Origin of the sequence: Citrobacter sp. Cm038 (assembly GCF_030333105.1) — a bacterium.
GTDB classification, from domain to species: Bacteria; Pseudomonadota; Gammaproteobacteria; order Enterobacterales; family Enterobacteriaceae; genus Citrobacter; species Citrobacter murliniae.
Genome location: NZ_JAOWGO010000025.1, coordinates 173,015 through 403,700, shown reverse-complemented (window position 1 = coordinate 403,700; position 230,686 = coordinate 173,015). Strand labels below are relative to the sequence as shown.

Here is a 230,686-nt window from a genome sequence, read left to right as displayed (position 1 = left end):
GCTGGGAGAAGCCGCGCTGACCGCCGCCGATGCGCAGGCCTATATGGTCTCTTATCAGCAGGCGATCCACGCCATTGGTAAAGCCTCTAACGGTCGTGGGATTTATGAAGGTCCGGGAATTTCGATCAAGCTGTCAGCGCTGCACCCGCGCTATAGCCGCGCACAGTACGATCGCGTGATGGATGAGCTGTATCCGCGCCTGAAGTCGCTAACCCTGCTGGCGCGCCAGTACGACATCGGCATCAATATTGATGCTGAAGAAGCGGATCGCCTGGAAATCTCCCTCGACCTGCTGGAAAAACTCTGCTTTGAACCTGAACTGGCAGGCTGGAACGGTATCGGTTTTGTTATCCAGGCCTATCAGAAGCGCTGCCCGTTTGTTATCGACTACCTGATTGATCTGGCAACACGCAGCCGCCGTCGCTTGATGATCCGTCTGGTTAAAGGTGCGTACTGGGACAGCGAAATCAAGCGTGCCCAGATGGATGGACTGGAAGGTTATCCGGTCTATACCCGCAAGGTTTACACCGACGTTTCCTATCTGGCCTGTGCGAAAAAACTGCTCGCCGTACCAAACCTGATCTACCCTCAGTTCGCGACCCATAACGCGCATACGCTGGCTGCGATTTATCAGCTGGCGGGTCAGAACTACTACCCTGGACAGTACGAATTCCAGTGCTTGCATGGTATGGGTGAGCCGTTGTACGAACAGGTCACAGGCAAAGTGGCGGACGGCAAACTAAACCGCCCATGTCGTATTTACGCACCGGTGGGGACCCATGAAACGCTGCTGGCGTACCTGGTGCGTCGTCTGCTGGAGAACGGGGCTAACACCTCGTTCGTTAACCGTATTGCAGACACCACCTTGCCACTGGATGAACTGGTTGCCGATCCGGTCGAAGCCGTTGAAAAAATGGCACAACAGGAAGGCCAGGCGGGTCTGCCACATCCGAAGATTGCGCTACCGCGCGACCTGTACGACAAGGGGCGCGATAACTCAGCCGGACTGGATCTTGCGAACGAACATCGTCTGGCCTCGCTGTCCTCTGCTCTGCTCAATAGTGCCCTGCAAAAATGGCATGCCAAACCAATACTGGAGCATTCAGTAGCAGACGGAGAAATGATCCCCGTCATTAACCCGGCAGAACCCAAAGATATTGTGGGTTATGTACGCGAAGCCACCCATGCTGAAGTAGAGCAGGCGTTACAGAGCGCGGTAAATAATGCCCCGATCTGGTTCGCAACACCGCCACAGGAACGTGCCGCTATTCTGCAGCGTGCCGCCATTCTGATGGAAGGCCAGATGCAACAACTGATTGGTATTCTGGTGCGTGAAGCGGGTAAAACCTTTAGCAACGCCATTGCTGAGGTGCGCGAAGCCGTAGACTTCCTGCACTATTACGCAGGTCAGGTTCGTGATGATTTTGACAACGAAACGCATCGTCCGTTAGGCCCGGTCGTCTGCATCAGCCCATGGAACTTCCCGCTGGCAATTTTCACCGGACAGATTGCTGCCGCATTGGCGGCGGGTAACAGCGTGTTGGCAAAACCTGCGGAACAAACCCCGCTGATTGCCGCCCAGGGCATCGCCATCTTACTGGAGGCCGGTGTGCCGCCGGGCGTGGTGCAGTTGTTGCCTGGTCAGGGTGAAACCGTCGGGGCGCAACTCACATCCGATGAACGCGTACGCGGCGTGATGTTCACTGGCTCCACGGAAGTCGCCACGTTGTTACAACGCAATATCGCCACCCGTCTTGATGCTCAGGGTCGCCCGATCCCACTTATCGCTGAAACCGGTGGAATGAACGCGATGATCGTGGACTCCTCTGCGCTGACAGAACAGGTTGTTGTGGATGTGGTGGCCTCTGCCTTTGACAGCGCAGGACAGCGTTGCTCGGCGCTACGGGTACTGTGTCTGCAGGATGATATCGCCGATCACACGTTGAAAATGCTGCGCGGCGCAATGGCGGAATGCCGGATGGGCAATCCGGGTCGCCTGACGACCGATATTGGGCCGGTTATCGATGCTGAAGCCAAAGCGAATATTGAGCGCCATATTCAGGCGATGCGCGCCAAAGGTCGCCCGGTATTCCAGGCCGTGCGTGAAAACAGTGATGATGCGCGTGAATGGCAAACCGGAACCTTTGTTGCCCCCACGCTTATCGAACTGGAAAGCTTCGACGAGTTGCATAAAGAGGTGTTCGGTCCGGTACTGCACGTCGTGCGCTACACCCGTAACAATCTGGGCAGCCTGATTGAGCAGATTAATGCCTCCGGCTACGGTCTGACGCTGGGCGTGCATACCCGTATTGATGAAACCATCGCCCAGGTCACCGGTACGGCGCATGTAGGTAACCTCTACGTCAACCGCAATATGGTTGGCGCAGTAGTCGGCGTACAGCCATTTGGTGGTGAAGGTTTATCAGGAACCGGTCCAAAAGCGGGTGGCCCGCTCTATCTGTATCGCCTGCTGGCAAACCGCCCAGAAAATGCGCTGGGCGTAACGCTTGCCCGCCAGGATGCGGATTATCCTGTTGATGCTCAGCTCAAAGCGGCGCTTATTCAGCCTCTTGATGCGCTCACCGGGTGGGCAGCCGACCGCCCATCACTGCATGCGCTCTGTCAGCAATTTTCCGAACTGGCGCAGGCCGGGACTCAGCGTCTGCTGCCGGGTCCTACCGGGGAGCGCAACACCTGGACGCTGCTGCCACGTGAACGCGTACTGTGTATTGCGGATGACGAGCAGGATGCGCTGGTGCAGGTTGCCGCCGTGACATCTGTTGGCAGTTTGATCCTGTGGCCAGACGATGCTTTCCACCGTGAACTGGCAAAGCGTCTGCCTGCGGCTGTTTCCGGGCGCATTCAGTTTGCCAAAACCGATAACCTTACCGCGCAACCGTTCGATGCGGTTATCTTCCACGGTGATTCCGACCAGTTGCGTGCGCTGTGTGAAGCAGTCGCTGCGCGGGAAGGGGCGATTGTCTCGGTACAAGGGTTTGCCCGTGGCGAAAGCAACATTCTGCTGGAGAGGCTGTATATTGAACGCTCGCTGAGCGTCAATACCGCCGCCGCCGGGGGTAATGCCAGTCTGATGACAATCGGCTAAGGCGGGCGTTAATTAAGGCTCCGGTAACGGGTAATGCTTGTCCGTTAAGCATTATGGAGAACATGTGATTTCGGCTCAGGGTTCCGTTCACCTCAGCGGTGTCATTTCTCTGAAGCGCAGATACCCGTGAACGTGCAAGGGAGGCTCACCGCCGCCTCCCTTGCAACCCAGGCTCCCGGCGGGAAAATCGTCGCTGCGCGAGTTATTCGTCTTATTCCGTCTGCCTGTCGGGTCGGGGCCGAGCCTGCATCCCTGCAGGCCGTCCCCTCTGCCCGCATCCTTGCGGGCAGCCCCGGTCAGCCGTCAACGCCTCATCGATTTTCAGCCGGACCGGAGGCATCGCTTCAACTTTCTGACTTTCAGTTAAATCTGTTTTGCTGTTCAAACATATTCAAATAAAAATACAGGTGTCAAAGAGGGCCTGGTCCGGCTGAAAATTGCCGCCGTGTTTCCGTAAGGCCGGGAGAACCCGCAGGGATGCGGGTTCAGGGCGCGTTTTACAGGGAAGTTTCCTCGCGCCCGGCCCGGTAGCCTGAAGGAATAAGCGGAGGGAACCACGAAGTGGCAATTTTCCCGCCGGGAGCCGGGATTGTTAAGGGTACGGCGATAGTACCCTTAACACGTTCACAGGTAGTATCGTTTCAGAGAAGTGACAAACATAGGGTGAACGTAGCAATATACGGTGGCAACAGATTCATTACCTCCGGATGTTCTACTTACAGTTATCGTTATGGCATTCGTCTTCGTTAACTGAACGACATTACTCCGGTAACGGAACTTTATTTATGCAGCCAGAGGGAAGCATGAAACGAATAATACTGACATGTGCGGCACTGTTGCTCAGCAGCCAGGCACTGGCTGATGACTGTGCCAACGCCAATAACCAAATTGAAATGAACACCTGCGCTGCCGCGCAGTTCAAAGCGGCTGACGCAAAACTAAATGATACTTATCAGAATGCACTTAAGCGCGCCGCGCCTGCTCAGCGTGATCTGCTAAAAAAAGCGCAAGTGGCGTGGATAACTCTGCGGGATGCTGACTGCGCGTTAATCAGTTCCGGTGCGGAAGGCGGCAGCGTACAGTCGATGATTTCCAGCCAGTGTCTGATGGATAAAACCAACGAACGCGAAGCATTTCTCGCCTCGCTCCTGCAGTGTGAAGAAGGTGATTTAAGCTGCCCGTTACCGCCCGCCGGTTAACGCACGCGGATCCCCTCGATTATCATCCGCTGTACACTTTCAACCGTTTGGTTAAAAAAAGCGTCATCACGCAGCGTTGCGCCGGTCACTGCCTCTACCTGTGGGGCAAAATCAGCGTAATGCTGTGTTGAAGCCCAAATCATAAAGATCAGATGATGCGGATCGACCGGAGCCAGCTTCCCACTCTTTACCCATCCGGCAATCAGTGCGGATTTCTCATCAATCAGCGTTTTAAGATCGCCCGTCAACTCAGTCATCAGCAGCGGCGCTCCCGCCAGCATCTCCATACAAAACAGTCGGGAAGCCTGAGGATAATCGCGGGAAACTTCCAGTTTGAGACGGATATACTCTTTAATTGCCACCAGCGGCGCAAAGTCTTCACGAAAAGCCTTCAACGGTGCCAGCCAGATGTCGAGGATCTGCCGCAGAACGGCAATATACAGCACCTCTTTAGACGGGTAGTAATAGAGCAAATTGGTTTTTGACACGCCCGCCTGCTCTGCCACCTGCTCCAGACGCGTGCCATGGATCCCGTACTGGGAGAAGATATTTAATGCAGCGGTTAAAATGGCCTGACGTTTAGCACTGACGGCCTGCGAGCGTTTACCTGTTTTTTTCTCTGCGCGTTGAGCCATGCGCCCTCTCCTTGTTTTGAGGGCGTCAGCATAACAAATCACGCGGTGAATGGTTACATTAAAGCGACTCCGGCGGCGCGTCTTGCGGTATGGCTTTTTTCTTATTGAACTTCAGTTCACTGACCAGGACGCCAACAATAATAAAAGCAGCGCCTAACAAAGCCAGTAGCGGTAAGCGTTCACCGGCAAGGCGACCAAAGATCCCCGCCCACACAGGTTCTCCGGTATAGATAACCGTGGCGCGTGTCGGAGATACGCTGCGCTGTGCCCAGTTCATCGTTACCTGAATAATCGCGCTAAAAATACCCAGCCCCAGAGCAACGACCAGTAACCCTGTCGACGCTGGCGGTACGGACTCTCCCGCCGGAACCATAGCAATAAACGCCACCACTGAAGCAGTTGCCAGTTGCACCACCGTGACTCGCCGCACATCCACTTTCCCAGCCCATGCGCTGATCAGAATAATTTCTGCGGCTATCGCCACCGCGCTGGCGAGCGTGATCCACTCCCCTTCACCGAGAGCGAGTAAATTACCGCCAGGTCCGGCAAGGAATATCAGCCCAATAAATGCCAGTACAATCCCGACGCACGGCATCAGTCCCGGCATGCGGCCCAGGCACAGCCACTGTAAAAGCGGCACCAGTGGTACATACATGGCGGTAATAAATGCAGACTTACTGCTGGGAATATACTGTAGCCCCCAGGTTTGCAGGCTGTAACCCAGCGCAATGGATACACCGATCGCCACACCCGCTTTTACTTCCAGCCATGTCAACCCACGTAATGTGCGTAACGACAGTAGTGCCACCGCAAGCGCCGCTGTAGCAAAGCGCACGCCAACAAAGAAGAAGGGACCACTCATCGTGACGGCATACTGCACCGCCAAAAACGTTCCCCCCCAGAACATGGTGATCACAATGAGGATCGCTTCCTGGGGTTTAACAGAGAAGGAATAACGAGAAAGTAATGACATGAGACACCCAATTAACCGAATGTCATTAGTCTGCGTTGTGTTTTGTTACAGTTCAACCTTGCATACAAAAAAACCGCCGGAAGAACCGGCGGCGGTGGCGATGTAACGTCTGGCGATGAAAGCTCAGCCGTCACGATATATCTAACAGACAGCACGGCAATTACGGTTTCGTGTTGCCGTGGCTATTTTTGCCCCCTTTTTTGCCTGCCTCTGAAGCGCGTTGCGGGTCATTCTTGAAGTTGCCCCCGCTGTGCTGGCCACCTTTTCGACCTGCTTCTGATGCTCTTTCGCGGTCTTCCGCAAAATTACCGGAACCGCCTCGATGGTTTGCCATTACTGACCTCCGTCATTGATTAGACATCATATTGCATAGGTGCTGAGGAGTGATACCTCACGCAGCGTTTGGGCATTGCCCTGATTATCACTGCGTGGGATTAAGCATAGTGAAGCCTGACCAGACGACCTGCTAACGGTAATATTCTGCAACAGGATCGGTAGTAATACGAAGATAATCACAGAGCGAAATCAATAAGTCTTTCTTATGACAGCTAAAATCCACCAGCTTAAAAATGTATCATTTTGCAACAAAAACCCGTGTTATAAAAATTGTTATAAATCAAAGAAATGATTGTGAAATTTGCACTCCTGGCAGTACGTCATATCTTTAAAGGTAGGTAGCGAATCGCTACGGACACGGTTAAATCGAGGAGTAGTGTAAAATGGCAAAAGTTCTGGTGCTCTATTATTCCATGTATGGACACATTGAAACCATGGCCCATGCAGTCGCAGAAGGCGCAAACAAAGTGGATGGCGCAGAAGTTATTATTAAGCGTGTGCCAGAAACTATGCAGCCGGAAATCTTCGCTAAGGCGGGCGGTAAAACACAAAACGCACCAGTCGCAACCCCGCAGGAACTGGCTGATTACGACGCCATCATTTTCGGTACCCCCACACGCTTTGGCAACATGTCCGGTCAGATGCGTACCTTCCTGGATCAGACCGGTGGACTGTGGGCTTCTGGCGGGCTTTACGGCAAACTTGCCAGCGTATTCAGCTCGACAGGAACCGGCGGCGGTCAGGAACAAACCATTACATCGACCTGGACTACGCTTGCCCACCACGGAATGGTGATTGTTCCTATTGGATACGCCGCGCAAGAACTGTTTGATGTCTCACAAGTACGCGGCGGAACTCCGTACGGTGCCACCACGATTGCCGGAGCGGATGGCTCACGGCAGCCAAGCCAGGAAGAATTATCTATTGCCCGTTACCAGGGGGAATATGTCGCAGGCCTGGCAGTAAAACTCAACGGCTAATCTTCAACAGGAGGATTCGAATGCCAACTCAAGAAGCGAAAGCCCATCGCGTCGGCGAATGGGCAAGTCTGCGCAATACATCGCCGGAAATAGCCGAAGCCATTTTTGAAGTCGCCCACTATGACGAGAAACTGGCGGAAAAAATTTGGGAAGAAGGTAGCGACGAAGTGCTAATCAAAGCCTTTGAGAAAACTGACAAAGATTCACTCTTTTGGGGTGAACAGACTATCGAACGTAAAAACGTCTAGCGCTCTGACTCCCCCGCTTCCACGGGGGAGTTTTCTTTACTTAGCCGCCTCATTCATCACGCTATCGAATTTATCGATGGGGCAAAATCCATTGGTATCAACCGGACAACCTTTCAGTTCCAGTGTCACGCGCTGTGCCGGGGATTTTAGCGTCAGAACTTCCGCATTACGCAACTGCTGCGAACTCTGATACACATACTCAATTTTCATCAGGTCACGGTTAGCATTGCTGTCGTGCCAGCGTTGAAAGACGATTTTCCCGCCGATCGGCGTACGTTCGTTCTGGTCGTGTAACTGGTAGGGTTTGAAATCCAGCGCCGTTAGCAGCGAGGCAATGTTTGAATCATGCCCCACCAGCACGGTAATTTTCGGCGCTTTCGTCCGTTCAGTCACCAGCGCATTGTCGATATATTTCACCAGCGGTTTAGCGACGTTCTGTGCAACCTCCGGCGAGGTGAACAGACTGTCCTGATAGCCGTTTTTCAGTTTCGACAGCACCTTCCACTGTTGGTCGGATTTAATCTCACCCCAGGCCACATCGTCCATCGGGAAGCCTTCGTAATATTGCAAAGTGAACGCATCCACCAGCGAATTACCCACCTTCAACGGTCCTGAAACACCGGGCTCCTGTTGATACTTCGCGCTGAACGTGTCTTTGGCGTCGATCAGGGAGCATTGCTGTTTTTCTTTACAGGACGGTGAGTCCTTATAGTTTGTCATTTGCTCAAGCAACTTGTAGCTGTCATTAAGCTGCATTTTGCTGCGCTCTTTTTCCATAGCCTGAACGGCCTGCTGACTAAAAGCGGCGGAATCATCAGTGATAACCGGATTAAAGGTTGGGTCCATGGTGCCCATTTTTTCCTGATGATGCACCGGAACATCACACCCAGGGAAAGCACCGGTCACGAAGAATTGTGCGGTCGCGACCGTACGCTGCAAGCTGTTAGCATAGGTATACACCGTATCAGGGGCCGGACATTCACCGGATTTCACCATCCCCTGCTCTGCCAGCCATTCACGCATGTAATGACCCATGTAGATTTCCAGCACGCCGCCTTTAGTGGTGAGTTGGCCACCCGGAACCTCCCACTGTGGCCATTGCTTTGGCGTAGACTGCTCAAGAACGCTGCCATTATTGGCTAAAGGTGCACGTAAGTTATGTCGACTCATCATCAATACTTGCTGAAGCTGATAGCCTTCCGGCGTTGTCTGCGCCTGTGCGGCGGATGACAATAAGACAACACCTGCCACGGCGGCGGCAATTAACGACTTTTTCATCCCTACGACCTCTTGTTGTTATCAATTCCTCAAGAGTGTGACAGAAATATGTCATTTTTCCGGGAACGCTTTCGCAAAACAGGAGATCTACCGCACAACTTTGATGCCAAATTCCGTCTGGAGTTTGCGGATCCCAAGCGGAGTGAAGGTGACATGGCGACTGCCCGACTGCGTTTTAATCCACTTCTGTTCGGAAAACCAACGCAGAAGCGTTGCGCCGAGCACACCGCCTGGATGGTAGCGTCGCTCACTCCAGTCCAGGCAGCCGCAGCTGAATTTTCGCCGGGATGAACCCACAGCCAGGACAATCCCCATCTCCGTCAGCATTTCCTGCCCAAGTTTGGTCAGCGTTTCGCCATCAGACGTTAGCCATTGCCGGGCAATCAGCGTATCAAAAAGCATTACCGCAACTTCACCGGCCAGATGGTCATAACAGGTTCGGGCATGCCGCAAACTCAGCGGCGTGGTAATTTTTCGTGGCGTTGATGTTGCCCATGCCACCCCCATCAAACGTTCCAGCAGTTCGGCGATCTCCGTTCCTGCGAGGCGAAAATAACGATGCCGGCCCTGAGCGAGCGCAACAACGAATCGCTGCTCGCACAGACGCGCCAGGTGCGCACTGGCGGTGGAAGCTGACACATCAGCCACAGCGCTAAGTTCGGTTGCGGTCCAGGCTCGGCCATCCATCAGGGCGCACAACATGCGCGAGCGCGATTTATCGGCCATCACTGCCGCAGTAAGCGCCATCCGCGACTCCAGCTCGCCCTCTTCATCATTGAGCATTACCGATGCCATTACTTCCCCCCACCGCCTGATCGTTGGAATTAACATGCCATGAAATCACCATAAAGTCATAGCTGGACTCACGCCGCGCGCAGCATCATTTCCACACCCAGCCCTACCAGGCAGAACAGAAAACAGCGTTTAAACACCACAGGAGAAATCAGCCGCCGCACACGGGTTCCTACCCACTGGCCCAGCAGCGCAGGAATAATGGCAAACGCCGATAAGCTCAGCGACTGAATGGGCAATGCATTGTGCCACCACAAACCCAACGCGAGAGCCAGCGTCGAAAAGGTAAAAGAGATCCCGAGCGCCTGCACCAGCTCATCTTTTTCAAACCCCAAAGACTGGATCCATGGCACAGCAGGCATAACAAAGACACCAGTGCCACCGGTCAATAAACCGGTCACAAATCCAATGACGAGGGAAAGCGGTTTTTCACGTTGCGGTTCCACGGCGATTTTCTTTCCCGCCAGCGTCCAGACGGCATAGACAACCAGCGCCACGCCAAGCGCAAACTGAGTTCGGGTCGTGTTGCCCGCGGTGATCCAGACACTGGCAAGCAGAGTGGATATGACGACCATCAACAACATTGGCCACAGCCGTTGCAGCAACCTGCCTGTATTACCCCCGCCGCCAAACTGAAACACATTGCTTATCAGAGAAGGCAACAGCAGCATTGCCGCAGCGGCAACCGGAGAGATGAGCGAGCCGAGGATCCCCATAGCCACCGTGGGCAACCCCATGCCGGTTACGCCTTTCACCATGCCCGCCAGCACAAACGTAGCAGCAATCATTATTACCAGGGAGGGGTCATTCGCATATACATTGGCCATTCTTCACTTTCCCGCAATAGAAGATAAGCCAGTTTGTACGCTAATAGTAATGCTTGCTTCGTCGGGCGACGAAATATGCCATCCGGTTATTCGGAAATAATCACTTCGCGACGGATATTACGCACACAATATAAGGTCCCGTCGGTAAGGTACAATTGATGAAAGCGCGTGTTATCTGGAATGTTGTGTAAAAGGGAACGCTCAGTATCAATGAACTCTTTTTGTATCCGATAATGAACTGCGTCATCGGTTTCAAAGGAGACATATTCCCGTGTGGTATACGGTTTACTTTTTAATTTTACATACACAATGTATTGCACAGTACTGAACGTCAGCCCGGTTTTTGCAGCAATCTCTTTCAGATTTAATGGTTCAGAAGACGCATAGAGAGCTTGTACCTGTTCAATGCGTTTTTGATTGTAAGCCGACACCCGCAGGCCGATTTTCAGTCGATACGCCATATTACGCACAACCGTAATATTGGTGCAAAGCATCTGCGCAATCTGCTCCGTTGTGAGAACTCCTGCGTTTTCACGCAGGACGGTCAGACTCTCTTCATTCCACCTAAATGCCATTTAGCGCTTCTCCCTGTATCGCGTTTATAGGGCTGCCAGACGCGCAAACGTAGCCTCTAACTCAGGCGGTTTCCGCATCCCCTGGTGTAATTCCAGCACGCGACCTTCCCGATCAATCAACACAGAGGTTGGCGTACCGATGACCTGATAACGCTCCTGGGAAATCTTAAGCTGATCGCGAAGTACCGGATAAGAAACCTGATGTTTCGCCAGTAAGCCATCAATCATCACCGTCGCTGGATCGGTATTCACCGCCACGACCACCACCTTATCGCCCCACTTTTTACTCAGCGCTTCCAGCGCGTCCATTTCGGCAAGACAGCCGCCGCACCCCGCCGACCAAAAGTTAAGATAAACAGCCTTCCCACGCCAGTGTTCAAGCCCGGATTCTCTTCCCTGCATGTCGAACGTTGCCAGCGCCGGGGCTTGCTGCCCAACCGCCAGTTTCTCTTCTTTACATCCGCTCATCAGAACCAAAACGGCGAGGATTAATACGTTAGTCCAGCGCATGTTGATTAGCCTCCTCGCCCTGATATTTGCCATGTTGCAGGCGGATAATACGATCGGCAAACAACCCAAGCGCCGGATTATGTGTCACCATCACAATCGTGCGCCCCTGGCGATGCAGGTCGGTGAGCAGATTCAGTACCCGCTGTTCATTCTCCTCATCGAGGTTACCCGTGGGCTCATCGGCAAAAATCACCGGCGGCTCATTGACCAGCGCCCGGGCAATGCACACCCGTTGCTGCTCTCCTCCGGAAAGCTGACTCGGCAGGTGCGTCACGCGATGCCCAAGCCCCACCTGTTCCAGAACCTTTCTTGCCGCCGCTTCATCGACCACGCTGTGGTAGTGCTGTGCCAGCATGATATTCTCCAGCGCGGTTAAAAACGGGATCAGATGAAACTGCTGGAACACCAGCCCTATTTTTTCAGCGCGAAAACGGCGCCGCCCCTCTTCATCCAGTGCGGCGGCATCAATCCCATCTAAAAACACCTGACCTTCTGTCGCGGTGTCCAGGCAGGTAAGAATATTCATCAATGTCGTTTTACCTGAACCAGACGCGCCCATAATAGCGACAAACTCGCCCTGCACTATTTGCAGGTTGATGTCATCTAAGGCGGTAACATCGCCGAACCGTTTATATAAATGGCGGGTTTCAATCGCCATTGGTGGGGTCTGCATAACGGACATGGCGTTACTCTCCTTTCAACACTTTTGCGGGTTCGACACTGACCGCGCGCCGGACCGGAACAATCGCCGCCAGAATGGCGACCAGTAAAGATAACGTCAGGGTGACAGGCAGCACTGGCCAGCGTAGCGAAATTGCAGCATTGAATACGGTCAGCCCCAGCAATTGGGCCAACAGATACCCTAAGATCCACCCGCAAACCACCGCAGCCAGCGCGATAATGCAGGTTTCCAGGAGAATTTGCCGGACAATATCACCGTTGCTGGCACCCAACGCTTTTTGCAGAGCAAACTCACGGGCGCGTTCACCAACAATGGCCATCAGCGTGGTGTTCACACACAAAGAGGACAATGCAAGGATCACCACCGATATCAGCCCCATTAACCCTTTTATCTTATCCAGTACCTGTCCTTCTGAAGCAGAGACTTTCCGTATTGGACGGATCTCCAGATCCGGGTATTGAGCCTGCAAGCGGTTAGCATAGTTTTCCACCTGACCGACATCGTTGCTGACACTCATCAGCCCATGGCTGATTTTACCGGGCTGATGCAGCCACGCCTGCGCCACGTCAAGACTCACAATCAGCATGTTATCTGTCGCATCACCGGCTTCAACAATGCCTTTAATCTGTAGGTTTTTACGTTGATTGTGATCCACCAGGGTGATGCTATCGCCCGGCTGGACACTAAGACGTTCCGCCAGTTTGACGCCAATCATCGCATTGCGATCGTCAAAGCTGACACCAATCCAACTCCCCTGTACCTGCCAGTACGGCACCAGCCTTTGCAAGGATTCAAACCACACGCCGACAATGACCACCTTCTCCAGTTCAGTGCGCGCCATACCGTATAGCCATGGGCTGGCTCCGTGAACCAGACCTTGTGGTGCCTGATCCAGAATGGTCTGCAACTCTTGCTGTGTCATGCTGGAGCCGTGGCCTGGCCCGATGTAGAAATTCGCGCCAAAGGTACGCAATTCTTCACTCATTTTGGTATTGATATCGAACCACACCGCAGATAGCGCGGTCACGATGGTTGCCCCCACCATCAATGCGGCAAATACCACGCTAACCCGCTGAAAGCGCAGACGCAGAGCCCGCCATACCAGTAGCCAGAGCATTGTGCGTTTAGCGGCCATACAGCACCTCCACAGGATACAGACGAGCAATGCGCCGAGCCGGGAACCAGGTGCCAATCAGGGCAATTAGTACCGCAATCACCAATACACAGGGCACTACAATCCAGGCAAAATTCAATGGCGCATCAAATAGCATCAAGCCAATCGCTTTCGCCATTCCCCATCCGGCTACGCATCCCAATGCCCCTCCGGCCAGTCCACTGGAAGCCGCTTCAAGATAGAACAACAGCATGATTTGCCACTGATGTGCTCCAAGCGCCTTCATCAGGCCGATCTCTTTAGCGCGTTCCATAATGGTGCTGGTCATCAGTGACGCAATCCCCATTGCCGAAGCTGCCAGTGCTGCGACGGTTACAACCCCCATCAGCAACTGAATTTTATCGATAACGACACCTTCAGATGCGGCAACCTGCCACACAGGACGGACTTCTGCCCCGGAAATAGCCTCCTCCAGTTGATGCGCAATAGACGAGACATAGGCCGTGCAGTACCAAAGGTCGTACTCTTCAGCATTCAATGCGTCGAGATTTTCACGCGCCCGGCGCGAAAGCTCGTTTTCCGGCACCGTCAACGCCGAGACGCGAATGGCCTGCACTTTGCCTGGTAAACCGAGAAGCGTTTGCACCGTGCTCAATGGCATAACCAGTTGGTTATCTTCATCTCCGCCGCTGGAGAGGATTCCGCTGACTGTCACGGTCAATGTTGTTTTACCGTTACGTATTACCAGTTGATCGCCCGGCTTCCAGCCCGTTTGTCGTGCCAGGGCATGTCCCACCAGAGTTTGAGGGGCATCGCCTGCGGGCTCCTGAGGCCAGTCGCCAGTAACCTGCCAGAACGGGCTCACTGTTTTCTGCCCCGTCTCAAACCCTTCTTCATCTGGAATATCCACCGGCTGGCTGAAGAAGGTGCCAAGAATACGTACCTCTTTGCCATCAACGTCGACTTCACCACCGAGCATAGGGGCAAAGCCGACAATGTTGTTACGCCAGAAGATATCCTTAATGTTTGGCAGTTCCGCTTCATCAAGGAAATCCTGCCCCGATAGTGGGTTACTGTTTTCACTGAAAAGCGCAGGCAACGCCGCCTGCCCGGCGGGTTCAATCAAAATATTGGCACCGTAAGACTTCAGCTCTCTGGACATTTTATCGCCAATATCAATCGACACCGCCAGCAGTGCAGAGATCAGGCTGGATGCGAGAAATACCGTCACAATAGCCAGTCCCTTGCGCCGGAGATTGCGCCCCCAGGATTGTCGTAACATTCGCCACAGCATTGTTACTCCTCCCTCAGTTCGGCAGGTACGAACTGTTCCGGAGTGTTACGGAAGCGGTCGTAGTTTGCTTCAGACGAGAAGAACCAGGTTTTGCCACCATAGCTGTATTTGTAGTCAGCCGAGGTATTCGTCAACCGGGAACCATCAACCGGATCGGTCACATTAATGGTCATGACCGTCGAGAAGTAATTCACGCCCGCTGCCAGCTCTTTACCCGGGATCACCAGCTCTTTCTCATCATTACGCCAGTTTTCAATCGGCACCGGGTTACAACCGCCAGGTTTACCAATCGAAGGAATGAAAATGTGTACCCCGCAGGCCACGCAGATAACCTGATTCCCTTCCATCACGTAGCCCTGATCGCCACAAAGCAGACAGGCGTCAAAAACCACGCCCAAACGCAATTTGTCGGGATAGCGGTTAATCACGAAAAAACGTACAGCTTTACCGTCGTCTGCCACCCAGACAAAGCGGTGCAACTTGCCATCACGGAGTTGTTCTATCGGCAGATGTACCATGCCATCGCTGGCAAGTTGTACCGGAACTGCTTCTGATAACTGCGGCGGCTGAGATGCGACTTTTTCCCACCACAGTTGTCCGGCGATCACAACCACCGCGCATCCCAGCGTCACCAGCCAGAGACGGAACGCATTTCGACGATGCGCCAGTGCCAGTCGATGAGCAATCGGCTCATCGGTTTCACGCGTCAGGCGGATAGCACGCAGCAGCGCCGGTACCCAGCACAGCGCCAGAACAAGCAATAGAGCAGCTCCCAACCAGTTATATAACGCCGCGTTGTTTGTCACTTTGGCCACGAAGCTCAATAGCGATTTTGCCAGCGGTAGCACCTGCAGCTTCATTAACAACAGCAGTAGATTGCCGCTTAATGGCAGCCAAATCATGACCATCAGGATCAGTGTTAACGGCCAGTAGAGCCCGCGAATACGCCGTAACAGCATGGCGCAAAGCACTCCCGCCAGGCAGAGGATCGCAAAAGCCAATAGCATTGCCGTCAGATTCAGCAGCAGGTCGGTATTTAGCACATGGGTACTGGTTAATCCGCCAAGGTTAGGATCCAGCGCCCAGTGTCGAGCAGCGCCAAACACAAGGATACCCTGCCACAGGTAGCGAATGCGGTTTGATACCCACCAGAAGCTCAACACAAACAACAGCGTGATCATCACTTCGGTGCCGACCAGCAGCAATTGCGCCGGCTGCGTGCCACGGAGTGTGAGTCCCGCCAGCACGCCAACGATCAAGCCTGTGAATAAGGTCCAGACGAGTGGGCGTAAAGAAGGAGGATCGTTGCGACTCCACAGAACCCCGGAGAGCAGCGCAATGCAGAAAAAAACCTGTAGCGTCGTGACAAAAAAATAACTCATAACATCGACTCTGTACGGCGGATTGAATGATGTAACTATCCAGGTACATCGATAATGTAGAGCCTGCCCATCAAACGTTCAGGCTTGCGGTCAGTTGGGAGATGAGCAGCGCAGAACATACCGTGGGTACATGTCGTACTTAGGGATGTGAGCACTGCCCGGTCCAAAATGGCAAATAAAGCAGCCTGATGGGAAAAGCGCTTAGTTCAGGCCAACGTATTTAAATTCATAGCTCACATCAAATGGCTTCCACCAGCGACCAACACCCGTATCACTGTCTGTGTGACGGTGCATACCTGCTTTTGACGGTGGTTCGATGTGATAGGTCACTTTGTAGTTACCCACACCCATCATTTTGATGTTCGCGCCGTAATGAGGACCATCGCTGGCGACCATCGGCATGAAGGTACCTTCTTGTTTTTCACCTGTATCACTGTTAATTAAGGTGTAACTGATGGTCAGATAAGGGATCCATTCGCCTGCGCCGAAACCATTTTTACTGCCTTCCACTGCGTGAATATCCGCCTCAAGGTGAATATCGGCTTTTGCTGCCGGTAACCCCATGCCGCGCGGCTCCATATCGATCGGCTGCAGATAGACAGCAGCCAGTTCCATCTCATTCATGGTGACAGGCTCGCCTGCCGGATACTCCTTAAAGGCAAACGCAGCCGGAGCAGTGAAAATACTGGCCATCACTGCACTGGCAATCAGGGTTTTCTTCATGGTCATCAGACATATCCTCTCGTCTTAAATAACAGCTATAGATTATTTTTTATCGTTTCCCCAGGGACTGTGCTTTTCCGCCGCATCACCCACAGCGCCACCAGCGCTGCAAGCAGCAATACGGCCTGCGGTAATAACGTTTCCATGTAGGGATAAATTCCCAACCAGCTGATTTCAGGGAAGCCGTTAATCAACGTCGGCTGGAACAGTTTGCCTTCCACCAGTTCCAGAACCCCTTTGCCCGCAAACACAAAGGCCATCAGGTACATAAAACTGCCGGTAAACATAAAGAACGGCTTCAACGGCAGGCGTACTACCGAGTAGCGCATGAGCAGCCAGGCGGCCAGCAGAACAACACAGCCGATAACAAAACCTGCAGCAATCGCCATATGGCCGGAAACATCATTCGCATCCCCGACCAGGGCGTAGTAAAACAGCACGGTTTCCGCCCCTTCGCGATAAACAGCCAGGAAGCTGGTCAGCCACAGTCCAACCAGTGAACCACGGGAAAGTGAGTGGGACAGCTTTCCTTCCAGCCAGGCTTTCCAGTGGCGTGCTTCGACCTTAGACAGTAACCAGTAGCTCATGAAGAACAGCATGACGACGGCAATCAGCATCGTTATGCCTTCGAGCAATTCACGACTGGCGCCAGAATTAGTGAACAGAAGCTGGAATATCACAGCGGTAATGACGCTGGCGATCAGCGCGACAATCACCGACTGACGAATAAGCGGTAACTTATCCTGGTGATTGTTTTTCACCATATAGGCCACGATAGCCGCCACAATAAGCAGTGCTTCCAGCCCTTCGCGAACAATGATCATCAGGCTATAGAGCAGCAGGCTCCACTGGGTCTCTTCGCCTTCTCCCAACATCGCCACCGCTTTTTGTAGATCCTGCTCCAGTGCGCTGGCTTCTGCGTTGAGCCTTTCCACTGGCTGACCCGCTTTCATCAGGCTAACCAGACGCGTAAAGTAAGCCTCCAGCGTGGTTTTAAACGCTGAGTCACGGGAGCCTATTTTGTTTTCCATACCGCTGGCTTCAAAGCGGTCAAAGTAACTGTCCTGCACATCCAGAATGGCATTCTTCGCATCGCCCCCTTGATAGCGGGCAATCGCTTCCTGAATACTTTGATTGATACCCATCGACACCGCAGCCCAGTCTGCGCGCGCTTTGTCATCCTCTGCCGCTGGAGCGTTACCCGTATTTTGCGACGCTGCAACCTGCTGTTCGTCACGGGTAGTGGGCAGACCGGGCAGAAGATCCTCAATATCCTGTAACAACGTTGTGACCTGATAAGAAACATCATTGAGGTGATCCGGCTGCGCGGTGAGCGCAATCAGCGCAGAAAATTGCTGATTAATCGCTGCTGCGTCTTTTGCCGATCGATTCTGTCTGATCGACATTTCCATCTCTGAGTTTTTAAAACCCTGATAGTGCGCCTGTTGAACGTGCTGACTGGCAACGCTGAGATTCCCGGCCTGATAGTTATTTACTGCCTGGGCCAGCAAATCGTCGATAGTGCGGAAACTCTCTTGCCAGTGTACGGCGATATCGGTTCTGGAAAACGCATTGTGCTGCTCTTCGGCAACCAGGCGATGCCCGCCATCCAGCACAGGTTCAACTTCACGCAGCGATGCCTTCAGCCAGTCGATTTTAGCCTGCACGTCAGAGAGAGATTTTTTTTCGCCAATCATGCGACGGATCTCACCGAAAGCGCTTTCCATCTCATAACTCTTGCTGGCGGAAATGTTGATACGAATCGGACCTTCAAGGTTTTCGAATACCTCAAAGTAGGCCATTTGCACCGTGCGACGCGCTTCATCAGTTTGCTGTTGAGAGTAAAGTTCTGCCGTTTTATCAAGACGTTGCTCGACATCCTCAATAAAGGGGGCATAGTTTGTTGCAGCCCATACGTGAAGGCTTACAAGCAAGCCACACAAAGTGAACAGCAGGAAAGAGCAGAACTTACGCACGGTACGCATCCCGTAAAATACAAATGATAATTATTATCATTATCGATTTTTGACTGCGTTGTACATGACCTGGATCATAAAAATGTCAACGGGTGACAAGTTATGTAAATTTATTTCATAAAATGTGATGGATACGAAGTTGAGGCTGGCAGGATTTATTAATGAAGCCGTTAATTCAGGAGTATTTATACACCGTGCAGAATAGCGTTCCCCCATACTCGCTGACACAAATGAAGCCGACAGCGGGCATGAGGGAAAACGTTATTTAAAACAAAAAGTGTCAGGGCATCATTATATCAGGATCACGAGTAATACGTTGTAGAAAACGACCATAACCCTGTTCGCCTGTCCAGTAGTTAATACTTTTCTCTACACCCGTCGATGTCAGAGTCGCACCAGAAATACCATCTACCGTATATTCATCGATATGCTCTGGTTTTTCCTGAATTATTCTCAGCGCCGGCTTCCCGTTATTATCAACCACTTTTTTACCCGGCCATTGTTTACGCCAGTTCTCATCTTCCACTCTGGCCCCCAAAAAAGGAGTTTCCCGCTGCTGGTAGTAATACAGGTTTTTAACTGTACGCCCGTCAAGGTCAAGAGCAAGGAAGGCGTGCATCATAGACTTCGCCCCTTTACCGAAAACAGGAATTATAATTTGTTGAATTTTATTGTTTTTATTTTTCACCAGATAAACATCTGCAATTACGCAGCGCTGGTGGATCCTGGCGGGATCATGCTCCGGAGCGAGCTTCTTACATCCTTGCGTTATGGCATCGTCAGCTACCCACTCCCCGGAATCCAGATTGACCTTTCGCGCTAAAATATAACGTTGAAATAAATTATTTATAGTTTTTTCATCCTGTGCATCTGATTTTAGCAAGCCCGCAGCATGCAGAATGGCGGCATTTTTCTCTTCACTGGTCGGTTCGGTGACTTCCCCCTGGAACACCATAAACCAGGCAATAGCGGCAATAAAAATAAGGACACAAAACACCATCATTGATGCAACAATAACTTTACCCTTGTGCATTCTTCTATAATCCCTGTAAGAAATAAGATATTTAAAACGCCTTCAGGTATGCCATTACCTTTGTAGATTTGCAACTACAGAAGCGATGAAAACTATATAATCATTACGATATAGCTTTGAGCTTTAATATCAGAACAACATGTTTTTACTGCCATTTTATCGTATAAAAAATGCCGGGTTTCCCCGGCACAAAAATCACCACGTTTTCGCCCACCACAGCCGTATCTTCATCCCCCAGTAGCTGGTCCAGCCACTGGTTGTCGATACCACACGACCTTGCGACATCACCACTAGCGTGGGAGTGACGCTAATATCCCAACTGCGGGATATTGTGCCCTCAGCATCGTTAATAACCGGAAATGCCACACCTTTGCGCGACAGCCAGTGAGCAACATCCGCTTCGCTGCCGGAACGTAGCGCGATGGTCATAATGTTTTCCCCTTCTGATCGCAGCCTGGCGACTTCCGGCGTGGTGAAGCGACACACACCACACCAGCTTGCCCAGAAATAGATCAGCACCGGCTCCTCATTACTGAGTGCGGCGAGGGTGACGGTTTCGCCATCCAGCGTCTGCAAAGGCGTACTGTCAAACGATGCTGGCAGTTGAGGCGCGCGCCATACATCCATCAGCAGCATCGCCCCGGCTAACAACGCCAGTAAGATCAGCCCTTCGCGCAGCCAACGACGCAGTTTACCGCTCATTGGCAGCCGCCAGTTTTTCTTTGACCACTTCTTCAAGCGTTTCCCACGACACAGCGCCTGGTATAAGCTCATCACCAATTATCGTAGCCGGCGTTCCCCGCACACCCACCAGCCGCGCCAGTTGCAGGTTAGTGCTCAGTGTCTCTGAACTTTTATCATCCAGATTTACCGGAGTGGCTGCGGCTTTTTCCTGTGCCTGCTTAATACTGGCAGCCGTGTGGTAGCCCCTCTTCTGCATCAGTTTTTCATGCAGCGCCAGAAACTGCTGCGGATGCTCGCGCCACGTTGTCAGCGCAGTCCGCGCCGACAGTACGGAGCTTTCCCCTTTAAACGGCAGCGGTTTAATCACCACCGCCACGTCAGGATACTTTTGCACAATTTTTTCCAGCATAGGATCCAGTTGCTTGCAGTACGGACAGTTGTAATCGGTGAAGTTTATCAGCGTCAGTTTCGCCTGCTTTGTACCAATACGCGGGCTGTCAGGATCGTTAAACAGCGCTTCCTGAATGAGCGCTTCAATTTGCTTTTCCTGTTCCGGCGTAAACGGTGCAGGCTCTTTCGCTACGCTGACGGTTGAAAACAGGGCTAACAGCAAAACAATCAGGATCTTCATGGATTGACTCCTTTGGCATCTGCCAGTGTTTTTAACACCGCATCGCGGGTTAACAATGTTGGCAACGCCTGACCTTCCGGCAGACCGGGGCCATAAATTTGGTTAAACGGCACAGCAACCTGGCCACGTTTTTTCAGAAATGCGGTGATGGCTTCAGAAGGCAGCGTCCAGTCGCCGCGTAACGCCACTACATCAGGCTGTTGCAGTGCGGCCTGGACGTCTTCTTTATGCAATACGTTGTATTTATTTACCTTACAGGTAATGCACCAGTCGGCCGTTACATCAACGAATACGCGCTTATGCTGGGCAAGCGCATCGTCGATGGCCTGCTCGCTAAGCGGTTGCCAGTTCACACTCTCTTTCACTGCACTTTGTGTGAAAACACCCAGATGCGGGAGCAGTAACGTTGCCAGCCAGATAGCAGAGCCGAGCATCATCCCCCCCAGAAGACGTCGCAGGATGTTCATCCAGCGCCCCGGACGTGGTAACCGCAATGCCAGACCCGGTCGGAGAGCCACCAACAGCCATGGCAAGCTCATGCCCAGCCCCAGTGCGAGAAAAAGTCCCCATAGAGTTGGAAGTGAAGCCGTAAGCGCCACCGCTACCGCGGTCCCGAGAAACGGTGCACTGCACGGCGTGGCGAGCAGCGTAGCAAAAGCGCCCTGCCAGAAATGCCCTGCCAGACCGTTGCCACCGCGAGTAGCCAGCGTTGTTGTCATTGTGGAAGGAAGCCGGAATTCAAACAATCCGAACAGACTGGCGCTAAACGTCAGCATTACCAGCACCATAACGCCAATAAACCACGGGCTCTGGAACTGGATCCCCCAGCCGAGTGCCTGATTGGTCATACGCAGTACCGTCATCAGCAATGCCAGGGCCATAAATGAGACCAGAATTCCGGCCACCGACGCCAGAAACTGACGGCGAACCTGACGACGACTTTTCTCTTCGACAAGCAAAATTGAACCCAGCTTCATGCCCAAAACCGGTAGCACACAGGGCATCAGGTTCAGGATCAGACCACCCAGCAGCGCCATCGCAACCACCTGCCACATCGCAGGTGCGGCGGTATCCACAGCCGGAGCATCTCCAATAGCAAGTCGACTTTCCTGCGCAACGCCATTATCGGCCAGGACCAGCGTGACCAACTTGCCGCGTAAATCCGGCGCGCCTTCTCCCCAACTGTCATGGACAGGTACTGTCGCCAGCAGCGTGTCTCCATCAATGCGGATTTGCGGCATACCGAAATCCACATCATCGACGGTATCCAGATAAAGTCCGGGCGTAGACCAGCCTCCCGCGCGGTGCGCTTCGACCACCAACTCTCCAGCCCGCGCCCCTGCGCTGACCGTATCTGTCAGGCCGCTGGCAAGCGGGATCTGCCCCATTGCCTGGGCATAATCATGCGCAAATGTCGGATCCTGAACAGAAGGTGTTACGGAAAAAGGAAAATCCGTCAGCAGGCAGACATTGCTGCACGTTGATAGCGTCAATACGCCATTGATCGTGGCTGGCAGCGTGCCGTGTACCACCATCGGGAATGTCACCTTATCGTGATACCCCTGGGTAGTGATATTGGCGACCTCAAAGCGCGCAGGCGTTGGCCAGAACCAATCCACTGCGGGCATTTCACCTTTCCAGGTGACAGACGGCGCGACACCGCCCTCTCCCGGCGAACGCCAGTAGGTTTTCCAGCCATCTTCCAGCTTCACATCCAGCAGTAGACGGGTTTGCCCTTCAGCAGATGCATCGGCACGCAGCCGGACGCTGGCATGGTCGTTATCGGGTGAACGCAGCCAGCCGATGTCAGCCGCCCAGGATACGGGCAGCCATAGCAATAACAGACAGAACAGCGCCTGCCTGAAAACAGTCATCATATTTTTTCTCCGTGAATGATTATCTAACAGTCAGCAACAACGGTTTGGTCATTCACGGAAGACACAGAATCTGAGATGAACCCTAAGCGTGGGCGGCGAGATGGCTCGCGGTGGGAAAAAAGGCAGACGAAAAGCCCGCACTGGCGCTAACAGCGACAGAAGCAGGCATAGCACCAGAATCGCCCCTTCAAACAGCACAGGCGGCGACGCCAGTAACGACTTCGCGCTCAATTCACAAGGGGTAACGGGTGAGGCGTCATCGGTATCCGTTTGCGCGCTCGCGACGACAGCAGTGGCGGCGGTATTCATCTGCAACGCATGCAGACCCGCCATGCGTTGCGCGGTGCAAACTATCACCACAACACATGCCAGGCAGAGGAACCACCATCCCATCCGTTGACGTTTCGCCATTATACCCTCACTGATTGACGCGAGTTATCTTAGCCACTGGTGAGGTTTTGGCAACCTTTACGCTGTAAAGTTATGTCGGTACCGGAGATTAACATCTGCTGTTCATTATCACACCCGGCCACGAAATAATAATCAATGCCAGCAATAATTTCACAATCAAAAATGACACCTCTAATAAAACAACATGAAAATATCACCACAGGTATTATTCATTATTTTCGAGGCATCTCCGAGAAAACCCCGTGACAGATTATAAGAAAATATTAAAAATGTACTTTCGCGTATTGATGCGTAAATGAAAGTAAGGACTGGAGCATTTTCTCAATAAAAACAATATTATAATTAAACGGACTAATATCTTGTCCATTATAAAAACGCTTTGTTTGTTAAATGTTATTCAGAGTATATGGAAATGAAAAAATATTTATTACCCCTGATCGGCTTACTTTTTACCGTTAGCACTCAAGCCGCATCATTTACCGATGGCAAGCAGTTCATCTCACTGGAGAAACCCGTACCTGCAGCACCAGCAGCACTGAAGTTTTTCTCCTTCTATTGTCCCTCCTGCTATCAGTATGATGAAGTTTTCAAAGTGACTGATAACGTGAAAAAAGTCTTGCCCGCTGATGTCAAACTCACCGAGTATCATGTCGACTTTTTAGGTCCTCTGGGACCAGACATGACGCATGCCTGGTCAGTTGCCATGTTGTTAAACGTGGAAGATAAAGTCAAACCTTTACTGTTTGATGCCGTTCAGAAAAAACAAACCATTAAAACAGTGGACGATATTCGCAATATATTTATCAACGCCGGTGTGAGTGCCAGTGATTATGACGCAGCATGGAATAGTTTTGCCGTGAAATCATTGACAGCCAAACAACAAGAGCTGGCTAAAGCTGTAGATTTAAAAGGCGTACCCGCAATCTTTATCAAGGGTAAATATATGATTAATCCTAAAGGATTAAATTCAGATGACGTAAATTCTTTTGTGCAGAGCTACGCTGACACTGTCCAGTATCTTATTTCCCGCCCCTGATGTTGAGTTAATACCGTTATACGCACCACACAACAGGATCCAGCCCCTCTCTGGTGACTGTTGGTGGTGTAATGCCTGTTCCTTGTCATATCGTCTTCTCCTCCTTTCATGTCATGGTTGGCATTCACCCTTATGAGGATTACCCTAAACTTATTGGTAGATGCCTTTCCCCAGAGGTATCCTTCTTCTATGTGTTGATTTACACGAGAGAGCGCTATGGAATTAAAGGATTATTACGCCATCATGGGCGTGAAACCGACGGACGATCTCAAGACAATCAAGACCGCCTATCGTCGACTCGCCCGCAAATACCATCCCGATGTCAGTAAAGAATCCGATGCCGAAGCCCGTTTTAAAGAAGTTGCTGAAGCATGGGAAGTACTGAGCGATGAACAACGTAGAGCCGAGTACGATCAGTTGTGGCAGCACCGCAACGACCCGCAGTTCAACCGTCAGTTCCAGCAGGGCGATGGACAGAATTACAATGCTGAAGACTTCGACGACATTTTCTCCTCTATTTTTGGCAAGCATGCTCACCATTCACGGCAGCGTCATGCCAGTCGGGGTCACGATATCGAAATCGAAGTTGCCGTTTTTCTCGAAGAAACGCTTACTGAGCATAGCCGTACCATCAGTTACAGCCTGCCGGTATACAATGCTTTTGGTCTGGTAGAGCGCGAAATTCCGAAAACGCTGAACGTGAAAATTCCGGCCGGCGTGGGTAACGGCCAACGCATTCGTTTGAAAGGCCAGGGTACTCCCGGTGAGAACGGTGGACCGAACGGCGATTTATGGCTGGTCATTCATATTGCGCCTCATCCGCTGTTTGACATTGTTAATCAGGATCTGGAAATTGTCGTTCCCCTCGCCCCGTGGGAAGCCGCTTTGGGCGCGAAAGTTACCGTACCCACCCTCAAAGAGAGCATTCTGCTGACTATCCCACCTGGTAGCCAGGCCGGGCAGCGTTTACGAATTAAGGGCAAGGGGTTGGTAAGCAAAAAATATACCGGCGACCTGTATGCAGTGATCAAAATCGTGATGCCACCAAAACCTGACGACAACAGCGCCGCACTGTGGCAACAGCTGGCAGAGGCACAGAAGTCCTTTGATCCGCGCAAAGAGTGGGGGAAAGCATAATGGCTAACGTTACCGTCACCTTTACTATTACCGAGTTTTGTCTGCACACCGGCGTTTCTGCAGAGGAACTTAATGAGATTGTCGGTTTAGGGGTAATAGAACCCCGTGAAGACGAGACTGCCCACTGGCAGTTTGACGATCATGCCCTGGCCGTTGTGCAGCGCGCTTTGCGCCTGCGCCAGGAGCTGGAGCTTGACTGGCCAGGAATAGCCGTTGCGTTGACATTACTGGAAGAGAACGCACATTTACGACAGGAAAACCGCTTGCTGAGACAGCGTCTGTCCCGCTTTATCTCTCATCCATGACGCATTTATTGCCAGTCACCGGGGGCAGCATCGCTCTGCCCCTTTTTTCTCCCGTCAGTCCCCCCCCAGCGTTAATGACATTAACCGGCAGATAGCATACATTCTGAGGTAAGAATTATCCTAAAGCATAAGACGTTGAGCCATGCAGCTTAAACCACTCACAAAAGGCCGTTTTCATAACATCTGGCAGCAAGATGATGCCTTTATCGAGAAGACATTCCAGGAACTGCTATCAGAGACACAGCTCATTCATGAGGATGAGTATCTCTATCATCAGGGGCAGGTTGTCGACCGTCTGATTATGGTGCAATCAGGAAGAATCTCTCTGCGTTACAGCGCTGAGAATGGTCGCCGTTTTCAACTTGGCGCGATGGAGTGTGACGAACAACTTTTTGGTGAGATGGAGTTCTTTACGGGCTATCGCTGCCAGCTTGATATTGTGGCCGAAGAGCCGCTCACCGTTGCGGTATGTAGTTGCGATCGGCTGGAAGAAGCGTTAAATCAGCACCCCAGACTGGCAATCTTCTTCGCCAGCGCAATGGCTGTCGACTACCAGGATATGCTGGAAATTTTCCTGCACCGGATGCTCTATCCGATCGTGCATAACGTGGCTTACGATCTTTATCGACAGCATCAAAACAAGCAACCCATGGATGGTTTCAGTAAAAAATATCAGGAAGCTGAGCGATTCGGCACTACCGACCGGGTCTACCGACGGGCGGTTAAAGCGCTTACTGATGCAGGCCTGGTAACGCAAACAAAGCAAGGCCTGGAAATCAAAGATCTGGATGGGCTACGGCAATTTCTGGGAAACGACATCATCGACTGACACACCAACACCGGGTCCGGAATGTTGGCGTGTCCGTCAACAACAATTAGAACTTATAGGTAAGGCTGAAGTAATGGCCGATACCCGTTGTACGCCCTGCTCCGCCGTGATTTTCCATCAATGCCATATTACGGAAATACTTTAATCCGTAACCCACTGCGTAGTGCTCTGAATGCCAGTAAATGCCGTTATACCATTCAATCGCGTTGTTGCTGTACAACGCCTGATCAGCAATCTTATTGGCAGCAAACTGGTAGTCAAAGTACCCCTGATAGTTTAAATAGCTGCCATTGGCGAAATGATAAAACGGCGTCGACCAGTTTGTTGAAAACATGTAGCCATCCCACTTACCTTCGTTATCTGCACCATAGTTTTCACGAACGTAGTGAGCGTAGAGGTTCATCCCCACCATACCGAACCACGGTACCTTAACATCTGTTCCCAGGCCGATATAATGTTCGAATAATTCCCGGTCACCAATGTTGTTCACGGTTGAGATATAGAATTCGTTAAACGGGCCAACAGATAAATCTCTGTTAAAGATGGCATCAAGTGAAAAACGCGGTGATATTTTGGCAAAAAAGTTATCACCACCGTGACGATCGTCATGCTTGCTATCAAAAACATCAAAGAAATCAACGTAACCATAAAGATCGACAATACCAGAGCGAGCACCAAATTCCAGTTCAAGATACGTGTCGTTGCGAATGCCATAAGGAACCTTAGCATCAACGCTTTGCATTAAATTCATCTGCATCCAGTTGAAATCATTCTTCCGAATATTGCCATCAGTATAATCAGCAGCAACAGCATGGGCACACCCCATACTCATAACAGCGCCAACCACCAGATTTTTAATCATTGATATATTTTTCCGCAACATATTCAATTCCTTTGAGAAAGATTGAACGGCGCCACACACAGAATAGTTGTGTGGCGATAGTTCTTAATTAGAGGAAGGTAAGTGTTTTGCAATAATTATTGACGTTTGAGCTTCAGTGTTCCCAGCAACATGATAAAAATAACCAAATACAATACTGGTATTGCGTACATAATTTTTTGCAATCCCATCGTTTTTTCCATTACCGCGCTGATTGCCGGGCTAAACATTGCTCCTGCACTACCGCTAATTAAAATGTAAGAAACGTTCTGACTACTTGCACGCTTCACAAAAGAAACACCGTAAGCAATAAAGGAGTTATACAGTGCGGCGCACACAAAGCCATAACTGTAGGCCAGATAATCTAACCCTGAAATATCTTTCTTCGTTACAATGATCGTAGTGATAATACAAGCCAGCAAAATAATACTTAACAGGAAATAATGTATCTTCACGCGGGCAACAATCCCGGTTGACACTAACGCGCCGACCAGTGCGGCCCCCCAATACTGAGTAATAATATTTCCGGCTTCTTCAAATGGAATACCAAATTTATTCTTAACAAACAGAGGTGCCCATGTCAGGAAGGTATAAAGCGCCAACATACCTAAAAACAGACCAATCCCACCGCTGATAATCCCAGGATTCCACTCTGACTTCACCGCTTCTGTCTGGCCAGAAACATGTGTTGTTTCGCAAGCTGCAAAGCGAGTTAGTGCCACAATCCCAAGGGTCAGTAAGGCCACCATACCAACGCTAAGGTAGCTGTAACTCCATGACATATTGTGGGTTAGCGCGAAGGTCGTAATCAACGGGAAAACCACCCCCGCAACGTTAAACGTAGCATCCTGTACCACCAGCATCGTACTCTGAATACGATCCTGCCAGACAGAAACCACGATCGTACCTGCCACGCATAAGCCAATACCGCCACAAAAACCGACGAGGGTCATAGCGACCATCACTGGCCATAAACCACTACTTAAATGCATTGTCAGTGCGCACAGGAAAACTATCGAATAGATAATTAACGTCATACGTTTTACACCGACTTTTTCAATCAGGAAAAAAGCGGCGATCGTGCCCGCTAATGCCCCTCCGTTCAGTAACGAAAAAATAGATGCGACAGCATTCACATCGGCATTGTAACGCATTGCAATCGGTTCAATCAGCATACCAAACTGACTGGCAAACCCTGCCATAATAAAATTTGCCAGAAAACTAATCAGCGTAAGTGCTATTTTATTCTTCATATAAAGACATCCCTGATTGGTTCAATAAAATTTCTTCGCTAAGCTGTAACTGCTGTATTCAGTGCCAGCTCAATCATATTATTAAAGGTTAATTGCCGTTCCTCCGCAGTCGTTTCTTCTCCCGTCAGGCAGTGATCGGACACGGTTAAAATCGCCAGCGCCTCAATCCCAAACTGATGTGCTAAGGCATACAATCCAGCCACTTCCATATCGACTCCCAGAACACCAAACTTCTCCAGTGCAGGAATTAAATTATCATCAGGATCGTAATAAAGATCGCCACTGAAAACATTTCCGACTTTGATATCAATGCCCGCTTTTTGCGCCAGAATCCATGCTTGTTGTAATAATGGGAAGTGTGCCGATGTTGCCATTGTATAGCCAGAACTACGTTTCAGATTCGTGACTGAGTCCGTTCCGGCTGCGACGGCAAGAATAATATCGCGCATTTTAATATGGTGCTGTGTTGCCCCCAGACTACCCACCCGAATAATTCTCTGGACACCAAAATCATGTACCAACTCATGTGCATATAACGTCATCGACGGTATTCCCATACCGTGACCCATTACTGAAACAGGTTGTCCGAAATAGTATCCGGTATAACCCAGCATATTGCGCACGTTGGTAACTTCCCGGTAATCTACCAGGTAATTTTCAGCAATAAACTTAGCGCGTAACGGATCACCAGGCATAATAACAGTTGAAGCAAAATCACCCGGTTTGGCATTAATATGTGCAGTCATAACAATTCCTGAATCATTTATATTGAAGATATGCAGGGATTGTAACCAGACGTATGCAGAGAATTGAGGACAAAAGTCCTGCTGAGAGGATCGGCCTCTCATTTTTGAGAGTTATTGTTGTTGCGTTGCCGTCCGGGGAAAACACCGCCACCCCGCGCGACAGTCACGGGGGGACATCATGTCATATCAGGGCTTATCAGCGTGACCAAACAGTAACGCGGTATAATGGGGGTTCACTTTTCCGCTACGCTTACCGTCCGGACCAAAATAGCGATCGTCCCGGCACAGACGCTCATTGGTGTCACAAAACAGACCGCCCCGGAATGTAAAAGCGGTTGTATCAAATTGCCCGGCCGCTGCCAGCTTTTCGCCCTGCTTCTTGCCGACATACCTGGTGGTCAGCGCCACCGATATACCGTGCTTATTGGCACAGATCGATTTATCACACAGCACGCCCGGGGCCGGACTGTATGGCTCAACTGTCGCTGCGTTCACTGGCAATGACAGAACACTCACTGCCAGCAGGCCCAACACTTTTATCATCTTTCTCTCCTTATATTCTTCGCCAGCCGCTTTTGCCTGCTTCTCTCATCCGAACGGAATGACACCCGGGCGTAATATTTACAGTCGCTTTTCCAGTAAATGCGCTCTCATCAACTCCGAGGCGGCCTGTGCATCACCCTTTTTAATATGCGCCAGGATCTCTCTTTGTTTCGTCGCTGTATCAATGAAATACTGGCGGTCGTTGGCGGGTAATGACTCTCTGGTTTTTTCAAAGTAGGTAATCAGAACGTCAGAAAAAACCTGCAGGACACGATTGCCACTCGCCTGTAGCAGGAGTAAATGAAAATCCCTGTCATGACGGTCAGCTTCCTGCGGATTGTCAGCGTTTTCCTCAATAAGCCGGAGTTCGTTTTCAAGTTTTGACAGCATTGCTGGAAAAATTCTTCGCGTTGCCAGAGGAATGATAGCGCACTCGATTAAGATCCTTGCCTCAGTAAACTCTGAGATATCAAACCCGGACAGGTCAAACTGCATCAACAGTTGGTTATTTATGTTATGAGAACCCACATTTTTTAACACACTACCCCGTCGGGGAGCGCGCTCAAGCATTCCCATTTGCACAAGCGTCCCGAGCGCCTGGCGAACTTTATATCTTGATGTATTAAAACGAATTGCAAGCTCAGTTTCTGTTTCGATACGTCCATCAGCATCTCGGTTTGCATCATCAAGCAGATAATTTTTAATATTTTCAAATAGTTCGTTTTTCTTATCCATATACACTCTCAGATTAAGGTACCGAAACAATCGTAAGTATAAATAATACAATAAGTTGAGTTAATTATTTTATTGTTATGATAAGATTATAACCCCTTATTATTCAAATTATATTAAGCTATTTGTTAATAAAAAGGAATTAATTATGATGTTATTCGTAACTCAGTTTGCGATAGTTCTTACATGTATTGGTATAGGCGGGCGTTTTGGCGGGATTGGTTTGGGTGCTGCGGGTGGGTTAGGACTGGCAATCCTGACTTTTGGATTTGGACTCCCCCCCGATTCTCCTCCGATAACAGTCATCTCCATCATTCTGGCTGTTATCACGTGTATCACTATTCTTCAGGCAGCTGGCGGTCTTGATTTATTTGTTACTATGGCGGAGCGGATCCTAAGGAAATGGCCAGGTGCAATAACCTTTCTGGGCCCTGCTGTTGCTTACCTTTTTACCGCTATTTGCGGGACAGGATATGTCGCTTTTTCCGTTTATCCGGTGATTGCAGAAATTGCAGCCGATGCCAGGGTTCGGCCAGAGCGAGCAATGTCGATGTCAGTTATTGCCGCTAATTTCGGTCTCATTGCCAGCCCGGTAAGTGCAGTCGTTACCGGAACAATCGCCGTTCTTGCCGGATTACATGTATCGGCTTTGGATATCCTGTCTGTCACAGTCCCCGGCACATTTCTTGGCTGTCTTGTTGGCTGTTTGTTTGTCTTTAAACGAGGTCATGAACTCGAAGATGATCCTGAATTTCAGCGCAGGATTGCGGAAGGTGAGTTTGAGTCAATAAAGGCTGAAGAACGCACTGCCAGCATGGTGACAAAAGAGGCAAAGAGAGGATTGCTGATTTTCCTTACCGGTATCATCCTGGTTGTCGTTATGGGGTCAATTCCTGAATTACGTCCGGTGTGGAATAACGGTACCGGGATGGAGCGCATGAGCATCCCGACAACGTTGCAGATAATTATGCTGACAACAGCATGTATTATTATGATGGTGTGCCGAATTTCGCCTTCAAAACTCGACTCAGGATCTGTATTTAAAGCAGGACTGGTGGGAGTGGTCGCCATATTTGGTCTGTCATGGATGATGAACTCCTTCTTTGAGGCATGGCACGAATTATTTAACACCGCTTTCCACGGTTTTCATAATCCGGTGCTGTTTGGCATTATTGTGTTCGGTCTTTCCGCTGTGATTTACAGTCCGGCAGCGACGGCTGTGGCATTACTGCCTGCGGGTGTGTTAATGGGATATCCGGCAGAAACATTAATTGCCTTGCTTCCGGTAACCTGCGGATCATTCATTATTCCGGGGGGAGCGCAGATTGGCTGTGTTGCTTTCGACCGTACAGGAACAACACGTATTGGTAAGTATGTAGTGAATCACAGCTATATGTTACCAGGTCTGGTTACCGTTCTCGCCTCAACCATTTTCTGCTTTCTCATTTCTAATTTACTGGCGTAGCGCCGAAGCGACTGGTGAAAGTCTGCAAGGCATCCCCTTCTGATGAAGCACAGAAGAGGATGCCTGTAATTAGATTTACTACGCAAACTTTAAAGGACAACCTGTGCAATCAGGTAGGCAAAAATAACCTGAGAAATGACCATAACAAAACCCGGGCGAATGTAGCTATGGTTGATAACAAACCGCCCTATTTTAGTCGTACCTGTCCTGTCAAACGCAACACAACCAATTTGGTTGGCACCTGGAATAATGAAGTCTCCACATGTACAGGCAAGTATTGCGATTAGAAACGGCGCGGGAATATTTAGCGTAACACCTAACGGCATAATAGCAGCAACCGTTGCAGCAGGGCTCATAATAACAAGGGAGAACAAGAAAACAACCACGCCAAAGAGCATCGGAGCACCACTAACAATCCCCCCAAACACTTTTATCAGTTCTGGTTGGTAGGCATCAAAAAAGGTCGCTGTCATCCATGAAACACCGAGGATTGCTACCACCCCCATTAGACCTGCGCGGAAGACAGACCCCGTATTGAACGTATTACTGGGGACTTTGCTGACAATCATAATAAACAGCGCGGCTGTCAGCATGATCATCTGAATAACCATTGGCGTTGATAGCCTTTTCCCATCCCATGAAGGCAGAAGTCCGGTAAAAGATCCCAGGATGAGCACCAACATCACGCCAACTGCAAATATCGCGACGCCTTTTTTGGCACCTGGCGTAGCAACATACTCTTTTTTCTGCTCATTATGCATGAACTCATATTCACCAGCAGCAACACGGCGCTGAAACTCTGGATCATCTTCCAGCTCTTTACCGCGTTTGTAGACAGAAAAACTGGTAACAATTGCCGCCATAAAAAATGAAGGGAGAGCAATTGTCAGTATCTGTCCAAGAGTAATGCCGGCATATTCATGCAAAATAGCAAGCATCCCTGCGGTAGCTGCGCTCATCGGGCTGGCTGCGACCGCAACACTGGCAGCAATAACAGTTGCAGATAACGCTCGTTCTGGACGAACCTTCGCCTCCGCCGCAACTTCAGCAACAACAGGATACAATGAGAATGCAACGTACGTGGTACCGCAGAATAGTGTAAATATGGAAGTTAATATTGGCGCAACAAACGTAATAGCCTGAGGTTTTTTACGCAGTAATTTTTCAGCCACACGCACAAGATAATCAAGCCCACCTGCGGCCTGCAATATACTCACTGCCCCAATAACACAAATAATAATTAACATGGCCGTAATTGATGGTGCGGAGGGTTTTAGTCCAAAACCTAAAACTAATATTGTTACACCAAGCCCACCACCCGCACCGAGCCCCATTCCGCCATAGCGCCCACCGATACCAATACAGGCGAGCACAATAAATAATTGTATAAAGAATAAAGCGTCCATTTTTCACCTTAAAGCACCTCCCGAATATTGCACCCGGGAGGCATTGATTATTATGACAGGGATTACTTTAAATAAGACTTGGCATTTTCAATTTGTTTTTTAACTGCATCAGGTCCGGTTCCGCCATAAGACATTCTCGCTTTAATACAGGATTCTAAGGAGATGCTATCGTAAATATCGTTCTCAATTTTATCATCAAAAGAATGGAACTCTTCTAATGTGAGTTCTTCTAGCATCTTTTTATGTTTAATACAGTAATTCACTGCACTACCAACAATATGATGGGCCTCCCTGAATGGGATCCCTTTGCGGACAAGATAATCTGCCATATCAGTCGCATTAGAGAATCCTCTGGCAGCGGCACCGCGAGTATTCTCCGAAAGAACAGTCATTTTCTCGAGCATAGGAGCCATAATTTTCAGGCTGGTTTGCAGAGTATCCATAGAATCATAGACCTGCTCTTTATCCTCACTCATATCAGTATTATAGGCGAGAGGGATCCCTTTCATGATGGTCAGCATTGCCATCAGATTTCCGTACATACGGCCACCTTTACCCCGCATTTTCTCAGCAACATCAGGATTTTTTTTCTGTGGCATGATGCTGGAGCCCGTACAAAAATCATCAGAAAGCTCAATAAATTTGAAGTCCTGGCTGGAGAATAAAACCAGTTCTTCTGAAAGACGGGTGAGATGCATAAAACATACCGCTGCGGCTGCGGTAAACTCGACCATATGATCGCGGTCACTTACGGAATCAATACTGTTTTCTGTTGGCTTATCAAAACCCAATTCATGAGCGGTAAACTCACGATCAATTGGGAAAGTGGTACCTGCGAGGGCCGCCGCACCTAACGGACACTCACCCATGCGTTGATAGAGATCTTCGAATCGCGTCCAGTCACGGCGTAACATCCAGTAATACGCCATAATCCAGTGTGAAAGAAGAATAGGCTGACCTGTTTGTAAGTGGGTATAACCAGGCATTATCGCATTAATATTATTTTCAGCTTTGGCGATGATAATTTTTTGAAGATTGACAATATCCTGCTGAATTTCCCGAATTGTTGCTCTCATATGCATTTTAGAGTCAACGGTAGTTTGGTCGTTACGACTGCGCCCGGTATGCAACTTCCCACCAACAGGACCAATAATTTCTGTCATTCGTCTCTCAATAGCCATATGAATATCTTCATCAGCCGTATCGAAAACAAATTGCCCATCTTCAATCTCTTTATCTACCTGCCTCAGGCCACCAATGATGGTATTTGCTTCACTCTCAGTAATAATTCCCTGACGGCCCAACATTGTGGCGTGCGCAATACTCCCTTTAATATCAAAAGGGCAAAGACGCTGCTCCAGCATAATGGTCGCGTTATATGATTCGACTAGTTTATTTGTCGGCATATCAAAACGCCCACCCCATAACTTCGTAGACATAAAAACCTCCAGTATAAGTGTTGCAGAATGGTTAAATTTGGATTTAATCAGTTTTAATTCGTCCTCAGATTACAAAAGCACCATCTTAATTGTCAACAAATGAAGGCATTAAATCAATTTATACAGATATTAAATATATTTATTAAGCTTTATTACTTTCGCATTTATGGCTAAAAAATAAGATGTAGATCACATTTAAATGTAACTTGATTCAAAGTTGCATTTATTAAAGGCGCAAAAATGGAATAGAGATTATTTTATTTGGCGACAATTGAAGGGGGTATGTTTATTTTGGAGGGGGCAGCAGAAACGAATTTGCCCATCAGCAGGCTGGCCTTCGGTGAGAGACATGGATGTCTCTCATTAATCCCGATGAGCTTACTCTGGTAAGTGACTCGGGTATGCGAACGTAGTCAACGCCGAGGAAGCGTGGAGGATGACGTGTATATCAACGTGGGATACCTGGATCATGAGTGATCTGGGTGGCAGGTAACGGATAAAAAACTCGGACAAGAGAATCCCTTACAAAGAGAGGTCCAACTCCCTCTTTTATCTGGCGGCAGATGGTGCGCTACGCGATGGCGATTATTACTGATACTAAAGCAAAAAATCGCAAACCCGGCGACAAACAGCTCCCGCGCGCAGCGGTCGTTGGACACTCATAACCCTTCTTTTAGGGCTTTACTGTCTGTTGTTTTATCAGCATGTAACGGTTAATTAGCTGATGCAGATGCATATCCGTTTGCAGCATCAAGGCTTCTGGCGATTGTGCTCCAGCATCCATCAGACTCAGTTGGTACAGTTGTTCTTCAACTGGCACCGCCCGACTAAAATTCTGTGTGATGGCAAAGACCATCGATTTCAGTTCTGAGCCGGTCAGGTATTTCCCTTTGCGCTCATCCAGTGCATTCAGGCGCTGAGTTAATACCTGCAGACCACCCATGCCCTCATGCCAGCCAGAAAGCGATGATGCAGGCAAAGCGTTACTGCTGATGTAACGCTGCCATTGCACTTTCAATTTTTCAGCTTCAGTTGGTTGAGCAGTAGCCGCAAGCACAAAGCCGTAGTTTTGCAGCCACAGTGGTGATAGCTGCGCCAGCTCTGTCAGGGCGGCCTCATTTGCCACTATGGGTAACGGGCTGCTGGCTGGCGGATTTATTTGCTGCCAGCCCCACAGCCCTGCTGAACCCAGCACCAGCGTGGTCAGCACTCCCCCCACAAAACTTTTCCACGAACAGCCCGTTCCCGGCTCAGAAGATTCAGGCACAATGCGTGGTGTGGCGAGGTCTTCACGGACAATGTAAATCAGAGGTTCAGACGGAACAGCAGATACCGGACTCACTGAGCCAACAGATGACGCGGGTATGGTCACAGCTCCCGTGTCACCACTGCCTGCATCAATATTTTCGAGGCGTATCACCGCATTATGCATAAAGGCGCACAGCTCCCCTATCTGACTGGCGTTTTTTAACTCCAGACGCTGCAAATGCTTACACAAAGCATCAAGGTGCTCTTCCGCCCTGTAAACCTGTGGCAGGTCAACATAATTCAGCTCCAGCGTCCGCAACACTGAGTGCAGGCGCTGGGTGAATCCAGCGAGGATCTCCATCCTGGCATGGACCGGTTGCGGCCAGAGCGTTCCCCATTGATGCATCAACAAGGCTTCCAGAACAGCCAGCCCTTCATTAAGCCCCACCAGCCCCGCCATCCGTGTGCGTGCCAGCGTATACCAGCACGCCGTTTGCAGTTCGACGCCGTTCTGGCGAAACAATGCCAGACTCAGTTGCTCAACACGTCCCCAGTCAACATCAGGCCGCGCCGGGTGTGAGAGTTTGGCAAGCTCATCACGCAGAGCAGCATAATCCGCCAGCAGGCGCGGATCGCCGCCAGTTTTAACTTTACGAGAGTGAATGTCATTCATGACCAGATATCCATTTAACCTGTATGCTTATTGCCCGATTTTTGTCACGCAGAACGATAGCGAAGAGATCAAAAGTGATTACGCGCGGGTAGTCGTGCCGAGGTACTGCTGTTGTTTGAGGTGTCTCAATAGTACCCGCCCTTCGGGTTTAAACTCCGTGCCATAGCGTACCAGGCCAATACCTTTGAGTTCAGCGTCAATGGCATAACGTAGTTCGCCAGGGATTTCCTGTTCCAGCAGCACAACCGCTATTGTTTTCAGGCGTGGTTCATATTTGAGTAATACGGCCGACAGAGTCCCCATCAGCTCATGCGCCGTACCGGGCATCCCTTGCAGGATTTTGGTCATGTCCGGAAGGCCGTAGTCTGGCAGATGTGCCAGCGTCCCTGCGCGGCAGTTAAGCACGCGCTGCATGTTGTCCAGTACGGACAGGATGACCTGATTTTCTTCACTGACCTGGTGAAGGTCGAGACCACCGGAGAAATTACCCGCGAGCATCTCATACAGTGAGGGGGATTTGTGAGTCTGAGGCATTATTTATCCTTTATCGGTAACAACGTCAGATGGTTATTCCCTGCCTCAATCACCCGCGCCTTGTCCGGATCGAGTTCTTCACGGTCTATCATCAGCTTCCATGTGTTTTTCACCATATCGGGATGGCGGAACAATCCCACCACGGCGACGTATTTCGCCCCCTCTTCCATCGGCATATCGAGCAGTACATCTCCACCAGGTTTAACCACCACATCGCGGGTGGCCAAAAGATCAGCCCCGAGAGCCGTTTCACTGTCTTTCAGCAGTTGCTGGTACACGCTCTTGTCGAAGGTTTTATTATCTTTGAGCTGATAAATTCGCACCACGACCGACTCGGAGAGCGTGTTGTTCTCACGTGCATCGGTGTTCAGGGCTTCGCGAGCGGTAAAATCCAGGTGTAGTACCTTAATCTTCTTGTAAAAAATGGCATTGAAGGCCGATTTAGTGCCATCGGTGACGCCCTGCGTCACCCCACAGCCTGCCAGACTGAATGCCAGCAGCGGCAGTAGACAGCACGTGGTCTTAGTTAAATTTATACGTAACACGTCGGTTTCCTTGTTGTGGTTTCGCAGGCTCCAGCCCGGTGTAATAACCCAGTTCCGTCGTAAAGGTTTGCGGGATATCGTCCAGACATTCATCGTCTTCCACACCCAGCACACCATTCATCCCAAGCCAGAATGGCCCTTCACCTAACGGCGGTACAGCCAGCAGGCGGGTACGGGTAGTCAGGGTAATTTTTGCCTTGAATCGCCAGCCCAGATAAACCCGCAACATCACCAGAAAATCCTGATACAGCAGACCATCCGGCTTCCAGCCCTGCGCTTCCTGCTTATTATCCGTGGACAGGGCAATCAGCAACTGGCTGTTGGCATCCATCGCTTCGTCACCCAGGGGCGTATTACCGTCCAGTAGAAAATCCTCATTACCGTAAAAGCCCAGAGGCTGATTCACTTCCACCGGCCGAAGACAGTAGGGGCTGACCTGCACGGTGGTATCCGGTGCAAGCAGGCTAATCAGCGACTGCATCCCCTCCTGGGTTTTACCCGGCTGACGCAACACACCCAGTAATGCCAGAAAGCGTGACACCGGAGTGGCAATTTGGTTTGCCGTGCCTGGGATCCCCAGCCCCACCAGACCCAGCAGTGACTGTGAGATACTGTCGGTACCTCCGGGTTCGAAGGCTGCCGGGTAGGAGTATTTACGCCAGATGCGGTAAAACTGGGTCAGGATGCGGTGGCTGAAGATATCCAGAAACCCCTGCAGCGCCTCATGCCCTTCCCGGCGCTGGGTAATGTCATCGAGATAGGCCGTCGGCAACGGGGAATCAACACCATACATCCCCATAAACGTGGTACGGATGACCGGCGGTTTGTTGTCATCGTCTTCATCATACTCAACCGCCTTAAGCTCACTGACCGGAAAGCCCATCCCCGGATGCGGCGCAAAGCGCACCGGATCATCGGTTGGATGGCTGGTTGAACCCATCAATGGCCTGTCGGGATTGAGTTTCTCCAGCAACTGGCATAAGCGGTAAAAGTTAATGCGGTGAAGGTCTGCCTCCAGCCGTGGTGTCAACCGGGAATACGGCGATTGTGTTTCTCTTCCCATTCCAGGCGTTCTCCGGTCGGTTGCAGAATGATAATCAGGCGGTTAAACAGGTAGATGTCTGTGTAGAGCGCGAAGAAGCGGCTCAGCATCTCGCCGAACAGACAGATATCGCCGCGCCCGGCAAAGCCGTGGCTGTCCAGCGTCACTTCAATCTGCACGCCGCGTACCAGGTAGCCTTGTTCAAAGCGCTCGGTTTCGCTGTGCTTCACGTCGATAATGGCTTCCAGACGTCGGCGGTTCATCTCGCTGTCAGTCCACTCATACAGCGCCAGCGTGCCGCGCAGTACATCGGCGTTATCCATCATCGAGAGAAATCCGCTTCCGAGATGGCTGAGTACGCGCCAGTGAAAACGGTCCTGCGCGGGTGGATAACAGGGCAGCGTTGGCGCACAAAGGTTGCGTACCGCAATACTGGCCGACGTGGTTTTCATCACAGTGTCGAGCACGGTACTTTGCAATGCTCTGCGAGGTAGCTGGCCATTGGTTCCGGTAAGCGTCAGCGACAAGCTTTCATCTTCCGGCACCGTGTGATTATCAAACGCTTCACCGCCGAGGATGAGCCAGGTGTTATGCAGTCCGGACGGGCCGCGGCGCACACGGGTGTGGTAGTAATATTCCGGCGCTTCATGGCGCATCATTCCACCTTTGTGGCGAAAGCTTGAGAACGGCACGTAAGTATGCTGGCTCGATGACATCACCGAATCCACGGCGTAAATCTCGGTATGGCCATCCTGTACGCGCATCGGGCGCAGCATGTACTCCGTCTGCAGTGAATTGAGCGTCAGCGGGTCAGATTCCAGCGGGAACAGATTAATTACCGGCACGCAGTTCAGACGCAGATGCTTTTCGCTAAAGCTGAAGTCATGCTCCCAGCGTTCCGCCAGTACCACGTCGATTTCAAACCAGGAAAGCTCCGTCGGAAAGGCCACGGTCTCCAGCCCACGCAGGCCCGTGAACATGAATTTCTCGCGGAAGGTAAAATATTCCAGCAGCAACTGGTAACCGCTGAAACTGCTGTTGCCCTTCGGCCAGAGGGTATCGTCATCACCAAACCCGAGTGCAGTGAAATGCCCGGCCAGCGGTCTTCTGTCCACATCACCAGGCATGCGCAGCCATATTCTGGCCACATTCATGGTGAACGCTTCATGCATGGCGCAGGCCAGTGGCGCATCAGCATTGAGATAGAAAGGAATATGACTGAGATCGATACGGCTCCAGTCCGCGAGTTCGCTGCAGTTAAAGCGCAAAGTGACAACAGAGCGTCCATCAGGATCGGTCGACAGACGGGCATGTTCCAGCGACAACGGCTGAAGGCCGATCTCTTTGGTGGTGGTATACCGGCAGCGTGTGCCTTTTTCCCCAATTGGCCGGGAAAGGACTTCGAATCCTTTGACGATACGCATCTGCTCTTTCATTTCACGCCAGTCGGGGCTGAACTCCACCACGGACATAGACGGAATGGTGCGCAGGTAGTGCGGCCACAGCAGACTGACCAGCCCTTCGGTCAGTTCCGGCAGGTCATCGTCGAGCTTTTCACGTAAACGCCCCATCAGGAAGGCAAAGCCTTCAAACAGGCGTTCCACGTACGGGTCACGCGCACCCGCTTTATCAAGATTGAGCATTGCCGCCTGCTCAGGATGAGCACGGGCAAATTCTTCGCCGGCTTCCAGCAGGTAGCGCATTTCAGCGTCGTAATAACGCAGGGTTAAATCTTCCATAGTTTTTATAATCTTTCATTGAATCATCAGGCGCAGAGAACGACTGCACGGGCGGGATCTAAAGCAACCAATCCGGAAAGCAGCAAATCCATTTCGACCTGCAGGCGCGTTTTATCCACGTCACTGCGACCGGCTTTAGCGCGCAGCAGCTTGAGTCTGCGGGCTTTGACTTCAAACATTAGTTCCGGCGTCCACTGTTCGAGGGTCAGTTGCTTTGCATCGCTATCAAGTTCGCGCAGCAGATGCAGCGCCATTTCGTTTTTACCGTACTGTTCGCTTACCCGAGCCATCAGCAGTCGCATCAGCCACCGATCCCGGGAAGAGGTGTATCCCGGTTGGACGAGAAGCCAGTTAAGCGCAGCTTCAATACCTTCACTGTCCGCTTTCGCCAGCACTTCAGACTCCAGCGTCAGCACATCATCACTGTCAGCGGATACGGCTGATACCGGCTTATCATTCCATCCTGACATGTCATCAAGCACACTTTCGTTTATCCAGTTCATGGTGACTTCATCAGCGAAAGGTGTGCCGTCACTGAAAGCGAGTGCTTCCAGCCCCGGCAGACGCGCCAGCAAACCTTTAATGTCACGGCAGAGAATATCGGCACGCACGCTGTCATTATCCAGTTTCACCAGCGCCTGCCAGGCATACCACTGCACATCCAGCCACAAGTGATTGACGCCCTGAGCCAGCAACGTGTCCGTATGTTCCAGCAATTCAGACCAGCTTTTCTGCAGATACAGACGTTTGAGGTGCGCCTTGTTATCGGGTTTAGGCGGGACCAGACGAGTGCGCCCGGAGGCATCCAGCGGCGGAAGTTCAGTTAGCGTATCCCAGCGAACGCTTTTCAGCAGATGATGTCCGGCCAGCCACCCTCCCGGCAGGGAGCGCAGGTATTTCGCCAGCACCTTAGCCTGATCGAGTAAATCACGTCCCGACGTGACAGCATTCATCACTGGCGCAGAAGAGTCTGACACCGTTATTGCACCCTCTTCCCGACTGGTCTGTGGCACCAGACTGTTGGCACCGCCGTTCTGTACCAGACGATTGTCCAGAGCCTGATACAACCCCCCAAGCTCCGGACGGGCATCTTCATCAAACAGTTGAAAAGACTGTTCCGCCAGAAGCAGCCCGCCTGTAATGCGCTGCATAACAGACATGTCCACTTCCGGGTATAAAGACAGGCTGTCAGTCACGCGACTGCTGCCAAGCCACTCCAGGGCAGTTTTACGGCTCCTTTCACGACGTGGATGCAGCCTGGAACCGAACCGCTCAAGCATTGCCGCCAGAAGTTCAATCCCCTGTGCAAAACCGGACTCACCGTCCTGATGCAGGCGCGCCCAGACATAAAAGGTGATAACGCGCAGATCTTTGCAGGTGCCGGTCAGCAACTTTTCCGTCAACTCGCAAATCAGTCCCGTATCAATACCGGAAAGTTTGTTGACCTCTTCGCGAATGCGCTGAAAATCGTCGTCATAGCCCGGATCTTCGCCGGTTGGCTCATTGTCGCTAATCGGCTCCAGCCAGCGCGCCCACTGAGTGCTGTGTGACCGCGCACTTGTCAGCAAAGTCTGCTCATCAGCACCGCAGGCATAAAGTACGCTTTGTAATGTCGCCATTATTCCATTCCCTCCATGGCTGAATTCCCGGCACTGTCCAGAGTCTGCAAGGTCGCAGAGGCATCCACACTGAATATCTGCTCTGGCAGACTGAAGTTACGCAACGTCAGCAGTGCCAGCGGTCCGTTTCCGAGTTGTGAGCGCAGCACCCACTGCAGCGTTCTTCCGTCTGGCGCGGTAAAGCTCAGCATCCACTGGCTGCGATCAAGCTGCTGGCGTTTACCCTGCTCCAGCCAGCGAATAAAGCCCCAGGTGCCGCCGTAATCCCCGAACAGCCGCGCACCGGCGCTGGTCGACGTCCAGGTCAGCATCGTTCCCGGCTTCCAGGTTTCGCCCGGCCAGCGGAAAGACTGCCAGTCGGCCATCTGGTTAAAGTAATGCAACTTCTGTCCGTCAATCGTTAACTGGGTTTCCACCACCTGCGCTGCCGGGCGGGCCTGTAGCTCAAAACTTATCCCCTGGCTGCCGTCAGTAAACAGAATGTCCGACAGTTGACTCAGTTGATTCACCGCCCGCAGAAAAGCCGGATTAAAAATCAGCCCCTGGCTGTGTGCAGTGTCCGGCACCCACTGACTCCCCTCTTTGTGCAGTACGCCATTGAGCTCGGTGGTCAGGAACCGGTCGATACGACCACTGTCTTTACGGATAAACTCGGCCAGCATCGGCAGAGAAGCGTCACTCTTGCTCGCCGCAAACGGGAAACGCCCCTCAAAGGCCGTGTGCCAGTTCGCCACCACCGAGCGGTTCCAGCGGTCATTCAGACTGGCGGCTGACGGTTGCAACACCGTCTCCCAGGCCTGAGTCAGCGGCTGCACAAACATCGTGTTGCCGAAACCACTCCACTCCTCCCCGAGGCTTGCCGCCACCAGGCTGCCGTACTGTTGCGTGTCGGTCAGGTCCACACTCTTGCCCTGGAAAACCGTCTGCGCAAGCGTCTGCATCATCTCCTGCGGATCAGATGCACTCGCCACCTGCTGTAGACGCAAACGTACACGTGTAATACGGGTCAGATAAGTTTGCAGGCTCAGCGTGTTGTCAGCAGACATCACATTGCTGGCTTTGTTTTTTCCCATCAGTGTCAGTAAAGGTCCGAAGGTGTCATCCAGCGGTCCCTGCGGGCCTGTGGCCGACTGGTCAATCACCGGTTTATCCTTCCCGGCGACCAGGTCTTTCGCCGACTTAATAATGGAGTCAGAAAGGCCCTCCGTCTGTTGCCCGGCCTGTCCCTGCCAGGCGATGGTGTTCATCAGGGCAATCAGCGGCGACTGACGCACATCGCTCATCAGCGTCAGCTGGTCGGTCACATCGGCGATGTTGTGCGCCGGGTTAAGTCGCAGGCTGTTGAGGAAGTTGAGCCAGCTTCCGGCAAAATCAATGAAATAGCGCTGGGTCAGACGCGCTTTCAGCGCTTCCGGGGAGAGCTCCGCAGACACGGCCTTGTGGTTGTCACTCAGCACCCAGTCTATTTCATCCCGGCGAGTGTTGGCCGCATTCTCAATGGCCTGCTCAATACCGCCTTCCCATGCCTGACGGGTGAACATCCCTGGAACCACCTCATCGGTGGTAAACAGACGTCGGGCATCGGTACCATTGGTCATGTCTTCCAGTGAGACATCCGCAAAGTTGCGCCGTACCGATTTGAGCATATTTTCATACAGCGTCCCTTCTGCATTACGTCGGCCAATCTGCTGCAACAGCACCTGACGGCTCTGACTGACCAGAGAAGCATCCGGTGTGATTTTCCACTGCGGCTGATTGGGCAGTTCGGAAATGTAGAACGCCCACAGGTCTGGCGACAGGCTCTGCCACAGGCCCGTTGAAATGCCCCTGTGCGTCGGCTGTACGGTTTTCATGGTCTGCGCGTAAAACTCGCCGTCGGCTTTATCAGGACGGGCCATCATCAGCCAGGCTTTAAGCTGGTCATAGCCCGGTTTCGCCAGTTGCGCACGCCTGTCACTGTTGGGGACGGAATTTGCCAGCACGGTGAGCGTCTGCATCAGGGAGATATTCGCCGGATCACGGATCAGGTGATTGTTCGCGACGCCATACCACGGGAGCATCGCATTAAGTAGCTGCTGATTATGGTCAAGACCAAAGCGCTGATACCAGGGGGTCCCCTCCTGAACATGGTGTTGCAGACGACCCGCGTCGTTTCGCAGTTCATGTAATGCCGTCAGCTGAAAATCAGAAACGGAAGGATGTTCCACCAGGTTGCGGGCTTTTCCCGCAACAGATGAAATCTGTCCATAGTTCATGGCAAAGGAGAGTATCAGCCCCACCATCCAGACACCGATGATGGTCATCAGCGTCCAGGCGAGCGTCTGCTCCCAGGGCAGCCCGACACGGCGGCCGCGCACGCGGGTACAGTCGCCAACGACGCCATCCCAGGTCACCGGCAGGGTCAGAGCATGACGCCGCGATCCAGGGATATTATTCTCAACATCAGCGTAAGCAACGACGTTTTCAGGCGATGGACTTCCCGTCAGGCTGAACATCAGGCCACGCAGCGGAATACGTTGCTGGGAGGCTGACAACCATGGCACCAGTTGCTGAGCCCAGCGGCTGATACCGCCCTCTTTCAGGTGCTGACCCAGACGTAACAGAAAGTCGTGACGGTTATTCTCAATGACCTGACTGACACCCTGCGCCCGCAACTCCGGTAGCATCCGCTCAAGCTGGCGGGTAATATCCTCTTATTTTGCACGCAGCGGGAAGCTTGCCCCGACAGCCTGCTCAGGGCGCTTCGTCTGCGACCAGTCGCTGTCGCACAGTTTCCACAGCCAGACCGGTGCGCAATAGCGCAACAGTTCACTGATTTTTTCCAGCCCCCGCAGGTCGCTGTCGCTGATTTGCGGCGTGAGCGTTTGCCCTTCAGCAATGACCCGGACAATCCCGTCCAGCGGGCGACCACGACGCAGTTTGCGCAGCGCGGCGTATTTTTCCTTAGCGGGCTCAGCAGTCAGACTGCCGCCGTAAATCAGAACAGTGCGGTTGCCTTCAAGCCACTGCTGGCTTTGCAGGCCGGGGAGCAGTTGATCGATAGCGGTTTCGTCGCCGGTGATTAAGAGGAGGCGAACTTTACGGCGCCAGAAAAGGCCGTAGCGGCGGCGGAGATGGGAACAAAACTGACGGATCCCGTATTTATCAACACCGCCTGATTTTTTCTCGACACCCCGTGACACAGCGCTGTTTTTTGCCGATATCAGGGCTTTTGCCTTTAGATATTCCCGACCTCCGGCGATCCGGCTGGAAAAAAGAACAATCAGGAGCCATGTCAGGATCCCCACTGTGATCAGTATATCGGTGACCACCAATATATTCTGATGGGCAGAATCTGGTGTTATCCACATCCAATCAGGATGGAATTTTAGCACCAGATAAATGCCCGATCCCAGCATGAGAACCACCAGGCAAATGAGCCAGAACTGGAATTTGGTACTATTGAATAATTCTTTAATTCGCTTCACTGCGACTTACTCCTGGAAGGCGGGGTAACAACAAAATCAGACAAACGAAAAGTACTGTGGATTAAACTGGTCAGGATAAGAATTATTTGAAGATCGGATTAATAACGATAAACCACGGCAAAGGGTGTTTTTCCGATACATTCATTAATAGCTGCGGGCTACCCGAACTCCGGGCATTTTCAGCCGCCACAGCAATTGCCAGCCATGAAGACACATGTTCAGTATCTCCCGTGCGAAGATCGATATCACAGTGTTGACCGGCTGAGGAGAATTGTATTGCCGCCTGAGAAAAAATATTTTCTGCTTTATTCGTGGTTCCCATCCCAGAAAACCAGATCTGGCGGATATCTTCCGCACAGGATTTTCCCCATAACAATGCCTGTTGCAATGCGTAGCCCATTCCAAGATCTTGATGGGTCTGTTCCGGTCGATGGAGGTAGGCAATACCTTCCCATGGCTGATGAACATTCCCTTGTAGTAGCAGTGCTACAGCAGCATCGCTTGTACCATCAATCTCTTTTGTCGACAGATTTAACGCAAGCACCAGTAACACTTGTTCGTCTTCATTATTGTCAAGCCAGTTATCAATAAATCCAGGCCCATCACCTTGCGCAAAAACCAGACGCAAAGGCGCGACGATGTTTTTCTCAACCAGGTTTTGTAACGGTGCTAAACGCTCAGGAAAAGTGGCAATATCCAGATTGGTCTGCAATAAAATCGTCAGCTCACTGTTTGCCGGTAATTGATGAAAAGCCGACTGCAACGGTCCATTTAACAAAAGCGCTTTAAGTTGTTTTTCTAAACGCTGTTCCAGCGGATGCGTGATGCTATCAAATCTGGCCTGATGAATAATGGCTTGCGTTGCATTGTTCACTTGTAACGGCAGAGATATTCCATCTGTCATCAGCAATTGAGCTGATATTGATGCCGTTGCAATCGCATGAGGTAAATGAACAACCTGGGCATGTATCACCATACTACGTTGCCCACGCCAGATATCCTGCTCAATATCCTGCTGCCGGGTATCATCCCACCCATCAGCATTAAACACAGGAGCCAGATAAATAACCCAGCGCAGGACAAAAATAACTAACCAGGAAATCATCGCTGCACCAGGAAAACAAAGCCAGAATAACGGGGTTTGGCTCGAGACTCCTGAAGGCCATAGCCAGGCAGTCAGTAGACCGCTGATGGAGATCAGTACGAGTAAAACAATCAACCAACGTTTTACTGAAGGTGCGGGCTGTCGGATAGCCTTTTCAGGGGTGCAATTGAGATCTATCGGCATTATTTACTCGTCGTAGCATTGCCAAGAGAAGAAATTAGCGTACAGCCACACGTGCATTTGTAACCATGAAATGCCACTGCAACACCGTTATCTTTCATCGTTGGATGCCCTTCAGAGATGTAAGAAGGACTATGCCCCTCACGCGGACAGCTAACAGGATCGCCTTTTCGCGCAATGCCAATTCCTTCAAACTTCATCACGGAAGAGCCGGATAAGACCTGCCCTCCGTGAGTTGTTTTATCTCCGATACGAATAATACCTTTCACACTTCCCCCTTTCTCATTATTTGCAACAAACCCAACCCGAAAAAGAAATTACTAGTGCTTAATTTTTATTTCACCTAACAACGATACAAGCAGTATTAAAATAGCCAACCAAGAGTTTGATAATATTTACCCATATCCTAAACAAACATAATTAACCCGAACAATAGAGACCTTATAATTGATTCCGTAACCCCTACATCATTTTCCCTGGCATAACCCTCCACTTTCTCTATTCTGTTAAAAATTATTATTTTTTATCAGGCGCATACAATTTTGTATATGGCACCATCTCCCTAATAAATAATAAAAATAGTCGCTACAATTACATTAAAAAGATGGCAACGTGTTTCGCCCACCAGGATAACTCTTTGAGTTACTTGCCCATCGATAAACTCTGCCGCTTCTTATCCAGCATAGTGTGTGCCTTATCCATTCCCAGCATCCAGCGCCATATTGAGCAAGGATTTTGTGCAGCGCTGATATCCCAGGGGTCGTCGGGGTCTATCTGGCACATTGACTCTACCTCTGCCGTCCAGCGCGGAATTTTACTGGTGTACATGGCAAATACCCGGAATGGCCAGGCGGCGAGATACAGCACCATCAGGAATGGCACCAGAAACACTGGCGCACCATAGGTTGCGCTAAACATCAGATACCAGTAACCAAAAGAGACGCCCTCGCGTCGCCCTTCCACCGGAGGCATTATCTTCAGTACTTCCGCCACGGCCTGCGGACCTTCTTCCATATAACGACGCACAAACTCCCAGTGCGGATATAGCTGCTCTCTGCTGCTGGCGGATACCGCCAGGTGAAGGTTTTCAGAACAGTTTTACGGTCTTCCGCTAATACGTGGCCCCGGATATCGTAATATTTCCGTTTAAATTTGCGCTGAACATAGCATCCTGTAGTAAAAAAATCTCATTCCAGCGCACGCTATAAACCTCACCATCAACGCTGAATACATGCACTAGCTGATGTTTACGGTCAAAACGTACCGGGTAATGTGTCCAGCGAAAACACTCGACTCGCATCAATTTAAGCATTCCCCATGCAAGTAGAAATGAAATAATCACCATAATTACCCCAAAGCTCCAAAAGAATGTATCACGTGCTCTTCCGGTCATAAGATCCTGAAACATCGTCAGAGAATAGCCACATCCCCCCCCCCAGGAAAAAAGCAAAAAAAAAACATCAGGGTTGGAACAGTAAGAAAACTCTTAACAGAATAATATTTATCGACAATTTCAGCATAATTAGAACTTAGATGAACAACAGCAACATCATCCATTACTCGCCGCCCCTGAAGGTCTATTTCTTCATTCTGAAGTAGTTGATACTTCCGCTCATCATCTACGAGTTCAATATCAGGAAAACGATACTTAATATAACTTATCATTAATCCATCATAATCCATATCACACACCTACCTGTATTATTCAGGAAAACTTCATCCTATTTACTGTAGCGTAAATCCAGCTTTGCTTTTATACACTCATAGGCCATCTTTTGGCGGGCATAGCGTGCTTCATAGACATCCCGTTTTTCATTAGCCAGCACATAGCGCCACAGGTGTTTCGGGTTGTTCGCTGCGCTGACATCAATGGGGTCATCGTGCTCAGACTGGCAGGAATCCAGCACCTCCTGAGGCCACTGCGGTATTTTACTGGTGCGCATGGCGATATAGCGAGAAAAGCTGGCGAGAAGATCCAGTGGAAACATCACCGGCAGAAAGATCCATTCCAGACGGGAGTTCATTTTCATCAGATACTGCAACCCGAAAATATACCCTTCCCTCTTTTTTTCTACCGGAGGGCATAGCGTGACAAGCTCCGAAAGCTCCTGTACGCAATCTTCTTCCATATAGCAACGGATAAACTCCCAGTACTCACCCAGCAACTTTTTGCCTGCCGTTAAAGAAACCGCCAGGCTAAAGGTGTCAATCACCGTTTCCCCATCTTCTGCAAGAATATGTCCGTCGATACCCCATTCACTGGTTCTTCCCAGAGACTTAGCCGGGGTAAATAAAATATCCTTCCAGGGTACACTGAGTATTTCTCCGCTGACTTTATAGACATATACCATCTGATTTCTTCGGTTAAATCGAATCGGGTAATGAGTTTTCCTGAACCATTCTTTATTAATAAGCTTGGCAATAAAAAAAGCGAAAACAATAAATACAAATGTCGCTATAGACTCAACAAACGCACTTCCAAGTCCATCACCTGATAAAATATTGTAAACAGAACACCCCCCCCAAAACACACCAATCAGCAAAATAAAAAAAACAGGAAATAACATTGATCCTGCAACACCTATACCGGAATAATATTTACAAACAGTTTCCAGACAGTTCGAATTCATCCTGATAACAGAACTCTCGTTATTGATGGTATTGACTCTACGTCGCTTCCCCTGATAAAAGCGTTCATCTCTTTCTTTTTCCGTTAAAGGACGGTTTAATTTATAGGGAGTATATAGCCCCGTATAATTCATCATGCCGTAGCTCCTTCTTGCTGCATCAATTTATTAAAGGAATCCATTTCTGCTGTCTCCGGCATAATCGCTGGTATGTCTGTATCATTAACCGGGATTTGGCGCCACCACATGGCCGCCAGCCACTTTTGTATCTCATCCTTCTCTTTTGATGCCAAGAAGATCGCCGCTCCAAAGACAAGAGCCAGGCACACAATTATCCCCAGAGGACCCAAAGTCAGCCATCCCATCGCCGTAACCCAGAGAATACCTCCTCCAATAGCAGAGACAAAATACGCCACACCCATACTGTAATTATGCTTTAAGAATAACTCATCGGCTGCATAGACTAGATCGTAAACCACAGCCACAATCCCTGCAGCAGCACCAATCCGCATCACTCCACGTAATGCAGTTGAAATAAATCGTTCCACCCCACTCCCAAACTGTATCCGGACAATACCCCGTAACCGAATCAACCTGAAATTTCGCCAGACATTATTCAGCACTTCCGCCGAAGCACCGATGGAGGAGACGATATTGGCAACAAATTTACTCCCTCCTTCAAAGCCTTCAGGTAAGCCGCTGCCAATAACTGCATTCCACTGCAGCGCCATCGACAGCGTGCATCCGGCAAAGGGGATTGAAGTAGTGGCATCGCTTGCCAGCCTGTGGGTGGACATCCCTTTGGCGATAGAAAGCTTATCCCGCCAGTATTTTGGAAAAACCGACTCATTGATTTCTTCAACCGAGTGAATTGTTCTGGCTGCCGCCTGAGCCCGGCCCTCCAGCGGCGATGAGGCCAGCTGCTTTGCTTCATCAGCATCGATCATCACGATAAAACGGCTTTGCTGCTGCCCCTCCACCGCCGACCCTGAAATTTTCATTCGCCGCATCTCGATATCGATATAATGGCGCAAACGATCTTTGGCAACCCGGCCTTCCTGATCCGTCAACCCGGCCAGTTGTTCCAAAACGGCTTTGACAAAATACTTTCGTTCACCGGTCAGGCTCACTGTTTTCAGAGCATGTCCGGTAGAAGAGGCCAGCGCAATCAGCGCAGGCATCAGAATGCCATCAACCGATTTACGCGTTACAGCCAGTAGGACGCTGCTGATGGTACTGAGATAAGTTTCCATCACCAGGTGAATCCCTTCCTTCATATAGCCTGTAATATCTTTAAAGCCATCCGCAAGTTTATCCCAGGGCAGATCGTCGTAACGGCTGACTGACAGAGCACTGTTGACTTGCTGTGCCCAGGCCGTGTTATTCATTACCGTAGCACGCAGCAATATGTTGGTTGCTGTTATCGACGGTTGTGCTAACTGCTCAGAGAGATACTCAGATGCCCCTTTTTTATCCTGCATGCCGCTCACGCAGTCCTGTACGGCCTGAATAAACACGCCGCCGCTTGCAGTATCCCGCGGATCGAAATTGTGATTCAGGTAATCCAGCAAACACTGGCTTTTAAGCCACCCCAGATACATGACCACCATCGGCGACACGACCCTATGATCATACGCCTCCAGCGCTTTTTTAAAACCCGCCAGAAAGGCATTCTGTTTAGCGCGATCGATGTATTTTTCGTAAGGAGACCAGCGCTCCGCCACCGTGGATGCTAATACCTGATCATTGAGTGTATGCAGGCTGTCTGCCTGTGACGGTTGGGACGGGATCATAATGCCACCGGTTGTTTCCCATCCGTAGCGTACCTGATTCTCTGTTCTTTCATTCTGATCCAGCAGGTCGCGTTCGAACTGGGTACACATGGCATCATGGAGCCCTGAAAGGGCCGAGGAGAGCGCCAGGCCGCGTACATACTTCGCGTTGTTACTGAAATTTCTATCCAGCCGCCAGTTGCATAACGAGGAAATCTCCTGCGTTACCGCGACCGGATCATCAAGTACAATGATCCCACCTTTCCCCGGTGATAAAGACTCTGCCGCCATGATCATATTGGTTCCCTCAAGCGCATGCGCTTTCTTCCAGTACAGAGGGGTCCATTGTTTGATGTCACATCGATCCGCGCTGGCGCAATATTCCGCAACCGTCCCCGATAGCCCGGTAATATTCGTTACGTTTTCCGCACTGCCACTGTTAACCCATCTATCCAGATCAAAACGCTGCATGTACTGAGCTCGATACCCGGCGTCTTCGTGCTTTTTGCGAACAGCCTCCGTCCACTCCACTTCGCTCCAGGCAAACCAGTACACGCCGTTTTTATAGGGTGGCGGTAAAAGTGGCAAAGTGATCAATGATGCAGCGGCCAGTTCAGCAGGTTCAGTAATGCAGGGCCTTGTTTTCCCACTAGCCACCGCAGGGGGAACACTGCCTTCTTCAGGCAAGGGATAATAATAGCCTTCCTGGGTGGTGAAATAATTTATCCAGCTTCCTGCTTGTTCATTCCAGATATAGAGAAATCCTTCACGCAGAAGCCGGGTTGTGTAAGCTGTTTCCCCCTGAGCAGCCACTGTTGGAGCAGTGAACGAAGATGGAAAATCTGGAACATTATCTTCGATGCCTTTAACCCCCGCACGAACAGGCAATAGCGCAAGACCGCTACGACGACAGAAATTACAACCCTTGCTCTGGCTCATAATGATTATCCCTTATTGATCTTTTTTGCTGTTTCTTCCATAACAAGCTGCCACTTTTCCTGATCCCAGCTTCGGGTAATCTGCCGATACATTCCCGGAGTATTCCTGCTGTCTTCTAACAGGACGGTGATAAATTTGGAGTAATAGAAGTCTTTGCCATACTGAATGCCATCACAGGCAAATTTACACAGATCGGTAGGATCGCTAAGCCAGCCTTCACCGACCGTGAGTAACTGGAAAATATCCCGGCTTTGCTGCTGCCGCTGAAGCATATCTTCAGCAGGGGAAATACGTGCTAGTACATCATTAATCAGTCCAATTTTCTGAATACATGCAAACCATTGATTCTTGTCCTGTATCGCTGGTTCTGGAACCGTATTTTCACTAAAAGAAAGCGTGTGCCATTGCCAGTTAATACAGAATGTCCAGTCAGTGAGGTCATGAGCATTTAATAAATTGGACAAACTCCATGCATCCATAATCCAGCTAAGATGAAAGAGCACTCGCGGATCGTAATATCGCAGAATATGCTTTTGACGCTGCTGATCGTTGATAAATAATGAATTCATCAGATGATGTCTGACGACGGCTTCTGGTTGATCACTTTTAAGCAACAGAAAGTATGAAGGTTGTACAGTCTCATACGACTGCCGGAATCGGCTTTCCACCCAGTCCCATTCCGCTGACGACAAGGAGTTTAGTGATAGCAACCATGGGTACAGATGAGCCTGAGCGGTAGTCAGCGGAGTAACCAATTCAATGAGCGGTAAAGTATCAAGGACATTACTCACACGCATCCGATCAATGACCAAATATTGATGTTCCGTTAGTGTCAAAGCTTCATCCCGAAAAAGTCTTGTTATCATGGCTAAATTCTCAACTCATTGGGACAGTTGCGCTGCCCTGTACAGCAGCATCCGTTGCAGCATTTTCACAGGCAGTAAACCCTGGATAGGTTGCATTCAGTTTTGCCGCCCCTGCATAATCAAAGTTGGCGCTCTTTACCTTGAAATCACCGCTCGTTCCATTTTCTATCTTTCCGGCATCCAGCGTGATATATGAGCCACCGCATTGCAGCGTGATTTTCTTTTTCGCGGTGATCAGTATTTCATCATCCGTACTGGTGATGGTGATCCCTTTTTTAGCGGTAATTTCAGCGGCATCGGTTTGTGCCTGAATAACGACTTTTCCTGTTGCTGCCACCAGTTTCATACCCAGCTCGTGCACAAATAATGTCATGCCACGTTTTGCTGCCAGTGCCATACGCTTGAGAGATGAGATCTCCGTATTACCACCTGCCGTTAATATCTGATTCTGGTTAGCGCTAAGCTGAATTTGTTGTGGGGTAGAAAGCGCAATCCCGCCCGGCGCGCCTGCAACGATAACGGGTTGTTGTAGAGAGTCGACACTCTGTTTTAAAAAGCCCTGCTGAGTGCTTTTGTCCAGTGGTTCCAGTTTTGCTGTTTGCATCAATTCGGACAGTGAGTCCACAAGCGCCAGCGCATCCGAGAGTTGCTGCTTAATCTCATCCATACTGAGTTGCTGAGCCATCGCTTTAGGTTGCCCCTGTGATGTCAGCAATAAGCCTTTGCCACCACGTACAGCAACCCAATCGTCAGTACGGAGTTCCGCACCCTCACCGCGCTGTTGTTTTTCGCTGTCGACAAGGTGCCCGAGATTGAGCTGGCTCTTGCCGCCGTACTCCGTGCTGACTTTGATATGCTCTTTGCCGCGCTCATCATCGAGGCGGATTTTGTTGTTCGCCGGCGTGCGCAGGACGTTACGTTTGTAGTTGCGGATGGTGACGTGGTCGCCGTGAGCCGAGTCGTGCAGCACGCCGGAAATGTACGGCCTGTCCGGGTTACCGTCCTCAAAGCCAATCGCCACTTCGGTGCCCGCCAGCAGCGGCAGGTGCAGACCGTAGGTGTCCCCGGCATACGGGCGGGACTGACGCACCCACAGGCTCTCAAACCCGGTCTCCCAGTTGTCACGGTCAAACAGCATATTGACGCGGTAGCGACCGTCTTTATCAATATGCCCGTAGGTGTCATTTTCGGTGGTACTGGTGACGCGGGCCGGTAAGGTCCCGGCCATCACCGGGCGTGAGCCAGGTTCAGGACGGAAGCCAAAATCCGAGCTGTCCGGGATACCGTCAAACCTGACGCCGAAGTCCTCGTCTCGCCGCGCATGGCTGTGCATCGCCGTCACCACCACACCCTGACTGAACACCTCTGCCACTTCATACCCGCCGGTGACTTTCAGTACCTGCCCCGGGGAAAGCGTCGGACAACTGGTGACAGCCCGGGTCTGCGTCTGGGCATTCAGGTAACGCTCATGACGAATGCGGGCATAAAACGCCCCGGTCTCCGGGGACGGATTGCGGTCGTATGTGCTGCCCGGCGTCAGGTAGTTGTCAGCATAGTGATACGCATCACCGTAGGTGGTGGTGTCCCCGCGGGTCGCATCGACCTGCGTGTTCATGTCTTCTGTGGCCTGGCGGTAGTTGTAGTCGCGGGTACTGACCTGTTTTTGCACCACGTGGTGATGGCTCTCCATTCCCCACACCGAGTCCACGCCTTCTGAATGCTGGCCTGACGGCGGGACCGATGGCAGCGTCAGGCCTTTCTCGTACCCCTGCTGGCTGTCGTAAAACTCCACCACGTCGATGTTCAGGCGCGTGTCGGTGGTAAAGCGGAACCAGATGCCGACCTCACCCAGCAGACGGGTGATAAAGTGCAGGTCGTCCTCACCGTACTGCATGACCTGTTCCCGGCGCGGGTACTCTCTGGTCAGTGTGAACAGGAAATCCTGGCCGCGCATGTTGTGGCGCTCACGCAGAATTTTTTCCACAATTTGCGGGACAGACATATCCTGGTAAATGGCGTTCTGGCGAGAACGTTCGAGCAGCGCCAGGCGCGGCTGAAGCGTCAGGGCGTAATGGGTTTCATCTTTAGAGGTGCTGAGACGTTCAAAGCCGCTCACCACCCCCTGAATGACGCGCACCGGCTGCTGTATTTTAATACCGTAGCCCTGGTCAACCGGCGCCTGCAGCGTCAGTGAACCGGCCTTCATCAGCATCATCTCTTTGCTGATGGCATGGTCTGCACTGGTGAATTCAATACGGTAGCGGAACGGCGTGCTCAGGGCTTCATCGCCTTCAAACGCCAGTACATCGGGTTCTGACTCACAGCCTTTTACTGACAGCAGATGGTGGTTATGGCTGAATCTTATCGGGAGATTACTGCTCATGCGCTCACTCCTTGTGTGCGGTCAAACTCCAGCCCAATCCCCTCTTCTTCACTCCAGGTAAGGCGTAATGACTGCGGTTTTTGTTTTGCGGCCATGTGGGTCAGCAACTGCTGGCTCAGCACCGGTAAAATCTGCTGGTTAAGCAGGCTGTCGACATTACGAGCCCCAGTATCCGGCAACAGGCAAGCAGCGGTCAACGCATCGTACAAATTCTCGTCGATATGCGTGTTCAAGCCATAGTGCCGCTTCAGACGCTGACTGACCTGGCCGAGTTTCATCTCGACAATGGTGCGCATCGCAATCTCACTCAGCGGTCGGTAAATCACTGTCTGGAAACGCGCCAACAAGGCAGGCTGGAAGTGGTCGCGCAGAACAGGACGCAGCAGTTCCTGTACATCGCTTTCAGTCGCACCCGGTTGCTCATCCAGCAACTGCATCAGAGGGTCACTGCCGAGGTTCGACGTCATCAGAATAACCGTGTTACGGAAGTCGATTTCACGCCCTTCGCCGTCGCGCATAAAACCGCGGTCGAAAACCTGATAGAACAGGTTCATCACATCACGGTGGGCTTTTTCCACCTCATCGAGCAACACCACGCTGTACGGGCGCTTACGCACCGCTTCGGTCAGAATACCGCCCTGCCCGTAGCCGACGTAACCCGGAGGCGAACCCTTCAACTGGGAAACTGTGTGCGGCTCCTGGTATTCCGACAGGTTGATGGTAATAAGGGATTTTTCGCCGCCGTACAGCACATCTGCGAGCGCCAGTGCGGTCTCAGTTTTGCCGACGCCGCTCGGGCCGACCAACAGGAATACACCCTGCGGGCCGTTCTCAGACGTCAGGCCGGTTTTGGCCGCACGCAGACGCTGAGCGATGGCAGTGAGGGAAAGATCCTGTCCTACGACGCGGCTGCCGATTTCATTTTCGAGCGTCAGCAGTTCAGCCTGTTCGTCTTTCATCAGGGAAGACAATGGCACGCCCGTCCAGTCCGCAATCACGTTGGCGACCGTGCGGGTGTCGACATCCACCTGCACCAGCACATCCCCCTGCTGTTCCTGCTCCAGTTGCTGTTGAAGCGCAAGCATTTCAGCCTGATTGCTGATGTCCTGACGACTGACTAATAACTGTTGCGCCAGCGTTTGTTCTTTGCTGAAGCGGCTTTCCTGCTCCTGAAGTCGGTTTTCCAGTTCCGTACGCTGCTGCTCTATAACACTCAGACGATCGCCATGCCGGTTGCAACCGGCCGCAATATCCTCCAGCAGCGCCTGCTCTTCAAATTCCAGCGCCGTCAGACGGGCTTTCAGGCGCACAATGGCTTCAGGGACTGTATCAAGGCTCATGCGCACGCGAGCGGCTGCCGTGTCCAGCAGGTCAACCGCTTTGTCCGGCAACTGACGTCCCGTCAGATAGCGACGCGACAGCGTGACGGCGGCTCGGACCGCGTCGTCGGTAATGTGTACGTTATGGTGTTCTGCATAGCGGGATTTCAGGCCACGCAGCATCAGACACGCAGTGTCGTCGTCCGGCTCATCGACTTTCACCATCTGGAAGCGGCGCTCCAGTGCCGCATCACGCTCAAAGTACTGCTTGTATTCGCTCCAGGTGGTGGCGGCAATAGTACGCAACTCACCACGCGCCAGAGCCGGTTTCAGCAGGTTGGCTGCATCAGCGCCACCGGCCTGATTACCGGCCCCGATGATGGTGTGCGCTTCGTCAATAAACAGCAGAATAGGCACCGGTGACTGCTGTACGGCATCGATGACGTTTTTAAGACGCTGTTCAAATTCCCCCTTCACGCCCGCCCCCGCCTGCAACAGACCAAGGTCGAGGGTCCGCAGGATAACCGGTTTGAGCGATGTCGGCACATTCCCTTCGGCAATGCGCAGCGCCAGGCCTTCCACCAGCGCGGTTTTACCGACACCCGGGTCACCGACCAGGATCGGGTTGTTCTTACGACGACGCGAGAGAATATCCACCATCTGGCGAATTTCCGTATCACGGCCAAACACCGGATCGATTTTGCCTTCCTTCGCTTTGGCGGTGACATCGAGGGTGAATTTGTCCAGCGCGTTCTGCAAGGCCGGATTGAGTTCGCCTTCTTTCAGATCTGCCCCAACCGGGCGACCAGCAAATTCCACCTCGCCGCCGTGACTCTGCGCCAGTTCGGCTTCAAGCTGCACGTCCGGACGTTCGTCTGATTGTGCATCCAGCAGCGGACGCAGACGTTCCATCTGGCTTTGCCCCAGCGTCAGCAGCGGCCACAGACCATCGCAACGAACCAGTTTGGGTTTATCAACCAGCGCCATCAACAAATGGATGCTGCGAATGTGCTCTTCCCCGGCCAGTGATGCCAGCAGCCAGGCTTCCTGCAGCAGTGTCTGGATACTTGCCGAGAGTTGCGGGCGGCTACGTACCGAACGGGGCTGTTTCTCCAGCCAGCCGAGCAAATCCTGCCATAGCGCATCCATATCCCATTCGTAACGGCGCGCCAGTACGGTGAGGTCGCCTTCGCCCTGCTCCAGCAGCTTCAGCAGCCAGTGCTCCGGCAGAATTTCTGCATGGGCGCGGATCTGACAGAGCGACGCCGCCCCTTCCATCGCACGGGCACAGTAAGGGTTCAGACGTCGCAGCAGGATGGCTGGATTTTCCATGACTCTCTCTCTTTGTCGGTTCCTGGACACGCTACCGCCCCTCGCTGTTTCCCGTTAAGGGGACCAAAGCGCATACGGTCGGCTGGCAGATTGTGGGTTCTTTGCTGAAAGCCCGCTCGTTGCAGACATTCAGCAAAGAAGAAAAAGCGGGCAGAATGGGCTGCCCGTCAGGCTGTTACTCTAAATAGTTCGTGCCGTAGCAAGGCGGCAAGCGAGTGCAGCCCCGGGAGCTTACATAAGTAAGTGACCGGGGTGCATGAACACCGCCAACGCCGCTACAGCGCGAAATATGACGAGTAACTTACGCGGTGGCGCGCTCATTCCATGAATCGGAATGAATGATGTTGCCGTCTTTGTAGGTCCAGGTGATTTTCTCGTAACGCAACTCAATGGCTTCGAGGTGGTTGTGCTTCTCGTAAGAAGGATCCTTGATGTCGTGCATCACCGGATTCACTTTCACCACTTTCACGTTTTCAAGTTTGGTGTTGAAGTACTCCACTTCCTGGCCCGCGTCGTTGATCTTGTACCACTTGAATTCCGCAGATTTCAGGGTCTGGCCAGTAGTCACCGCTTTGTACAGGTACGGGCTGGAGGAGTCGATTTCCTTGGTAAACAAGAACGGCGTGTGAATACGGGTGCCAGTCAGCTTGCCGGTATTGTTGTCGGTCGGGATATACAGGTTATGCTCCTGTGCCACCACTTCGATGCTGCCTTCACGATCCTGAACGTCCACAGACCCTTTGATGTCCGCGCCGCCGTCGTCCTTCAGCCAAAGATAAACAGGAATTGCCATGGAATTACTCTCCATTTAATTGTGATGCGCCATCATCCTGCGATGGCGCCGGGTGTTTGCCTGGTATCCGGCAGGCATTGGCCTGCGGGACCAGACTGATTTCGACACGGCGGTTGAGCGTGCGCCCTTCCGGCGTGTCATTAGTTGCGACAGGACGGCTTGCGCCATAACCCTGGACCGCAAAACAGCTTTCCGGCACGTCACCGGTGTCACGCATCCAGTCGCGTACCGCTTCGGCACGTTTCTGTGAAAGCGTCTGGTTCAGTTGTGGGTTGCCGGTATTGTCAGTGTGTCCGGCGACGACGATCAGCCAGCCCGGTTTGGCTTTGATGCCCACCAGGGAGTTAATCAGCATTTTGGTGGAGCCTGCCTTCAGTACGAACTTGCCGGAGTCGAACAGCGACATACTGTCGAGGCGCACAATTTTCGGTGCAGGTTTTGGCTTCGGCTGAGGTTTGGGCGGCGGCGGCGGAACGTAAGAGCGGATAGCATCCAGCACCGTAAGGCGCAGGCGTTCACCCTGATACAACCCCAGCCCCATCCGGGCCGGTACACCATTACGAGTCCAGTCATCCAGTTGTGCGGCATCCTCACGCAGAACCGCGACGGCGTCGGCTTTCAGACCGTAATCATCCATCGGGATACGGTAATAACGAGCAATATCGAAGCTCACGCGGTGCAGCAATTGACGATTGTTCCAGCCGCTGCTGAGCAGCGCCGCGATGGTGGCCAGGGTAAAGATCCCGAGCGCACAGCGCCAGGTTCGCCCCCGCGGGGTTAAGCCCCGTCCTTCCGGCAACAAAGGCAGAACGAAATCCGGAAACGGCGCTATCACCGTACTGTCAGTTCCTACCGGTTGCCAGCCAGCCACATGCTGCATAGCGGTGTGACGGGACAACCACGCGGTCCACGACGAAGACGCCAGGCTACCAGCAAGAATAGGTCCCATCCCCCACAGCACCGCCGTGGGCGCAATGGCCGGAACATCAGGATTCTCATCCATAAAAACCGCTTTGACATGCTGATGAAACCAGCTCATCAGGCTGTTCATCAGCACTTGCTGTTGCATCGCAGGTGCTCCGCCAGTGGTGACCCACGCGGCAATCGAACAGGGCGCGGTAGATTCACGCCAGACCCTCACGCCTTCGCCAGGGATCGCCGCTTGCCAGAGCATGTCACTTGTCATCGCACTGCCGACCTGACCATTCAGAACCAGTGGCACAGAATGCCCGGTCTCCTTACGCAACTGGCTTATTTGCCAACGCAGAGCCAGCAGACGACTGGTCAACGCTTCGCTGTCAGCGTGTTTCTGCGGACAGACACTGACCATCACCGACAACTGTCGGCCCCAGTCCGGTCGCAGCCAAAGTACCTGGCGGGCAACCTGCTCCAGATCCTGAAAATCCTCTACACGGATCCAGCAGCCCTGCGTGACAGTCAGCACCTGTGAAAGATGCGGCCAGGTCAGCGGCAGATCGCCACAGACCAGTACGACAGGCTGGTGGTATGTGGCTTCCGGGAGGTCATCCAGGCGCAGCGTAATATCGTGTTCAGCACGACGGCTCGCGACGTACCAGAGTGCGGCAATAAGCCCCAGAGCAGCCAGCAAAACGAGAACAGAAACCAGCCGGGAAACGGGCAGAAAGCTCAGGCTGACCACCGTACTTAGCAGAGCGGCCCACAACGCAAGTCCACGCTGTTGTGCAGGACTCATTTCACGGCTCCCGGCAACAGCGTCAGAAGCATCTGATCGAGCCAGTGACTCAGCCCCCACCACAAGGCCGCGACCACAATCACACTCAGGCCAATACGCACAGGCCACGACGACAACCAGTCGCCTATCCCTGACCCGGAACGACTTTCCGCCAGAACAGGATGGTTTTGTGGATAGCTGAAGGGCCTGACATGCTCATTGAGTGCGCTGACGAGTTTCTGGCGCTCAGGATCATTTAATGAGCGGAAACTGCCGAGGAATCCCAGCATCATTATTCGCTGGAAGCAGGTCACAACGACATGCTCGGGTGCCGTTTCGCGCAGCACATCGCGCATCCGGTCACATAAAGTGTCACCGGCATCCATCGTGCCCAAAAAATGTCCCTGCAGGGGAATGTCATACCACTGCACGCAGGCGTCGTCGTCTACACCGCGACCTTTGACTGCTTCATCAAGCAGCGCACACTGCGCGGTGAGAATATGCTGGCAACTGATCTCATCGAGTTCGCTCGCTTTTAGCTCACGCTGCACTCGCTCGACATCGGCGATACAACGCTCCCACAGCTTACGCCCTTCCCCATCCTGGAATTTTGGGCCGTGACGCAGGCTGATCACCTGCAGCCAGGTGTCCTGTAACAGGGCATCAATATCAATGGACGCGGCGGTGCCGCGTTTACGCTCACTCATGTTCTCAGTACCGCAAAGAGTTCAAGTTCAGGCTCGCCGAGCATCCCCGGAACGTAAAACATACAGGTGCCGCTCTGGAGCATTTCTGTGGCCAGAGGATGAGAGACATCAAGGCTGAAATACTGGTTTTCCAGGCGCAACGGAATGGCAGCCGGGACATGGCGCAACGGCATCAGTGGAACCCCCACCCGGGAAGAGTTAACAATGCTCCGGACATGATCCGGGCTGCCCACTTTGCACTGGCGTGGGAACTGCTCCTGCAATTGCGCCACCGGCATCGGTGAGCGCACGGAGAGGTAGTAATCAGCCCCTTCGCGCAGACGTGGATCATGCAGACGGGCCTGCCAGAAGTGGAGACGTGCGTCATAGTCCAGCTCAAGCGAGACCACCCGCGATGGCAGACTGGCTTCAAGCAGATCGCCCAGTAAGTCAAACAGCGGCGGGAAAACGGTATTCAGTTGTTCATGCTGCCAGACCGGAATGGCACTCACCTGATGTTCCAGCGAGAACGTCAGCAAGCTACCCGCCAGACGAGCGAGTTCCGGATACAGACGTTCAGGCGGACTTTGCGGATTGCGCTGAAACTGTCCCAGCACAGGCTCTGCACTGTTCAGGGCATTGAGCAGCCAGAACAGGGACACATCGGCCACCGCAAAATCAGCCATCCGCTCGTTACTTTCACGACGCATGGCCATCAGGCGGCTCAGACGAGCACGCAGTTGCATCATCAGTTGTTCCAGTTGTGTCACCAGCCAGCGGCTGCCCTGAATGGTCAGCAGCGGAGGAAGAAACGTCTCATCAAGTTCCCAGGTCCCCTGAGAGTCCTGCTGCAGACGAGCGACCGGACAGGTCAGGTAATCGCTGTTGTTCTGATGAGCAAACCTCAGCGTCAGTTCCGGTTGCATTACGGCGATCTGCCGTGTGTCTTCCCCAAAAGTGTTGCGGATATCCCGCCAGCGCTGGCGAAAACGTACCGGGCGCTCAGCCACTTCATCGGGTTTCAGGCAATTGCCGCCGTTCGCCCGCAGCAGCGGGAGTGCCAACTCCACCACCACGTCATGCGATTCGCTCTCAAGCGACAGCGCCGGAGGCAGGGCGTCAGCATTGTCTGTATCGATAAGCGTTCCGTCCGGGAAACGGATGTGCAGATGACGTGCCTGCAGGCGACCCAGCTTCAGCGCATCCGGTTCAAAAGTGGCATTAATCATTCCCCAGGGATGAGCCAGGCCCAGGCGGGCGATGCATTCCACTGACCAGGCCGCATACGCGGCCTGTTGCTGGAAGTGTTGGGGAGAGACCATCTGGCCCCTGCCCCATAACGGTTGTTCCGTTTTCATCGGCTTCCTGCCTTAGGTTACGATTTCGCCTTCGGCATCTGGGAAACCAGTGACAGGTTGACGTCCATACCTTCCACCTGGAAGTGTGGGATGGCGTACAGCTTCACGCGGAAGAAGCCCGGGTTATCTTCGATATCCTCAACCACAACTTTGGCATCACGCAGTGGATGTGACGCCTGCAGTTCGTCACCCGGATCGGTCATCTCAGTGACCAGGCTACGTACCCAGGTGTTGAGTTCCAGCTCCAGCAGACGACGGTCCTTGGTGGTACCGATATTTTCTCGCTGGATCAACTTCAGGTAGTGGGCAATACGTGACAACAGGAAGATATAGGGCAGGCGCGCATTGATGCGGCTGTTTGCCGTCGCATCTGCGGTATCGTACAGCGCCGGTTTCTGAGTCGAGTTTGCGCTGAAGAAACACGCATAATCGCGGTTCTTGTAGTAGCTGAGAGGAATGAATCCCAGGTTGGCGAATTCAAATTCGCGGGTTTCCGGAATCATCACCTCACTCGGGATTTTCACCTGATTACCGGTACCGAGATCGTACAGATGGATTGGCAGATCCTGAACCGCACCACCGGCCTGCGGGCCACGGATCTGTACGCACCATCCGTTGTTGATGAAACTGCGCACCATATTGGCGGCAAAAGCAAAGGAGGCGTTGGTCCACAGGTATTTGTTGTGATCCGGGCCTTTAACTTCTTCTACGTAGTTGAAGCTACGTACCGGTACAGTATCCGGGCCATAAGGCAGACGTCCCAGTACACGCGGCATCACCAGTCCGATATAACGTGAGTCATCAGTATCGCGGAAAGATTTCCATTTGATGTACTCAGCGCGGTCAAAGTAGTTGCCGATATCTTTAATCGCCGCGACTTCCTCCATCGAGTCTTTAAGGAAGAATTTCGGGCCAGCGGAGCCGATAAACGGCATATGCGCAGCAGCGGACACTTTTGAAATATTACGCAGTAATGCGATGTCCTGCGCGGATGCATCAAACTCATAGGCAGAAATCAGTGCTGCAATTGGTTCTCCGCCGGGAGTGTCATACTCATCGATGTAGGTATGTTTATACAGTCCACTCTGAATAATTTCCGGGCTGTCTTCAAAGTCCTGCCGCAGATCCTCTTTGGACATATCCAGCAACTCAATTTTCACGTTCCTGCGAAAATCGGTTTTATCCACCAGCGACTTTAATCCCCGCCAGGTACTTTCCGTTCGCTGAAACTCTTCATGGTGCATCACCGCATCCAACTGGCGGCTAATCTGGTAATCCAGTTCTGCAATATGGTGGTCGATCAGATTCTTGTCTAATTTCTCGACTTTTGAACCTGATTTTGTCAGACACTCCAGAAATACCTGCATCCCGGCAGTCAGACGTTCATCAGCAGTGGCATCGGACATCGCCTGCGAATCTTGCCAGATATCCAACGCGCTCAATTCTGAGACCGGATTCAGATTTATTTTTTCAAACAGAGACGCATAAACCCCACCGGCTAAAGGGCGTTCCAGTACAACGCTTTCGCCACCAGCAGTCTTTTCATTTTGTACAGACATGAGCATTCCTTGGTTAATCCGTTATTTCTTTGTGATGGTTACGGCTGTTTTGGTGCCAGGGATGAGAGTTCGCTGCGCAGTTCTGCGCTTAACGCTGGGTCCAGCAGAATTTTTTCCAGCTCCTTTCGGAAGGTCTGGTTATCCAGCAGATTGGCTTTTAAATCACGAAGCAAATTACGCATAGAAAGCATTGCCTTCAGCTGTGGAATTTGTCTGGCAACCTGTTCCGGGGTGAAATCTTTCATACTCTGGAACGTCAGTTTAATATTGTCCTCGCTACCGTCATCGGCAAGCGTATTTTTAACGGTAAGATTCACTTTTGGGGAATATTCGGAAAGAATAGCGTCGAAATTATTTTTAGTAACATTCACTTTTTCGCGCTCGGATAATGGCGCAGACTCCTGACCATTACTGAAATCACCCGTAACCAGTAATTTCAACGGCAACTCAGTTTTCTTGCTCGCCCCACCGGTATGCAGATCAAGTTTTAAATTGATACGTGCCTTAGGCACCTCACTCTGAAAGCTGTCAGCCATAAGTTCATCCCTCTTTATATTGCTGTGTAGTATTTGTCGTACATGTCATTTTCATACGCATAATAGAGCAATATATGATCTTTGATCAAATTTACAGATCGAAGATCTATTTCCTAGTAAAAAATAAGAATTTTCTGCTGATTGTTAATAGATAATTACACTGCAAACCAGGATATTCTGCCTGCGGATTGCTTCAGCGCTGGTAACATATTCCGAGGGAGTGAAAAACAATGGAATTTTTACAATGAAGAGAATAAATAATGATTAAAATCAATGAAAATAAAAGCAATGTATATTTTTTATGAAAAAATTTTTCCACTAAACAACAGAAAGTGTAAGGGCAACCGTTAATAAACAATAAATGACGTGGCGTAAAACTCAGGCCATAAAAGCAATCAATACCACAACCGCCAACAATCAAAATTCATAATGTTCTACCCGTCACTAACTCATAAAACGAAGCCACAATAGCAATCAGAAAATGCATCCGGAGTGCTGTAACTTCTGTTATTAAAACGGGTATCTATCGCCTCAGCGCGACGAAGTTCAACGGCTGGGGCGATTAAAGGGTGAAAATCAGTGGGTAATAAAAACGGGGCTTTATCGGCAAGGGAGATTATCTTCCCCCTTGCCGGTATATACAGACTCAATATCGAGAGTCCCCGCCAGGCCTTACGTTTAAGACTTCAACGGTTATGCAGAAGAATAAAAGCATTATCATTCTGGATTAACGGATGGGATGCCCTTTCTTTGAAGGCATGTATGCAATACGCTTCAACCCCTCTAGCGCTTTTTCGAGATATGCGCGTGGACACCCCAGGTTCAGGCGGATAAAACCGTTGCCGGCCGACCCAAAGCCATTGCCCATAGACGGTGCAATGCCTGCAACATCAACCATTACCCATTTGAGCTGTTCATCATCCAGTCCCAGTTCTTTGCAATCTATCCACAGCAGATAAGTACCCTGGGCGGGGACAATTCGTGCCCATGGGAGATATTCATTAACCTGTGTAACAAACCATCGGCGATTTTCTGCCAGATAACCCAGTAACTCGTCCAGCCAGCGAGCACCATGTTGCCAGGCTGCAGTACTCGCCTCGATAGAAAGCGCATTGAAAACATCCAGTCCATGAGCATCCAGACGGCGTATAAATTGTTCGCGTAATCCCTGGGCCGGGATGAGAAAGTTTGCTATGCGTAAAGTTGATAAACCAAACGTCTTACTGGCGGAAGTTGCAGATATCACTCGCGAATGCCAGCGTTCTCCCAGATGTAAAACCGAGGTGAATCGTTCCCCAGGAAGTAACAGATCGGCCCATATTTCATCCGAGAGTAACGTGACATTATAGGTCTCACACAACTGGAGTAGTTGCTCCAGTTCCTGGGCAGACCAACAACGCCCGGTAGGGTTATGAGGATTACACAAAATCATCAATGGAGGGCGTTCAGTACGAAATAACATTTCCAGGTGAATGAGATCCATTTTGTAACCCGTTTCCGCATCCTCATGTAACGGATTCTCCAGTAACCGCCTGCCATTTAGAGATATTATTTTGGAAAATGAACCATAATAAGGCCCCTGAACCACCACCCCTTCCCCAGGATGACTCAGCATTTGCACCAGTAAAGATAACCCAGGAACCACGCCTTCAATACTGCAGATCCATTCTTGCTGCAGCTTCAGTTGGTGCCGTGTCGAGAACCATGAAATGAGGGAATCATAGTACGTTTGCGGGCGTTCACTGTAACCGAAAATACCATGTTCAATTCTTTGGGATAAAGCATGCTGAACAGCTTCCGGGCAGGTAAAGTCAAAATCAGAAACCCACATCGGCAACAGTTCATTTGTATCCTCGCCAAAATAGCGCGCAATAAAATCCCATTTCAGCGAGCCTGTATTGTGGCGATCGATAATCTTATTAAAATCCATTATTGTCCCTTCCTATTCTGCAGCCACAGTCGTCTTCTCTTTTCCAGGCATGGGAGATAGCCTGGCAATACCGATTCCAGTGAAGCCATAAATCAAAGCAAAAAAGATGGCTGAATAACACTGCACAGCCCAGGGCAGCAATTCCAGCGTACTGACACCTAATGTAGTGGCCATATATACCCCTGCAGATGTCCATGGCAACAGAGGCTCAATGACGGTTCCTGCGTCTTCAATTGTCCTTGAAAGGTTTTTGGTATCCAGCCCCATGCGCCGGTAGGCATCTTTGAACAGTTCAGCGGGAACCAGAAGCGCCAGTTTGCCGTCGCTGGTTGCCCCTGTAACCAGAATAGTGGTTGCTATGGTCGCGGCGATCAGTTGACCAACACTATGAATAATCGTCAGTAATCGGTTGATAATGATGTTGAGCGCCCCCGTCAGTGTTAAGGCACCGGCAAAAGAAAAGGCACAAAAGACAAGAAGGATAGTGCTCATCATTGAGAACATGCCACCACGATTCAGTAGGCGTGGGACATCAGCAACGATCCCTTCAGCTCCGGTCGGGAACATCTCGATTTTGAATCCATCAATAAAGGCATCCAGTCCTTGCTTGATGCTCAGTCCCTGCATCATCACACCCAGAATCAGAGCCAGCACGCATGCGCTCAGCATCAAAGGAATAACAGGTTTCTTGCGAATCGCCCCGTATAAAACAATGACAGGTGGCAAAATCAGAACAATATTAAAGTGATATAAAGTCTCAAGGGAGTTCACGATATCGGTGACGCGCTGTGGCGTAGCGACCTCACCGAGCATACTGCTATGGCCGGCAATCAGATAAACCACAGCGGCAAGCAGGAAACAAGGGATAGTTGTCCACAACAGATGCTGAATATGTTCGAACAGAGTCGTATCAGCGACAATCGCAGCAAAGTTGGTGGAATCAGACAGAGGCGATATTTTATCGCCAAAGTAAGCACCAGAAACAACAGCTCCTGCCGCTGCGGCAAGAGACACATCCAGTCCCGCAGCTACGCCCATGAGCGCAACCCCCACCGTTCCTGCTGAACCCCATGATGTTCCGGTACATACGGACACCACACTGGTCAAAAAGAATGCGGCGATCAGAATGTATTCAGGGCTTATTAATTTAAGTCCCCAGTACACCATATAGGGTATGGTTCCACTGAACATCCATGTTCCGATTAGCCCGCCAACGCAGATCAAAATCATGATGACCGGCATCGCTTTAGCGAGTTTATCAACCACCGAACTGATGATGTCTTCCCAGGTATAGCCCTGCCACCATGCAATACCTGCGGCTACAGCAGCAGAACAGAGCAGCAGGGGTTCAATGCGTAATCCCATGATGCCGTAACCAATGATCAGCAATAGCAGCATGGCTGCAATGGGTATCAGCGCTAAACCAAATGAGAGTGTTTTTTTCTGATTTTGAGAGGCATTCATAAATGGATCTCCTGTCTGTAAGGTCGCTCAAGAGTAGAGGAGCCCCCTTTTCCCTGATGTGATCGTCCATTCGCCTTCATGTAAGCGATTACATGAGATAACTAAATTTGAACCAGATCACAATTGAAATCCTTGACGGCTTAGTCATTGACCTGGAGAGGAAGAACAGAATCCCGGATCACCAGTTCTGCAGTGAACTTGTTGATGCTGGGCTGCTGAGTTGCGCCCTTGAAAAGTTGTATCGCCAGTTGCGAAGCACAGCGCGCCATGCGCTCAACCGGGTAGTGCATCGTTGTGAGTGCCGGATAGAGATAACGCGCCATTACCACATCATCGAACCCGACTATAGAAAGCTGACGTGGCAGATTAATCCCTTTCTGATGAAGGATGCGCATGATACCCGCTGCCATCACATCGTTAAACGTCACCGCTGCGGTGAAAGGTATATTGCAGTTAAGAAGCTGATGCGCTGCGCGCTCCCCCCCTTCTTCGTTAAAAGGTACGCTAATCACCCAGTTTTTTTCCGGGGTAATGCCATATTCAGCCATCGCCTGGCGATATCCTTCCAGACGCTCGCGGCGATCGATAATCGGCAAATCAGTTGTCACACAGGCAATACAACGATGCCCTTTTTCCAGTAAATGAAGTGTTGCTGTTTTAGCGGCATTACAATTTTCAAGCCATACACAACGATTGGCCATCCCGGCAATATAACGGTTCACGATCACCATCGCCGGGAAATGAGCCGCATAACGAAGGAGCTCTTTCTCGGACAATCTACTGGCATGCACCACAATAGCCTCACACCCCTGATTAATTAGAAAATCAAGCCCGGCTTTTTCCATTCCTTCATCATGACCACCGCTGCAAACCATCAGACGAAATTGCTGTTTGCGTGAAACTTCCTCCACACCACGCGCAAGGCGAGCGAAAAAGGGATCAGCAAGATTACCGGTTAATAATCCAAGCATGTCACCACTACGTTTGGCCAGTGCAATCGCTGCGGCATTACGGTGGTAATTGAGTTCACGCATGGCCTTTTCCACACGCTCACGCGTGACGGGTTCGACCCATGCGGTTTGATTGATAACACGTGAAACTGTTGCTGTTGAGACTTTCGCCAGCAATGCAACATCCTTTATTGTCGCCATTTCAGTTCCTTATATTTTCATATTACGTATTTGGCTGATAGCATTCTTATTTTCAGGATTTACTCGTATATCTGCCACGTAACATAGCAAAATCGATGACTAATTTCAGCACTAATTAGTGCATAACATGCATAGCTAAAAATTAAAGCGCAACATGAAAATACCATGCATATTCTGAAGCCGAGAAAAAAAATAACCCCAGCTTCAGAACATTTTCAGGACTGAATAAATTGCAGCAGATCTTTATTAATTACATCTGCATGAGAGGTATGCATACCATGTGGATAACCCGGATATATTTTCAGAATGCTATTAACGAGCAATTTATCCTGTAAAAGTGCGGCATTTTTATAAGGGACAACCTGGTCATCATCTCCCTGCATGACCAAAACAGGCACCGTAATGGATTTCAAATCATCAGTCTGATCGGTTTCAGAAAATGCTTTAATACCCTCATAGTGTGCTTTTGCGCTCCCCATCATGCCCTGTCGCCACCAGTTTTGGATGGTTCCATCTGAAGCCTCAACCCCCTCCCGGTTGAACCCATAAAAGGGCCCGGACGCCACGTCAAGATAGAACTGAGCGCGATTTGCGGCAAGAGCCTGACGGAACTCATCGAAAACGCTGACGGGCGTCCCACCAGGGTTATCTTCAGTTTTTACCATAAGTGGCGGCACAGCGCTTATCAGCACGGCTTTCGCGACACGCCCTTGCGGTTGTCCATATTGGGCAACATATCGAGCCACCTGACCGCCTCCAGTGGAGTGACCAACATGCACAGCGTTACGAAGATCCAGATGCTCCACAACGGCAGAAACGTCTGCAGCATAGTGGTCCATATCATGACCTTCGCTAACCTGGTCTGAGCGCCCATGGCCACGACGATCAATTGCAATAACACGATAGCCTTGATTCAGAAAGAATAACATCTGGTTATCCCAGTCATCCGCACTCAATGGCCAGCCATGATGAAATACTATCGGTTGAGCTTCTTTTGCTCCCCAGTCTTTATAAAAAATGTTTACACCATCTTTAGTTTTTACAAATGACATAGTTGTATTTCCCTCGTGAGGATATTCAGCCAAAAGTTTGATGGTAAATCAGTCAAACACTCAACGTCTTACTGGCATGTTACATATCAATGAATATGAACATCTGTAAGGCTTAGTGAGTATAGACGCAAAATTAAGTAACCTTTTATTATTGGTTTTTCGGATATATAGCGACTAAGATGAACAGAACAACGAATATAAATAATTATTAACTAACATCCACTTATCTGAATAACAACCTCCATTCTACGAGAGAACTATCAATGCAGAGGGTGAAACGCGCTCTGATTCAGTCATACATAACTTGCCGAAGCTTTGCCATAAAGTCGCTTATTCATCTACAGCAGAAACCCGTCATTAAAAAGCCCACTCAATGAGCAGGCTATGTGGTCACCGTTACTTTTTGCGGGACTTACCCGCCTTATCCATCGCGCTGTAGTCATTATTCGCTGCAAAACGGGCATTGAATAACTCTATTGCTTACTACTTCATGGGATTTTTTAAGTGCTGCCGCAGAGTCTTTGAACGACCCCAGCAGAGTGAAGTTATTTAGATCTTGTCTTAACAAGTACCAACAATCGGCACGATGTAACTCACGTGGCATAGTAGCTATCGACCAAGAGTGTATGTAGTAAAGAAACATTCAATCCCCCAACAGGAAAAAGTTGGAATGATACAGATGATTATCTTCCAACCAATGGCTGGTCGTTCACATGAGTAGTAATGGTTGCCACTATCAATTAAGCAACAATTATCACAACAATTGTCTACATAAATACAAAGAACGATCAACGGTAAATCTTTAGCGATACCCTATGATGTTTTCTACCCAGATTATTATGCCGCTGCACCTGCATAACGGATGCCTCGAAAGGTCATGTCCTGATACCAGCCATTGAGGTTACCGGTAACCGCTTCAGCCTCTTCTCAGGCCGCAGCGGGTCAGCGCTTCGTGCCAGTCTCCTCTCCTCAAACCCACCTGCGATTTTTCCGATAAGCGTTTCCCATTTCATCAATGATCTAAATTATTGTTGCAATCTTCAAATGATATTAGTAATGATTATCATTAGCATTTGCGTTTGTGGTTTATCTGGCAAGGTATACAGAGGCTGTAAGGGAACAAACATCGCCTGAACAACGACGTTTTTTCCACTTACCGACCAACGAAGGCGACTCCGTCAGGATGATGCAAACCGTGTGTCTAAGGAATCAAGGACATCTCCAGATTCGTTGACCGGTCTCACACAGCACAAATGCGTCAGAACACTGCGTCGTGGCAGCACGGCGCTGTTTTGACTGTTCAACAGGACAAAGGCGCTCAAGCGTTAATGGAAGTCGGGACACGGAGTTCCCGATTCTCCAGCGTACGTCACGGAATAGCCTGCTGCGAGGTAGTCGTCGGCAGGGCCGTGCGTAACGCTGGAGAAACTCAAAAATGGCGCAGCATCTGGCAAAGCAGGTTTAACGAAAATTAACGACCTGCTGACTGGCACATGACTGCGTCGACTTCCTGATTTAATTCGTCAAGCGGAGAAGGATTTTCTCATGCGTATTCTGTTTGTAGGCCCGCCTCTCTATGGGCTGCTGTATCCGGTGTTGTCTCTGGCACAAGCTTTTCGCGTTAACGGCCACGAAGTGTTGATCGCCAGCGGAGGAAAATTCGCCCAGAAAGCGGCAGAGGCTGGGCTGGTGGTGTTTGACGCCGCTCCCGGTTTTGATTCTGAAGCCGACTATCGCCGCCGTGAAGCGCAGCGAAAGGAAAGTAACATCGGTACCAAAATGGGCAACTTCTCGTTCTTCAGCGAAGAGATGGCCGACCACCTGGTGGAGTTCGCCGGACACTGGCGACCCGATCTCATCGTCTACCCTCCACTTGGGGTCGTCGGGCCGCTGATTGCCGCCAAATACAACATACCGGTCGTGATGCAGACCGTCGGCTTCGGCCATACTCCCTGGCATATCAAAGGCGTGACGCGATCGCTCGCAGACGCCTATCGCCGACACGGGGTCGAGGCCGCGCCGCGTGATATGGCATGGATCGACGTAACGCCGCCGAGTATGAGCATTCTGCAAAACGACGGTGAGCCTGTTATTCCTATGCAATACGTCCCCTACAACGGCGGCGCGGTATGGGAAGAATGGTGGGAGAGAACGCCCGACCGTAAACGTCTGCTGGTCAGCCTCGGGACCGTCAAACCGATGGTTGACGGTCTTGACCTGATCTCCTGGGTGATGGATTCCGCCAGTGAAGTCGATGCCGAAATCATCCTGCATCTGTCGCCCAATGCGCGATCCGATCTGCGCTCGCTGCCGTCAAATGTTCGCCTGGTCGACTGGATCCCAATGGGTGTCTTCCTCAACGGCGCCGATGGATTTATTCATCATGGCGGCGCTGGTAACACTCTGACGGCGCTCCACACCGGGATTCCGCAAATCGTATTCGGTGAAGGCGCCGATCGCCCAGTGAATGCCCGCGCCGTAGTCGATCGCGGCTGCGGGATCATCCCCGGCGACGGCGGCCTGTCGAGCGCCATGATCAATGCCTTCCTTGAAAATCGTGCGCTTCGTGCCGCCTCTGAAGAGGTGGCGGCGGAAATGGCGGCGCAAGCCTGCCCGACTGAGGTGGCGAAAAGCCTGATCGCGATGGCGCAAAAAGGATAGCCACCACGCTGTCATGAAGATAATGCGCCAGCACAAATCCCGGATCTACTCTCCCGTACCGATGCGAGACCGGAACGCGCTGGCGCTCTTTTTTTGCAGTTCGATCCGTTCCGGATCGTATTTTTTACAGACGGAGGAGGCTTAATGCCTGCGACTCACTCTCCCACCCCTGCGCGCTCCTGGATAGTTCGCCTTGGTCGCGTGTGCTGGGAACGTAAGAAACTTTGCACCATCGTGGTAGTGGCGTCGGTATCGACCATTTTGCTGGCTGCGCTGACGCCATTATTGACGCGGCAAGCAGTGAACGACGCGCTGGCAGGCAATCCTACCCGCCTGCCGTGGCTGGCCTGCGGGCTACTGCTGATCGCCTTTTTTGATTTCATCGGTAACTACGTGCGCCGCGGTTATGCCGGGGAGCTATCGCTCTGGGTACAGCACACCCTGCGGGGACGGGCCTTCGACAGTATTCAGAAACTGGATGGCGCGGGTCAGGACGCTCTGCGCACCGGACTGGTGATTTCACGGACCAACAGTGATCTGCAGCAGGTGCATACTCTGTTGCAGATGTGCCCGGTACCGCTGGCAGTATTCACCTATTACATCGCCGGAATTGCCGTAATGCTGTGGATGTCACCAGCAATGACGCTAATCGTCGTTTGCGTACTGGCATGCCTGGCCATCACCGCGCTACGCGCCCGCCGGCGAGTGTTCTCACAAACCGGTCTGGCCTCGGACCGGCTGGCGAATCTCACCGAACATATGCGCGAAGTGCTGGCACAGATCTCTGTGGTGAAATCCTGCGTGGCGGAGCTTCGTGAAACGCGCTGGCTGGACCGCCAGTCACGGCAGATAGTACGTGTTCGCATCGGCGCGGCCATCTCGCAAGCAATGCCAGGCGCCACCATGCTGGCGCTTCCAGTACTTGGGCAAATCGTCCTGCTATGCTACGGCGGCTGGTCAGTCATGCACGGACGGATTGATCTCGGAACCTTCGTGGCGTTTGCCAGTTTCCTCGCGATGCTGACCGGGCCGACTCGTGTGCTGGCGTCGTTTCTGGTCATTGCCCAGCGAACCCAGGCTTCCGTGGAGCGGGTATTTGCCCTGATCGACACCCGTTCACAAATGGAGGACGGGACTGAGGCAGTCAACGGCCAGGTTGTCGGTCTGGAGCTGGAAAAAATGAGCTTCGACTACGGTAATGGCAGACGCATCCTTAGCGATGTCTCCTTTTCCCTGCATGCCGGTGAAACCGTGGCGGTGGTGGGAGCATCGGGTTCCGGAAAATCGACACTACTGATGCTGCTGGCGCGTTTTTACGATCCCAGCGCCGGAGAGATATGGCTTAACACCCGCTCAGGTCGGCAGAACCTTCGCGACCTCAAGCTGGAGGCACTTCGTCGCCGGGTGGGCGTCGTGTTTGAAGATGCTTTTCTGTTTGCCGGTACGGTGGCGGAAAATATCGCCTACGGTCACCCGCAGGCAACGATAGAAGATATTCGTCGCGCGGCAACTGCAGCGGGGGCCAGCAGTTTTATCAACGCCTTGCCAAAAGGCTTTGATACCCGGCTAACCGAACGCGGGACCAATCTTTCCGGCGGGCAGAGGCAGCGAATCGCACTGGCCCGGGCGTTAATTACTGCGCCAGAGGTGTTGGTCCTCGATGACACCACCTCGGCAGTCGACGCCGGGACCGAAGCGGAGATCAATACCGCTCTGGGTCGCTATGCCGACAAGGAACATATGCTGCTGGTGATTGCCCGACGCCGCTCAACGCTTCAGTTAGCCAGCCGGATTGTGGTGCTGGATAAAGGCCGTGTGGTGGATATTGGAACCCAGGCGGAGCTTGAAGCGCGCTGTCCGGCCTTCCGCGCCCTTATAACCGGCGACGGCGATTTCCTCGCACCTTCCCCTGGTGGGCACAGCGAATTATGGCCGACAATACCTGTAGAGCAAAACGATGCGCTGGAGGGGGATGGCAAAAGCTTTGTCGCCCGTATGACCCATGTACCGGAGAATGCAGTACAGCAAGCGTTAGCCGGTAAAGGCCGCAAAGTTACCTCACTGCTGAAGCCGGTGGCGTGGATGTTCGTCATCGCAGCCCTTCTGATCGCGATCGATTCCGCGGCAGGCGTCGGGGTACTGATACTGCTGCAGCGCGGCATTGATTTGGGCGTCGCCGCAGGTGACATGTCGACTATCGGCCTCTGCGCCCTGCTCGCCTTGTGTCTGGTAGTTGTGAGCTGGTGCTGTTATTCGCTGCAGACGGTCTTCGCCGCCAGGGCTGCGGAGTCGGTCCAGCATACGGTGCGCTTACGTAGCTTCGGTCATATGCTGCATCTTGGCTTGCCCTGGCATGAAAAACATGTCGATTCGCGCCTGACCCGCATGACCGTTGATGTCGACTCTCTCGCCCGCTTTTTGCAAAACGGCCTTGCCGGTGCGGCCACCAGCCTGGTGACAATGTTTGCCATCGCCGCAGCTATGTTCTGGCTCGACCCGCTTCTGGCACTGACGGCATTAAGCGCAGTGCCGGTAGTCGCACTGGCGACCTGGCTCTATCGTCGCCTGAGCTCCCCCGCTTATGCACAGGCGCGGCTGGAAATAGGTAAAGTAAATAGCACCCTGCAGGAGAAAGTCTCCGGCTTGCGCGTCGTGCAATCGCACGGCCAGCAGGAGCAGGAGGCCGCCCGTCTGCGCGCGTTATCAGACCGCTTCCGCGCTACCCGCGTGCGTGCGCAAAAATACCTTGCCGTCTATTTCCCGTTCCTGACCTTCTGCACTGAGGCTTCCTATGCTGCCGTTCTGCTGGTTGGCGCGTCACGAGTCGCCGAAGGTGAGATGACTGCCGGGGTGCTGGCTGCCTTCTTCCTGCTATTGGGGCAATTCTATGGACCAGTGCAGCAGCTATCAGGAATAGTCGACGCCTGGCAACAAGCGACAGCCAGCAGTAAACATATTGATGAACTGCTGACGACCGAAGGCACAGAGAACGTCGAGCCCTCTTCCGCACAGCCAGCCACCGGCGCGCTGCACCTTGAAGAGGTAACGTTCAGCTATCCCGATACCCCTGAACCGGCGCTAAACTCGCTTACCCTGACTATCCCCGAGGGAACAGTCGTCGCGGTCGTCGGTCGCAGCGGTGCCGGTAAGTCGACGCTGATTAAGCTGATCGCCGGGTTATATTCCCCCACCAGCGGCAGGATCCGCATCGGCGAGAAGCTAATTGAGGATGCCTCGCTTGCCGATTACCGTCGCCAGGTTGGGCTGGTCGATCAGGATGTGGTGCTGTTTAGCGGAGATATCGCGGAAAATATTCGTTACTCGCGACCCTCCAGCACTAACGCCGAAGTTGAGATCGCTTCACGGTGTGTGGGACTGTTTGAGACCGTGCAAAATCTGCCGCAAGGATTCCGTACGCCGGTGAATAACGGCGGCGCGGATCTTTCCGCGGGTCAACGCCAGCAGATTGCACTGGCCCGTGCCCAACTGGCAAATGCTCACATCCTGCTGCTCGACGAAGCCACGTCGCGTCTGGATCGTACGTCCGAAGAGCGATTAATGTCCTCGTTAACGGAGGTAGCACATACCGGGAAGCGCCTGGCGCTGATTGTGGCGCACCGTCTGACCACCGCGCAACGCTGCGACCTGATTGCCGTTGTCGATAAAGGCCAGTTGGTGGAATACGGCACCCACGAACAACTGTTAGCCGCGGGCGGCCTCTATACCCGCTTATGGCACGACAGCGTCGGCAGTAATAAACCACATCGCCAACGCGACATCACGGGGGATATCGTGGGATAGTTATTACACGCGTAAGACATTAATCAACACGCTCTCAAGCGGCTGTTCCGGGAATAGCCGCTTGAGTTTTCCATACTGGTATCCAAAATTTTTAACGAGATAGAATGCTGAACATGCCACAACATCCGTCTGCCTCTCCCTCTGCCATCGCCAGCCTGCGCAACCAGCTGGCCGCGGGCCGCATTACCAACCCTTCTCGTTTCTGGCGCGAAGCTGAGTCGCTGAATATACCGCTGGTTGTGCCGGCTGAAGGCGTGGAAGATGAGCGTGAAGTGACCTTCCTGTGGCACGCCCGACATCCACTGCAGGGAGTTTATCTGCGGTTGAATCGGGTGACGGATAAAGAGTACGTGGCAAAGGGGCTGATGACCGCCATTCCCGACACGGGTATCTGGACTCTGACGCTGCGTTTGCCGGCAAGCTACTGCGGCTCCTATTCGCTGGTAGAAATTCCCCCCGGTACGTCAAATGAGACGATTGCTCATTTGGGAGGTCGCTTTGCCGCCCTCGCCGGGCAGGCTGATCCACTAAACAAGACGCCAGGCATCAACGTACGGGGAAGTGCGCAGGAATCTGTTCTGGCGCTCGATAAGGCTCCCGCCCAGGCCGAATGGAGCGGTAGCGCCCACGCCGGGCAATTGCTTACCTCAGTACGAATTGTCGCCGGGCAATCCCGCCGGATTCGGCTCTATCTTCCTGATGTTGATAACACACAGCCTCTCGGCCTGGTAGTGCTGCCCGATGGCGAAACCTGGTTTGATCACCTTGGCGTATGCGCGGCAATTGATGCCGCCATCAATAACGGGCGTATCGTTCCCGTGGCCGTGCTGGGCATCGATAACATCGATGAGTGCGAACGGACTGCAATACTCGGCGGACGCAGCGAACTGATAAAAGATATCGCCAGACATCTGCTACCGGCGCTCCGTGCTGAACAACCGCAGCGGCGTTGGGCAGATCGTTCACGCACCGTACTGGCCGGGCAGAGCCTCGGCGGGGTCAGCGCGCTGATGGCCGCGCGCCACGCGGCGGAAACCTTCGGTCTTGCGCTCAGCCACTCCCCGTCAATGTGGTGGACGCCAGATGGCGCCAGCCGGCCAAACCTATTTAGCGAAAGCGATATTTCATGGGTGAGCGAGCATCTGCTTTCTGCCCCGCCGCAGGGCGTGCGTATCCGCCTGTGCGTGGGCTCTCTGGAGGGTTCGACGGTGCCGCACGTTCAGCAACTCCATCAGCGGTTGCTTGACGCCGGCGTTGACAGCCATTGCGCAATTTATACCGGCGGCCACGATTATGCATGGTGGCGCGGCGCGCTGATTGACGGGCTCGGCTTACTGCAGGGTTAGCTTGACCCGCGAGCACTTTCAGGCAACTGTATGTGCTCATGAAAAAATAAAATGTCACCTGCGGAAAAGGAATAATTATCAGATGTATGCCCGCGAGTATCGTTCGACACGCCCACGCAAGGCGCTTTTTTCTCTTCTTTCTTGCCTCACTCTCATTTATAGCGCGCACACTTTTGCAAAGCCGGATATGCAACCGCTGGGGCCAAATATCGCCGATAAAGGCTCCGCGTTTTACCGCTTTAGCATCAACCAGTTCGACTCCGCCGATGGCACCCGCCATTATCGCGTATGGACGGCAGTACCGAATAAAACCGCGCCAGCGTCAGGCTACCCTGTTTTATATATGCTCGACGGCAACGCAGTGATGGATCGCCTGAATGACGAACTGCTCGAACAGCTGACAGACAAATCACCACCGGTGATAGTGGTCGTCGGATATCAGACCAACCTCCCCTTCGATCTCAATGGCAGGGCCTACGACTATACGCCGGCAGCGACAGAAAACGGCAAAACAAACGCCAGAAGTGGTCGCCAGGGTCGTAAGAGCGGCGGTAGCAATGACTTCCGTCAGTTACTTGAAACACGTATTGCGGCAAAAGCGGAGCAAGGATTAAATATCGATCGACAGCGTCGTGGCCTGTGGGGACACTCCTACGGCGGACTGTTCGTACTGGATTCCTGGCTGACATCCTCTTACTTCCAGGCATACTACAGCGCCAGCCCGTCATTGGGCAGAGGCAACGATTCTCTGCTGGACCGCATCACGGCGATCAAGCCCTCACAAAACTGCGCTAAGCACCTGACGATAATGGAAGGGTCAGCGGCGCCAGGCGATAACCAGGAAACGCATGCTGCCGGGGTGCTGACGAAAATTCATACCACTCTCGCCATACTGAAAGATAAAGGTGTCAATGCCACCTTTTGGGACTTTCCGGGGCAAGGGCACGGCCCAATGTTCAACGCCTCTTTCCGCAGCGCACTGTTGGATATCAGCGGTGAAAATGCGAATAACACCCCAAGCTGTCATTAATCCAGTCGCTAAATACTGCCCGCCAATACGCGGGCAGTATGACTGTAACAATGCGATCAGAATGACGCAGTAACACCGGCATAATAAGCCCGGCCAGGCTCGTTATAGGTATTCGCCCCTTCGGAAGAGCGGTAGATCTGTTTGTCGAAGATATTGCTAACCCCGACATTAAGACGCAGATTTTTATTAATATCGTAATTGAAGTTGGTACCTACCAGTGAATAAGCCCCCAGCTCTTTGCCTGACAGACCACCAGTATCTTCACTGCGCGATTCCGCATGGGTACGCGGTTTTTGTCTGCCGTATAATGTCCAGTTAACGCTGGCAGAGAACGCCTGAGTGATAGTCCAGTCTAAAGAGTTATTAATAGTATATTTCGGGATGACCGAAAGCGGGTTACCGGTATCTTTTTGTTCCGACGTGATCATATAAGTGGCATTTGTATTCCAGCTCAGACGATCTTTCACCAGTGGGATCGCCATGCTGGCTTCGATACCGTCAACCAGCGCTTTCCCGCCATTCTGCCACTGGAGGATATATGCGCCGGATGAGGATTGCCCAATAATGTTATCCCCGGCCACGATCTTATTCTGGTAATCATTGCGGAAGTAGGTCACGCTGGCGTGGTAATCTTCCCAGGCGAACTCCAGACCGATTTCTTTGTTAATACTGATTTCCGGATCGAGATCTTTATTACCAATCAGATAACAACCGCCGGACGTAATATCTTTTGGGCAACCATTGCCTTTCGAGTAGAGCAGATAACCTTCGCTGGATTGATAAAGGTTTGGTGCTTTGAAGGTTCTCGCAATCCCCGCTTTGACTTTGAAGTAATCACCTAATTCCTGCGAGAGGTTCAGACTGGGACTGAAGTTACCGCCGGAATCGTTGAGATAATCAAAGCGCAGGCCGGGAATAATATTCGTGCCGGCAACAGGCTCAATATTATCTTCAATATATAGCGCGCTGATTTGGGAATGGTTTTTACTGCTGCGTTCCGCAGCCGAGCCAGAAATACCACCGATATTACTATCGCTCACCGTTAAGCCAGTAGAAGAAGGATCTTCGAGTCTATCGCGGCTCCACTCCGCACCAACGGTAACCGTCTGATCAACCAGCAAATTCAGCGGAATATTGAGTTCCCCGCTGGTTCGCCAGGAGTTGAGACGGTTGGTAGTGAACCTCTGATCAGCCGAAATGCGCCCTTCACCACCACCGGATAACCCTTCATCCATACGGGTATTATTGGTTTTTTCGTAATAGACACCAAAGCGGCTTTGTCCCCAGTCCCAAATACCGTTATGCGTAATGCCGTAATTCTGACGGTACAGGCGATTCGTCTCTTCCCCGGATTTGGCGAGGTTTTCGGTAACCGCATTAGAAGAGCTGTTTTGCGTATCGCCAGCATAAATATTTCCCTGCCGGCTATATCCAGCCTCAAAATCAAGGATTTGCTGCGGATTTAATTTCCACGATACCACACCGTTAATATCTTTATTACGTACCCCTTCGTGCCCGGCCGCATTTTTAGTTCCGGCTGCGGAGTTAATATCCCAACTGTCGGCATCGGTTTTATTCAGATTGCCATACAAGCGCATAGTCAGCACATCGCCGACCAGCGGCCCGCTGAGATTAAAGTTGGCACGACGCGTGGCACCTTCATCGCTGCTTTCCGGCTGATTGGTGTATAACGACAGGGAACCATGCCAGTCGTTGGTGGGACGTTTGGTAATGATGTTCACCACCCCACCCGCAGCACCCGAACCGTAGCGCGCCGCCGCAGGGCCGCGAATCACCTCAATGCGTTCGACTTGTTCCGGCGGTACCCAGTTGGTGTCACCGCGGGTATCGCGTTCCCCACGCCAGCTATAGCGCACAGAGTTGCGCGACGTCACTGGTACACCATCAATCAAAATTAAGGTGTTTTCCGGCCCCATGCCACGAATGTCAATTTGCCGGTTATTACCGCGTGTACCCGATGCACTATTACCGGTCAGATTTACCCCTGGCATCTTGCGAATAATATCGGAAAGGTCGTTGACCGGAGGGTTCTTTTTAATATCTTCGCTGGTAATAATCGATACGCCAGGTTGTTGTTTTAGTACCTGCTCAGCAGTAGCTTCTATCACCATGGTCTCGCCGCTATCATCGGTGGATTTGGCTGCTGATACTTGACTATTCAACCCTACAAGGATCGCGGTTAGCGGCCAGAGGATCTTGTTAATTCTCATACCCATTCCCTAATAAATGCCTAACTTTAAAGTGGTTGTTCGTTAAGCTCACACCCTTCCCAGGTATTCTTATTATTATAATTATTCGTCAATGATAATGATAATTAATATCATTTAATAAAAAGTAAGGCAACCTTTAGCGAATTTTGATTTGTGTACAAGGAGAAGTAAGAATCGTGCTGACAGGTACGATTATTGAGGAGAACAAAACCGACACGAAGCAGATTACAAGAATGGTCATCACGTCTGAGCGGCGCCATACAACTGGTGCACAGTGGATGTACATTTCACGATACTAAAGTCAAAAGAGTTTCGAATTACGAAAGCAGTAGCCGGGAGAAGTAACGTTTCTTAGGCGATAAAACAGAAAACCAGCTTCTGGCTTATGTTCGAAAGATAAAAACCACGCCAGTTTTGAACGAGCAAGGACAGGAAAATTCACACTCAAAAGCCCGGTAGCAGGCTGCATAATATTGAAAAGATACCAACAGTATCCAACAGCCTAAAGCAAGAAGGGGTTACCTTTCGGTAACCCCTTCTTTTGTTTGGCGGAAGCGTAGAGATTCGAACTCTAGAACCCTTTCGGGTCGCCGGTTTTCAAGACCGGTGCCTTCAACCGCTCGGCCACGCTTCCAATGAGGCGCACTATAAACATCCCGAACGGACCTGTAAAGCACCAAAGTGTTCGTTTGCCTGAAAAACAGCCAAAATAATGTTAATTGACTGAAATAACAACAAATTGACCGTTTATTCAGCACGTATCTTGCTCTCTTTGGATTAATGTTTTTTGATGAACATATCTTTGGTGTAGTAATTTCCACGGTTATCAGGAGCAAATCCCCCAACCCACGGCTTCACCAGATGCGTATGGACATAGTGATAAACAGGTATTGCCGGAACATCTTCGCCCAAAATGTCCTCAGCCTGCTGGTAGTATTTCCCTCGCTCGTCCAGCGAGCCTGCTCTCGCCGCATTGAGCATCGCTTCATCATAGGCAGGATTACTGTACTTAGTGGTGTTCTCACTATCACCGGTACGGAAAATATTGAGGAAGCTCGAGGCATCGTCATAATCGGCTATCCACGCATAGCGCACGACATCAAAATTGCCGGTGTGCATGGTGTCCAGCATGGTTTTCCATTCCTGATTCTGCAGCTTTACCTCGACGCCGAGGTTTTTCTTCCACATCGACGATGCGGCAATCGCAATACGTTGATGCGTTTCGAAAGTGTTGTAGAGCAAATTTAACGAGAGCGGATGCTCCGGACCGAAACCGGCTGCGGCTAACAGTTTTTTCGCTTCAGCAATGCGTTTATCGCGCGGCCACGCGGCATACTCCGGTGCGTGCAGTTTGACACCGCCAATTTCAGGCTGGCTGATTACCCACGCTTCACGCTGCCCCTGCGCCATGACCTTTTGGGCAATGATCTCTTTATCCAGCGCCATATTCAGCGCCCGGCGCACACGCGGGTCATTAAACGGCGCGCGAGTCGTATTGAACTGGTAGTAATAGGTTGAAAGCAGAGGTGAAACGCGCAGCTCATCTCCCATCGTCTTTTTCAACTGCGCGAACTGGTTTACCGGCACGCTAAAGACAATATCAATTTCCCCGGCCTTGTAGCGGTTAACGTCAGCTGCTTCTGAGCTGATGGGCAGATAAGTGACTTTATCAATTACCGTATGCTGATCATCCCAGTAGTGCGTATTACGTACGGCAACAATCCGCTCATTGACCATCCACTGAGAAAGCTTGTATGCACCGCTACTGACAAAATGCTCTGGCCTGGTCCACTTATCACCAAAGCGGCTAATCAGCACTTTATCCAGTGGCACCAGCGACGGGTGAGCCAACATAGCCAGAAATGCAGCCGTTGGCTGCGTCAGGGTAATCTCCAGGGTGGTGTCATTGAGTGCTTTTACACCCAGTGTAGCGGGCTCCTTTTTCCCAAGCGCAATGTCGAGTGCATTCGCGACGTGCATATTGCCGAGATAAGAGGCATACGGCGAAGCAGTTTGTGGTGAAACAAGACGCTGCCAGCTCCAGACAACATCCTGTGCGGTAATGGCTGAACCATCTGACCAGGTAATACCTGGACGTAAATGAAAGGTCCAGACGGTATTGTCTTTATTCTCCCAGGATGACGCCAGGCGCGGCTCAATCTCCCCTTGCAGATTGACAGAAACCAGCCCATCGAACATATCACTGATTAAATTAAATTCAACGTTGCTTTCGACTTTATGTGGATCCAGCGATGCAGGCTCGCTGCCGTTATTTCTGACCAGTTCCTGTTGTTCTGCCAGCGGTGTTCCTGTAGGAACATTTGCTGCCCATACCACACCATTTATAGACATCAAACAGACAGCCAACAGCGTAAACGTCAATACCTTCGGTCTATGTTGAGCCATTCCCTTCACCTTATTGTTCTGTTATATGATGACACCGCTGTAACTCTTAAAGGATTCAGGTGATAACGCAATATTTTTCAGCCACCTATAAGATGTCGATCTGACATTTGCAGACAATAAGTGATAACATCTAATTCAGGAGCTTTTGCTGAAATAAAATGCTTAAGCCTGGCGGGTTAAAATGCGTAAAGATGGGTAAAACCGCTGTGTCATTTCCAGCGATTTAATTATCCTCCTTCATTAATTACATCTGTCATAAGAGAGTGACTCATGGATCGTATTATTAGTTCTTCGCGCGACCGTACATCGCTACTCAGCACGCATAAAGTGCTGCGCAATACCTATTTCCTGTTGAGCCTGACGCTGGCATTTTCAGCGATCACGGCGACCGCCAGTACGGTACTGATGCTGCCATCTCCAGGTCTTATCCTGACGCTGGTAGGTATGTACGGGCTGATGTTCCTGACGTATAAAACGGCAGATAAACCGGTTGGCATTCTGTCAGCTTTCGCTTTCACCGGTTTCCTCGGCTACATTTTGGGACCAATTCTGAACACCTACCTGTCGGCAGGCATGGGTGATGTTATCGCTATGGCCCTGGGCGGTACTGCACTGGTCTTCTTCAGTTGCTCTGCGTATGTGCTGACCACCCGTAAAGACATGTCCTTCCTCGGCGGTATGCTGATGGCTGGTATTGTGGTGGTGCTGATCGGTATGGTTGCGAATATTTTCCTGCAACTGCCAGCTCTGCATCTGGCCATCAGTGCGGTGTTTATTCTGATTTCCTCAGGTGCAATCCTGTTCGAAACCAGCAACATCATCCGTGGTGGTGAAACCAACTACATCCGTGCGACAGTCAGCCTGTATGTATCGCTGTACAACATCTTCGTCAGCCTGCTGAGCATTCTGGGCTTCGCCAGCCGCGACTAAGACGTCAAAACGTATTACCCGGCCCCGCTTATGCGGGGCTTTCTTTTTTGGTAAACTGCCGCCAGTCTGACTAACGTAGTGAAGAAATATGTTGATCTTTGAAGGTAAAGAAATCAGTACCGATAGCGAAGGCTATTTAAAAGACACTACAGAATGGAGCGAACCGCTGGCAGTTGTCATTGCTGAGAATGAAGGCATCACCCTTTCGGCTGAACACTGGGAAGTGGTGCGTTTTGTGCGCGATTTCTATCTGGAGTTTAATACTTCTCCGGCAATCCGCATGCTGGTAAAAGCGATGGCTAATAAGTTTGGCGAAGAGAAAGGCAACAGTCGTTATCTCTATCGCCTGTTTCCCAAAGGTCCGGCAAAACAGGCGACAAAAATCGCAGGCCTGCCAAAACCGGTAAAATGTATTTAATAACGAATACTAAATCCCTTTAGTTCGTCGCCAGGGCGATGCGGTTCACTGAGAACCCGGTCTACCCTGGCACTGCGTGGCCCACCGGCTTTTAACCACTTCATCAGTTGTTCCACCTGCTGGCTTTCACCACAGGCGACAATCTCTACGCTGCCATCATCCATATTCTTCGCATATCCGGTTAATCCGAGTCGCTGCGCTTCATGCTGCGTCGTATAGCGAAATCCCACTCCCTGTACCCGACCGTGTACCCAGGCAATGATGCAGACTTTCGACATGGAGGTTCTCCTTCTTATTGTAAATGGGCATACTTTCACACTGTAAATGTGAATACCATTAACGTACCTGCTTCGGCAGACACCCGTAATGCTGGCGGAATCTTGCCGTAAATCTCGAACCAGACATATAGCCACAGCGTATTGCAATCTCACCAATCGGTAATTTCGTCGACTGCAACTGAGAAAGAGCGTATGACATACGTACTTCCTCGACAATTTGTCTATAGCTCTGTGATTCCTGCTGTAGCCTTCGACGTAATGTAGAGGTGCCCATCGCTAAACGACCGGCAATTTCATCTGCTGTCCATAGCTTAGCAGGCGACAACATAATGAGTTGCCTCACCTGTTCCACCAGCTTAAAACTGCGCTCAATCAGAAGTGGCCCGGCAGCTCCTTCATGCAAGAGAGCCAGAAGTAATCCCATCGCCTGATGTTCCTGTAGTTTTACCGGCAGGCCCTTACGCACAGCATCCAGCAAACTCGCCCACATAAACGCCAGGCTATGGCTCATTGGTGTACATAACGATCTTAGCTTCGCGGGGGGATAATCCTGCACATACGAACTTTTAAATCGCGTAATGATCTCAGGCGAGAGTAGCAACAAATCTGAACGAAAAGCACCCTGTGCGGGTTGATTGATAATCTCAAGACAGGAATCTGCAGGGATAATAAGCAATTCGCCTGTGCCGGCAACCAGACGGTTATCATCCTGGATGATGACTTTACTACCGTGAGTGATGTGACATATCGCCGCAGAAAAAAACTTAACACGATGCAAGCGGTGCAGTTGGCTGGAGTTTACCTCTGCCGCGGTAAGCACATTATGTTTGAAATATACGTCCTGCACCGTGTGTCCCTCAGTTTATCTTCCGTATGTGGCCGTTAATTCAGCTTTAGCGATGACATGGCTGTTAAGCATAAAACCCACCAGCGCACCGCTCGCATTACTATCGATGGGCAACATTTCCGTATTCAGCGCCCACACGGTGAACTGGTAACGATGAGGTTTATCGCCTGCAGGTGGGCAGGCACCGCCAAATCCAGAATAACCGAAATCATTCCTCCCCTGAATAGCCCCTGCGGGTAACTTATCTTTTCCAACGCCAGATGGAAGAGTCTGAACGTGTGCTGGAATATTCACCACCGTCCAGTGCCACCAACCACTTCCTGTTGGGGCATCTGGATCAAATAACGTAATGGCATAACTTTTGGTCCCGGCTGGCGGGTTTTGCCAGCTCAGTTGTGGCGAGATATTCTCACCATTACAGCCAAAACCATTAAAAATCTGTTTCTGTGTTAATTGAAGGTTATCTGTAATATCCGTACTGCTAATACGGAACGCTGATGCCGCAGTTACATTAAAACTTATGGCCGTTATCGTGATGGCTAGCAGAGAAGAGACTGTTTTCATTGTGTTTCCTTAACCATATGAAGAAATATCAATGTAATGGTTATGCTTTAAGGAAACTGTGCTGCTGTGATTCCATTTTGTGCTGAAATGCTCGCAACCATACTCTGATGATTGCCCCCTTCATCTGTGCTACCCTACGCGCCATTTTGTTTTAACGGTATCAGGTTGGTTCTCATCCAGCCCGCATCGCTGTTTGTGAGAGGTTGCTCCGCATGACTGAATCTAAATTTCCGCAATATCCCCGCATGGTGTTAGCTAAAGGGCGCGAAAAATCATTACTTCGCCGCCATCCATGGGTATTCTCCGGTGCCGTCGCACGTATTGAAGGCAAAGCCAACCTTGGTGAGACCATCGATATTGTTGACCATCAGGGTAAATGGTTAGCACGCGGTGCATATTCTCCTGCATCACAGATCCGTGCGCGTGTCTGGACATTCGACAAATCTGAATCCATTGATACTGATTTCTTTGTCCGTCGTCTGCAACAAGCGCAGAAGTGGCGCGACTGGCTGGCGAAGAAAGACGGGCTGGACAGCTACCGTCTGATTGCCGGTGAATCTGATGGGCTGCCCGGTGTCACCATTGATCGCTTCGCTAACTTCCTGGTTCTGCAACTGCTCAGCGCAGGGGCCGAATATCAACGTGCCGCACTGATTAGCGCCCTGCAGATAGTTTTCCCTGAATGCGCCATTTATGACCGTAGCGACGTTGCCGTACGTAAGAAAGAAGGTATGGAGCTTACGCAGGGACCTGTTACCGGCGAACTGCCCCCTGCTCTGCTGCCAATCGAAGAACACGGTATGAAGCTGCTGGTTGATATTCAGCGCGGTCACAAAACAGGTTATTACCTGGATCAACGTGACAGTCGTCTGGCGACGCGTCGCTACGTCGAAAATCAGCGCGTTCTGAACTGTTTCTCTTATACCGGCGGTTTTGCCGTGTCGGCATTAATGGGGGGATGCAGCCAGGTCGTGAGCGTTGACACCTCCCAGGAAGCGCTCGACATCGCCAGACAAAACGTTGAACTGAATAAACTGGATCTGACTAAAGCCGAGTTTGTGCGTGATGATGTGTTCAAACTACTGCGAGCCTATCGCGATCGCGGAGAGAAATTTGATGTCATCGTGATGGATCCGCCGAAGTTTGTCGAAAACAAAAACCAGCTGATGGGCGCCTGTCGTGGCTATAAGGACATCAATATGCTGGCTATTCAGCTTCTGAATCCTGGCGGAATGCTGCTGACATTCTCCTGCTCCGGCCTGATGACCACCGATTTATTTCAGAAAATCATCGCTGATGCCGCAATAGATGCTGGTCGTGATATACAATTTATAGAGCAGTTCCGTCAGGCCGCCGATCATCCGGTGATCGCTACCTACCCGGAAGGGCTGTATCTGAAAGGGTTTGCCTGTCGCATCATGTAACTTGAAAAGTGGAATATTACCCTTACATAAAGGGTATCTATTTCCCGGGAGGTGACTATGATTGCCAGCAAATTCGGTATCGGCCAGCAGGTCCGCCATTCCCTGTTAGGTTACCTCGGAGTGGTCGTGGATATCGACCCGGAATATTCGCTTGATGAACCGTCACCCGATGAGTTGGCGGTTAACGACGAACTTCGCGCCGCTCCCTGGTATCACGTGGTGATGGAAGATGATAATGGCCTGCCAGTACATACGTATCTGGCGGAAGCACAGTTGAGCAGTGAGCTACAGGAAGAGCATCCGGAGCAACCCTCAATGGATGAACTGGCGCGGACAATCCGCAAACAGCTTCAGGCTCCACGCCTGCGCAACTGATTTTAGCACTTGCCCGATGACGCTTCGTTTATCGGGCTTACGCGTCTTATCCGGCCACGAACCGCAGGCCGGATAAGTAACGCGCCATTCGGCAATAACACAGGCTTACTTCGCCAGCCCGAGTCGAGGGATCTCAATTGCCGGACAACGATCCATCACCACCGCCATACCGGCATCACGTGCCAGCACAGCCGCCTGTTCATTGATCACCCCTAGCTGCATCCATAAAGTTTTCGCCCCAATGGCAATTGCCTCCTGCGCAACGCCCCAGGCTGCTTCTGAATTACGGAAGACATCCACCATATCCACTTTCTCAGGTACATCTGCAAGGGTCGCATAGCCCTGCTGTCCCAGCAGCGTTTTCCCGGCAACCTTGGGTGAAACGGGGATAACGTGATAGCCCTGATCGAGCAAATATTTCATCACCCGGTAGCTAGGGCGCTCGGGTTTATCACTCGCGCCCACCAGCGCAATCGTACGGGTGGATGTCAAAATGCCAGCAATATCGGTCTCTTTCATTATCTTCCTCCAGGCTGTTTTGCAAAGTGTACGACAAACCTGACGTTGCAACCATTCATCCCATACTGGCGCATGAGAGCTAAACTGACAAATATGTCTATATGTTAGTAAACATGATTACCGAAAAATTTTGATACATCTTACTCAGGCATTTTCTGGACAGGAGAAACCTATGAGAGCCGGCATTGTGACAGTCTTGATTGCCCTGTGTTTGCCGGTAACCGTTTTGGCCACCTCACTACGTTTGTCTAATGATATTGATCTACTGGTACTGGACGGAAAAAAGGTCTCAAGCTCATTACTGCGTGGTGCCGACAGTATTGAGCTTGAGAATGGCCCCCATCAGCTTGTTTTTCGCGTAGAGAAAACTATCCGCCTGTCCAGCCATGAAGAACGCCTCTATATTTCCCCACCACTGGTCATCAGCTTTAATACTCAAATGGTCAGTCAGGTTAATTTTCATCTTCCGCGCCTGAGCAACGAGCGTGACGCAACACATTTTGATAGCGCCCCGCGCGTCGAATTGCTTGACGGGGACTCCATGCCCATTCCAGTGAAACTGGATATTATGGCGATCACTTCAAAGGCAAAAATCGTGGATTATGAAATTGAGACTGAGCGCTATAACAAAGCCGCCAGGCATGCCTCGTTACCGCAATTTGCCCCCATGATGGCAGATGACAGCTCATTGCTCTCCGGAGTTTCTGAACTGGACCGGGTTCCGCCTCAGTCGCAGACACTCACCGAGCAGCGTTTAAAATATTGGTTTCAGCAAGCCGACTCACAAACGCGAAGTAACTTTTTGCAATGGGCGCAAAAACAGCCACCTTCATGACATTTATGTTCATATACGCATTTTTTTTGTCTTTCTCTTGCAGCGTCAAGTGCTTCCAGTACTCTGTAACGAGGTTAACTTGGGAGCTGTACTATGGAATTGACGACTCGCACTTTGCCAGCGCGCAAGCATATTGCGCTGGTTGCACATGATCACTGTAAACAGATGTTGATGAGCTGGGTAGAACGCCACCAACCGTTGCTGGAAAAACACGTTCTCTACGCGACAGGAACGACAGGAAACTTAATTCAACGCGCTACTGGTATGGATGTAAATGCTATGCTGAGCGGCCCAATGGGCGGCGACCAGCAGGTGGGCGCGCTGATCTCTGAAGGGAAAATCGATGTGCTGATCTTCTTCTGGGATCCGCTCAATGCCGTCCCTCACGATCCTGATGTAAAAGCCCTATTGCGCCTGGCCACAGTCTGGAACATTCCGGTCGCGACCAACGTTTCTACCGCCGATTTTATCATCCAGTCGCCAAACTTCAGCGATGCGACAGAAATCCTGATCCCGGATTACGCCCGTTACCTGGCAGAGCGCCTCAAATAATCGTCAGGCAGGCGGTACATGCCGCCTGCTTATCAGGGTTTTCTGCTTACCGGTACATCCAGTTGTTTAAGTTCATCGACAAAACACGACGGCGCGTCTTTGTTAAACAGTAACCATACCCGATGCCGCGCACGTGTTAGCGCCACGTACAGTAACCTTCTCTCTTCTGCATCAGGGAAGTCTTCAACAACAGGAAGCAACGCCTCTTCCATAATTGACTCGCGGGCCGGCGCCGGAAAACCATCATTTCCTTCATGCAGCCCGACGACAATAACGTAATCTGCCTGCTGCCCTTTACTGGCATGGATAGTCATAAATTCAAGCTGTAGCCTGGGCCAGCGAGTAGCCGCTTTTTCCAGACTGGCGGGTTTTAGATGATGGTAACGCGCCAACACCAGAATTCGCTCTTCAGCTTTCGCAAATCCAGAAAGCTTATCCAGCAATAAATCCAGCTGACTTTCCTCCAACAGCGTCACCGCTTTTTTATCCCCTGACGTCAGGCTGTTGAGCGGTTTCGCAAGCTGATGTGGGTTTTTTTGGATAAACCGGTTTGCGACCTCGCCAATGCGGCTATTAAAACGGTATGTAGTATCCAGGTCACAGCGATCACCCTCGCCAAAGGTATGATGGAATGCGGTAGTCAACGAAAGCTGCGCGCCGCTAAAACGATAAATCGCCTGCCAGTCATCCCCCACCGCAAACAAAGTGGTCTGCGAGTTTTGCTTACGTAATGCAGCCACCAGAGCGGCACGCTGTGGGGAAATATCCTGAAATTCATCGACCAGAATATGTTTCCAGGGGCTGATAAAGCGCCCCTTTTCCAGAATGACAATTGCCTGATGGATCAACCCGGAAAAATCGACAGCATTTTCTTCCTTCAGAGCTCCCTTCCAGGCCTTAAGCAGCGGCGCCATCAGTTTAATGCGTTTACTGAACAGATCGCGAATTTCCTCCGGGGCATTGGCAATCATTTCAGCCTGCGCTCCGCCATGCATGCGCATAAGTCCAACCCAACGATCTAATCTTGTGGCCAAACGACGCTGCAACTTTTCGTCGTCCCAAAAATTGCCCTCAGGCACAGTCCACTGCATCTCCTCTTCTAACCACTGCCGCCAACCTTTGGCCTGCGCCTTTTTCTCGCTGCACTGCTGACGCCAGGTGGTGATAAAGAGTTTATGCCGCGCGGCAGTATCGTTTTCAAGCTTACTTACCGTTGGAACTTTTTTACTGCCCTGCTGAATGATATGTAGCGCCAGCGAGTGAAATGTCCGTGCGCTGATCTCTTCTGTATGCAGTCGCTCGCGGATACGATCATCCATCTCCTGGGCTGCTTTGCGACCAAAGGCTAACAGCAGAATCTGTTCAGCAACGGCTTCCCCCTGCATCAACAGCCACCCAGCGCGAGCCACCAAAACAGAGGTCTTGCCGCTTCCGGCTCCCGCGAGCACTAACAGTGATTTCTCACCATTTACTACCGCTCGCGCCTGGGCCGCATTCAGCGGCGAGGATTCGATATGTGCAAAGAACTCAGCATGCTCCGCCAACATTGCGTCGGTATACGCCTGATTATGTTGTAAACGACACACTTCAATGTCCTTCAACCAGGCCTGACATTGTCGTAATGCCTCACGACAATTATCAAATTCTTCTAATCGATTAACCGGTAGAGGCAACGCGGCAAAGGCGCGGCGGATCTGCTGTTGTAACCCAGAGGTTTGATCACGCGTCAGCCATTTATTCTCCCCGGTACGAACGGCTATCGCCTGCAGTTGCTCCTGTAAAACACCGGCTGCCACTTCGCTCATCTCCTGGCTCCACTGCTGCCAGAGTGTATTCAAATGGTGATGGAAACGCTGAGTTTCAGCCCACTCTGTACCGTGCAGGCGTACAACCTTATCTTCCGGAAGCACAAACTCCAACTCCCCCCAGACAAGGCCTCGTTTGCAATGTATAGCCAGTAACTGATTGAATGGAATAAGATACTCATGACGATCGCCGGAAACCTTTATCCCGGCATTGAGAATAACGGCTCGATCGTAAGGGTGTTGCGCCAGACGTTTTCCAAGAGAAGTTGCTTTCAGTTCCATAAGACTTACGCGGATCCACACGAAGAGGTTTACTTATCAGTGTAACCGCCAGAGAAAACGTGCTCCAGCCCAAAAAAACGTTACAATTGCCAAATTCACTGAAAACCAGAGTTAACCGAGAGTTTATGCGTACTGTTCTGAATATTTTAAATTTTGTGCTGGGCGGGTTCGCCACTACCTTAGCCTGGTTACTGGCTACGCTGGTCAGTATCGTGCTTATTTTCACCCTGCCCTTGACCCGTTCGTGCTGGGAGATAACTCGCCTCTCATTGTTCCCTTTTGGCAACGAAGCGATTCATGTTGATGAACTCAACCCAGCAGGTCAAAGTGTACTGATGAATACCGGCGGGACATTACTCAATATTTTTTGGCTGATTTTCTTCGGCTGGTGGTTGTGCCTGATGCATATTGTCTCCGGTATTGCCCAGTGCATTACGATTATTGGTATTCCTGTAGGCATTGCGAACTTTAAGATCGCCGCGATTGCACTCTGGCCCGTCGGACGTCGCGTGGTGTCAGTAGAAACTGCCCGTGCAGCTCGCGAAGCCAATGCGCGTCGCCGCTTTGAATAATCAGGACGCATGGTCTTTATGTTAAGTCCTCTGCTCAAACGCTATACCTGGAACAGCACCTGGCTGTATTACGTGCGGATATTCATCGCGCTTTGCGGCACAACGGCTCTGCCCTGGTGGTTGGGCGACGTAAAACTCACTATCCCACTCACACTGGGCATGGTTGCTGCTGCGCTTACCGATCTGGACGATCGTCTTGCGGGACGACTACGCAATTTGATCATTACGCTGATCTGCTTCTTTATTGCCTCTGCCTCCGTCGAACTGCTCTTCCCCTGGCCATGGCTTTTTGCTATTGGATTAACCATCTCCACCAGCGGATTTATTCTGCTAGGTGGATTAGGCCAGCGTTATGCGACAATCGCCTTTGGGGCATTGCTCATCGCGATTTATACCATGCTGGGGACTTCACTCTATGATCAGTGGTATCAGCAACCGATACTTCTGCTCGCTGGCGCCATCTGGTACAACCTGCTTACGCTGACCGGACATCTCTTGTTCCCGATCCGCCCCCTGCAGGATAATTTGGCTCGTAGCTACGAACAATTAGCGCACTATCTGGAGCTGAAATCGCGTCTTTTCGATCCTGATATCGAAGATGAAAGTCAGGCACCGCTCTATGACTTAGCGCTGGCCAATGGGCAACTAATGGCCACGCTAAACCAAACTAAAGTGTCATTACTGACCCGCTTGCGCGGTGACCGAGGGCAGCGGGGAACACGTCGTACACTGCATTATTATTTTGTGGCACAGGATATCCACGAGCGCGCAAGTTCCTCGCATATTCAATACCAAACGCTTCGCGACCATTTCCGTCACAGCGACGTGATGTTTCGCTTCCAGAGATTAATGTCAATGCAGGGACAAGCCTGCACACAGTTGTCGCGCTGCATTATCTTGCGCACCCCATACCAGCACGATCCACACTTTGAACGCGCCTTTACGCATATAGACGCCGCACTCGAGCGTATGCGCACTAACGGTGCCCCTTCAGATCTGCTCAATACACTGGGATTTTTGCTCTCAAACCTGCGTGCCATCGACGCACAGCTGGCTACCATTGAGTCCGAACAGGCTCAGGCAATCTCGCGTAATGAATCAGAAAATCAGCTTGCTGATGACAGCCCACATGGTTTCAGCGACATCTGGTTGCGTCTGAGCCGTAATTTCACACCTGAATCCGCCCTTTTTCGCCATGCTATCCGCATGTCACTGGTGCTCTGCGTCGGTTACGCCATTATTCAGATCACTGGAATGAACCATGGGTACTGGATCCTGCTGACCAGTCTGTTTGTCTGTCAGCCTAACTACAACGCCACCCGCCATCGCCTGGCACTAAGGATTATCGGCACACTAGTGGGAATAGCCATCGGCTTGCCCATTTTGTGGTTCGTTCCCTCACTTGAAGGGCAACTGATACTATTAGTGATTACTGGCGTGCTCTTTTTTGCATTTCGCAACGTACAGTATGCTCATGCAACTATGTTTATCACTCTGTTGGTACTGCTGTGCTTTAACCTGCTTGGCGAAGGTTTCGAAGTCGCCCTGCCACGCGTAATTGATACGCTGATCGGCTGCGCAATCGCCTGGGCGGCCGTCAGTTTTATCTGGCCAGACTGGCGTTTTCGTAATCTGCCACGAGTAATTGAACGAGCAACTGACGCTAACTGTCGCTACCTCGACGCTATTCTCGAACAATATCATCAGGGTCGTGATAATCGGCTCGCATACCGTATTGCCCGACGTGATGCACATAATCGCGATGCTGAGCTTGCGTCCGTAGTGTCGAATATGTCGAGTGAACCTGACGTCACAGCGCAAACGCGGGAAACAGCATTCCGCTTGCTGTGCCTCAACCATACTTTTACCAGCTATATTTCGGCTCTGGGTGCACACCGGGAACAACTGACCAACCCGGACGTTCTGGCGTTACTGGATGATGCCGTCTGCTATGTAGATGATGCGCTTCATCATCAGCCAGCTGATGAGCAACGCGTATACCAGGCACTTGAAGGTCTGAAGCAACGGATTCAGCATCTTGAACCGCGCCCGGACAGTAAAGAACCGCTGGTCGTTCAGCAAGTTGGGTTATTGATTGCATTGCTACCGGAAATCAGGCGACTCCAGCAGCAAATTGCCGCCTTGCCGTCTAATACTCCAGTTCCGGAGTAAGTGAGCGTACCCACTCAACAAGCTCCTGGCGACGAATCGCCGGGAGCGCCGCCTCATGGACCCCGCCAATCGCCCCTTCGAGGGCATAGAGTATTTTCACTGTCAGAGCAGGATTAATCTGCCGTAATTTAAGCCAGCACATTTGAGCTCCCAGCATACGCAATGTACTTTCATCGTTAACACCCGCTTCGTTAAGCAGAGTCTCGAGATGAAATGTCATGTTCGGCAGCTCTCTCAGGCGGTGTTGCAAAAAGCGGCTCTGTTTTTCCTTCACTGCTGCATCCAGCGAAAACTTCGATAAAGACACCAACTGTTGTTGGTTTCGCCACAAAGCATCGTCCACCTTGTAGTAATTGAGAATAACCGGTCGTCCGCGCTTCATAAACGTCAGCCAGACTGGCGAATGTTTTACACAGTACTGTACGCTCTGCTCACAAGCTCGAAGGTACAACTCACCGCTGGCGACCATTGCAAAGACCGTATCCTCAACCGTTAGACTGTAGCTACCAAACAATGAGCGATAGCGAATCGTCCCCAAAGAGGCCAGGCATTCTTGTGATTTATAGATCTTGTCATAAGAGAGCTTTTTCATAAAAATCCTTTTAAATCATAATATAAGAGAATGATTTGCAGTAGCGGATCCGTTAATGACGAAAATAGGCAACTTATTCTCAGGGAGCAAGATGAATTTTGTTTTTGCTGTTATGACAGCGAAAAATTGCGAACCAGTTTCCGAAAATAAAGTTGATCTTTATGGATAGCAGGGTTACTGTATATCCATACAGTAACTCACAGGGCTGGATTGATTATGTACACTTCAGGCTACGCAAATCGTTCTTCGTCGTTCTCTTCCACATCAAGCAATATTGCACGCGTTTCTTCAGAGAACGTTACCGCCGGGCTTATCAGTGAAGTGGTCTATCGCGAGGACCAGCCCATGATGACGCAATTACTGCTGCTCCCCCTGCTTCAGCAATTAGGGCAGCAATCGCGCTGGCAGCTTTGGCTTACACCTCAGCAAAAATTGAGCCGTGAATGGGTACAGTCTGCAGGGCTGCCTTTAACAAAAGTCATGCAAATTAGCCAACTCTCACCGTGCCATACGTTGGAGTCAATGGTTCGCGCTTTGCGAACAGGCAATTACAGTGTGGTAATCGGCTGGCTGACCGAAGAATTAACGGAAGATGAACATTCTGAACTGGTAAAAGCTGCAGATGAGGGAAATGCGATGGGATTTATCATGCGTCCTGTTCGTGCGCAGTCTCTTGCCGGGAGACAGCATTCTGGGCTAAAAATTCACTCGAATTTGTATCATTGAGTAAAATTAGGAATTATCCTGGAATTTTTTTTCATGTCCAAATTCGACTTTGAGCTTTAACACTTTTTTTGTGAGAACGCCTGTGTGAAGCGGTTTCCGCGATGTTTGCAGTACAATTAATCATCCATAAATGTTAAATATTGTGTATACAAGCTTTTTTTTTTCATATGCCTGACGGAGTTCACACTTGTAAGTTTTCAACTACGTTGTAGACTTTACATCGCCAGGGGTGCTCGGCTTAAGCCGCAGATATCGGTAGAGTAACTATTGAACTGGTCCCCGGGTGAAGGATTTAACCGTGTTATCTCGTTGGAGATATTCATGGCAAATTTTGGATGATAACGAGGCGCATAAAATGAAAAAGACAGCTATCGCAATTGCAGTGGCACTGGCTGGTTTCGCTACCGTGGCGCAGGCCGCTCCGAAAGATAACACTTGGTACACCGGTGCTAAACTGGGCTGGTCTCAGTACCATGATATCGGCAACAACCAGATCAACAACGCTGGTCCTACCCATGAAAGCCAACTGGGTGCTGGTGCGTTCGGTGGTTATCAGGTTAACCCGTACGTTGGTTTTGAAATGGGTTACGATTGGTTAGGTCGTATGCCGTACAAAGGCTACACCGACTCTACTCATCAAAACGGCGCTTTCAAAGCTCAGGGCGTTCAGCTGACCGCTAAACTGGGTTACCCAATCACTGACGATCTGGACGTTTACACTCGTCTGGGTGGTATGGTTTGGCGTGCAGACGCTAAAAACAACGAAGGCTTCAAAGACCACGACACTGGTGTATCCCCAGTATTCGCTGGCGGCGTAGAGTATGCAATTACTCCTGAAATCGCTACCCGTCTGGAATACCAGTGGACCAACAACATCGGTGACGCGAACACCGTTGGTGGTCGTCCGGATAACGGCCTGCTGAGCGTTGGTGTTTCTTACCGCTTCGGCCAGGGTGAAGTAGCTCCAGTAGTTGCTCCGGCTCCGGCTCCGGCTCCAGAAGTACAAACCAAGCACTTCACCCTGAAGTCTGACGTTCTGTTCAACTTCAACAAAGCAACTCTGAAACCAGAAGGCCAGCAGGCTCTGGATCAGATGTACAGCCAGCTGAGCAACCTGGATCCGAAAGACGGTTCCGTAGTGGTTCTGGGCTTCACTGACCGCATCGGTTCTGACGCTTACAACCAGGGTCTGTCTGAGAAACGTGCTCAGTCCGTTGTTGATTACCTGATCTCTAAAGGTATTCCTTCTGACAAAATCTCCGCACGTGGTATGGGCGAATCCAACCCGGTTACCGGCAACACCTGTGACAACGTGAAAGCTCGCGCTGCACTGATCGACTGCCTGGCTCCGGATCGTCGCGTTGAGATCGAAGTTAAAGGCATCAAAGACGTTGTAACTCAGCCTCAGGCTTAAGTTTTCGTCTTATAAAAAAACCCCGCATAGCGGGGTTTTTTTTATCTGAAGAACACCATTGCTCAACACATTGAAAATGTCATTGCCTACTCTTTTCCCAACAATGCCTGCAAATCCTGTTTCAACGTGGACATTTTGTTGGCGTACTTCTCTTTATGCTCTGCATCCTCAATCAGTTGCACGATCGTTTCTGAAAGCGTTTTGCCGCGCCGTTGCGCAAGTCCGGCTAATCGCTGCCAGACGATGAACTCCAGATCGATAGATTTCTTACGCGTATGCTGATGTTCAGCATTAAAATGCCGTTTACGCCGCGCCCGTATAGTCTGTTTCATACGATTTTGCAGCGCAGAGTTCATGTGTTCATCAATCCAGGCATTGACCCGAACCGGCTCATTCTCGAGGGTTAGCAACAAATCAACGGCTTCTTCGGCAGCGCTGGTTTCCACGTAACGGGTAATCAACTCCCCCTCACGATGCTTCTTCACCAGGTACTTCCATTTCCAGCCGCTTTCAAGGTTTTCAAGTTGTTGATATTTCATTGCGATCTCAATGTTACCGTGTAACTCTTATCAGAATATCAGCTTTTTGGATATCTGAAGAAAAGAATATCCAGCCTGTGAACTGTCGCGCGTCATCGCATCTGTTTAGCCGTGCTTTCCGCGTGTGCAGTGCTGACGGTTACGGTATAATCTCGTTTTTTACAACAGACTAAAAAACATCAACTTTGACCATTACGAAACTTGCATGGCGTGATCTGGTTCCTGATACCGACAGTTATCAGGAAATATTTGCACAGCCGCACGTCACTGACGAAACCGACACCTTACTCAGTGATACTCAGCCACGTTTACAATTTGCGCTAGAGCAACTTCTTCAGCACTGGACGACGTCCTCCTTTATGCTGGTGAAAGCGCCGGAAGAGCTTGAGTATCTCAATCTTATTTCATCAGCTGCACGCACATTGCACACGGATGCCGGAAGCTTGACCGGGGGTCACTACGATATCTCTGGCCACACTATTCGTTACCGTGAAGCAGAAAATGCAGAAGACAATTTTGCGACCTTAACTCAGGTGGTAAATGCTGACTGGGTTGAAGCCGAACAACTGTTTGGCTGCCTGCGCCAGTTTAATGGCGAAATTACCCTGCAACCGGGTCTGGTACATAAGGCCAACGGCGGCATACTGGTTATCTCATTACGCACGCTTCTGGCTCAACCACTGCTGTGGATGCGCCTGAAAGCCATTGTCAGCCACGAGCGCTTTGACTGGGTGGCCTTTGATGAGTCTCGCCCACTTCCTGTCTCCGTTCCTTCTATGCCGCTTAAAATGAAAGTGGTGTTAGTGGGAGAGCGCGAATCACTGGCAGACTTCCAGGAAATGGAGCCGGAACTGGCAGAGCAGGCAATTTATAGCGAGTTTGAAGATAATTTGCAGATAGTGGATGCCGAAACCATGACGCAATGGTGTCAATGGGTGACGCATACCGCCAGACGCAACGCTCTGCCTTACCCCGCCCCTGATGCCTGGCAGGTATTGATCCGTGAAGCTGTTCGCTACACCGGTGAGCAGGATACTTTGCCGCTTAACCCACTGTGGATCATCCGACAGCTTAAGGAAGTAGCTCCTTTATGCGATGGGGATACTTGCAACGCCGAACAGTTCAGCCTGATGCTTGCACAGCGTGAATGGCGCGAAGGTTTTCTCGCCGAACGTATGCAGGATGAGATCCTGCAAGAGCAGATCCTTATCGAGACTGAAGGTGAGCGTATTGGTCAAATCAATGCCCTGTCAGTGATTGAATTTCCGGGTCATCCACGCGCATTTGGTGAACCTTCACGTATCAGTTGCGTCGTTCATATTGGCGATGGCGAATTTACTGATATCGAGCGTAAAGCCGAGCTTGGCGGAAATATTCATGCTAAAGGCATGATGATAATGCAGGCTTTCCTGATGTCGGAGCTGCAGCTTGAACAGCAGATCCCGTTTTCTGCCTCACTGACTTTCGAGCAATCGTACAGCGAAGTGGATGGCGACAGTGCATCAATGGCAGAACTGTGCGCGCTGATCAGCGCTCTCGCAGATGTGCCTGTAAATCAAAGCATTGCGATCACCGGCTCTGTTGATCAGTTTGGTCGCGCACAGCCTGTCGGTGGCCTGAATGAGAAAATTGAGGGCTTCTTTACTATCTGCCAGCAGCGTGAATTAACCGGTACTCAGGGTGTCATTATTCCTTCAGCCAACGTCAGGCACCTGAGTCTACAACCAGCTCTGCTACAGGCCGTTGAAGAAGAAAAATTCACTATTTGGGCGGTGGACGACGTGACCGATGCGCTGCCGCTTTTGTTAAATCTTGTGTGGGATGGTGAAGGCCAGACAACGCTGATGCAAACTATCCAGGAGCGCATTGCTACGGCAACGCAACAGGAAAGTCGTCATCGTTTCCCCTGGCCGCTACGTTGGCTGAATGCATTTATTCCGAACTGATCGGACTTGTTCAGCGTACACGTGTTAGCTATCCTGCGTGCTTCAATAAAATAAGGCTTACAGAGAACATGGTAGATAAACGCGAATCCTATACAAAAGAAGACCTTCTTGCCTCTGGTCGCGGTGAGCTGTTTGGCGCAAAAGGCCCACAACTGCCTGCACCAAGCATGCTGATGATGGACCGTGTCGTCAAGATGACCGAAACCGGTGGTAACTTCGACAAAGGTTATGTTGAAGCTGAACTGGATATCAACCCGGACCTGTGGTTCTTCGGATGCCACTTTATCGGCGATCCGGTGATGCCAGGCTGCCTGGGTCTGGACGCTATGTGGCAGTTGGTTGGATTCTATCTCGGCTGGTTGGGCGGCGAAGGTAAAGGCCGTGCACTGGGCGTAGGCGAAGTGAAGTTTACTGGCCAGGTTCTGCCGACCGCGAAAAAAGTTACTTACCGCATCCACTTCAAACGCATCGTTAACCGTCGTCTGATCATGGGCCTGGCTGATGGTGAAGTGCTGGTTGATGGCCGTCTGATCTACACGGCTAATGATCTGAAAGTAGGTCTTTTCCAGGATACTTCTGCGTTCTGATTCAGGACTACGTAGACTGTCTGATAGCGACGTTATTACGTTTTATCAGGCCTACAAAAAGGCGAAACCTCCGCGTGCGGAGGTTTCTTTTATCTAAAGAGACAGAATCAGGCCATTAACACCCTATCCCCCATGGCTTCTCGCCAGCCTCCCAGCCAGTATGACCTTTGATTCAGCGTCTGATAGGGACACATTTCTTTTGAGCGTCCGGCAATGCCGGCCTGATAACCACGTTGATGTGCCCGTTCCAGGCGATCTCGTTTTTGTCTCTTCATGCCTCGTTTCCCTCATTTTTAGGTCTGGTGGAAAAGAAAACAGTGATTACTAAGTATGCAATCACACTAAACGAATACCCCGAAACATCATGCCCGTCAATGCGCAAAATTCACGCCAGTGTCATATTTGTGAGCTAGCTGGTAAATCATTTGTACAAAAATTTGCTGTCAGAACAGCTATCTCGACCGCTAAAAAAATAAAAAAAACCGCCCCGGACACTAAACCAGAGGCGGTAAAATTTACAATTATTTAAACTTAAGGGATCCTTTTCAGCTCCTGAGCGATAGCCGTCGCTTCCTGGCTCCAGGCAGCAGCCAGAACCTTCACCATCTCATCATAGCCATCCTGAGTCTGTACGGCTTCGATGTGGAACGGACGCTTGATCAGCTGTCCCTGATGGTTCAGCAGCCATTCGCCGCTCACTATCACCTTCCCGTCATAGCGGCCATGGAAGCCTGTCACCGTCACATTAAGCGTGTCCTGTGTGCTTCCCAGAGGCTGAGAAGCAACAACCCATCCCGGCAACTGCATACTGAGATTGGCGACAAGCGTATTGCGCAATTGCTGATCTAACGGACTGGCCCAAAGATTACTGTTGGCAATGACGTACTTAACATCGCTGGTCTGGTACACAACCCCATTTCCCGCCAGATAATCCGGCACCGCTACCTGCTCAACCCACAGCAGACGGTTCCCCTGATTGGCCGTACTCTGCACACCGCCCTGCGCAATGGGAAGCTGGTAATAGCTTTTATTTTCTCCACTGGAGCTGCATGACGTCAGCCAGACCGCCATCATCACCACTAGCCACTTTTTCATTGTTTCGCCCTCTTCGGCTCTGGATCTTTTTTATCCTTCGCTTCAAACACCAGCGCATTGCTCTTATCGTTCAGCGTTTTCAGCACCGGCTGCAGTTCACGCAGAACCTGATCAAGACGTTGCATATCTGCCACCATCTTGTTGTAGGCCGCGGAACCAGGCTGGAAGCCTTGCATACTACGATTAAGCTCGCGCAGCGTGTTCTGCATATCCGCCGGAAGCTGCTGCATCGACTGGCTACCGGTTATCTTATTCATGTTATCCAGCGTGGTTTGCAAATGCTTCATCGTACGCTGGCTTTCCGTCAGTGTACTTGTCGCCTGCTCAATCATCGGGTTCAACGGCAGATTGTTTATCTTATCCAGCGCTTCCATTAAACGCTGTTGGATTTGCGCCAGGCCACCGCTAACAGTCGGGATAATTTGATAACCATTAAACTCACGCACACCCGTAATCGGCGGATCTTTCGGATAGAAGTCGAGATCGACATACAGAGCCCCCGTTACCAGGTTCCCTGTCTTCAACGATCCTCTTAATCCACGTTTGAGCAATTCAGCCAGATGGGCACCGACATCAGTATCTTCACCTAACTGCGCTTTCAGGCGTTCAGGCTCAATACGTACCAGCACCGGAATGCGGTAATCATCGTTGAAGACCTGGCGCATATTCGGTGCAAAGAAAGGCACTTTGCTTACTGTACCAAGGCGAATACCTCGGAACTCAAGCGGTGCTCCTGGTTGCAACCCACGAATCGAATCCTTAAAGAACATCAGGTAATCGATATGGTCTGTGTACAGGGAATCCTGAATACTTTTTTGATCATCATAGAGAGTAAATGAGGCCTGCTGCGCAACCGGCTGGCCTTGCTCTAGTCCTTCCGGTACATCAAAACTGACTCCGCCGCCAAACAACGTGGTAAGAGAACCCATTTCCACACGCATGCCTGCCGAGGTGAGATCCACTGCAATTCCGCTGTCTTTCCAGAAGCGTACGTTGCTTGTCACCAGGCGATCGTTTGGTGCATTGATGAAAAGCTGATAGCTGATCGTACGTTTTTGCGCATCAAACATACTGGTCTCAACCGACCCCACGCGATATCCCCGGAACAGTACCGGATCGCCAGGGCTTAACTGGCCGGCTTTTTTACTGTCGAGGATTACACGGATCCCCTTCGCATCTGGTGGTGCCAGCGGAGGAGAGTCCAACAGTTGATAGTTTTCCAGTCTGCTACCTTTATTCCCGGGTTGCAGTTCAATATAAGCCCCGGATAACAACGTACCTAAACCGCTGATGCCTTCACGTCCCACCTGTGGCTTCACCACCCAAAAGACAGAATCTTTATGCAGCAGCTTCTCCATACCAGAATTGAGACGGGCTTTAATCTCTACATGAGTTAAATCATCTGTCAGCGTCGCGCTCTCAACCACGCCGACGTCAACGCTGCGGCTTTTAATCGTTGTCTTACCACCTTCGATACCTTCAGCATTGGTCGTGATCAACGTGACTTCCGGCCCCTGATGACTGTAATGATAAAACAGCACCCATGCGCCGATGAGCGCAGTGACGATCGGAAATATCCATACGGGTGACCAGTTCTTCACCTTCTGCACTTTGGCTTCCCCACTTTTAGATTCCATGCTGTCAGGACTCCTCATGATCTGGTTCTGGTTCACGGTCCCACGACAGACGTGGATCGAACGTCATCGCAGAAAACATTGTCATAATGACGACTAAAGCAAACATCAAAGCACCCATTGCAGGATAAATGTTCATCAACCCTCCCATGCGCACCAGCGCAGAGAGTACCGCAATAACAAAGACATCAATCATTGACCAGCGGCCAACAAACTCTACGACCTCATAAATGAAATGCATCCGCTCGCTGTCACGTTTACCATGCCCTTTCGCATCCCAACACAACCAGGCAATAGCGATCATTTTTAGCGTTGGCACCAGAATACTGGCGATAAATATTACCGCAGCCACCGGGTATGAACCTTCGCTCCAGATTAAAACAACACCCTCAATAATCGTTGACGGCAGCTTTGACCCTAACAAATCGGTGATCATGATCGGCAAAATATTGGCTGGAAGGTAGAGCATGATCGACGTGAACAATAACGCCAGCGTCCACTGTAGGCTGTTTTTACGTCGAACGTAGCCTTTTGTCTGACAGCGGGGGCAGACATGTTCATCAGCAGGAAGAATAGCCGTGCAGCAGGAACATGAACGTAACCCCTGTCGAATACCGGGAACGCCAGGCTTTAAAACTTGCTTAATAACCGGCATGGGTGCGATATCATCCCACAGCCAGCGACGATCGACACACTGAAATGCGCGTAGTTGCAAAATACAAAAGAAGCACCACGGAATGAAGCTGCTGCCCACGCCAATATCGCCATAGGCCATCAACTTAACAAAGCTGACTAACACCCCTGCAAGAAAGATTTCCGCCATTCCCCAGCTTTTTAACTGGAACAAGACACGTGCTAACCGGGCTTTAAGCCGGCCAGGCATCTGAACCCGATTCACCAGCAGCAAGATGGTCAGCAAGCAAAAAGCGGGAACCAGTTGAACGAATAATAAAAAGAAAGTCCCGAGGCTGGCGTAGTTCTCTGAAAAGAGAACGCTGGGGATCTCCAGCAGCGTCACTTCACTTTTCACCCCTGCTACGTTCATGTTTACAAAGGGAAAGAGGTTGGATAAAAGCAGCATAAAAAGCGCCGCTAAAACATAGGCAGTGGGACGCTGTCTTGGCGCGTCCCACTCAACGGTTAACGTAGTGCCACATCGTGGACATGCCGCTTTCTGACCATGCGTAAGGCTAGGTAACGCCACCAGCATGTCACACTGCGAGCATAATATATGCTTCGCGGCATGGTGATGTTCGCACATATGTGCTCCTTTAATTATGCGCCATTCTTCAAAGACTCAAGATACTCCCAGCGCTCAAAGGCTTGCTCAAGTTCTTGTTCCGCTTCGCTCAGGTTAGCGAGTACCTGTTGCGTTTGCTCATGCGGCTGGCTGAAAAAGTCAGCGTCAGCAACCTGAGCCTGTAACGTTTCCAGTTTAGCTTCCAGCTCTTCAAGCAATACGGGGAGCTGCTCCAGTTCGCGCTGTAGTTTATAGCTTAGTTTGCTAGTCGTGCGTTTTACAATTTCTGCTTTAGGGGCAGCAACTTCCTCTGTTTTTTTCGCTACAGGCTGTTTAAACGCCACATATTGTGTCTGCTGACCACGCGCATCATGGTAACCGCCCACATAACGACCAATTTTGCCGCCGCCTTCGAAGATCCAACACTCGGTAACCGTGTTATCGACAAACTGACGATCGTGACTCACCAGCAGAACGGTGCCCTGATAGCCGTCAATCAGTTCTTCAAGCAGTTCCAGAGTTTCGACGTCGAGATCGTTAGTTGGTTCATCGAGGATCAGAAGGTTACTGGGCTTCAAAAACAGACGCGCCAGCAGCAGACGATTTCGTTCTCCGCCGGAAAGAGCACGCACAGGTGTCATCGCACGTTTCGGATGGAACAGGAAGTCCTGAAGATAGCCCAGAACATGACGCGGCTTACCATTAACCATGACTTCTTGCTTACCTTCAGCAAGGTTATCCATTACGGTTTTATCGGGATCGAGTTCCGCACGATGTTGATCGAAATAAGCAACTTCCAGTTTTGTCCCGACATGAATACGACCGCTGTCTGCCTGAAGCTGACCTAACATCAGCTTGAGCAGCGTCGTTTTACCGCAGCCGTTAGGTCCAATTAAGGCAATCTTGTCGCTACGTTGCACCTGCGCGGAGAAGTCTTTCACCAGCTGTTTACCCTCAACCTGGTAATCAACATTCTCCATCTCGAAGACAATCTTGCCTGAGCGGCTCGCCTCTTCAACCTGCATCTTCGCCGTGCCCATCACTTCTCGGCGTTCGCCACGTTCCCTACGCATTGCCTTCAGCGCACGGACGCGACCTTCATTACGGGTACGACGCGCTTTAATACCCTGGCGGATCCAGACTTCTTCCTGTGCCAGTTTGCGATCAAACTCCGCATTCTGTAACTCTTCTACTCGCAGCGCTTCTTCTTTATCCAGCAGATATTGATCATAATCCCCCGGATATGACACCAGCTTGCCGCGATCGAGATCGACGATACGCGTTGCCATATTGCGAATAAACGAACGGTCGTGGGAAATGAAAATAATTGTTCCGTTGAAGGTTTTCAGGAACCCTTCCAGCCAGTCAATGGTTTCAATATCCAGGTGGTTTGTCGGTTCATCCAGCAACAATACGCGCGGATTGCTGACTAACGCCCGGCCCAGCGCCGCTTTACGCAGCCAGCCGCCAGAGAGCGATGCCAGCTCCATGTCTGGCTCCAACCCAAGCTGCTCCAGTACTTCATTAATGCGGTTTTCCAACTGCCACAGATTGTGATGATCCAGTAGTTCCTGAACCTTCGCCAGTTCCTGCAGGTTTTTATCGCTCGGATCGGTGATCACCAAATGCGAGATATCGTGGTAACGCTTGAGGTAAACCGCTTGTTCTGCAATCCCTTCAGCGACGAAATCGTAGACACTACCCTGCACGTTACGCGGCGGATCCTGTTGCAGACGCGCCACAACCAAATCCTGCTCATAAATGATACGTCCGTCGTCAAGACCCTGCTCACGGTTAAGGATCTTCATCAGCGTCGACTTGCCTGCGCCGTTACGGCCAACCAGGCAGACGCGTTCGTTATCCTCGATATGCAGTTCTGCATTATCAAGAAGCGGCGCATCGCTAAACGACAGCCATGCACCATGCATACTGATTAATGACATTTACTTTTCCTTTCAGGCTGAGGTGATCAGCCAGCAGTTGTGGATCTGACGGTTACGGGCAAAGTCCTGAGAAAGCGTTTTTTGGGTAATTTCTTGTGCTTTCAGTCCCAGCTCGGCCAGCCCATCAAGATCCATACGGAACCCACGTTTGTTGTTGGAGAACATGATCGTGCCGTCTTTACGCAGCAGACGTTTCAGATCTTTCATCAGCGCCAGATGATCGCGCTGCACGTCAAACGAGTCTTCCATACGTTTAGAGTTAGAGAACGTCGGTGGATCGATGAAGATTAGATCAAACTGTTCATTGGCTTCACGTAACCAGCCCAGGCAGTCGGCCTGAATTAAGCGGTGTGCACGACCACTCAGCCCGTTGAGTCGCAGGTTGCGTTCCGCCCACTCCAGATAGGTGCGTGACATATCTACCGTTGTGGTGCTACGTGCACCGCCTAATCCCGCATGTACGCTGGCGCTGCCGGTATAAGAGAACAGATTGAGGAAATCTTTACCCTTGCTCATCTGGCCCAGCATGCGGCGTGCAATACGGTGATCGAGGAACAGACCGGTATCAAGATAGTCGGTCAGGTTAACCCACAGGCGCGCGTTGTACTCGCTAACCTCAATGAATTCACCCTTTTCATTCATCTTCTGATACTGGTTTTTCCCTTTTTGCCGTTCACGGGTTTTCAGCACCAGTTTGTTTGGTGCGATCTCCAACACCGACAGCGTGGCGGCAATGATGTCGAACAGACGCTGGCGCGCTTTCTGCGCATCAACCGTCTTCGGCGGCGCATATTCCTGAACCACTACCCAGTCACCGTAGCGATCTACCGCAACATTGTATTCCGGCAGATCGGCGTCATACAGGCGATAGCACTCAATCCCCTCCTGGCGCGCCCACTTTTCCAGCTTCTTAATATTCTTACGCAGACGGTTAGCATAGTCTTCTGCCACCGTTGCAGGTTTGCTCTCAGCTGTCGTTTCCGCAACGTGATAGTTTTTCTGTACACAATCCAGCGGACCATTTTTCGCTTTGAACTGCTTATCAGCACGAAGCTGCAGGCTGCTGAGCAAATCCGGGGAGGCGCTGAACAACGACAGGTTCCAGCCGCCAAACTGGTTTTTCATCGTGCGTCCCAGCAGGCTGTGCAACGCGATCAGCGCCGGTTCGCTATCCAGACGTTCACCGTATGGCGGGTTGCTGATAACCGTACCATACGGCCCTTTCGGCAGCGGATTACTCAGTTTAGCCACATCTTTGACATCAAAAGTCATCAGCTCGCCAATACCGGCGCGACGGGCGTTACTGCGCGCTTTTTCAATGACGCGAGCATCGCTATCGGATCCATAGAAATGCGACGTATAGTCCGCCAGTCCTTTACGCGCACGAACCTGTGCTTCAGCTTTAACCTCTTGCCAGACAGCTTCATCATGTTGTGCCCAGCCGCTAAAACCCCAGTAGCCACGATGCAGGCCAGGTGCACGATCGGTTGCCCACATCGCCGCTTCAATCAGCAACGTACCGGAACCACACATTGGATCGAGTAACGGTGTCCCCGGCTGCCAGCCAGAACGCATAACAATCGCGGCAGCCAGCGTCTCTTTGATTGGTGCCTGCCCTGCACGCTCACGGTAGCCGCGCTGGTGCAGACCATCACCGCTCAGATCAAGCGCAATACTGGCGGTATCTTTATTCAACCAGACGTTGATACGTAGATCAGGAGATTCGCGATCCACATTCGGTCGCGGGAGATTTTTTCGGGTAAAGGCATCGACAATCGCATCTTTTACTTTCATCGCGCCGTACTGGCTGTTGCGAATCGTATCGTTCAGGCCGCTAAAGTGAACTGCGAATGTAGCCCCCGGATTAAATATCTCTGTCCAGTCGATTGCCTGAACACCGAGGTACAGATCAAGATCGCTGTAGACCTTGCACTCTCCCATCGGCAGGATAATGCGCGAGGCCAGGCGGCTCCACATCAGGCTCTGGTAAACAAGCCGCGTGTCGCCCTTAAAATGGACCCCACCCTGAACTACCTGACACTCCACGGCGCCGAGGTTTTCCAGTTCAGTTTTTAACAGCTCTTCCAGCCCACGGGCCGTACTGGCAAACAGAGAATTCATAATGTCACTTTTACTCCAGGAAAATTGCTGCGCATTATAGCCAATCTCACGCGCATGTCATAAAGTTGAAGGCTTATTTTCGTTCGAGGGACTTTACAGTGGTAACGTTAACCCGACTTTTTATTCATCCGGTTAAATCAATGCGCGGCATTGGGCTTACACATGCCCTGGCAGACGTTAGCGGTCTGGCCTTTGATCGCATATTTATGATTACCGAACCTGACGGAACGTTCATCACCGCCCGACAGTTCCCACAGATGGTACGCTTCACCCCCTCACCTTTGCATGACGGGCTGCATCTCACAGCTCCAGACGGCAGTAGCGCACTGGTTCGTTTTGCCGACTTCGCCACGCAGGATGCACCAACGGAAGTCTGGGGAAACCATTTTACCGCGCGTATCGCACCGGCGGCGATCAACCAGTGGCTCAGCGGCTTTTTCTCCCGCGAAGTACAATTGCGTTGGGTTGGTCCGCATCTGACGCGTCGGGTAAAACGCCACGCTGGCGTGCCTTTATCTTTCGCCGATGGTTTTCCTTATCTCCTGACTAATGAAGCATCACTGCGTGACGTACAACAGCGCTGCCCGGCAAGCGTCAAGATGGAGCAGTTTCGCCCCAATCTCGTAGTCTCGGGAGCCGCGGCATGGGAAGAAGATACCTGGAAGGTTATACGCATTGGCGACGTTATCTTTGACGTCGTCAAACCCTGCAGCCGTTGTATTTTTACCACCGTCAGCCCAGAAAAAGGTCAGAAGCACCCGTCTGGTGAACCGCTGGCTACACTGCAAACTTTCCGTACTGCGCCAGATAACGGCGACGTCGATTTCGGTCAAAACCTCATTGCCCGTAACAGCGGCGTGATCCGTGTTGGCGATGAAGTCGAAATCCTGGCAACCGCCCCAGCTAAAGTCTATGGCGCGGCAGAATCTGACGATACCGTACCGGAAAAACAGTCTCCTGATGCAACACTACTTATTGACTGGCAGGGACAAACCTTTCGCGGAAACAATCAGCAGGTATTACTTGAGCAACTGGAAAACCAGGGGATCCGTGTACCCTATTCATGTCGGGCGGGGATTTGCGGATGCTGTCGAATTCGACTGGTAGAAGGTGAAGTCAGCCCGCTGAAAAAAACAGCAATTGGTGATGACGGGACGATTCTTTGCTGCAGTTGTGTGCCGAAAACGGCAATCAGGCTGGAGAGTTAAACCGCCTGCTCCAGGCTGAAACTGTCGGCAGGGATCTGCGGTTTCAGTCTGTCGTTCATAATTTTGATGGCGTCACCGAGTTGCATCGTGCGTCCGGCAATAACGACTCCAGGCTGTGCGAGCAGACAAAGCGCGGCATTTTCACCAGGTTCAACCACTAACAAATTCACCTGTTCTTCGGTATCACTTAACCAGACACAGGCAGCATCTCCCACGGTCGGAGACCAGTTAAGGGTATGCGCTACAAAGTGCCAGCTTTTTGGCATCTGCGGTTTGAGATAACGAATAGCCACCAGCGCATTAAGCACCAGTTCAGCTTTTTGTTCTTTGGCTAAATCCAGGTAACGGCATTTTTCTTCAAAAGAAAAATAAAGTGCGGCATCATCAACACAAAAACCGGACGGAGAAAATGCATCAGGGGTGAGCATTTTGCGAGCAAAACGCGAGCGAAATAACATGCCATTGGCTAAATCGAGCATCATACGATCGTGCTCTTCATCATAATACCAGCGCCAGTTATCGTCAGGTTTAATTCGCATCAGTTTCTCTCCTTTCCTTAATCATCGCCGTCGCGGTAGTATCCTTTTTCCGCTTCGTTAATTGCCCTAATAATAAAAGCCTAAAATGTTTAAATAAGCAACAGTAAAGGAATATAAAACAACCAGGACTAGAAATAAAGCCCTGGTTGTCTGATTAAGGCAAAGTTCAGATATTGGTGACGATTTCTTTAATCAACGGCGGACCTTTAAAAATAAAGCCGGAATAAATCTGAACCAGCGAAGCACCCGCTGCTATTTTCTCACGCGCAGCAATAACGGAGTCGATACCGCCCACACCGATAATTGGCAGTTGCCCTTTTAATTCACGAGACAACATGCGAATAATTTCCGTACTTTTTAATTGCAGCGGTCGACCACTCAACCCACCCATTTGATCGCAATTTTTCATTCCCTGAACCAGAGAACGATCGAGTGTTGTGTTAGTGGCAATAACGCCATCGATATTATGGCGAACTAAACTATCAGCCACCTGGATCAGTTCTTCCTCAGAAAGATCCGGCGCGATCTTTACCGCCACTGGAACATATTTATGATGGATCGCTTGCAGATCGTTTTGTTTATTTTTAATTGCCGTCAGCAAATCATCCAGCGCTTCGCCGTATTGCAGCGTGCGTAATCCTGGGGTATTTGGCGAGGAAATATTCACCGCAATATAACCAGCATAAGCATAGACTTTTTCCATACAAATCAGATAGTCATCTTTGCCATTCTCTACCGGGGTATCTTTATTCTTACCAATATTAATCCCCAGAATGCCGTCAAAATGCGATTTCTTAACGTTCTCCACCAGGTTATCAACACCCAGATTATTAAACCCCATACGGTTGATCAGACCTTCTGCATCCACCAGACGGAAAAGGCGCGGCTTATCGTTACCCGGTTGAGGTCGTGGCGTCACGGTGCCTATCTCAATCGAGCCGAATCCCATTGCGCCAAGTGCATCAATGCACTCCCCGTCCTTATCCAACCCGGCTGCCAGGCCAAGCGGATTTTTAAACGTCAGCCCCATACAGGTAACCGGCTTTGCGGGTACTTTCTGACGGACAAGCGCTTCAAGCGGCGTGCCCGTAATGCGACGTAATTGCTGGAATGTAAATTCATGAGCGCGCTCAGGATCGAGCTGAAAAAGGGCTTTACGAACGAAGGGGTAGTACATGAACTCTCCTGGATTCCCGGTGTGCAAACCGGGGGCGTATTATGTGCGATCGCGAGCAAAAAGGGAATTGACCTGTGGCAATAAATAGCAAACGTTTCCCTCCCGAGGTTCGTTTTATGCATTTTTCAGCTTTTCTATTCCGTATAAATCATTTCGATAAACAAAATCTCTCTGCCAGACTGCACAAATTGTTATCAATGTTAAATAAAAGCGAACAATTAGTTATAAGGAGAGTTTATAAATTATGCGCGTTATCACCCTGGCGGGAAGCCCACGCTTTCCCTCTCGCTCCAGTGCCTTACTGGAATATGCACGAGAAAAACTGAACGGGCAGGATGTCGACGTTTACCACTGGAACCTTCACAATTTTGAGCCAGAAGATCTGATCTATGCACGCTTTGACAGCCCAGCCCTGAAGGCGTTTATCGAACAGTTAAAAGATGCTGACGGACTGATTGTTGCCACTCCTGTATATAAAGCCGCTTACTCTGGCGCTCTGAAAACGTTGCTCGACCTGCTTCCTGAACGCGCGCTGGAAGGAAAAGTTGTTCTGCCATTGGCGACCGGCGGCACAGTTGCACATCTGTTGGCTGTCGATTACGCGCTGAAACCGGTGCTGAGCGCACTCAAAGCCCAGGAGATCCTGCACGGCGTTTTTGCCGACGATTCGCAGATCATCGATTATCAACATAAGCCGCAGTTTACGCCAAACCTGCAATTGCGCCTGGACAGCGCGCTCGACACTTTCTGGCTGGCGTTGCATCGCCGCGATGTGCAACTTCCACCGTTGAACGCTCTGCGAGGTGCGGCCCATGTTTAATTTACTAAAGCGTCACACTTCGTGGCTGGCGCTGAGCGGACTGCTTTCTCTATCAACACTGGCTCACGCCGCAGACGCGGCACCAGACGTACTGCGTATTGGCTATCAGAAAAGTAGCATCAGCATGGTGCTGGCAAAAAACCATCAGCTACTGGAAAAACGCTATCCGCAGACGAAAATCTCCTGGGTAGAATTTCCAGCCGGCCCGCAAATGCTGGAAGCATTGAATATCGGCAGCATCGATCTGGGCAGCACCGGTGATATTCCGCCGATCTTTGCCCAGGCTGCCGGAGCCGACCTGGTCTACGTGGGCGTCGAACCCGCCAAGCCGAAAGCCGAAGTCATTCTGGTGCCGAAAAATAGCCCAATTCAAACCGTTGCAGAACTGAAAGGACACAAAGTCGCCTTCCAGAAAGGCTCAAGTTCACACAATCTACTGCTCCGTGCCCTGCAACAGGCCGGGCTGAAATTTACCGACATTCAAGCTACTTATCTGACGCCCGCTGACGCCCGTGCCGCCTTCGAACAGGGAAACGTTGATGCCTGGGCTATCTGGGATCCGTACTACTCCGCAGCCTTGCTGCAAGGTGACGTTCGCGTGCTGAAAGACGGTACCAACCTCAAGCAGACCGGTTCTTTTTATCTCGCCGCACGTCCTTATGCCGAGAAAAATGGCGCTTTTATCCTCGGCGTCCTCGACACCTTTAGCCAGGCCGATGCCTTAACGCTCAGCCAACGTCAGCAGAGCATCACGCTGCTGGCTAAAACCATTGGGCTGCCAGAACCGGTTATTGCCTCCTGGCTGGATCATCGCCCACCAACCACCATTACGCCCGTCAGTAACACAGTCGCCGCATTACAGCAGCAAACCGCCGATCTGTTTTATGACAACCGTCTGGTACCGAAAAAAATCGATATTCGCCAACGCATCTGGCAACCCACTCAGCAGGCAGGAGCAAAATTATGAGTCTGAATATGTTTTGGTTTTTACCTACACACGGTGATGGGCACTATCTGGGGACAGAAGAAGGTTCACGTCCGGTCGATCACAGTTATCTGCAACAAATCGCGCATACTGCCGATCGTCTGGGTTTTACCGGCGTACTGATCCCAACTGGTCGCTCATGCGAAGATGCCTGGTTGGTCGCCGCCTCAATGATCCCGGTTACGCAGCGGTTAAAATTTCTGGTCGCTCTGCGTCCAAGCGTGACGTCGCCAACGGTTGCCGCTCGCCAGGCCGCAACGCTTGACCGACTGTCTAATGGTCGGGCGCTGTTTAACCTGGTTACAGGTAGTGATCCGCAAGAGCTGGCGGGTGATGGTGTTTTTCTCGATCACACTGAGCGTTATGAAGCCTCTGCTGAGTTCACTCGGGTATGGCGACGTCTGTTGCAGGGCGAAACCGTGGATTTCAACGGCAAACATATTCACGTTCGCGGGGCGAAGCTCTTTTTTCCACCGATACAACAACCTCATCCTCCACTTTACTTTGGCGGTTCTTCCGATGTGGCACAGGATCTTGCCGCTGAACAGGTCGATCTCTACCTGACATGGGGTGAACCACCTGAACTGGTGAAGGAGAAAATTGAACAGGTCCGGGAAAAAGCAGCGGCACAGGGACGCAAGATCCGTTTCGGTATTCGCCTGCATGTGATTGTACGTGAAACCACTGAAGAGGCGTGGCAGGCGGCAGCTCGTCTGATAGCCCATCTTGATGATGACACTATTGCAAAAGCTCAGGCTGCGTTCTTGAGAACGGACTCTGTCGGCCAGCATCGAATGGCGGCATTGCACAACGGTAAGCGCGACAAACTGGAAATTAGCCCAAATCTGTGGGCTGGCGTAGGTCTGGTGCGTGGAGGCGCAGGCACGGCGCTGGTTGGTGACGGTCCCACGGTTGCAGCACGTATTAACGAGTATGCCGCACTGGGTATCGACAGTTTTGTCTTATCCGGGTATCCGCACCTGGAGGAAGCCTGGAGAGTCGGTGAACTGCTGTTTCCGCATCTGGATGTTGCGATCCCGGAAATACCGCAACCCCAGCACCTGCATCAACAAGGCGAAGCGGTAGCTAATGAATTTATCCCGCGTAAAGCCGCGCAAAGCTAAGGAGTATGCTGATGGCAACGCCGAAAAATACATGGCTGCTGCGTCTTGCCCCCTGGTTTTTACCAGTAAGTCTGGTGACGCTCTGGCAATTGGCATCCTCAATGGGCTGGCTGTCCACCCGTATTCTGCCCTCTCCAGAGGGTGTTATAGAGGCCTTCTGGACGCTCTCATCCAGCGGTGAACTTTGGCAGCATCTGGCGATCAGCTCCTGGCGGGCGCTGATCGGGTTTTCAATCGGTGGATCCATTGGACTGACGCTGGGGCTGATAAGTGGTTTATCCCGCTGGGGCGAACGCCTGCTGGATACCTCCGTACAGATGCTGCGTAATGTGCCACACCTGGCGCTGATCCCACTGGTGATTTTGTGGTTCGGTATAGATGAATCCGCCAAGATCTTTCTCGTCGCGTTGGGTACCCTGTTCCCGATTTACATTAACACCTGGCACGGGATCCGCAATATCGATCGCGGGCTGGTGGAGATGGCTCGCAGCTATGGTTTATCCGGCGTTTCACTTTTTATTCATGTCATCTTACCCGGTGCCCTGCCCTCAATTATGGTCGGTGTGCGTTTTGCCCTCGGGCTGATGTGGCTAACGCTGATCGTGGCAGAAACAATTTCCGCTAATGCCGGAATTGGCTATCTGGCGATGAACGCCCGCGAATTTTTGCAAACGGATGTGGTGGTGGTGGCGATCATTCTTTACGCCCTGCTTGGCAAACTTGCCGACGTCAGCGCGCAATTGCTGGAGCGTATCTGGCTACGCTGGAACCCGGCTTACCACGTGAAGGAGGCTACAGTATGAATACTGCTCGTTTAAATCAGGGAACGCCGCTTTTGCTAAGCGCCGTGACGAAACGCTACGCCGGGAATACGGTACTGAATCAGTTAGATTTGCATATTCCCGCAGGGCAATTTGTTGCGGTAGTCGGTCGCAGCGGCGGTGGAAAAAGTACTTTATTGCGGCTGCTTGCTGGGCTGGAATCGCCCACCGCAGGTGAGTTACTTGCCGGAATCACTCCACTGGCTGATATTCAGGATGACACTCGAATGATGTTTCAGGATGCCCGCCTGCTGCCGTGGAAATCCGTGATCGATAACGTGGGTCTGGGCCTCAAAGGTAACTGGCGAGATGCTGCCTGCAAGGCACTAACCGCAGTAGGGCTGGAAAACAGGGCGACAGAGTGGCCTGCTGCTCTTTCTGGTGGACAAAAACAGCGCGTCGCACTGGCGCGTGCATTGATACACCGGCCCGGCCTACTGCTGCTCGACGAACCGCTCGGTGCGCTGGATGCATTAACCCGCCTCGAAATGCAGGATCTGATTGTTTCGTTGTGGCAGGAACACGGATTTACCGTTTTGTTGGTGACGCATGATGTTAGCGAGGCTGTAGCAATGGCCGATCGCGTGTTGCTGATTGAAGACGGGAAAATCGGACTGGATCTGACTGTAGATATTCCGCGTCCGCGTCGGCTGGGGTCGGTACGATTAGCCGAGCTTGAAGCGGAGGTATTGAATCGGGTCATGCAACGCGGATATACGGAGCAGCCGGTTCGTCGACACGGCTGATAATGCCGGATGGTGATACAACCATCCGGCAAAATTATCAGGCTAACGCTTTGGTGATCTTCTCGAACAGGTCGCCAGAGAGATTCTCCAGTCCTTTCAATTGCTCCAGCGCTGCACGCATCTTCGCCTGTCGTTTTGCATCATAACGTTTTAAACGAATCAGCGGTTCAATCAGACGAGAGGCAACCTGTGGATTTCGGCTGTTCAGCTCGGTCAGCATGTCGACCAGGAACTGATAACCGCTGCCATCTTCTGCATGGAATGCCGCCGGGTTGCTGCCCGCGAAAGCGCCAATCAAAGAACGGATACGGTTTGGGTTGCTCATGCTAAAGGAGCGATGCTGCAACAGGCCACGTACCGTTCCCAGCACATTGTCCGCCGGGCTGGTGGATTGCAGGATAAACCATTTATCCATTACCAGGCCATCATGATGCCACTTGTCGTCATACTCCTGCATCAATGCATCACGGCACGGCAACTGCGCTGCTACTGCTGCAGACAGAGCCGCCAGCGAATCAGTCATATTATTGGCTTCGCGGTACTGCTTACTAACCAGGGTATCCGCCAGATGGGTTTCACCAAAAGCCAGGAAACGCAGGCAGGCATTGCGCAGAGTGCGCTTACCAATATCGGCATGTTCAACACGGTATTCATCAAGATGATTGGCGTTATAAATTGCCAGGAATTCATCTGCCAGTTCGGTTGCCAGCGTACGGGTTAGCGCCTCACGTACTTCCGTAATCGCCACTGGATCGATAATCTCAAACAGCTCAGCAATTTCATTCACCGAAGGTAGCGTCAGGATCTCTGCCGCCAGAGCCGGATCGATTTTCTCATCCAGCAGAATCGCGCGGAATGCGTCGGCAACATGTACCGGCAGCGACAATGGCTGTCCCTGCTGATGACGGGCAACGTTCAGCTTAATGTACGTCGCCAGCAGGCTTTGCGCTGCGTCCCAACGAGAGAAATCGTTGCGTGCGTGACGCATCAGGAACGTCAACTGCTGATCGCTCCATTTATATTCCAGCTTCACCGGTGCGGAGAATTCGCACAGCAGTGCCGGAACTGGCTGGAAGTAGACATTATCAAAGACGAATGTTTGCTCAGCCTGCGTGACGTTGAGCACCGAATTCACCGGGTGCCCGCCTTTTTGCAATGGGATCACTTTACCTTCGTTGTCGTACAACTCAATGGCAAAAGGAATGTGCAATGGCTGCTTTTCCGCCTGATCCGGCGTAGCTGGCGTACGTTGACTGATAGTCAGCGTGTACTGCTCTGTTGTTGGATTATAGTCATCACGCACTGTCACAATGGGCGTTCCGGACTGGCTGTACCAGCGGCGGAAATGTGAGAGATCGACATTTGAGGCATCTTCCATCGCCTGAACAAAATCGTCACAGGTCGCGGCGCTACCGTCATGGCGTTCGAAATAGAGCTGCATCCCTTTCTGGAAATTAGCCTCACCCAGCAAGGTGTGGATCATGCGAATCACTTCTGCACCCTTTTCGTACACGGTCAGGGTATAGAAGTTGTTCATTTCGATGACCATGTCCGGGCGGATAGGATGCGCCATCGGGCTGGCATCTTCGGCAAACTGCAAACCACGCATGGTACGCACGTTGCTGATGCGATTGACCGCACGGGAACCCAGATCGGAGCTGAACTCCTGATCGCGGAACACGGTTAAACCTTCTTTCAGGCTTAACTGGAACCAGTCGCGGCAGGTCACGCGATTGCCAGTCCAGTTGTGGAAATATTCATGGCCAATGACGCGCTCAATATCGAGGTAGTCTTTGTCGGTGGCGGTATCAGTACGCGCCAGAACATATTTGGAGTTAAAGATGTTCAGACCTTTATTCTCCATCGCGCCCATATTGAAGAAGTCCACTGCGACAATCATGTAGATGTCGAGGTCATACTCCAGGCCAAAACGCTCCTCATCCCATTTCATGGAGTTTTTCAGGGAGGTCATTGCCCACGGTGCGCGGTCCAGATTGCCGCGATCGACGTACAATTCCAGCGCCACGTCACGCCCGGAACGGGTCGTAAAGGTGTCGCTCAGCACGTCAAAATCACCGGCTACCAGCGCGAACAGATAACACGGTTTCGGGAACGGATCCTGCCACTGGACCCAGTGACGACCGTTATCCAGCTCACCCTGAGCAATACGGTTTCCGTTAGAAAGCAGGAAAGGATATTTGGTTTTATCAGCGATGATCTTAGTGGTAAACCGCGCCAGCACGTCCGGACGGTCAAGATACCAGGTAATGTGACGGAAACCTTCCGCTTCACACTGTGTACAAAGTGCATCGCCGGACTGATACAGCCCTTCCAGCGCGGTATTTTTCGCCGGGCTGATCTCATTTACGATACACAGGGTAAAACGTTCCGGCAGGTGACTAATGACCAGAGCACCCTCTTCTTCTTTATACTCTGTCCACGGCACATCGTTCACGTGGATTGACACCAGGGTCAAGTCTTCGCCATTCAGGCGAAGAGGAGCATCAGACGCACCATGGCGGACAGCCTGGCTCAGTGCTGTGACCACGGTTTTTTCAGCATCCAGGTCAAAGGTCAAGTCAATATCAGTAATCTGGTAATCCGGTGCACGATAGTCGTGACGGTATTTGGCTTGTGGCTGTTGTGTCATAAAAAACCTTTAGCATCTTTTATAGAGTCTCGGCTTCAGTCTATTCCTGTTGCGTAAATCGCGCTACGCAGAATGTTCATCTTTTCAGGCACAAACACCCTTTTTGCTACATTTTAATAACACGAGGCACAAAATGCCCTCGACCAGAAAGAGCGCTTATGGTGTGATCGGGGTTCAATAAATCGCTAAACAGGGTATACTCCAGCGGTTTTCTTAGTTGTTTATTGTACTAAACGCTCCCGTGAGAGGATGCTACTGCGCACCTATGACACAATTCGCTTCTCCTGTTCTGCACTCGCTGCTGGATACAGACGCTTATAAGTTGCATATGCAGCAAGCCGTTTTTCACCACTACTATGATGTACAAGTAGCGGCTGAATTTCGTTGCCGTGGCGATGACCTGCTCGGTATTTATGCCGATACTATTCGAGAGCAGGTGAATGCTATGCAGCACCTGCGACTTCAGGAGGACGAGTACCAGTGGCTCTCCGGCCTGCCCTTCTTTAAAGCTGACTACCTTACCTGGTTACGCGATTTCCGCTACAACCCGGAACAAGTCTGCGTCACCAACGATAATGGTAAGTTGAATATCCGCTTAACCGGCCCGTGGCGTGAAGTGATCATGTGGGAAGTCCCTCTGCTCGCGGTCATCAGCGAACTGGTGCACCGTTACCGTTCGCCAGAATCTGGCGTACCGCAGGCACTGGATGAGCTGGAAGGCAAACTAGTCGAATTCTCTGCTTTAACGAAAGATATCGATATGTCCCGCTTCCATCTGATGGATTTCGGCACGCGTCGTCGTTTTTCTCGTGAAGTACAGCAGGCAATTGTTGAACGTCTCCAGCAGGAACCGTGGTTTGTTGGCACCAGTAACTACGATCTTGCCCGTCGTCTGTCATTAACGCCGATGGGAACCCAGGCGCATGAATGGTTCCAGGCGCATCAGCAAATCAGCCCCGAACTGGCTACCAGCCAGCGCGTTGCGCTTGCTGCATGGCTTAATGAATACCCCGACCAACTCGGCATCGCTCTGACCGACTGCATTACCATGGACGCGTTTTTACGCGACTTTGGCGTTGAGTTTGCTACCCGCTATCAGGGCTTACGCCATGACTCAGGCGATCCGGTGGAATGGGGTGAAAAAGCCATCGCGCATTACGAGAAACTGGGGATTGATCCGCTCAGCAAAACGCTGGTGTTCTCAGATAATCTCGACTTGAAGAAAGCGATTGAACTCTATCGTCACTTCTCTTCTCGCGTACAACTGAGTTTTGGCATCGGGACGCGCTTAACCTGCAACATCCCCCAGGTTAAGCCGCTGAATATTGTAATCAAGCTGGTTGAATGCAACGGTAAGCCGGTGGCAAAGTTATCTGACAGTCCGGGTAAAACAATCTGCCACGATAAAGCATTTGTCCGCGCATTGCGCAAAGCCTTTGACCTTCCACATATCAAAAAAGCCAGTTAATCCCTTCAGGGAGTCGTTTCGACTCCCTTTTAACGTTTATTTCTGAAATCTTTCACTCCAGCTACGAATTCTGCTTGTCTGATTGCAGATGCCAGGTAACATAGGTATCCCCCCCATTACGGGTGGACATGTGTTTATATATCCGACTATTAACAGAGAGAATATTATGAGCGTTGTGCCTGTAGCCGACGTACTCCAGGGCCGCGTAGCCGTTGACAGCGAAGTCACCGTGCGCGGATGGGTACGTACCCGCCGAGATTCAAAAGCTGGCATCTCCTTCCTCGCCGTTTATGACGGTTCCTGCTTTGATCCTGTACAGGCCGTCATCAATAATTCTCTGCCCAATTACAATCTGGACGTATTACGCCTGACGACGGGTTGTTCAGTTATCGTAACGGGTAAAGTCGTTGCGTCACCGGGACAGGGACAGAGCTTTGAAATTCAGGCCACTGAGGTTGAAGTAGCTGGCTGGGTTGAAGATCCTGATACCTATCCAATGGCAGCAAAGCGTCACAGCATTGAGTATCTGCGTGAAGTGGCTCACATGCGTCCTCGTACCAACATGATTGGTGCTGTCGCGCGTGTACGTCATACGCTGGCGCAAGCGCTGCATCGCTTTTTCCATGAGCAGGGTTTCTTTTGGGTCTCCACGCCGCTGATCACTGCCTCCGATACCGAAGGTGCTGGTGAAATGTTCCGCGTGTCTACGCTGGATCTGGAAAACCTGCCGCGTAACGATCAGGGCAAAGTCGATTTCGACAAAGATTTCTTTGGTAAAGAAGCTTTCCTGACTGTTTCCGGTCAGTTGAACGGCGAAACCTACGCCTGCGCCCTGTCCAAAATTTATACATTTGGACCAACTTTCCGTGCAGAAAACTCCAACACCAGCCGCCACCTGGCAGAGTTCTGGATGCTGGAGCCGGAAGTGGCTTTCGCCGATCTGAACGATGTAGCAGGACTGGCTGAAGCCATGCTGAAGTACGCGTTCAAGGCCGTACTGGAAGAACGTGCAGATGATATGAAATTCTTCGCAGAACGTGTCGACAAAGACGCGGTTTCACGTCTGGAGCGTTTCATTGAGGCAGATTTTGCGCAGGTTGATTACACCGATGCGGTGGGCATCCTCGAAAAATGCGGCAAAAAGTTCGAGAACCCGGTTTACTGGGGGGTGGACTTATCTTCCGAGCATGAACGTTACCTCGCCGAAGAGCACTTTAAAGCTCCGGTGGTCGTTAAAAACTACCCGAAAGACATTAAAGCGTTTTACATGCGCCTTAACGAAGACGGTAAAACCGTTGCTGCGATGGACGTACTGGCACCAGGAATCGGTGAAATCATCGGTGGTTCTCAGCGTGAAGAGCGTCTGGACGTGCTTGATGCCCGTATGCTGGAGATGGGACTGAACAAAGAAGATTACTGGTGGTATCGCGATCTGCGTCGTTATGGCACCGTTCCGCATTCCGGTTTCGGTCTGGGCTTTGAGCGTCTAATCGCTTATGTCACTGGCGTACAAAACGTCCGTGATGTTATCCCGTTCCCGCGTACTCCGCGTAACGCCAGCTTCTAATCCAGAATTTTTAAACCTATAAGGCCAGCAATGCTGGCCTTTTTTATATTCAGACTCGCATTACTCCTTAAACACAATCCCAAAACTCTCCCATCCTGTTACTTAATATTTCCCTGCAACATATTTGCACAAAAAATAATCACTGATTTTATTGTGGATTAGCATTTTCTGATTATATAGCACATTTTTTAACCAACCACATGGCATTCTGGACGTCTATAAATAGTCAAGTGTAAAAATGGATCTTTCTCATATGACACAGGGAAAATGCCATTAGCAAAATTAAGTATAAGGAAATCATATAAATAGAAATAAACGGAGCAATTTTAAGCACAGAGACAGCCGAAATTTGAAGTCGTTCACAAAGTTGCACAAAAATAACATTTAGTTACACATTTTTTCTTTTTGAAACTAAATCTTTATATTTGTAGCACTTTGACGGTAGCGGAACGGTAGTTTGAATGGAAAGATGCCTGTCAGACACATAAAGACACCAAACTCTCATCAATAGTTCCGTAAATTTTTATTGACGGAATTTATTGGCGGCAGTGGCAGGTGTCATATAAAAACCGATGAGGGTAATAAATAATGATGAAGCGCAATATTCTGGCAGTGGTTATCCCTGCTCTGCTGGTAGCCGGGGCAGCTAACGCTGCAGAAATCTACAACAAAGATGGCAACAAAGTAGACCTGTATGGTAAAGCAGTAGGTCTGCACTATTTTTCCAAGCACAACGGTGACAATGCCTACGCCGCTAACGGCGACCAGACATATGCCCGTCTTGGTTTCAAAGGGGAAACTCAGATCAATTCCGATCTGACCGGTTACGGTCAGTGGGAATACAACTTTGCTGGTAACAACGCTGAAGGCTCAAATGCTCAGGACGGTAACAAAACCCGTCTGGCATTCGCTGGTCTGAAATTCGGTGATGCTGGTTCCTTCGACTACGGTCGTAACTATGGCGTCGTTTACGATGCACTGGGTTACACCGATATGCTGCCAGAATTCGGTGGTGATACTGCCGCTTCTGACCAGTTCTTCTCACAGCGTAACGGTGGTCTCGCAACTTACCGTAACTCCAACTTCTTCGGTCTGGTTGAAGGCCTGAGCTTCGCTGTCCAGTACCTGGGCAAAAACGAGCGTGATGACGTTCGTCGCTCTAACGGTGACGGCGTTGGCGGTTCTGTAAGCTACGAATTCGATGGTTTCGGTATCGTGGGTGCTTACGGTGCAGCAGATCGTACTGATGCACAACAGAACCCGACTCTGCGTGGTCATGGCGATAAAGCTGAACAATGGGCGACCGGCTTGAAATACGATGCTAACAGCATCTACCTGGCGGCGAACTACAGCGAAACCCGCAACGCTACCCGTATTTCTAATGGCTATGCTAACAAAACTGAAGACGTGCTGTTAGTTGCTCAGTATCAGTTCGACTTCGGTCTGCGCCCGTCCATCGCCTATACCAAATCTAAAGGTAAGGATATCGAAGGCATTGGTGACGTAGATCTGGTGAACTACTTCGAAGTGGGTGCGACTTACTACTTCAACAAAAACATGTCCACCTATGTTGATTACATCATCAACCAGATCGATTCTGACAACAAACTGGGCGTAGGCTCTGACGACACCGTTGCAGTTGGTATCGTTTACCAGTTCTAATAGCAGACCTCTTTGTTAAATGCCTAAAAAACAGGACTTCGGTCCTGTTTTTTTATCTGTGCCAGCGGATTCTTGCGTCTTCAAAAAACCCCTCTGCTTTTTGTCAGTAACGGTTGGCATTTTGTAAATCTACCGTTAACCTGATAGCGGACTTCCCTTCTGTAATCACAATGGAACCTCGTCATGTTTGAGAACATTACCGCCGCTCCTGCCGACCCTATTTTAGGTCTGGCTGATTTGTTTCGTGCCGATGACCGCCCAGGAAAAATCAACCTTGGGATTGGTGTATATAAAGATGAGACAGGCAAAACGCCGGTGCTGACCAGCGTTAAAAAAGCCGAGCAGTATATACTGGAAAATGAAACCACCAAAAACTACCTTGGCATTGACGGTATTCCAGAGTTTGGTCGTTGCACTCAGGAATTGCTGTTTGGTAAAGGTAGCGTTCTGATTAACGACAAACGCGCACGTACAGCACAGACCCCTGGCGGTACCGGTGCATTGCGTGTGGCTGCTGATTTCCTGGCAAAACACACCGCAACCAAACGCGTATGGGTGAGTAATCCAAGCTGGCCAAACCATAAGAGCGTATTTAACTCTGCTGGTCTGGAAGTACGTGAATACAACTATTACGATGCGGCAAACCATTCTTTAGACTTTGATGCGCTGCTGGCAAGCCTTAGTGAAGCGCAGGCAGGTGACGTGGTGTTATTCCACGGTTGCTGCCATAACCCAACCGGTATTGATCCTACACTGGAACAGTGGCAGACGCTGGCGCAACTGTCTGTCGAAAAAGGCTGGTTACCGCTGTTCGACTTCGCTTATCAGGGCTTTGCCCGTGGCCTGGAAGAAGATGCTGAAGGCCTGCGCGCATTCGCAGCGTTACATAAAGAGCTTGTTGTCGCCAGCTCCTATTCCAAAAACTTTGGTCTGTACAATGAGCGCGTAGGCGCCTGTACGCTGGTTGCTGCCGATGCCGAAACCGTCGATCGCGCATTCAGCCAGATGAAGTCTGTCATTCGTGCCAACTATTCCAACCCACCAGCACACGGTGCGTCAGTTGTGGCAACCATCCTGAGCAATGATGCCCTGCGCGCTATCTGGGAGCAGGAACTGACCGATATGCGTCAACGCATTCAGCGCATGCGTCTGCTGTTTGTTAATACACTGCAGGAGAAAGGTGCAAACCGCGACTTCAGCTTTATCATTAAACAGAACGGCATGTTCTCATTCAGTGGCCTGACAAAAGAGCAGGTTCTGCGTCTGCGTGAAGAGTTCGGTGTTTATGCCGTAGCGTCCGGACGTGTAAACGTTGCAGGAATGACGCCAGATAACATGGCGCCACTGTGCGAAGCGATTGTTGCTGTGCTGTAAGCTATTGAGCACTAAAAAGGCCGCAATAGCGGCCTTTTTCATTTATCGGAGTAGATTACCAGACTGGCATTTCATCTTGCAGGAACGGATTATGTAGCCGTTCGTTGCCCAACGTCGAAAGTGGGCCGTGCCCCGGAATAAACGTCACATCATCACCCAGCGGCAATAATTTACGTTTAATCGAATCGATCAACTGGCTGTGATCCCCACGTGGAAAATCACTGCGTCCAACGCCACCTTTGAAAATCACATCACCTGAAATCAGTAACTGTGACTGTTCATCAAAGAAGACCACATGTCCCGGGGTATGACCCGGACAATGCAACACCTGTAGCGTCACATTCCCAACGCTTACTCTATCGCCTTCGTTCAACCAGCGATCGGGCGTCAACGGCTCGCAGTCTCCCAGACCAAACATACGACTCTGAGCGGGAAGCCCCTGCAACCAGAACTCATCTTCTTTTTCCGGACCGATAACCGGTACGCCGTAGTGTTGCGCCAGTTCAGACGCTGCACCTACATGGTCAAGATGACCGTGCGTAAGCAGGATCTGCATTAGCGTCAGGCCGCTGGCATCCACTTCCTGTTTGATTTTCTCAGCATCGCCGCCGGGATCGACCAGCGCAGCCAGACGGGTTTGCTCACACCAGATCAGCGAGCAATTCTGGGCGAATGCAGTGACCGGAATAATACGATAGTTCATACGGCTCCTGTTTCATTAAGCTTATGGATCACCAGTGACGCGCCGGTCCGGTGTCAATATGCACAAAGTTACTGCGTGGGTAGTATCCTACACCACCTGCGCGCATAGATAACGCAGCTTTGCGAATATTACTTAATGCGATGCCTTCAATATGGAAATCCATGGCCTGCCCTTTCGTGTGGTAGCTTTTCTTTGCCACACCACGGCTGTGCGCACGTAATTCATTATTGGTATCAATAGAGCGGTAACCAGAAATAAGCTGTACGGGTTTACGCGTGCCCAGAAGGCCTTGCAGACGGAAGAGTTGATCGAACAATCCCGGGTCGATGGATTTCACTTTATTCGCGCGAAAATCACGGAAAAAGTGATTAAGTTTAGCTAATTCGTCCTGAATATAGCCCCTGCCATCAAAAAACTCTGCTTTAATTGACTCTCCGGTATGAAGGTTATTCAGAGTCAAAATGCGCGGACGTGGGGTAGAGAGTGTAGCAAACGCAGGCGTAGGCAGGATGGCAGCGCCGAGGGCAATGCCACCAAGCGCCAGCAATTTGCGGCGATTAGCGTCAAATTTGTCCATGGTATTAAGTCTACAGGTCAATGTTATCGTATGTATGCTTCAGCGCACGCGGGAAACCTTATCTGGCTAAGTAGTCCACGTCAAGGCTCCCAACCCCAGGAAACACGGGGCTTACAGCCATTTTGCCCCGTTTCCAGCATAACTTACGACAATCATTTTCCTCGAACTGCTTAATTTATCTGATTAATTGTTCAGCTTTTGACACAATTTGTGCACTGGATCGCGCCGTCAGATCGTAATTGTAAATATCTGTACGATATTGGGTACGACCATCGGCTCCAACAAATGCAGTCAGGTAGTAGAGATTGACTGGAATATTCTGGCGAATATTCACATACCGGGTATCCCCCTGCTTCAGAGCATCCGAGATCCGCGTATCATTCCAGCCCGCATCCTGCAGCAGCATATTCGCCAGTTCAGAAGCCTTATTGACGCGCACACAACCAGAGCTCAGCGCGCGAGTATCTTTCTGGAACAACGTATGATTCGGCGTATCATGCAGATAGATAGCATCTGAACTTGGCATATTGAATTTATATCGTCCCAATGAGTTGCGCGCGCCCGGCGCTTGCTGGAAGCGGAACGGCAGATTTGAAGGCGTAATGGTTGCCCAATCGACCTGCCATGGATCTATCGCCTCTTTGCTGTTCCAGCCACGCATCACGGTATATCCGTGGCGCTCAAGATATCCCGGATCGTTCCATACCTTGGGCAGAATATCTTTACGTGCCAGCGTCGGTGGGACGTTCCATGGTGGGTTAACGACCACGTTATTCAGCGCACTGCTCATCATCGGCGTTTTACGGTCAGGTCGCCCGACGATAACGCGGGACGCCAGCACCTGATTACCATTCTGATAATAAACCAGTGAATAAGCGGGAATATTGACCATGATACCGGTCGATAAATCACCCGGCAGCAGACGCAAACGCTGAATATTCAGGGCCAGCACGCCGGCACGCTGCGCTGGAGTCACGTTCAACCAGTCACGGGTGGCAGGTCCAATCGTACCGTCGGCCCCAAGACCTTGCCAGGCCTGAAAACGCTTCACCGCGTCGACAAGCTCACGATCGTAAGCGCTACGCCCTTCTTTTGCTGCCGTGCTGACTGACGCATCCAGCATCCCGGTACGCCGCAAAATTTCACGCAGCGCCGGAATGTCTTTACTCCACTCACCCGGGCGCAGCGTAGTCGTGCTGGTTAATTGCGGCCAGGGGCGTGAATCCCCCACCAGCTTCAGCAATGACTCATGCATCACTGAATACTGCGGATGCTGAGGCGTCAGGCTGGCAATAAACGAGGTTAACTGACCATTATCGAGGGCCACCTGCCATTGGTTAATCACCGAGAGCGGCGGCGTCGCCAGCGCATAAGGCTTATCGCTGTAAAGCCAGCGGTTACCTTTAACGGGGATATTGGCAATGAAGTGAAGATAGCCCATCATCGCGTCAGAAAGAACAGCATCCCGCGCCAGCCCCGTTACGCCTGGATCGGTCAGTAACGCTACCCAGGTGTTAAACTGCGGCTGAAAACCGGCAATAGCCACCTCGGCTAACTGTTGCTGAAAAGCTTTTACCGCATCACGATTTTCCCACATCGGTTTCATTTCGCGTGCGGCGTACAGCAGTTCCAGTTGGCTCATATAAACCGGCGTATAACCTGCCGGAAGTTGAGATTGTAATTCTGCGCGGGCTTTATCCACAGACACGCCATCCGGCAGAGGTTGAATCCCCGCCATAATGGCTGTCGCAAAAGATTGTGCCTGCGGTTGTGATAGCGCGGTTGGCTGTTCACTAACAACCGCAGAGCTGTCACCAGGAATCATTTCAGGCTCATCGGCCTGTGCGTTGAACAGTGGAGCGAATGTTACGGCCAGGCACAAACTGATTGCCGACAGCCGACGACCACACATTTTATTAAGCAACATCCCTTGCCCCCTGTTTTCTTTATCATACTCTGAATAGCCAGGCCGCATGCTCATCTCCATTCATCATGGGCTGGACCTGAAAAACGCCAATACAATCTAAAGTATGACGAGCAAGCCTGGTTTACTCGTCAGGCTTACCTTCAGTATATAAACATCAAAAATTTTTTGCCTGACCTAATGTAAAGAAGTTTAAAGAAATTTCACCCAGCAAACCGGGTTTTCATAAAAGAATAAAGCGGCCTTTTGGCCGCTTTATTACTTATACTTAGCTTGCCTGCGAGGAGGCATCTTCGATTCCCGGCAGCGGCTCCGGTAACTGAGGTGCAAATCCGCGCAGGCCAACCACATGAACGTGCTCGGTATTCTGGAAGACCTTACGCACCAGTTTATAGGTGGTGCCTTTCTCAGGACTGATGTTTTCCGGCGCAGCGATAATAAGCTGCATCTGCAACCTCTCGCAAAGCTCAAACAGGGTCGCGATAGAGCGCGCATCCAGTCGGGCTGCTTCATCAAGGAACAGCAGGCGACATGGGGAAATATCTTTCCCGCGCAGCCTACGGCCTTCATCTTCCCAGCTTTGCACAACCATCACCAAAATCGACATCCCGGTTCCGATCGCTTCACCCGTTGACAGAGCACCGGATTCAGCACGCAACCAGCCGTCGGAACCACGGTTAACTTCGACTTCCATTTCCAGATAGTTACGGTAGTCCAGTAGTTCTTCACCGATGGTTTGCGGCGTGCGTTGTCCCATGTCTATCTGCGGATTAAGACGCTGATACAGCTTCGCCAGCGCTTCGGAGAAGGTCAGACGGTTGCTGTTAAACAGATCCTGATGCTGTTCATGTTGCTCAGAAAGTACATCCAGCAAGGTGGCATGCGTTTCACGCACATTCACGTTCAGACGAACGCTGTTCACCTGACCGAACGATACGCTTTGCAGTCCCTGGTTCAGCATACGAATACGGTTTTGCTCGCGCTGGATAGTCTTACGGATGATGTTCGCCACGCTGCGTGAGCTGATCGCCAGCTTCTGTTCGCGGGAGGTTAATTCTTCCGTCAGGCGGCTCAGCTCAATTTCCATCTGTTCGATGGCCTCAACCGGATCGTCGGTACGAATAATATCCTGACGGATACGTTCGCGCAGATGCTGATAAACCGCTACAAAGAACTGAATTTTACGTTCTGGCCGTTTTGGATCTTCAGACATGCGCAGCACGTCACGCAAATGTTCGTTATCTGCCACCGCCAGACGCAACGCCCCCAGCGCCTTATCCGACATCGAACGCAATTCATCACCGGAAAGATAAGCCAGTTCACGACGGTGCAGACGGCGTTCAACACCGTTATCTTTCACCATCCGCATCACCGCGCACCACCCGGCTTTCGCCGTGACTACCTGCTCACGCATTTCGTGATAATCCCGCTCCAGCTTACGCAACCTGCGGGTTAAGTTATCCATCTCTGCTTCGCAGAAGGTGAGCGCTTTTTCCAGCTGGTTTCGGCGCGCACGGTTGTTGCTCAACTGTGCATGCAGTTCATCACGACGAATACGCGCGCGTTCTTCCGCGCCGCTGTCAGCGCGAACACCGATATCCTGCAGTTCGCGTTGTAAATCGTTCAGCAGCTCTTTTTTGGTGTCGTAGGAACTTTTCAGTGAGGCCATGACCTGGCTGTACTGGCTCAACTGTGCAGCATGGCTGCGCAGCGCTTCACGGGCGCGAGTACGCTCCGCTTCCGCATGTTCCAGACGTTCGCGTAGCTTCTCGTTCAGATCGCTATTGCCGTTAAGCATTTCAGCAGAGTCAGAATAGCTAAAATGCGCCCGACGCTGTACGACTTCGGTCAGCGCGAAAGCCTGTTGACGTGCATCACGCTGTACCTGCTGGGAATACGCGTAGTCTTCTTTGAGTTGTTCAAACTGCTCGGGGTCATTTTGCAGAACCGAAACGATCGGTTCCAGTTTGACCAGTTGATTGCCATGCTGCTGAACAAAGCGTGCCGCTTCCTCGGCTTCATCCAGGCGTTCGCGAATTTCGTCCACGCGATCGGCGAGCGTATCATCTGCCAGCAGATTCAATCGCGGCAACAGGCGGTTCAGGGCAGAGACGCCCTCTTTCGCCTGTTCAAACTGCATACGCTGCTGTTGGTTATCATTTTCATGATTGGTCAACGCACGTTCCAGTTCTACACGACGGCTGTTTAATTGACGAATTTCCGCTTCCGGGTCGGCTTCAAACGCAACCGACAGATGGCTACCGATAAAACGGCTAAACGCCTGATGCAAACGCTGAGTTTTCTGGACGTCAAAAGAGAGCGTGGCGAAACGTTCGGACAGCCCCTCACGTTCAGCATGCAGGGTTTCAATGCGGCTCTCCCGCGCGGCACGACCAAAAATTGGTACTGTCGGGAAGCGGGAATAACGCCACTGACGTTCAGCGGTTTTCACCACCACCGCTTTTTCCAGCTCATCCACGCTGAAGACGCTGTCATCGAACGACTGCGGATCCCCTTCGATGAAATAGAGATCTTCCGGGCAATCTGTCAGTCCTTCGAGTTGCCCGGTGATGAGTGAGAGATCCGGCACAACAATGGCATGGCGTGACGGACCATACAGCGCGGAGAAGTACGGTGCATCTTCAAGGCTAACGTCGTCATAGATTTCAGACAGCAACACGCCGCCGAAGCGTTCCGCCAGCGCATTCAGACGTTGATCTTCCGCACCACCCGGCTGGCTTAAGCGCTCAATCTCTTCATCGACGGCGTTTTTACGCGCACCGACTTCATCACGCTCAACAATGGCTTCACGTTCGCGTTCCAGCAGTTGTTGCAGATATTCAGTAACCTCCTGGCTGGAGGTGAACTCTTCGCCGCACTGCTCGCTGAGCTGATTCAGGCTATTTTGCGCCGCCAGCCAGACAGGAGCACGTTGCATTAAATGCTGAATGCGGGATTGCAGTTGCTCCTGCTCCTGACGCAGCGTCATACGCTGTTCGCTGGCAGACGACACGCTATCAGACAAGGAAGCGATACGAGCTTCCAGCTCCTGATGCAGGGCTTCCAGCTCATCAATATCGAAATGTTTGCCCTGACGTTTACAGAACTCCGCCAGCAGACGTTCCGCTTCCTGTTGTTCGCGCAGGCGCTGTTCCAGCTCACCCAGGCGCATACGCAGCGGTTGAACCTGTTCCGCCAGATGACGCTGCTCAACACCTTCACGCAACAATTCACGTGCAACGCTCCAGGCTTCCCCGCGCGCCAGTGGGCCGTTGATCGCCACTACCAACTGGTAAGCCTGTTCGAACTGACTGTGCGCGGTTTGCGCCACACTCATTTTCTGTTCCAGCGTCAGCAGTTTTTCAGTAGCTTCTTGCTCTTTTGCCTGGAAGGTTTCCAGCCATTCCGCCGCGCTGTCCGCCGTCAGATCCGGTAAATGGCAGAGCTCTTTAGCCCGGCTCAACGCCTGAATCGCCTGGGTGTACTGAATGGCTCGTGTTTGCTGAACGTCCAGCGCTTGCTGGTAATCGGCAAGCTGGCTTTTCAGCTCATCCACTTCCAGTTCGGCGGCTTCCGCACGAGCCTCATTTTCATCCTGGCGGTCAGCGGCTTCCGCTACCACTTCATTTTGTTCTTCGAGGCGGATCTGCAACTCTTCGAGATCCGCTTCATAGCGTTCGATTTTTTCCTGCTGCCGGAGCGCGGTTTGCACCAGATTCAGGTGATCGCTGGCCGCCTGATAATCGGCTTCAAGGTCGCCTTCCGCACCGTTATGTTCGCCCAGCTCGCGCGCCATCTCGACATGCTTGTACTGTTCCGCCGCCAGCTGTTTGCGCGAGGTATACAACTCGCGACGATATTCCAGCGCTTTATCCAGATGAATGCGACGCTCGTTGGCGTGGCGCATATAGTCCGCCGCCACATAGTTCGTTGCCTCGCTGATCAGGTGCTTAAACAAGTCGCGGTCAGACTGAGTTACGCGTATTGCTTCCAGCGTCATGCGGTTTTCCCGCAATGCGGCTTCCATATCCTGGAACGCTTTACGCACCCCGCCGTTTTCTGGCAACAGATAGTCGCGCAGTGAACGGGTAATGGCGCTGGAAATCCCGCCGTACAGTGAAGCTTCGATCAGGCGATAGAATTTACTACGGTCGGAAGCTGAGCGCAGACGACGGGCGATGATGCCCAAATCGAACATCAGTGAGTGGTAATCGGTTATTGAGTTGAACTGCTTAAACTGCACGCCTTCCATCTCATCGAGCTTCTCTTTCAGCTCAGGAAGAGACAGGACGCGAGCCTGGCGCTCGTTCAGCGTTTCCGTTACCAGCTCGGTTGGCTGTACCGACATCGGCAGCCCCTGAATGGCAAACGGCTTGATATCAACTTTACGGTCGCGCCCGGCCACCTGTTGCAGACGAACGCCGACGACTACGCGCTGATGACGCGAGTTGAGGACATCGAGCATGGAGTAGCAGACACCCGCTTTTAGCTTACCGTGCAGGCCTTTATCACGTGAACCGCTGGTCGCACCGGCTTCCGTGGTGTTACGGAAATGCAGCAGGGTTAAGTCCGGGATTAACGCCGTAACAAACGCCGCCATGGTAGTGGATTTACCCGCACCGTTACCCCCCGACAAGGTGGTAACCAGTTCATCGAGATCAAACGTACGGGCAAAAAAACCATTCCAGTTAATCAGCGTAAGTGAGCGAAATTTACCGCGTTCAATCATTATTCTTCCTCTCCACTGTCCGGCTGATTCTCTTCTGGCTCATCATTGAGTTGCAGGCGGTTTTCGACCGACATCGCTTCACCATCACGAATTAAGCGACGCTGCGCTTCGCGCGGATCGTCGCCGCTGCGAACATCCGCGCCAAAGCGGAAAACAGATTCCGTAATACGGAATTTGCTGCTGTCATGGCCCATAAACCACACCATACCTAAGCGACGCAGGCGGTTGAGAGAAGAACGCACCTTTTCCTGCAGCTTCTGGCGGTCAACGTCCGAACCCGTAGAGCGGTTATTCACCAGTCTGAGCAATTTTGCTTCGTCAGCCAGCGTCAGCAGTTCGTCATACAGCTCCTGCTGGGTAAAAATCCCTTCATTCGCCAGGCGTTCCGGGCTGAGATAGAGATAACAAAGAATTTTACCCACCATCATATCCAGTTCAGACAAGACGGAACGCGGAATGAGCGTCGTCGAACGCGGACGAAGGTAGAAAAAACCCTCCGGAGCACGGATCAATTCCACGTTATAGCGGCTGTAAAACTCTTCAAAGTATTCCTGAAAATCCATCAGGAAGGCATGATTGTCCAGCTCATCCAGGCCAATGTGTCGACCCGAACGCAATGCGCTGTCCAGCGCCGGAAATAACGGATTCGCCAGCGCTTGCGCCAGCTTAACCGGCATCACTTTTTCAATATTTGTCAATGACATGCGCCTGTACCTTGGCTCCGTAATCATTAATCGGCTGCCATTTGGCTGGCAGTCCGGTGAAATCTGCTTGCGCTACGCCAAGGCGTACCGCCTGATCGATAACAATACGCGCTACGTCGAAGTGACGCGCACGTGGGTATTGCGCCAGATACTCGCGCACTACCAAACCGAGATCCAGTGGCGTTTGTCTGGATTTATAGATAGCCAACTGTTCTTCAATAATCGCCGCCAGTTGTTCGCGGATCTCGTTAAATTCTTCATATTCCAGGTCCGGCGGAAGCTCCCCGGTAACCTCTTCATCACGCAACACCATCTCTTCGTCACGCATGTCCAGCAATCGGTCGGCATTGGCATAAGTCAATGCCCACGGATCGTCAAAATATGTCTGGACAGACTGGCGCAAGCGCTGGGCAAAGACGCGGTTTTTATCCATATCAATCGCGGTGCGGATAAATTTATGTACGTGTCGATCGTAGCCAATCCACAAATCAATGGATTGCTGGCCCCAACTAATAATTCGGTCAAGTTTGCTTTGTAAGTCAAATACCAGACGGTCAACGAAATGCAGGTCGTCATGCGTCATCGTGGCATCCTGAATACGCAACAGATTAGCCTGTAGCTTATCACCCGCCGCTTCCAGCGTGTCCTGCAACTCACGCAGCGTACCGGAAGTTTCAGACAGCAGCATTTCACAGCTGGAAATTGCAGCCCGCCAGTCTTTATTCAGCAATTGCGCAATGTCATCTTTAACCTGTTGCTGTTGCTCATCCATAATGCGCTGCGTCAGATCGATGCTGTCAAAAATTTCCGCTACCGAGTATTTCAGCGGAGCGTAAACGTTGCGGTGCCAGTGGAACTCATCGCCGCCTTCATCCGCCGCGTCTGCTGCACGCTTTAGCTCACCTGCCACAATCGACAACTGCATTGACAGCCGCAATGTGGAGAATTCTCGCTGGCGAATATAGTAATCGGTGATGCCAATCCCGAGCGGCGTCAAACGATAAATGGCGTTCCCTTCCGCCTGTTCGCTGGTAAAGCGGTTCAGCAGACGTTGACGTACCATATCGTTGATCGCGTTGTTGGCGCGAACGCCGATGGTTTCGCTGGTTTGCTCAAACGCATCACTCACATGGCGGAACGCATCCACCAGTTCACCTTCACTCATCTCGCCGTCCAGTCGTTCGCCGTTTAGCGTAGCCACAGCCAACAGGAACGAAAGTCTGTCTACCGGCAGAGAGATAGAGAAGTCATTTTTTCTGGCCCAGGCAACCAGTTCGGGGACTGTCTGGGAAAATTCACTCATAAGTTATCCTTGCATCTGCGGTTTGCGCGCGGTGACATGAATATAACGACCAAGGCTGATATACGGCTCCTGGCGGCAATAGCGCGTTTCTAACTCAAGTAACATTTCATAACCGTCACGCTGTTTATGCTTTTCTCGCAGATAATCATGAAACACGCGTACGCCAGTCTTACCGGTTATCTGCCAACCGATATCCTCCAGCCACTGGTAAACCTGCTGAGGATCACGCGGGTAGTCTGGTGAAAGCGTACGTTTTTTACGTTTTGGCATCCCAACCTGCACATAGTCAAAATTCCCTGCGACCATGTTATGCATCAACAGACCGTTAGCATTGTAGAACATTAACGACAGCGCGCCGCCGGGACGTAATACCGACCACAGAGTCTGCAGCATGCTGACCGGTTCAGCCACCCACTCCAGCACAGCATGAAACAATATCAGATCAACCGGGCTTTCCAAATGCGAAGCAACGTCCTGAGCGGCGCATTGTATAAAATGCATGTTTCCGCTCACACCTTTTGCCTCTGCCGCCTGTTGCGCACGGGCAATCATCTCGCCGGACAGATCGCATAATGTCACGAAATGCCCACATTCAGCCATTTTGATGGCCGTCTGTCCTTCACCACCGCCGGCGTCCAGAATGTGTAGTTTTTGCCCACCAAACGTCGTCAGTAAGCGATCCAGATCCTGCCAAAGAATAGCCTGTCTCAGTTGACCTTTGGTGGTACCGTAAATGTTACGGGAAAACTTCTCTGCAATGTCATCAAAATTGCGATCCCGCATCGGGCTCTCCACATACTGGCTTTAGGGTGACTAAGTAAAACCGCTATTTTGTCACACCCACGCCGAGAATGAACCTTCCTGGTGTAATATCCCTGCAGATCCCCTGCTGTATGGTTAAAAAAGGAACCAAAAAGGATGCTTTTTACGCTGAAGAAAGTGATTGGCGGTATGATGCTGCCGCTTCCATTGATGCTAATTGTTATGGGCACAGGGCTAGCGCTGGTCTGGTTTAGTCGCTTTCAGAAAACAGGGAAAGTGTTCATCAGCCTGAGCTGGCTCGCGCTGTTACTGCTCAGCTTGCAACCGGTTGCTGATAGTCTGCTTAAACCTATTGAGGACAAATATCCCACCTGGCAAGATACGCAAAAAGTGGAATACATTGTGGTTCTGGGCGGGGGCTATACCTGGAACCCGCAGTGGGCACCGAGTTCTAATCTGATCAATAACAGTCTTCCACGGCTAAATGAGGGGATTCGTCTGTGGCAAGCCAATCCAGGATCAAAGCTGATCTTTACCGGCGCAGCAGCGAAGACCAACAACGTCAGTACCGCAGAAGCGGGGGCGCGCGTGGCCGAGTCGCTGGGCGTTCCTCGCAGTAACATTATTACGCTGGATACACCAAAAGATACCGAGGAAGAAGCTGCTGCGGTAAAACAGGCTATCGGCAACGCGCCTTTCCTGCTGGTGACTTCTGCGTCGCATTTACCGCGAGCGATGATTTTCTTCCAACAAGCCGGGCTGCATCCGCTGCCAGCACCAGCCAACCAGTTGGCAATAGACTCGCCGCTGAATCCGTGGGAACGTGCCATTCCGTCGCCCGTCTGGCTTATGCATAGCGATCGCGTCGGTTACGAAACACTGGGCAGGATCTGGCAGTGGCTGAAAGGCTCGTCAGGCGAGCCAGGGCAGCAGTGATTTGGTCGCCAGGTCAAAATTGGAACGGTTAAAACGACCGGTATTAACCAGTTGCGCAACCTCATCCCACAATACGTACAACCAGCGCCGCCAGATAAACGACTCTGCCACTGGCGCGCGTTGCAGATACTGCCAGAGCAGGCTTTCCGCCAGGGCATTATCCATTAGTCGAAACAGCTCATACTCTCTTGGCGCCCATAGCATCAAACCAGGCCCCACCATTGCCAGAAGCTGATCGCTACGGGCATCTTTGAGCATACTGCGTAAGCTGAAATTACCGTGGATCAGAACGCAGTTATCGTTAAAGCCTTCAAACAACGCTGGCAAACATTCACGGGTGCGAAACAGAATCCGTTTGTCCTGCATTGTAAGGCCGGTATTGTTGAACTGGTTTAACGTGCTCCACAGCACTTCAACTCGTTGGCGATACCAGGATGGCCATAAATTTTCCTGCGTGTTATCCACCGCGCCAACACAGCCTCGACTATCCTGACGATGCCATGACAGCAAACCTTCCACGATCTGATCTTTTAAATGTTCCCAGCGTTCTGGCGTTCGGGCGGGCGCTTCCACTGGCACGCCACGTAAGCGTTCAAGTAACAGAACGTCAGGGCCGGGATGTTCTTCGTGGGTTAATACCCCATAAATGACCGGCATACGTACCGTACCACTGCGCGCCAGCATGGTAGTTTTCCATGCCAACTGCTGTGCCATGCCCGGGGTGGTGAAACTTCGGGCCATCAGCGGCATCGGATTTCCCTGGCTGTCGTACAGTGACCACAGCGCCGTATCTACTTTTTCGTTCACGCATTCTATACGACTGAGTTTTTCGCCCAGCAGATGGCTGAGTTCGGCACGCAACTGTTCCATTTCAGATTGCCCTCATAAATGCTACTGCTTTCATAATGAGCGTCGAATAGACAGATGTCACCCGGATGAGATCAATTGATGAAAAGAAAAGTGGCGGGAAAAGAGTAACGATACGACACCCCTCCCAAAAACGGGTGGAGTGCCGTGAAAAGATTAACGCATTTCGACGCGGACGCGCTCAAGATCTTCGGCCGTATCAACCCCTGTCCCCGGCACTTCTTTGGCGACGGCAACATGAATTTTTTCTCCATACCAAAGCACACGAAGCTGCTCCAGCATTTCAATCTGTTCAAGCGGGCTAGGTTGCCAGTTCACATAGCGACGAATAAAGCCCGCGCGATAACCGTAAATCCCCAGATGGCGCAGAAAAGTATTACCTACGGTTTCCAGGCTTTTTGCAAAACGGTCACGATCCCAGGGAATTGTCGCCCGGGAAAAGTAAAGCGCATACCCTTCAGCATCCAACACTACTTTCACCGCATTCGGATTAAACGCCTCTTCCGCGCTGTGAATGGGGACTGCAAGCGTCGCCATGCCGACCTGTCGTTGCGCCAGATTCTCGGCTACCTGACGAATAATAACCGCCGGGATCATCGGCTCATCACCCTGAACGTTCACAATGACGGTATCGTCGCTAAAACCACATTTTTCGACAACTTCAGCCAGGCGTTCCGTACCAGACTGGTGATCGGCGCGGGTCATGCACACCTCGCCACCAACGGCTTCTACAGCACGCGCAACATCTTCATGATCGGTAGCAACAATAATACGTTCAGCGCCAGATTCACGCGCACGCTCCAGCACATGTACTATCATCGGCTTACCGTTAATATCCAGCAGCGGCTTACCAGGCAGACGTGTGGACGCATAACGCGCAGGAATAATGACCACAAAACTCATGATTTACTCTCATCAGCAGTCAGGACACGAGCTTCCGTTTCCAGCAACACGGGAATTCCCTCTCGCAGTGGGAAAGCAAGGTTATCCAGTTTGCAAATCAGTTCTTGTTTTTCCTGGTTGTACCAGAGTTTGCCATTGCATACCGGGCAGGCAATGATTTCAAGCAGACGATGATCCATAGTTCCTCCAGATGGACCGGATTGTGAATACGTAAATATTAACATAATCGCTTACTGGGCTGGGTCTATTTCCCAGCCCTGACGCAAGTCAGTAAATAAACCGTCAGGACACCTGCCTATCGTGACTCGCACAGCCTGCTGCCAGCGAGCGAAATCATCGATCGCCTGGAACAATCCTTTTTGCAAGGTAACCCCAGGTTTGGCCTCATCCTGCAGCCAAAGAGAAATGACCTCCAGCACGCCTGTTTTTCGGTGCATTTTGGCATCCATACGCCCAACCAACTGTCCCCGATGCAGTAGGGGCAAGACAAAATAGCCATACTGACGTTTCGGTGCTGGCGTGTAGCATTCCAGCCGGTAGCTAAAATCGAACAGCTGTTCAGCCCGTTTACGATCCCAAACCACCGGATCAAATGGCGATAAAACCGTAGTATGGGTCGCTGTTAACTTACCCGCCAGTGCCTGCTCAAGAAGTGGTTGCAGGTCGCTATGGAGCCACAGAGTTCCCAGGCCTTCAACATCTACAGGAATAATTCGTTGTTGCTCTGCCCGTACTTCACACCAGGTTTTTAACGCCGGACGCTGCAAGCGGTAATAGTCTGCCAGCCACTGCTCACGAAAAATACCGAGGCTGCGGGCGCTGTTATCAAGCATGACTATTTCCGCTTCAGCCTTTGAGAGAAGGTCACGATCATCATCCCAGTGCGGCATGACGCGATGCGTTAAATCATAGACTCGCTGGAAATTACGCCGCTCCACCACCATCACCTTCCCGGCGGTGAAAAGTCCTTCAAGATGACGCTTATGCGGTTTCCATTCCCACCAACCGCTGGTTCCCTTACGCGGGTGCTCAAAATCCGCGGATCTTACTGGTCCGTTATGCTGGATATGCTGTAACAGTTGTTCAATCTCATGGGCATGCTCTTTCATCCACTCTGCTTTGTACTTCCAGCCCATTTTCTCAGGAGCCAGCATGCGATGCCGTATCAGCATAAAGTCGCTACGCGGCAGGAAGCAGGCCTCATGTGCCCAGTATTCCATCAGCTCACCGCACAGTAATGATTCATCGAGCCATTGCGGCGAATAGTCACCCAAACGGCTAAACAGCACCAGGTAAGGGCTGCGCGCCACAATATTGATAGTATCGATTTGGAGTAAGGACATTTGCGAAATGGTCGCGAGAATGTCAGCAGAGGTTGCCCGGCGACGAGTTTTTTTCAGTAAACCTTGTGCAGCAAGGTGAAGATGACGGGCATCCTTCAAAGAAAGGTGCGGCAACGACATTTATGACCTCATAAATGATTCGCTGCCGCGGCTTGAATCTGTTAGCGAGTCAGCGAGGTTAACTTATCGAGTAAGACACCAGGTTGTTCACCCGACAGATGAGCATCAACGGGTAAGTACCACCAGTTGTCATCGGCAAAAGCGCGACATTTAACTGCGTCTTTCTCCGTCATGACAAGCGTTTGGTCTTCACCTGACAACACGCTGACGTCACTGTAGGTCAGAGACTGGTGGTCTGCCAGCGCGATACACTTCTGCGGACGGGCGCCGCATGCCTCAAGTGTGGCAAAAAAACGGGGGGGATGACCAATACCCGCCATGGCAACAATATTGGGTAGCTGCGCTACATTACGCCGCTCACCTGTACGTAAATTAACGGCCAGGCCTGGCTCAAGGCACATGGGAATTTCCCCGGGCAATGGAGTGCCACCATTGACGATCGTCGCGTCAACTGATTTAAGGCGTCCGGCACGCTCACGCATTGGACCAGCCGGAAGCCACCAACCATTACCGAACCGACGTTCACCGTCAATCACTACAATTTCAACATCACGCGCCAGACGATAGTGCTGTAACCCATCATCGGTAACAATAATCTGCACGTCGTGCCGGGCAAGAATGGCTTTTACCGCATCCGCTCTTACCGGAGAGACAGCCACTGGCACACCGGTACGCTGGAAGATCAGCACAGGTTCATCACCCGCTTCTGCCGTGGTCGTCTCTGTTGTCAGTAAAAGCGGATAAGCCTGTGCTTTCCCGCCATAGCCACGAGAAACAACGCCCACGCGAATGCCGCGTTGCTGCAATTGTTCAACCAGCCAAATTACCACTGGCGTTTTACCATTGCCACCCGCAGTCAGGTTTCCGACAACAACAACCGGCACTGGTGCGCGCCATGCACGTTTAAGTCCCAACGTGTAGCATAAGCGGATACCTCCGCTCACCAGTCCGTAGAGCCAGGAGAGCGGAAGTAATAATCGCCACAGCGGCGATTCACCAGACCAAATGCGCGCAATCATTGGCCAAATTGCATTTTGTGCAGTTGTGCATACACACCGCGCTGTTCGAGCAGTTCGCTATGGGTGCCGCGCTCAACAATCAGCCCGTCTTCCACCACCACGATTTCATCCGCTTGTTCGATAGTTGAAAGGCGGTGAGCAATGACCAGTGAAGTACGGTTTTTCTGTAACTCATCCAGTGCAGCCTGAATTGCGCGTTCGGACTCTGTATCCAGAGCTGACGTAGCCTCATCAAGGATCAAAATCGGGCTGTCGCGCAGCAAAGCACGGGCGATAGCGATACGCTGGCGTTGACCGCCGGACAGCAGGACGCCGTTCTCGCCAATCACCGTATCCAGACCATCATCCATTTTGTTGATGAAGTCCATGGCATAAGCCATCTGCGCCGCTTTTTCAATCTGCTCCCGGCTGTACATATCTGTGCGCGCGTAGGCAATGTTGTTCGCAACCGTATCGTTAAACAGGTGTACGTTCTGCGAGACCAGAGCCACCTGATCGCGTAAGGACGCCAGGGTGTATTCACGCAGATCGTGTCCGTCCATCAGAATCTGCCCTTCATCAATGTCGTAGAAGCGCGTAATCAGACTCGCAATGGTGGATTTTCCTGAACCGGAACGGCCTACCAGCGCCACGGTTTTACCCGCCGGGATATTCAGATTGATGTTACGCAACGCTGGAACTTCACGACCCGGATAGGTAAAGGTCACATTACGGAATTCCAGATCGCCGGTAGCGCGTTCAATCACACGTTTACCTTCGTCTTTTTCTTGTTCACTATCCAGAATAGTAAACAAGGTCTGGCATGCAGCCATACCACGCTGGAACTGCGCGTTGACGTTAGTCAGAGACTTCAGCGGACGCATCAGGGCGATCATAGAGGAGAAGACAACCGTAATTGTCCCCGCAGTCAGGTTTTCCATCACACTTGGGAAACTGGCTGCGTATAACACGAAGGCCAGAGCCAAAGAGGCAATCAACTGGATGATAGGATCGGAGATGGAAGATGCAGAAACCATCTTCATGCCTTGCAAGCGCATCTTATTGCTGACTTTATCAAAACGCTTGGTTTCAACTTCCTGACCACCGAATATCAGAACTTCTTTGTGGCCTTTCAGCATTTGCTCTGCACTGGTTGTAACCTGCCCCATCGTATTTTGCATGTTTTTACTGATGCTACGAAAGCGCTTGGAAACAACACGAATCGCAATTGATACAATAGGGGCCAGCACAATCAGGATTAATGACAGCTGCCAGCTGTAATAAAACATCATGATAAACAGGCCAATAATTGAGGCCCCTTCACGCACCACGGTGATCAACGCGCCGGAAGACGAAGACGCCACCTGCTCTGAATCATAGGTAATACGTGACAGTAACGTACCGGTAGACTGCTTATCAAAAAAGGCGACGGGCATGCCCATCATATGACCAAACAGGCGGCGGCGCATGGTCATAACCACTTTGCCTGACACCCATGAAATACAGTAGCTGGAGACGTAGCTGGTTAAGCCACGTACAATCATCAGCCCAATAACCACCAGCGGCATCCACAGCAGCACTGAGCGATCTGTTTTACCAAAACCATCATCCAGTAATGGCTTAAGGAGCGATAACATGAAGGTATCGCTGGCCGCGTTAAGGACTAACGCTATACCCGCCACGATCAGACCCGATTTAAAAGGCGCTATGGTTGGCCATAGTCGGCGAAATGTCTGCCACGTAGAGAGATCTTTATCGTTATGCATTCAAAAAACCAGCATTTGTTAGAATAGCCGCATATTCTACCCGTTATCCTCCGGCACGCCAAACCACTGATGATACCAACGGGGTAAAATCTGATCCCTTAAACTGCGTACTCGCCAACTTTTCTGATAAAAATCCAGTGTAACTTGTCCCTGATGAGGTGTATCCAGCCATTGATAACCCTGTTGCAGGTAACGCTGCTTCACCTTCCTGGATGGCAGGCGCCAGGCATTGTAGCGTGACGCTGAGGCTAAAGCGCCTTGTCCGCCAACCCGCTGAATCAGCGCTAATGATGAGGAGGTATTACTGCCATGATGCGGAACTTGAATAAAAGTAGACCGAAGATGCTGCCAGTAGTGACTTAGCATTTTTTGTTCAGCAGAAGATTCAATATCACCTGTCAGAAGGATGCTGTGATTTCCATCATCAACTTTTACCACGCAGGATTGATTATTTCCCTGCTCTTTATTTCTTCTGATTGGCCAGTGTGCGCTAAACGTTAAACCCTGCCATTGCCACCTCTCCCCGCGAAAACAAGGAAGATGCCCTTCCCAGCCCAACGGACTTCTTGTCCACAAAGATGGCCAGGTCTTTTGTAGTGAGCGTAATCCCCCCCGGTGATCCATATGCTCATGACTGAGAATAATCCCTTCCGGTTCCAGGTTGTGCCAGCGTAACCAGGGAATAATGAGCTGTTGCGCGCTGTCGCCTTCCGGCCAGGCCAGACCGGTATCATAAAGTATCGCCTTCCCATTACGGGTAATCACCATCGCCAGCCCCCGCCCGACATCCAGCATATGCACCTGCCATACGTCATTTCGCGGCGTTATCCAGAGCGGCACGCTCAGCAAAAACAGTCCAGAAATACAGACTATCGGCAGGGTACGCCAGATATTCAGCCGCCATGCGATAAGCATCAACCAAGGAGATAATGCTAGCCATTGCCAGCGTTCATCAATGTTAACCCACCCTTCTGGCAGCTTGTTGAGCGTCCAGAATAGAAGCGCCAGAGAACGGTCAGCCAAATACCATAGTCCCGATTCGAGCATCACCAGACCGGTTAAATGCACAATCATTGCGGCGAGTATCAGCGGGACGGAAACGAACGTAACCAGCGGGACGGCAAATAAATTAGCCAGAAAAGATGTCAGGCTGATGCCGTGAAAAAAAGCGATTTGCACAGGCATCAACAGAACGGTAATACCCAACTGAAGATGGATCAGCGCCAGGATTACATGTCCGACACGGGATAGCGGTCGATCCGACACTGGAACCCACTGATACCAGAATATCAGTGCCGCAACAGCAAAAGCCGATAACCACAGGCTCTGAGAAAGAATACTGACTGGATCCACCAGTACGATGGCGGCCAGGCAACATACCCAGACCGACCACCCATTCCACTGCCTACCACTTAATTGAAGCGCTCCCCACACAATCAGTGCAACCACCGTACGTAATGCAGGAGGTTGTAAACCCGTTAGCCATGCATAGAATGCCGCACTGGCTATTCCGCCAACCAGCGGTACCTGCCAGTGGAGCCATCGTGTCGGCATAAAAAATTGTCCGCCGCGTATCACCCCGCCGACCAGTAGTGCGGCAAAAGCAATGTGCAGCCCGGAAATGGCCATCAAATGTGCAGTGCCGGTATCACGCATTATGGTTTTCACCTCTTGCGAAACGGATAATCGTTCCCCCATTCCCAGGCCCAGTATGACCTGCTGCCAGGGATACGTGGCCAGAGCGGTATTGAGTGAAGAGAGGTAACGAGCACGCAAACTGCATTTTGGCATGATAACCGTGGCCTGCAGAAAACGCCCAGTCAGCACCTGATGCTGTGCTAGCGCATAACGCTGGCTATCAAATCCACCTTCATTCAACTGCCCATGTACCGCACGAACCTTGAGCGTCATATCCCATTGCTGGCCCGCACAAACATCGCCGGGTAAATACTGTCCGTACAGCACGATCCCCACTGCTGGAAATATCCGGCGTCCCTGAAGGTGCGTTATTTTCCCGTAGTGTGTCGTCTTATTGTCCGTACTGGTAATCTGGACGATGGCCTGCTGGGTCCTGGCAGGGAGCGTATTACTCGCCCAGATCGCTTCTTTCGCCGCCAGTATTCCCCAGAGAAAGAACAACAGGGTTAATCCGGTGTATTGCAGATATTTGCGAGGAATAAGACAGAGCATACATGCCAGACAAAACAGACCACTGAAATACAGCGCTCCAGGCAGCACTGGCAATAGCGTAAGTGGCAGCATGCCGCACAACGCACACAAACTCACCGTTGTTATTTTCATCAGACACCTCCCTGTTGGCGGAAGTGTGCAGTACAGCTTAACGGTTGTCTGGTGAAAATTGTCCGTTAAACGCGGTGGGTTCCGCGGTTTTTACATGGGAAATGTAACGTGCAAATTAACTGCGAGGAGGCATTCAAATATGGGTGTCAAAATGAAAAAAGCACCCATTCAGGTGCTTTTTCGCGCTTAAGTTTCTTTTAAAACTTAACCGTAAATATTGGCGCGATCGCGCAGTTCTTTACCCGGTTTAAAGTGCGGAACATATTTCCCTTCCAGATCCACTTTATCGCCAGTCTTCGGATTACGTCCGGTGCGTGGTGCGCGGTAATGCAAAGAAAAACTGCCGAAACCGCGGATTTCAATACGCTCGCCCTGCGCAAGAGTCGAGGCCATATGTTCCAGCATCTCTTTTACTGCATCTTCAACCGCTTTCGCGGGAATATGAGGTTGCTGGGTTGCAAGTCTTTCAATCAATTCTGACTTGGTCATGATTCCTCCGGTTCCTTAAAGGCAAAATTAGCTGCTGCATTGATTAAGGGCGGCCGTAGCCGCCCTTTGTCATTGATTACAGGACGAATCCTGTCATCTGTCAAGCTACTCGTCACCCTTTGTGCTGTTGATAGCACAAAGGAATGAGAGAGTACTCGATATTACTCGCCTTTAGCTGCTTTGAAAGCTTCAGCCATTGCGTTGTTGGAGAAGTTTGCATCTTCCTGTTTGTTAACAGTTGCGATTGCATCTTTCTCATCAGCTTCGTCTTTAGCACGAACAGACAGGCTGATTGCACGGTTCTTACGATCAACGCCGGTGAATTTAGCTTCAACGTCGTCGCCTACGCTCAGAACCAGAGTTGCATCTTCAACGCGGTCACGTGAAGCCTCAGAAGCGCGCAGGTAACCTTCAACGCCGTCAGCCAGTTCTACGGTTGCGCCTTTAGCGTCAACTGCAGTCACTTTACCGTTTACGATTGCGCCTTTCTTGTTCAGTGCAACCCAGTTGTTGAACGGATCTTCTGCGAGCTGTTTAACGCCCAGAGAGATACGCTCACGTTCTGCATCAACCTGCAGAACAACTGCTGCGATTTCGTCGCCTTTTTTGTATTCACGAACTGCTTCTTCGCCTGCAACGTTCCAGGAGATGTCAGACAGGTGAACCAGGCCGTCGATGCCGCCGTCCAGGCCGATGAAGATACCGAAGTCAGTGATAGACTTGATTTTACCTTCAACACGGTCGCCCTTGTTGTGGGTTTCCGCGAACTGCTGCCATGGGTTGTTTTTGCACTGCTTCAGACCCAGGGAGATACGACGACGTTCTTCGTCGATATCCAGAACCATAACTTCCACTACGTCGCCAACGTTAACAACTTTGGACGGGTGGATGTTTTTGTTGGTCCAATCCATTTCGGAAACGTGAACCAGGCCTTCAACGCCTTCTTCGATTTCAACGAAGCAGCCGTAGTCGGTCAGGTTGGTCACGCGACCAGTCAGTTTGGTACCTTCCGGATAACGCTTAGCGATAGCTACCCATGGATCTTCGCCCAGCTGTTTCAGGCCCAGAGATACACGAGTACGCTCGCGGTCGAACTTCAGCACTTTAACAGTGATTTCGTCGCCAACGTTTACGATTTCGCTCGGATGCTTAACGCGTTTCCATGCCATGTCGGTGATGTGCAGCAGGCCGTCAACGCCACCCAGATCAACGAATGCACCGTAGTCAGTGAGGTTCTTAACGATACCTTTAACTTCCATGCCTTCCTGCAGGTTTTCCAGCAGCTGATCGCGTTCTGCGCTGTTTTCGGATTCGATAACGGCACGACGGGAAACAACAACGTTGTTACGCTTCTGATCCAGCTTGATTACTTTGAACTCAAGCTCTTTGCCTTCCAGGTGCAGCGTGTCGCGGACCGGACGAACGTCTACCAGGGAACCCGGCAGGAACGCGCGAATACCATTCAGCTCAACAGTGAAGCCACCCTTGACTTTGCCATTGATAACACCAGTAACGGTCGCAGCTTCTTCGTAAGCTTTTTCCAGCGTGATCCAAGCTTCATGACGCTTAGCTTTTTCACGGGACAGCAGAGTTTCACCGAAGCCGTCTTCTACTGCATCCAGAGCAACATCAACTTCGTCACCAACCTGGATTTCCAGCTCGCCCTGGGCATTTTTGAACTGCTCTGCCGGAATGGCAGACTCAGATTTCAGACCGGCATCAACCAGTACGATATCTTTGTCGATAGCAACAACAACACCACGAACGATGGAACCCGGACGGGTTTCGATTTCTTTTAAGGATTCTTCAAACAGTTGAGCAAAAGATTCAGTCATGTTTAATCTTCAGGTTTCATATTTAACGTCCACCTGGCTCCATGCCGGATGGGGTTGTTTAACATACCCGCTGTCATTCCATTGCAACGGGGGTACTGCAAATTCGGTCGCACTTAAGCGAGTGCCAGTTTTTGGCGCGCGTATTGTAACGCTTTTTCAATCACTTGCTCAATGCTTAATCGGGTTGAGTCCAAAACTAAAGCATCGGCAGCAGGAACTAATGGCGCTACAGCACGATTACGATCGCGGTCGTCGCGTTCTTCGATCTCGGCCAAAAGGCGTTCAAAGTTAACACTAAAGCCCTTCTCCTGCAACTGTAGCATACGTCGATGCGCACGTTCTTGCGAGGACGCGTCCAGAAAAATTTTCACCGGTGCGTCAGGGAACACCACTGTCCCCATATCACGTCCGTCAGCGATCAATCCCGGCGCTTCGCGAAAGGCGCGTTGGCGACGTAAAAGTGCTTCACGAACACGAGGAAACGCAGCCACCTGAGATGCAGCATTAGCCACCTCCTGGGTGCGGATTTCACCGCTAACATCTTCACCTTCCAGAATAACTTCCAGATTGCCGTCTGTTGAGATAAAGCGCACATCCAGATGCGACGCAAGCGGGACCAGCGCATCTTCAGAAGCGACATCAACATGGTGATGTAACGCCGCGAGCGCCAGTACACGATAAATCGCGCCAGAATCTAACAGATGCCACTGCAATGCTTCCGCCATTGCCTTGCACAAGGTGCCTTTACCTGCACCGCTTGGGCCATCAATGGTAATAACCGGGGCAATTGCCGTCATCTTTTTCTCCTTAAACAGGCATACCGTTAACGTGAACGCCGCGCATTATACGCGCCAACGTCAACGATCGTTATCTTTGTGTGAAAAATACAGAGTCATTGAAGCTGAGTGTAGAATAAATGGACAATCGGGGATGTCAGAAAGCGTAAGAATGTGCCGCACCCGATGGTGCGGCGATCAAATCAGACAGGCGTACTAATACGCGCCAGCTGTTCAAAGTAATCCGGGAAGGTTTTTGCGGTACATTTAGGGTCAAGAATAGTAACTGGCGTATCAGATAACGCCACCAGAGAGAAACACATCGCCATACGGTGATCGTTATAGGTCGCGATGTCCGCGAATGTTAACGATGCTGGCGGTGTAATACGGATAAAATCATGCCCCTCTTCCACTTCAGCACCAACTTTACGTAACTCTGTCGCCATTGCGAACAGACGGTCGGTCTCTTTGACACGCCAGTTGTAGATATTACGCAATGTCGTCGTACCTTTAGCAAAAAGCGCTGCGGTGGCAATGGTCATTGCCGCATCCGGGATGTGATTCATGTCCATATCAACAGCGTTTAATTCGCCGCGCGTACAGGCTATGAAATCGTCGCCCCAGGTAATGGTCGCGCCCATTTTTTCCAGCACATCAGCGAAACGAATATCGCCCTGCATACTATTGCGGCCAATCCCAGTGACTTTTACTGTACCGCCTTTAATCGCTCCGGCAGCGAGGAAGTAAGAGGCTGATGACGCATCCCCTTCTACCAGGTAATGACCCGGAGACTGGTACTGCTGCCCCCCCTGCACCACAAAGCGCTGGTAATTCTGGTTCTCAATTTCAACACCAAACGTTTTCATCAAATTCAGTGTGATGTCGATGTAGGGTTTTGACACCAGTTCGCCTTTAATCGCGATCGTCGTATCCTGCGGTGCCAGCGGTGCGGTCATCAATAACGCCGTCAGGAACTGGCTGGAAACACTGCCGTCAACCTCTACCTGCCCGCCAACAAAACCACCGCGCAGACGTAAAGGCGGATAGTTTTCCTGCTCAAGGTATTCAATCTCTGCTCCGCCCTGGCGTAGTGCATCTACCAGATGACCAATCGGGCGCTCTTTCATGCGCGGTTCACCCGTCAGCACGATATCATTATTTCCCAGACACAGCGCAGCAGCTAAAGGGCGCATCGCGGTTCCGGCATTGCCAAGAAACAGTTCGACAGCGCCTTCGGCATGTAATGGGCCACCATTGCCAGTAATTTCACAGCGAGTGCGATCGGCTGAAAGGGTATAGCTAATCCCTAACGCGTTCAGAGCATTGAGCATATGGCGAACATCATCGCTGTCCAGCAGGTTTGTCAGGACAGTAGTACCATTCGCTAATGCAGCCAGCAGCAAAGCGCGGTTAGAAACACTTTTGGATCCAGGCAGATTGATGGTGCCATCCACCCGCGCAATGGGTTGTAACGTCAGGGATTCCATGAAACTTAACTCTCAAAAACAGACATAAAAACCCCACAGGCTGGCTGCGGGGATGAAAAGAAATAACAAATTAACCGCGGCGACGCTCGAAATCGATCATGAAATCGGTCAGCGCTTTCACACCTTCAAGCGGCATGGCATTGTAGATAGACGCTCGCATACCGCCGACAACCCGATGTCCTTTCAGCGCATGCAAACCCGCTGCGAACGACTCTTCCAGGAAGAGTTTATCCAGCGAGCTGTCAGCTAACTGGAACGGTACGTTCATGCGTGAGCGGTTAGACTTCGCGACATCATTGCGGTAGAAGTCACTGTTATCAATCACGCTATACAGTAGCTCTGCTTTTTGCTGGTTAATTTTATCCATAGCATTAACACCACCCTGTTCTTTCAGCCATTTAAAGACCAGACCAGAAAGATACCAGGCAAAAGTCGGTGGTGTATTGAACATGGAGTCATTGTCGTTCAGTACGGTGTAGTCAAGGATCGACGGACAGGACACGTGGGCTTTACCCAGTAAATCTTCACGAACGATAACAATCGTCAGCCCTGCTGGACCGATATTCTTCTGTGCTCCAGCATAGATAACGCCATAGCGGCTAACATCCAGCGGGCCGGAAAGAATGGTGGAGGATAGATCCGCCGTCACCACCACATTGCTGGCAAACTTCGGCGCTTCATCGATCGCAATGCCATCGATGGTTTCATTCGGACAATAGTGCAGGTACGCCGCGTTATCAGAAAGCTGCCATTCGCTCATTGGCTTGACAGCACGCAGGCCGTCAACGGTAACTTTGGCATCAATAACATTCGGCGTGCAGTACTTTTTCGCTTCTTTAATAGCACTGGCTGCCCAGTAACCGGCATCAACGTAATCCGCCGTAGTTTTATTACCCAGAATATTTAATGGGATACCGGCAAACTGCCCACGACCACCACCATGGCAGAACAACACTTTATAGTTGGAGGGGATACTGAGAAGATCGCGAAAATCCTGCTCGGCTTCCTCTGCGACCTGAATAAACTCTTTACCCCGGTGGCTAATTTCCATTACCGACGTGCCAAGACCATTCCAGTCACAAAGATCCTGTTGAGCCAGTTTAAGTACTTCTGCCGGTAGCATTGCCGGACCTGAACTAAAATTGAAGACCTGAGCCATTTCCCCTCACCACGTTGTGTTGTTATCCGATCAACATCCTGTCGTTACGATAATTCCTGTGACAGACATTGGGTATAAGTTATTCCTGTGGATATCGGTTTTATCATTCAGTGACACGCGCCGCAATGGGTAAAAATGACCAGGGTAAAAATGAGCGATGCATCACACAACAGAATCTATCGGATTGACGGAAAAAAACCGAGATTTTCGCTGTCAGGTGACGCGTTTTGCCCGGCTGGCCTTCGACCATTCTGGATTTGCACAGCGCGGACATAATTGATGATCGCCCGCACTCATTTGGATCACTTCACTACAACGTACGCAGGCATAGTCTCCCGCTTCAGGTACAACCTTAAATCGTTGTGTGCAATGTTTGGGAAGAATGCTTAGTCCGGGTTTGATCTGTTTATCCTCGAAAAAATAGACGCTAATCTGCCCGTTCGTTTCAAGAATCGCCAGCCTGACCTGCCCAAGTTGCTCGACACCATTGAGACGTAGCTCCATAAAGAATTCGAATTCCGTCATATTGGCGTTGTGAAGCTTTGACCATGCCAGTTCGCCATCCTCAACGATGACCACTGGCTTGCCTTCCAGCAAATCCTCCAGCTTTTCGCTATGTGCCATTAACCACATCACTAAACGATAAAGCAGCGCCAGGGTCATAAAAACCACCAGTACCGGAAGCATAGGGACATCGTCATAGAACGCCACATCACCCGCAGCTGAACCCAGCGTCAAAATAATCAGCACTTCAAAAAGTGACATCTGACGAACGCCACGCCGTCCTGTGAGCTTTAAGAAAAGGAAAACTAATATAAAGGTATAGAGGCTACGCAGAGCAACCTCGCCAAGAAAATCCATTGGCACCTTATCAAGAGCCATACGCTGCAAATCAAATGCTTTCATTCTTACGCTCTAAACGTTGTGGACTGTGTGAAAGCATAGCCAATACTTTTATTTACGCCGCAGTGGTAGCTGCGATAGCGCCATTCATTTAAAACCCGTATCATTGCGCGCTTTCCGTACGACAAAAGTGATTTTCATGACGCAAACATTTATCCCCGGCAAAGATGCCGCTCTGGAAGATTCCATCGCCCGCTTCCAGCAAAAATTGCTCGACCTCGGTTTCCATATTGAAGAAGCTTCATGGTTAAACCCCGTTCCTAACGTCTGGTCTGTACATATCCGCGATAAAGAGTGCGCACTGTGCTTCACCAACGGTAAGGGCGCGACGAAAAAAGCAGCGCTGGCTTCCGCGCTGGGTGAATATTTTGAGCGTCTGTCCACTAACTACTTCTTTGCTGATTTCTGGTTGGGTGAAACCATCGCTAACAGTCCGTTCGTGCATTATCCGAACGAAAAATGGTTCCCGTTGACCGAAGACGACAACGTTCCGGAAGGTCTGCTGGATCCGCGTCTGCGCGCATTCTACGATCCAGAAAATGAACTGACCGGAAGCATGCTTATCGATCTGCAGTCAGGCAATGAAGAACGCGGTGTCTGCGGCCTGCCGTTTACCCGCCAGTCTGATAACCAGACCGTCTATATTCCGATGAACATTATCGGCAACCTGTACGTATCTAACGGGATGTCCGCCGGTAACACGCCTAATGAAGCGCGCGTTCAGGGTTTGTCTGAGGTCTTTGAACGTTATGTGAAGAATCGTATTATCGCGGAAAGCATCAGCCTGCCGGAAATTCCTGCCGACGTGCTGGCGCGCTATCCGGCGGTTGTCGAGTCCATCGCCAAACTGGAAGCGGAAGGTTTCCCGATTTTCGCGTATGACGGCTCTCTGGGCGGCAAATACCCAGTAATCTGCGTGGTTTTGTTTAACCCTGCCAATGGCACCTGCTTTGCTTCATTCGGCGCACATCCTGATTTTGGCGTGGCACTGGAACGTACAGTCACCGAACTGTTACAAGGCCGTGGTCTGAAAGATCTCGATGTGTTCACTCCGCCGACCTTCGACGACGAAGAAGTCGCTGAACACACCAACCTCGAAACTCATTTCATCGATTCCAGCGGCTTGATCTCCTGGGATCTGTTCAAACAGGATGCTGATTATCCGTTCGTCGACTGGAATTTCTCCGGAACCACGGAACAGGAGTTCGCCACCCTGATGGCTATCTTCAACACTGAAGATAAAGAAGTGTATATCGCCGACTACGAACACCTGGGCGTGTACGCTTGCCGCATTATCGTTCCCGGTATGTCTGACATCTATCCGGCTGAAGATTTGTGGTTAGCGAACAACGGTATGGGCGCGCATTTGCGTGAGACAATCCTTTCTCTGCCGGGCAGTGAATGGGATAAAGAAGACTATCTCAATCTGCTCGAACAACTGGATGAAGAAGGTTTTGACGACTTTACTCGCGTGCGTGAACTGCTGGGCCTGGCGACTGGTCCGGACAACGGTTGGTCTACCCTGCGCATTGGCGAGTTAAAAGTCATGCTGGCTCTGGCTGGTGGCGACCTGGAGCAGGCATTGATTTGGACGGAATGGACGATGGAATTTAACGCCTCTGTCTTTAGCGCCGAACGTGCAAACTATTACCGTTGTCTGCAAACGCTGTTGCTGCTGTCGCAAGAAGAAGATCGGCAACCGCTGCAATATCTGAATGCCTTTGTTCGCATGTACGGTGCTGATGCCGTTGAAGCGGCAAGTGCGGCATTGAGCGGAGAAGCGCCTTTCTATGGCCTCCAGCCCGTTGACAACGATCTGCAAGCGTTTCCGGCACATCAGTCTTTGCTGAAAGCCTACGAAAAATTGCAGCGTGCTAAAGCAGCACACTGGTCAAAATAGTGGCAAACAGCCTACTCTGAGTAGGCTTCAACAATTGACTACGCTATATTACGGGGCGCTTTTAGTGCCCCATTTTTTTATTTTTGCGTAATCAAAAATAAATGTAAAAGCAAGGTTAAATATTAGTAGTTGATATTAAAAAAATTAACTTAGTAATGTTACCTTTTATTGCAATTACTCCATTTTAATTAACTGCTCAACAGGGGGCAAAAGGAAAAAATTCAACTCACTTTATAATTTTTAAAATTTATTTTTACTTGGATAATCAAAAAGTTACACCGTAATTGCATAAAAACCATGCGTCTTACGGGCCTATAAGCCAGGCGAGATATGATCTATATCAAATTCTCATCTATAATGCTTTGTTAGTATCTCGTCGCCGACTTAATAAAGAGAGAGTTAGTGTGAAAGCTGACAACCCTTTTGATCTTATTCTACCTGCTGCAATGGCCAAAGTTGCCGAAGAAGCAGGCGTCTATAAAGCAACGAAACATCCGCTTAAGACGTTCTATCTGGCAATTACTGCCGGTGTATTCATTTCAATTGCCTTTGTTTTCTATATCACCGCCACCACCGGCACCGGAACAATGCCTTTCGGTATGGCAAAATTGGTGGGTGGTATCTGCTTTTCCCTGGGGTTGATCCTGTGTGTTGTCTGCGGTGCAGACCTCTTCACCTCAACGGTACTGATTGTCGTCGCTAAGGCGAGTGGTCGTATTACCTGGGGCCAACTGGCAAAGAACTGGCTTAACGTATATGTCGGCAACCTGATTGGCGCCCTCATCTTCGTGTTACTGATGTGGCTTTCTGGCGAGTACATGACCGCCAATGGCGCATGGGGGCTTAACGTTCTACAAACAGCCGATCACAAAGTGCACCATACTTTTGTTGAGGCTGTTAGCCTTGGCATTCTGGCTAACCTGATGGTATGTCTGGCCGTATGGATGAGCTACTCAGGTCGCAGCCTGATGGACAAAGCGTTTATCATGGTATTACCGGTCGCAATGTTTGTTGCCAGCGGTTTTGAGCACAGTATCGCAAACATGTTTATGATCCCTATGGGTATCGTAATACGCGATTTCGCCACCCCGGAATTCTGGACCGCAGTCGGTTCCTCTCCGGAGAATTTTTCTCACCTGACCGTGATGAATTTCATCACCGATAACCTGATTCCGGTTACGATCGGTAACATTATCGGCGGCGGTTTGTTGGTCGGGTTGACATACTGGGTCATTTACCTGCGTGGTAACGATCATCATTAATTTGTTGATGTTCATTACACGCAGTAAATAAAAAATCCACTTAAGAAGGTAGGTGTTACATGTCCGAGCTTAATGAAAAGTTAGCCACAGCCTGGGAAGGTTTTACCAAAGGTGATTGGCAGAATGAAGTAAACGTCCGTGACTTCATTCAGAAAAACTACACTCCGTACGAGGGTGACGAGTCCTTCCTGGCTGGCGCGACTGAAGCGACCACCGCACTGTGGGACAGCGTGATGGAAGGCGTTAAACAGGAAAACCGCACTCACGCGCCTGTTGACTTTGACACCTCCGTTGCTTCTACCATCACTTCTCACGACGCTGGTTACATCAACAAAGCGCTCGAGAAAATTGTTGGTCTGCAGACTGAAGCTCCGCTGAAACGTGCAATTATCCCGTTTGGCGGCATCAAAATGGTTGAAGGTTCCTGCAAAGCGTACAATCGCGAACTGGACCCGATGCTGAAAAAAATCTTCACCGAATACCGCAAAACCCACAACCAGGGTGTATTCGATGTTTATACCAAAGACATTCTGAACTGCCGTAAATCCGGTGTTCTGACTGGTCTGCCAGATGCGTATGGCCGTGGTCGTATCATCGGTGACTACCGTCGCGTTGCGCTGTACGGTATCGACTACCTGATGAAAGACAAATACGCTCAGTTCGTTTCTCTGCAATCCGATCTGGAAAATGGCGTAAACCTGGAAGCGACTATCCGTCTGCGTGAAGAAATCGCTGAACAGCACCGCGCGCTGGGTCAGATCAAAGAAATGGCTGCTAAATATGGCTGCGATATCTCTGGTCCGGCTACCAACGCTCAGGAAGCTATCCAGTGGACCTACTTCGGCTACCTGGCCGCTGTTAAGTCTCAGAACGGTGCAGCAATGTCCTTCGGTCGTGTATCCACCTTCCTGGATGCTTACATCGAACGCGATATCAAAGCAGGCAAAATCACCGAGCAAGACGCTCAGGAAATGATTGACCACCTGGTCATGAAACTGCGTATGGTTCGCTTCCTGCGTACCCCTGAATATGATGAACTGTTCTCCGGTGACCCGATTTGGGCAACTGAATCTATCGGTGGTATGGGCGTTGACGGCCGTACTCTGGTTACCAAAAACAGCTTCCGCTTCCTGAACACCCTGTACACCATGGGTCCTTCTCCGGAGCCGAACATCACCGTTCTGTGGTCTGAAAAACTGCCTCTGAACTTCAAGAAATTCGCCGCTAAAGTGTCCATCGATACCTCCTCTCTGCAGTACGAGAACGATGACCTGATGCGTCCGGACTTCAACAACGACGATTACGCTATCGCTTGCTGCGTCAGCCCAATGGTTGTTGGTAAACAAATGCAGTTCTTCGGTGCGCGTGCAAACCTGGCGAAAACCATGCTGTACGCAATCAACGGCGGCGTTGATGAAAAACTGAAAATGCAGGTTGGTCCTAAGTCTGAGCCGATCAAAGGCGACGTCCTGAACTTCGACGAAGTTATGGAGCGCATGGATCACTTCATGGACTGGCTGGCAAAACAGTACGTCACCGCACTGAACGTTATCCACTACATGCACGACAAGTACAGCTACGAAGCCTCTCTGATGGCGCTGCACGACCGTGACGTTATCCGCACCATGGCGTGTGGTATCGCTGGTCTGTCCGTTGCTGCTGACTCCCTGTCTGCAATCAAATATGCGAAAGTTAAACCGATTCGTGACGAAGACGGCCTGGCTGTTGACTTCGAAATCGAAGGCGAATACCCGCAGTTTGGTAACAACGACTCTCGCGTTGATGACATGGCGGTTGACCTGGTAGAACGTTTCATGAAGAAAATTCAGAAACTGACTACCTACCGTAACGCTATCCCGACTCAGTCTGTTCTGACCATCACTTCTAACGTTGTGTATGGTAAGAAAACAGGTAACACCCCAGATGGTCGTCGTGCTGGCGCGCCGTTCGGACCTGGTGCTAACCCAATGCACGGTCGTGACCAGAAAGGTGCTGTTGCCTCTCTGACCTCTGTTGCAAAACTGCCGTTTGCTTACGCTAAAGATGGTATCTCTTACACCTTCTCTATCGTTCCGAACGCTCTGGGTAAAGACGACGAAGTTCGTAAGACCAACCTGGCTGGTCTGATGGATGGTTACTTCCACCATGAAGCGTCCATCGAAGGTGGTCAGCACCTGAACGTGAACGTCATGAACCGCGAAATGCTGCTGGATGCGATGGAACATCCGGAAAAATATCCGCAGCTGACCATCCGTGTTTCTGGCTACGCAGTACGTTTTAACTCCCTGACTAAAGAACAGCAGCAGGACGTTATCACTCGTACCTTCACTCAGACCATGTAATTCCCAGTCTGACTGAAAAAGCGTACAATAAAGGCTCCACGTAAGTGGGGCCTTTTTAACAACTAAGTCTCTTTCGCCAGCTATCTATACTTATGGATGACTGCCAAAACAGACTCGACACAGTGAACAACTGTGCACTAACACAGGCCCCGGATGGGCCACACCTGGAGAAACACCGCAATGTCAGTTATTGGTCGCATTCACTCCTTTGAATCCTGTGGCACCGTAGACGGCCCAGGCATCCGTTTTATCACTTTCTTCCAGGGCTGCCTGATGCGCTGCCTGTATTGCCACAACCGTGATACGTGGGATACGCACGGTGGCAAAGAAGTTACTGTCGAAGAGTTAATGAAAGAAGTGGTGACTTATCGCCACTTTATGAATGCTTCCGGTGGCGGCGTAACGGCATCCGGCGGTGAGGCCATCCTGCAGGCTGAATTTGTTCGTGACTGGTTTCGTGCCTGTAAGAAAGAAGGTATTCATACCTGTCTTGATACTAACGGTTTTGTTCGCCGCTACGATCCAGTTATTGATGAACTGCTGGAAGTGACTGACCTGGTAATGCTCGATCTTAAACAGATGAACGACGAAATCCATCAGAACCTGGTAGGTGTATCTAACCATCGTACACTGGAATTTGCTCGCTACCTGTCCAACAAAGATATTAAAGTGTGGATCCGCTACGTTGTCGTCCCCGGTTGGTCTGACGATGATGATTCCGCGCACCGTCTGGGTGAGTTTACCCGTGATATGGGCAACGTAGAAAAAATCGAACTACTGCCTTATCACGAGTTGGGTAAACACAAATGGGTGGCGATGGGCGAAGAGTACAAACTGGATGGTGTTAAGCCACCGAAGAAAGAGACCATGGAGCGCGTGAAAGGTATCCTTGAGCAATATGGTCACAAAGTGATGTATTGATTTTTTGCCTCATCGAAACGGCTGCCATCAGGGCAGCCGTTTTGCTATCTAAAGCATCTGATATTCAGGTCATAACAAAGGAAAGGATGTGAAGCGCTTATTCATCTCAGGAGTTTTACTGCTGTCAGCCCAGTGCGTAAATGCCGCCAGCAGCTGCGATATCAATGCCATCGTCCAGCATGCGTGGCCAGATGCAACATCTACACCGCAGGGCATCATCACCAAAGATAACCAGGTTATCACCACCAGCGCCAATTCTCCCCAAAGCGCGATTTGCAAGGTCTGGCCGGCACAACCGGAGCTGACACTGGCAGCGGTTCCATTGATGTCTCAGCAGTATACCGATTACGATCACTCAGGCGATCTGGAACTTCTGGTGCTGGATTCCGCTACCCTCAACGTCAAACAGCGATTAAATCTTCCTTCGCGTATGGACGATGACGCTTTTCGTATTACAGGCATTACTCTTGATACAGCACGCTGGAAAGTTAAACCTAACCAGACTGCATTCGGCTTGCATATCATGCGCAACGGCAGCTCACGAGTGAACCCTATGAGTGAAGATGCACTGTCGCTGTTTGTCATTGAGGATAACCAGTTACGGACAATATTAAACGGTATTGTGCTTGAAAATAGCAGCGGCGAATGGGATGGAAACTGTGCAGGCACATTTAACGATGTTAAACGCACCCTGGCTCTGGAACCCGGCTCACAGAAGGGATACGCCAATATACGGCTAACCGAGAAAAACGTAGCATCCACCACACATACTGACGCCAATGGCGAGTGTGTATCAAAAGACAAACCAGGCAAAACGACAACATTGCTACGATATGATGGCAAGCACTATGTCGTACCCAAATCCCTTATGCCTCTGGAATAAGAGCACCATAACGTCTGAAAAGCAGCTATGAGACGCATTTGTCATTGCTATGCCTTGACCACGCCAGTATGTTTTCCTGGCTAGCCTGAAGTAAGGGTAATTATTGTACTTGTCGCATCTAATGGCACTCAGCATATCAGGATTATTCAACAGCTGGTGTGCTGGCTGGATGAGGCTGAGCATCTGCAACAACTCGCCACTGTTAGCAGCCAACAGGAACTTCACGCTATTTTACTTAATACAACTCAGACATGCGCCACAGAGTTTGGTGTATGCCCAGCCTTACGAAGCAGCATCAGCAAATAAATAAACGACACACTGGCGATCATAATAAACAACACGCTGTCAGAATAATTCTGCATCAGCATGGCGGTAAATGACGGTCCAAGCAGGCTACCCACGGTATAGCTTAATAACAGTGCCTGATTCATGGCGACCAGTTGATGATGCTCAACTTTCTCGCAAGCCCAGGCCATTGCTACCGGATAGAGGGTAAAACCTGCCGCTCCCAGCATGAACAACGCGGGTGCCATCGCCGCCTGATTCAGCATAGCGATACTACCGAGGATCACCACGAACACCTGTACACGCAAAACCAACAGACGGCCTAATTTATCCGCCAGACGACCAATCGGCCATTGCCCCAGAATCCCGGCGCTGACCAGAACGGCCATCCAGAAGCCAATGCTGGCATTGCTGACTCCCTGATGATTGAGATACAACGGCATCAAACCGTACAAAGAACCCAGCACAATTCCGGAAATAATACAGCCATTCACGCCCAGACGAGCCTGTCGAAGCTTCAACATGGAGGCAATTGGGGTCGTCGAATGATGATCATCACTCTGTTGGTTCACAATACGCGTAAAGAGCAACGGTAAGACCCCGGCCAGGATCGTGCCAGTAACCCATGGCAGAACGCTCATTAATTCTGTCGATACTTTACTGACCAACAGCTGTCCTAAAAACGTCCCCACGTAATAGACCATCATATATGCAGCAAGTAAGCGTCCGCGATTACGCGAAGTTCCGCTGCACATTAGCGCGCTTTCCACCACCACCCAAATCATGGCGCAACCTACGCCCGCAATAAAGCGCCAGGTCATCCAGCTCCAGAATCCCACCATAACGCCCAATCCCACACAACCCACTGCAAAAATAAACGATGCAATGTAATAGCTGCGATTAAAGCCAAGGTGTCTAATTAAATACCCGGTAAGTAATGTCCCAATCAGATTGCCTGTGAAATAAGACGAGCTGACCACTCCCACTTGCCAGGTTGGCAAATTTTCATGGGCGAGCCAAAGCGGGACGAGCGTGTTTAACACGGCGATCGCCAGGGTCAATAGAAGCAGCCCGCACAGCAGCAGCATGACGGGTCGGGTATAGGTGGACATGAATAAAAACCGTGAGGAAGTTCAAATTTCATGCGCATCATGCCACTGCCAAAAACATTGTCAATCGGCTGACTACGGCCTGTAGCACGATTTCAATGTGATCGATTTGAAATACTAATTCTCATCATCAATGACGATAATCTGCCTGACGCCATCTGATTGTTTAAATTGATCTAAAACAAAACTGCCCCATTACGTTCAGTCGAAAAATTTCATGGTTCATTTTGTCTTTTTTTCTGTTATTACCAGTCAGATGTAAAAAAACCGGGGTATTAACCCCGGCTTTCATATCATGCCGACAAACAGACTTTAACTGGCAACTGCCATGCCGACTGTCATATGCAGACCATAAAACACGCCGCGACCGATCAATTCACCCACCAACAGCAGTATAAATGCGACTGAAAGCAGTGGTATTGCTGGTTGATAGCCTTTTACTTGCGGCACTATCCAGCAGCACAGCGCTAAAGCCAATGCCACAATACGCCATGCCATCAGCGAACCGTAATCCGGCACAAGGGTAGATGCCTGCTGAATTGAACTGTGGATAGTTGCCAGCTCAGCCCCCTGCATCACGGACATGATGGCGCTTACCACCAGTGCAAGTACTGAAATAGCCGGCAGCAGTCGCATTGCCCAACCATCAATTCCGGCAACGCGCAGCAGCAGATAACCCAGCAGTGGCCCCCCCATAAATAGCGTCAGGAAGAAGCCCAGCGGCGTCCAGATACTGAACCAGGTTGGTACCGTATCAATGGTGTTATATACACGTACCATCATCCAGACAAAAGCTACGCCCAGTACCATGGTGGCAACCAGCCAAAGATTACGTAATGCTGGTGACATTTTTTTCAATACCGCCAACAACCAACCGATACCACCTACGGCGAAGAAGAGCGAGCCGCTGGCGATTTCATTACTCAGTGCAGAAGAACCTACACGGTTGAGTGAGTTAAAGGCTCGCACAGGTGACCCCAGGTGCAGCATGGAAGCAATAAAACCGATCCCCATTAACACCCACAAGCCAAACATACAGGCAATCACACGTTGTTGTGATTCAGGGCGTAAATCCCCTTTCATCAGCGCCAGTGCCAGAACAATAAAGCCACCAACCACACACTGTCCGAAAACAGTGAAGATCATCAGCGGCCACTCATGCCATCCACTTCCCATCTTACACCTCCTTCGGATTTGCCAGATAACCCGTGGTATCCCCTGTAGGGCGGCTATTGGCGTTAGGCTTGATCACAATACAAGGTTTGGTGAAGTGCGCACCCGGCAATGGCGCAACCGCAGCCAGTTCTCCGTGCTTTTTACGCAGTTCATCAATCGGGCCAAAATCCAGTGCACGTAACGGGCAGGACTCAACGCAGATTGGTTTTTTACCCTCTGCAACACGGTCATGACAGCCATCACACTTGGTCATATGCCCTTTAGCAGCATTGTACTGTGGAGCGCCATAAGGGCAGGCCATATGGCAATAACGACATCCGATGCACACGTCCTCATCAACGACCACAAAACCATCGTCACGTTTGTGCATAGCTCCGCTCGGACAAACCTTGGTGCAGGCCGGGTCTTCGCAGTGGTTACATGCGATGGAGAGATAATAGGCAAAAACGTTTTGATGCCAGACGCCGTTATCTTCCTGCCAGTCGCCGCCAGCGTATTCATAAATACGACGGAAGCTGACATCCGGAGTTAAATCTTTGTAGTCTTTGCAGGCCAGTTCGCAGGTTTTGCAACCGGTGCAACGGCTGGAATCAATAAAAAATCCATACTGGGTTGTCATCGGTTACTCCTTACACCTTTTCAACCTGAACAAGGTTCGTATGTGACGGGTTCCCCTTGGCGAGAGGAGAAGGACGCTGGGTTGTCAGCACGTTAATACAACCGCCCTGATCCACACGTTTCACATCCGGGTCATACCATGCCCCCTCACCTAACGCCACAACGCCTGGCATCATACGTGGCGTTACTTTCGCCTCAATATGCACCTCGCCACGGTCATTAAAGATACGTACTTTGTCGCCGTTGTTAATACCACGTCTTTGCGCGTCCAGCGGGTTAATCCACATTTCCTGGCGGCAAGATGCTTTCAGAACATCAACGTTGCCATAGGTTGAGTGAACGCGAGACTTATAGTGAAATCCCGTCAACTGCAGGGGAAATTTATCCGCCAACGGATCGTTTAAGCTTTCAAATCCCGGGGCGTAGATTGGCAATGGATCAATCACGTCGTCTTCAGGCAGTTCCCAGGTTGCTGCGATATCCGCCAGTTCCTGAGAATAAATTTCGATCTTGCCCGATGGCGTGGTAAGTGGATTTGCTTTTGGATCCTCGCGGAATGCTTTGTAAGCTACGTGATGTCCTTCGGGATCGCGCTGTTTGAAGATCCCTTGCTTGCGGAACTCTTCAAACGTCGGCAATTCAGGTATCGCTTTGCGTGACTGCTCGTACAGATGACGCATCCACTCTTCCTGAGTACGACCCTCAGTAAACTGCTGCTCGACGCCCAGGCGTTTTGCCAGCTCGCTGGTCATTTGATAGATAGTCTTGCACTCAAAGCGTGGCTTGATGGCCTGGTCGGTGAATATCACATAGGACATATTCCCGCACGAAGCGTCGAGGGCGAAATCCATTTGTTCGGAAGCTGTGCAGTCTGGCAGCAAAATATCGGCGTATTTAGCCGAGGACGTCATATGGCAGTCAATGACAACAATCATTTCGCACTTCTTATCATCCTGAAGGATTTCGTGAGTGCGGTTGATATCGGAATGCTGGTTAATCAGACAGTTACCAGCATAGTTCCAGATCATTTTAATCGGAACGTCGAGTTTATCTTTTCCACGAACGCCGTCACGTAGCGCCGTCATTTCCGGGCCGCGTTCAATCGCGTCGGTCCACATAAACATCGAGATACTGGTTTCAACAGGGTTTTCCAGCGTAGGCATACGTTCAAACGGTAAACTGTAAGAGCCTTCACGCGCGCCGCTGTTACCGCCGTTAATACCGACGTTACCGGTCAGAATAGCCAGCATGGAAATAGCACGGGTAGCAATTTCACCGTTAGCATGACGCTGTGGTCCCCAGCCCTGGCTGATATAGGCGGGTTTGGCACTACCAATCTCACGTGCCAGCTTAACGATACGGTCAGCCGGAATACCTGTTATCTGCGCAGCCCATTCCGGAGTCTTCGCTATACCATCTTTACCCTGCCCGAGGATGTAAGCCTTGTAGTGGCCATTTTTTGGCGCACCTGCCGGAAGGGTTTTCTCATCGTATCCCACGCAGTATTTATCGAGAAACGGTTGATCAACCATATTTTCGCTGATCAATACGTACGCCAGACCATTGACCAGCGCCGCATCGGTGCCCGGTCTAATCGGGATCCATTCGTCCTCGCGCCCCGCACCAGTATCGGTATAACGAGGATCTATAATGATCATACGGGCATTTGACTTCTGCCTCGCCTGCTCAAGGTAATACGTTACCCCACCACCGCTCATGCGGGTTTCACCAGGGTTATTACCAAACAGAACAACAAGCTTGCTGTTTTCGATATCAGACGGGCTATTACCGTCCGCCCAGCCGCCATAGGTATAGTTCAGACCAGCAGCAATTTGCGCAGAAGAGTAGTCACCGTAGTGGTTCAGATAGCCGCCACAACAGTTCATCAAGCGAGCAACCAGCGTTTTTCCCGGCGGCCATGAGCGCGTCATGGTGCCTCCCAGCGTACCGGTACCGTAGTTGAGGTAAATAGACTCGTTACCGTAGTCTTTGATCAGACGTTGCATATTGCTGGCGATAATATCGTAGGCTTCATCCCAACTTATACGCTCGAATTTGCCTTCACCGCGCTTACCGACACGCTTCATCGGATATTTCAGACGGTCCGGGTTATAGACGCGACGACGCATGGAGCGGCCGCGCAGACAGGCACGAACCTGGTGCAGGCCGTCATAATTGTCATCGCCGGTATTATCGGTTTCAACATACTTTATTTCACCATCCACCACATGCATACGCAACGGACAGCGGCTACCGCAGTTCACCGTACAGGCGCTCCAGATCACTTTCTCATTGATCTGCGCCGGATTAATGGCTTCTGCGGCATTTGCTATGCGGGTAAATGGCAGGGTAAATGCGCTACTGGCCATCGCCAGTCCGCCTATCGCCGTCGTTTTTACCAAACCGCGACGACTCACCTCAGCTGCCAGTACGGCATCGGGGATCTTAGTTTTCATAGTGACTCACTCTGCTGCTCACAATAAACAAAAAAGAAATACTCGTTGTATAGATATTTATATATCGATATTATCGTTATACAGACTGGTATATAGTGAATTTGCGTAAAGACAGAGATAAACACTGACCTTCATTCGAAGGTAGTATTACCACTAATGAGGTAAGGGTTATTGTCCGGTATCAAGCAGGCATAAAAAAAGCGCCCACAGGCGCTTTTTTAACAGAAAAAGATGGCTTAACCGATGTATTCCAGACCATTCATATAGGGACGTAATACTTCCGGAACCTGAATGCGGCCATCAGCTTGCTGGTAGTTTTCCATCACAGCAACCAAGGTACGTCCCACAGCCAGACCAGAACCGTTCAGCGTATGCACTAAACGCGTCTTCTTGTCGGATTTGTTGCGGCAACGAGCCTGCATACGACGTGCCTGGAAATCCCACACGTTTGAGCAGGAGGAGATCTCGCGGTAAGTATTCTGCGCCGGGATCCACACTTCCAGATCATAGGTTTTGCATGCGCCAAAGCCCATGTCACCAGTGCATAGAATGATCTTACGGTACGGCAGTCCCAGCAGCTGAAGTACTTTCTCAGCATGGCCTGTCATCTCTTCCAGTGCGTCCATAGAATCTTCCGGACGAACAATCTGCACCATTTCAACTTTATCAAACTGGTGCATACGGATCAGACCACGAGTATCACGACCGTAAGAGCCGGCTTCAGAACGGAAACATGGCGTATGCGCGGTCATTTTGATCGGCAGTGCATCTTCGTCAATGATCTCATCGCGTACCAGGTTGGTCAGCGGGACTTCTGCCGTTGGGATCAGCGCATAGTTACTGCTATCGGCTTCTTCGTCCAGCGGACGCGTATGGAACAGATCACCGGCAAACTTCGGCAACTGACCTGTACCGTACAGCGTGTCATGGTTAACCAGATACGGAACGTAGTTTTCGCTGTAACCATGCTGTTCGGTATGTAGATCCAGCATGAACTGAGACAGCGCACGGTGCATACGTGCAATCTGCCCTTTCATTACCACGAAACGAGAACCCGTTAGCTTAACCGCAGCAGCGAAATCAAGACCGGTATGCATTTCACCCAGCGTGACGTGATCGCGAACTTCGAAATCAAATTCGCGAGGAGTACCCCAACGGCTGACTTCGATATTGTCATTTTCATCTTTACCCACCGGAACTTCGTCCGCTGGCAGGTTAGGAATGGTCAGTGCAATATCGCGGATCTCGGCCTGCAAGGCATCAAGTTCAGCTTTCGCGGTATCCAGCTCTTCGCCCAGTTTGTTCACTTCCAGACGTAAAGACTCGATATCTTCTCCGCGCGCTTTTGCCTGGCCGATGGATTTCGATCGAGAGTTACGCTCTGCCTGCAGGTTCTCTGTTTGTACCTGCAGAACTTTACGACGCTCTTCAAGAGCGCGCAGCTTATCTACATCCAGCTTAAAGCCCCGGCTTGCCAGTTTTTCAGCGACTGCGTCTGGCTCATTACGCAGCAGATTGGGATCGAGCATGCTTATCCTGTGCTTATCGAATTAAAATAGGAGAAAGTGACCACAGCCTGCGATCACAGGGATACATTGCCAACATTACCGCAACGATCGCGCTAACGGTAGCGTTTTATAGGGCTATTTTGATCCTGCCCGGCAAGCCAGGCGAGCTTTTCGCCAATCTTACCCTCAAGACCTCTGTTTGTGGGGTGATAATAGCGCGTTTGTGCCAGTTCCTGCGGAAAGTACTCTTCACCGGCAGCATACGCATTCGGCTCATCATGAGCGTAGCGATATTCCTGTCCGTAGCCCATTTCTTTCATCAGTTTCGTCGGTGCATTACGCAAATGCACAGGCACATCATAATCCGGACGCTCGCGGGCATCAGCCAACGCTGCTTTATAGGCGGTATAGACTGCATTACTTTTCGGCGCACAGGCCAGATAAACTATCGCCTGAGCTATCGCTCGTTCGCCTTCTGCAGGCCCTACGCGAGTGAAACAATCCCATGCTGAAATTGCCACTTGCATAGCCCGTGGGTCGGCATTTCCCACATCTTCAGAAGCAATTGCCAGACAACGGCGCGCGACGTATAACGGATCGCCACCGGCGGTAATGATCCGTGCATACCAGTAAAGCGCCGCATCCGGTGCGCTGCCGCGTACCGATTTGTGTAACGCCGAGATCAGATCGTAAAAGCGATCGCCTTTATTATCAAAGCGCGCGCTGCGCTCCCCGGCAATCTCAGTCAGTAATGCTGTCTGTAAAACACGTTTTCCGCTGTCATCGACTTCGGCCATATCAGCCATCATTTCCAGCGTGTTCAACGCCCTTCGCGCGTCACCATTCACCAGTTCCGCAATCGCCCGACGTGTTTCATTCGGCAGGACAATATCCTGTTCCCCGTAGCCACGTGCTTTATCTGTCATCGCCTGGTCCAGCACCTGCTCAATATCTTCGGTGGTTAACGATTTCAGTAGATAGACACGCGCACGCGACAGTAATGCCGAGTTAAGTTCAAAAGAGGGATTTTCGGTCGTGGCGCCAATAAATGTAATGGTGCCATCTTCGATATGCGGGAGAAACGCGTCCTGCTGGCTTTTATTAAAACGATGAACTTCATCCACGAACAAAATTGTACGCCGACCTGCATTGCGGTTCTGACGCGCACGCTCAATGGCCTCACGAATTTCTTTCACACCAGAGGTGACCGCCGAAATGCGTTCAACATCTGCATCAGCGTAGCGAGCAATCACTTCGGCGAGTGTTGTTTTACCCGTACCGGGTGGTCCCCACAAGATCATGGAGTGCAGGTGCCCTGCCTCAATGGCACGCGGCAAGGGCTTGCCTGCGGCCAGCAAATGCTGCTGGCCGATATACTGTGCTAAATTTTCTGGCCGCATACGCGCGGCCAGTGGCTGAAAGGTATTATCAGAAAAATCGAGCGACAGATTGCCCACTCACGCGCCTCTACTTACGTTGATCGTCCACCGTCACACCTTGTGGCGGGGTAAAGGTGAATTTTGATGGTTCAATTGCACCATTCTGCTGAGACTTCAGCTGATAGCTACTGCGTTGATCGTCCTGCTCGACAGCACTGAACTGATGGATTGTTCCATCACGCCCGACATTAATGGTGAACTGCTTCAGATTACCGCTGCTGGTTTTCGGGGTCAGCACAAAGTCATCACCGTTTTGCTTGATATTGTATTGTTGCCAGTCGCTGGACTGGTTGCGCGCAATCAGCATAAACGGTGTATTCCCCGTGGCATCTTTCAGCCAGGTGGCCGTTGCTTGCTCAACAAACGGGTTAAAGAACCACAGCGTTTTGCCATCGGATACCAGAATGCTCTCGTCAGGCTGTGTCATATGCCAGTTAAACAGGTTCGGACGTTTAACCCATAAGTCACCCTGACCTTCCTGTACTGCCGCTCCGCTGCCATCCGTCACCTTCTGGGTGAAGCTGGCATGGAAACTACTGACTTTATCCAGACGGCTTTTCAGATCGCTGGCAGCATCAGCCCAGACGCTGCTAACCACAAAGCTCGACAGTAATGCACAGGTGATTGCGATTCTTTTCATCGTTATTCCTCAAAATACGTCACTCCCGACGGGGAGATCCCTCTGCTATCCATTCCAGGCCAAAAATCAGCATGAGGAAAGTAGAAAATACTGAATTACTTAACTTTGCAATCAATCGAAGGGAGGCGGCGCCAGCACTTCACGATTACCATTATGTCCCTGCTCACTGACAATTCCCTGCGCTTCCATCTGTTCAATGATGCGTGCCGCACGGTTGTAACCAATACGGAACTGACGCTGAACGCCGGAGATTGAGGCTTTACGTTTCTCCGTGACAAATTTGACGGCCTGGTCAAACAGCGGATCCAGCTCTTCACCACCGTCAAAACCACCACCACCGCCTTCGCTTTCGCTGTCGGAGGTAATGCCATCGACGTATTGTGGACGCCCACGCGCTTTCCAGTCCTGAACAACTGCATGCACTTCCTGGTCGCGCACAAATGCGCCATGCACACGCACTGGCATAGTGGAGTTAGGCCCGGAATAAAGCATATCCCCCATGCCCAGCAGAGACTCTGCGCCACTCTGGTCGAGGATGGTGCGTGAATCAATCTTACTGGAAACGGTAAAGGCGATACGGGTTGGAATGTTGGCTTTAATCAAACCGGTAATAACATCAACCGACGGACGCTGAGTCGCCAGTACCAGGTGGATGCCCGCCGCACGTGCTTTTTGTGCCAGACGAGCGATGAGTTCTTCCACCTTTTTACCGACGGTCATCATCAGATCAGCGAATTCATCTACCAACACGACGATATACGGCAGTTTTTCCAGCACAGGATGCTGAACGTCCATGCTATCGCCAGGTTTCCAGTACGGGTCAGGAATCGGACGCCCCATACGGGCTGCTTCAGCGATTTTCTCGTTATAACCAGCAAGGTTACGTACGCCAAGCGCCGACATCAGCTTATAGCGACGCTCCATTTCATTGACGCTCCAGCGCAAAGCATTGGCCGCATCTTTCATATCTGTAACAACTTCAGTCAACAGATGCGGGATACCTTCGTAAACGGAAAGTTCCAGCATTTTCGGGTCAATCATGATAAAGCGGACATCTTCCGGTTGTGCCTTGTACAGCATGCTGAGGATCATGGCGTTTACCCCAACCGACTTACCGGAGCCGGTGGTTCCTGCAACCAGCAGATGAGGCATTTTTGCCAGGTCAGCAACGACCGGCTCGCCTGCAATATCTTTACCCAACACGACTGTCAGCGGAGATGGATTTTCGCGGAACTTCGCGTTATCCAGAACTTCACGCAGATAGACGGTCTGACGTTTTTTATTCGGCAGTTCCAGTCCCACATACGGTTTACCTGGAATCACTTCTACCACACGCACCGCAACGGTCGACAACGAACGAGCCAGGTCGCGGGAGAGGTTAGAAATACGTGCAGCTTTCACACCAGGGGCCAGGTTCAGTTCAAAACGGGTAATAACCGGACCCGGTGAATAGTTCACGACATCAGCTTTAATGCGGAAATCCGCCAGTCGGGCTTCAACCAGACGCGCCATTTGCTCCAGAGCAAAGGTATCCACTGGTTCAACTTCACTCGGCGGTGGCGTCAACAGATCCAGCGAGGGCAGCGGTGTGGTTGGACGTTGTACCGGGCGGCTGTCACCATTACGCATCAGTAATGGATGGATCAAGCTATCCTGCGGCTGCGGTGCTACAGGTTGTGGCGGCTGCTGATAATGCTGCTGCGGCGCTACAGGCTGCGGCGGCTGCTGATAATGCTGCTGCGATGCTACAGGCTGCGGCGGCTGCTGATAATGCTGCTGCGGTGCTACAGGTTGCGGCGGTTGTTGATATTGCGGCGCTGGTGCAGGCTCCTCCGGCATCACGCTCGGGGTAAACAGCGGCTCATGCGGGCCGTCATCGACCAGAGCTTTCATCGGTGAGAATGCAAAGTCATCCAGTGAGAACGGATTAGCGCCCGCAGGTTGTTCGCCGGAATAGCGCTGCTGTTGGGAAGATGCAAACTGACGGGCTAACTCCGCTTCTGCAGCAGAATCTTCATCCTCAGCTTGGTTTGTACCGTCCTGATACTCTTCCCCATAACGATGCTGTTGGGACTGCGCGAACTGACGTGCCAGCTCATCCTGATGCATTGCATCAATTTCATCGTCACTATATTGCGTATCCGAATCAATTTGCTCTTCACGCGCTTTTTCTTCAGCAATTCGCTGCGACGGTAATTTTATGCCATACGAGGCCAGTTCACGACGCGTTGGCACGCGGACACGGTTCGGGCGTGGCAACTGCGGTCCAATACCTTCTTTCACCTGCGGACGTGGCGCACCACCAGCCAGACTAAACACAGGTGCGGCAGCAACGGCAGCCCCAGTAGCCAGAGCTGCATTTTTCGCCCCTGTGGCCATTGGTGCAGCGGCAACGACAGACTCAACTGGCGGTATGGCGGCAGTTGTCGGCATAGACGGTTTCACCCGTTCTGGCTCTGTCACAGGTTCCGGAATTGGCTGATACCATGCTGCGAGTTGTTCACGTTCGCGCGCACGTTTCTCTTCCACTTCTTCAAAATAGTAGAGCGGAGGGCGAGCTGGTTTAGTCTCTTCAACAACCGGTTCCGGCTCAACAACAGGTGGCGGTTCAACAATGGATTGCTGATGAACAACTGGTTGCGATGGAATAGTCTCCTGCTGATAGACAGACTGCGGCTGGAGAGGAGCATTCTGCTGATAAACCGGTTCAGGTTGCCAGCTTTGTTCCGCTACCGGCTCTTGCGTCTGCCAGGGCATTTGCGATTCTGGCATCATCGGCTGCTCATAACCAACGTCAGCCACAGGAGGAACGGCATATTGCGGTTGGGGCTCAACAGGCGCCGGTTGTTGCCACGCTTCATAAGGTTGTACAGATGGCTGTGCGTACTGATTTGGCTGCGGATACCCTTCTGGTCCAGGCGCGATAGCCGGTTCACCAGTCTGTGGCCCCGGCGCAGATTGCCATGCAACTGCAGGAGCAGGCTGAACAGGAACTGTGCCCGATGCAGGCGGGGTTTGCATCAATGGGTCAACGGGAGCGCTCCAGGCCTGCGTTGCTGCAGTGGCCGCCGCAGCAGCTGCCACTGGCTCTGCTACAGAGTGTCCATTGAGCAGCGGATCGAATTCATCATATTCTGGCAACGTCGCCCGATTTCCAGAGAACAGGACATCATTAGGATCGGCAACGACGCCACGGGCGCTGTATTCTATTTCATCTTCATCATCCATGCGTTTGCCGGAGAACAGCGCAGCATCGGTGTGACGCCCAAGCGGGTTGGTAAATTTTTCAGCCAGGCGCTTACGGCGCGCTAATGCGCCGCGAAGAATACGTGCCCGACGCGATTCATGCGGTTTTCCTTCGGCCGCGTCGACAAACTCGTCGTCTTCATATTCTTCATCATCGACCCAGGTATCATCACGACGAGTTCGGTTGCTGGCAAATGTCAGAATATTTAGCAGCCAGCCCCCTAATTTCTCCGCAATACTCACCCATGACCAGCCGGTAAACAGAGTTAACCCAGCAGCCCAGATACATAACAGTGTGAGCGTTCCCCCGCTGCTATGCAGCAGGGGTTGCAAAGTGGTACTTAGCAAACTGCCAATCACGCCACCGGAGGCGAAATACCAGATGTCGTCGGCATTGATTGCCGCCAGTCCGCAAGAAGTAAGAATCAGCGCCAGAACGCCGATAATGCGAAGCGACACGGCAAAATAATCAACGTATTCATCACTGGCCTGATGCCGCCAGGCAAACCAACAGCCGCCAACAATGATTACGGGAATGGTGTAGGCCATGACGCCGAAAATAAAGAACAGCGTGTCCGCCAGCCATGCGCCGGGTATTCCCCCCAGATTATGAATAGGCTCGTGCCACGCGGTTTGCGACCAGCTGGGGTCCGAAGGGTTAAAGCTGAGTAAGGCAGCCATCAACCAGACGGCAAAAAGGGCAATAAGGATGAGTAGCGCTTCCAGAAGTCGGCGCCCGCTGCTTAACTTCGTCAATGTGACGTCTTTGTCTTCAGTGTATTCCTGGCTCAAAAACGGCTCTCCAGGTTTCAGGCTTTTCCTGCCCGATGCTAAAACGGACAACAGCACCGGGTTACCCCGGCACTGTTGCTGTATGGATTAACAGGAGTGTAATCAAACTGAGTCGATTTTGCACCTGTTCCGTGTTAGCGCGTCTTAATAACCAGACGATTGCTCTGTTTTACTTCTTCCATAACCACGTAAGTACGTGTGTCATTCACGCCAGGCAGACGCAGCAGGGTTTCCCCTAATAGCTTACGGTAAGCTGACATATCCGGTACGCGTGTTTTCAGCAGGTAGTCGAAATCACCGGACACCAAATGACATTCTTGAATTTCTTCAAGTTTTTGTACTGCAGAGTTAAATTGCTCAAACACATCCGGGGCGCCACGATTCAGAGTAATCTCAACAAAAACCAGAAGTGATGCATCCAGATAATGCGGGTTCAACAGCGCTGTATAGCCCTGAATAAACCCCTGTCTTTCCAACCGACGCACACGCTCAAGGCAGGGCGTTGGTGAAAGTCCCACTCGTTTAGAAAGCTCGACGTTAGAAATACGCCCATCCTTTTGCAGCTCATTAAGAATGTTACGATCGATACGGTCGAGATCTTTGCCAGGGCGCTTCTTACTATCTACCATTATTATTGTCTCTCTGTATTCCTTCCCTACTCCTGCCTGACTCTACAAACATCACTGTTTAGAGCCGCTACCCATCATAATAACCCGAAACCCAGAGGGATTTACGGTGCGCAATGCCTGGGTTTACGGTGAGAAGACCGTTGCCTGTCGGCGGCTATCGACATCACGAATGGCATCTGTCCACGCCATGCGTAGATTTCGCTAACTCGGTAAACATGTTATCTACATGCATGATTATGCAGCATATACATGACACAGTTTTTTTCTTCCTTGAATGTTTTCGCAAAACAGCAGGGGATTGTCAAAGCAAAACATCGATTTTTAGTACAACATGCCAGTTATTCATTGGGAGTGATGGAAAATCGTCATTTTATCACCTTATAACTGACCGATTTTAAGTAGAAATCGTTATAATATTACCGTCGTTTTTAGCAATCATCGGTTTCTGCTATTACACATATTGTTAACAAAATCGCCATACTCTTTTTTTACGTTCGTAAATTCCCTACAATCCTGCTCATTGCCTGCCAACAACTATGGGGATCTCATGGGCACGACCAAACACAGTAAACTTCTTATTCTGGGCTCAGGCCCTGCGGGATACACCGCCGCGGTCTATGCTGCGCGTGCAAACCTGCAACCGGTGTTGATTACCGGTATGGAAAAAGGTGGTCAGTTGACCACAACGACAGAAGTGGAAAACTGGCCTGGCGATCCGCACGATCTCACTGGCCCGTTGCTGATGGAGCGTATGCATGAACACGCGACGAAATTTGAAACCGAAATCATTTTTGATCACATCAGTAAAGTTGATCTGCAAAATCGTCCGTTTCGCCTGACCGGTGACAGCGGCGAATATACTTGCGATGCACTGATTATCGCCACTGGCGCTTCAGCACGCTATCTTGGTTTACCTTCAGAAGAGGCATTTAAAGGCCGCGGCGTTTCCGCCTGTGCGACCTGTGACGGTTTCTTCTATCGTAACCAAAAGGTTGCGGTTATTGGCGGTGGTAATACCGCTGTAGAAGAAGCATTGTACCTGGCGAATATCGCTTCTGAGGTTCATTTGATCCACCGTCGCGACAGCTTCCGTGCTGAGAAAATCCTCATCAAACGTTTGATGGATAAAGTCGAGAACGGCAACATTGTGCTGCACACTCACCGCACTCTGGAAGAAGTTACCGGCGATCAAATGGGTGTGACCGGACTGCGTCTGCGTGATACCCAGAATACTGACAACGTTGAGTCTCTCGACGTCGCAGGATTATTTGTCGCTATCGGCCACAGCCCGAACACCGCCATTTTCGACGGTCAGCTTGAACTGGAAAACGGCTACATCAAAGTCCAGTCCGGCATTCATGGCAATGCAACGCAAACCAGCATTCCTGGCGTATTCGCAGCCGGCGACGTAATGGATCATATCTATCGTCAGGCGATTACCTCGGCAGGTACGGGGTGTATGGCTGCCCTCGATGCTGAACGCTATCTTGATGGTCTGGCTGACGCCTGCAAATAGTTTTTACAAATCAGTAACAAAAGTAAAAAAGGCGACTATAAGTCGCCTTTATTTTTGCCTCGTTGTAACATTGTCCTGCCCAAAAATTCCAATAACTCACCTGCTAAGCGAGCAATGAATAAAACCCGTCAAAAAGAGCTAACCCACTGGTTAAAACAGCAAAGTGTCATTTCACAACGCTGGCTAAATATTTCACGTCTGCTGGGATTCGTGAGCGGGCTGTTAATTGTCGCTCAGGCCTGGCTCATGGCTCGTATTCTTGAGCATATGATCATGGACAACATTCCCCGAGAGGCCCTTCTTCTCCCCTTCATCGTGCTGGTATTGATATTTATCCTGCGTGCTTGGGTTGTCTGGTTACGTGAGCGAGTCGGTTTCCATGCGGGACAACACATTCGCTTTGAAATTCGCCGTCAGGTTCTGGACCGCCTACAGCAGGCAGGTCCGGCATGGATACAAGGTAAACCCGCCGGAAGTTGGGCTACCCTGGTGCTGGAACAGATTGACGATATGCATGATTACTATGCGCGTTATCTGCCGCAAATGGCGCTTGCCGTCTGTGTACCTATATTGATTGTGGCAGCAATTTTCCCTTCAAACTGGGTAGCCGCCCTTATCCTGCTGGGCACCGCACCGCTGATCCCGCTCTTTATGGCAATGGTCGGTATGGGAGCAGCAGATGCTAACCGTCGTAATTTTCAGGCACTTGCCAGACTCAGTGGCCATTTCCTCGACCGCTTAAGGGGCATGGAGACGCTGAGAATATTTGGTCGCGGAGAAGCTGAAACAGAAAGCATTCGCGCCGCATCGCAAGATTTTCGTCAGCGCACCATGGAAGTCCTGCGTCTTGCGTTCCTTTCCTCGGGTGTACTGGAGTTTTTCACGTCACTGTCGATCGCCCTGGTGGCGGTTTATTTCGGTTTTTCTTACCTCGGCGAACTCAACTTCGGTCATTACGGAACTGGCGTAACGCTGGCTGCTGGTTTCCTGGCTCTGATCCTTGCCCCAGAATTTTTCCAGCCTTTGCGCGATCTGGGTACGTTTTACCACGCGAAAGCACAAGCGGTAGGTGCTGCAGATAGTCTGAAAACATTCATGGAAACGCCGCTTGCTCACCCTGAGCGTGGTGACATTGAGTTAGCAGCAAAAGAAGCCGTTTCGATTGAAGCGGAAGATCTGGTCATTACATCGCCGGAAGGCAAAGTTCTGGCTGGGCCACTCAATTTTTCTCTGCCAGCAGGTCAACGTGCGGTGCTGGTTGGTCGTAGTGGCTCAGGTAAAAGCTCCCTTCTGAACGTTCTGTCCGGTTTTCTCTCTTATCAGGGGTCATTGCGGATTAACGGCTTTGAGCTTCGCGATTTATCGCCTGACTCCTGGCGTAAACAGCTCTCATGGGTCGGTCAAAACCCGCAACTTCCCGCCGCGACGTTACGAGATAATGTGCTGCTGGCACGTCCTGATGCCAGTGAACAACAGCTTCAGGCCGCGCTCGACAATGCCTGGGTAAGCGAGTTTTTACCTTTGCTTCCTCAGGGTGTAGATACGCCAGTAGGCGATCAGGCGGCTCGACTTTCTGTCGGACAAGCACAACGCGTTGCCGTTGCCCGCGCTCTGCTTAATCCGTGTCAGTTACTGCTGCTCGACGAACCCGCTGCCAGCCTTGATGCTCACAGTGAACAACGCGTAATGCAGGCATTGAATGCCGCATCACGCCGCCAGACCACGCTGATGGTGACGCACCAACTCGAAGATCTTGCCGACTGGGATGCTATCTGGGTCATGCAGGATGGACAAATCGTCGAGCAAGGCACTTATGCTCAACTTAGCGCAGCCAACGGCGCTTTTGCGACGTTGCTGGCTCACCGTCAGGAGGATATCTGAATGCGCGCCTTGCTACCCTATCTGACGCTGTATAAACGTCACAAATGGATGTTAACGCTAGGTATTGTTCTGGCGATAATCACGCTGCTGGCAAGTATCGGTTTGCTGACCCTGTCAGGCTGGTTCCTTTCCGCCTCCGCAGTTGTTGGCGTGACCGGGATTTACAGTTTTAACTACATGCTCCCGGCGGCAGGCGTTCGGGGAGCAGCAATCACCCGAACCGCAGGCCGTTATTTTGAGCGACTGGTCAGCCACGACGCGACATTCCGCGTGCTGCAGCACCTGCGTATTTATACCTTTAGCAAACTGCTGCCGCTTTCTCCTGCTGGTCTGGCCCGGTATGGCCAGGGGGAGTTGCTTAACCGTGTGGTTGCTGATGTCGACACGCTCGATCATCTCTATTTACGCGTGCTCTCCCCGCTAACAGGGGCATTTGTGGTCATCGTGGTAGTGACGCTGGGACTTAGCGTTCTCGATCTAACTCTGGCGATCACACTTGGCGGTATTATGCTGCTCACCTTGTTTATTTTGCCCCCAATCTTTTATCAGGCCGGAAAAAGCACCGGGCAAAGTCTGACGCATCTGCGCGGTCAATATCGTCAGCAGTTAACTTCATGGTTGCAGGGGCAGGCTGAACTCACCATTTTTGGTGCCAGCGAACGCTATCGTACACAAATGGAAGCGACGGAAATGCAGTGGCATGAAGCTCAGCGTCGTCAGTCTGAATTAACCGCGCTGTCCCAGGCTGTCATGCTACTCGTTGGCGCTCTGGCCGTAATAATGATGTTATGGATGGCCTCTGGCGGTGTGGGCGGAAATACCCAACCGGGTGCACTGATTGCCCTGTTTGTCTTCTGCGCGCTGGCTGCTTTTGAAGCTCTGGCGCCTGTCACCGGGGCGTTTCAGCATCTTGGCCAGGTGATTGCTTCGGCTCTGCGTATCACTGAACTGAGCGAACAGCAGCCGGAAGTCACCTTCCCTGAGGCGGGCTCCTCGGTCACTGAACAAATAACGCTCACGCTGCGCGACGTTTCTTTCAGCTACCCTGGACAGGCGCAAAACGCGCTGGATACTCTTTCCTTGCAGGCTAAACCCGGTGAGCATATTGCGATTCTTGGTCGTACCGGCTGCGGAAAGTCAACGCTTCTGCAATTGCTGACGCGTGCCTGGGACCCACAAAGCGGCGAAATTCTGATCAACGATCAGCCAATTTCGGCCTTAAGTGAATCCAGTCTGCGTCAAAGCATCAGCGTTGTGCCGCAACGCGTGCATCTGTTCAGCGCGACATTACGCGATAACCTGCTGCTGGCCGCACCACACGCCAGTGATGAGGTATTGTCCGGAATGCTCAGCCGGGTCGGTCTGGAAAAGCTGCTGGCGGATGATGGACTTAACGCCTGGTTAGGTGAAGGTGGTCGTCAACTTTCAGGTGGCGAACTCCGCCGTCTGGCCATCGCTCGTGCATTGTTGCACGATGCCCCATTGATGCTGCTGGATGAACCCACCGAAGGGCTGGATGCCACAACAGAAAGCCAAATGCTTGAATTAATTGGCGATGTGATGCGAGATAAAACCGTACTGATGGTTACGCATCGTCTGCGCGGGCTGTCACGTTTTGATCAAATAATAGTGATGGACAACGGACACATTATTGAGCAAGGTAATCACGCAGATCTGTTAGCCCGGCAGGGTCGTTATTACCAGTTTAAGCAACGTCTGTAAGCTATTATTGAACGATCCGACTCGCGTAGTGGAGTTTCGCTGTCATGCGCCTGGTGCAACTTTCTCGTAATTCTATCGCCTTCCCGTCGCCGGAAGGCGCTTTACGCGAACCTAACGGTTTGTTGGCGCTTGGCGGCGATCTCAGCCCTGCCCGCTTGCTCATGGCATACCAGCGCGGGATTTTCCCGTGGTTTTCACCTGGCGACCCGATCCTCTGGTGGTCACCCGATCCGCGAGCTATTTTGTGGCCTGAGACATTTCATATTAGCCGCAGCATGAAACGTTTTCATAAACATTCACCTTATCGCGTAACTCTCAATTATGCATTTGGCCAGGTTATTGAAGGCTGTGCAAATGACCGGGAAGAAGGCACCTGGATAACGCATGATGTGGTTGACGCATACCATCGACTCCATGAACTGGGCCATGCTCATTCTATTGAGGTATGGCGGCAAAACGAATTAGTGGGCGGTATGTACGGCGTATCACAAGGTACACTTTTCTGTGGCGAATCGATGTTCAGTCGTCAGGAAAATGCTTCCAAGACCGCACTGCTTGTATTTTGCGCTGAATTTATACGTCAGGGTGGAAAACTCATCGACTGCCAGGTGTTAAATAGCCATACAGCGTCGCTGGGCGCAGTTGAAACTCCCCGGCGGGAGTACCTTGAACACCTGAGCAGACTGCGCCAGCAGCGGCTACCCAGCCATTTTTGGGTGCCGAGAACGTTATTTTCACCTCAGGTGTGAATGTTTTCGGCACATTTTTTGTCGGGGTGTTATAATTGTGCCGCAGAGTTGGTTTAGCCCATTACCCCGCCGCCGTTAAGGAACAGTTCGCGTCAGGCAACGCCTATCGTTTATCTCATCGTTCCCTTACACGTTGCGCTTTTAGTGCGGCTTTGCCGTGTGTGGTTAGAGTAATGCGCCAAACCTGATTTGCTGTGTTTTAAACGCGCAAATCTTTACTTATTAAAAGAACTTCGGCATTATCTTGCCGGTTCAAATTACGGTAGTGATACCCCAGAGGATTAGATGGCCAAAGAAGACAATATTGAAATGCAGGGTACCGTTCTCGATACGTTACCTAATACCATGTTCCGCGTAGAGTTAGAAAACGGTCACGTGGTTACTGCACACATCTCCGGTAAAATGCGTAAAAACTATATCCGCATCCTGACGGGCGACAAAGTGACTGTTGAGCTGACCCCGTACGACCTGAGCAAAGGCCGCATTGTCTTCCGTAGTCGCTGATTGTTTTCACGCCAGACCGGCGTCCAGATAATAAAAGGTCGGTTTAGCCGACCTTTTTTGTGGATCGGGGTTAAGTATTTAATCCTCGATCATTCGCGCATATTCTTCCGTCAGGAAATCCACCAATGCGCGTACCGACGGCAATAATCCCCGGCGTGATGGAAAGACTGCGTGAATAATCTCTCGCTTAGGTTCCCACCCGTCCAGTAATGCCACCAGTTCACCCGCCGCTAATTGATCTTTTACCATCAGTTGCGGAAGTTGAACAACACCAACTCCCGCTATCGCCGCTTCGCGTAATGCCAGCATATCAGTAGTAATCATACGCGGCGTAAAATGAACCTCCGCACGCGCGCCCTGTGGGCCAAATAACTCCCAGCGATGAACATGTTTACCGGATGCCAGACTCAGGCCCGGCCAGCGAGTCAGGTCTGCTGGAGAGTGTAAAGCGCCCATTTGAGCTATTAATGTCGGGCTGGCATACAGCCGATGTCCCCTGTCCGCAAGCACCCTCATGACCAGATCGCTGTCCTCAAAAGGGCGTGGCCTGACGCGAATCGCAACATCCAGACCTTCCCCTACGACATCAACCCGTCGGTTCGTGGCCTCAAGCTGTACCGACACATCCGGATAACGCGCCATAAACCTGGCCAGCATGGGACCAATATGCACATGCAGCAAAGTGACCGGACAGGTCAGTTTTACAATTCCACGCGGCTCAACCTGCAACGCGGCAATAGCATCCTGTGCCGCCTGCGCTTCCACCAGCATCGCCTTACAATGCTCGTAAAATGTCTGTCCAACTTCAGTGACATTAAATTGCCGGGTAGTTCGTTGAATCAAACGGACGCCCAGTCTCTCCTCCAGTTGCGCAATTCGTCGGCTGAGTTTTGATTTAGGTTCATCCAGCGCTCGCCCGGCAGCAGCGAATCCCCCCTCTTCGACGACATGAACAAACCACGCGAAATCATTGAGATCCAGCTTCGCCATCGCATTGTCCTATTAATGAGACTGTGAAGACTATTTTAGCGACTACTCAGCTCGCTGTCATGAATATAAGCTTATTCACATCAAGCTAATGCCCATGAGGAGACAAATATGAAACAAGTAACAGGCGTCTACACAGCACCTCGCCCACACTGGGTTGGCGATGGATTCCCGGTTCGCTCAATGTTCTCTTACCAGTCTCATGGTGAGCAGTTAAGCCCTTTCCTGCTGCTGGATTATGCCGGTCCGCATACATTCACGCCGGGTAGCGAAAAGCGCGGCGTGGGAGAGCACCCTCATCGTGGCTTTGAAACGGTGACCATTGTTTACAGTGGTGAAGTTGAACATCGCGATTCAACGGGTCGCGGCGGCGTTATCGGCCCGGGTGACGTGCAGTGGATGACGGCGGGGGCCGGGATCTTACACGAAGAGTTCCATTCGCCTGAATTTACCCGTAAAGGCGGCGAGCTGGAAATGGTACAGCTGTGGGTGAATCTGCCAGCAAAAGACAAAATGACTGCGCCGGGTTACCAGGGTATCAGCAGCGACGTCATCCCTACGGTCACCCTGCCAGATGATGCTGGTACTGTTCGCGTTATTGCGGGTAGCTATCAGGACATAAAAGGTCCGGCACATACGTTCTCCCCGTTAAATGTCTGGGATATGCACCTGCAACGCAACCATCAGGTCATGTTGCCCCAGCCTGAAGGATGGAGCACCGCGCTGGTCGTACTGAAAGGAAATATTAGTGTCAACGGCACCACGCCCGCGAGTGAAGCGCAGCTAGTGGTATTAAGCCAGCAAGGTAAAACAGTACACATTGAAGCCAGCAGCGATGCCAGCGTGCTGCTTCTATCTGGCGAACCGTTGAATGAGCCGATTGTAGGTTACGGCCCGTTTGTGATGAACACGAAACAAGAAATCGCTGAAGCCGTACGCGATTTTAACTCCGGCTGCTTTGGCCAAATCTGAATCGAAGGAGAATACGATGTCCAGTCCTGCAAATTTTAATGGTTCACGCCCGGTCATTGATGTGAATGATTCGATCATGCTGCTTATCGATCACCAGAGTGGACTCTTCCAGACCGTAGGCGATATGCCAATGCCGGAACTTCGCGCTCGTGCCGCCGCGCTGGCGAAAATGGCAACTCTGGCGAAGATGCCAGTGATTACAACCGCATCTGTCCCACAAGGCCCCAATGGTCCATTGATACCGGAGATCCACGCCAACGCGCCACATGCCCAATACGTGGCGCGTAAAGGTGAGATCAACGCCTGGGATAACGAAGACTTTGTTAATGCTGTAAAAGCGACGGGGCGTAAGACTCTGATTATCGCCGGTACCATTACCAGCGTATGCATGGCTTTCCCGGCCATCAGCGCGGTTGCGGAGGGTTATAAAGTCTTCGCCGTGATCGACGCATCGGGTACATACAGTAAAATGGCGCAGGAAATCACCCTCGCGCGTGTTGTTCAGGCTGGTGTCGTACCAATGGATACCGCAGCAGTCGCCTCCGAACTGCAGGGTACATGGAACCGTGAAGACGCCGCAGAATGGGCGGAAGTGTATACAAAAGTATTCCCGGCTTATCAGTTACTGATCGAAAGCTACAGCAAAGCCCAGGAGGTCGTGACAAACGGCGAAAAACTGGACTCTCAGCGCTAATAATATTCTCCGTGCTTGTCAGAGCGAAGAATATGTACATTGCGTGACCAAACGAGTATGAACGCGTAAATTCTGCTTGACCGTTTTAGCGCAACTCCCTATAGTAGCGCCCCGTTGCCCCCCAAGCGGTCAGGCAGCAATACAATATGGTGAGGTGTCCGAGTGGCTGAAGGAGCACGCCTGGAAAGTGTGTATACGGCAACGTATCCGGGGTTCGAATCCCCGCCTCACCGCCATATTTGAAGAAGAGCTCGTACGCAAGTACGGGCTTTTTTTTCGCCTGTTGCACCCAACCAGGGGGATAAGAATCCCCGGCCGGGGTTCGACAACTGGCGCAGCCAGTTGGACAGACCGCGAACGCAGAGAGTGGGCTGCCCCAGAGGGGCGAGCGAAGCGAGTCAATCCCCGCTTCACCGCCATATTTGAAGAAGAGCTCGTACTCAAGTACGGGCTTTTTTTTCGCCTGTTGCGCATGTCAGATACGATGCAAGCAGCGCATCCGGCATTCTCGTTGATGAAAATGAATTATCGTCTGCTGAGCAACGTTAACACTTCATAATGGGCGGTATGAGGGAACATATCGAATATCTGCACGCGTTCAATGTGGTATTCCGACAGCTCGCGAATATCTTTTGCCATCGTTTGCGGATTACAGCTGGAATACACAATAAAACGTGGCGCCATTCTGGAGAGAAAATCACACAGTGGTTTTCCAATTCCACGACGCGGTGGATTAACCAGCACCAGATCAGGCACTTCTTCCTGCGCCGTGGCAAATTGAGTCGAGTCCAGCGCCTGGAAATGCAGGTTCTGTAGCCCGAGTTTCTGGGCAGACTGTTTTGCACAGGTAATCGCCTCTGGCGCGATTTCAATACCCGTCAGTTTCATCTGTGGCGTAGCGCAATGCAGACCAAAGCCCCCGACACCGCAAAATAGATCCCACATATGGTTAACCGGAAGCTGACGGACCCAGTTACGGGCCGTGGCATATAAACAGCTGGCCACCTCCGGGTTGGTCTGAAAGAAGCTCTGCGGGCGTATCCACAGCGGAACATCGTTGAAACGTTCTGCCAGCGCCTGCTGTTCTGTCAGGAAGATTTCCATCTCCCCTTCCATAATCGCCATATGCACCGGCTGAATATTGGCCGTAATCACCTTCAACTGTGGCAGTTGTTCCTGCAGCCACGGCAGCGCAGTGCGCAGCTGTGCCAGTTTAGCGTCTGAACGTAAGACAAAACGCAGCATCATGCCGCCATCGAACTGACTTTCGGTTAACAGAATATATTTGAGCTCTCCCCGCTTGCGTGCAACGTTGTAAGGAGTAAGCCCTGCGCGCGCAATGAAGGGCTTTAACACTGCAAATACCGGGGAAAATGAAGTGGGATAGAGCGGGCAATCGCACAAATCCTCTGGCGTGCCGTCGCGATGCAGCATACCCAACAGCGGTTTTTCCACGCTGCCGCTGACCACCATTTTAGCTTTATTACGAAAAGCGCTTTCCGCACCACTGACCGGTGCGCACCATTCCCCGACCGAAAAATCGACCAGCAAATTCTGGAGATCGGCTGTTTTAGTGGAGAGTTGATCGCCAACTGGCTGTGTTATCCACTGACAGGAACGACAGCGTCCGGCGTCATAAAGTGCGCACTGCATACGGAAACCTTCAAATTAACAGGGGCGAAGATTATACACGTTATTGCAAACGGAAGAACCGCCGACTGGACGCAGGAACAAAGAGAAGCAGCAACACCAGCATATCCGGCAATTTTTGCATCACCAGCGTGTGGAATATTTCGCGCTTAGACTCCCCTGCGATACTGAACAGTTCCGGATACCCGTAACCGAGTGACGCCGCCCACAGGTAACCTGAGGCAATCACCTGGGTAAGCAAGTAGAGCCAGCGTGCCCAGTTACGTCCTTTCACCAGGGAGAATGCACAGTAAATTTCAATAAAAACCAGCACCAGGCTGCTCAAAAATACCAGCGTCAAATCCCAGGTCTGCACGCTGCGATGAATAAACTCGCTCGTCCCGCGAACACCAAGCGTATTAAAAATCATCAACAGATCGAGGCAACGGATCATGATAATAGCAAGCGCCGCCACCTGCACCAGAGCAGGTACGTTCAGGCGTGCATGTGATGTGGATGATTTCTTAAAAAATCCCAACGCGTCGTCTTCCGTGAAAACGGTGCAACGGGAAACGCTGCACCGTGTAGACAGGTTGGCAGATTTTAGTTTTTTCAGCTGCGTCTTGCACGCTGGATATCGCGTAACCGTTGTTTTTCTGTTCGCGCCATCAGATACCACGCGATAAATCCGATAATTCCTACCACACCAAGGATGAGCGTAGCCAACGCGTTAATCTCCGGATTGACCCCCATACGTACGCTGGAGAACACCAGCATTGGCAGGGTCGTCGCTCCCGGACCAGACACAAAACTGGCGATCACCAGATCATCCAACGACAGCGTGAAGGCCAACAACCAACCGGAAATTACCGCTGGCATAATCATCGGCAACGTGATGACAAAAAAGACCTTCACCGGCGTCGCACCAAGATCCATCGCCGCTTCTTCAATTGAGTGATCCAGTTCGCGCAAACGCGAAGAGATAACCACCGCAACATACGCCGTACAGAACGTGACGTGCGCCAGCCAGATGGTCAACATGCCACGATCCGCAGGCCAGCCAATCGCATGTGCCATTGCCACAAACAACAACAACAACGATAAACCGGTAATGACATCCGGCATAACCAGTGGCGCGGTAATCATAAAGGCAAAACCATTAGATCCACGGAAACGACCAAAACGCACCATCACGACAGCGGCAATAGTACCGAGGATCGCCGCCATCGTCGCAGCACAAGCTGCAATCGTTAAGCTCATACCAACTGCACTTATCATCGCAGTATCGTGGAAAAGCTCGCCGTACCAGCGCGTTGACCAACCAGCCCAGACCGTCACCAGTTTGGAGCTGTTGAACGAATAGATAACCAACATCAACATCGGTGCGTACAGGAAGGTAAATCCCAACACCAGAATAAAAATACGCCACGGCGAGCGAACGACCGGTAAGTTATTCATCCGTGTTCCCCCACGCTTTTTTGCTGATATTTATGGAACCACATGATCGGCACAATCAGTAACAGCAGCATAATAATGGCGACAGCGGATGCCACCGGCCAGTCACGATTGTTGAAAAACTCCTGCCACAACACGCGACCAATCATAATGCTGTCCGGGCCACCAAGCAGCTCAGGGATCACGAACTCTCCCACCGCCGGAATAAACACCAGCATTGATCCGGCGATGATCCCTCCCTTGGTCAACGGCACAATCACGCTAAAGAAGGTTTTCAACGGTCTGGCTCCCAAATCCAGCGCAGCTTCCACCAGCGAATAATCAATGCGCGTTAATGCGGTGTATATTGGCAGCACCATAAATGGCAAATAGGCATAAACAATCCCAATATAAACTGCCAGATTGGTATGCAGGATCGTCAGTGGCTGATCGATAACGCCGAGCCACATCAGGAAATTATTCAATACCCCGTTATTTTTCAGGATCCCCATCCAGGCATACACGCGAATCAAAAAAGAGGTCCAGGACGGCAGGATCACCAGCAATAGCAAAATATTACGCGTTGACGGTTTACTGTGCGCCACGGCCCATGCCAATGGATAGCCCAGCAACAGGCAACAGATCGTCGAAATCCCCGCCACCTGCAAAGACTGCAGATAAGCATCAAAATAGAGCGGATCATCCGTTAGCTGCAGGAAGTTGCCCAGATTGAGCGTAATGGATAATTGGTCATCAGCCCAGCCTACAAGGTCAGTATACGGGGGAATAGCCCGCGCCATCTCTGACAGGCTGATCTTAAAAACAATCAAAAACGGCAACAAAAACAGGAGCACCAGCCAAACATACGGCAGCGCAATCACCAGCTTGCGCCCGTGCTTCATCTGCATCCGCGACATAAACAGCGTGAAACGACCCGCTTTGTCCACACGAGCCGGAGGTTCAAGTGTACTCATCTTCACTCCTTAAACCGTCAACACCACACAGCTGTCCGCATCCCAACACAAACGTACTTCATCGCCCCAGGTCGGTAGCCCCTTGCGATAGCGATGTTCGTTTTGTAACTGGGCGCTCAACATCTGGCCGCTTTTTAAACGTACGTGGTATACAGACAAATCACCGAGATAGGCAATGTGTACGACTTCGCCCACCGCAAAGTTATAGCCATCAGCCGGAGGGGCTTCACAGAGCATGATTTTTTCCGGGCGCAGCGCAACATACACTGGCACGTTATCAACAATGGAAACATCGGCATCCACTTTCAGCGGATGAACCAACCCAGGGGAGTCAATAACCAGACCATCTTCCTGACGATCTTTCAGTAGACCTTCAAAAACGTTTACTGAGCCGATAAATTCCGCGCTGTAACGCGTGGTCGGATGCTCATATATTTCTTCAGGCTCGCCGATTTGCACAAACTTGCCACGATTCATAATCGCAATGCGACCCGCCATCGTCATGGCTTCTTCCTGATCGTGTGTCACCATCACGCAGGTAACCCCTACACGCTCGAGGATATCAACCACTTCCAGTTGCATACGGTCACGTAGTTTCTTATCCAGAGCCCCCATCGGCTCATCCAGCAGCAACAGCTTCGGACGTTTTGCCAGGCTTCGCGCCAGCGCCACACGCTGACGCTGACCGCCGGAAAGCTGGTGCGGTTTGCGTTTGGCAAATTCCTGCATATGCACCAGGCCTAACATCTCGTTCACGCGACTGGTAATTTCAGCTTTCGGCAACTTGTCCTGCTTAAGGCCAAAGGCAATGTTCTGCTCCACCGTCATGTGCGGAAACAGCGCGTAGGACTGAAACATCATATTTATCGGGCGCAGATAAGGCGGGACATGCGCTAAATCAACACCATCCAGCATAATTTGCCCGGTAGTCGGCAGTTCAAACCCCGCCAGCATGCGTAGCAGAGTCGATTTGCCGCAGCCGGATGCGCCAAGCAGGGCAAATATTTCACCTTTATAGATTGTGAGGCTGACATCATCGACGGCGTGCTGGCCATCAAATGACTTGGTCAGGTTACGAATTTCAAGGAGCGGGGTCAGCGCTTTACGGGTCTTCGCCTGTGGGCGGGAGGTTGCATCATTCACTCAAGTGCTCTCCGGCATAAAACAAAAAAACGGTGCAAATAACGCACCACAATGGTGCGTATTGCCGGGTTATACGTGTTCGGGTATCAATGCAGCCCCGGCGGGCACAAATACCGCCGGGTCATGTCCCAAACATCGGGTTATTTCCCGCTTTTCACCTTCGTCCAGGCACGGGTACGTACACGATCGATCTTCGGATCCTGCACTTTCAGCGTGAACATCTTGGCTCTTACATCCGCAGGTGGATAGATACCCGGATTGTCCCGAACCTCAGGGCTGACCAACGCCGTCGCTTCTTTGTTAGCATTCGCGTAGAACACGTGATCGGAAATATGGGCAATCACATCCGGACGCAGCAGGTAGTTGAGGAACTGATATGCTTCATCTTTGTTTTTAGCATCCGCAGGCATCGCAAAAACGTCGAAGAACGCCATCGCCCCTTCTTTTGGAATTGAGAAGGAAATATTGACACCATTTTTCGCTTCCTTAGCACGGTTAGCGGCCTGCCATACATCCCCTGCCCAGCCGATTGCTACGCAGGTATCGCCGTTAGCCAGATCGTTAATGTATTGAGAAGAGTGGAAGTAGCGAATGTTCGGACGCAGCTTCAACAGCAGGTCCGTCGCCGGCCCGGTGTAATCATCTGCTTTGGTACTGTTTGGATCTTTCCCCAAATAATTCAGCACAGTGGCAAATACTTCTTCGGGCGCATCCAGGAAAGAAACACCGCAGCTTTTGAGTTTTTCAAGATTTTCCGGTTTAAGGATCAGATCCCAACTATTAACCGGCGCATCAGCCCCCAGAACCGCTTTAACTTTATCCACGTTGTAACCAATACCGGTGGTTGCCCACATATACGGCATGGCAAACTTATTGTCAGGATCGTGTTTCGCTACCAGTTTCAGCAGTTCGGGATCGAGGTTCTTCCAGCCAGGAAGTTTACTTTTATCCAGCGGCTGAAATACGCCCGCAGTGAGTTGACGCTCAAGAAAGCTGGCTGAAGGTACCACCAGATCAAAACCGGTGCTGCCAGCCATCAGCTTACCTTCCAGCACCTCGTTGGAGTCGAATACGTCATAAACCACTTTAATCCCGGTCTCTTTTTCAAAATTCGCCACCGTATCCGGAGCGATATAATCAGACCAGTTATAAATATGCAGTGTTTTTTGTTCAGCAGCGAGCGTGCCGGCAGAGATAGCCATCAGAGCACCCGCAACCAGGCCTGATAACCATTTTTTATTTAAGGCGGTCATAATCTCTTTCCTTCTGAAAGTTCGTTAACAAACGAACAAAAAAGTCACACTCCACGATATGCAAGAAATGTGCATATTTTTTCATTGGGCACCGATGAGAAGAAGGGCTTCTCCCCATGCCGCTATGGCTCGCTGATCAACGCGAAATCATTCACTATGCATAGTGGCTATAAGTCAGCTCACAGGGGCAGATGAAGGATGACGTTTAAGAGCCTCGCAAGAATAACTTTAGCCAGGATTCAAGGATATAGCTCAGATTAAAAAACGTCTTTTATCAATTTTTTATGCAGGTTTTGTCTATGACATAAAGCGGAAGGCAAAGAATTGAAGTGAATAATTCTTTAATAAAAGGTTAAATGCAGAATAAAAAAATGCAATACGCAACCGCTATGGCAGCGGCTGCGTTAAATGTGTCACTGCTAAGAAAGAATTAATGGAGGAAATGGTTTTCGGTGCTGCTATTTTGCGCATCTTCTTCGGCGTTAAACAACAGCTGGTGTGCCCCGGCCTCAAGGATCACCATCGATATCTGCTCTTCACTCTGACGAACAAAACATTCAAACTGCTCGAAAGTCACGCCAGGCATAACGGATAAAGACTGGCAAACCACCAGCTTTGGCAGATTATCATCCTGCATATCTAAAAACGCTTTCACCGTCAGCGAACTGGCATTAATAGCAGACAGATCGGCCGCAAGCGGCAGCAGTGCAGAAGGTCTGACTTCCGCCATTGCAGAGAACAGAATGACGTTATCTACCAAATCAATTTTCGCATCAAAGATGCCGTCGAAGTTCTGCATGTGTGGTAAATGCAGCGCCTGACAGGTATCGCATTCAAAAAAACTCATGCCCAGGTCGTCGAGCCATTGACGCAACGTATCCAGAGTGGGAACGACCAGTGATGTCATAATAATGTGCGACCTCTTACGATGAAAAAATTACCGGCACAGCTTACGCAAAAAGACCGTGTCATACCACGATCGCAATCGATATTGCGCTTAACCGCCGATTTTAAGACAGAATTCAGGTGTTGCGTGACGTTCGATCCACTGGATCATCCGCGCAGCAATATCTATCCCTGTAGTTTTCTCCACGCCTTCCAATCCAGGAGAAGCGTTGACTTCCATGACCAGTGGCCCGCGATCTGCGCGCAGAATATCAACCCCCGCCACATCCAGCCCCATTGTCTGAGCGGCTTTGATGGCGATCTCCCTTTCGCGAGACGTGATATTTGCAATACTGGCAACTCCGCCACGATGGAGATTAGAACGAAAATCACCATCTTTCGCCCGACGCTCAATGGCGGCCACAACCTCGTCACCTACAACGAAACAGCGAATATCGCGGCCTTTCGCTTCTTTAATATATTCCTGAACCAGTATATGAGCGTTCAACCCACGAAACGCATCCACGACGCTCTCTGCAGCCTGACGCGTTTCGGCCAGCACTACACCGATGCCCTGTGTGCCTTCGACCAACTTCACCACCAACGGTGCCCCACCGACCATATCAATCATGTCGCTGGTATCATCCGGCGAGTGTGCAATCCCGGTGATGGGGAGATCTATCCCCTGGCGCGCCAGCAGTTGTAACGAACGCAGCTTATCGCGCGCACGGGTAATTGCTACCGATTCATTCAGCGGATAGCTGCCCAGTATCTCAAACTGACGTAACGCAGCAGTCCCATAAAAAGTAATGGCCGAGCCAATCCTTGGGATGACTGCGTCAAAATGGGGTAGCTGGCGGCCCTTATAATGAATAGAAGAAGCCGCCGGGCTAATGTTCATATAGCAAGAAAGGGGATCGATAATTTCTACCAGGTGGCCGCGATGCATCGCCGCTTCACGCAGGCGTTTACACGAATAGAGCGTTCCGTCCCGGGACAAAATGGCAATTTTCACCCTGCACCTCTCTGAAAGACCTGGTAAAAGCTGACGTATCATACACCGGGTTAGAATCTTTAGCGCGTCGCCCAACCTTGTTTATGCAAATATTCCAGGATAAAGGGGCGACTTTCTTTAATGATGGTACGGCGGATGTGATCGCTCCAGGTATCGCGACGCGTGTTACTGCCACGGGTCAGATAGTACTGCGCGAGCTGTTCATCATATTGCGCCAGAATGTCCTTATCGAGCGGTTGGTACTGATTTTCATGCACGACGATTGCAGCAGGCAATCGCGGTTTGATGTCCGGGTTATCGGCAGGCCAGCCGAGACAAAGACCAAACAACGGTAAGACGTGCTGCGGGAGTTTCAGGAGCTCGGAGACTGCCTCAATATTATTGCGCAGGCCACCAATATAGACGCCTCCGAGTCCCAACGATTCCGCGGCCGTTAGCGCATTTTGCGCCATCATAGCCGTATCAACCACGCCCAGCAGCAGTTGTTCCGCCAGCCCTAACTGAGCATCCGGGCAGATCTGTAAATGACGATTGAAATCAGCGCAAAACACCCAGAACTCAGCAGCCTGGGCGACATGTTTTTGCCCTCCAGACAAGGTAACCAGCGATTCGCGCAGAGTTTTATCGGTAATCCGAATTATTGTACTGCATTGTAAAAAGCTGGAACTTGAAGTTCCCTGGGCAGCAGCAATAATCGCATCTCGTTGTGCATCCGAAATCGACTCGTCAGTGAAATGGCGAATGGAGCGGTGACCGCGAATTAAATCAATGGTTGGAGTCATCTCTTTTATCTCTGACTGAATGGGAAGTCGCGTCGGATGAACGCGACATCAACTGCGGCGCAAGCAGTCGTGCAATGCGCCACATCAACACCACCGCCGCAGGAAGCATCAGCAATACACCCAAAAAGATCATCACGACGCAGGCTACTGAGCTGTTAAACGGCGCGGGTAAGGTGAGGTAATCGTTAAGCGACAGCAACGCCAGCGCTAACAATACCATACCAATCATTTCCAGAATCAATACGCTCCTGGGTAACACACCAATTGTGCGCATAAGTGGCCTCCCGGTGAAGTGGTGCTTAGTGTATACACTATGAATTTCGGGTTGTACTGAAGCGGCAAGCCCGTGATCTCCAGCAGCATAGATAACTCTATGGCAGGTGTGAACGGATGCAGACCACAAAATGTAGCCTGAAAGACAAAGGGTATAGACTAAGGGTATCAAAGCAACAGGCTCAACCTGCTTTCCATCTATCGTAAATCGCGGCATCATAACGGTAATTCGCCATCCGGCCTGATAAGTTCGAGGAGAAAGAGATGTTTGCTGTTATTTTTGGTCGCCCAGGGTGCCCGTATTGCGTGCGCGCAAAAGAATTAGCAGAAAAATTGAGCAATGAGCATGACGATTTTAACTACCGCTACATTGATATCCACGCTGAAGGTATTACCAAAGCGGATCTGGAAAAAACGGTAGGTAAGCCTGTTGAAACCGTACCGCAGATTTTTGTCGATCAAAAACACATCGGCGGCTGCACGGATTTTGAAGCGTGGGCAAAAGAAAATGCGAACCTGTTCGCCTGATTAGTGTTTCAACGCCCTCCGCTGGAGGGCGTCGTTAGTTTTTTTTACGTCGTTGATGTTGGTTAAATAAGCTACTGATAAATAAAAAACACAATGCGCCAAGCGCGCACCAAAACACCGCACTAAACAGCCATGCCAGTTCTTGCCACAGCGAACGCGTGGGCATAAAGACGAACCGCATCAGCAACAGGCAACATGGTGCCGCCAACATTGCACCAAGAAGAGGTCTGAGCACCTCCCGACGGTGGGAGAAAAAGCTTGCCGCTGCACCTGGCAATATAAAAAACAACAACCCGACTTCAGGATGTCCAGCCGCTTTAAATGCCCCTTTCACGTTTAGCGTTAATGAAAGACACACCACAATAAAAAGCACAAAGCAGCAGATCGCACCCGCCCAACCTTGCTTATGTTTCAACCGTTCCTCCTGACTTTTTCTCTATCGAACACTCTTTTCGCCCAAAGGCGTCCAGTCAGATAAAGTTACTCGGCATTCCATGCCAAAAACACACCCACACGATTCTTATAGCCGTTGATACGTAATGAGATTAAACTAGCCACATATATTGTTATGCTGCTTTTATTTGGGGCTGTATACGAAGCTGTCGCCCCTTAATTTCTGGCAAAAACATTAGCGTAAATTGCCATTTCTTTCAATAGCTTACTAGTAAACAAGAAGTTAGCCTCCGTGAATATAAACGTCGCAGATTTGTTAAATGGGAATTACATCCTGTTATTATTTGTGGTCCTGGCGCTGGGCCTGTGTCTGGGTAAATTACGTCTGGGCTCAGTCCAACTCGGTAATTCCATTGGCGTTTTGGTAGTCTCCCTATTATTAGGGCAGCAGCACTTTAGTATTAACACTGATGCATTAAATCTCGGCTTTATGCTGTTTATTTTTTGTGTCGGAGTGGAAGCGGGTCCCAACTTTTTTTCCATTTTTTTTCGCGATGGTAAAAATTACCTAATGCTTGCTCTGGTAATGGTCGGTAGTGCAATGCTGATCGCCCTGGGGCTGGGTCGGCTATTTGGCTGGGACATCGGCCTGACAGCCGGTATGCTGGCTGGCTCAATGACCTCCACACCTGTGCTGGTAGGCGCAGGCGACACATTGCGGCATTCAGGAATGGCAGGTACGCAGCTGTCAAGTGCCCTTGATAATCTGAGTCTGGGTTACGCCCTCACCTATCTTATTGGACTGGTCAGCCTGATCGTCGGCGCACGCTACCTGCCGAAACTGCAACATCAGGATCTGCAAACCAGCGCACAACAAATCGCACGTGAACGCGGTCTGGACACTGACGCTAACCGTAAGGTGTATCTGCCCGTGATTCGGGCCTATCGTGTCGGTCCGGAACTGGTCGCATGGGCTGACGGTAAAAATCTGCGTGAGTTGGGCATCTATCGCCAGACTGGTTGTTATATTGAACGCATCCGTCGCAACGGCATTTTGGCGAATCCTGATGGTGACGCAGTGCTACAAATGGGTGATGAGATTGCCCTGGTGGGTTACCCGGATGCGCATGCCCGCCTCGACCCAAGTTTTCGTAATGGCAAAGAGGTGTTCGATCGCGATCTGCTCGATATGCGTATCGTCACCGAAGAGATTGTTGTCAAAAACCACAATGCCGTCGGTCGTCGTCTGGCGCAGTTGAAACTAACCGATCACGGCTGCTTCCTTAACCGCGTGATCCGCAGCCAAATTGAGATGCCAATCGATGACAACGTTGTACTCAATAAAGGCGACGTGTTGCAGGTCAGTGGTGATGCCCGTCGTGTCAAAACCATTGCTGATCGTATCGGCTTTATTTCAATCCATAGTCAGGTGACCGACCTCCTTGCCTTCTGCGCCTTCTTTATCATCGGTCTGATGATCGGGATGATCACCTTCCAGTTCAGTAATTTCAGCTTCGGCATTGGGAATGCAGCCGGATTACTGTTCGCCGGGATCATGCTTGGCTTCTTGCGCGCCAACCATCCTACGTTTGGCTATATTCCGCAGGGTGCGCTGAATATGGTGAAAGAGTTTGGCCTGATGGTATTTATGGCAGGCGTCGGTTTAAGCGCTGGCAGCGGTATTGGCAACGGCCTCGGTGCCGTGGGTGGTCAAATGCTGATTGCCGGTTTGATTGTCAGTCTGGTTCCGGTGGTTATCTGCTTCTTGTTTGGTGCTTACGTATTGCGTATGAACCGCGCCCTGTTGTTTGGGGCCATGATGGGAGCGCGTACCTGTGCTCCGGCAATGGAAATCATCAGCGACACGGCGCGCAGTAACATTCCGGCCTTAGGTTATGCGGGCACTTATGCAATTGCTAACGTCCTGCTGACGCTGGCAGGGACACTTATTGTCATTGTCTGGCCAGGCCTCGGTTAAGACTGATAATTATCCTTAAGTGAAAATTTTTTGCAGGTAAGCAGAACTTTTCTTCAAGGTGTCAGTCATAACTATTGCCACTGCTTTTCTTTGATGTCCCCAATTTGTGGAGCCCATCAACCCCGCCGTTTTGGTTCAAGGTTGATGGGTTTTTTGTTGCCTGAAATTCAGCTCCCGCCCCTCAAATACCACAATCCCCCCATAATTCGCGCAATTTGCAGCATGCCGTTTATGGCACATACTTTTGATTGATGCTTTCTGGTGATGGAGATTCATAATGTTGCTTTCAGGCAAAAACGTAGTGATCTTCGGCGGAGGTGGCGCGATCGGTAGTACGGTTGCACGCACTATGGCGCGTGAAGGGGCGAATGTGTTCCTTGGTGCACGTAGCAAGGGAAAGCTAGACTGCGCTGCCGACAGTATCCGCATGGCCGGTGGCACGGCTGAAATCTTCATCGTCGATGTACTTGACGAACAGTCCACAACTCAACATATTGCACAACTGGCTCAGCAAGCCGGTGGTATTGACGTGGTGGTAAACGCAACTGGCTTTATGCACGAACAGGGCAAAAGAATAGAAGCGTTATCTCTGGCTGAGTTTATGAGTGGCATCACCCCTTTTCTCTCCGCACAATTCAATATATCAAAGGCCGTCACTCCGTATATGGGCGGTGAACGTGCAGGCAGTATTATCACCGTCGTAGCTCCTGCGGCACCGATGGCAATGCCAGGACATCTGGGCCACATCGTTGGCTGCGCGGGAACCGAAGCCTTTATTAAAGCGCTCGCCAGTGAACTTGGCCCACAGAATATTCGAGTCCTCGGCGTGCGATCGCATGCAATTGTGGATGCGATACAGGCCGGCTCTTACACAGAGGAAATATTCACCACAAAAGCTCAGTCAATGGGGTTAACCGTGGAACAATGGCTGGGTGGCGCCGCACAAAGCACTATGCTCAAACGTCTGCCCACTCTGTTACGAATCGCCGAAGTTATAACATTTCTGGCATCAGATCATGCCAGTGCAATGACTGCTACGGTGGTGAATGTAACAAGTGGCGCCACCGTCAGCTAATGTAGCTCTTCCCCCTCACACCGTATGTTGCTCCGTTATCCTGTGCACTGCCGGGCGTGAACAGAGCGCAATACCAAAAACGATAACCAGCGCACTGACCAGATGATACGAATGTAGCGTCACATGCAAAAATACCACGCTAAATAATCCTCCACTCAAAGGGATCAGGTGTGAGTATATTTCTCCACGCGTGGCCCCGATGGCGCTAATGCCTTTGTTCCAGAGTAAATACGACAGCCAGGACGGAAAAATAATAAGGTACATGACCCCGGAAATAACTGCAGAATTCACATAACCACTCCAGTCCGGAACACCATCACGCATCAGTTCTATAGCTAGCACCGGAAGAAGAACAATTGCGCCTATCAGTGCACTCACAGCGACGAATGCATTTCCCTTAACCTCACGAGGTTTAATTCGCAGAAAAGCACAGTAGACGGCCCAACTAAGCGCTGAGCCCATAGTCCAGAAATCGCCCTGGTTCAGATGACTAAACACCTCCGGATGCATCAGATTACCCTGCAATATTAGCCAGATAACGCCAACAGTACTGAGTATCACACCAGCAATATTACGCAAAGAGATCCTCTCCTTGAAAAAGAGTTTATTGATTAGCAAGACTATTGCTGGTGTGGTCGACATATAAATCGCCGCATTCAGAGATGTCGTATATTGTAGGCCGATGTACAAGGTCAACGGAAAAAGGACCTGACCACATAACGCGAGGAAAACGATAGTACTCATGTTTTTTTTCATCGCCGGCCACTGCTCTGTAACCTGGCGAAAATAAAGCGTCATCAATAATAGTGCGGTAGCTATCCAGCGCACCGCAGATAAAACAACAGGATTAACGTCAGCGACCAGTATGTGGCCGATTACATAATTCCCGCCCCAAAAACAGGCTGCCAGACTGAGTAAAATATAGGGCATAAATAAGCCTTTTTGTTACATTCACGGTATAACAACAAGGCTACGGCGGTGTCCGAATGAATGCTAATATAACGTTTTCATCCATGTGCATAGATTAAAACTATGAAATTCACGCTAAGGCAACTTGAGTTTTACATCGCGCTCGCCGAAACATTACAAATTTCCAAAGCAGCAGCACGTTGTCATATCTCTCAGTCATCGATGACCATCGCCATGCGGAACCTGGAAGAAGCATTAGACGCACAATTATTTGTACGATATCCCAAAGGTGTGAAGCTAACCGCTGAGGGTGAGCGCTTTCTGGCTCATGCCTGTAACATCATCAACAGTAGCCGGGCCGCCGTTGACGCCCTGCATGACAGGAGTGATCTCCTCTGCGGTACGGTGCGTATTGGGGTTGCCGAAACGCTCTCCGCCTATCTTATCCCGGATATACTTGATGACATTGAACGCCGTTTTCCGCTGCTGGAGATCATTTTTCATGAAGATACAGCGCCAGAGTTAGTTCAGGCGCTGCGACAAAAGAACGTTGATTTTTGCCTGCTACTGACTTCGAATATCAGCCACGACGCTGACCTGAAAATCGAAACCTTCATTCGCTCACAACGACGCCTGTGGAGCTCAATCGGGCACCCGTTGCAAAGCCAGCCAGCAATCCGTCTGAAAGATGTCGTGAAGCTACCGTTTTTACTGCTGGAAACCGACAAGTATCCCGACGTCATCACAGACTACTGGCAACAGCGTGGCTACGCGCCTGACATCTGTTTTCGCAGTAATTCTTTTGAGGCGATACGCAGCCTGGTCGCCAAAGGCAGAGGAATAACTATTTTGTCAGATCTGGTATATCGCCCCTGGTCGCTGGACGGATTACGCGTCATGCGCAGAACGATTGATGATTTTATTACGTATATGGATGTCGGGACCGTGACAAATGCGAATCAACCGCTGACAACAGAAACCCGGAGAGTCATCGACTTTTTACGTCAGGCGATTACCCGCCTCGACAGTTCGTTTTAAGAAAATCACGCCTGCGGCAGCCCTGCAATACGTTCAACCATAACCAGAATATCTTCTCGACACAGTGGCGTTTTATCCGTCACAAAGTGCAGAGTCATCCCTTCAATAAACGCATCCAGAGCCCGAGCCGTGGCCGGATCGAACCACTGCTCTAACGTTTGCTGACTGCGCAGCATCCAGTTTTGCATCACCATTTTCAGTGCTGGTTTTCGGCTGGCAAAAGCATAAAGCTGGTACATTAGCTCCATATTGTCCGGCGTGGTGACCTGTGAACTGTAGATCATACTGGTAATGGCATGACAGGCCTGCGACGCATTTGAAACGTCATCAAAGAATGCCTGATATTGCTGCGACATGGTTTCAGTGAAACGACCAAATGCCGCCATTAAAAGCTCATCCATTCCCGAAAAGTAATAAGTCATAGAACCCAAGGGTACCTGAGCAATTATTGCGATTTTGCGGTGTGTAACCGCATGAATACCATGGGTTATTATCGCTTCCAGAGTAGCCTGAACTATTTTTTCCCGCCGTTGTGGATCGTTCGCGCGTCGCACTGTATTTCCTCTGAGTACATTTATGTACAAATGTACACAACCTTGCTAATGTTGTCTTCTTTCCTCTTCTCTTTGGCTCGAATTCATGACAGGCATCTCATCACGCAAAGCCCTAAGACGCCGTACCTGGGCGCTATTCACATTCTTCTTTTTACCAGGATTATTAATGGCTTCCTGGGCAACGCGTACCCCAGCCATCAGAGATATCCTCTCCATTTCCACTGCGGAAATGGGCGCAGTATTGTTTGGACTCTCTATTGGTTCGATGAGTGGCATTCTATGTTCGGCCTGGCTGGTGAAACGATTTGGCACACGAAAGGTGATTCGCACCACCATGTCTTGCGCAGTCACAGGAATGATGGTCCTCAGCCTGGCGCTATGGTTGCACTCACCATGGTTTTTTGCATTTGGTTTGGCCGTATTTGGTGCCAGCTTTGGTGCCGCAGAAGTTGCCATTAACGTTGAAGGCGCGGCAGTTGAGCGCGAAATGAACAAAACCGTTCTGCCGATGATGCATGGTTTTTACAGCCTGGGAACTCTTGCCGGTGCCGGCGTCGGGATGATTCTTACCGCCCTTAGCATACCGGCGACTGTACATATTCTGCTGGCGGCGGTAGTCACGATTACCCCAATATTCATCGCCATAAAAGCCATTCCTGACGGCACGGGCAAAAATGCCACCGACGGATCTCATTCGAGCGAAAAGGGGCTACCTTTTTACCGTGATATCCAGTTGTTGCTCATCGGCGTAGTGGTTCTGGCAATGGCTTTTGCCGAGGGTTCCGCCAACGACTGGCTTCCGCTATTGATGGTGGACGGACATGGCTTTAGCCCGACATCCGGTTCATTGATTTATGCCGGTTTTACGCTGGGAATGACCGTCGGACGGTTCACTGGCGGCTGGTTTATCGACCGTTACAGCCGCATCGCTGTCGTGCGTGCCAGCGCGCTAATGGGGGCGCTTGGGATTAGCCTGATTATTTTTGTTGATAGCTCGTGGTTAGCGGGCGTTTCCGTCATCCTGTGGGGACTTGGCGCATCGCTTGGCTTCCCACTGACTATTTCGGCGGCCAGTGATACCGGTCCCGATGCCCCAACCCGCGTGAGCGTGGTTGCGACTACCGGCTACCTGGCCTTCCTGGTTGGACCGCCGCTGTTGGGCTATCTGGGTGAACACTACGGATTACGCAGCGCAATGTTAGTCGTGCTGGCATTGGTGCTGGTAGCGGCTATCGTGGCGAAAGCTGTCGCCAAACCAGATTCAAAAACTCAAACTGCGATGGAGAACGGCTAATGGGTATCAAGTTAATTGCGGTAGATATGGACGGTACTTTTTTAAGTGACCAAAAGACCTACAACCGTGAGCGGTTCATGGCGCAGTATCATCAGATGAAAAAACAAGGGATCCGCTTTGTTGTCGCCAGCGGTAACCAGTATTACCAGTTAATATCCTTTTTCCCCGAACTGGCTCACGAAATCTCATTTGTGGCGGAAAACGGCGGCTGGGTGGTCAGCGAAGAGGAAGATGTATTTAACGGTGAGCTGGCAAAGGATGATTTTGATGTCGTCGTGGAACATTTGTTGACGCGAACGGACATCGACATTATTGCCTGCGGGAAAAGCAGCGCCTACACACTGAAGCAATACAGTGATGAACTAAAATCGGTCGCGGCTATGTACTATCATCGTCTTGAATTTGTAGATAACTTTGACAACATCAACGACGTATTCTTCAAATTCGGGTTGAATATCTCAGACGATCGTATCCCCCAGGTTCAGGCGGACCTCCATAACGCAATTGGCGATATTATGGTTCCGGTTCATACGGGCTACGGCAGCATTGATTTAATTATTCCAGGAGTGCATAAGGCAAACGGTCTGCGTCTGCTACAAAAACGCTGGAATATTACCGACGATGAAGTCGTGGTATTTGGCGATGGTGGAAATGATATTGAGATGCTGCGCCAGGCGGGCTTTAGTTTTGCGATGGCAAACGCCAAAGACACGGTGGTCGCGGCGGCAAAATATCGCGCGGGTTCAAATAACGAAGAAGGCGTGCTGGATATTATCGATCGTGTGCTCAAAAACGAAGCGCCGTTTACACAATAATCTCTTAGCACGGACGGCAACAAAACGTTGGGATGATCTCTTCATAATCCGCATCAAATTAACCCGCTGGATAATTACCTCCAGTGAACATTTCAGGTGAACTGATGATGAAGAAAAGTGTACTGATGGCAGCATTGTTGCTGGGGGTTGCGGGAACGACAATGGCGCAGAGCGTAACCGTTGATGTGCCAGACGGGTATAAAGTGGTGGTGGTCCCTTCTTCCGTGAGTGTTCCACAGGCGGTAAGCGTCACGACCGCACCGCAAACGGTCTATGTTGCACCGGCCCCCGCACCTGCTCCCGTTTATCGTGCGCATCCTTATGCACGTCATGTTGCCAGCGTTGGCGAAGGGATGATTATCGAACATCAAATCGACGACCATCACTAACGCTTTGAATGCCTGATAGCGAACAACTATCAGGCATTGAAATCCTATCCTTCCCGGGAATCTCCGACCCGTTTATCCTTCAGGAAGATAAACATCAGGACCAGCCAAATTATACCGCTTGCCAGATTAAACAGGCTAAATAAGCCGTTTCCACCGATCAGATACGCATGTTTGCTCAACTCAATACCGACGGTAAAAATCAGCATCTGTAGCATGCCCATTGCGGCTGAAACAGTCCCTTTGCTCATTTCGCTGGCAAACAGTGTCAGGCGCACCAGACCTGCATTCGCCACACCTATACCAAAAGCATAAATACTCAAACCTGCCGTCATCCACAGATAAGCATGGGAAGAAACCACCGTGGCTGCCGCAGCGATAATCAACCCCACAGCAACTGGCCAACCGCCCAGAATAATCAGCGATCGTACTGTGCGCCGCGAAGTCAGACGAGCCAGCACCAGATTCCCGGCAATCAGCGCACCAAAAATCGGCACCTGTAACAGACCATATTCATAGCTGCTGAGATGTTCACCACTAATAATGATAATCGGGGACTGCGCAATCCAGGCCAGTAACGGCAGGCTGACAAAGCCCAGCGCCAGTGCTCCGGCGACAAAACGCACGTTTTTAAGCACCAGTTTGTAATCTTTGCCAAGCTCTTTAATGGATAGCTTTTCACCCAGCCGGGTTGCCGTTTCAGGCATCGCGCGCTGTAAGCCAAAAAAGGCGATGGCCGCCAGTGCCGCAAACAGAACAAACATCCCTTCCCACGGAAGAACATGCACCCAGGCGGCTCCGACTAACGGCCCCAACAAAGGTGCAATCAGCGCCACATTCGCCATGAGTGCGGTAATTTTAATACAGACCGCCTCTTTAAAGGATTCCTGAATTGCGGCATAGCCCACCGCGCCAATAAAGCACAGGCTGATCCCTTGCAAAAAACGCAGGAAGGTAAATTGCTCAATATTCTGCGCAAACAGCGTCGCCAGGCAGGTAATAATGAACCAGACAACACCGGTTAACATCACCGGGCGACGGCCTATGCGATCCGACAGCGGCCCAAGCAGCCATTGCAAAAACATGCCACCAGCCAGATAAGCAGTCATGGAAGTTGGAACCCAATCTAATCCAGCCTGATATTGCTCCACTACTGCCAACATTCCGGGCTGGATCATATCGTTACCGATATAAGTAGAGAATTCGTAAAGCACCAGACAGAGAGGGAAAAGTAATGCCTGACGCCCCAAACGGGCGCCTGAAGATAAACGGTTCTGCATGCAGTCTCTTAACAAATGAAAAAACTCGCAAAGTGTAATAAATGCGCCGAACTGGTGATAGTGAATTATGTGAATTGAAAGCAAAATGCGCACATTTTTACACTCGTTTTCACAATATCCTCCCGCGTTAAGGTTAATTTAAGTTGAAGTCGTTATCATGGTGATTAAATCTCAATAGCTGTATTAAAACTCTTCATTTAACAGATAAATAAGACAAAACCACTTTTTCTCAGGTGGCCGCGATTTTATGATCTGTCTGATACGGATATGAGGCGCATTGCTCGCCTTTTTTTTAAACACTGTACTGAGTCTGGATGTTATGCTGGAAAATCTGAATAACTCGCTTTTTTACCTGATCAACGCCACGCCAGACTCTGCGCAGTGGGCGATCTCGCTTGCCATTTTTATCGCCAAAGATCTGATCAATATCGTACCGATATTAGCCGTTGTACTCTGGCTTTGGGGCCCGCGTAGCCGTGTTATCATTCAGCGTCAGTTGGTTATAAAAATGGCGATCGCGCTGATCGTCGGTTTAACCATTTCGTGGCTGATGGGCCATCTGTTCCCACACGATCGTCCGTTCGTTAATCATATCGGTTACAACTTCCTGCACCATGCGCCTGATGACTCTTTCCCAAGCGATCACGGTACGGTCATTTTTACCTTTGCGCTGGCGTTTTTGTTCTGGCATCGCCTCTGGTCTGGCACACTGTTGATGGTCATCGCTGTCGCAATTGCCTGGTCGCGGGTTTACCTCGGCGTACACTGGCCGCTGGATATGCTGGGCGGATTGCTGGCAGGCCTGATCGGCTGCCTGAGTGCACAGATGATCTGGCAACGATTTGGCGCCCCTCTGTATAACGGTTTGCAAGCGTGCTATCGCACCTGCTTCGCCCTGCCCATCCGTAAGGGCTGGGTGCGTGACTAACCCTTGGTAAAAAGAGTAGTATTAGGCGCGCGATACTGATCGCATACTCTACTCATCAGGGGAAATATGGAAACACGACGCGACGAGCGTATTGGTCAATTGCTGCAGGCACTGAAACGCAGCGATAAATTACACCTTAAAGAAGCCGCGACGCTGTTGGGCGTATCTGAGATGACCATCCGTCGCGATCTGAACAATAACAATGCCCCTATGGTATTGCTTGGGGGTTATATTGTTCTGGAACCCCGCAGCGCCAGCCACTACCTAATCAGCGACCAAAAATCCCGCCTGGTGGATGAAAAACGGCGCGCCGCGCAGCAGGCTGCAAGCCTCGTTCAGGCGCATCAGACAATTTTTTTTGACTGCGGTACAACTACGCCGTGGATCATCGAAGCGATAGATAATGAACTGCCCTTCACAGCTATCTGTTACTCGCTGAATACGTTTCTGGCACTACAGGAAAAACCACAGTGTCGCGTCATCCTGTGTGGGGGTGAATTCCATGCCAGCAATGCGATTTTCAAACCACTCGATTTCCAGGAAACACTGAATAACCTGTGCCCGGATATTGCCTTTTACTCCGCCGCTGGCGTTCATATTGACAAGGGCGCGACCTGTTTTAACCTGGAAGAGTTACCGGTTAAACATTGGGCGATGTCGATGGCGCAATATCACGTTCTGGTGGTAGATCACAGTAAATTTGGCAAGGTGCGTCCCGCACGGATGGGAGAATTAAAACGCTTTAATACCATCATCAGTGATAACCGTCCTGACGATGAATTTGTTAATTACGCTAAAGCACAGCATATTAAGCTGATGTATTGATGGGGTTTGCCGGACAGCGATAACGCCATCCGGCAATGACTGAAATTAAGAGAACCAGCCACCAAACCACTGGTGGAACTTCATCATCACAAAGTCCCACATCCGGCTAAAGAATCCGCCCTCTTCAACCGCTTCCATCACCATCAACGGACGCTGTTCAATAGATTTCCCGTTAAGCTGGAAGTCGATAGTTCCGACAACCTGGCCTTTCTTCAACGGAGCGGTTAATTGCGGTTCAGTCAGAGTAAAGCTGGCCTTCAGGTTTTTAAGCTGACCACGTGGGATAGTCACAGATCCGCCTTCTCCAGCCCCCAGATTGACTTCACTCTTATCACCAAACCAGACGCGCTGGGTCACGAAAGTTGCATCCGGCTTGATCGGTGTAACGGTTTCAAAGAAACGAAAGCCCCACGTGAGCAGTTTTTCTGACTCATTGAAACGAATACGATCGGTTTTCGCCCCTAACACCACGGAGATCAGGCGCATATCACCTTGCGTCGCGGAGGCCACCAGGTTATATCCCGCACCTGTAGTGGTACCCGTTTTCATACCATCAACATTCAGGTTGGTGCTCCACAACAGGCGGTTGCGGTTCGGTTGACGAATTTTATTGAAGGTAAACTCTTTCTCTTTATGGATGGCGTACTCTTCTGGCACATCGTGGATTAACGCTTTGCCCAGCAACGCCATATCACGCGCGGTACTGAACTGCCCTGGCGCATCCAGACCATGTACCGTCTGGAAAGTGGTGTTGGTCAGTCCCAGTTTTTGCGCGTAACCGTTCATCAAACCAATAAAGGATTCCTGACTACCGGCCACGTAATCTGCCAGAGCGATACAGGCATCATTACCGGACTGGATGATAATGCCTTTATTCAGATCGGACACCGCTACCTGATCGCCAGGCTTCAGGAACATCACCGAAGATCCACGCAGGGCCGGGTTGCCCGTCGCCCAGGCATCTTTCCCCACGGTCACCATGTCAGTCAGGTTAATTTTCCCCGCCTTCAGCGCCTGACCAACCACATAGCTGGTCATAATTTTAGTCAGACTGGCTGGGTCCAGTTTCTCGTCAGCATTGCCTTCCGCCAGAACCTTGCCGCTGGCGTAATCCATTAAGATCCACGCCCGCGCATCCACGCTCGGCGGGGCCGTTGGTTGCTCCACCGCCTGTGCGGTTGGTGCAAAAAGGAATAAGAGTGCTGAACCTGCAGCCAGGCTGCGAAGGGAAGAGAAGTATTGCGTCATAAATGCCACCCGAGTATCCATTCCAAAAAACCACGTCATAACACACCGTGTTTACACAAACTGCATCGGCCCAACCAACGCAGAAGAGGCCTGATGGATGACGTGTAAAATAAGTGCGGTGAGTAATAACGCACTAACGAGCTTAAAGAAACCGTAAGTTGGTAAAGTTTTTAAAGTTTATGCAATAACATTGCGCTGCGCTGCCCCCATCACGATTTTTTTACACCTTGTTGCGTAAATATTAGGTTTACCCCACCATGTGAACCTGTCAGATGCCGAATGCAGACATAAAGCTGCTCAATTAATTTGCGGAGTTACTATGATTACACTGTGGGGTCGAAATAACTCGACCAACGTAAAGAAAGTGTTGTGGACGCTCGAAGAACTGGAACTACCGTATACCCAAATCCTGGCGGGCGGGCAGCATGGCATTAACCACGATGCGGACTATCTGGCAATGAATCCCAACGGCCTGGTTCCGCTACTGCGCGATGATGAAACCGACGTATTACTGTGGGAATCCAACACCATTGTCCGCTATCTGGCTGCCCAGTACGGGCAAAAGCGTTTGTGGATTGATGCTCCGGCAAAGCGCGCTGAAGGCGAAAAATGGATGGACTGGGCTAACCAGACGTTGAGTCCTGCACACCGGGTGATTTTATTCGGTCTGGTCAGAACACCGGCTGAACAACGTGACCAGGCAGCCATCGACGCAGGGGCGAAGGTTTGCGATAACCTGTTTAGCATTCTTGACGACGCGCTGGCAAACCAACCATGGTTCTCCGGGGCTGAATTTGGTACCGGCGATATTGCCGTCGCACCGTTCATCTATAACCTGTTTAACGTCGGCCTGAGCTGGACCCACCGACCTCATCTTGAACGCTGGTATCAGCAGCTCACCGAGCGTCCGGCATTCCAGAAAGTGGTCATGATCCCAGTCAGCTAATAGCGTCAATGATGCAATGTTCAGGGACTCACCTTAAGTAATTCCCCGTCGGACTCGTCGGTTAACACATATAAATAACCGTCTGGTCCGACACGCACATCACGGATCCGTTGCCCCCTTTCCCGCAAAATGCGTCCGTCCTCCGTCACGTTATTCCCGTTGACGCTTAACACGATCACGTCCTGTTCTTTCAACGCGCCAATAAACAGTTTCTGCTGCCACTGCGGGAAGGTATCGCGGTTATAAAAGGCCATTCCGCTGACTGCTGGAGATTTTTCCCAGTAAAAGACGGGTTGTTCAGTACCGTCGACTATTTCGCCCTGTGATTCCGGAATTTTAAAACCACTGTAGTTAACACCCCAGGTCGCTATCGGCCAGCCATAGTTTTTACCTTTTTCGGGGACATTAATTTCATCGCCTCCGCGTGGACCATGCTCATTTAACCACAACACCTCACTCCAGGGATTCATCGCCATGCCCTGCGGATTACGAATGCCGTACGACCAAATTTCAGGACGAGCACCAGCCTGATTCACAAAGGGATTGTCTGACGGAATTTTGCCCTGCTCGGTCAGACGCACAACCTTGCCTTGCAACTTATCCAGATCCTGAGCGGTAGAACGCTGATTATTCTCTCCCAGTCCAATAAACAGATAACCTTTGCCATCAAACACCATGCGTCCGCCAAAATGGTTTCCGGTTGAGAGTTTAGGCATTTGGCGAAAAATCGCCTTGAATCCCTCCAGATGCTTGAGGTCATCACTCAGTCGTCCGTAGCCTACGGCTGTCCCTGCTTTCCCTTCATGGTTGGCTTCAGCATAACTGAGCCAAACCCGCCGGGAGTGTTCAAAATCCGGCGCTAACACCACGTCGAGTAATCCTCCCTGGCCATTTACCCAAACCTTTGGCACACCGGTCAGCGGATCTGAAAGCCCCTTACCGGCTTGCCAGAGTCGAAGTTGTCCTCCCCGAAGCGTAATGAGTATGCCGCGATTATCAGGTAAAAAAGCAAGTGACCAGGGATGGTCAAGTTTGGTTTGCAACACTTCAACCTTCACAGCAGACAGTTCAGCACCGGCAAAAGGGGAAAGTAACGCAAACGAGGCAACACAGAGAAAGAGTCGACGCATAACACCTCCTTAATGGCTCTGCATAAAGCGTAGCCAGCAGGAGGAGATATCCTGCTACTTTTACATAATATTAACGAAAAGGGGGAGCACCCTCCCCCTGGTTCAGACGTGTTCCAATGTTGAGTAGCTCTGCAAGCTTTGGATACTCAGCGTCAGCGTTGTCAGGCAGTTTTCAAGTTTCTCTGCGTTAACAGCAATAAAATTTGGACAGTCATGATGTCCACTCATAAGACAAACAGCGGCGGCGGCTAACGCCCCTTCAGCACGATGAAGGGCATTCCACTCTTCCTGATCAAGATGCATACCGTGGAGCTGTGATTGATCGTGTAGTTCGCGATTCAGTGCAAAAAAACCATCACGCAGACGATCGTTCTCGCTGACTGACATGTAGCCTTTCGCCTTCCTCAACAACAGATAAGCGGCGAGGTCGATGCGGGCGTTTATCAACTTGTTGAGAAGGTCGGTTCTCAGTCTGTCAACAACCATACTTTGTTCCTCCTCTTTCCAACCATAGTGCAACTTAATAGTATGGTTGTTTTTTGAACAAATTGATGCTCTATATCAATAAACCCTAATTGATTAACATAATTTACAATGTTACAACCTGTAGCTGCGGACAGAGTCGTTGTGCTCACGGAGAGACAACCTCCCTCAGATCTCTGACTTACCGGTCATTTTTTGCTATACCTGTGGGATTACTGCGCGACGCTTAGCATGAGGGGACTATGTCAAAAGCAAATGATGCAGAAAAAATACGCACGCTATCAAAGATAGACCTCAATCTGCTGACGATTTTCTGTTTGATCTATAGCGTAGGCAGTATCAGCAGGGTCGCTGACATGCTGAATATTTCGCCCTCTGCCGTCAGCCAATCATTAAGGAAGCTACGCGAATTAATGGGGGATAACTTATTTGTCCGCAGCGGCAATGCTCTGTTGCCGACAGTCTATTCCGACGAGCTTTATGACAATACGATCCCAATTATCGACAAACTCTCACTGCTGATGCCACATTCGTCCCCGGCAACAAAAAAAAGACTCACTCTGTACACTGAATCTTTTATTTCTCCGATCGTTATTCCCGATGTCACAGCCAAAATAATCAACACTGACGCTGATATTAGCCTCCTGCATCTTACCGCCGATTTAAATGAGCAAAGCATTATTGAGTTGTTAAACATGCGGCAGGCGGATGTTGTTTTTTCAACCTTTTCGGTTGAATCAGGGGGGATCTCCTGCCAAAAAATATGTGATATGCGCCTGGTACTGGCCGCTTCACAGAATAATACGTTGTATGAGAATTCGATTAGTGAAGAAATGTTCCGACGCGCAAATCTCGTCGGCTATAACACAAAAAATGAAAAGATTATTTACCACAGAAGCATCGTTGATAAGAAATTCAGAACTGGAGAGCGCTGCCTGCTCACCTCTTCTTTTACAGCAATACTCACCATTGTATCTAATACACAATGTGTAGGCGTGATCCCGGAAAAAGTATTTAACACTCACGCAAAACTTTACGGGTTAAAAAAAATAAACACACCATTCCCGTTACCGCAATTTAGTATTTATGCTTCATCGCGTAAAGAAACCAGTACCCATAAGATACTGGCTCCCATTCTGGCTGAATTACAAGCGCCTCCCGGTCCTGAAAACCTGGAAGGGCACCTGTAGTCATTAAAGGTTAAACGTGTATTTTGGTAATACGCCAGATGTTATCAGCATATTCCTGTACCGTTCTGTCTGAAGAAAAGTAACCCATATTGGCAATATTATGCAGCGTTTTTGTCGTCCATTCACGAGGATTACAATACAAATCGTCCACCGCATCCTGGCAATCTACATAGCTACGATAATCCGCTAAAACCTGATAATGGTCGCCAAAGTTAATCAACGAATCCAGTATATTCTGATATCGCCCTAGTTCCTGTGGACTGAACATGCCAGTACCTATTTGAGTCAGTACCTGGTGCAGCTCAATATCGTTCTCAAAAATAGCTCTGGGGCTATAACCGCTTTGTCGTAAGGCTTCTACTTCTTGTGCCGTATTCCCAAAGATAAAGATGTTATCTTCGCCGACATACTCCCGCATCTCAATGTTCGCCCCGTCCAGCGTACCGATTGTTAACGCGCCATTAAGCCCAAACTTCATGTTACTGGTCCCGGAAGCTTCAGTACCGGCCAACGAAATCTGTTCAGACAGATCTGCGGCCGGAATGATCAATTGCGCCAGACTGACGCTGTAATCCGGTATAAACACCACTTTCAACCTGCCACCAATTTGCGGATCGTTATTGACCCGCTGCGCCACATCGTTAATTAAGCGAATAATTTGTTTCGCCATGTAGTACGACGAAGCGGCTTTTCCCGCAAAAATATTCACACGAGGTACCCAATTGGCATCCGGCGCAGCTTTAATGCGGTTATAACGGGTGATGATGTGGAGCACATTCAGTAATTGCCGCTTGTACTCGTGGATACGCTTTACTTGCACGTCAAACAAAGCATCAGGATTCACTACCACACCAAATTGTGTGGCAATGTAGTGTGCCAACCGCTGTTTATTTTCCCGCTTCGCCCGATGCACCGCCTCATTCACGGACGGATAATCGATGTACTGCTTCAATTCGCCAAGCTGAATAAGTTTGGTACGCCAGGTATGACCAATATGCTCATCCAGCACGCTGGCAAGTGGAGGATTCGCCAGGGCCAGCCAACGCCTGGCCGTAACACCATTAGTCACATTAGTAAAACGCATAGGGAAAATACGTGCGAAATCAGCAAACAAGGATTCCGTCATCAGTTTTGAATGCAATGCCGACACGCCATTGACTTTATGGCTGACAACTACAGCCAGCCAGGCCATACGCACCACGCGACCATTAGATTCATCAATCAGCGATACACGTTTTAGTAACTCACTATTATCGTGATATTTATCGCTCACCGATTTCAGGAACCGCTCGTTAATTTCAAAAATAATCTTTAAATGACGAGGCAGGAGTCTGCTCAGCATCTCCACCGGCCATGTCTCCAGCGCTTCGCTCATCAGGGTATGATTGGTATAGGAAAAGATCTGACAGGTCACATCAAACGCATCTTCCCAGCAAAACTGATGCTGATCGATCAATAAACGCATCAGTTCAGGGATCGCCAGTACCGGATGAGTATCATTAAGATGGATTGCGATTTTATCTGCCAGATTATGGTAGGTTTTGTGCAACTGATAATGACGACTCAGAATATCCTGAACTGTTGCGGACGCCAGGAAATAAGCCTGTCGTAAGCGTAATTCACGGCCAGCATCGGTAGAGTCGTCCGGGTATAGCACCCGCGAGATCCTCTCAAAGTGGTATTTGTTTTCCACTTCAATAGAAAAATCATCATTCAGATTCAGTTTGCCAGAATTAACCTCGCTGTTAACCTGCACATTCCACAAGCGTAATGTATTTGTGGTGTCTGTCGCGTAGCCGGGCACAATTTGATCGTGCGCCACAGCCAGAATATCCTCGGTTTCAATCCACCTGGTTTTATTCCCTTCCTGCTGAATGCGACCACCGAAACGCACTTTATAATGCGTATTATGTCGTTTGAATTCCCACGGATTCCCGTATTCCAGCCAATAGTCCAGAGACTCTTTTTGTACTCCATTTACGATATTTTGTTTGAACATACCGTAATTATAACGAATACCATATCCGCATCCAGGCAGCCCAAGCGTCGCCAGCGAATCGAGGAAACAGGCAGCCAGACGTCCGAGACCGCCATTACCTAACCCAGGGTCATTTTCTTCATCGATCAGTTCTTCCAGATCCAGCCCCATAGCTTCAAGCGCGCAGTTCACTTCATCGTACAGGCCTAAAGAAAGCAACGCGTTGGAAAGAGTACGTCCAATCAGAAATTCCATCGATAAATAGTAAACCTGGCGGGCATCCTGAGAAAACTGGGCCCGGTTAGAGCGGTGCCAGCGTTCGACCATTCGATCGCGCACGGCGTATAACGTTGCATTTAGCCACTCCCGTTTTGTCGCGATTGCGGGATCCTTACCAATCGTAAATAAGAGTTTATTCGCAATATCATCTCTAAGTTTATCAACATCAGAATCTGCAGCGACCGGAAGTGGCGAAATATACATATCAACATTACCTTTCAGAATATTGTAGGATGGGACATCGACAGGCGAATTATTTAAAGCTCAGGTTTTCGAGTTTTACTTTTTTGCAGGATAACTTCGTGGCGAGTAATAAAACTTAATTCTGCCATTAAAATACGCCAGGTTAGACCTGTCGCGAGAGAGATATAATATAAACTCACGCCATTAGCATAAAGTGTTTTAGCCATTTCAAGTTTGGCCTGCAAAACAATATCTTTCAAATTTAACCTCATTGATAACGCTCGACGGAATAAAATTTACGCCAATGCGTTTCTATAGCCAAGAAGTAGCACTTAAAGCCGGAATTAGACTCTCTAAACACCTTTCACCAGCAGATATTCTATTAATTCCCCTTTATTCTGTTCGTCTTCTCGCTATCAGATATAGATGTAGCGTGAAGGCATCTGTATAATCCCCCGATTACGAGCAATGTACAGTATAAGAAAATGGCAAAAATTGGTTTTATATCACTAGGTTGTCCGAAAAACCTCGTCGATTCCGAACGCATCCTGACTGAGCTTCGTACTGAAGGTTATGATGTTGTACCGAGCTACGACGACGCGGATATGGTTATCGTTAACACCTGCGGCTTTATCGACAGTGCGGTACAAGAGTCACTGGAAGTGATTGGCGAAGCGCTGAACGAAAACGGCAAGGTGATTGTCACCGGCTGTCTGGGCGCGAAAGTCGATCAGATCCGTGAAGTTCACCCGAAGGTGCTGGAAATCACCGGGCCACATAGCTACGAACAGGTTCTTGAGCATGTTCACCACTATGTGCCAAAGCCGAAGCATAACCCCTTCCAGAGCCTGGTACCTGAGCAGGGCGTCAAACTGACACCGCGTCACTACGCCTATCTGAAAATATCAGAAGGCTGTAACCACCGCTGCACATTCTGCATTATTCCATCTATGCGTGGTGATCTGGTGAGCCGTCCGATCGGCGACGTACTCAGCGAAGCTAAACGCCTGGTTGATGCCGGTGTGAAAGAGATCCTGGTAATCTCCCAGGATACTTCTGCTTACGGCGTGGATGTGAAGCATCGCACTGGTTTTCATAACGGCGAACCAGTAAAAACCAGCATGGTTGACCTGTGTGAGCAACTGTCAAAACTGGGTATCTGGACCCGTTTGCATTATGTCTACCCGTACCCGCACGTTGACGACGTAATTCCACTGATGGCGGAAGGTAAAATCCTGCCGTATCTGGACATCCCACTGCAGCATGCCAGCCCGCGTATTCTCAAGCTGATGAAGCGACCTGGCTCTGTGGACAGACAATTAGCGCGTATTAAACAATGGCGTGAAATCTGCCCTGAGCTGACTCTGCGATCGACATTCATCGTCGGCTTCCCGGGTGAAACAGAAGAAGACTTCCAGATGCTGCTCGACTTCCTGAAAGAAGCTCGCCTGGATCGCGTTGGTTGCTTTAAGTACAGCCCGGTTGAGGGTGCTGGCGCAAATGATCTGCCGGATCAAATCCCGGAAGAGGTGAAGGAAGAGCGCTGGAACCGCTTTATGCAACTTCAGCAGCAGATCTCTGCTGAACGTTTGCAGGAAAAAGTAGGTCGCGAAATTATGGTCATCGTTGATGAAGTTGACGAAGAAGGCGCCATTGGCCGTAGCATGGCAGACGCACCTGAAATCGACGGCGCGGTGTACATGAATGGGGAAACCGACGTGAAACCAGGCGATATCATCCGCGTGAAAGTTGAAAACGCAGACGAATACGATCTGTGGGGCTCCCGCGTCTAAACACACGTAACAGAACCGTAGGCCGGATAAGCCATTTATGCTGACATCTGGCAATGCCTGATAGCGATGCTAAAGCATCTTATCAGGCCTACGGTTTATCCCTTTATCTTAGGGTCCAGCGCGTCGCGCAGGCCATCTCCCAACATATTAAACGCCAGTACCGTCAGGAATATAGCTACTGCCGGGAAAATCGCCACGTGCGGCGCGATCACCATATCTGCCCGCGCTTCGTTAAGCATAGCCCCCCACTCCGGCGTTGGCGGCTGAGCACCTAACCCAAGAAATGACAAACTCGCGGCTGAAATAATCGATGTCCCGATACGCATGGTAAAAAAGACCACAATCGAGGAGACGGTTCCCGGCAGAATATGGTTGAAGATGATAGTTGTATCGCTGGCGCCGATGCTACGCGCCGACTCAATAAACGTCTGTTGCTTAAGTACCAGCGTATTCCCTCGCACCAGACGGGCGAAGGCCGGAATGGAGAAGACTGCAACAGCAATGATGACGTTAGCAATGCCACTTCCCAGCACCGCCACCACCGCAATTGCCAGCAAAATACCAGGAAAGGCGAACAGCACATCGCAGATGCGCATAATCAGCCGATCCCACCAGCCTTCGTAATAGCCCGCCACCAGTCCCAATACCGTCCCTATCGCCGCGCCAATAAAGACGGCAAAGACTCCCGCAGCCAGCGAGATTTGCGCACCGACCAACACGCGGCTGAAAATATCTCTACCCAATGAATCGACGCCAAACCAGTGCATCATCGACGGGCCGTCATTCAGACGGTCATAATCGAAGTAATTCTCGGCATCAAACGGCGTCAGCCAGCGGGCAAATATCGCGACCAGGATCAAGGCCAGCACAAATATCCCGGCGATCATCGCCACGTGCTGGCGACGAAAACGACGCCAGAACTCATGCCATGGCGTACGGATCTGTTCAGGCTTCACGAGGGGCATCGCATTTAAAATCGCCTGCCGGCGCCAGTTAAAAAATCGCATCCTTACTTGTACCTGATAGCGGGATTAATGGCGGCATAGAGCACATCCACCACTAAGTTAATAAGAATAAACTCCAGAGAAAATAACAGAACCTCGGCCTGAATCACCGGATAGTCTCGCATTTCAACAGAGTCTACCAACAATCGCCCAAGCCCGGGCCAGTTGAACACTTTCTCAACCACAATTGAGCCACCAAGCAAAAAACCGAACTGCAATCCCATCATCGTAACGACCGGAATCATTGCGTTTCGCAGACCGTGTTTTAACACCACCCAGGTTTCACTTACCCCTTTCGCACGAGCAGTGCGCATGTAATCTTCGCTAAGCACATCGACAAACGAGGCACGGGTAAAACGTGCAAGCACCGCCGCCACCGCTGCACCGAGAGTGATGGAAGGCAGGATATAATGCAGCCAGGTGTCTGCGCCAACGGTCGGTAACCAGCCCAGCTCAACGGAGAATATCTGCATCAACAGCATACCAAGCGCAAAGGCCGGGAAAGATATCCCCGTTACCGCCAGCGCCATGCTCACCCTGTCCGGCCAACGGTTGCGCCATACGGCGGCGATGATCCCCGCCGTCATACCAAATAAAACCGCCCACGCCATACTGGCGATCGTCAGCCACAGGGACGGCATAAAGCGGCTGGCAATCTCTTCAGCCACCGGCCGACGGGAGACCATTGATGTCCCGAAATCGCCCTGCAAAACGTTAGTGATGTAATGCCAGAACTGAACATGCAGCGGCTGGTCCAGACCCAACTGCTGGCGCACCAGTTCAATAACCTCAGCGTCGGCCTCCGGCCCGGCAATCAGTCGGGCAGGGTCGCCTGGCAGCAGGTGGACAAATAAAAACACCAGCACCGCGACAATCAACAGGGTTGGAATTAGCCCCAGCAGGCGCTTGAAAACATAGTTAAGCATCAGACTCCCTTCGGCGGCCCCCGTTATTCAGGGGCCAAATGAATAGCTTATTGCAAATCCGCATCATCAAAACTAAATCCGGTATCCGGCATAATCCAGAATCCGGTCAAATTTGTACTGTGCGCAGAGATCAGTTTTTCCACCACTAACGGGATCCACGGCGACTCTTTCCAGATGATATCTTGCGCGTCTTTGTACAACTGCGCTTTTTGCGCCGGATCGTTGGTCTGCAATGCTGCCGATAAATCGCTGTCCACCTGCTTGTTACTGTAGAACGCCGTATTAAACAAGGTTGGCGGCCAGTTTTGTGAAGCAAACAGCGGCGACAGCGCCCAGTCAGCCTCGCCCGTAGACGCTGACCAGCCGGTGTAGAACATCCGCACCCCACTCTCTTTCTGCGCCTTCCCTTCAACTTCGGCGGCTCGCTGTCCGGCATCCATCGCCGTGACCTGTGCTTTAATGCCCACCTGCGCTAACTGCTGCTGCGTAAATTGCAGAACTTTCTGCGCGGTGCTGTGGTTATGCGACGACCACAGTGTGGTGGTAAACCCGTTGGGATAACCCGCCTCTTTTAACAATTCACGTGCCTTTGCCGGATCGTAAGGCCACGGCGTATAGCTTTGTGCGTAGGCAATCGCCGGAGGAAGAACACCTGTCGCTGGCGTCGCGTAACCGGCAAAAGCTACTTTCACCAGCGCCTGACGGTTGATGGCATAATTCAGCGCCTCGCGCACCTTCGGGTTGTCGAACGGTTTTTGCGTGACGTTCATACTGATATAACGCTGCATTATTGACGGGCTGGCAACCAGTTGCAGATTTTTGTTCTTCGCCAGTAACGCAGCCTGCTCGTAAGGGATCGGGAAAGCAAACTGGGCTTCACCCGTCTGCAACATTGCCGCACGGGTATTGTTGTCCGTTACCGGACGCCAGGTAATCGTATCAAGCTTTGGCAATCCCTGCTGCCAGTAGCCTGGGAACTTCTTCACCTTAACAAAATCGGTCTGATTCCAGGTATCCAGTTGATAAGGGCCGGTACCAACAGGATGGAAACCAATATCCTTGCCGTACTTTTCCAGTGCTGCTGGTGAAATCATCGCCGTTGCCGGATGCGCCAGGATATTGATAAATGCAGAGAACGGTTGTTTTAGCGTGAACTTCACCGTAGACGGATCGACGGCCTCGGTTTTATCAATATTCTTATACAAATTGTAGCGTTTAAGATGGTTTTCCGGATTACTGGCTCGATCAAGGTTGGCTTTTACCGCTGCGGCATTGAAGTCGGTCCCATCCTGAAACTTCACGCCCTGGCGCAGTTTGACGAGGTACGTCAGGCCATCGGCGGAAACGGTGTAGCTTTCCGCCAGCACGTTTTTCAGTTTCATCTCTTTATCAAGACCGAACAATCCCTGATAAAACGACTTCGCCACCGCCTGTGACAGCGTATCGTTCGCATCATACGGATCGAGCGTAGTGAAATTAGACCCTACCGCCACCACCACATCTTTGGCAGCCCAGGAAGGAGACGCAGCCAGTGCAGAGGCTACCCCCAGAGCAACCAGCCATTTTCGAGCAACAATTTTTGTCATGTTATTCTCCTGAACCCTGCCTGCCTGTTATAAACGCGAAAGCGCATTATCCGCTTGCGAACGCGCAACATAATGCCCCGGCCCAACTAACTGGAGTGAGACGGGGAAGATTTCTTCACCGCGTTTGCGGATATTGCTGGGGATATCATCCGACAGCAGTACGCGCTGCGGCCGGTGATGAGATGGGTCGGCGACTGGTACTGCCGACATCAATTTTCGGGTATAGGGATGTTGAGGATTTTCAAACACCGCCCGCCGGGTCCCAATTTCTACAATTTGTCCCAGATACATCACTGCCACACGGTGACTGATACGCTCTACTACCGCCATATCGTGAGAAATAAACAGGTATGCAATACCCATTTCGCGCTGCAGGTCGAGCAACAGGTTGATAATCTGTCCACGAATTGAGACATCCAGTGCGGAAACAGACTCATCGGCGATAATCACTTTCGGATTCAGCGCCAGCGCCCGGGCAATGCAAATACGCTGACGCTGCCCGCCCGAAAATTCATGCGGATAACGCCAGGCATGCTCAGGAAGCAACCCAACACGCTCCAGCAACCATGCCACGCGTTTTGCCGCTGCATCGCCTTGCAGTAAACCATGAACCCGCAGCGGTTCCAGAATCGAATATCCCACCGTCTGGCGAGGATCCAGTGATGCATAAGGGTCCTGGAAGATAAATTGTATATCCCGGCGCAGCGGCTGCAGCTTGCTGGCCGCCAGCGTATCAATACGTTGGCCGTTGAACGTTATCTCCCCACGCTGGGACTCCACCAGACGCAACAACGCGCGCCCGGTGGTGGACTTACCGCAGCCTGACTCCCCAACCAGCGATAGCGTTTCACCGGGCCAGAGATCAAAGCTGACGTTTTCTACTGCATGAACTTCGCGAGTTACGCGATTAAGAATGCCGCTACGCAATGGAAAACGCGTCACCAGATTGCGTACCCGCAAAATCGGCTCCCCCTCAACCACGGTGTCCTGTTCAGTCTCTGGTTCAATATGGTCAGGATCATGCAGGGAAATAAGCGGAAACCGACGCGGAAGGTCATGCCCGCTCATCGCTCCAAGCTGCGGTACGGCTGCCAGAAGCGCTTTAGTGTAGGGATGTTGGGGGGCGTGAAAAATCTGTTCAACGCTGCCGGTTTCTACAGCTTCCCCCTGATACATTACCAGCACACGATCGGCTATATCGGCAACAACCCCCATATCGTGGGTGATAAATATCACCCCCATGGACATATCCTGCTGTAACACTTTAATCAGCTGAAGGATCTGTGACTGAATAGTGACATCCAGCGCAGTTGTCGGCTCATCAGCAATCAATACCGCAGGACGGCAAGAGAGCGCCATCGCAATCATCACCCGCTGACGCATGCCGCCGGAAAGCTGATGCGGGTAGCGCGATAAAATGGCCCTCGACTCGGGAATACGCACCTGGTCGAGCATTCGTTTGGCCTCCGCCATCGCATCTTCACGATTTGCGCCCTGATGTAAGCGAATAGACTCGGCAATCTGTTCGCCAACGGTAAACACCGGGTTGAGTGACGTCATCGGCTCCTGGAAGATCATCGCGATATCCGCACCGCGTACATGACGCATCTGCGAGGCGCTTTGTTCACCGAGCTCAATTACCTGTCGGTTACGTCGCCGAAGCAGCATCTCATCGCAACTTACTTCACCGCCCGCCTGTTCTATCAGACGCATTAGTGACAAAGCAGTTACTGATTTCCCTGAACCGGATTCGCCAACAATCGCCAGCGTTTCTCCACGCTTCAGGCGAAATGACAGATTACGCACCGCGCTGATACGTTGCTGCTCCTGCTCAAAGGCAATATTCAGGTTGCTGACCGCCAGCACATCGCTGACATCAAGCTCATCACTGTGTGGCAACGGTATCTCCTTTCTCCCGGTAAATACCGGTAGTTGGCGTATCGCCGGCATATCCCCATGCACGGTACATGCCTTCACTATTAAACGGTAAAGCGACGTTACCTTCATGATCGACGGCGATTAGCCCACCGCTGCCGCCCAACGCCGGTAATTTCTCCATCACCACGCGTTCGCACGCCTCTGATAAGCTCAGACCGCCATAATCCATCAGCGCCGCAATGTCATAAGCAGCCAGCGCACGAATAAATACTTCGCCAGTTCCCGTACAGGAGACAGCAACACTGGCATTATTGGCATAACACCCCGCACCGACCAGCGGACTGTCACCGACGCGCCCCGGCAATTTGTTGGTCATACCACCCGTTGATGTCGCAGCAGCCAGATTGCCGTACTGATCCAGCGCTACCGCACCGACGGTCCCCATTTTATTGCGTTCGTCCAATGGCGAACCACTATGATCAAGTATCGTCTCATCCTCCGCACGCGCCGCCACAAGCTGTGCAAAACGCTCTGGTGTAGAGAAAATATCGGCAGCAACGCGCGTCATTCCCTGCGCAATGGCAAAATTTTCCGCCCCTTCCCCCACCATCATGACATGCGGACTGTGCTCCATCACCAGACGAGCAGCAAGGATCGGGTTTCGCAGGTGGCTAACCCCGGCAACAGCTCCCGCCTTCAGCGTATTACCGTCCATAACGCAAGCATCCAGCTCATGGGTTTCATCACGGGTAAACACCGCACCAATTCCGGCATTGAACAGAGGGCACTCTTCAAGCAGGCGTACGGCTTCGGTGACGACATCCAGCGCGTTTTGACCCGCTTCAAGCATCCGTTGCCCCACCTCAACGATATCTGACAGCGCCTGTATATAACGTAACTCCTGCTCCTGACTCAGTTGTGAGCGGGTTATTGCGCCAGCACCACCGTGAATTGCAATGACTGCTTTGCTCATTTTTATCGTCCATTAAGGTGGCTGGTATCGGGGTTATAAATATCAGAAATTCTGTGAGTTATTGATTCGATTTTTGAATATAGAAAGATGCAGACGTCATGTAAAGATAAAGCCCCGCACCTAAGACTGAGGTGGCATACTGTCGACGCCTGTTTTCTGACATAATGGCCAGATTCGATTTTGCCTCGCAGGAGTCTTCTCATGGAATTTACCACCGGACTGATGCCGCTCGAAACGGCACTCACTCAGATGCTGTCGTCTATTACCCCACTCACCGCAGTCGAAACGTTGCCCCTGGTTCAATGCTTCGGTCGTATTCTGGCAACTGACGTAGTCTCCCCTTGTGATGTACCGGGATTTGATAACTCGGCAATGGACGGCTACGCGGTACGTGTAGAGGATCTACAATCCGGTCAGCCGCTCACTGTTGCAGGTAAAGCCTTTGCCGGTCAGCCTTACCATGGTGAATGGCCAGCGGGAACCTGCATTCGTATTATGACTGGCGCACCGGTTCCTGCCGGTTGTGAAGCGGTGGTGATGCAGGAACAAACCGAACAAACTGACGGCGGCATCCGTTTTACTGCGGATGTCCGCACCGGGCAAAATATCCGTCGGCGCGGCGAAGATATTTCCAACGGCGCTGTTGTCTTTCCCGCAGGAACTCGCCTGACGACGGCTGAACTCCCCGTGCTGGCATCGCTGGGTATAGCTGAGGTCCAGGTGGTTCGCAAAGTGCGCGTAGCACTCTTCTCCACCGGTGATGAATTGCAGTTGCCAGGCCAACCGCTGGGCGACGGACAAATTTATGACACCAACCGCCTGACCGTGCATCTCATGCTGCAACAGTTGGGCTGCGAAGTAATCAACTTAGGCATTATCCGCGACGATCCAAATGCGTTACGCGCGGCGTTTATCGAAGCTGACAGCCAGGCCGACGTGGTTATCAGTTCCGGCGGTGTTTCTGTGGGTGAAGCAGACTACACCAAAACCATACTGGAAGAACTGGGAGAGATCGCGTTCTGGAAGCTGGCGATCAAGCCAGGCAAGCCATTTGCTTTCGGTAAACTAAGCAATAGCTGGTTTTGCGGCCTGCCGGGCAACCCGGTTTCTGCAGCCCTCACCTTCTATCAACTGGTGCAGCCACTTTTAGCGAAACTCAGTGGTAATACGGCCAGCGGGCTTCCACCTCGCCAGCGCGTGCGCACCGCATCACGCCTGAAAAAAACACCAGGGCGCCTGGATTTCCAACGCGGAGTATTGCAGCGCACGGCAGAGGGCGAACTGGAGGTCACCACCACCGGTCATCAGGGCTCGCATATTTTTAGCTCCTTCAGCCAGGGTAACTGTTTTATTGTACTGGAGCGCGACCGCGGTAACGTGGAGGCCGGAGAGTGGGTAGAGGTCGAACCGTTTAACGCACTGTTTGGAGGCTTGTAATGGCAGAACTCAGCGACCAGGAGATGATGCGCTATAACCGGCAAATCATCCTGCGCGGCTTTGATTTTGAAGGTCAGGAAGCGCTTAAAGAGGCGCGGGTACTGGTCGTTGGTCTGGGAGGACTTGGTTGTGCTGCTACCCAGTACCTGGCGGGTGCGGGTATCGGGCATTTGACCCTGCTCGACTTTGATACCGTTTCAGTTTCTAACCTCCAGCGCCAGACGCTTCACAGCGATGCTACGGTAGGGATGCCAAAAGTAGAGTCTGCTCGAGACGCACTGGCGCGGATCAATCCACATATTACGATTACGCCAATCAATGCGCTGCTGGATGATGCCGCTATTCATACGCTAATTGCTGAGCATGATCTGGTGCTGGATTGTACCGATAATGTCGCGGTGCGTAATCAGCTAAATGCCGCCTGTTTTGCCACTAAGATTCCACTTGTGTCCGGTGCGGCAATTCGCATGGAAGGGCAAATCAGCGTATTTACCTGGCAGGACGGAGAGCCCTGCTATCGCTGCCTGAGCCGACTGTTTGGCGAAAACGCCTTAACCTGCGTGGAAGCCGGGGTGATGTCTCCGCTAATTGGCGTGATCGGTTCATTGCAGGCAATGGAAGCAATTAAGTTACTGGCAAACTACGGTAAACCAGCGACAGGAAAGATCGTGATGTACGATGCAATGACCTGCCAGTTTCGCGAAATGAAGCTAATGCGTAACCCAGGCTGCGAGGTGTGCGGGCAGTAATATGTAGCCCCCGGTGACACACACTCGCCGGGGCTGCATAAAGCCAGTGTTCAATGCCTCTGTGATTTAACATCATCCTCAGAAAGCCCGGTGATTCTGACGATCAACTCCCGTGGAAGACCGTCTTCCAGCATTGAGCCAGCAATACGCAACGCTTCCTCACGGCGCCCTTCGGCTAAACCTTTTTCAAGACCACGTTGCATACCTTCCCGCAGCCCTTTCCTCTGTCCCGCCCTGCGTATTTTTTCTACAATGTTCATTGTACTCTCCTTGTATCCGGGTACCTGCTGCGCCAGTTTACGCATAAATCGACTAAATCTCGGTTTGTGTCCGTGCTGGATAAGCAGGTAATTAAACAGCGCTTTTAGCTGGCTGTCATTAGTGGTTCCAGTAGTCAGGAGCGAGGCCACTTTGTCTGCCAGCCCCATCAGATCACGCCGACGTATATGTTTTTGCATCAGCTCCAGAAGCGCTACGCGTCGGTGCTGCATGATGTCATCATCCGGAACGACTGTGATATCCACTAATGGAAATGCCGACAGGTAAAGCTGATGTGCCAACGCCGGATTATCGAACTCATCCAGCCAGCACAACGAGAAAGGGTAAGGCGTGTCGATGCCGTGATAAAACAGCATCGGTACCACTAACGGTAACGTGTCATGCCCAGCGTCGAGATGGCTTTGCATTGCCGCTATCGCATAACGCATCAGGCGAAACGCCATATGAGTATCGGGACTGCTTTGATGTTCAATCACCACATAGATATAACCATCACCCTCACTGGTTTTCATCGACCAGAGCACATCGGAATAATAGGCGCGCAAGTTTTCTTCGATGAAACTGGCGGGTTTCAGTTCTAATGTCGTGAGATCGCATAATGTACGTAACCTGGAGGGAAGATGAATTTCAATAAAGTCGCGGGCAGTCTCCGGATACTTTAAAAATGTTTTAAATAGCGCATCGTGCGGTGTGGAAGTGGGCGATTTCTTTATGGTGGTCCGTCACCTGATTCACATAATGACGCGACTGTACTCGCCATCATGACGGATAACACCCAGACTTTATCGGATATACGAACACAGTTCGGAGATAAACCGCCTCAACTGTAACGGATTCATTTTTGCGGGATAGTGTACGCAGAAATGCCGGGCCAACCCGGCATATTCGGCTTAAAGAGACGTCCGACCAAACGCCCCCTGCCAGTCGTGCTCAAACTTGGCTACAGCGGCATCAACAGCTGGGGAACTTATCATCTGCTGAGCTACATCCAACGGCAGTGTGATTGCTTCGCAGCCGACCAGCAGGCAATCCAGCGCCTGACGTGGCGTTTTAAAGCTGGCAGCCAGAACTTTGGCGTGCGGAGCGTGCATTTTCAGTAAGTTCTGCAGATCGGCCACCATCTGAATCCCATCGCCCCCCTGCGCATCCACGCGGTTAACATAAGGTGCAACGTATTCTGCTCCCGCCAGCGCAGCTAACAATCCCTGTGCCGCACCATATACTCCCGTGCCCAGCGTCGGGATCCCTTCTTCCTTCAGTAACTTAATCGCCGCCAGACCTTCTGCTGTGACCGGCACTTTCACCACGATATCAGGAATAATGGCCCGAAGTTTACGCGCATCGCTAACCATACCCTCAGCGGTCGTCGCCATTACCTGAGCAAACAGACGCCCCCGGCCTCCCATCGCGTCATACAAAGCCGGTAGTAACATCTCCAGCGTCTTCTTGCCTGCTGCCACAATGCTCGGGTTTGTGGTCACTCCTGCCAGCGGAAAAATACGCGCCAGGGCTTTCACCGCGTCAATGTCAGACGTATCTAAATAGAGTTCCATAACCTTTCCTCAACGAATATTTGCCTGGATAAAAGGTAGCACGGCAAAACCTCGCAGTTAGTTGACGCACGTCAATATAACTTTCATTCGAAAGTAATTTAATCTTTATATGAAAGAAAAGAGGCCGCTTATGATTTTCAATATTCAGCGCTATTCCACTCACGATGGTCCCGGTATCCGTACCGTAGTGTTCCTTAAAGGATGCTCCCTGGGCTGTCGCTGGTGCCAGAATCCAGAGAGTCGCGCCCGTACACAGGATCTGTTATACGACGCGCGTCTGTGCCTGGACGGCTGCGACCTGTGTGCTCAGGCCGCACCCGCGGTGATTGAGCGTGCGCTGAACGGCCTGTTAATCCATCGCGAAAAACTAAGTGATGAAGCGATCGCTGCACTGACCCACTGCTGCCCAACTCAGGCACTGACCGTTTGCGGCGAAGTCAAAAGTGTGGAAGAAATCATGTCCACCGTGCTGCGCGATAAACCGTTTTACGATCGCAGCGGTGGCGGGATAACGCTTTCCGGCGGCGAACCGTTTATGCAGCCGGAACTGGCGGCAGAATTATTGAAAGCCAGCCACGACGCAGGTATTCACACGGCCGTCGAAACCTGTCTGCATGTACCCTGGAAGTATATTGAACCTTCATTACCAGACATCGATCTGTTTCTTGCCGATCTAAAACATGTGGCCGATGCGCCGTTTAAACAGTGGACCGATGGTAGCGCCTCACGCGTACTGGAAAATCTGAAAAAACTGGCCGCGGCCGGTAAAAAAATGATTATCCGCGTGCCGTTAATTCAGGGATTCAACGCTGACGAAGCAGCCATCAAAGCCATTACCGATTTTGCCGCCGATGAACTTCACGTCGGTGAGATTCATTTTTTGCCCTACCACACCCTGGGCATCAACAAATACCACTTACTCAGTCAACCCTACAACGCCCCGGATAAACCGCTTGATGCGCCTGCATTGCTTGAATTTGCCGAGCAGTATGCCTGCCATAAAGGTTTAACCGCGACCCTACGAGGATAACCGCCATGACCACACTGAAACTGGATATACTCAGCGATCGTATCAAAGCGCACAAAACGGCCCTGATCCACATCGTGAAACCGCCAGTCTGTACTGAGCGCGCCCAACACTACACCGAGATGTATCAGCAACATCTGGATAAGCCTGTCCCGGTTCGGCGCGCGCTGGCACTAGCGCATCATCTGGCGGAACGAACAATCTGGATCAAGCATGACGAGCTGATTATAGGTAACCAGGCAAGCGAAGTGCGCGCCGCGCCTATCTTCCCGGAATATACCGTTTCCTGGATTGAAAAAGAGATCGACGACCTGGCGGATCGACCAGGCGCAGGCTTTGCGGTTAGCGAAGAAAACAAGCGGGTACTGCATGAAATTTGCCCGTGGTGGCGTGGTCAGACCGTGCAGGATCGCTGCTACGGTATGTTCACCGACGAACAAAAAGGTTTGCTGGAAACCGGTATTATCAAAGCCGAAGGCAACATGACCTCTGGTGATGCGCATCTGGCGGTAAACTTCCCGCTGGTGCTGGAAAAAGGTCTTGATGGTCTGCGCCACAAAGTCGACGAGCGTCGTGCCCGCATTAACCTCACCTGCCTGGAAGACCTGCATGGCGATCAGTTCCTGAAAGCCATTGATATCGTCCTCGATGCGGTGAGTCTGCACATTGAGCGTTTTGCCGACCTGGCGCGTGAAATGGCGGCCACAGAGACCCGCGAAAGTCGCCGCGATGAACTGCTGGCAATAGCGGAAAACTGCGATGTTATTGCCCACCAGCCACCACAGACCTTCTGGCAAGCGCTGCAATTGTGCTACTTCATCCAGTTGATTCTGCAAATTGAATCAAACGGTCACTCGGTATCGTTTGGTCGCATGGACCAGTATCTCTATCCGTTCTATCGTCGTGACGTGGAGCTGAACCAGTCACTGGATCGTGAGCATGCCATTGAACTGCTGCACAGCTGCTGGCTGAAACTGCTGGAAGTGAACAAAATCCGCTCCGGGTCCCACTCAAAAGCGTCAGCAGGCAGCCCGTTATATCAAAACGTTACCATTGGCGGGCAAAATCTGCTTAACGGTCAACCAACAGATGCGGTCAATCCGCTCTCTTATGCCATTCTGGAATCTTGCGGTCGTCTTCGTTCAACTCAGCCAAACCTCAGCGTGCGCTATCACGCGGGAATGAGTAACGATTTTCTTGATGCCTGCGTACAGGTAATTCGCTGCGGTTTCGGGATGCCGGCCTTTAACAATGATGAAATCGTCATCCCGGAATTCATTAAGCTCGGTATTGAACCTCAGGACGCTTACGACTATGCAGCGATTGGCTGCATCGAAACCGCCGTTGGCGGTAAGTGGGGCTACCGCTGCACCGGCATGAGCTTTATCAACTTTGCCCGCGTAATGCTGGCTGCACTGGAAGGTGGTCGTGATGCCACCAGCGGGAAAGTGTTCCTGCCACAGGAAAAAGCACTCTCCGCGGGTAACTTCGATAATTTCGACGAAGTAATGGCTGCCTGGGATACGCAGATCCGCTATTACACACGTAAATCCATCGAGATTGAGTACGTAGTCGATACCATGCTGGAGGAAAATGTTCATGACATTCTCTGCTCCGCACTGGTAGACGATTGTATTGAGCGTGCAAAAAGCATTAAGCAAGGCGGCGCAAAGTATGACTGGGTATCTGGCTTGCAGGTCGGTATTGCTAACCTCGGCAACAGTCTGGCGGCAGTGAAAAAATTAGTCTTCGATCAGGGGGTTATTGGTCAGCAACAGCTGGCTGCCGCACTGGCAGATGACTTTGACGGTCTGACTCATGAGCAGTTACGCCAGCGTCTGATCAACGGTGCGCCAAAATACGGTAATGATGATGACAGCGTCGATACTCTGTTGGCCCGCGCTTATCAGACCTATATCGACGAACTGAAACAGTACCATAACCCACGTTACGGCCGTGGCCCGGTTGGTGGCAATTACTATGCCGGTACCTCTTCCATCTCCGCAAACGTGCCGTTTGGTGCAGCAACTATGGCGACGCCGGATGGCCGTAAAGCCCATACTCCGCTGGCGGAAGGCGCGAGCCCGGCCTCCGGCACCGATCATCTTGGTCCGACTGCGGTTATTGGTTCGGTTGGCAAGTTGCCTACCGGCTCGATTCTCGGCGGCGTACTGCTCAATCAGAAACTGAATCCAGCGACGCTGGAGAATGAGTCTGATAAGCAGAAACTAATGATCCTGCTGCGCACCTTCTTTGAAGAGCACAAAGGCTGGCATATTCAGTACAACATCGTTTCCCGTGAAACGCTGCTGGAAGCCAAAAAACATCCGGATCAGTATCGTGACCTGGTGGTGCGTGTCGCTGGCTACTCCGCCTTCTTCACCGCCCTGTCTCCGGATGCGCAGGACGATATCATCGCCCGTACGGAACATATGCTGTAGCAGCACTCGGATAACTACCGTGTTTATCCAGTCTTGAACCATTCCCCAATGGATTTCAAGTTGCAGGAACGCGGCAAGGCGGTACGTCCCCAGTCGCTTACATCAGTAAGCGACTGGGGCGAACCACCACTGCCAACGCACCTGTGGCGTGAAAGACGAAGTGGAAACTTTCATTCGAAATTAAATTTGTGCTGTAGGTCACATTGTTATTAGAATGTTGCTGGTTGCAGTGAAAGCCAGGAGCATTTATGACCATCAAAGTTATCGTCACCGATATGGACGAAGATAATAAATAAAAAACAATTGGTTATATTTTTAAGGGGTGCTATAGGGGGACTTTAAAGGCATAAAAAACCCGCCGAAGCGGGTTATAGACGTTAACTATTTATATGTTCGTAAAGCTCTCGCGCCTCTTTTCTTGACCTGTCTATGTGCTCTGCCAAGTCGCTAAGGTGTACAAGTCGCGGTGCTTTTTGACTCTCACCTTCTGCGTTAAGCCACAGCTCACCGTAAACAGCAGCAGGGTACTTTTTCATAAGGCGGCTCATGACGCGCTCAAAGCGCTGTAACTGGTCATCAGGTACATGAGAGAAGCGACGCACGTATTCACCAGCTAACGCTGCATGGATACGGCTTGATGATTGGTTTAACTGCTGGATTAAAGTTTTCACGTTCATTGCTCCTTTGGCTGATTTTGGGCAATAAAAAGCCCTCGCGAAGAGGGCTAATAAAAACGCTCCAGCTTCACTTTTATTTTTTAAGTTCTTTCTCTTTTAGTTCGCGGCGCGGGCTGTAGAGAACCCCATCAACAACGATGTAATCGCCGTTAATCCACTTAGTTATCGCCTGCGGCAAAACATCATTCACGCGAGCAAACTCAGCTCTGTTTCCATCAAAATATTTATCAATATATTCAGTAAGTTTCATAAACCCTTCGCCGTTTCGATGTGACTATAATAATCATTTTTTGGTTATATCGACAAGTCAATCATAACCATTTTTTGGTTATTTGTTTAATTCAGCACTTTTTGCAACTTTTGCCGCTTTCGCTATCGTTGGACGGCTAACTCCCATAGCCTTTTCAATCTGGCTATAGCTGCGACCAGCCTTTAGCAAAGCAATGATTGCCGCCTGTTTGTCGAGATCCGCGCCGCGCCCCTTATACTTACCCTCAGCTTGCGCTTTTGCTATCCCCTGTTTTTGTCTGCGGCGTCTGTCCTCATAATCCTTTCTGGCTATTGCCGCCAGCATATCCAGCATCATGCTATTTATAGCGTCCAGCATGCGCCCGGTAAATTCATCTCCGCTAGCCACCAGCATATGAGACGTAGGAAGGTCGAGAGCAACCACCCTGATCCCTTTCTCGCTAATTGCCTTCCTTAGCTTTAACCAATCATCGGTATTCAAGCGCGAAAGTCGATCCACTTGCTCAATGAGCAAAATGTCACCCTTTTGCGCCGCCTCCAAAATCCTGAATAATTCCGGCCTTTCAAGTTTTGCCCCGGATTCATTTTCCACATGCCAAATCGGAGAACGTAACTCATGCTCATTGGCGAACTTCACCAAATCACCTTTTGCACGTTCTGCATCTTGGTCGTCAGTTGACGCCCTCAGATATCCAAAAACAACCGCCGCCATATTTTAACCCTTCGAGTTAACTTTAAGTCCAAATCCTAAACTAGTTAACTTTAAGTCAAAAACGACACTAAACCAACAACGAAACGACTAGTTAATCTTGGTCATACTCTTTTTTAACCACCACAAAAACAAAAAATCCCCCGAAGGGGATTATTAACTCATTTCCGCTTACATTCCCTGATTAAGCATTTTGTCTACCTTGGCGCGACTAACCTTTCCAGAATCTACACGTCTATCTACTTCCCTTTCGCACGCGAATGACATCGCAGCTTTAACATCAGGAGCGTACTTACTGTTTTCATTACTCACTTCTTTTTCGCAACTCACCAAATCAGCTAATGAGGCCGCTCCTAGTTTTTCCTGCATTTCCGGGCTTTTCGATTTTTCCACCATTAGCTTTTGCCGCTCCTGCGCTTGTGACTGCGCCTCTGCTTGCGCTTGCTGCTGCATTTGCGCCTGAACTTGAGCTTGATATTGAACCAGATCAAACATTTCTTCACATCGCTCATAGCGAGCGTTATCCATATCTGCCTCCGCTTGAGCCAAATATGTCCCCGCCATCGCCGCCCCAAATTGCGAACCTGCAGCCTCAGCCTTAAGTTTTTGACACTGGGGATGATTCGCCTTTCCTACGCAGCCAGAAAGAAACATAACAGCTAAGAACAATGTCGCCCATTTACTGATCATAAGAACAATATCCCCCTTTATGGTGTGAGCCGGTGCCGCCGTGCGGATGCTCCCCCCTTGGGCAGGCCATTGCAGATGTTGCCACCAGCAGCAAACCCAAGCACATAATCATTTTTTTGATTTTCATGATATTTTCCTTAGCCAATAAAAAACCCGCACATAATGCGCGGGTTATCGTGGTGTTTTGTTGCTTCGTGTGCTAATCGTTTTTTGGGATCACAATTCCGGGGTTTAGTGCTAACAGTTCGGCGTAAATGTCTTTTTTGATTTGCTTCACCAAATCCGCGCCAATCAACTGACCTGAAAAATTATACCAACCCGACCAGCCATTTCCGTTTGTTGCCACTCTTATTCTAAACTCGGCGTCTGTACCAAAGAATACTTGCTGTATCCAGTAGTTAGGGTCCGTTACTGCTTGCTCTGGCAGGTCGTAGGTATATATCCTCCAGGGTAAAACCGATACCAACCGGAATGGAACCCTGCCCGGATATCTCCAGGCGGTATCCGTGGGCCTCACCCTCTGCCCGCCAGGTAGCGCGGCGTTGATTAACCAGACTCATGGATTGACTATCCCACTTGTAACCCGCGTCAGGGTTGTCGGCATATCCGCGCGATACTCCCGGTGTGTGTACTTGCCCCCGCTCTTGATGCCAACCACGCACCTATAGCGCGTAGAACCGTCCTGTTTTTGTCTTTTTTCGATAGTATAAAAGGCCATTTTGGGGTGCTCCAAGGGGTGCCGGCGCATGCAAATGATGCAGTTTTATACCAAAATACCCCATAATGAGTTTTACCAAAAACAAGCAATTAAAGTTAACAAGCTGATTTATATGAATAATCCCATCGCACCCAAAACCAACCCCGTCCGTGTCATCGTCACCGATATGGACGGAACTTTTCTCGACGACGCCAAGCAATACGATCGTGAACGATTTATGGCGCAGTATCAGCAATTGAAAAAACAAGGCATTGAATTTGTCGTCGCCAGCGGTAACCAGTATTACCAGCTCATTTCCTTTTTCCCGGAACTCAAAGATGAGATCTCTTTTGTCGCAGAGAACGGTGCGCTGGTGTATGAGCATGGTAAACAGCTGTTTCACGGCGAGCTTACCCGCCATGAATCCCGTATCGTCATTGGCGAGCTGCTAAAAGATAAACAGCTCAACTTCGTAGCCTGTGGTCTGCAAAGCGCCTACGTCAGTGAAAATGCGCCGGACGCCTTTGTCTCCCTGATGTCGAAACACTATCACCGGCTAAAACCGGTAAAAGATTATCAGGATATCGATGATGTGCTGTTTAAGTTCTCACTAAATCTGCCCGATCAGCAAATCCCGTTGGTAATTGACCATCTGCATACCTCGCTGGACGGCATTATGAAGCCCGTCACCAGCGGCTT

At 51.0% G+C, this 230,686-nt stretch carries 196 protein-coding genes, 2 tRNA genes and 2 pseudogenes (2 of these 200 cut by a window edge); 67 read left to right on the top strand and 133 right to left on the bottom strand.

What is annotated here, in order from left to right:
* Window positions 1-3,106: the 3' portion of a trifunctional transcriptional regulator/proline dehydrogenase/L-glutamate gamma-semialdehyde dehydrogenase gene (gene putA, locus OGY01_RS21350; RefSeq protein ID WP_286493652.1), read on the top strand. 857 nt of this gene lie to the left of the window's left edge; only the last 3,106 of its 3,963 coding nucleotides appear in the window; its start codon lies off the left edge, out of view; the stop codon is at window positions 3,104-3,106.
* Between the two features lie 803 nt (window positions 3,107-3,909).
* A complete protein-coding gene (locus tag OGY01_RS21345; RefSeq protein ID WP_048222731.1) occupies window positions 3,910-4,305 on the top strand; it encodes a lysozyme inhibitor LprI family protein in 396 nt (131 codons plus the stop codon).
* Here the strand turns inward: OGY01_RS21345 and rutR are convergent.
* The 3 genes from rutR to OGY01_RS21330 form a co-directional block, all read right to left on the bottom strand.
* On the bottom strand, window positions 4,302-4,940 hold the full coding sequence (gene rutR / locus OGY01_RS21340; protein WP_045441513.1) for an HTH-type transcriptional regulator RutR: 639 nt from the start codon (window positions 4,938-4,940) through the stop codon (window positions 4,302-4,304). The genes OGY01_RS21345 and rutR overlap by 4 nt on opposite strands.
* Before the next feature lie 58 nt (window positions 4,941-4,998).
* The gene (locus tag OGY01_RS21335; RefSeq protein WP_045441512.1) at window positions 4,999-5,913 is read right to left on the bottom strand and encodes a DMT family transporter; all 915 of its coding nucleotides are present in this window, start codon (window positions 5,911-5,913) and stop codon (window positions 4,999-5,001) included.
* A 160-nt stretch (window positions 5,914-6,073) separates the two neighbouring features.
* Window positions 6,074-6,247, bottom strand: coding sequence for a con-10 family general stress protein (locus OGY01_RS21330; RefSeq protein WP_045441510.1), 174 nt, complete (start codon window positions 6,245-6,247; stop codon window positions 6,074-6,076).
* Window positions 6,248-6,632: 385 nt separating this feature from the next.
* On the opposite strand from OGY01_RS21330, the gene wrbA reads away from it, so the two are divergent.
* On the top strand, window positions 6,633-7,229 hold the full coding sequence (wrbA, locus tag OGY01_RS21325; RefSeq protein ID WP_045441508.1) for an NAD(P)H:quinone oxidoreductase: 597 nt from the start codon (window positions 6,633-6,635) through the stop codon (window positions 7,227-7,229).
* Between the two features lie 20 nt (window positions 7,230-7,249).
* Window positions 7,250-7,477, top strand: coding sequence for a YccJ family protein (locus OGY01_RS21320; protein WP_003036015.1), 228 nt, complete (start codon window positions 7,250-7,252; stop codon window positions 7,475-7,477).
* Between the two features lie 36 nt (window positions 7,478-7,513).
* Here the strand turns inward: OGY01_RS21320 and agp are convergent, their stop codons facing one another.
* The 16 genes from agp to OGY01_RS21240 all read right to left on the bottom strand — a co-directional run bounded on the left by agp (window position 7,514) and on the right by OGY01_RS21240 (window position 23,266).
* A complete protein-coding gene (gene agp, locus OGY01_RS21315; RefSeq protein ID WP_286493651.1) occupies window positions 7,514-8,755 on the bottom strand; it encodes a bifunctional glucose-1-phosphatase/inositol phosphatase in 1,242 nt (413 codons plus the stop codon).
* Window positions 8,756-8,842: 87 nt separating this feature from the next.
* A complete protein-coding gene (locus OGY01_RS21310) occupies window positions 8,843-9,550 on the bottom strand; it encodes an ArsR/SmtB family transcription factor (RefSeq protein ID WP_286493650.1) in 708 nt (235 codons plus the stop codon).
* Between the two features lie 68 nt (window positions 9,551-9,618).
* The gene (locus tag OGY01_RS21305; protein WP_048221683.1) at window positions 9,619-10,374 is read right to left on the bottom strand and encodes a sulfite exporter TauE/SafE family protein; all 756 of its coding nucleotides are present in this window, start codon (window positions 10,372-10,374) and stop codon (window positions 9,619-9,621) included.
* Window positions 10,375-10,460: 86 nt separating this feature from the next.
* The gene (locus OGY01_RS21300) at window positions 10,461-10,949 is read right to left on the bottom strand and encodes a hypothetical protein (protein ID WP_045441500.1); all 489 of its coding nucleotides are present in this window, start codon (window positions 10,947-10,949) and stop codon (window positions 10,461-10,463) included.
* A 24-nt stretch (window positions 10,950-10,973) separates the two neighbouring features.
* Complete coding sequence (locus OGY01_RS21295; protein ID WP_048221684.1) at window positions 10,974-11,459, bottom strand: TlpA family protein disulfide reductase; 486 nt, start codon at window positions 11,457-11,459, stop codon at window positions 10,974-10,976.
* Window positions 11,446-12,141, bottom strand: coding sequence for an ABC transporter ATP-binding protein (locus tag OGY01_RS21290; RefSeq protein WP_286493649.1), 696 nt, complete (start codon window positions 12,139-12,141; stop codon window positions 11,446-11,448). Before OGY01_RS21290 ends, OGY01_RS21295 begins: the two co-directional genes overlap by 14 nt.
* Window positions 12,142-12,145: 4 nt before the next feature.
* On the bottom strand, window positions 12,146-13,276 hold the full coding sequence (locus tag OGY01_RS21285; protein WP_286493648.1) for an ABC transporter permease: 1,131 nt from the start codon (window positions 13,274-13,276) through the stop codon (window positions 12,146-12,148).
* Complete coding sequence (locus OGY01_RS21280) at window positions 13,266-14,549, bottom strand: ABC transporter permease (protein WP_200011931.1); 1,284 nt, start codon at window positions 14,547-14,549, stop codon at window positions 13,266-13,268. Before OGY01_RS21280 ends, OGY01_RS21285 begins: the two co-directional genes overlap by 11 nt.
* 2 nt (window positions 14,550-14,551) lie before the next feature.
* Window positions 14,552-15,931 carry a Fe-S-containing protein gene (locus tag OGY01_RS21275; protein ID WP_286493647.1) on the bottom strand — a complete coding sequence of 460 codons (1,380 nt, stop codon included), beginning with the start codon at window positions 15,929-15,931 and terminating at the stop codon, window positions 14,552-14,554.
* A gap of 201 nt (window positions 15,932-16,132) precedes the next feature.
* A complete protein-coding gene (locus OGY01_RS21270) occupies window positions 16,133-16,660 on the bottom strand; it encodes an iron transporter (RefSeq protein WP_045441492.1) in 528 nt (175 codons plus the stop codon).
* A 29-nt stretch (window positions 16,661-16,689) separates the two neighbouring features.
* Window positions 16,690-18,639, bottom strand: coding sequence for an FTR1 family iron permease (locus tag OGY01_RS21265; protein WP_502873419.1), 1,950 nt, complete (start codon window positions 18,637-18,639; stop codon window positions 16,690-16,692).
* A gap of 271 nt (window positions 18,640-18,910) precedes the next feature.
* Window positions 18,911-19,663: an NADH:ubiquinone reductase (Na(+)-transporting) subunit C gene (gene nqrC / locus OGY01_RS21260; RefSeq protein WP_045441490.1), complete on the bottom strand. Its 753-nt coding sequence runs from the start codon at window positions 19,661-19,663 to the stop codon at window positions 18,911-18,913.
* Window positions 19,664-19,858: 195 nt separating this feature from the next.
* Entirely contained in the window at window positions 19,859-20,365 is a 507-nt protein-coding gene (locus tag OGY01_RS21255; protein ID WP_045441489.1) for a protein disulfide oxidoreductase, read from the bottom strand.
* A complete protein-coding gene (locus OGY01_RS21250) occupies window positions 20,355-20,978 on the bottom strand; it encodes a DsbA family protein (protein ID WP_048221688.1) in 624 nt (207 codons plus the stop codon). Before OGY01_RS21250 ends, OGY01_RS21255 begins: the two co-directional genes overlap by 11 nt.
* Window positions 20,975-22,855, bottom strand: a complete 1,881-nt coding sequence (locus OGY01_RS21245) for a protein-disulfide reductase DsbD family protein (protein WP_286493644.1) — start codon at window positions 22,853-22,855, stop codon at window positions 20,975-20,977. Before OGY01_RS21245 ends, OGY01_RS21250 begins: the two co-directional genes overlap by 4 nt.
* A 48-nt stretch (window positions 22,856-22,903) precedes the next feature.
* A complete protein-coding gene (locus OGY01_RS21240; protein WP_045441486.1) occupies window positions 22,904-23,266 on the bottom strand; it encodes a hypothetical protein in 363 nt (120 codons plus the stop codon).
* A 412-nt stretch (window positions 23,267-23,678) separates the two neighbouring features.
* Here OGY01_RS21240 and dsbA point away from each other — a divergent pair, with 412 nt between their 5' ends.
* From dsbA to OGY01_RS21220, 4 genes are all read left to right on the top strand, one after another.
* Entirely contained in the window at window positions 23,679-24,302 is a 624-nt protein-coding gene (gene dsbA / locus OGY01_RS21235) for a thiol:disulfide interchange protein DsbA (protein ID WP_200042072.1), read from the top strand.
* Between the two features lie 216 nt (window positions 24,303-24,518).
* Complete coding sequence (gene cbpA / locus OGY01_RS21230; protein WP_286493643.1) at window positions 24,519-25,439, top strand: curved DNA-binding protein; 921 nt, start codon at window positions 24,519-24,521, stop codon at window positions 25,437-25,439.
* Complete coding sequence (gene cbpM, locus OGY01_RS21225; RefSeq protein WP_045441483.1) at window positions 25,439-25,744, top strand: chaperone modulator CbpM; 306 nt, start codon at window positions 25,439-25,441, stop codon at window positions 25,742-25,744. Before cbpA ends, cbpM begins: the two co-directional genes overlap by 1 nt.
* A gap of 142 nt (window positions 25,745-25,886) precedes the next feature.
* On the top strand, window positions 25,887-26,573 hold the full coding sequence (locus OGY01_RS21220) for a Crp/Fnr family transcriptional regulator (protein ID WP_045441482.1): 687 nt from the start codon (window positions 25,887-25,889) through the stop codon (window positions 26,571-26,573).
* Window positions 26,574-26,619: 46 nt separating this feature from the next.
* On the opposite strand, the gene OGY01_RS21215 is transcribed toward OGY01_RS21220, so the two are convergent.
* The 5 genes from OGY01_RS21215 to OGY01_RS21195 all read right to left on the bottom strand — a co-directional run bounded on the left by OGY01_RS21215 (window position 26,620) and on the right by OGY01_RS21195 (window position 30,730).
* Window positions 26,620-27,456, bottom strand: coding sequence for a nucleoside-specific channel-forming Tsx family protein (locus tag OGY01_RS21215; RefSeq protein WP_045441481.1), 837 nt, complete (start codon window positions 27,454-27,456; stop codon window positions 26,620-26,622).
* Window positions 27,457-27,551: 95 nt separating this feature from the next.
* A complete protein-coding gene (gene tsgA, locus OGY01_RS21210) occupies window positions 27,552-28,706 on the bottom strand; it encodes an MFS transporter TsgA (protein WP_045441480.1) in 1,155 nt (384 codons plus the stop codon).
* Between the two features lie 38 nt (window positions 28,707-28,744).
* The gene (deoD, locus tag OGY01_RS21205; RefSeq protein WP_048221692.1) at window positions 28,745-29,452 is read right to left on the bottom strand and encodes a purine-nucleoside phosphorylase; all 708 of its coding nucleotides are present in this window, start codon (window positions 29,450-29,452) and stop codon (window positions 28,745-28,747) included.
* Window positions 29,453-29,638: 186 nt separating this feature from the next.
* Complete coding sequence (locus OGY01_RS21200; protein WP_045441478.1) at window positions 29,639-29,995, bottom strand: YcgJ family protein; 357 nt, start codon at window positions 29,993-29,995, stop codon at window positions 29,639-29,641.
* A gap of 78 nt (window positions 29,996-30,073) precedes the next feature.
* Window positions 30,074-30,730 (bottom strand): FadR/GntR family transcriptional regulator, encoded by a 657-nt coding sequence (locus tag OGY01_RS21195; RefSeq protein WP_048221693.1) that lies wholly within the window; start codon window positions 30,728-30,730, stop codon window positions 30,074-30,076.
* A gap of 145 nt (window positions 30,731-30,875) precedes the next feature.
* On the opposite strand from OGY01_RS21195, the gene OGY01_RS21190 reads away from it, so the two are divergent.
* The gene (locus tag OGY01_RS21190; RefSeq protein ID WP_081918197.1) at window positions 30,876-32,192 is read left to right on the top strand and encodes an anaerobic C4-dicarboxylate transporter family protein; all 1,317 of its coding nucleotides are present in this window, start codon (window positions 30,876-30,878) and stop codon (window positions 32,190-32,192) included.
* 89 nt (window positions 32,193-32,281) lie between these two features.
* Here the strand turns inward: OGY01_RS21190 and OGY01_RS21185 are convergent, their stop codons facing one another.
* From OGY01_RS21185 to OGY01_RS21050, 28 genes and pseudogenes are all read right to left on the bottom strand, one after another.
* On the bottom strand, window positions 32,282-33,598 hold the full coding sequence (locus OGY01_RS21185; RefSeq protein ID WP_045441476.1) for an anaerobic C4-dicarboxylate transporter family protein: 1,317 nt from the start codon (window positions 33,596-33,598) through the stop codon (window positions 32,282-32,284).
* A gap of 62 nt (window positions 33,599-33,660) precedes the next feature.
* Entirely contained in the window at window positions 33,661-35,037 is a 1,377-nt protein-coding gene (argH, locus tag OGY01_RS21180) for an argininosuccinate lyase (RefSeq protein WP_045441475.1), read from the bottom strand.
* A gap of 673 nt (window positions 35,038-35,710) precedes the next feature.
* On the bottom strand, window positions 35,711-36,958 hold the full coding sequence (locus OGY01_RS21175) for a VasL domain-containing protein (RefSeq protein WP_045441473.1): 1,248 nt from the start codon (window positions 36,956-36,958) through the stop codon (window positions 35,711-35,713).
* A gap of 78 nt (window positions 36,959-37,036) precedes the next feature.
* Window positions 37,037-37,492 (bottom strand): type VI secretion system baseplate subunit TssE, encoded by a 456-nt coding sequence (gene tssE / locus OGY01_RS21170; protein WP_045441470.1) that lies wholly within the window; start codon window positions 37,490-37,492, stop codon window positions 37,037-37,039.
* Window positions 37,492-38,037: a type VI secretion system lipoprotein TssJ gene (gene tssJ, locus OGY01_RS21165; RefSeq protein ID WP_045449551.1), complete on the bottom strand. Its 546-nt coding sequence runs from the start codon at window positions 38,035-38,037 to the stop codon at window positions 37,492-37,494. Before tssJ ends, tssE begins: the two co-directional genes overlap by 1 nt.
* A complete protein-coding gene (tssG, locus tag OGY01_RS21160) occupies window positions 38,015-39,100 on the bottom strand; it encodes a type VI secretion system baseplate subunit TssG (RefSeq protein ID WP_048221695.1) in 1,086 nt (361 codons plus the stop codon). Before tssG ends, tssJ begins: the two co-directional genes overlap by 23 nt.
* Window positions 39,064-40,818 carry a type VI secretion system baseplate subunit TssF gene (gene tssF, locus OGY01_RS21155; protein WP_048221696.1) on the bottom strand — a complete coding sequence of 585 codons (1,755 nt, stop codon included), beginning with the start codon at window positions 40,816-40,818 and terminating at the stop codon, window positions 39,064-39,066. Before tssF ends, tssG begins: the two co-directional genes overlap by 37 nt.
* A 26-nt stretch (window positions 40,819-40,844) precedes the next feature.
* Window positions 40,845-42,437, bottom strand: a complete 1,593-nt coding sequence (gene tssA, locus OGY01_RS21150) for a type VI secretion system protein TssA (protein ID WP_048221697.1) — start codon at window positions 42,435-42,437, stop codon at window positions 40,845-40,847.
* Window positions 42,437-45,556: pseudogene (locus OGY01_RS21145) on the bottom strand (ImcF-related family protein); the annotation flags it as partial. The gene tssA and the pseudogene OGY01_RS21145, both read right to left, overlap by 1 nt.
* Window positions 45,557-45,986: 430 nt before the next feature.
* A complete protein-coding gene (locus OGY01_RS21140) occupies window positions 45,987-47,192 on the bottom strand; it encodes a KPHS_23130 family T6SS system protein (protein WP_502873418.1) in 1,206 nt (401 codons plus the stop codon).
* Window positions 47,192-47,458, bottom strand: coding sequence for a PAAR domain-containing protein (locus tag OGY01_RS21135; protein WP_048221700.1), 267 nt, complete (start codon window positions 47,456-47,458; stop codon window positions 47,192-47,194). Before OGY01_RS21135 ends, OGY01_RS21140 begins: the two co-directional genes overlap by 1 nt.
* 373 nt (window positions 47,459-47,831) lie before the next feature.
* Entirely contained in the window at window positions 47,832-48,266 is a 435-nt protein-coding gene (locus OGY01_RS21130) for a DUF6708 domain-containing protein (protein ID WP_331456588.1), read from the bottom strand.
* A gap of 333 nt (window positions 48,267-48,599) precedes the next feature.
* The gene (locus OGY01_RS21125; protein ID WP_286493641.1) at window positions 48,600-48,872 is read right to left on the bottom strand and encodes a hypothetical protein; all 273 of its coding nucleotides are present in this window, start codon (window positions 48,870-48,872) and stop codon (window positions 48,600-48,602) included.
* Between the two features lie 38 nt (window positions 48,873-48,910).
* Window positions 48,911-49,954 carry a DUF6708 domain-containing protein gene (locus OGY01_RS21120; RefSeq protein ID WP_286493640.1) on the bottom strand — a complete coding sequence of 348 codons (1,044 nt, stop codon included), beginning with the start codon at window positions 49,952-49,954 and terminating at the stop codon, window positions 48,911-48,913.
* Window positions 49,951-52,527, bottom strand: a complete 2,577-nt coding sequence (locus OGY01_RS21115; RefSeq protein ID WP_286493639.1) for a T6SS effector BTH_I2691 family protein — start codon at window positions 52,525-52,527, stop codon at window positions 49,951-49,953. Before OGY01_RS21115 ends, OGY01_RS21120 begins: the two co-directional genes overlap by 4 nt.
* A gap of 5 nt (window positions 52,528-52,532) precedes the next feature.
* A complete protein-coding gene (locus tag OGY01_RS21110; protein ID WP_082138882.1) occupies window positions 52,533-53,393 on the bottom strand; it encodes a DUF4123 domain-containing protein in 861 nt (286 codons plus the stop codon).
* A gap of 10 nt (window positions 53,394-53,403) precedes the next feature.
* Complete coding sequence (locus OGY01_RS21105; RefSeq protein ID WP_286493638.1) at window positions 53,404-55,776, bottom strand: type VI secretion system Vgr family protein; 2,373 nt, start codon at window positions 55,774-55,776, stop codon at window positions 53,404-53,406.
* Window positions 55,773-58,427 (bottom strand): type VI secretion system ATPase TssH, encoded by a 2,655-nt coding sequence (tssH, locus tag OGY01_RS21100; protein WP_045441441.1) that lies wholly within the window; start codon window positions 58,425-58,427, stop codon window positions 55,773-55,775. Before tssH ends, OGY01_RS21105 begins: the two co-directional genes overlap by 4 nt.
* Window positions 58,428-58,728: 301 nt before the next feature.
* Window positions 58,729-59,220 carry a type VI secretion system effector Hcp gene (gene hcp, locus OGY01_RS21095; RefSeq protein WP_045441440.1) on the bottom strand — a complete coding sequence of 164 codons (492 nt, stop codon included), beginning with the start codon at window positions 59,218-59,220 and terminating at the stop codon, window positions 58,729-58,731.
* Window positions 59,221-59,224: 4 nt separating this feature from the next.
* Window positions 59,225-60,934 (bottom strand): OmpA family protein, encoded by a 1,710-nt coding sequence (locus OGY01_RS21090; protein WP_286493637.1) that lies wholly within the window; start codon window positions 60,932-60,934, stop codon window positions 59,225-59,227.
* Window positions 60,931-61,620: a type VI secretion system protein TssL, short form gene (tssL, locus tag OGY01_RS21085; protein ID WP_200012021.1), complete on the bottom strand. Its 690-nt coding sequence runs from the start codon at window positions 61,618-61,620 to the stop codon at window positions 60,931-60,933. The genes OGY01_RS21090 and tssL overlap by 4 nt, the downstream gene beginning before the upstream one ends.
* Entirely contained in the window at window positions 61,617-62,957 is a 1,341-nt protein-coding gene (gene tssK / locus OGY01_RS21080; RefSeq protein WP_045441435.1) for a type VI secretion system baseplate subunit TssK, read from the bottom strand. The genes tssL and tssK overlap by 4 nt, the downstream gene beginning before the upstream one ends.
* A gap of 17 nt (window positions 62,958-62,974) precedes the next feature.
* Window positions 62,975-64,522, bottom strand: coding sequence for a type VI secretion system contractile sheath large subunit (tssC, locus tag OGY01_RS21075; protein WP_045441434.1), 1,548 nt, complete (start codon window positions 64,520-64,522; stop codon window positions 62,975-62,977).
* A 32-nt stretch (window positions 64,523-64,554) separates the two neighbouring features.
* Window positions 64,555-65,052, bottom strand: coding sequence for a type VI secretion system contractile sheath small subunit (gene tssB / locus OGY01_RS21070; protein ID WP_045441433.1), 498 nt, complete (start codon window positions 65,050-65,052; stop codon window positions 64,555-64,557).
* 727 nt (window positions 65,053-65,779) lie between these two features.
* A complete protein-coding gene (locus OGY01_RS21065; RefSeq protein ID WP_286493636.1) occupies window positions 65,780-66,982 on the bottom strand; it encodes a MalY/PatB family protein in 1,203 nt (400 codons plus the stop codon).
* A gap of 12 nt (window positions 66,983-66,994) precedes the next feature.
* Window positions 66,995-68,446 carry a Na+/H+ antiporter NhaC gene (nhaC, locus tag OGY01_RS21060; RefSeq protein ID WP_200012023.1) on the bottom strand — a complete coding sequence of 484 codons (1,452 nt, stop codon included), beginning with the start codon at window positions 68,444-68,446 and terminating at the stop codon, window positions 66,995-66,997.
* 140 nt (window positions 68,447-68,586) lie between these two features.
* A complete protein-coding gene (locus OGY01_RS21055; protein ID WP_048221711.1) occupies window positions 68,587-69,597 on the bottom strand; it encodes a LacI family DNA-binding transcriptional regulator in 1,011 nt (336 codons plus the stop codon).
* A gap of 215 nt (window positions 69,598-69,812) precedes the next feature.
* Window positions 69,813-70,649: an alpha/beta fold hydrolase gene (locus OGY01_RS21050; RefSeq protein ID WP_045441428.1), complete on the bottom strand. Its 837-nt coding sequence runs from the start codon at window positions 70,647-70,649 to the stop codon at window positions 69,813-69,815.
* A 1,545-nt stretch (window positions 70,650-72,194) separates the two neighbouring features.
* On the opposite strand from OGY01_RS21050, the gene iroB reads away from it, so the two are divergent.
* The 4 genes from iroB to OGY01_RS21030 all read left to right on the top strand — a co-directional run bounded on the left by iroB (window position 72,195) and on the right by OGY01_RS21030 (window position 79,487).
* Complete coding sequence (gene iroB / locus OGY01_RS21045; RefSeq protein WP_045441427.1) at window positions 72,195-73,310, top strand: salmochelin biosynthesis C-glycosyltransferase IroB; 1,116 nt, start codon at window positions 72,195-72,197, stop codon at window positions 73,308-73,310.
* A gap of 144 nt (window positions 73,311-73,454) precedes the next feature.
* Window positions 73,455-77,111, top strand: coding sequence for a salmochelin/enterobactin export ABC transporter IroC (gene iroC / locus OGY01_RS21040; RefSeq protein WP_286493633.1), 3,657 nt, complete (start codon window positions 73,455-73,457; stop codon window positions 77,109-77,111).
* A gap of 104 nt (window positions 77,112-77,215) precedes the next feature.
* Window positions 77,216-78,457 carry an alpha/beta hydrolase-fold protein gene (locus tag OGY01_RS21035; protein WP_286493632.1) on the top strand — a complete coding sequence of 414 codons (1,242 nt, stop codon included), beginning with the start codon at window positions 77,216-77,218 and terminating at the stop codon, window positions 78,455-78,457.
* Window positions 78,458-78,539: 82 nt separating this feature from the next.
* Window positions 78,540-79,487 carry an alpha/beta hydrolase gene (locus OGY01_RS21030; protein WP_286493630.1) on the top strand — a complete coding sequence of 316 codons (948 nt, stop codon included), beginning with the start codon at window positions 78,540-78,542 and terminating at the stop codon, window positions 79,485-79,487.
* Window positions 79,488-79,543: 56 nt separating this feature from the next.
* Here OGY01_RS21030 and iroN read toward each other — a convergent pair whose 3' ends face one another.
* The 3 genes from iroN to OGY01_RS21015 all read right to left on the bottom strand — a co-directional run bounded on the left by iroN (window position 79,544) and on the right by OGY01_RS21015 (window position 84,124).
* A complete protein-coding gene (iroN, locus tag OGY01_RS21025) occupies window positions 79,544-81,718 on the bottom strand; it encodes a siderophore salmochelin receptor IroN (protein WP_156184447.1) in 2,175 nt (724 codons plus the stop codon).
* A gap of 546 nt (window positions 81,719-82,264) precedes the next feature.
* A tRNA-Ser gene (locus OGY01_RS21020) sits at window positions 82,265-82,352 on the bottom strand.
* Between the two features lie 143 nt (window positions 82,353-82,495).
* The gene (locus OGY01_RS21015) at window positions 82,496-84,124 is read right to left on the bottom strand and encodes an ABC transporter substrate-binding protein (RefSeq protein ID WP_286493629.1); all 1,629 of its coding nucleotides are present in this window, start codon (window positions 84,122-84,124) and stop codon (window positions 82,496-82,498) included.
* A gap of 270 nt (window positions 84,125-84,394) precedes the next feature.
* Here OGY01_RS21015 and yccA point away from each other — a divergent pair, with 270 nt between their 5' ends.
* Together yccA and tusE are read left to right on the top strand one after the other, a co-directional pair.
* Window positions 84,395-85,054: an FtsH protease modulator YccA gene (gene yccA, locus OGY01_RS21010; RefSeq protein WP_043015806.1), complete on the top strand. Its 660-nt coding sequence runs from the start codon at window positions 84,395-84,397 to the stop codon at window positions 85,052-85,054.
* A gap of 88 nt (window positions 85,055-85,142) precedes the next feature.
* A complete protein-coding gene (tusE, locus tag OGY01_RS21005; RefSeq protein WP_045441362.1) occupies window positions 85,143-85,472 on the top strand; it encodes a sulfurtransferase TusE in 330 nt (109 codons plus the stop codon).
* Here tusE and yccX read toward each other — a convergent pair.
* Genes yccX through OGY01_RS20990 form a run of 3 tightly spaced genes read right to left on the bottom strand, consistent with a single transcriptional unit; the run spans window position 85,469 to window position 87,161 of the window.
* Window positions 85,469-85,750 carry an acylphosphatase gene (gene yccX / locus OGY01_RS21000; RefSeq protein WP_045441361.1) on the bottom strand — a complete coding sequence of 94 codons (282 nt, stop codon included), beginning with the start codon at window positions 85,748-85,750 and terminating at the stop codon, window positions 85,469-85,471. The two genes, tusE and yccX, sit on opposite strands and share 4 nt — an antisense overlap.
* Before the next feature lie 58 nt (window positions 85,751-85,808).
* Window positions 85,809-86,597 (bottom strand): helix-turn-helix transcriptional regulator, encoded by a 789-nt coding sequence (locus OGY01_RS20995; RefSeq protein WP_286493627.1) that lies wholly within the window; start codon window positions 86,595-86,597, stop codon window positions 85,809-85,811.
* A gap of 15 nt (window positions 86,598-86,612) precedes the next feature.
* A complete protein-coding gene (locus tag OGY01_RS20990) occupies window positions 86,613-87,161 on the bottom strand; it encodes a kinase inhibitor (protein ID WP_200042401.1) in 549 nt (182 codons plus the stop codon).
* A 212-nt stretch (window positions 87,162-87,373) separates the two neighbouring features.
* On the opposite strand from OGY01_RS20990, the gene rlmI reads away from it, so the two are divergent.
* Together rlmI and hspQ are read left to right on the top strand one after the other, a co-directional pair.
* On the top strand, window positions 87,374-88,585 hold the full coding sequence (rlmI, locus tag OGY01_RS20985; RefSeq protein WP_286493626.1) for a 23S rRNA (cytosine(1962)-C(5))-methyltransferase RlmI: 1,212 nt from the start codon (window positions 87,374-87,376) through the stop codon (window positions 88,583-88,585).
* A 57-nt stretch (window positions 88,586-88,642) separates the two neighbouring features.
* On the top strand, window positions 88,643-88,960 hold the full coding sequence (gene hspQ / locus OGY01_RS20980) for a heat shock protein HspQ (protein ID WP_045441357.1): 318 nt from the start codon (window positions 88,643-88,645) through the stop codon (window positions 88,958-88,960).
* Window positions 88,961-89,065: 105 nt separating this feature from the next.
* Here the strand turns inward: hspQ and OGY01_RS20975 are convergent, their stop codons facing one another.
* Window positions 89,066-89,479: a CoA-binding protein gene (locus OGY01_RS20975; RefSeq protein ID WP_045441356.1), complete on the bottom strand. Its 414-nt coding sequence runs from the start codon at window positions 89,477-89,479 to the stop codon at window positions 89,066-89,068.
* Between the two features lie 172 nt (window positions 89,480-89,651).
* On the opposite strand from OGY01_RS20975, the gene csgI reads away from it, so the two are divergent.
* Both csgI and mgsA read left to right on the top strand, forming a co-directional pair.
* Window positions 89,652-90,314, top strand: coding sequence for a curli synthesis inhibitor (gene csgI, locus OGY01_RS20970; RefSeq protein ID WP_045441355.1), 663 nt, complete (start codon window positions 89,652-89,654; stop codon window positions 90,312-90,314).
* A gap of 93 nt (window positions 90,315-90,407) precedes the next feature.
* A complete protein-coding gene (gene mgsA, locus OGY01_RS20965) occupies window positions 90,408-90,866 on the top strand; it encodes a methylglyoxal synthase (RefSeq protein WP_045441354.1) in 459 nt (152 codons plus the stop codon).
* 32 nt (window positions 90,867-90,898) lie between these two features.
* On the opposite strand, the gene helD is transcribed toward mgsA, so the two are convergent.
* Window positions 90,899-92,953, bottom strand: a complete 2,055-nt coding sequence (gene helD / locus OGY01_RS20960) for a DNA helicase IV (protein WP_286493625.1) — start codon at window positions 92,951-92,953, stop codon at window positions 90,899-90,901.
* Window positions 92,954-93,078: 125 nt separating this feature from the next.
* Between helD and OGY01_RS20955 the strand changes: the two genes are divergently transcribed.
* Both OGY01_RS20955 and yccS read left to right on the top strand, forming a co-directional pair.
* Window positions 93,079-93,525 carry a YccF domain-containing protein gene (locus tag OGY01_RS20955; RefSeq protein ID WP_045449541.1) on the top strand — a complete coding sequence of 149 codons (447 nt, stop codon included), beginning with the start codon at window positions 93,079-93,081 and terminating at the stop codon, window positions 93,523-93,525.
* A gap of 18 nt (window positions 93,526-93,543) precedes the next feature.
* Window positions 93,544-95,697: a YccS family putative transporter gene (yccS, locus tag OGY01_RS20950; RefSeq protein WP_200013100.1), complete on the top strand. Its 2,154-nt coding sequence runs from the start codon at window positions 93,544-93,546 to the stop codon at window positions 95,695-95,697.
* Here yccS and OGY01_RS20945 read toward each other — a convergent pair.
* A complete protein-coding gene (locus OGY01_RS20945) occupies window positions 95,675-96,289 on the bottom strand; it encodes a TfoX/Sxy family DNA transformation protein (protein ID WP_045441352.1) in 615 nt (204 codons plus the stop codon). The genes yccS and OGY01_RS20945 overlap by 23 nt on opposite strands.
* A 216-nt stretch (window positions 96,290-96,505) precedes the next feature.
* On the opposite strand from OGY01_RS20945, the gene sulA reads away from it, so the two are divergent.
* Window positions 96,506-97,015 (top strand): SOS-induced cell division inhibitor SulA, encoded by a 510-nt coding sequence (gene sulA / locus OGY01_RS20940; RefSeq protein ID WP_286493623.1) that lies wholly within the window; start codon window positions 96,506-96,508, stop codon window positions 97,013-97,015.
* Between the two features lie 355 nt (window positions 97,016-97,370).
* Window positions 97,371-98,429: a porin OmpA gene (ompA, locus tag OGY01_RS20935; RefSeq protein WP_045441350.1), complete on the top strand. Its 1,059-nt coding sequence runs from the start codon at window positions 97,371-97,373 to the stop codon at window positions 98,427-98,429.
* A gap of 86 nt (window positions 98,430-98,515) precedes the next feature.
* Here ompA and matP read toward each other — a convergent pair whose 3' ends face one another.
* Window positions 98,516-98,968 carry a macrodomain Ter protein MatP gene (matP, locus tag OGY01_RS20930; RefSeq protein WP_045441349.1) on the bottom strand — a complete coding sequence of 151 codons (453 nt, stop codon included), beginning with the start codon at window positions 98,966-98,968 and terminating at the stop codon, window positions 98,516-98,518.
* 185 nt (window positions 98,969-99,153) lie between these two features.
* On the opposite strand from matP, the gene OGY01_RS20925 reads away from it, so the two are divergent.
* Window positions 99,154-100,914 carry an AAA family ATPase gene (locus OGY01_RS20925; protein ID WP_286493621.1) on the top strand — a complete coding sequence of 587 codons (1,761 nt, stop codon included), beginning with the start codon at window positions 99,154-99,156 and terminating at the stop codon, window positions 100,912-100,914.
* A gap of 68 nt (window positions 100,915-100,982) precedes the next feature.
* Window positions 100,983-101,501: a bifunctional 3-hydroxydecanoyl-ACP dehydratase/trans-2-decenoyl-ACP isomerase gene (fabA, locus tag OGY01_RS20920; RefSeq protein WP_010429339.1), complete on the top strand. Its 519-nt coding sequence runs from the start codon at window positions 100,983-100,985 to the stop codon at window positions 101,499-101,501.
* A gap of 107 nt (window positions 101,502-101,608) precedes the next feature.
* On the opposite strand, the gene rmf is transcribed toward fabA, so the two are convergent.
* From rmf to rlmKL, 6 genes are all read right to left on the bottom strand, one after another.
* A complete protein-coding gene (gene rmf, locus OGY01_RS20915; RefSeq protein WP_003035871.1) occupies window positions 101,609-101,776 on the bottom strand; it encodes a ribosome modulation factor in 168 nt (55 codons plus the stop codon).
* Between the two features lie 256 nt (window positions 101,777-102,032).
* Window positions 102,033-102,596: a membrane integrity-associated transporter subunit PqiC gene (gene pqiC / locus OGY01_RS20910; RefSeq protein WP_048221746.1), complete on the bottom strand. Its 564-nt coding sequence runs from the start codon at window positions 102,594-102,596 to the stop codon at window positions 102,033-102,035.
* Window positions 102,593-104,233 (bottom strand): intermembrane transport protein PqiB, encoded by a 1,641-nt coding sequence (gene pqiB / locus OGY01_RS20905; RefSeq protein ID WP_045441346.1) that lies wholly within the window; start codon window positions 104,231-104,233, stop codon window positions 102,593-102,595. Before pqiB ends, pqiC begins: the two co-directional genes overlap by 4 nt.
* Window positions 104,234-104,237: 4 nt before the next feature.
* Complete coding sequence (pqiA, locus tag OGY01_RS20900) at window positions 104,238-105,491, bottom strand: membrane integrity-associated transporter subunit PqiA (RefSeq protein WP_286493620.1); 1,254 nt, start codon at window positions 105,489-105,491, stop codon at window positions 104,238-104,240.
* Window positions 105,492-105,505: 14 nt separating this feature from the next.
* Entirely contained in the window at window positions 105,506-107,413 is a 1,908-nt protein-coding gene (locus OGY01_RS20895) for an ABC transporter ATP-binding protein (protein WP_045441344.1), read from the bottom strand.
* A gap of 12 nt (window positions 107,414-107,425) precedes the next feature.
* Window positions 107,426-109,534, bottom strand: coding sequence for a bifunctional 23S rRNA (guanine(2069)-N(7))-methyltransferase RlmK/23S rRNA (guanine(2445)-N(2))-methyltransferase RlmL (gene rlmKL / locus OGY01_RS20890; protein WP_045441343.1), 2,109 nt, complete (start codon window positions 109,532-109,534; stop codon window positions 107,426-107,428).
* A gap of 98 nt (window positions 109,535-109,632) precedes the next feature.
* Here rlmKL and OGY01_RS20885 point away from each other — a divergent pair, with 98 nt between their 5' ends.
* Window positions 109,633-110,742, top strand: coding sequence for a YcbX family protein (locus OGY01_RS20885; RefSeq protein WP_045441342.1), 1,110 nt, complete (start codon window positions 109,633-109,635; stop codon window positions 110,740-110,742).
* On the opposite strand, the gene zapC is transcribed toward OGY01_RS20885, so the two are convergent.
* Together zapC and pyrD are read right to left on the bottom strand one after the other, a co-directional pair.
* The gene (zapC, locus tag OGY01_RS20880; protein WP_045441341.1) at window positions 110,739-111,281 is read right to left on the bottom strand and encodes a cell division protein ZapC; all 543 of its coding nucleotides are present in this window, start codon (window positions 111,279-111,281) and stop codon (window positions 110,739-110,741) included. The two genes, OGY01_RS20885 and zapC, sit on opposite strands and share 4 nt — an antisense overlap.
* A gap of 166 nt (window positions 111,282-111,447) precedes the next feature.
* Complete coding sequence (pyrD, locus tag OGY01_RS20875) at window positions 111,448-112,458, bottom strand: quinone-dependent dihydroorotate dehydrogenase (protein ID WP_045441340.1); 1,011 nt, start codon at window positions 112,456-112,458, stop codon at window positions 111,448-111,450.
* A gap of 244 nt (window positions 112,459-112,702) precedes the next feature.
* Here pyrD and ssuE point away from each other — a divergent pair, with 244 nt between their 5' ends.
* Genes ssuE through ssuB form a run of 5 tightly spaced genes read left to right on the top strand, consistent with a single transcriptional unit; the run spans window position 112,703 to window position 116,954 of the window.
* Window positions 112,703-113,278 (top strand): NADPH-dependent FMN reductase, encoded by a 576-nt coding sequence (gene ssuE / locus OGY01_RS20870; RefSeq protein ID WP_045441339.1) that lies wholly within the window; start codon window positions 112,703-112,705, stop codon window positions 113,276-113,278.
* Entirely contained in the window at window positions 113,271-114,245 is a 975-nt protein-coding gene (locus OGY01_RS20865; protein WP_286493619.1) for a sulfonate ABC transporter substrate-binding protein, read from the top strand. The genes ssuE and OGY01_RS20865 overlap by 8 nt, the downstream gene beginning before the upstream one ends.
* Window positions 114,242-115,387 carry an FMNH2-dependent alkanesulfonate monooxygenase gene (gene ssuD / locus OGY01_RS20860; protein ID WP_286493617.1) on the top strand — a complete coding sequence of 382 codons (1,146 nt, stop codon included), beginning with the start codon at window positions 114,242-114,244 and terminating at the stop codon, window positions 115,385-115,387. The genes OGY01_RS20865 and ssuD overlap by 4 nt, the downstream gene beginning before the upstream one ends.
* Before the next feature lie 11 nt (window positions 115,388-115,398).
* Window positions 115,399-116,190 carry an aliphatic sulfonate ABC transporter permease SsuC gene (gene ssuC / locus OGY01_RS20855; RefSeq protein WP_045441336.1) on the top strand — a complete coding sequence of 264 codons (792 nt, stop codon included), beginning with the start codon at window positions 115,399-115,401 and terminating at the stop codon, window positions 116,188-116,190.
* The gene (gene ssuB, locus OGY01_RS20850; RefSeq protein ID WP_045441335.1) at window positions 116,187-116,954 is read left to right on the top strand and encodes an aliphatic sulfonates ABC transporter ATP-binding protein; all 768 of its coding nucleotides are present in this window, start codon (window positions 116,187-116,189) and stop codon (window positions 116,952-116,954) included. The genes ssuC and ssuB overlap by 4 nt, the downstream gene beginning before the upstream one ends.
* A 37-nt stretch (window positions 116,955-116,991) precedes the next feature.
* Here the strand turns inward: ssuB and pepN are convergent, their stop codons facing one another.
* Entirely contained in the window at window positions 116,992-119,604 is a 2,613-nt protein-coding gene (gene pepN / locus OGY01_RS20845; protein ID WP_200013114.1) for an aminopeptidase N, read from the bottom strand.
* A gap of 265 nt (window positions 119,605-119,869) precedes the next feature.
* Between pepN and pncB the strand changes: the two genes are divergently transcribed.
* The 4 genes from pncB (at window position 119,870) to aspC (ending at window position 125,675) form a co-directional block, all read left to right on the top strand.
* Window positions 119,870-121,072, top strand: a complete 1,203-nt coding sequence (gene pncB / locus OGY01_RS20840; RefSeq protein ID WP_200013115.1) for a nicotinate phosphoribosyltransferase — start codon at window positions 119,870-119,872, stop codon at window positions 121,070-121,072.
* A 166-nt stretch (window positions 121,073-121,238) separates the two neighbouring features.
* On the top strand, window positions 121,239-122,639 hold the full coding sequence (gene asnS / locus OGY01_RS20835; RefSeq protein WP_045441279.1) for an asparagine--tRNA ligase: 1,401 nt from the start codon (window positions 121,239-121,241) through the stop codon (window positions 122,637-122,639).
* A gap of 588 nt (window positions 122,640-123,227) precedes the next feature.
* Complete coding sequence (gene ompF / locus OGY01_RS20830) at window positions 123,228-124,301, top strand: porin OmpF (RefSeq protein ID WP_045441278.1); 1,074 nt, start codon at window positions 123,228-123,230, stop codon at window positions 124,299-124,301.
* Between the two features lie 183 nt (window positions 124,302-124,484).
* Window positions 124,485-125,675 carry an aspartate transaminase gene (aspC, locus tag OGY01_RS20825; protein ID WP_286493616.1) on the top strand — a complete coding sequence of 397 codons (1,191 nt, stop codon included), beginning with the start codon at window positions 124,485-124,487 and terminating at the stop codon, window positions 125,673-125,675.
* Window positions 125,676-125,730: 55 nt separating this feature from the next.
* On the opposite strand, the gene OGY01_RS20820 is transcribed toward aspC, so the two are convergent.
* The 7 genes and pseudogenes from OGY01_RS20820 to cmoM form a co-directional block, all read right to left on the bottom strand.
* Complete coding sequence (locus OGY01_RS20820; protein WP_045441276.1) at window positions 125,731-126,378, bottom strand: MBL fold metallo-hydrolase; 648 nt, start codon at window positions 126,376-126,378, stop codon at window positions 125,731-125,733.
* 28 nt (window positions 126,379-126,406) lie between these two features.
* Complete coding sequence (gene mepK / locus OGY01_RS20815; protein WP_016152461.1) at window positions 126,407-126,955, bottom strand: peptidoglycan L,D-endopeptidase MepK; 549 nt, start codon at window positions 126,953-126,955, stop codon at window positions 126,407-126,409.
* Between the two features lie 175 nt (window positions 126,956-127,130).
* Window positions 127,131-128,882, bottom strand: coding sequence for a L,D-transpeptidase (gene ldtD / locus OGY01_RS20810; protein ID WP_225760713.1), 1,752 nt, complete (start codon window positions 128,880-128,882; stop codon window positions 127,131-127,133).
* A gap of 265 nt (window positions 128,883-129,147) precedes the next feature.
* Window positions 129,148-133,608 carry a chromosome partition protein MukB gene (gene mukB / locus OGY01_RS20805; RefSeq protein ID WP_286493614.1) on the bottom strand — a complete coding sequence of 1,487 codons (4,461 nt, stop codon included), beginning with the start codon at window positions 133,606-133,608 and terminating at the stop codon, window positions 129,148-129,150.
* Entirely contained in the window at window positions 133,608-134,312 is a 705-nt protein-coding gene (gene mukE, locus OGY01_RS20800; protein WP_045441273.1) for a chromosome partition protein MukE, read from the bottom strand. The genes mukB and mukE overlap by 1 nt, the downstream gene beginning before the upstream one ends.
* Window positions 134,293-135,615 (bottom strand): chromosome partition protein MukF, encoded by a 1,323-nt coding sequence (mukF, locus tag OGY01_RS20795; protein WP_045441272.1) that lies wholly within the window; start codon window positions 135,613-135,615, stop codon window positions 134,293-134,295. The genes mukE and mukF overlap by 20 nt, the downstream gene beginning before the upstream one ends.
* Window positions 135,608-136,398 (bottom strand): annotated as a pseudogene (gene cmoM / locus OGY01_RS20790) (tRNA uridine 5-oxyacetic acid(34) methyltransferase CmoM). The gene mukF and the pseudogene cmoM overlap by 8 nt, the downstream one beginning before the upstream one ends.
* Window positions 136,399-136,533: 135 nt before the next feature.
* Between cmoM and elyC the strand changes: the two are divergent.
* Entirely contained in the window at window positions 136,534-137,313 is a 780-nt protein-coding gene (gene elyC / locus OGY01_RS20785) for an envelope biogenesis factor ElyC (protein WP_045441270.1), read from the top strand.
* Here elyC and OGY01_RS20780 read toward each other — a convergent pair.
* The 13 genes from OGY01_RS20780 to OGY01_RS20720 form a co-directional block, all read right to left on the bottom strand.
* Window positions 137,290-138,183 carry a YcbJ family phosphotransferase gene (locus tag OGY01_RS20780; protein WP_045441269.1) on the bottom strand — a complete coding sequence of 298 codons (894 nt, stop codon included), beginning with the start codon at window positions 138,181-138,183 and terminating at the stop codon, window positions 137,290-137,292. The two genes, elyC and OGY01_RS20780, sit on opposite strands and share 24 nt — an antisense overlap.
* 153 nt (window positions 138,184-138,336) lie before the next feature.
* The gene (gene kdsB / locus OGY01_RS20775; RefSeq protein ID WP_045441268.1) at window positions 138,337-139,083 is read right to left on the bottom strand and encodes a 3-deoxy-manno-octulosonate cytidylyltransferase; all 747 of its coding nucleotides are present in this window, start codon (window positions 139,081-139,083) and stop codon (window positions 138,337-138,339) included.
* On the bottom strand, window positions 139,080-139,262 hold the full coding sequence (gene ycaR / locus OGY01_RS20770) for a protein YcaR (protein WP_045441267.1): 183 nt from the start codon (window positions 139,260-139,262) through the stop codon (window positions 139,080-139,082). The genes kdsB and ycaR overlap by 4 nt, the downstream gene beginning before the upstream one ends.
* A 51-nt stretch (window positions 139,263-139,313) precedes the next feature.
* The gene (locus OGY01_RS20765; RefSeq protein ID WP_200010750.1) at window positions 139,314-140,546 is read right to left on the bottom strand and encodes a winged helix-turn-helix domain-containing protein; all 1,233 of its coding nucleotides are present in this window, start codon (window positions 140,544-140,546) and stop codon (window positions 139,314-139,316) included.
* 41 nt (window positions 140,547-140,587) lie between these two features.
* Window positions 140,588-141,565, bottom strand: a complete 978-nt coding sequence (lpxK, locus tag OGY01_RS20760; RefSeq protein ID WP_048221755.1) for a tetraacyldisaccharide 4'-kinase — start codon at window positions 141,563-141,565, stop codon at window positions 140,588-140,590.
* A complete protein-coding gene (gene msbA / locus OGY01_RS20755; RefSeq protein ID WP_048221756.1) occupies window positions 141,562-143,310 on the bottom strand; it encodes a lipid A ABC transporter ATP-binding protein/permease MsbA in 1,749 nt (582 codons plus the stop codon). Before msbA ends, lpxK begins: the two co-directional genes overlap by 4 nt.
* Window positions 143,311-143,346: 36 nt before the next feature.
* Complete coding sequence (locus OGY01_RS20750; RefSeq protein WP_286493611.1) at window positions 143,347-145,611, bottom strand: ComEC family protein; 2,265 nt, start codon at window positions 145,609-145,611, stop codon at window positions 143,347-143,349.
* Between the two features lie 204 nt (window positions 145,612-145,815).
* Entirely contained in the window at window positions 145,816-146,100 is a 285-nt protein-coding gene (ihfB, locus tag OGY01_RS20745) for an integration host factor subunit beta (RefSeq protein ID WP_003035780.1), read from the bottom strand.
* A 161-nt stretch (window positions 146,101-146,261) separates the two neighbouring features.
* Window positions 146,262-147,935, bottom strand: a complete 1,674-nt coding sequence (gene rpsA, locus OGY01_RS20740; RefSeq protein WP_045441262.1) for a 30S ribosomal protein S1 — start codon at window positions 147,933-147,935, stop codon at window positions 146,262-146,264.
* 113 nt (window positions 147,936-148,048) lie between these two features.
* Window positions 148,049-148,732 carry a (d)CMP kinase gene (cmk, locus tag OGY01_RS20735; protein WP_045441261.1) on the bottom strand — a complete coding sequence of 228 codons (684 nt, stop codon included), beginning with the start codon at window positions 148,730-148,732 and terminating at the stop codon, window positions 148,049-148,051.
* Window positions 148,733-148,914: 182 nt separating this feature from the next.
* Complete coding sequence (aroA, locus tag OGY01_RS20730; RefSeq protein ID WP_045441260.1) at window positions 148,915-150,198, bottom strand: 3-phosphoshikimate 1-carboxyvinyltransferase; 1,284 nt, start codon at window positions 150,196-150,198, stop codon at window positions 148,915-148,917.
* Between the two features lie 70 nt (window positions 150,199-150,268).
* The gene (gene serC / locus OGY01_RS20725; RefSeq protein ID WP_286493610.1) at window positions 150,269-151,357 is read right to left on the bottom strand and encodes a 3-phosphoserine/phosphohydroxythreonine transaminase; all 1,089 of its coding nucleotides are present in this window, start codon (window positions 151,355-151,357) and stop codon (window positions 150,269-150,271) included.
* A 213-nt stretch (window positions 151,358-151,570) separates the two neighbouring features.
* On the bottom strand, window positions 151,571-152,263 hold the full coding sequence (locus tag OGY01_RS20720) for a DUF421 domain-containing protein (protein WP_045441258.1): 693 nt from the start codon (window positions 152,261-152,263) through the stop codon (window positions 151,571-151,573).
* Window positions 152,264-152,399: 136 nt separating this feature from the next.
* On the opposite strand from OGY01_RS20720, the gene ycaO reads away from it, so the two are divergent.
* From ycaO to OGY01_RS20690, 6 genes are all read left to right on the top strand, one after another.
* A complete protein-coding gene (gene ycaO / locus OGY01_RS20715) occupies window positions 152,400-154,160 on the top strand; it encodes a 30S ribosomal protein S12 methylthiotransferase accessory factor YcaO (protein ID WP_045441257.1) in 1,761 nt (586 codons plus the stop codon).
* Between the two features lie 404 nt (window positions 154,161-154,564).
* Complete coding sequence (gene focA / locus OGY01_RS20710) at window positions 154,565-155,422, top strand: formate transporter FocA (RefSeq protein ID WP_003831909.1); 858 nt, start codon at window positions 154,565-154,567, stop codon at window positions 155,420-155,422.
* 59 nt (window positions 155,423-155,481) lie between these two features.
* On the top strand, window positions 155,482-157,764 hold the full coding sequence (gene pflB / locus OGY01_RS20705) for a formate C-acetyltransferase (protein WP_045441256.1): 2,283 nt from the start codon (window positions 155,482-155,484) through the stop codon (window positions 157,762-157,764).
* Between the two features lie 180 nt (window positions 157,765-157,944).
* Window positions 157,945-158,685: a pyruvate formate lyase 1-activating protein gene (gene pflA / locus OGY01_RS20700; RefSeq protein WP_045441255.1), complete on the top strand. Its 741-nt coding sequence runs from the start codon at window positions 157,945-157,947 to the stop codon at window positions 158,683-158,685.
* An 88-nt stretch (window positions 158,686-158,773) separates the two neighbouring features.
* On the top strand, window positions 158,774-159,568 hold the full coding sequence (locus OGY01_RS20695) for a PA3715 family protein (protein ID WP_286493609.1): 795 nt from the start codon (window positions 158,774-158,776) through the stop codon (window positions 159,566-159,568).
* Between the two features lie 99 nt (window positions 159,569-159,667).
* Window positions 159,668-159,874: a hypothetical protein gene (locus tag OGY01_RS20690; protein ID WP_320338204.1), complete on the top strand. Its 207-nt coding sequence runs from the start codon at window positions 159,668-159,670 to the stop codon at window positions 159,872-159,874.
* On the opposite strand, the gene OGY01_RS20685 is transcribed toward OGY01_RS20690, so the two are convergent.
* The 9 genes from OGY01_RS20685 to lrp form a co-directional block, all read right to left on the bottom strand.
* On the bottom strand, window positions 159,814-160,965 hold the full coding sequence (locus tag OGY01_RS20685; protein ID WP_045441254.1) for an MFS transporter: 1,152 nt from the start codon (window positions 160,963-160,965) through the stop codon (window positions 159,814-159,816). The two genes, OGY01_RS20690 and OGY01_RS20685, sit on opposite strands and share 61 nt — an antisense overlap.
* Window positions 160,966-161,274: 309 nt before the next feature.
* A complete protein-coding gene (locus OGY01_RS20680; protein ID WP_045441253.1) occupies window positions 161,275-162,138 on the bottom strand; it encodes a dimethyl sulfoxide reductase anchor subunit family protein in 864 nt (287 codons plus the stop codon).
* Between the two features lies 1 nt (window position 162,139).
* Complete coding sequence (dmsB, locus tag OGY01_RS20675; RefSeq protein WP_048221762.1) at window positions 162,140-162,757, bottom strand: dimethylsulfoxide reductase iron-sulfur subunit DmsB; 618 nt, start codon at window positions 162,755-162,757, stop codon at window positions 162,140-162,142.
* 10 nt (window positions 162,758-162,767) lie between these two features.
* The gene (dmsA, locus tag OGY01_RS20670; RefSeq protein WP_048221763.1) at window positions 162,768-165,212 is read right to left on the bottom strand and encodes a dimethylsulfoxide reductase subunit A; all 2,445 of its coding nucleotides are present in this window, start codon (window positions 165,210-165,212) and stop codon (window positions 162,768-162,770) included.
* Between the two features lie 236 nt (window positions 165,213-165,448).
* On the bottom strand, window positions 165,449-166,741 hold the full coding sequence (serS, locus tag OGY01_RS20665) for a serine--tRNA ligase (protein ID WP_045441250.1): 1,293 nt from the start codon (window positions 166,739-166,741) through the stop codon (window positions 165,449-165,451).
* A gap of 92 nt (window positions 166,742-166,833) precedes the next feature.
* A complete protein-coding gene (gene rarA / locus OGY01_RS20660) occupies window positions 166,834-168,177 on the bottom strand; it encodes a replication-associated recombination protein RarA (RefSeq protein WP_286493608.1) in 1,344 nt (447 codons plus the stop codon).
* Between the two features lie 10 nt (window positions 168,178-168,187).
* On the bottom strand, window positions 168,188-168,799 hold the full coding sequence (lolA, locus tag OGY01_RS20655) for an outer membrane lipoprotein periplasmic chaperone LolA (RefSeq protein ID WP_040233939.1): 612 nt from the start codon (window positions 168,797-168,799) through the stop codon (window positions 168,188-168,190).
* Window positions 168,800-168,910: 111 nt separating this feature from the next.
* The gene (locus OGY01_RS20650; protein ID WP_286493606.1) at window positions 168,911-172,837 is read right to left on the bottom strand and encodes a DNA translocase FtsK; all 3,927 of its coding nucleotides are present in this window, start codon (window positions 172,835-172,837) and stop codon (window positions 168,911-168,913) included.
* 134 nt (window positions 172,838-172,971) lie between these two features.
* Window positions 172,972-173,466, bottom strand: a complete 495-nt coding sequence (gene lrp / locus OGY01_RS20645) for a leucine-responsive transcriptional regulator Lrp (RefSeq protein ID WP_002439523.1) — start codon at window positions 173,464-173,466, stop codon at window positions 172,972-172,974.
* 547 nt (window positions 173,467-174,013) lie between these two features.
* Here lrp and trxB point away from each other — a divergent pair.
* From trxB to infA, 5 genes are all read left to right on the top strand, one after another.
* A complete protein-coding gene (gene trxB / locus OGY01_RS20640) occupies window positions 174,014-174,982 on the top strand; it encodes a thioredoxin-disulfide reductase (protein ID WP_045441247.1) in 969 nt (322 codons plus the stop codon).
* 114 nt (window positions 174,983-175,096) lie between these two features.
* Window positions 175,097-176,863, top strand: a complete 1,767-nt coding sequence (gene cydD, locus OGY01_RS20635; protein WP_286493603.1) for a heme ABC transporter permease/ATP-binding protein CydD — start codon at window positions 175,097-175,099, stop codon at window positions 176,861-176,863.
* On the top strand, window positions 176,864-178,585 hold the full coding sequence (cydC, locus tag OGY01_RS20630; RefSeq protein WP_286493602.1) for a heme ABC transporter ATP-binding protein/permease CydC: 1,722 nt from the start codon (window positions 176,864-176,866) through the stop codon (window positions 178,583-178,585).
* A gap of 44 nt (window positions 178,586-178,629) precedes the next feature.
* Window positions 178,630-179,334: a leucyl/phenylalanyl-tRNA--protein transferase gene (aat, locus tag OGY01_RS20625; protein ID WP_200010726.1), complete on the top strand. Its 705-nt coding sequence runs from the start codon at window positions 178,630-178,632 to the stop codon at window positions 179,332-179,334.
* Between the two features lie 285 nt (window positions 179,335-179,619).
* Window positions 179,620-179,838 carry a translation initiation factor IF-1 gene (gene infA, locus OGY01_RS20615; protein WP_002211347.1) on the top strand — a complete coding sequence of 73 codons (219 nt, stop codon included), beginning with the start codon at window positions 179,620-179,622 and terminating at the stop codon, window positions 179,836-179,838.
* A gap of 78 nt (window positions 179,839-179,916) precedes the next feature.
* Here infA and OGY01_RS20610 read toward each other — a convergent pair whose 3' ends face one another.
* A complete protein-coding gene (locus OGY01_RS20610; RefSeq protein ID WP_045441243.1) occupies window positions 179,917-180,828 on the bottom strand; it encodes a LysR family transcriptional regulator in 912 nt (303 codons plus the stop codon).
* 108 nt (window positions 180,829-180,936) lie between these two features.
* On the opposite strand from OGY01_RS20610, the gene OGY01_RS20605 reads away from it, so the two are divergent.
* The 3 genes from OGY01_RS20605 (at window position 180,937) to OGY01_RS20595 (ending at window position 182,727) form a co-directional block, all read left to right on the top strand.
* Window positions 180,937-181,797 (top strand): pirin family protein, encoded by an 861-nt coding sequence (locus OGY01_RS20605; protein WP_286493600.1) that lies wholly within the window; start codon window positions 180,937-180,939, stop codon window positions 181,795-181,797.
* A gap of 16 nt (window positions 181,798-181,813) precedes the next feature.
* The gene (locus tag OGY01_RS20600; RefSeq protein ID WP_045441241.1) at window positions 181,814-182,491 is read left to right on the top strand and encodes an isochorismatase family protein; all 678 of its coding nucleotides are present in this window, start codon (window positions 181,814-181,816) and stop codon (window positions 182,489-182,491) included.
* Window positions 182,492-182,639: 148 nt separating this feature from the next.
* A tRNA-Ser gene (locus tag OGY01_RS20595) sits at window positions 182,640-182,727 on the top strand.
* A 289-nt stretch (window positions 182,728-183,016) separates the two neighbouring features.
* Here the strand turns inward: OGY01_RS20595 and rlmC are convergent.
* The 10 genes from rlmC to OGY01_RS20545 form a co-directional block, all read right to left on the bottom strand.
* Entirely contained in the window at window positions 183,017-184,144 is a 1,128-nt protein-coding gene (gene rlmC, locus OGY01_RS20590) for a 23S rRNA (uracil(747)-C(5))-methyltransferase RlmC (RefSeq protein ID WP_286493598.1), read from the bottom strand.
* A 40-nt stretch (window positions 184,145-184,184) separates the two neighbouring features.
* Entirely contained in the window at window positions 184,185-184,712 is a 528-nt protein-coding gene (locus tag OGY01_RS20585) for a YbjO family protein (RefSeq protein WP_144243096.1), read from the bottom strand.
* 20 nt (window positions 184,713-184,732) lie between these two features.
* Window positions 184,733-185,578 carry a putrescine ABC transporter permease PotI gene (gene potI / locus OGY01_RS20580; RefSeq protein WP_045441238.1) on the bottom strand — a complete coding sequence of 282 codons (846 nt, stop codon included), beginning with the start codon at window positions 185,576-185,578 and terminating at the stop codon, window positions 184,733-184,735.
* Window positions 185,575-186,528: a putrescine ABC transporter permease PotH gene (gene potH, locus OGY01_RS20575; RefSeq protein WP_045441237.1), complete on the bottom strand. Its 954-nt coding sequence runs from the start codon at window positions 186,526-186,528 to the stop codon at window positions 185,575-185,577. The genes potI and potH overlap by 4 nt, the downstream gene beginning before the upstream one ends.
* 9 nt (window positions 186,529-186,537) lie before the next feature.
* Window positions 186,538-187,671, bottom strand: coding sequence for a putrescine ABC transporter ATP-binding subunit PotG (gene potG / locus OGY01_RS20570; protein WP_048221773.1), 1,134 nt, complete (start codon window positions 187,669-187,671; stop codon window positions 186,538-186,540).
* 140 nt (window positions 187,672-187,811) lie between these two features.
* The gene (gene potF / locus OGY01_RS20565) at window positions 187,812-188,924 is read right to left on the bottom strand and encodes a spermidine/putrescine ABC transporter substrate-binding protein PotF (RefSeq protein WP_045441235.1); all 1,113 of its coding nucleotides are present in this window, start codon (window positions 188,922-188,924) and stop codon (window positions 187,812-187,814) included.
* Window positions 188,925-189,354: 430 nt separating this feature from the next.
* A complete protein-coding gene (locus OGY01_RS20560; protein WP_045441234.1) occupies window positions 189,355-189,831 on the bottom strand; it encodes a type III secretion system chaperone family protein in 477 nt (158 codons plus the stop codon).
* A gap of 90 nt (window positions 189,832-189,921) precedes the next feature.
* The gene (gene rimK, locus OGY01_RS20555) at window positions 189,922-190,824 is read right to left on the bottom strand and encodes a 30S ribosomal protein S6--L-glutamate ligase (RefSeq protein WP_045441233.1); all 903 of its coding nucleotides are present in this window, start codon (window positions 190,822-190,824) and stop codon (window positions 189,922-189,924) included.
* A gap of 59 nt (window positions 190,825-190,883) precedes the next feature.
* Window positions 190,884-191,606 carry a nitroreductase NfsA gene (gene nfsA, locus OGY01_RS20550; protein WP_045441232.1) on the bottom strand — a complete coding sequence of 241 codons (723 nt, stop codon included), beginning with the start codon at window positions 191,604-191,606 and terminating at the stop codon, window positions 190,884-190,886.
* Window positions 191,590-191,880: a DUF1418 family protein gene (locus tag OGY01_RS20545; RefSeq protein WP_045441231.1), complete on the bottom strand. Its 291-nt coding sequence runs from the start codon at window positions 191,878-191,880 to the stop codon at window positions 191,590-191,592. The genes nfsA and OGY01_RS20545 overlap by 17 nt, the downstream gene beginning before the upstream one ends.
* A gap of 263 nt (window positions 191,881-192,143) precedes the next feature.
* Between OGY01_RS20545 and OGY01_RS20540 the strand changes: the two genes are divergently transcribed.
* Entirely contained in the window at window positions 192,144-192,407 is a 264-nt protein-coding gene (locus OGY01_RS20540) for a GrxA family glutaredoxin (RefSeq protein ID WP_045441230.1), read from the top strand.
* Window positions 192,408-192,441: 34 nt separating this feature from the next.
* Here the strand turns inward: OGY01_RS20540 and OGY01_RS20535 are convergent, their stop codons facing one another.
* Window positions 192,442-192,822 carry an inner membrane protein YbjM gene (locus OGY01_RS20535; RefSeq protein ID WP_045441229.1) on the bottom strand — a complete coding sequence of 127 codons (381 nt, stop codon included), beginning with the start codon at window positions 192,820-192,822 and terminating at the stop codon, window positions 192,442-192,444.
* A gap of 270 nt (window positions 192,823-193,092) precedes the next feature.
* Here OGY01_RS20535 and OGY01_RS20530 point away from each other — a divergent pair, with 270 nt between their 5' ends.
* Together OGY01_RS20530 and OGY01_RS20525 are read left to right on the top strand one after the other, a co-directional pair.
* A complete protein-coding gene (locus tag OGY01_RS20530; RefSeq protein WP_045441228.1) occupies window positions 193,093-194,778 on the top strand; it encodes an aspartate:alanine antiporter in 1,686 nt (561 codons plus the stop codon).
* Between the two features lie 277 nt (window positions 194,779-195,055).
* Window positions 195,056-195,853: an SDR family NAD(P)-dependent oxidoreductase gene (locus OGY01_RS20525; RefSeq protein ID WP_286493596.1), complete on the top strand. Its 798-nt coding sequence runs from the start codon at window positions 195,056-195,058 to the stop codon at window positions 195,851-195,853.
* 15 nt (window positions 195,854-195,868) lie between these two features.
* On the opposite strand, the gene OGY01_RS20520 is transcribed toward OGY01_RS20525, so the two are convergent.
* A complete protein-coding gene (locus OGY01_RS20520) occupies window positions 195,869-196,783 on the bottom strand; it encodes a DMT family transporter (RefSeq protein WP_286493595.1) in 915 nt (304 codons plus the stop codon).
* Between the two features lie 102 nt (window positions 196,784-196,885).
* On the opposite strand from OGY01_RS20520, the gene OGY01_RS20515 reads away from it, so the two are divergent.
* Window positions 196,886-197,800, top strand: a complete 915-nt coding sequence (locus OGY01_RS20515) for a LysR family transcriptional regulator (RefSeq protein ID WP_045441225.1) — start codon at window positions 196,886-196,888, stop codon at window positions 197,798-197,800.
* A 5-nt stretch (window positions 197,801-197,805) separates the two neighbouring features.
* Here the strand turns inward: OGY01_RS20515 and OGY01_RS20510 are convergent, their stop codons facing one another.
* Window positions 197,806-198,354, bottom strand: coding sequence for a TetR/AcrR family transcriptional regulator (locus OGY01_RS20510; protein WP_200010702.1), 549 nt, complete (start codon window positions 198,352-198,354; stop codon window positions 197,806-197,808).
* 85 nt (window positions 198,355-198,439) lie between these two features.
* Here OGY01_RS20510 and OGY01_RS20505 point away from each other — a divergent pair, with 85 nt between their 5' ends.
* The 3 genes from OGY01_RS20505 to OGY01_RS20495 all read left to right on the top strand — a co-directional run bounded on the left by OGY01_RS20505 (window position 198,440) and on the right by OGY01_RS20495 (window position 200,852).
* Window positions 198,440-199,648: an MFS transporter gene (locus OGY01_RS20505; RefSeq protein WP_286493592.1), complete on the top strand. Its 1,209-nt coding sequence runs from the start codon at window positions 198,440-198,442 to the stop codon at window positions 199,646-199,648.
* Window positions 199,648-200,463: a Cof-type HAD-IIB family hydrolase gene (locus OGY01_RS20500; protein ID WP_045441222.1), complete on the top strand. Its 816-nt coding sequence runs from the start codon at window positions 199,648-199,650 to the stop codon at window positions 200,461-200,463. Before OGY01_RS20505 ends, OGY01_RS20500 begins: the two co-directional genes overlap by 1 nt.
* Before the next feature lie 107 nt (window positions 200,464-200,570).
* Window positions 200,571-200,852, top strand: coding sequence for a hypothetical protein (locus OGY01_RS20495; protein WP_045449517.1), 282 nt, complete (start codon window positions 200,571-200,573; stop codon window positions 200,850-200,852).
* 44 nt (window positions 200,853-200,896) lie between these two features.
* On the opposite strand, the gene OGY01_RS20490 is transcribed toward OGY01_RS20495, so the two are convergent.
* Window positions 200,897-202,129, bottom strand: coding sequence for an MFS transporter (locus tag OGY01_RS20490; RefSeq protein ID WP_286493591.1), 1,233 nt, complete (start codon window positions 202,127-202,129; stop codon window positions 200,897-200,899).
* A 319-nt stretch (window positions 202,130-202,448) separates the two neighbouring features.
* On the opposite strand from OGY01_RS20490, the gene ybjG reads away from it, so the two are divergent.
* The gene (gene ybjG, locus OGY01_RS20485; RefSeq protein WP_286493590.1) at window positions 202,449-203,057 is read left to right on the top strand and encodes an undecaprenyl-diphosphate phosphatase; all 609 of its coding nucleotides are present in this window, start codon (window positions 202,449-202,451) and stop codon (window positions 203,055-203,057) included.
* A gap of 66 nt (window positions 203,058-203,123) precedes the next feature.
* Window positions 203,124-203,882: a DNA-binding transcriptional repressor DeoR gene (gene deoR, locus OGY01_RS20480; protein ID WP_286493589.1), complete on the top strand. Its 759-nt coding sequence runs from the start codon at window positions 203,124-203,126 to the stop codon at window positions 203,880-203,882.
* A 45-nt stretch (window positions 203,883-203,927) separates the two neighbouring features.
* Here deoR and dacC read toward each other — a convergent pair whose 3' ends face one another.
* Window positions 203,928-205,130, bottom strand: coding sequence for a serine-type D-Ala-D-Ala carboxypeptidase (gene dacC / locus OGY01_RS20475; RefSeq protein ID WP_048222747.1), 1,203 nt, complete (start codon window positions 205,128-205,130; stop codon window positions 203,928-203,930).
* A gap of 319 nt (window positions 205,131-205,449) precedes the next feature.
* On the opposite strand from dacC, the gene OGY01_RS20470 reads away from it, so the two are divergent.
* Entirely contained in the window at window positions 205,450-206,076 is a 627-nt protein-coding gene (locus OGY01_RS20470) for a glutathione S-transferase family protein (RefSeq protein WP_045441218.1), read from the top strand.
* Window positions 206,077-206,096: 20 nt separating this feature from the next.
* Here OGY01_RS20470 and OGY01_RS20465 read toward each other — a convergent pair whose 3' ends face one another.
* Entirely contained in the window at window positions 206,097-207,206 is a 1,110-nt protein-coding gene (locus tag OGY01_RS20465) for a PQQ-dependent sugar dehydrogenase (protein ID WP_286493588.1), read from the bottom strand.
* A gap of 102 nt (window positions 207,207-207,308) precedes the next feature.
* Window positions 207,309-207,692, bottom strand: coding sequence for a biofilm formation regulator BssR (bssR, locus tag OGY01_RS20460; protein WP_045441216.1), 384 nt, complete (start codon window positions 207,690-207,692; stop codon window positions 207,309-207,311).
* 239 nt (window positions 207,693-207,931) lie between these two features.
* Here bssR and OGY01_RS20455 point away from each other — a divergent pair, with 239 nt between their 5' ends.
* Window positions 207,932-208,879: a LysR family transcriptional regulator gene (locus OGY01_RS20455; RefSeq protein ID WP_045441215.1), complete on the top strand. Its 948-nt coding sequence runs from the start codon at window positions 207,932-207,934 to the stop codon at window positions 208,877-208,879.
* Window positions 208,880-208,889: 10 nt separating this feature from the next.
* Here the strand turns inward: OGY01_RS20455 and glgP are convergent, their stop codons facing one another.
* Both glgP and OGY01_RS20445 read right to left on the bottom strand, forming a co-directional pair.
* On the bottom strand, window positions 208,890-211,340 hold the full coding sequence (glgP, locus tag OGY01_RS20450) for a glycogen phosphorylase (RefSeq protein ID WP_286493587.1): 2,451 nt from the start codon (window positions 211,338-211,340) through the stop codon (window positions 208,890-208,892).
* 53 nt (window positions 211,341-211,393) lie between these two features.
* Complete coding sequence (locus OGY01_RS20445; protein ID WP_231593081.1) at window positions 211,394-211,579, bottom strand: glycine cleavage system protein T; 186 nt, start codon at window positions 211,577-211,579, stop codon at window positions 211,394-211,396.
* Between the two features lie 225 nt (window positions 211,580-211,804).
* Here OGY01_RS20445 and rimO point away from each other — a divergent pair, with 225 nt between their 5' ends.
* Entirely contained in the window at window positions 211,805-213,112 is a 1,308-nt protein-coding gene (gene rimO, locus OGY01_RS20440; RefSeq protein WP_286493585.1) for a 30S ribosomal protein S12 methylthiotransferase RimO, read from the top strand.
* A gap of 95 nt (window positions 213,113-213,207) precedes the next feature.
* Here rimO and gsiD read toward each other — a convergent pair whose 3' ends face one another.
* The 5 genes from gsiD to iaaA are packed head-to-tail and all read right to left on the bottom strand — an operon-like array spanning window position 213,208 to window position 219,479.
* Window positions 213,208-214,119 carry a glutathione ABC transporter permease GsiD gene (gene gsiD, locus OGY01_RS20435; protein WP_048221783.1) on the bottom strand — a complete coding sequence of 304 codons (912 nt, stop codon included), beginning with the start codon at window positions 214,117-214,119 and terminating at the stop codon, window positions 213,208-213,210.
* A gap of 2 nt (window positions 214,120-214,121) precedes the next feature.
* Entirely contained in the window at window positions 214,122-215,042 is a 921-nt protein-coding gene (gsiC, locus tag OGY01_RS20430) for a glutathione ABC transporter permease GsiC (protein WP_045441210.1), read from the bottom strand.
* Between the two features lie 47 nt (window positions 215,043-215,089).
* A complete protein-coding gene (gsiB, locus tag OGY01_RS20425; RefSeq protein ID WP_286493584.1) occupies window positions 215,090-216,628 on the bottom strand; it encodes a glutathione ABC transporter substrate-binding protein GsiB in 1,539 nt (512 codons plus the stop codon).
* Between the two features lie 27 nt (window positions 216,629-216,655).
* On the bottom strand, window positions 216,656-218,527 hold the full coding sequence (gene gsiA, locus OGY01_RS20420; RefSeq protein ID WP_048221784.1) for a glutathione ABC transporter ATP-binding protein GsiA: 1,872 nt from the start codon (window positions 218,525-218,527) through the stop codon (window positions 216,656-216,658).
* On the bottom strand, window positions 218,514-219,479 hold the full coding sequence (iaaA, locus tag OGY01_RS20415; RefSeq protein ID WP_286493583.1) for a beta-aspartyl-peptidase: 966 nt from the start codon (window positions 219,477-219,479) through the stop codon (window positions 218,514-218,516). Before iaaA ends, gsiA begins: the two co-directional genes overlap by 14 nt.
* Window positions 219,480-219,680: 201 nt before the next feature.
* On the opposite strand from iaaA, the gene moeA reads away from it, so the two are divergent.
* Window positions 219,681-220,916, top strand: coding sequence for a molybdopterin molybdotransferase MoeA (moeA, locus tag OGY01_RS20410; RefSeq protein ID WP_045441206.1), 1,236 nt, complete (start codon window positions 219,681-219,683; stop codon window positions 220,914-220,916).
* Window positions 220,916-221,665, top strand: a complete 750-nt coding sequence (gene moeB / locus OGY01_RS20405) for a molybdopterin-synthase adenylyltransferase MoeB (RefSeq protein WP_225760691.1) — start codon at window positions 220,916-220,918, stop codon at window positions 221,663-221,665. Before moeA ends, moeB begins: the two co-directional genes overlap by 1 nt.
* A gap of 50 nt (window positions 221,666-221,715) precedes the next feature.
* On the opposite strand, the gene OGY01_RS20400 is transcribed toward moeB, so the two are convergent.
* Both OGY01_RS20400 and fsa read right to left on the bottom strand, forming a co-directional pair.
* Entirely contained in the window at window positions 221,716-222,657 is a 942-nt protein-coding gene (locus tag OGY01_RS20400; protein ID WP_286493800.1) for an Rpn family recombination-promoting nuclease/putative transposase, read from the bottom strand.
* 177 nt (window positions 222,658-222,834) lie between these two features.
* A complete protein-coding gene (fsa, locus tag OGY01_RS20395) occupies window positions 222,835-223,497 on the bottom strand; it encodes a fructose-6-phosphate aldolase (protein ID WP_200010680.1) in 663 nt (220 codons plus the stop codon).
* A 130-nt stretch (window positions 223,498-223,627) separates the two neighbouring features.
* Between fsa and OGY01_RS20390 the strand changes: the two genes are divergently transcribed.
* Together OGY01_RS20390 and OGY01_RS20385 are read left to right on the top strand one after the other, a co-directional pair.
* Complete coding sequence (locus OGY01_RS20390) at window positions 223,628-224,527, top strand: glycyl-radical enzyme activating protein (RefSeq protein ID WP_200010677.1); 900 nt, start codon at window positions 223,628-223,630, stop codon at window positions 224,525-224,527.
* A 5-nt stretch (window positions 224,528-224,532) separates the two neighbouring features.
* The gene (locus OGY01_RS20385; protein ID WP_200010674.1) at window positions 224,533-226,965 is read left to right on the top strand and encodes a glycyl radical protein; all 2,433 of its coding nucleotides are present in this window, start codon (window positions 224,533-224,535) and stop codon (window positions 226,963-226,965) included.
* A 377-nt stretch (window positions 226,966-227,342) separates the two neighbouring features.
* On the opposite strand, the gene OGY01_RS20380 is transcribed toward OGY01_RS20385, so the two are convergent.
* The 6 genes from OGY01_RS20380 to OGY01_RS20355 form a co-directional block, all read right to left on the bottom strand.
* Window positions 227,343-227,636 (bottom strand): pyocin activator PrtN family protein, encoded by a 294-nt coding sequence (locus OGY01_RS20380; RefSeq protein WP_286493582.1) that lies wholly within the window; start codon window positions 227,634-227,636, stop codon window positions 227,343-227,345.
* 79 nt (window positions 227,637-227,715) lie between these two features.
* Window positions 227,716-227,892: a hypothetical protein gene (locus OGY01_RS20375; RefSeq protein ID WP_260863393.1), complete on the bottom strand. Its 177-nt coding sequence runs from the start codon at window positions 227,890-227,892 to the stop codon at window positions 227,716-227,718.
* A gap of 78 nt (window positions 227,893-227,970) precedes the next feature.
* Window positions 227,971-228,603 carry a recombinase family protein gene (locus tag OGY01_RS20370; protein WP_286493580.1) on the bottom strand — a complete coding sequence of 211 codons (633 nt, stop codon included), beginning with the start codon at window positions 228,601-228,603 and terminating at the stop codon, window positions 227,971-227,973.
* 168 nt (window positions 228,604-228,771) lie between these two features.
* Window positions 228,772-229,290 (bottom strand): hypothetical protein, encoded by a 519-nt coding sequence (locus OGY01_RS20365; RefSeq protein ID WP_286493578.1) that lies wholly within the window; start codon window positions 229,288-229,290, stop codon window positions 228,772-228,774.
* Window positions 229,280-229,417: a hypothetical protein gene (locus OGY01_RS20360; protein WP_286493577.1), complete on the bottom strand. Its 138-nt coding sequence runs from the start codon at window positions 229,415-229,417 to the stop codon at window positions 229,280-229,282. Before OGY01_RS20360 ends, OGY01_RS20365 begins: the two co-directional genes overlap by 11 nt.
* Window positions 229,418-229,688: 271 nt before the next feature.
* Window positions 229,689-229,850, bottom strand: a complete 162-nt coding sequence (locus OGY01_RS20355) for a hypothetical protein (RefSeq protein ID WP_286493576.1) — start codon at window positions 229,848-229,850, stop codon at window positions 229,689-229,691.
* Window positions 229,851-230,120: 270 nt separating this feature from the next.
* Between OGY01_RS20355 and OGY01_RS20345 the strand changes: the two genes are divergently transcribed.
* Window positions 230,121-230,686 carry the 5' portion of a Cof-type HAD-IIB family hydrolase gene (locus OGY01_RS20345; protein WP_286493798.1) on the top strand. Its footprint extends 277 nt past the window's final position, so the window shows 566 of its 843 coding nt (coding positions 1-566); it begins with the start codon at window positions 230,121-230,123; the stop codon falls past the right edge of the window.

Bases quoted from the DNA above. Each gene is read 5' to 3' on its own strand.
- gsiC (WP_045441210.1), bottom strand. From the start codon at position 215,042: ATGCTTAACTATGTTTTCAAGCGCCTGCTGGGGCTAATTCCAACCCTG.
- OGY01_RS21185 (WP_045441476.1), bottom strand. From the start codon at position 33,598: ATGGACGCTTTATTCTTTATACAATTATTTATTGTGCTCGCCTGTATT.
- tusE (WP_045441362.1), top strand. From the start codon at position 85,143: ATGTTGATCTTTGAAGGTAAAGAAATCAGTACCGATAGCGAAGGCTAT.
- OGY01_RS21050 (WP_045441428.1), bottom strand. From the start codon at position 70,649: ATGTCATTTGTAAAAACTAAAGATGGTGTAAACATTTTTTATAAAGAC.
- ldtD (WP_225760713.1), bottom strand. From the start codon at position 128,882: ATGTTGCTTAATAAAATGTGTGGTCGTCGGCTGTCGGCAATCAGTTTG.
- rlmKL (WP_045441343.1), bottom strand. From the start codon at position 109,534: ATGAATTCTCTGTTTGCCAGTACGGCCCGTGGGCTGGAAGAGCTGTTA.
- OGY01_RS21105 (WP_286493638.1), bottom strand. From the start codon at position 55,776: ATGAGCAGTAATCTCCCGATAAGATTCAGCCATAACCACCATCTGCTG.
- OGY01_RS20515 (WP_045441225.1), top strand. From the start codon at position 196,886: ATGAAATTCACGCTAAGGCAACTTGAGTTTTACATCGCGCTCGCCGAA.
- iroB (WP_045441427.1), top strand. From the start codon at position 72,195: ATGCGTATTCTGTTTGTAGGCCCGCCTCTCTATGGGCTGCTGTATCCG.
- serS (WP_045441250.1), bottom strand. From the start codon at position 166,741: ATGCTCGATCCCAATCTGCTGCGTAATGAGCCAGACGCAGTCGCTGAA.
- OGY01_RS20360 (WP_286493577.1), bottom strand. From the start codon at position 229,417: ATGAAAATCAAAAAAATGATTATGTGCTTGGGTTTGCTGCTGGTGGCA.
- tssL (WP_200012021.1), bottom strand. From the start codon at position 61,620: ATGAGTGAGCGTAAACGCGGCACCGCCGCGTCCATTGATATTGATGCC.
- dmsA (WP_048221763.1), bottom strand. From the start codon at position 165,212: ATGAAAACTAAGATCCCCGATGCCGTACTGGCAGCTGAGGTGAGTCGT.
- OGY01_RS21330 (WP_045441510.1), bottom strand. From the start codon at position 6,247: ATGGCAAACCATCGAGGCGGTTCCGGTAATTTTGCGGAAGACCGCGAA.
- ompF (WP_045441278.1), top strand. From the start codon at position 123,228: ATGATGAAGCGCAATATTCTGGCAGTGGTTATCCCTGCTCTGCTGGTA.
- nqrC (WP_045441490.1), bottom strand. From the start codon at position 19,663: ATGCACAAGGGTAAAGTTATTGTTGCATCAATGATGGTGTTTTGTGTC.
- OGY01_RS20955 (WP_045449541.1), top strand. From the start codon at position 93,079: ATGCGTACTGTTCTGAATATTTTAAATTTTGTGCTGGGCGGGTTCGCC.
- OGY01_RS21305 (WP_048221683.1), bottom strand. From the start codon at position 10,374: ATGGCCAATGTATATGCGAATGACCCCTCCCTGGTAATAATGATTGCT.
- cydC (WP_286493602.1), top strand. From the start codon at position 176,864: ATGCGCGCCTTGCTACCCTATCTGACGCTGTATAAACGTCACAAATGG.
- ssuB (WP_045441335.1), top strand. From the start codon at position 116,187: ATGAATACTGCTCGTTTAAATCAGGGAACGCCGCTTTTGCTAAGCGCC.
- tssB (WP_045441433.1), bottom strand. From the start codon at position 65,052: ATGGCTGACAGCTTTCAGAGTGAGGTGCCTAAGGCACGTATCAATTTA.
- ssuD (WP_286493617.1), top strand. From the start codon at position 114,242: ATGAGTCTGAATATGTTTTGGTTTTTACCTACACACGGTGATGGGCAC.
- pepN (WP_200013114.1), bottom strand. From the start codon at position 119,604: ATGACACAACAGCCACAAGCCAAATACCGTCACGACTATCGTGCACCG.
- potF (WP_045441235.1), bottom strand. From the start codon at position 188,924: ATGACCGCCTTAAATAAAAAATGGTTATCAGGCCTGGTTGCGGGTGCT.
- elyC (WP_045441270.1), top strand. From the start codon at position 136,534: ATGCTTTTTACGCTGAAGAAAGTGATTGGCGGTATGATGCTGCCGCTT.
- OGY01_RS20685 (WP_045441254.1), bottom strand. From the start codon at position 160,965: ATGTCCACCTATACCCGACCCGTCATGCTGCTGCTGTGCGGGCTGCTT.
- OGY01_RS21295 (WP_048221684.1), bottom strand. From the start codon at position 11,459: ATGCGCTGGACTAACGTATTAATCCTCGCCGTTTTGGTTCTGATGAGC.
- gsiD (WP_048221783.1), bottom strand. From the start codon at position 214,119: ATGCGATTTTTTAACTGGCGCCGGCAGGCGATTTTAAATGCGATGCCC.
- pqiB (WP_045441346.1), bottom strand. From the start codon at position 104,233: ATGGAATCTAAAAGTGGGGAAGCCAAAGTGCAGAAGGTGAAGAACTGG.
- nhaC (WP_200012023.1), bottom strand. From the start codon at position 68,446: ATGAATGCCTCTCAAAATCAGAAAAAAACACTCTCATTTGGTTTAGCG.
- asnS (WP_045441279.1), top strand. From the start codon at position 121,239: ATGAGCGTTGTGCCTGTAGCCGACGTACTCCAGGGCCGCGTAGCCGTT.
- ssuC (WP_045441336.1), top strand. From the start codon at position 115,399: ATGGCAACGCCGAAAAATACATGGCTGCTGCGTCTTGCCCCCTGGTTT.
- OGY01_RS21220 (WP_045441482.1), top strand. From the start codon at position 25,887: ATGCAGCTTAAACCACTCACAAAAGGCCGTTTTCATAACATCTGGCAG.
- OGY01_RS20490 (WP_286493591.1), bottom strand. From the start codon at position 202,129: ATGCAGAACCGTTTATCTTCAGGCGCCCGTTTGGGGCGTCAGGCATTA.
- OGY01_RS20865 (WP_286493619.1), top strand. From the start codon at position 113,271: ATGTTTAATTTACTAAAGCGTCACACTTCGTGGCTGGCGCTGAGCGGA.
- dacC (WP_048222747.1), bottom strand. From the start codon at position 205,130: ATGACGCAATACTTCTCTTCCCTTCGCAGCCTGGCTGCAGGTTCAGCA.
- fabA (WP_010429339.1), top strand. From the start codon at position 100,983: ATGGTAGATAAACGCGAATCCTATACAAAAGAAGACCTTCTTGCCTCT.
- pflA (WP_045441255.1), top strand. From the start codon at position 157,945: ATGTCAGTTATTGGTCGCATTCACTCCTTTGAATCCTGTGGCACCGTA.
- ybjG (WP_286493590.1), top strand. From the start codon at position 202,449: ATGCTGGAAAATCTGAATAACTCGCTTTTTTACCTGATCAACGCCACG.
- matP (WP_045441349.1), bottom strand. From the start codon at position 98,968: ATGAAATATCAACAACTTGAAAACCTTGAAAGCGGCTGGAAATGGAAG.
- OGY01_RS21065 (WP_286493636.1), bottom strand. From the start codon at position 66,982: ATGGATTTTAATAAGATTATCGATCGCCACAATACAGGCTCGCTGAAA.
- OGY01_RS20520 (WP_286493595.1), bottom strand. From the start codon at position 196,783: ATGCCCTATATTTTACTCAGTCTGGCAGCCTGTTTTTGGGGCGGGAAT.
- OGY01_RS20465 (WP_286493588.1), bottom strand. From the start codon at position 207,206: ATGCGTCGACTCTTTCTCTGTGTTGCCTCGTTTGCGTTACTTTCCCCT.
- lpxK (WP_048221755.1), bottom strand. From the start codon at position 141,565: ATGATTGCGCGCATTTGGTCTGGTGAATCGCCGCTGTGGCGATTATTA.
- tssC (WP_045441434.1), bottom strand. From the start codon at position 64,522: ATGCTCATGTCTGTACAAAATGAAAAGACTGCTGGTGGCGAAAGCGTT.
- dsbA (WP_200042072.1), top strand. From the start codon at position 23,679: ATGAAAAAATATTTATTACCCCTGATCGGCTTACTTTTTACCGTTAGC.
- mukB (WP_286493614.1), bottom strand. From the start codon at position 133,608: ATGATTGAACGCGGTAAATTTCGCTCACTTACGCTGATTAACTGGAAT.
- ycaR (WP_045441267.1), bottom strand. From the start codon at position 139,262: ATGGATCATCGTCTGCTTGAAATCATTGCCTGCCCGGTATGCAATGGC.
- deoD (WP_048221692.1), bottom strand. From the start codon at position 29,452: ATGACTGCACATATTAATGCCAAACCGGGTGATTTTGCTTCAACTGTT.
- rpsA (WP_045441262.1), bottom strand. From the start codon at position 147,935: ATGACTGAATCTTTTGCTCAACTGTTTGAAGAATCCTTAAAAGAAATC.
- OGY01_RS21310 (WP_286493650.1), bottom strand. From the start codon at position 9,550: ATGGCATCGGTAATGCTCAATGATGAAGAGGGCGAGCTGGAGTCGCGG.
- OGY01_RS21125 (WP_286493641.1), bottom strand. From the start codon at position 48,872: ATGGATTATGATGGATTAATGATAAGTTATATTAAGTATCGTTTTCCT.
- ycaO (WP_045441257.1), top strand. From the start codon at position 152,400: ATGACGCAAACATTTATCCCCGGCAAAGATGCCGCTCTGGAAGATTCC.
- lrp (WP_002439523.1), bottom strand. From the start codon at position 173,466: ATGGTAGATAGTAAGAAGCGCCCTGGCAAAGATCTCGACCGTATCGAT.
- OGY01_RS20385 (WP_200010674.1), top strand. From the start codon at position 224,533: ATGACCACACTGAAACTGGATATACTCAGCGATCGTATCAAAGCGCAC.
- wrbA (WP_045441508.1), top strand. From the start codon at position 6,633: ATGGCAAAAGTTCTGGTGCTCTATTATTCCATGTATGGACACATTGAA.
- tsgA (WP_045441480.1), bottom strand. From the start codon at position 28,706: ATGAAGAATAAAATAGCACTTACGCTGATTAGTTTTCTGGCAAATTTT.
- hcp (WP_045441440.1), bottom strand. From the start codon at position 59,220: ATGGCAATTCCTGTTTATCTTTGGCTGAAGGACGACGGCGGCGCGGAC.
- gsiB (WP_286493584.1), bottom strand. From the start codon at position 216,628: ATGACAAAAATTGTTGCTCGAAAATGGCTGGTTGCTCTGGGGGTAGCC.
- nfsA (WP_045441232.1), bottom strand. From the start codon at position 191,606: ATGACTCCAACCATTGATTTAATTCGCGGTCACCGCTCCATTCGCCAT.
- OGY01_RS20820 (WP_045441276.1), bottom strand. From the start codon at position 126,378: ATGAACTATCGTATTATTCCGGTCACTGCATTCGCCCAGAATTGCTCG.
- OGY01_RS21335 (WP_045441512.1), bottom strand. From the start codon at position 5,913: ATGTCATTACTTTCTCGTTATTCCTTCTCTGTTAAACCCCAGGAAGCG.
- OGY01_RS21110 (WP_082138882.1), bottom strand. From the start codon at position 53,393: ATGATAACAAGACTTTTTCGGGATGAAGCTTTGACACTAACGGAACAT.
- dmsB (WP_048221762.1), bottom strand. From the start codon at position 162,757: ATGACAACCCAGTATGGATTTTTTATTGATTCCAGCCGTTGCACCGGT.
- sulA (WP_286493623.1), top strand. From the start codon at position 96,506: ATGTACACTTCAGGCTACGCAAATCGTTCTTCGTCGTTCTCTTCCACA.
- OGY01_RS20500 (WP_045441222.1), top strand. From the start codon at position 199,648: ATGGGTATCAAGTTAATTGCGGTAGATATGGACGGTACTTTTTTAAGT.
- OGY01_RS21245 (WP_286493644.1), bottom strand. From the start codon at position 22,855: ATGATGACTGTTTTCAGGCAGGCGCTGTTCTGTCTGTTATTGCTATGG.
- OGY01_RS20470 (WP_045441218.1), top strand. From the start codon at position 205,450: ATGATTACACTGTGGGGTCGAAATAACTCGACCAACGTAAAGAAAGTG.
- OGY01_RS20605 (WP_286493600.1), top strand. From the start codon at position 180,937: ATGAAACAAGTAACAGGCGTCTACACAGCACCTCGCCCACACTGGGTT.
- OGY01_RS21030 (WP_286493630.1), top strand. From the start codon at position 78,540: ATGTATGCCCGCGAGTATCGTTCGACACGCCCACGCAAGGCGCTTTTT.
- argH (WP_045441475.1), bottom strand. From the start codon at position 35,037: ATGTCTACGAAGTTATGGGGTGGGCGTTTTGATATGCCGACAAATAAA.
- kdsB (WP_045441268.1), bottom strand. From the start codon at position 139,083: ATGAGTTTTGTGGTCATTATTCCTGCGCGTTATGCGTCCACACGTCTG.
- pqiA (WP_286493620.1), bottom strand. From the start codon at position 105,491: ATGTGCGAACATCACCATGCCGCGAAGCATATATTATGCTCGCAGTGT.
- mukF (WP_045441272.1), bottom strand. From the start codon at position 135,615: ATGAGTGAATTTTCCCAGACAGTCCCCGAACTGGTTGCCTGGGCCAGA.
- rmf (WP_003035871.1), bottom strand. From the start codon at position 101,776: ATGAAGAGACAAAAACGAGATCGCCTGGAACGGGCACATCAACGTGGT.
- OGY01_RS21190 (WP_081918197.1), top strand. From the start codon at position 30,876: ATGATGTTATTCGTAACTCAGTTTGCGATAGTTCTTACATGTATTGGT.
- OGY01_RS20495 (WP_045449517.1), top strand. From the start codon at position 200,571: ATGAAGAAAAGTGTACTGATGGCAGCATTGTTGCTGGGGGTTGCGGGA.
- OGY01_RS20945 (WP_045441352.1), bottom strand. From the start codon at position 96,289: ATGAAAAAGCTCTCTTATGACAAGATCTATAAATCACAAGAATGCCTG.
- OGY01_RS20365 (WP_286493578.1), bottom strand. From the start codon at position 229,290: ATGATCAGTAAATGGGCGACATTGTTCTTAGCTGTTATGTTTCTTTCT.
- OGY01_RS20780 (WP_045441269.1), bottom strand. From the start codon at position 138,183: ATGGAACAGTTGCGTGCCGAACTCAGCCATCTGCTGGGCGAAAAACTC.
- OGY01_RS21115 (WP_286493639.1), bottom strand. From the start codon at position 52,527: ATGAGCCAGAGCAAGGGTTGTAATTTCTGTCGTCGTAGCGGTCTTGCG.
- iaaA (WP_286493583.1), bottom strand. From the start codon at position 219,479: ATGAGCAAAGCAGTCATTGCAATTCACGGTGGTGCTGGCGCAATAACC.
- tssK (WP_045441435.1), bottom strand. From the start codon at position 62,957: ATGAAAACGGAACAACCGTTATGGGGCAGGGGCCAGATGGTCTCTCCC.
- serC (WP_286493610.1), bottom strand. From the start codon at position 151,357: ATGGCTCAGGTCTTCAATTTTAGTTCAGGTCCGGCAATGCTACCGGCA.
- mepK (WP_016152461.1), bottom strand. From the start codon at position 126,955: ATGGACAAATTTGACGCTAATCGCCGCAAATTGCTGGCGCTTGGTGGC.
- OGY01_RS21035 (WP_286493632.1), top strand. From the start codon at position 77,216: ATGCTGAACATGCCACAACATCCGTCTGCCTCTCCCTCTGCCATCGCC.
- yccA (WP_043015806.1), top strand. From the start codon at position 84,395: ATGGATCGTATTATTAGTTCTTCGCGCGACCGTACATCGCTACTCAGC.
- OGY01_RS20375 (WP_260863393.1), bottom strand. From the start codon at position 227,892: ATGAAACTTACTGAATATATTGATAAATATTTTGATGGAAACAGAGCT.
- rlmC (WP_286493598.1), bottom strand. From the start codon at position 184,144: ATGCAGTGCGCACTTTATGACGCCGGACGCTGTCGTTCCTGTCAGTGG.
- pyrD (WP_045441340.1), bottom strand. From the start codon at position 112,458: ATGTACTACCCCTTCGTTCGTAAAGCCCTTTTTCAGCTCGATCCTGAG.
- tssF (WP_048221696.1), bottom strand. From the start codon at position 40,818: ATGGAAGATTTAACCCTGCGTTATTACGACGCTGAAATGCGCTACCTG.
- glgP (WP_286493587.1), bottom strand. From the start codon at position 211,340: ATGTATATTTCGCCACTTCCGGTCGCTGCAGATTCTGATGTTGATAAA.
- fsa (WP_200010680.1), bottom strand. From the start codon at position 223,497: ATGGAACTCTATTTAGATACGTCTGACATTGACGCGGTGAAAGCCCTG.
- OGY01_RS20545 (WP_045441231.1), bottom strand. From the start codon at position 191,880: ATGCGCACAATTGGTGTGTTACCCAGGAGCGTATTGATTCTGGAAATG.
- csgI (WP_045441355.1), top strand. From the start codon at position 89,652: ATGAGAGCCGGCATTGTGACAGTCTTGATTGCCCTGTGTTTGCCGGTA.
- OGY01_RS20505 (WP_286493592.1), top strand. From the start codon at position 198,440: ATGACAGGCATCTCATCACGCAAAGCCCTAAGACGCCGTACCTGGGCG.
- iroC (WP_286493633.1), top strand. From the start codon at position 73,455: ATGCCTGCGACTCACTCTCCCACCCCTGCGCGCTCCTGGATAGTTCGC.
- pqiC (WP_048221746.1), bottom strand. From the start codon at position 102,596: ATGAAAAAGTGGCTAGTGGTGATGATGGCGGTCTGGCTGACGTCATGC.
- OGY01_RS20390 (WP_200010677.1), top strand. From the start codon at position 223,628: ATGATTTTCAATATTCAGCGCTATTCCACTCACGATGGTCCCGGTATC.
- OGY01_RS21200 (WP_045441478.1), bottom strand. From the start codon at position 29,995: ATGATAAAAGTGTTGGGCCTGCTGGCAGTGAGTGTTCTGTCATTGCCA.
- OGY01_RS21195 (WP_048221693.1), bottom strand. From the start codon at position 30,730: ATGGATAAGAAAAACGAACTATTTGAAAATATTAAAAATTATCTGCTT.
- cbpM (WP_045441483.1), top strand. From the start codon at position 25,439: ATGGCTAACGTTACCGTCACCTTTACTATTACCGAGTTTTGTCTGCAC.
- infA (WP_002211347.1), top strand. From the start codon at position 179,620: ATGGCCAAAGAAGACAATATTGAAATGCAGGGTACCGTTCTCGATACG.
- trxB (WP_045441247.1), top strand. From the start codon at position 174,014: ATGGGCACGACCAAACACAGTAAACTTCTTATTCTGGGCTCAGGCCCT.
- OGY01_RS21215 (WP_045441481.1), bottom strand. From the start codon at position 27,456: ATGTTGCGGAAAAATATATCAATGATTAAAAATCTGGTGGTTGGCGCT.
- OGY01_RS21090 (WP_286493637.1), bottom strand. From the start codon at position 60,934: ATGAGTCCTGCACAACAGCGTGGACTTGCGTTGTGGGCCGCTCTGCTA.
- OGY01_RS20540 (WP_045441230.1), top strand. From the start codon at position 192,144: ATGTTTGCTGTTATTTTTGGTCGCCCAGGGTGCCCGTATTGCGTGCGC.
- OGY01_RS20975 (WP_045441356.1), bottom strand. From the start codon at position 89,479: ATGAAAGAGACCGATATTGCTGGCATTTTGACATCCACCCGTACGATT.
- OGY01_RS21280 (WP_200011931.1), bottom strand. From the start codon at position 14,549: ATGCTGTGGCGAATGTTACGACAATCCTGGGGGCGCAATCTCCGGCGC.
- zapC (WP_045441341.1), bottom strand. From the start codon at position 111,281: ATGCGAATTAAACCTGACGATAACTGGCGCTGGTATTATGATGAAGAG.
- OGY01_RS20750 (WP_286493611.1), bottom strand. From the start codon at position 145,611: ATGAAAATAACAACGGTGAGTTTGTGTGCGTTGTGCGGCATGCTGCCA.
- tssG (WP_048221695.1), bottom strand. From the start codon at position 39,100: ATGGGAAGAGAAACACAATCGCCGTATTCCCGGTTGACACCACGGCTG.
- deoR (WP_286493589.1), top strand. From the start codon at position 203,124: ATGGAAACACGACGCGACGAGCGTATTGGTCAATTGCTGCAGGCACTG.
- OGY01_RS21140 (WP_502873418.1), bottom strand. From the start codon at position 47,192: ATGCCGATAGATCTCAATTGCACCCCTGAAAAGGCTATCCGACAGCCC.
- OGY01_RS21285 (WP_286493648.1), bottom strand. From the start codon at position 13,276: ATGGCCGCTAAACGCACAATGCTCTGGCTACTGGTATGGCGGGCTCTG.
- pflB (WP_045441256.1), top strand. From the start codon at position 155,482: ATGTCCGAGCTTAATGAAAAGTTAGCCACAGCCTGGGAAGGTTTTACC.
- potH (WP_045441237.1), bottom strand. From the start codon at position 186,528: ATGAGTACACTTGAACCTCCGGCTCGTGTGGACAAAGCGGGTCGTTTC.
- aat (WP_200010726.1), top strand. From the start codon at position 178,630: ATGCGCCTGGTGCAACTTTCTCGTAATTCTATCGCCTTCCCGTCGCCG.
- OGY01_RS21320 (WP_003036015.1), top strand. From the start codon at position 7,250: ATGCCAACTCAAGAAGCGAAAGCCCATCGCGTCGGCGAATGGGCAAGT.
- tssH (WP_045441441.1), bottom strand. From the start codon at position 58,427: ATGGAAAATCCAGCCATCCTGCTGCGACGTCTGAACCCTTACTGTGCC.
- ihfB (WP_003035780.1), bottom strand. From the start codon at position 146,100: ATGACCAAGTCAGAATTGATTGAAAGACTTGCAACCCAGCAACCTCAT.
- OGY01_RS21345 (WP_048222731.1), top strand. From the start codon at position 3,910: ATGAAACGAATAATACTGACATGTGCGGCACTGTTGCTCAGCAGCCAG.
- aroA (WP_045441260.1), bottom strand. From the start codon at position 150,198: ATGGAATCCCTGACGTTACAACCCATTGCGCGGGTGGATGGCACCATC.
- msbA (WP_048221756.1), bottom strand. From the start codon at position 143,310: ATGCATAACGATAAAGATCTCTCTACGTGGCAGACATTTCGCCGACTA.
- OGY01_RS21300 (WP_045441500.1), bottom strand. From the start codon at position 10,949: ATGGCATTTAGGTGGAATGAAGAGAGTCTGACCGTCCTGCGTGAAAAC.
- OGY01_RS21055 (WP_048221711.1), bottom strand. From the start codon at position 69,597: ATGGCGACAATAAAGGATGTTGCATTGCTGGCGAAAGTCTCAACAGCA.
- ompA (WP_045441350.1), top strand. From the start codon at position 97,371: ATGAAAAAGACAGCTATCGCAATTGCAGTGGCACTGGCTGGTTTCGCT.
- mukE (WP_045441273.1), bottom strand. From the start codon at position 134,312: ATGTCATTGACAAATATTGAAAAAGTGATGCCGGTTAAGCTGGCGCAA.
- OGY01_RS21255 (WP_045441489.1), bottom strand. From the start codon at position 20,365: ATGAGCGGTAAACTGCGTCGTTGGCTGCGCGAAGGGCTGATCTTACTG.
- OGY01_RS20355 (WP_286493576.1), bottom strand. From the start codon at position 229,850: ATGAGTCTGGTTAATCAACGCCGCGCTACCTGGCGGGCAGAGGGTGAG.
- rimO (WP_286493585.1), top strand. From the start codon at position 211,805: ATGGCAAAAATTGGTTTTATATCACTAGGTTGTCCGAAAAACCTCGTC.
- iroN (WP_156184447.1), bottom strand. From the start codon at position 81,718: ATGAGAATTAACAAGATCCTCTGGCCGCTAACCGCGATCCTTGTAGGG.
- aspC (WP_286493616.1), top strand. From the start codon at position 124,485: ATGTTTGAGAACATTACCGCCGCTCCTGCCGACCCTATTTTAGGTCTG.
- OGY01_RS21250 (WP_048221688.1), bottom strand. From the start codon at position 20,978: ATGAAGATCCTGATTGTTTTGCTGTTAGCCCTGTTTTCAACCGTCAGC.
- rutR (WP_045441513.1), bottom strand. From the start codon at position 4,940: ATGGCTCAACGCGCAGAGAAAAAAACAGGTAAACGCTCGCAGGCCGTC.
- OGY01_RS21275 (WP_286493647.1), bottom strand. From the start codon at position 15,931: ATGAGTTATTTTTTTGTCACGACGCTACAGGTTTTTTTCTGCATTGCG.
- ssuE (WP_045441339.1), top strand. From the start codon at position 112,703: ATGCGCGTTATCACCCTGGCGGGAAGCCCACGCTTTCCCTCTCGCTCC.
- cydD (WP_286493603.1), top strand. From the start codon at position 175,097: ATGAATAAAACCCGTCAAAAAGAGCTAACCCACTGGTTAAAACAGCAA.
- OGY01_RS20370 (WP_286493580.1), bottom strand. From the start codon at position 228,603: ATGGCGGCGGTTGTTTTTGGATATCTGAGGGCGTCAACTGACGACCAA.
- OGY01_RS20610 (WP_045441243.1), bottom strand. From the start codon at position 180,828: ATGGCGAAGCTGGATCTCAATGATTTCGCGTGGTTTGTTCATGTCGTC.
- pncB (WP_200013115.1), top strand. From the start codon at position 119,870: ATGACACAATTCGCTTCTCCTGTTCTGCACTCGCTGCTGGATACAGAC.
- helD (WP_286493625.1), bottom strand. From the start codon at position 92,953: ATGGAACTGAAAGCAACTTCTCTTGGAAAACGTCTGGCGCAACACCCT.
- OGY01_RS20600 (WP_045441241.1), top strand. From the start codon at position 181,814: ATGTCCAGTCCTGCAAATTTTAATGGTTCACGCCCGGTCATTGATGTG.
- OGY01_RS21175 (WP_045441473.1), bottom strand. From the start codon at position 36,958: ATGAATGACATTCACTCTCGTAAAGTTAAAACTGGCGGCGATCCGCGC.
- OGY01_RS20525 (WP_286493596.1), top strand. From the start codon at position 195,056: ATGTTGCTTTCAGGCAAAAACGTAGTGATCTTCGGCGGAGGTGGCGCG.
- OGY01_RS21120 (WP_286493640.1), bottom strand. From the start codon at position 49,954: ATGATGAATTATACGGGGCTATATACTCCCTATAAATTAAACCGTCCT.
- OGY01_RS21270 (WP_045441492.1), bottom strand. From the start codon at position 16,660: ATGACCATGAAGAAAACCCTGATTGCCAGTGCAGTGATGGCCAGTATT.
- moeB (WP_225760691.1), top strand. From the start codon at position 220,916: ATGGCAGAACTCAGCGACCAGGAGATGATGCGCTATAACCGGCAAATC.
- OGY01_RS20990 (WP_200042401.1), bottom strand. From the start codon at position 87,161: ATGAAAACAGTCTCTTCTCTGCTAGCCATCACGATAACGGCCATAAGT.
- cbpA (WP_286493643.1), top strand. From the start codon at position 24,519: ATGGAATTAAAGGATTATTACGCCATCATGGGCGTGAAACCGACGGAC.
- OGY01_RS21290 (WP_286493649.1), bottom strand. From the start codon at position 12,141: ATGTCCGTTATGCAGACCCCACCAATGGCGATTGAAACCCGCCATTTA.
- OGY01_RS20765 (WP_200010750.1), bottom strand. From the start codon at position 140,546: ATGTCGTTGCCGCACCTTTCTTTGAAGGATGCCCGTCATCTTCACCTT.
- bssR (WP_045441216.1), bottom strand. From the start codon at position 207,692: ATGGTTGTTGACAGACTGAGAACCGACCTTCTCAACAAGTTGATAAAC.
- tssE (WP_045441470.1), bottom strand. From the start codon at position 37,492: ATGCCTCAGACTCACAAATCCCCCTCACTGTATGAGATGCTCGCGGGT.
- cmk (WP_045441261.1), bottom strand. From the start codon at position 148,732: ATGACGGCAATTGCCCCGGTTATTACCATTGATGGCCCAAGCGGTGCA.
- agp (WP_286493651.1), bottom strand. From the start codon at position 8,755: ATGAAAAAGTCGTTAATTGCCGCCGCCGTGGCAGGTGTTGTCTTATTG.
- tssA (WP_048221697.1), bottom strand. From the start codon at position 42,437: ATGGCGACATTACAAAGCGTACTTTATGCCTGCGGTGCTGATGAGCAG.
- hspQ (WP_045441357.1), top strand. From the start codon at position 88,643: ATGATTGCCAGCAAATTCGGTATCGGCCAGCAGGTCCGCCATTCCCTG.
- OGY01_RS20895 (WP_045441344.1), bottom strand. From the start codon at position 107,413: ATGTCATTAATCAGTATGCATGGTGCATGGCTGTCGTTTAGCGATGCG.
- OGY01_RS21265 (WP_502873419.1), bottom strand. From the start codon at position 18,639: ATGCGTACCGTGCGTAAGTTCTGCTCTTTCCTGCTGTTCACTTTGTGT.
- yccX (WP_045441361.1), bottom strand. From the start codon at position 85,750: ATGTCGAAAGTCTGCATCATTGCCTGGGTACACGGTCGGGTACAGGGA.
- OGY01_RS21015 (WP_286493629.1), bottom strand. From the start codon at position 84,124: ATGGCTCAACATAGACCGAAGGTATTGACGTTTACGCTGTTGGCTGTC.
- yccS (WP_200013100.1), top strand. From the start codon at position 93,544: ATGTTAAGTCCTCTGCTCAAACGCTATACCTGGAACAGCACCTGGCTG.
- lolA (WP_040233939.1), bottom strand. From the start codon at position 168,799: ATGAAAAGAATCGCAATCACCTGTGCATTACTGTCGAGCTTTGTGGTT.
- OGY01_RS21240 (WP_045441486.1), bottom strand. From the start codon at position 23,266: ATGGCGAAACGTCAACGGATGGGATGGTGGTTCCTCTGCCTGGCATGT.
- potI (WP_045441238.1), bottom strand. From the start codon at position 185,578: ATGAATAACTTACCGGTCGTTCGCTCGCCGTGGCGTATTTTTATTCTG.
- OGY01_RS20560 (WP_045441234.1), bottom strand. From the start codon at position 189,831: ATGACATCACTGGTCGTTCCCACTCTGGATACGTTGCGTCAATGGCTC.
- mgsA (WP_045441354.1), top strand. From the start codon at position 90,408: ATGGAATTGACGACTCGCACTTTGCCAGCGCGCAAGCATATTGCGCTG.
- moeA (WP_045441206.1), top strand. From the start codon at position 219,681: ATGGAATTTACCACCGGACTGATGCCGCTCGAAACGGCACTCACTCAG.
- OGY01_RS20720 (WP_045441258.1), bottom strand. From the start codon at position 152,263: ATGAAAGCATTTGATTTGCAGCGTATGGCTCTTGATAAGGTGCCAATG.
- OGY01_RS20680 (WP_045441253.1), bottom strand. From the start codon at position 162,138: ATGGGAAGTGGATGGCATGAGTGGCCGCTGATGATCTTCACTGTTTTC.
- OGY01_RS20455 (WP_045441215.1), top strand. From the start codon at position 207,932: ATGTCAAAAGCAAATGATGCAGAAAAAATACGCACGCTATCAAAGATA.
- rlmI (WP_286493626.1), top strand. From the start codon at position 87,374: ATGACTGAATCTAAATTTCCGCAATATCCCCGCATGGTGTTAGCTAAA.